The sequence below is a fragment of the Filimonas zeae genome (assembly GCF_014641615.1).
Lineage (GTDB): Bacteria > Bacteroidota > Bacteroidia > Chitinophagales > Chitinophagaceae > Filimonas > Filimonas zeae.
Genome location: NZ_BMIB01000004.1, coordinates 634,388 through 865,073, shown reverse-complemented (window position 1 = coordinate 865,073; position 230,686 = coordinate 634,388). Strand labels below are relative to the sequence as shown.

Here is a 230,686-nt window from a genome sequence, read left to right as displayed (position 1 = left end):
AAGAAGAAGCGCTGCAGCTGGATCATGATTATGATGGCATTCGTGAGCTGGATAACCGGCTTCCTTCCTGGTGGTTGTATGGCTTTTACATCACCATTATTGCGGGTGTAATTTATATGTGGCGTTATCACGTATCGCATACAGCACCATTAAGTATTGAAGAATATACCATTGCTATGGAAAGGGCCGATGAGCAAAAAGCGGCCTTCCTGGCCAAAGCCGCCAATAACGTAGATGAGAATACAGTAAAGCTGTTGAACGATGGTGCTTCGCTGGAGGCGGGTAAAAAAATATTCACTTCGGTATGTGCGGCCTGTCATGGTACAGATGGCGGTGGTGGGGTTGGTCCTAACCTGGCAGATGATTACTGGCTGCATGGAGGTGATATTAAGTCGGTATTTAAAACCATTAAATACGGCTGGCCGGAAAAAGGAATGAAAAGCTGGAAGGATGATTATTCTCCTGTTCAGATTGCACAATTGGCCAGTTATGTAAAAAGCTTACAGGGAACCCATCCGGCTACGCCCAAAGAGCCGCAGGGCGATTTGTTTAAAGAGGGCGGTTCGGATTCAACCAATACATCGAAAGCGCTGGCAGACAGCGCAGCGGTTACTTTAAAATAGTGTAGCATGAGTACAGGAGCAGGTATACGTGGAAAGGCGAAGGCACAGGAAGATTTCAGAGATCGTATTGCTACTGCCGACGGTAAGGGGAAGCGGCAATGGATTTTTGCACTACAACCGAAGGGCGCTTTTTATCGTTATCGCACCTGGCTCAGTTACGTTTATTTCCTGCTTTTTTTCAGCCTGCCTTTTATTTCTATAAAGGGCAGGCCATTATTTCTGTTTAATATTCCGGAGGCCCGTTTTATTCTGTTTGGCAGGGTTTTCTGGCCGCAGGACTTCTTCATCTTCGGAATGGTAATGATCTGTTTTATATTTTTTATCATCCTTTTTACCGCAGCCTTTGGCCGGCTGTTCTGCGGTTGGATGTGTCCGCAAACCATTTTTATGGAAATGCTGTTCCGTAAAGTGGAGTATCTGATTATGGGTACTGCGGCAGAACAGAAGATGCTGAAACAGGCGCCGTTCAGTGGTAAAAAAGCACGTAAGGTAATACTGAAGCATGTAAGCTTTTTTGCGTTATCGTTCATTATTGCCAACTGGTTTCTCGCTTATGTAATAGGCGTACGCAAGTTGCAGAAAATTATTACAGAGCCGTTATCCGATCATATAGGAGGATTCTCTGCCATTCTGTTGTTTACCGGCGTGTTCTATGGTGTATATGCTTTTTTCAGAGAGCAGGTGTGTACGGCTATCTGCCCGTATGGCCGTTTACAGGGCGTACTGATTGATAAAAATACTATGTCTGTAGCGTACGATTACCGGCGCGGTGAACCAAGAGGCAACTTTAAAAAACAGGAAGAGGTTAAGAAAGGCGATTGTATTGATTGCTTTCAGTGCGTGCGTGTTTGCCCTACGGGTATAGATATCCGCAACGGCAACCAGATGGAGTGTGTGGGCTGTACTGCCTGTATAGATGCCTGTGATGCGGTAATGGATAAAATATTAAAACCACATGGCCTTATACGGTATGCCTCTGAAAATGCTATTGCAGAAAACAAACCGTTAAAGTATACCGGCCGCATGAAGCTGTACAGTGTGTTGTGCGTGCTGGTGCTAGGTGTGCTGGGTGTGTTGTTGTATACCCGTAAAGATATTGATGCTACTGTTATACGTACGCCGGGTATTTTATTTCAGGAGCGTGGTACAGACAGTATTTCTAATTTGTACTCACTGAAAATGGTGAATAAAACATTAAAGGAAATACCTGTTACTATAAAGCTGGAAGATGCGGCTGGTGTAATACAGGTGGTGGGTAAACAGCAGGTAACAGCAGCTGCTGAAGGGCAGGGGAGTGGTACCTTTTTCGTAGTGCTGCCGCGTGCTGCCATCAAAAGCCGTAAAACAGATGTGCATTTCGGATTTTATGAAGGTGATAAAAAAATAGCCTCCGCTGTTACCACGTTTGCGGGGCCTGTATATGTTCCATAATTAAAACAAAAGTTATGAGCTGGGGTAGAAAATTAATGATTGTGTTTGGTCTGTTTGCTTTACTGATGGGTACGCTGGTGTACAAAGCCATGCATACACGTTTTGATTTGGTAAGCGCGGATTACTACAAGCAGGAGCTGCGGTACCAGCAGCGTATAGATGGCATAGCCAACGCCGCGCGCCTGGGCGCGCCGGCAGTAGAACAGAATACCACTACCTTAACTATTACCATGCCGCAGGCGCTGAAAGGAATGCCTGTAAAAGGCGAAGCCTGGTTTTACCGCAAAAGCGATGCAGCAGCTGATACGCGTATTGCACTGGAGCTGAATGAAGACGGGCAGCAGGTGATAAGCAAGAAATTGCTGATGGCCGGCCCTTATCAACTGAAGCTGGATTGGAAAGCGGGGGAGACTGTTTATTACGTTGAAAAAGAATTACTGGTGAATTAATATGTGGTGGAGCGTAGCCATACCGGGTTTTATACTGGGATGCATGAGCAGTCTGCATTGTGTAGGCATGTGTGGTCCGCTGGTGCTTGCGCTGCCTGTGCAAACGCTGCGGGGCGGTCGTAAAATTGCAGGTGTATTACTTTACAATGGTGGCCGTATTGCTTCTTATTCTATGCTGGGTGTTATAGCCGCGTTTACAGGCAGGCAGTTGTTTGTACCACAATGGCAGCATTGGCTGGCTATAATAGCAGGGACAGTTATTCTGGCTGTGGTAGTATTACAGCGCATGCATGGCTTTGCCGTTCGTATACCGGGCGTTTCCAGGTTTTATAGTGCTGTATATGGTGTTATAGGGCGTAATCTGCAACGCAGAGCGCTTAGCACTTTGTTTGTTACCGGTATGGCTAATGGGTTGCTGCCGTGTGGACTTGTTTGGATTGCTTTAACAGCTGCTTTTACAGCCGGTTCTTTTGCCGGCGGTGTTCTTTTTATGGTTTGCTATGGCCTGGGTACGGTTCCCCTTATGGCTGCATTGGCCTTCTTTGGCTTAACGGCCAGTCTTTCTCTCCGCAATGCTTTTAAAAAAATTACCCCTGTATTGGCAGTAATGGCGGGCGTTTTGCTGTTGTTACGCGGATTTAACGTATCCATACCATTTATAAGTTACTGGTTACCTGCGCACAATTCAACTATTGACTGCCGACCCCTTAATTAGGGGGTTTAATACCGGGAGATTAAAGTTAATTTGCTGAAGGTTTGTCAGATTCATTTTTATAACCCCCCAAAGAACTAATTAACCTGCCACCATGTTATTCAATATATTTAAAAGCAAGAACTCCGATCACGCTATTGACATAGTGCGTGAACAGGCATTCTCCTTTCTGGGAACGGATATTCATTCTCATCTTATTCCGGGAATTGACGATGGTTCCAAATCCATGGAGGATTCTATCCGTTATATTGAGCAACTGCAAAAGCTGGGTTTCAGAAATATTATTACCACTCCCCATATTAAGTGGGGATATTATCAGAATACACGCGAAACCATTTCATGGGGTTTAAGCCAGTTAAACAAGGCGTTGGAAAAGAAGGGTATTGATGTTAGTGTACGCGCTGCCGCAGAATATTATATTGATGATTTTTTTCTCCAATTGTTACAGAATGAGCCATTACTGGTAATCAGAGATAACGAAGTATTAGTGGAATTATCGTTTTACGCAGAGCCGTTTCGTGTGCAGGATATCTTTTTCCGTATACAAACTGCTGGCTATAAACCGGTACTGGCGCATCCGGAGCGTTATGGATATTATCACGACCGTAAGGAAATGTACCGTACGCTGAAAAGAATGGGTGTAATGTTACAGATGAACCTGCTGGCGCTTACCGGCCATTATGGTAAACAAACCCAGGCCGTTTGTAACTGGTTGTTACAGGAGCGTTTATATGATTATTGCGCTACCGATCTGCATCACGATAATCATCTTGCCCAATTACAGGGGCTTGCCGGAAGCAAACAGATTAAACTGTTGCAACAATATGATTTTCAGAATGCTTCGGTAATGGCATAATCGTTAACATTCCCTTATTTCCGGTTAACATTTTATTAGTAAAGCAGAGCAGAAATTTGTGTTGTAATTGAAGGGGAGAAAAGAGGAGATGGAATTTTTTTGAGCTCTTTTCAGATATCTGAAAAAAACTGGCATCCCATTTGATTTACTCTATACATAAATAAGCAAGTAGTCAATTTTCTCATAAGCAGTTAGTTTTGGTTGCGGCCCCTGTTTCAACAGGGGCCAATTTTTTTATATAATCTGCTGTTTTACGGAATGTTTCCGTTTTAATACAACTTTAGCCAGCCACCAGCCTATTGCACATCCTGCACCGTCTGCCAGTATATCGGTAATATCAAACGAGCGGTTAGCTACACAATATTTTTGTACGTATTCCATGGCAATGCCGTAGGCCAGCGCCAATAAGGCAATAAGCGGCAGTATAGAAGGTTTTGTTTGTATTTTTTTTTGAAAAGCCATAGCAAACAGAAACACCAGTATGCCAAACATTCCCATGTGTACCCATTTATCAAACAGAGGAATCGCATCAAATAAGCCAACTTCGGGTAAATCCTTCCCCGGAATGGTCAACAAATAAATACTTAATACCAGAAAAATGAGGGCAGGGATGTGCAGCCAGGATGTTTTTTTCACGTTAATTGCTGATTTGTAACAAATATAAAAGCGGGCCGTTAAAACCCGCTTACATATTTGTTATTGTAATGTTGTGATATCGTTTATACTTTGCCCATTACATACAAGGCTGTAAGGGTAGGAACAGGGCTTCCGCCTGTTTGTTCCAATGTAATAGCAAAAGCTTCCGCAGAGGGGATATTTTTCATCTTGCAGATGCCAGCTTCGCAGCTATTGATAACACCAGCATCTACCGGCTTGCCGTTTACAATAGCCCATAACTGGTATTGTTTGCCGGCAGGTACCGCAGGTAACTGGCTTGCGGAAAGATACACGTCTTTAGACTGACTGTTCCAGTACACAGTGGCATGAGTGGTTTCTTTTCCGGGCACACCGGGCATTTTTACTACTGTTATGGCAGTATCGTCCAATACACGTGTAAGAGTAGTGCTTTCTTCCAGTCTGGCTTTATATACGTTTATAGAAGCCGTAAGCGTGTTTTGTTCCTCCAGCAGGCTTTCATATTTTTTGTTGGCTTGCTGATAGCCACTATAAAAGTAAAAGTTAAGGCAGGCGCTTACTACCAGTAGAATTACAGAGGCCGCTGCCAGATACTTCCAGCGGTTGTTGCTGCCGGCAGCAGGTAGGGTATGTAAGGAAGAGGAAGTTGCGTCAGGTGCTTTTATAGCTGTGCCTGGTGCTGGTTCAAAACTGTGCTGAAGTTGTTGCAGCAGCTGTTGCTGTAAACCCGCTGCTGGTGTTTCGGCCGTTGCCAGTGCCTGTTGCTCAAAGGCCAGTTCGGCATGGGTGAGGGCCTGTTTTACGGCAGGGTGTAACCGGGCCAGATGCAGCAGTTCGGCCGCTTCTTCTTCCGAAGCCAAACCCAGCACATAGCTTTCTATTACGCCACTTTGTATGTATTCCTGTATGTTCACTGCGTGTTGGCCAATTGTTTTAACTGAATCAAGGCTGCCCTGAGGCGGGTTTTAACGGTTCCTAACGGAATGTTCAGCATTTTCGCAATTTCATCCTGGGTGTATCCCTGAAAATAAGATAACTCCACCAAAACCTTCTGCGCATCATTTAACTGATACACCAGTTTGCGTATGCCTATTCTTTCAACAGGAATCTGAATGCTAATCTCCTCAGAAGTATATACGGTTTCTGTTAGTTCGCGGTTTTTCTGCGAATTCTTAAAGTTTTTACTCCGGGTAGTATCAATGGCAGCGTTACGTGCTACATTGGCCATCCAGGTAAACAGGCGGCCTTTAGATTCATCATAACTTTCTGCCTGCTTCCATATTTTGATAAACACCTCCTGTAGCACATCGTTAGCAAGGTCCTTGTCTATCACTATGGCAGATACCACTGATAACAGGGCGCCTGCATAGTGATCGTACAAATAAACGAAAGCCGACTGGTATCGTTGTCTTAGTTGCCACACCAGGTCGGCTTCCGAAAGCTTTTTAAATTCCGGCATAATGGTTTCTAGTTGGGTACTCGCTTGTATATTAGCCCACAAGCTGGCTATATGCATCTGCCGTTAATAACCCGTCAAGATCTGCTGGATTTGAAACTGTGATTTTAACCATCCATCCTTCGCCGTATGGATCGCTGTTTACCAGTTCAGGTTGCTTTTCCAGTATAGGATTTACTTCCAGAATGGTAGCCGTTACAGGCAGAAACAGATCGCTGACAGTTTTTACTGCTTCTACCGTACCGAACACCTCGTTTGCCTCAACATTCTTGCCAATAGTGGTAATGTCAACATACACAATGTCGCCTAACTCACCCTGGGCAAATTCGGTAATGCCTACAATAGCAGTGTTACCGTCAACCAGTTTAATCCATTCGTGGTCTTTCGTGTACTTTAATTCAGCTGGAAAGTTCATTGTGTCACCTATTTTATTTGCTGCAAATATTAAATAAATATTGGAAAAAAGCGGGAGAATCAAAAATCCTGCTGCTCAAAATAAAACAGAATATGATCTTTTAAAAAGTTTTCCTGCTCAATCAGGTTCATATCGGGCAATGCCTTTAGCTGCCTGAAGTGTGGCCAGCCATCCTCATCCGTACCCTCATGGGCATAATAGCCACCCGGTTTCAGAATGGTGCATATGGCCACATGCATCAGATCCTGCTTTTGTTCTTTGGTAACCTCTGCCGATACAAAGCCCGTTTCCTGAATACCAATTAAAAACAGAATAGCGTCCATGTCAGGCTTTTTACCAAACCGTTCCACCAGCTTTGCCTCTAAAGTCCACCACCGCTGTTGTAAATCGTCTGTAACCATGTTCATAATGCGAATTTAAGTGAGTCTGCCATTATCTTTGTCCAAACCTATCTAAGTTATGTTACAAGTGACCGTTTTACGGGAAAACAGAGAGGAAGTAAAGGAACGCCTGGCAGCGAAGTATTTTAAGCAGCCGGAACTGGTGGATACTATTGTTGAACTGGATGATTCGCGCAAGAAACTGCAGGCTGAATTTGATTCGTTAAAAGCCCGCGTAAACAGCGCTTCAAAAGATATTGGTAAACTGATGGGGCAGGGGAAGAAAGAAGAAGCCGAGGCGTTAAAAGCCGAAGTGGCCCAACTGAACCCGCAACTGAAACCGCTGGAAGAGAAAATGACAGCAGTAGAAAAAGAACTGCATGACACGCTGATTCAGTTACCCAACCTGCCGGCTGCCATTGTACCCAAAGGCAAAACGCCTGAGGAAAACGAGATTGTAAAAGAAGCAGGAACCATTCCTGCGCTGTTTGCAGGTGCCACACCACACTGGGATATTACTAAAAAGTATAACCTGATTGATTTTGAGTTGGGGAATAAAATTACGGGCAGCGGCTTTCCTGTGTATGTAGGTAAAGGCGCCCGTTTACAGCGCGCGCTGATACAGTTTTTCCTGGATTACAATACCGAAGCTGGCTACGTAGAGCATATTCCGCCGTTTGTGGTGAATGAAGATTCTGCCTACGGTACCGGACAGCTGCCTGATAAAGAAGGGCAGATGTATTTTGTAAATGAAGACAATCTGTACCTGATACCCACTTCTGAGGTGCCGCTGACCAACCTGTACCGCGATGTAATTATTAAGGAGGAAGAACTGCCGGTGAAAATGACAGCTTACTCCCCCTGTTTCCGCCGCGAAGCCGGTAGTTACGGTAAAGATGTAAGGGGGTTAAACCGCCTGCACCAGTTTGAAAAAGTGGAGATTGTACAGGTAGTAGCCAAAGAAAAGAGCTACGAAACACTGGAGGAAATGGTGGTACACGTAGAAAAGCTGCTGCAACTGCTGGAACTGCCTTACCGCATTCTGCGTTTGTGTGGGGGAGATATGAGTTTTACCTCTGCCCTTACCTATGATTTTGAAGTATTCAGTGCTGCCCAGGGCCGTTGGCTGGAGGTAAGCAGTGTAAGTAACTTTGAAACCTATCAGGCCAACCGCCTGAAATGCCGTTATAAAGACAGCAGCGGTAAAACCCAGCTGGCACACACCCTTAACGGTAGTGCGTTGGCTTTACCCCGTATACTGGCTTCTCTGCTGGAAAACAATCAAACGGAAGAAGGTATTCTTATTCCGAAAGCGTTACAACCCTACTTCCGCGCAGAAGTGATTAACTAAGGGCTGATATAATAGTAAAACGCAGGGGGACGAAAGCTCGCCTGCTGAAATAAAAGAGGGGAGCATCTGGTAAAGACGCTCCCCTCTTTTATGTAAGTTCTTATTATTTTCTGATGGTAACCCTTGTGCCAACGGGAATAAAGCGGTACATGTCTTCCACGTCTGTATTTTTCATGCTTATGCAACCCTGCGTCCAGTTCAGGTAGCGGTCAATAGCATAATCTTCATGCGGCCAGGTGCCGTGTATGCCTATGCCACCACCCAATGTAGCGCCTGCGGGTATTAAGCCCTGTTGCTTTCTTTTATTAAAGTTTTCTACGTCAACAGGGGTGGGATAATCCAGCAGCATCATACGATCCCACTTTTCATGCACCCGTTTGCTGGCAATGGTAAAATTGCCTTCCGGTGTGCGGCGGTCGCCCTGATACAATTTATCGCCCTGGTCTTTATTCCCAAATACCACGGGATAGCTTACCAGCCAGCCTTCACGATCGTATACCTGAAGCTCGTAATCGCTTTTGTCAATGATGATGTAGTAGCCACCGGTTCCTGAAACTACCCGGCGATGAAAAGATGTGCTGCTGAAAAAAATTAGGCTTAGCGTGAGTACACATAAGCAGTACTTCATAATCACTGCGTTTTTTATTTTCTAAGTAAACGCAAAAATGGTTCCTTTCATTATAAAACGGGGATTTTTTTTCATAAAAAACGCCCCGGTAAGCCGGGGCGACATAATGCACATGAGAAATATAAAAAAGTTAGAAACTGCTTAAGCGTAAGCCCACTACATATGGGTATTGTTTTAATCCTGTTTTGCTTTCTTTCATCAGGGTGTTCAGGCTGTATGATCCATATACACGTACAGGGCCTAATCCAACTTCACCCACAGCAGCCAGGCGCCAGGGTTCCATGTTCAGGTTGCCGCGTATTTTTTGCTTGCCGCGCTCATCACTGATCTGTTTGTTGCGGCTGGCTATCAGATAACCTGCGCTAACACCCGCACTCAGGTTAAAGCCTTTGCGTGAGTTAGGAAACGGATTAATATTCAGCATAAACGGAATGGTAAGATATCCTGCATACAGCTTGTTTTTAGAGAAGCTGATAGAATCGTTAAATACAAACGGTGCAGGCGAGTTTCTGAAGCTTACATTGGTTTCAAAGCGGTAGTTATACATCTCCAGTCCTAAACCATACTTCAGATTCAGTACATGCTTCACAATGTTTCTTTTCTGCATAAAGAACCAGATGTTAACGTTGGATGATTTACCGGTGTTGAGGTTGAAGCTGTTTTCAGTAACCGGGTTAGACGCCTGGCTGCCGTAAGGAATATTACGGATAAAGCCGCTGTTAGCCGTTTGGTTGGTAAAGGCAGGGCCGTTGTAATCAGTCTTGTCGCGCCAGTTGGCAAAGCCCAGGTCCAGTATCAGCCAGTTGGTAGTTACGTTGCTGTTGCGTGTTTTATAACGCTTTCTGAAGGTGATATTAAAGTTCCTGGAGTTGTTATCTTCTTTGGCAGAACTTTCTTTGTTCTTTTTTACGATAATAAAGCCGCCAACACGGATGGTGTCCGGCGCATTCGCCTGCGTGCTGTCAGTTTGAGCATAGGTGGATAATGCAGTAAGGGTAGCCACTGCTATCATCACAAATAACCTTTTCATGGTGGTTCGTTTTGATTGAGTATTAAAGATTTTCTTCTGTTACAGCTTTCGCTTTGGCCCCAAGCATGCGGCCTGCTTTTCTGAGAATGCCTTTTACTTTATTGCGGTTCAGTTCCAGCGAGCCTACGTACAGGCTCTGGTCGTCTTCGCTGGTATCCAGCTCTTTATAGGCGATTGTTTTATTGGGCTCATTTATAATGGTTAACCGTGCTGCTGTTGGCTTTGTAGTGGCAGCAGGTGGTATATCGGTTTTAACTGCTGCAATGTCTGCTGTAACAGTTACCTGTGTGGGCGGCTGGTAAGCAATAGCAGTTTCATTGCCTGCTTGTAATGTAGACAGGTCTGTACTAACCGGCCGTGCAGTATTGGCATTGGCGGGTATTGTAGCCGTATTGTTTTTTACGGCTGTATGGTTGTGTGCAGGCGCAGCAGCAATATAATTTTCTCCTGTAACAGGCACTGTTGTTTTATCCGTTGTGGCGGTATGGTTGTCCGCACCATTGGATGGTGTGGAAGGTTTGTTTGCCTGTTGCTGTGCTTTTGCCAGTTGCTCTGTGATTGTGGCGCTGCCTGTATGGGTTTGGTTACCGGGTACCTGGCCAGGACGGTTACTGCCTTGCGCCGGAGTATCTGCAACTACCGCTACCGGATTATGGCCGGGCGCATCATTGCGCATAAACCACCAGCCTGCAGTGGCTGTTACGCCCAGCAGTGCAGCAGCTATTGCCAGCCGGCTCCACGCCAGTGTAATTACCCTTCTCTCTTTCTCTTTCCGGTAAAGTATTTTCTTGTTGGCAAACACAACCGGTTCAGGCGTTAATACCGCCTGCTGCAATTGCGTCAACTGTGTCTGCTGCTCAGGATGCTGCTGTACAAATGCCTCTACTTTACGGCGGGCTTCTTCTGTAAGCTCATTATCTATGTATAGCAAAAACTGCGCTTCACAGTTCTCCTTTGTAAGGCCTTCCTTTTCCTGTTTAAACAGGCTGTTTTTGTGCTGGAAAGTAATATCAGGCTCCGGCAATAACACAGCTTCCTGTAGGGCAGTGAGCTCCCCCGCCAGATCAGGATGCTGTTCTACAAAGAGTTCCACCTCTATCCGCTGGTGCATGTTGAGCTCATTGTCAACATACATCAGAAAATACTCTTCATAATTATGGCGGTTAATCAACATGCTACATTACGTTTTCAGGACTTACCAAATAATTTTTCAGCGACACTCTGGCACGGTGCAGATATACTTTTACCTGACTTTCGTTCAGCCCGGTTATCTGCCCTATCTCTTCATAGCTATACCCCTCATAATCCTTCAGCATTACCAGGCTGCGTTGTGTTTCGTTCAGCCGGTTCAGGGCTGTCTGAAGGGTTTGTCTCATCTGGGGGGCAGGCTGCTCCTGCGTACGCCCGTCTGTAGAAAAATCCTCCTTTAACGATACGCGTTTGGTTTTGCGAAGATGATCAATCATCTGGTTGTAAGCAATAGTAAACAAATACGACTTGCTTTTTTCTGTTTCAACAGTATCGCGGTTGCGCCACATTTTTTCAAATGCGGTTTGTACAATGTCCCTCGCGTCTTCCTCGTGCCGGATATTTTTTATAATAAACCGGAACACGTTGTCGGCATATAGGTTTACACAATCATTATACTCTCTTTCTGTCATAAACAGTAAATGTGGTTCGCTTTAGTTTCCTGCTTTTCTGTATGTGTTACGGGCAACAAAAGAATAAGTTACAGCAAAGTCAAAAAAAAATCCCCCGAATTTCGGGGGAAGTTATTTTTTAGCGGAAACAATCAGCCGGGTGACTGATTCCCAGAAGATGTGTCCTACCGTTTCGGCCTTTTCCTCAGCCTGTGCGGGGGTACCCTGCTGCGTGCGTGTGGAATTATCATCCTTCACGTCTGTTGCCAGGTATCTTTTATGTAACACTTTGCTATAGTGGTATGAGCCTGCTAAGGCAGCGGCACATATGGCTACAACGAAGAGTGACTGAAGTAAATGTCTGGTTTGCATATCAAGTGTTTTCGGGTACAACGAAGGTAGATTGAAAATGTTACTCCGGGGGGAATTATTTTCCATTTTACCGACTTTTTGCAAAGCCTTAACGGGAAAGTGTGAAAAATCACGGGAAAAATGGTGGGAATTGACTATATACCTTTCCCCTACCTTTGCTGCGCTTTAAAATAACAGAACACTATGAACGAAAACTTAATAAACCGGTTACAACAGGAGCTGAAAGAAATTGATGCAGCAGGTCTGATGAAAAAAGAGCGCATTATTACCAGCGAACAAGGGGCTGAAATTGTAGTAAACGGTAAAACCGTACTTAATTTCTGTGCTAACAACTATCTGGGGCTTTCTTCCCATCCTAAAGTAATTGAAGCAGCGCACAAAGCCATCGACTCGCACGGTTACGGCATGAGCAGCGTACGGTTTATCTGTGGTACACAGGATATACACAAAGAACTGGAGCAGAAGATTGCACAGTTTCTGGGTACGGAAGATACCATTCTGTATGCAGCAGCCTTTGATGCCAATGGCGGTGTGTTTGAGCCCCTGTTTAACGAGCAGGACGCTATTATCAGTGATGAGCTGAACCACGCTTCTATTATAGATGGCGTTCGTTTGTGTAAAGCACAGCGCTACCGCTATAAGCACAACGATATGGCCGATCTGGAAGCCAAACTGCAGGAAACTGCCAGCCTGCGCAGCCGTATAATTGTTACCGATGGTTCTTTCAGCATGGATGGTACTATTGCCCAATTAGACAAAATCTGCGATCTGGCCGATAAGTACGATGCTATTGTAATGATTGACGAATGTCATTCCTCCGGTTTCCTGGGTAAAACCGGCCGTGGTACGCACGAGCACCGCGGTGTAATGGGCCGTATTGATATAATTACCGGTACCCTGGGTAAAGCATTGGGTGGCGCATCCGGTGGTTTTACCAGCGGGCGTAAAGAGGTTATTGAAATGCTGCGCCAGCGTTCACGCCCTTATCTGTTTTCCAACACTGTGGCCCCCAGCATTGTGGGCGCTTCTATTGCGGTATTGGATATGTTAACAGAAACCACCGAGCTGCGCGATAAACTGGAGTTTAATACCAAATACTTCCGGGAGAAAATGACTGCCGCCGGTTTTGACATTAAACCCGGAGAGCACCCGATTGTACCAATAATGCTGTACGACGCGGTAGTAGCCCAGAATTTTGCAGCTAAACTGCTGGAAGAAGGTATTTATGTAATCGGCTTCTTCTTCCCGGTGGTGGCAAAAGGGCAGGCGCGCATTCGCGTACAGCTGAGTGCCGGGCATGAGCAGCAGCACCTGGATAAGGCTATTTCGGCCTTTACCAGGGTAGGAAAAGAATTAGGCGTACTCAAATAGGGGATATCCTGATAGGGTAAACCACTTTAAAAGGCCACCTCAGCTAAAGAGGTGGCTTTTTATATGACTTTTCTGTGGAAGAAGCCATGCTAACCTGTGTATTTCCCTACCTGACAGACCTGTTTCCCTCATGGGCGGCCTTATCTATATCCTGTCTTTCGGACAGGATAACCCATAGTTACACCAGAGATAAGCCGGAGATAACCCAGTTGCCTATAGACTGGATTATCACTGGGTCATTACTGGGTTATCACTGGGTTATCCTCCCTTTTACCTTCTCTTGTCACAAGTGGATGACAGCAAAAGCTGCGGAGAGGGGTAGGGGATGAACTACTTTTGACTTTTGGCTTGCTTCAGGTTACTTTTGCGGCCATAATAGGATCGTATGAAGCAATTCGTTTGGCTGGCAGTGGCAGGAGTTCTGGCAATGGGCTATTCCTGTACCCCCAATAATGTTACCGTAGAGAACAGTTTTGAAAAGTATTTCGACAGTAACCATGTTACCGGCACTTTTGGCCTGTACGACAATGGTCAGGGGCAGTTTTTTGTATACAACCTGTCCAGATTTAAAGACTCTACCTACCTGCCTGCCTCAACTTTTAAAATAGTAAACGCATTAATAGGGCTGGAAAAAGGCGCTATCAGCAGCAGCAAAATGGTAATTCCCTGGGATAAGCAGGTGCATACCCTGGCTAATGGCGATACGTTGCACGAGTGGAACAAAGACCTGACTATGGAGGAAGCTTTTAAAGTATCAGCAGTGCCTTATTTCCGCGAGGTGGCCCGCCGCATTGGGGTAGATACCATGCAGCGCTGGCTGGATAGCCTGGGTTACGGCAGCCGCTACACAAAAGCTAAGATTACCGCTGCCAACCTGGATACCTTCTGGCTGGACAACTCGGTAAAAGTAACACCGGATGAAGAGTTAGGGCTGGTTAAGAAATTATACTTTGATCAGCTGCCTTTCCGTAAAAAAACCACACAGAACGTGGTAAAAGAGCTGATGGTGCGCGAAAGAAATGCCAATTACATACTTGCATACAAAAGCGGCTGGGGTATGGATGAAAAGGGTAAATCTATCGGCTGGCTGGTAGGCTGGATTGAAGAAAACAAACACCCTTATTTCTTTGCCCTGAATGTGGAGGGTACAAAAGATACGGATATGAAGGCGGTGCGTGAGCAGATCCTAAAAAGTATCCTGAAACAAATGGGCTTTTTCGAAGGTAAAAAGTAACTTCGTCTGCATATGATTTCATTTGAGCGTATCGAGTTCTTTCTGGGACTCGCAATCCTAATTCCCCTGGTAATCATATTTGTTGCGGTTCTTCGCTGGAAAAAGAAGGTGAAGGCCAAACTTGGTGATGCCAAACTGATCAATTTACTCACCCGTGAATATGGTCCCCGCCAGTATGTAGCCAAATTTGTGCTGCTGATGATTGCCCTTACCATGGGTATTCTGGCGCTGGTAAACTTCAGAACCCCGTTTTTTTCCAGTGATGAAAAGAAAGCCGGTATTGATGTAATGATAGCGCTGGACGTAAGTAAGAGCATGCTATGTGAAGATGCCAAGCCCAGCCGTTTGGAAAAAGCACGTCAGTTTACGCAAACGCTGCTGGACCAGATGACCAATAACCGGATAGGGCTGGTGCTGTTTGCCGGACAGGCTTACCTGCAAATGCCGCTTACCGATGATATTACTGCGGCTAAGCTGTTTGTATCTAACGCTACCCCTAACGCAGTGCCGGTTCAGGGTACTGTAATTGGCGATGCGTTGCAGCTATGCGACAAATCGCTGGATAACGGGTTTAAAAAATTCAAGGCGGTTGTGCTGATTTCTGATGGGGAAGACCACGACCCCAAAGCATCGGAAATGGTGCGCCAGCTGAAGGAAAATGGTATTACTGTTTTCACTATTGGCGTAGGTTCGCCGGAAGGTTCGCCTATTAAAGAACCAGGCTCTACAGAATACAAACTGGATGCAGCTGGTAAAATGATTCTTACCCGTTTGAACGAGAAAGAGTTAAAGAATATCGCCACCCAAACCGGTGGGGAGTATACACACCTGGATCACTCCACTTCTACCGCCAATGATGTAGCTAAAATGCTGGCGAGCATAGATAAAAGACCTATGTCTGATAAAGGCGGTGCCCGTCAGTACGCTTCTCTTTTTCCGTTTTTTATCATATTATTGGTACTGTTACTGATAGCTGAAATATTTATTCCTGAAGTTAAAAAGCGATAACGTTGAAACTGGCAATATCCATATTATTAGCATGTTCCACCCTGGCGGTGCAATCTGCGGTTGCACAGTCAACTGATGCAATTATCAAGAGTGGGAATGAAATGTACAAAGCCGGTAAGGTAAAAGAGGCAGAACTGTTATACCGCAGGGCATTGGCCAAAGACCCGGGTAATATTAAAGCCAAATACAACCTGGGCAACGCACTGGATAAAATGAAAAAATCTGGTGACGCGGCTGTGTTGTACGAAGAGGTGGCAAAAGCAAAGCTTCCTGCCGGTGATACCATGAATAATGCCCGTTTTCAGGCGGGTGTATTATATAATCAGGGGGTTGCATTGGCAAAAGACCATAAATTGCCGGAAGCTATTGGTGCTTTTAAGCAGTCGCTGCGTCTGGCGCCCAATGACAATAAAGCCCGTGAGAACCTGCAGAAAGCCCTGAACGAGCAGCGTGAGAACGAGCAGAACGAGCACAACAACAGGCCGCAGCAGCAAAATGAACCTCCGCCATCTCCCAAATCGCAGGAGCAGCAGAAGAACAAAATGAACGAGAAAGATGCGGAAGAGATGCTGGGTAAACTGCGCGACAGTGAAAAAGAACTGCAGAAGCAGTTACAGAAGAAACCTTCCAACAAACAGAACCAGAAAGACTGGTAATTAATTTTTGATAGTCACCTCCGGGTTGGTAATTACCTCTACCACCTTGTTGGTTTCCACAGAAGCTGCAGACTGGTCTACCACGGCCAAAGTTTGCAGCTTTCCTTTTTCCTCCTGGTCTATTGCTGTATATAATATATAGAATAAGTACTCGGTAGCAGTTTTCTGCACTGTTTCCAGGTTACTGGTAAGCACATTAATGTCCTTGTTTTCGCGTAACCATTCATTAACAACCTGTTGTAAGCGGTCGTACGCATCTGCGGCAAATATTTTCACTTTTTTCATAGGTAATAGGCTTCAAAGAGAATAAAGGCAAAATCAGGCCAGATACAGCTGGGGAAAGACATAAAAAAGCCCGGGTAGAAACCCAGGCAATATTTTCAACCCTAAACCCTTAAAAAACATGAATAAGAGTTCAATAACCTTGCCAGTTGATTAGGGACGTTTAAAAAAACTGACATTTCAAGCAAATTTTAATGTTTATAGTCGTTGATTGGCTTAAAATGGCAGTCTGGTGTCTATTTTGACTTTTCCATTTTTGCTTTTGACTTTCAAGTATTTTTGTCACAGAAACATATTTATGCAGTTGTATTGTAATTCATTGACCCAGTATAGCCGGTTAAAGACGAGAGAAGTGAAAGTAGGCGATTTGTTGCTGGGGAATCTCCACCCCGTTCGCGTACAAACTATGACTACTACAGATACTATGGATACCATAGGCACGGTAGAGCAAACCATACGTTGCATAGAAGCAGGGGCTGAACTGGTTAGAATTACTGCTCCGAGTAAAAAAGAGGCGGAAAATCTGCTGAATATTAAAAATGAGTTGAACAAAAGGGGATATTTTACCCCTATTGTGGCCGATATCCATTTTACCCCTAATGCTGCTGAAGTAGCTGCCCGTATTATAGAAAAAGTAAGGGTTAACCCGGGCAACTACGTGGATAAGAAAAAATTTGAACTGATTGATTATACCGACGCGGAGTATCTGGAGGAAATTGAACGTATCAGGGACCGTTTTACGCCCCTGGTGAAAATATGCAAGGAGTATGGCACTGCTATGCGTATTGGTACCAACCACGGTAGTCTTAGCGACCGTATAATGAGCCGTTATGGTGATTCGCCTATGGGGATGGTGGAAAGTGCTATGGAGTTTTTGCGTATTGCCCGTGATGAGCAGTATCATAATATAGTGCTTAGCATGAAGAGCAGTAATCCGCAGGTAATGGTACAGGCATACCGTTTACTGGTGCAGCAGATGCAAAACGAGTTTCAGGAGATTTATCCTTTGCACCTGGGAGTTACCGAAGCCGGCGATGGAGAAGATGGCCGTATTAAATCGGCCATTGGTATAGGTACCCTGCTGGAAGATGGCATTGGCGATACTATACGTGTAAGTTTAACCGAAGACCCGGAGTTTGAAATTCCGGTGTGTAAAGACCTGGTGAAAAGATACCATGCCCGTGAGAAAAAGCCCCTGCTGCACGGTGCTTTAAAATTTGGCAGTAGCGATAGCCATGCTGCGGATACTTTTGTTGATGACAAAGGTGCTTCTGCTTTACCTTATTCTCCTTTTGAATACCGCAGACGCGTTACCCGTGGCGTATCTAACATAGGGGGCAAACAGGTGCCGGTGGTTGTAGCTGATTTTATGCAGAAGCAAGCTATTACGCCGCAAGACCTGCAGGCAATAGGTTATACCTATGACGAGCCGAGCGACAAATGGAATATCAGCGATGGTGCTGCGGACTATATTTATACAGCTGGTAAAGCGTTGGATTTTGCTTTACCCGGTACGCTTAAGGTGATCTGCGACTGCAGCACCTGGCAGAAAGAGGGAATAGATACCAGCAAATACTTTCCATTATTCCAGGGGGTGGAGTATCTGGATACTGTTAACCAGTCGCCGGTACTCAACTTTATTGGTATTGACACGCATGCGATAGATAAGACTGTTGAAAAGCAGATATTTGAAAAAGCGGCCAATGACCCTACAGCGGTGTTCTGCTTTTTCAGCACCAGTAAATTTACGATGGCCGATGTACGGTGTGCAATTGTAGGACTGATGAAAAACGACATTCAAACCCCGGTAATCATCTGTTCTGAAAGTCATGGCGTTACAGCCGATGAGCAACTGATTGCTTTTTCCACTGATACCGGTGCGTTGTTGCTGGATGGTATGGGGGATGGTTTGTGGCTGATGAACGACCCTGCCAAAATGCAGAATGCACGTGTGAGTGGCCGTAACTATATAGCGGTTGATAATAACCACCGTTTTTTGAATTCCACTTCTTTTTCTATACTACAGGCCACCCGTACACGTATCTCTAAAACGGAATATATTTCCTGCCCGTCCTGCGGCCGTACGCTGTTTGATCTGCAGGAAACTACTGCTAAAATACGTGCGGTAACCAATCACCTGAAAGGCGTTAAGATTGCCATTATGGGTTGCATAGTAAACGGCCCTGGTGAAATGGCCGATGCTGATTTTGGGTATGTAGGCAGTGGGCCGGGTAAAATTACCCTGTATAAAAACAAAGATGTGGTAAAGCGGAATGTGGATAGTGAGGTAGCAGTAGATGAACTCATCAACCTGTTAAAAGAAAACGGCGCCTGGGTAGATGCAGCTCAGTAGCCGTAACTAAAATACTTAAACCCTTAACTATGAAATATCTGGCTGTATGCTTTCTGGCCATGGTGTCCGGCTTTGGTATGGCCTGTAAATCCAACAAGACTGCTTATAAAAACGTAATCAAACGCGATTCGCTGTTGCTGTATGAGTTGCCTGTAAATGCAGATTCGCTGACTACTTTTTACCGTGGCGATTTTAAAGGTGCTCCTATCTCTGTTGCCCTGGAGTACATTGCCGGTAAAAGAGTGTGCGGTTATAATATTCACAAAGGCCTGCGCCGTAATATGAGTGGTAGTATAATGTTAGAAGATGGCCGCCTGCATCTGGTAATGCGGGAGCCTGGCACTAATATGTACGACGGCGTTTTTGATATGTGGCTGGATACTACTACCCATCAACTGGAAGGGAAATGGAAGCCCCTGAATGGTAAGGAAATAAAGGCTGCTTCTTTTTCGCTGGCGAGACAGGAAGGTGGAAGCGAAGTTGCTTACTATGTAGATACCACAGGCACAGCGTTATTGCTGCGTGAAGACGGCGCCTGTGAATATACGTACATGGTAAATGACAGTACAGAGGCGGCGCAGCAGTTAATGGTAAAGGGTAGCTATAAATATTCTCCTGATCGTAAAACAGTAACCTGCTACTGGGAAACAAATGATGTATTTCCCTCCCGTACTTCTGTATTCACCATTACTGTAAAGCACGATGAAGAGAACGATTATGATATCACATTGCTTACAGGAGAAGGTAAAGTAATGACATTCGATTACGGTGAAGGATACGATTAGCCGCAGGCTTACACGCCTGGGCAAATGGCTTTGGATAGCAGGCCTGCTATTGGCGGTGTATCTGATGGCAGATTTATCTCTGCCTTATACAGCGTTGCGCAAAAATGTAGACTTTCTTATTACCAAACAGCGGGTATATCATATTACCTGGTGGCGTATTGGATTTTATGTGCATGTATTTACCAGTGTACTGGTATTGCTGGCCGGGTTTACACAGTTCAGTCGTTTCTTTTTACATCAGCGGCCTTTATGGCACCGGAGGGCAGGTTGGCTGTATATAGTGGCAGTATTAGTGCTGTCGGCCCCCTCAGGTTTTTTACTGGCATTGCGGGCCAATGGTGGTTTGCTTGCCCGCATCAGTTTTGTGTTACTAAGTGTTACCTGGTTTATAACTACTTTGCAGGCGCTGCTGCTGGTAAAAAAGCAGTTGTTTGAAAAACATGCCAACTGGATGCTGCGCAGCTACGCACTTACTTTATCTGCTATCGGGCTACGAACATATGCCTGGTTGTTTGATCTGCTGAATATCCACATGGCACCTCGTAATGTATACATTCTTATTGCATGGATAAGCTGGGTACCCAATTTACTGATAGCAGAATGGTTAATAAAAAAGGGCTTTAACAAAAAGTTGTTAAAGCCCTCCTATATTGTTCATCCGGAAACAGATCTATAGCTTTATAAACCGGCCGGTACTATCTATGGAATATTTATAAGTATTCAGCAAGTCGCGTTTTACAATTGGATTATTGGCATAGCCTTCTTTCTCTGTGTCCTTCTCATAAACGTTCTGGTACTCTTTTACCTCAAATTCATTGTTACTTGCAAAGCTACACTCTCTGAAAGCTGAGTCCAGAGTAAGTTGACCGGCAATTACTTTTTTATCAATCAATCTTCCTGTGGGGGTAAAGCTGGCCAATGTATAAGATACAGGAGAGGCGTCTTCTGCTTCAAATAACTGAGCGCCATAGATCACGGTTTTGTATACCTTATTATCGTTTACCCGGGTAAAGTAAAAGAAGTCTTTACCTACATCCCGGCTAAATTTATAATCCCTCATTTCAGGAATGAACTTTTCAAAGTCATAACTGATACTAACAGTTTCACCAATAGAAGCGAAGGTGCCGGAATCTATAGCAAATGGAAATGCAGCCTGGCCGAATTGTTTGCTATATCCTTCCCATAATACCACGTCTGCATCACCATTACCTGCCATGGCTTTAACATAAATGCTGTTCAGTTCTTCCTGGGAATGGTATTTCAACAGAAATTTATTGGTAAGCACCTTATCTCTGTGTACAAAGCCGTTCATAATAGCGTAAGTGAGAAAATCACTACTTCTGGAATCTTCAGACACAGAGGCGGCACATGCTTTTTGAAACAGCACATGGCTCCAGGGTTTATAATCCATCAACTCTGCCATGGAATAGGCTTTGAAGGCAAAGTCTGCATCGTTGTAAGCATTTTCGTTTGCCATCAGTGCATTGCCCAGTTCGTAATAGCCGCTGGCAGTAGGATAAAGTTCTAAACTCTGAATAAACAGTGGTACGCTGGCTTCCGCTTTCTTCTTGTTTTTCAAGAGATCAACTGCTTTCAGAAACAGTTTTTTGCTGCTATCCGCAAAGGCAGAGGGAGCTATTGCAAGATATTCTTTAACAGAATCTTTGTTGAAGATACCTGTATAGCTGAGAGGCTGTATTTCTTTGTGCCCGCTACAGCCAATACCGATAAGGGTGGCTGAAAACAGAACCAATAAGCTATGTTTCATACTTTAAGGTTGAGGTACAAAATAAGTAAAACTTGATTGTATAACAAGTAACTTGCGTTATGCAAACAGATTTTCTGGTAATCGGCTCGGGCATTGCGGGCCTTACCTATGCGCTGAAGATTTCAGAGCGTTATCCGGAGAAGAAGGTGGTGGTTATTACCAAAACACAGGCTGATGAAACCAATACCAAATATGCACAGGGTGGGGTAGCTGGTGTGTGGGATGAAGACAAAGACAGCTTTGACAAACATATTGAGGATACATTAATTGCCGGTGACGGCCTGTGCAATCTACAGGCAGTGGAAATAGTGGTGAAAGAGGGCCCGGAGCGTATCCGTGAAATAATAGAGTACGGAACCCGGTTTGATAAAGATGCGGCTGGCGATTATGAGCTGGGCCGGGAAGGCGGGCATAGCGAGCACCGCATTCTGCACCATAAAGATGTGACGGGTAAGGAAATTGAACGCGCCCTGCTGGAAAAGGCGACAAACACGCCCAATATAGAAGTGATTAATCATTGTTTTGTAGTAGATCTTATTACGCAGCACCATCTGGGCTACCTCGTAACCAAATCTACCCTGGATATTACCTGTTATGGCGTGTATGTGTTAAACCAGCGCAATCAGCAGATTGAAAAAATTGTAGCCAATACTACGCTGCTGGCTACCGGCGGCTGCGGACAGGCATACCGTACTACTACCAACCCGCGTATTGCCACGGGGGATGGTGTGGCCATGGTATACCGCGCCAAAGGGCGGATTGAGAACATGGAGTTTATTCAGTTCCATCCTACTGCCTTATACGAGCCGGGTGTATCTCCCTCTTTTCTGATAACAGAAGCGGTAAGAGGCGATGGCGGTATTTTACGCAACAAGGATGGCGAAGCCTTTATGGAGCGTTATGATGAACGTAAAGACCTGGCCCCACGTGATATAGTTGCCCGCGCTATAGACAGTGAAATGAAGCGTACGGGTACCGAGCATGTATACCTCGACTGCCGCCATATGGGGCAGGAGAAGTTTGTGCATCACTTCCCTAATATTTATGAAAAATGTTTATCGCTGGGTATTGATGTAATGCTGCATATGATACCAGTTGCACCCGCTGCACACTACAGCTGTGGCGGCATTAAAACTGACGAATGGGCACGTACCTCTATCCGCCACCTATATGCCTGCGGCGAATGTGCCAGTACCGGCCTGCATGGTGCCAACCGCTTAGCCAGTAACAGTTTGCTGGAAGCCATGGTATACGGACACCGTGCTTATCTGCATATAGTAGAACAGCTGGAGTATAATGGGGGCCTGCCGGATGTGAAACCGGAAGCAGATATTCCTGACTGGAATGCCAGCGGCACCACAGACCCGCGTGAGATGATCCTGATTACCCAAAGTCTGAAAGAGTTGCAGCAGGTAATGAGCGACTATGTGGGGATTGTTCGTAACGATGTGCGTTTGCAGCGTGCTATGAAAAGAATGGACCTGCTATACGAAGAAACAGAGCAGCTATACGAAACCACAAAAGTATCTCCACAGCTTTGTGAATTACGTAACCTGATTACCGTAGGCTACCTGATAGTAAAAGGTGCACAGTTTAGAAAAGAAAGCAGAGGGTTACATTACAACACCGATCATCCGGAGAAGAGTAGTCTGTTGCAGAATACAATATTGTAATAAGAATCTGTTGAAATAATAAAGCCCGCAGCTGTTTGATAGCTGCGGGCTTTTTACTGTTTAAGCGATATTATTATTAATTCAATGCTGCTGTATTCTTTTCTGTTGGAATTTTGGGTTCTTCTTTAATTGCCTTCCAGCCGCCGAGTACGTTGCGCAGGTTGTGAATGCCTTGTCTTTTCAGTAGGGAAGCTGCTATTATGCTTCTATAGCCACTGGCGCAATGAATGTACAGGTTGTCTTCATCCTGAATGGGGCTCATGCTGCCGGGGTCGGTAAGGTTAGATAAGGGCGTGTTTACCGCATCTTTTACATGGCCGTCAGCAAACTCGGCTTCTTTGCGTACATCCAGTACTATCAGGCGATCATCAAAGGGAAGATCCATGGCCAACTCATCGGCTTCTACGTTAATAACCATATCCAGGGGCTTGCCTGCTTTTTTCCAGGCTTCCATGCCGCCGTTGAGGTAGCCTTCAAACTTAGAGAAGCCTACCCGTGCCAGGCGTACTACCGTTTCTCTTTCTTTACCGGCAGGTGTTACCAGCAGCAGAGATTTATCGAATGGAAGCAGGTTGCCTGCCCATTCTGCAAAGCGGCCTTCCAGGCCAATGAAAATGGAGTCGGGTATAAAGCTTTCGGTAAACTCAGCACCGGGGCGGGTATCCAGTATCATCGTGTTGTCGCCGGCTGCTTTGCTGGCAAAGTCCTCAACAGACAAAGGTGTTAATGCCTGTTCCAGCATTTGTTCCAGTTGTTCGTAGCCTTCTTTGTTAATGCGGGCATTGATGGCAAAGTATTGCGGAGGAGGTGTTAAGCCTGTTGTTACGGCTTTGATAAACTCATCTTTATTGCCGGCCTGTAAAGCATAGTTGCCCTGCTTTTCATCACCTACCGTACTATAGGTGTCCGGACCCAGATTTTTACCGCAGCTGCTGCCGGGGCCATGTGCAGGATAAACAATTACATCATCTGCCAGGGGAACTATTTTTTGTTGCAGGCTATCATACAGCATACCGGCCAGCGTTTCGGTGGTAAGGTCTTCGCCATTCTGAGCCAGATCGGGTCTGCCTACATCTCCTACAAACAAAGTATCTCCTGTAAATACCGCATGGTCTTTTCCGGTTTCGTCTTTCAGCAAAAAGCAGGCGCTTTCGGGTGTGTGGCCGGGGGTATGTAATACCTGAATCTGTAGTTTACCTAAGGTAAATAGCTGACCATCCTGCGCCACCTGTATAGCAAAGTTTGCTTTGGCATTGGGGCCGTATATGATAGGAGCACCGGTGCTTTGTGAGAGGTCGATATGACCACTCACAAAGTCTGCGTGAAAGTGTGTTTCAAAGATATATTTAATGCTTGCGTTTCGTCTGGTTGCTAACTCCAGGTATGAACTGGTATCTCTCAGGGGATCAATAACAGCAGCCTCTCCTTCGCTCTCTATATAATAAGCTGCTTCGCTTAAGCAGCCGGTATATAATTGTTCAATGTACATAACTGATCTTTTCGCAAAGATACAACTTGCGTGTACAGTGCTATTCAGTTATAATACCTGGTTGTGGGTGAAAGGGGTGAGGTGTGGGGAAAGCAAGCAAAAAAGAAGGATATCGGACTTTTAATAAGCTTAGCCGACAAGCTGTTCTACAAACTCACTTACTTCCTGGATTCTGTTGTAGTTTACTCCGTAGTAAATGAATTTGCCATCTCGTTGAGTGGCTACTATACCAGCTCTTCTCAAAATAGCAAGGTGCTGTGAAGCAACAGATTGTTCCAGACGGAGCTTTACATAAATCTCCGTAACGGTCATCTTCTTATGCTCATCCAGCAGCTTCACCATTTGCTGGCGCAGTTTGTGATTCAGCGCTCTTAATATAAGAGCAGCTTTTTTCAGGTGGATGTAATCAATTTTTACTCCTCCCTTTTGTTCGCTAACACTGTGTTGCAGGGTACTCATTGGGTATGCGAATGGGTTTGATGAAATAAAAGTTCTCTTTGTAAAGATATTATAATAAAATTGTTACGTAACTGTTTTTATTTAGCTAAAAGAAAGTTTTAAACTCCTTTTAAGGTTGGCTTTACAGGCGTAAAAAACTCTTTTACGTATAACGGTTCGCTATAAGCCAGGTTTGCAAAGCGCTTATCCTGAAAGGCTTTCCATGCCAGGGCCGTCATGCCTTCTGCCTGATGTTGTACTGTTGAAAACTGAGCATTCGGGTGCTGTATCAACTGCTGCCATTTGCTACTGCCGCTTCCAAAGAATACCATTGTATTAGCTGCAAGTGTATCTGCAAAGCTATGTTCGTCAAGAATCAGCGCCATAGGTGGCATTAATTCATGCAAATCCTTGTTATACAATGCTGTAAAAACTTCCATACGGCGTGCATCTATCATAGGGCAAAGCAGTACGTTGTTTTCCGGTGGTGTAACGGTAACCTGCGCAGCTGCCATTACTTCCAGTGTGTTCAGCATTATCAGTGGTTTCTGCAAAGCAAAGCACAACCCTTTGGCAGAGGATAAGCCTACACGCAGGCCGGTATAACTACCTGGTCCGGCAGTTACGGCTATTGCATCCAGCTGTTCCAACTGATAGCCGGTCTGTTGCATTAATTGTGCAATAGCCGGCTGAACAAAAGAAGCATGGCTTTTCTGTTCTGTATTGGCCAGTTGATCCAGGAGTATGCCGTTCCGGGAAAGGCATACACAGGCAATTTCTGTTGCAGTGTCAATTTTCAAAATAAGCCCCATAGTTCTCATGTATCCTTTAGCAGATTGCAAATATAAGGGTAGTAATATGTGTATATATGTACAATCCTGTTCATTTCATTCCTTTAGGTTATTTCGTGGATATAAGGCCGTTTTCAGGCTTGTTCTGCGTTTTTTACCAATAAATTAGCGGGTTTATACCTGCTGTCAGTGGCAGATAATACCCGTAACAGTGTCAAAACCTCCGCCGCACCAATGCTGTTGCACCATTCAAATGGCCCGTAGGGGTAGTTGGTGCCCAGCTTCATGGCTGTGTTAATGGCGGCCTGCGTGCTTACTCCTTCTTCCAGGGCAAACCATGCTTCATTGATAATCATGGCAATAACGGTAGCGGTAATAAAGCCAGGTACGTCAGGCGCAAAGCTGTATCTCCATCCCAGCACCTGCATTGCCATGGCGCCATTGGTTCGGCTTTCCGGGGTGGCAGCAGCCAGTTCGGTAACAGGGCGCTCTAAAAAGCCGGGCCAGGCGTTTATGCGTATAAAACCGGCAGGCAGCTGGCTGCAGGTTTGGGCAACTGCATTTACCAGTACAATGGCGGGCAGGGAATATTGCGTATAATCGGTAGCAGGGGTAAACTGCAGATCAATCAATACATCTGCTTCCTGCATACCCGGATCGGTAAGGCCGTTTAACCAGATAATACGGGCCACTGGTACGGTTTGTTTCCGCATCCATTCCTGCTGCTGCTTCTCACTCAGGTGAACGGCAATAGTCATATAGCAAACAATTTCAACAAAAATAGGGGTAATTACTGCTATGAGCTTTGTTTGGCTGGTTGGCCGGAATGAAGCATATTGCTGTATAAAAATATTCTATGCCCAAACAGATTATTCATACCACCAAGGCGCCTGCACCCATAGGGCCTTACAGCCAGGCAGTAAAAGCGGGCGATATTTTATTCGTAAGCGGCCAGGTGGCCATTGATCCGGAAACCAATGAAGTGATTTCGGGTACTATTGAAGAAGAAACACACCGTGTAATGAAGAACCTGGAAGCGGTTTTAACCGAAGCAAAGGTTACGTTTGAGCACGTGGTGAAGACGGATATTTTCCTGAGCGACATGAGTTATTTTCCACAGGTAAACCAGGTGTATGGCAGTTACTTTACCGGCGATTATCCTGCACGTGCTACCGTGGCGGTGAAAACATTACCTAAGAACGTGAATGTAGAAATTGGTGTTACGGCTACTGTAAGCCTGTAATTGTAATGTCTGTAATAAATAAAGCCTGACTCCTTACCGGGGCCAGGCTTTATTTATGTTATTGGAAAGTAAGGTTACGCTATCTCGTAAGTACCGTTACCGGTTTGCATAATGTATACTTCTGCGTCTACATTAAACTTCGCTTTGTAAGCTTCGCTTATTTTAGCTGCAATACCGCTGGCCTGTGCTTCTTCCACAATGTTAATAGTACAGCCGCCAAAGCCGCCGCCCATTAAACGCGAACCAACAATAGCCGGATGTTCTTTAGCCTGCTCTACCAGAAAGTCCAGTTCAGGGCAGCTTACATCATACAGTTTGCTTAAACCTTCGTGGGTGGCAAACATCAGCTGACCAAACTCCTTCAGTTTATGATCCTGCAGTAAAACAGCTGCTTTTTGTGTGCGCTGTATTTCCTGTGTTACAAACAGACAACGACGGTATACGTCTTTATCCAGCTTGCCTTCTGCCTGCTGTACCTGCTCTGGTGTAAGATCGCGGAAGGTAGTGGTGCCAGGATAAATTTCTTTCAGTATTGCCAGGCCGGTTTCGCATTGCTGACGGCGAACGTTGTATTCACCGCTGGCCAGGGAATGGTGCACTTTGGTGTTGATGAGCATAATAACGTGGCCCTGCAATTGCAGTGGTAACGCTTTGTACTCCATGGTATCGCAATCCAGCAGTAACACATGGTCTTTTTCACCCATCATGTTGGCAAACTGATCCATGATACCGCATTTAACACCGGGGAAGGTATGTTCTGCCTTCTGAGAAAGCAGTGCTATATCCACACGGCTGAGGCCGGCATTGAAAATGGTATTTAAACCGGAAGCCAGTCCGCACTCTACCGCAGCAGAAGAAGATAAACCGGCACCTGCGGGCAGGTTACCGCCAAAAGCTACGTCAAAGCCTTTAATAGGCAGGCCGCGCTTCTGAAACTGATCTACCACACCTAAAATGTAGTTAGCCCAGCCTTCTTTAGGAGCTACCTGATCCAGTTCCAGTTCCAGGTCTTCCTTCATGTCTATACTGTGTACACGTAAACGGGTAGTATTATTGGGGGCAATGGCAAACACCACGCCTTTGTCAATTGCGGCAGGCATTACAAAGCCATTGTTATAATCTACGTGCTCGCCAATGAGGTTGATACGGCCGGGTGAAAAAAACACCTTAGGCGTAGTACCAAACTTCTGTTCAAAAAGTTCTTTTGCTTGCTGTACCTGGTTGTTCATGGAATTAAACGGTTTCAATAATATAAGTGGTGGTATATTGGTAAGGCGTGTTTTTTTCTGCGTAATGCAGGGCTATCTTATTGTTGAAAGCATCCGGCGGCGCGCTCAGGTTTTCTATAGCAATGCTCTGGCGGTGCGGCGGCGTATAAATCTGGAAATAAGGGTAAGAAGCATCCGGTGCAATAGTCAGCTTCAGGTTTTTACTGCTGTAAACACATACCGGTTTGGCTGTGTGTTTATCTATTTCAAAACAGTTGTCCAGAAATACGCCATCCAGCGATGCGGGTATATTGGCAAAACGGTTGTCTGCCAGGCGTTTGCCGGTGGGTATCAGTGTTTCATCAAACTCCAGCTGGGTATCGCTGGTAAAGTATAAGCTACAGGCATCTACCGGTACATCCAGTGTAAAGTAGGGGTGCCAGCCATCGGCCAGGGGAATAGCCTGCTCGTTCTGGTGTTGCAGGGTAGTGGCTACGGTAAGTTTATTGCCAGCCTGTAACTGCCATTTTACGGTTACCTGGTACGGAAAAGGAAAGCCTTTATCTGTACCGGTGTATTGGTATTGCAGGGTAACTGAAGCTTCATTATCATTCGCCCGGGTATCTGTAACGGTATACACTGCATCGTAAATAATGCCATGTATGGCGTGCGGCGGCAGGTAAAACTTCTCTATTTTATATGACTGCTCCTGAAAGGTGTATTCACCTTTATTCATGCGGCAGGTAAATGGACTCAGTTTAGCGCTTTTAAAGCCGTTGGTAATGTCTGCCAGTGCTTCGGCAGGTGAAGAAAAACCTTCTACAACATTAAAAGGGTTGCCTTGAAAGGGTAGGGCGAATTTGTTTAACAATGCGCCTACGCAGTATACTTCTGCATAAGTGCCTGATGTGGTGTCCTGTAACACAATTGCCTGGTCGGCGCCGTTGCCGGACACGTGTATGTCAAAAGCCATGGAAAAGATTTAGCCGCTAAGATACACGGCATAAAACATATATTTGCCCTAACGATTGTTAGTTTAAAGAATTTGCCTATGTCGCTTCCCGTGTTGAATAAGGTTAGAATTGTTACTGCCGCCAGTCTTTTTGATGGTCACGACGCTGCTATTAACATTATGCGGCGCATTATGCAGAGTAAAGGCGCTGAAATTATACACCTGGGCCATAACCGCAGTGTGCATGAAATAGTGAAGGCTGCTATAGAAGAAGATGTACAGGGTATAGCCATTACCAGCTACCAGGGGGGGCATGTAGAGTTTTTTAAATACATGAAAGACCTGCTGCGGCAGAACGGCTGCGATCATATTAAAATATTTGGTGGCGGCGGTGGCACTATTCTGCCCGATGAGATAAAGGAATTGCACGAATACGGCATCACACGTATTTACAGCCCCGACGATGGCCGCTCCATGGGCCTGGAGGGTATGATTGAAGATGTAATAACCCAATGCAGTGTGGCAGCTACGGAAGCAGCGGATCTGCTGCAGACTGCTTTCTGGCAATCCGGCCTTTCGTGGAATGGCAAACTACCGCTGGGGCAGAAGCGGGATATACGTAAAATAGCCCGGTCTATTACTATTGCAGAGAATGCGTTACCGGAAATACCTTTTCAGCTGCAACCGGCAGAGCCTGTTACAGGCCGTATACCCGTGCTGGGCATTACCGGTACAGGCGGGGCTGGTAAGTCTACCGTAACGGATGAAATTGTACGCCGCTTTCTGCATGCGTTTTTGGATAAAACCATTGCAGTGATATCGGTAGACCCCTCTAAAAAGAAATCGGGAGGTGCCTTGCTGGGCGACCGTATCCGTATGAACAGTATCGGCTCCGAACGTTGCTATATGCGTTCACTCGCTACCCGGGATACAGATAAGGCCCTGAGCGCCTATGTGCAGCAGGCCATTGATGTTTGCAAACAGGCAGGCTTTCACTTTATTATTCTGGAAAGTGCGGGTACGGGCCAGAGCGATGCTTCTATACTGGACTTTTGCGATATCAGCCTGTATGTAATGACGCCGGAGTACGGAGCGCCCTCTCAGCTGGAGAAGATAAACATGCTGGACTATGCAGATGTAATTGCCATTAACAAGTTTGACAAAGCAGGTGCGCGGGATGCGTTGTCTGATGTGCGCCGGCAGTTTAAGCGCAATCATGGTCTGTGGACAGCGAAGGAAGACGAACTTCCTGTATTGGGTACTATTGCCAACCAGTTTAACGATGAAGGGGTGAACCAGTTGTTTCAGTTATTACTGCATCAGGTGCAGGATAAGCTGCATGTAAATCTGGGGGCCTATGTTACTGCTGCATCTACAGGCAATACAGATTCCATAGAAACTGTAATACCTCCACGCCGTGTGCGTTATTTAAGTGAGGTGGCTGACACCTGCCGCAGCTACGACAGACGTGCAAAAGAAGAAGGAGCACTGGCTTCGCGTTTATATCAACTGAAAGGCAGTCTGGATATGATGCCCGCCGTAGGTATGGCGGCGCGTGAAACCGAAGCGCTGATACAGCAGACGGAAAGCCGTTTGCAACCCCGCAGCCTGGAACTGATACGCAACTGGGAGCAACTGGTTCAGAAATACAACAGTGATTATTTTGAATATCAGGTAAGGGATAAGGTAATACGCCAGCCATTAACCAGTACTACCTTAAGTGGTACACGGCTGCCTAAACTGGTACTGCCAAAGTACCGCGACTGGGGGGATATTCTGCAATGGCAGTTACAGGAAAACGTGCCGGGTGAATTTCCTTATACCGCCGGTACGTTTGAACTGAAAAGAACGGGTGAAGATCCTACGCGCATGTTTGCCGGCGAAGGCACACCGGAGCGTACCAACCGCCGCTTCCACTATGTATCGCATGGGCAACCTGCCAAACGGTTATCTACTGCTTTTGACAGTGTTACCTTATACGGAGAAGACCCTGCCCCCCGCCCGGATATTTACGGTAAAATAGGCAACAGCGGTGTAAATATTGCTACGGTAGATGATGCCAAAAAGTTGTACAGTGGCTTTGATCTCTGTGATCCTAAAACCTCTGTGAGCATGACTATCAATGGTCCTGCCCCCATACTGCTGGCGTTTTTTATGAATGCGGCTATAGATCAGGTTTGTGAAAAATACATTACTACTAACGACCTGTGGGGCCATGCAGAAAAAGTAAAATCCCAAAAGTATGGTACAGATCGTCAACCTGCCTATGAGGGAGCATTGCCCGAGGGAAATACCGGTCTGGGCCTGCGTTTACTGGGGTTGTCTGGCGATGAGGTGTTGCCGGCAGAAGTGTATGCCCGCCTGAAAGCAGAAGCACTGGAACAGGTACGCGGTACGGTGCAGGCAGATATATTGAAAGAAGATCAGGCACAGAACACCTGCATTTTCAGTACGGAGTTTGCGCTGAAGCTGATGGGGGATGTGCAGGAGTATTTTATACAGCAGAAGGTACGCAACTTTTACAGCGTATCGGTAAGTGGCTATCATATTGCAGAAGCCGGAGCCAACCCCATTACCCAACTGGCCTTTACGCTGGCTAATGGTTTTACTTATGTGGAGTATTACCTTAACAGGGGTATGAACATAGATGACTTTGCACCCAACCTCAGCTTCTTTTTCAGCAATGGTATGGATGCAGAGTACTGCGTAATTGGTCGTGTGGCCAGACGCATCTGGGCCAAGGCCATGAAAGAAAAGTACAACGCCAATGAACGCTCGCAAAAGCTGAAGTATCATATACAAACCAGTGGCCGCAGCCTGCATGCACAGGAGATAGACTTTAACGATATACGTACCACCTTACAGGCACTGTACGCCATTTACGATAACTGTAACAGCCTGCACACAAACGCTTACGACGAGGCTATTACCACGCCTACCGAAGAAAGTGTGCGCCGCGCCATGGCTATACAACTGATTATTAACCGCGAACTGGGCAGCACCCGTACCGAGAATTTTATACAAGGCTCTTTTGTAATAGAAGAGCTGACCAATCTGGTGGAAGAAGCGGTACTGGCTGAGTTTGACCGGCTTACAGAACGCGGCGGCGTACTGGGTGCGATGGAGCGTATGTATCAGCGTAACAAGATACAGGAAGAGAGCCTGGAATACGAAAGCCAGAAACACAGCGGTGAGCTGCCGGTAATCGGGGTGAATACCTTTCTTAATAAAAAAGGCAGCCCTACCGTCATTCCTTCAGAAGTAATACGCAGTACACCGGAAGAGAAGGAGCAGCAGATACAGCATCTGGCTGCTTTCCGCGAACGGAATAACAGCACTTCCGCACAGGCACTGGAACGTTTACAGCAGATAGCCATACAAAACGGTAACCTGTTTAACGAACTGATGGAAACGGTGAAGTATTGCAGCCTGGGTGAGATAACAAACGCATTATATGAAGTAGGAGGGCAGTACAGACGTAATATGTAACTTAGGGGCAAATGAACATTGCCCATTGAACCTGAATACTTTTCTATACGTATTAATTCTGGCCGGTAGCATACAGGGCGCTATTACCGGCAGTTTGCTGTATACGGCAAAACCGCACCGTACTGCCAACCGGTTGCTGGCAATAATAGTGTGGGTGATAGCCCTGCCGGGTGTTCATTTGTTTGGACACTATGCACAGTTTTTCAGGAATGCTTTGGTGTCTGATCTTATTCATGCGCTTATTCCCTGGGTACTGGTAATGGCTATGGGGCCGCTCATTTACCTGTACGTGCGGGCTGTAACAGAGCCCGCTTATATTATCAGTAAAAAAGACAGGCTACATTTTGTACCGGTACTGATAGATGTATTTCCTAAACTGGTGGAACTGCTTTTTATTGCGGGTCTGCTGCGTGGTACTGTATTTTCTGACCGGGATGCACTGGTTCATTTTACGGACATCTATAACCGCTATGCTGATTTACCCCGCTGGTTATCACTGGCGTATTATGTGTACTTATCGGGCAAATATCTTCGTAGCTGTCAGGCGGGAAAGTCTGCTGCCCCAACTACACATTGGGTATCCCGCTTCATTATAGCCTTACAGATATTCGTAGTCATCTGGCTGATATACCTGATACCTTATCTTATTCCTGCCACCAACTTACCGCTGCGTCAGAAACTGGATTGGTTTCCGGTATACCTGCCTATGGCCACGCTTATTTACTGGATAGGTATAACCGGGTACAAACAGATACTGATTACTACCACTCAGGTAAAAGAAAAAGGTACAGAGCCGGCCTATGTACCGGAATTGCTGGCGCAAACTGCCCAAACCTTACAGCATTGTATGGAAAAAGACCGGCTGTTTTTAAACCCTGAGCTGGATCTGGCTGCGCTGGCTGCGGCAACCGGTTTGCCTGCTAAACTGATTTCTGCTACATTGAACCAGTACCTCAACAGTGGGTTCAGCCAGTTTATTAACGAGTACCGTGTAGAGGAATTTAAAAAGCGGGTGTTGCAACCAGAGGCAACAGAGCTTACCCTCGCCGGGTTAGCAGCCTCCTGTGGTTTCAGTTCGCAGGCCACCTTTCAGCGTATTTTTAAACAGATAACCGGGGTAACGCCGGCGGCGTATAAAAAAAGCGCTCAACCAACTGCCTGAGCGGCCTTCAACACTGCTCAAATCCGGATTTGATTACTGCTTTGCGGGGCTGTTGCCGTAAAATCCGCCAGTTTTGAAAATAAAAAGATGCAACGGACTTATTTACTAATCGTCTTATTTCTGTTTTCTATTTGCACAGCAATAAATGCGCAGAAGGTGCAGCTGGACAGAGTGCTTACGCCTGAGGGAATGAAAAGTGATTTCCGCTACCTGCGTACCCGGCTGGAAAACACTCACCCCGGCTTGTATGCCCGCCACCCAAAAGAAAGGATGCAGGGAATAATGGACAGCCTGGAAAACACCCTGGAACAAACATTGCCCTTTACCGGATTTTATAAGAAGATTGCTTTTCTGATTGCTACGGTAGGCTGCGAACATACTTATTGTAACATGGGAAAAGACTGGTTTAATGTAGCTAAGACGTTGCACTTTCTACCCTTTCAGCTATTTCTGGCGGGGGATAAGCCTTTTATAATAATCAACGGCACGGCAGATACTACTATACGGCCGGGTGATGAAATGGTAAGTATTAATGGCAAACCGGTAGACAGCATACGACGGGCGCTGCATAAGTACATGCCTTCTGACGGGTTTATGACGGTATCAAAAGATTACGCCATGTCTTCCATGGCGTTCGGTTTACTGTACAACTTTTTTATAGAGCGGCCGGATAGTTATGAGATAGTGGTAAAAACACGTACCGGCGCACTTATCCGCAAACAGTTTAGTAAAGACCTGTCTCTGGAGCGCATTAACCAGCTGGCTATGAAAAACCCGGTTAATAAAATAGTGCTGAATGCCGATGCTAAAGGCAGGGAGTTGGCTAAGCATCAGTGGCGTGTGGAGTTTCCTGAAACACATACTGCACTGCTTACCGTGCGTACTTTTGGCGCAGATAAAAAGGTGTTTAAAAAAGATATAGACTCCTTGTTTGCAGCTATACGTAAGCAGCAGACAGATACGCTGATCATCAATCTTATGAACAACGACGGCGGTGAAGAGGAACTGGCGGCCTATGTAATGAGTTATCTGATTGATACCCCCACCCGGTTTATGAATGCAGAGTACTTAATTACCGATCACGATTCTGTACTCGCTGCCAGTGATGCTCCCAAAGAAGTAATTACCAATAAGTATGCGTTTATTGAGCCGCTGAAGAATGGTAGAAGCTATGCAAAAATAAGCGAGCTGGCCAAAGAACTGGAGTTAATGCAGCCGCAGGCTAATGGGTATCATGGAAAAGTGTTTCTGCTGGTAAACGGCGTTACCGCTTCTGCTGCTTCTACGTTTGCGGCTGTAGCACAGTCTAATAACCGGGCCTTTATTATCGGACAGGAAACTTCGGGTTCGTTTACCGGCGGTGGAGCGGTGCTGGGCTTGAATCTTACCCTGCCTTATTCGGGTATTACTGCGCACACCTCTCTGGTGTTTCAGGAGTTTGCTACCAAAGGCAGAGATGGCAACAGAGGGGTAATTCCTGACAGGGAATTTGTGCCGCGGTTTGAGGATATTGTATGCGGGTACGATGATTGGAAGCAACGGATACTTACACTGGTTTCTGCGGAATAGCGGATATAGTAGCTATATATATAGCAGGCCAGACTTGATTGAATAAAGGAGTTGGCTCATCAGGGATAAGAATAACGAAGGTGTATCGTAGCTGGATACACCCTCGTTTTATTCTGGCACCTGATGGAGTCATTTTTCGTTTAGTTGACCCTCAGGGCTTTTCTATTACATTTAATACAATCACGCATGCGCATGTACGCCTTCCTGAATCTCTTCAATTACTTTTTTGTTAAAAGCCGGCAGGTCTTCCGGGCTGCGGCTGGTGACCAGGCCGTTGTCTGTTATTACTTCTTTGTCTTCCCATTGTACGCCTGCGTTGATGAGGTCGGTTTTAACGGAAGGGTAAGAAGTCATATGACGGCCGTCCAGTAAGCCAGTTTCTATTAATAGTTGCGGGCCGTGGCAAATGGCTGCCAAGGGTTTGCCTTCTTCCAGAAAGTGCCTGGCAAAGGCTACATATTCCTGCTGCGCACGCATCTGGTCTGGGTTTAATACACCACCGGGTACCAGCAGGGCATCAAAGTCTTCTGCCCGCGCTTCGCTTAATGCTATATCAACAGGCAGTTCTATACTCCAATGGTCTTTATCCCAGGCTTTTACGGTTCCTTTTTGCATAGATACAATCTTCACTTCTGCACCTGCTTCTTCCAGTGCCTTTTTAGGACTGGTCAACTCTACTTCTCAAAACCGTGCTCTGTTAAAATCGCTACTTTCTTTCCTGTTAGTGTTGCCATAGTTATTGAATTTTAGTTAGCTGATTATGTGAACAATATTTAAAACAAAAAACCTGTGCCATGGCAGCCACAGGTTGAGTAACGGGCACTGGCTGCTACTGCGGTGGGGATTATTTTGCCTGAAACCCCAGTTAATACTGTACCTGGCAGTTGGTGCAGAAGAAGCTTCTCCGTTTGGTTTTACCTGTGTACTTTTTAACAAAAGGTATATCGCACCGCGGGCATGTTTTCTTTGTATGTGCCTGCCAGTGCTTTTTTAGCACACCTTGTTTTTTCCAGTCTAAAAACTCAAAGCTGTATTTTACTGCTTCCTTTAGTAAGGCGGTAATTTTTGCGGTGGGTATATTGCCCGTATGGCTTTCCGGGTGTATGCGCAGGCGCCACAGTACTTCATTTTTAATAATATTGCCTACGCCTGCAAATAGCTGCTGATCCAGCAGTGCATCGCAAATGAGTGTATCAGGTATGGCTTTCAGCTTTTTACGTGCGGCTTTTGCATCCCAGTGTTCGTTCATTACGTCGGCACTCCAGTCGTACAGTTCATCGGCTGGCTGTGGCAGAAACAGAACGGAAGAGGTGTAGAAGTTTACATAGCCGGTTTTAAATTCCAGACGTAGCCGTGGTTTTATAGTGCGTTCTTCATTAATGCGGTAGCTGCCAAACAACAGCAGGTGTATGCGTATGGTGCCGCTTTTAAAACAGATAAGAAAGTGTTTACCCCAGCTTTTAAAGGCGGTAACCTTCTGGTGCAGTAACTGCTCCACAGGTACGGCTGCCGGGGCTGAAATGTCCTGCACACGCTGGCCGGTAAATGGCTCCAGGGCTTCGCGGAGTATTACAATAGATGGTCCCTCTGGCATAGCATTTTACCTTTGGTAAGGCAAAATGCAAGCCATGGTTGGGAAGATATTATTTAGCAGGTGCCGGGTTATCAATAACCGTAGGCACTACTCTGTGTTGTTCCGCTGTTTCGTTCAGCAGTTCGGCTACCAGGGCCGTCCAGCCTGTCTGGTGGTTGGCGCCTAAGCCGCTGCCGGTATCGCCGTGGAAATACTCATAGAAAAGAATCAGGTGCTCGTTGCCGGGCTGCTGGTAAAACCAGTTGTACTCTCCATGCAGCTTACGCTTGCCTTCAGCATCTTTTTCAAACAGGCTTATCACGCGTTGGGTAAGCTCGTCGGCTATTTCGGTAAGGGTATAGCGCTTGCCCGAGCCGGTAGGGTATTCCATGGTAAGATGGTCTTCATAAAACTCACCATACCGTTTAATAGCCTGTATAATCAGATAGTTAATAGGCATCCACACCGGGCCACGCCAGTTACTGTTACCGCCAAAGAAGTTAGACGTAGAATCTCCGGGGTCGTATTGAATGGAGTAATCTGTTTCGTCTATGGTAACCGTATATGGATGCTGCTCGTGGTATTTAGATAAGGCTCTGATGCCACCGGTAGACAGAAATTCTGTTTCGTTTAACAGCCGCTCCATCAGGGCTACCAGCTTTTCTTTGGGTATCAGCGACAGCAATATTTTTTCGCCACCGGCACGCTCTTCGTTGGGCCAGAACTTGTTGTTTTTTAGGCGGTAGTTTTCAAACCAGGTAATGCGCTTGGTAAAGTCATCTAACCTGCGCAGTACATTCCGCTCAATTACCGATACAGCAAACAGTGGTGTAAGGCCTACGATGGACTGTATTTTTAAACGCAGGGGCTGTGCACCAGGTGTTACCAGCATATCGTAGAAGAACTTGTCTTCCTCATCCCACATACCCAGTTCGTTCAGGGCCTCTGCTATCAGTACAAAGTGCTCAAAGAATTTGGTAGCAGTATCTTCAAACGAAATATCGTGCATGGCTATTTCAATAGCCATATCCATCAGGTTAAGGGCGTACATACCCATCCAGCTGGTGCCATCGGCCTGCTCCAGCTCCATCTGGCCATGCAGCTGAATACTGCGGTTAAACACCCCTATGTTATCCAGCCCCAGAAAGCCCCCTTCAAAGATGTTGTTGCCGTTGGGGTCTTTACGGTTAATCCACCAGGTAAAGTTGATGAGCAGCTTCTGAAAAATGCGTTTGAGGAACGCGATATCTCCTTTGCCGGTTTGCTTTTTCTCTATATGATACACCTGCAGGGCAGCCCAGGCGTGCACCGGCGGGTTTACATCGCTGAAGTTCCATTCGTAGGCAGGCAATTGACCATCCGGCTTCATATACCATTCCCGCATAATCAATACCAGCTGATGCTTGGCATAGTTGGGGTCTATCATAGCCATGGGAATACAGTGAAAAGCCAGATCCCACGCCGCATACCAGGGGTACTCCCATTTGTCGGGCATGAGTATAATGTCCTGGTTTTTCAGGTGTTGCCAGTCGTGGTTACGGCCGGTCTGCCTTTCCTGGTTGGGACTGATACCGTCTGATTGGGATAACCAGCGTTCTATATCGAAGTGGTAATACTGTTTGCTCCAGAGCAACCCTGCCAGGGCCTGACGCTGTACTTTGCGTAACTCTTCAGAAATATTGGCGGGTAATACGGCTTTGTAAAACTCATCTGCTTCTGCCTTACGCTGCGCGAAAATATGTTCCTGCCCGTGCCCGAACGGATCATCAGTCAGTGCTTCTGATAAACGGAGGTGGAAGGTTTTCCGTTCGCCGCCTTTCAGTTTGCAGGAGTATACCGGCGCAAACTTGGTGCCTTTGTCCAGCTTACGTAAAGCATCGGTATTCTTCTTATGAATAATAGCATCGTGAAACGCATCTTTTACGTAAGGCGTTACATTGGGCTTTTTAAACAGCTTTTCGTTGTTGGTTTCGTTTTCGGTAAACAGCTGCAGATCGCTCTTCTGATAATACATGTAATATGTGCCCAGCCTTTCGTGCTTTGCTTTTACGGTATAATCATTTACGCGGCTTATCTGCGGTTTCTTATCTACCCCACCATACTGCCAGCGGTTGTAAAACCACAGGGTAGGTACCACCGTTACGGGCGCTTCTTTAGTGCCCCGGTTTACCACCTCTATTTTAATAGCAATGTCTCTTTTGTTGTGCTTGGCGTAAGTAATAAATACATCAAAGTATTCGTTGTTTTTAAACGCACCTGTATCCAGCAACTCGTACTCTGTTTCCAGCTTGGTACGGCTGCGGTTCTTTTCCTGTAGTTCTTCGTAAGGGAATTCGTTTTGCGGATACTTGTACAGCATCTGCATATAGTAGTGGGTAGGCAGGTTATCCAGGTAGTAATACAATTCTTTTACATCCTCACCGTGGTTGCCTTCGTAGTTGCCCAGGCCAAAAAGTCTTTCTTTCAGAATAGGGTCTTTACCATTCCAAAGGGCTACGCTAAAACAGAGGTTCTGAAAAAAATCAGATATACCGCCTATTCCATCTTCCCCCCACCGGTAGGCACGGCTGTGTGCATGACTGAAAGGAAAGTAATTCCATGCGTCACCGTTCTCACTGTAATCTTCCCGAACAGTACCCCATTGTCTGTCAGCCAGATAAGGGCCCCATTGCTCCAGCGCTACTTTTTTACCCGAGTTTGCTTTAAGTCGTTGTTGTTCTGCACTCATACTTCTTCCTGTTGAAACCGCACAATACGGGCAGGCAATCTCTTATGTACACTACGTGAAATTACGCATTACCTTTCGGATTCATGATTTCGTCCATGGATTTATCCATGGGTACAGGTACGAGTTTGCTCTTGTTCTTTTTCTTCTTAAATACATTCAGAAAGCCAAACAGGTTGAATTTCCGCTTCTTTTTGTACTTAGTAAGATCAATTTTCCGTTGATTGGCAGCCAGTTGTTCTACCATATCCGTGCCATCGTCCATCTGTACCCATGCTTTACAGTGCTGGGTAGTATCGGTGGCAATAAGCTCGGCATGGCTGGTTACACAATGTTTGCTGGGGTGTGTGGAATCGGGTACGCAGCACCATTCAATTTTTACATTAATGGGCAGGTTTACAATTACATACTTGTTGGAGTGGTGTATAGGCGCCTGGGTCATGTAACCCACAATATGATCGTCGCGGTAACGCATTTTAATAGTGATGATCTTCTCTTCCTCATCTTCCAGAATAATCTTCTGAAACTCAATACGCAGGGTATCCAGCTCTTTAAAGCTCATGTTTTTAATGGCATATGCCATGGTAAACGGAATTTCACAGTCTTCCAGTTTGCCTATCTCGCCCTCGTTTACCGGCGCGGTAGTACTGGAACGGCCCAGCATGGGTTGGGAAGAGAGGTTGGTTTGGGGGCCGTTAGACAAACTGTCTGTAGCGCCTGGCTTTTTACGTGTGGTATCAGAACCGGCAGCAGTAGTAACCGTAGCAGTGTCTGCATCGCCCCGGGTAGAATCTGTATTTATCACCGGTGCCGGTGTTGCCGGCAGGGTAGTATCTTTTTTTATTACAGGTGTATCTGCCACCGGTCTGGCTGGTGTATCAGTTTTTACCTTAACAATAGTATCGGTAGCAGGTTTAACACTATCGCCCACAGGGGTTTGTGCAAAAGAAGGCATAACAAAACACATACATATCAACAGGAATGATACGTTTAGGATTGTGTTCCGGTTAAGGGCCCGCCATAACACGTTCGCCTGGGCTGCTGGCATGATAGTAAAGATTGGTTTAGGTTATTAACTAATGGCGGCAATCGCTAACACGTAATTATCTGTTCCTCATAATCTGCCGTGGAAAGGTACTACAAAATGGCTATGCTGCCAAATGGACAGGCGGCTACCACTCATGTTTCAATAAACGCCGTTAGTGTAGGAGAATAAAAATTACTTGTAATGAAATAACAACTTTGCCTACCAATAAGGGGTAAAAGCACAATCATGAGAAAATTTCTACTGTCTGGCATCCTGATTCTGTCGTTAGTCTATACTTACGCACAGGATATAAAAGGAAGCGTAATTGATGAAAATGGTAAGAGTATTGCCAATGCTACTGTTTCACTGTTAAAAGCCAAAGACTCCAGCCTGGTGAAGCTGGGCACAACTGATAAAGACGGGGCTTTCCGTTTCAGAACCGTAACCGCAGGTAAATACCTGGTAAGTTCATCTTTCGTGGGTTATCAGCCACGTTTTTCGGGTGTAATTGATGTAGCCGCGGCAGATGTAAATGTGCCTGCGCTTACCGTTACCAAAACCGTAGCAGAAGCCTCGCAGGGTGTTACGGTGGTAAGCAAAAAGCCAATGATAGAAGTAAGGGCTGATAAAATGGTGGTGAACGTAGAAAACAGTATTAACGCGGTAGGTAACGATGCGTTAGAACTGCTGCGTAAATCGCCCGGGGTACAGGTAGATAAAGATGATAACCTGAGCCTGGCAGGAAAGAACGGCGTGCAGGTGTTTATTGATGGACGCCCTTCGCCTTTATCCGGCAAAGACCTGAGCGATTATCTGAAAACCATCCAGAGCACGCAGATTGAAGCGATTGAACTGATTACCAACCCTTCTGCCAAATATGAAGCGGCGGGTAATGCAGGTATCATCAACATCCGTTTAAAGAAAAACAAATCTTACGGTACCAACGGTTCACTTACTGCCGGTTATAACATTGGCGTGTATTCCAAGTACAACGCAGCACTGGCATTGAATCAGCGCCAGGGTAAGGTAAACCTGTTTGGTAACTATAACTACAACAGAAGCCTGAACGAATTTTTCATGTTTATGGATCGTAACCAGCTGGATACGCTGTTTAACCAGCACTCTGTAAATACCAACAACGCCAGCAGCCACACGTTTAAAGCGGGTATGGATTATTATGCCAGCAGCCGCAGCACGTTTGGGGTAATGGTAAACGGTAGCTTTAGTGATGGTACACAGGGTATGGACAGCCGTACGCTGATTACCTATGCGCCTACCAATACACAGCAGAAGCAATTACTGGCAGATAACAGCATTGCCAGCAACCGTAAAAACGTAACCACTAACCTTAACTATCGTTACATAGATACCTCCGGTCGCTCTTTAAACGTAGACTTTGATTACGGATACTATGATATCAAAAGCGATCAGTACCAGCCCAACGTATACCTTACGCCGGATGGCAAAACGGAATTAAGCCGTGTGGTATATAATATGATTGCGCCTACCAAAATCAATACCTACTCCTTAAAGGCTGATTACGAGCAGGACTTTAAGAAAGGTAAACTGGGTTACGGTGGTAAAGCAGGCTATACAGAAAGCACCAACAACTTTGAGCGCTACAATGTATTTACCAGCACTAAAGTGAAAGATACCCTACGCAGTAACGATTTTAAATACACAGAAAACATCAACGCCCTGTATGTAAACTATAACCGCCAGTACAAAGGCTTTATGGTACAAGTGGGCGTGCGTGCAGAAAATACCAATGCAAAAGGTACATCACAAGGTGAGAAGTGGGAGAACGGTCAGTATGTAGCATACGATTCTTCTTTCACCCGCAACTATACAGATCTGTTCCCCAGCGCTGCGGTTACGCTGAACAAGAACCCGATGAAGCAGTGGACGTTCTCGTACAGCCGCCGTATAGATCGCCCTGCATATCAGGACTTAAACCCTTTTGAGTTTAAGCTGGATGAGTATACCTATCAGAAAGGTAATACGCAGTTAATGCCACAGTATACCAACAGTGTAGGGGTAACCTTCCTGTACAAGTATCAGTTAACAACCAGTTTAAACTACAGCCGCATCAACAGTGTGTTTACGCAGCTGATAGATACCATTGATAAGTCTAAAAGCTTTATTACCAAAAAGAATCTGGCTAATCAGGATGCGGTAAGCCTGAACATAAGCATGCCTTTGAGTATTAAAAAGTATAACGGCTTCTTTAGCCTTACCAACAATTACTCGCATTACAAGGCTGATTTTGGTAAGGGCAGAACCATTAATCTGGATGCGTTTAACGTATTGTTCTATGCACAGAACACGTATAAGGTAACACCTACTATTACCGCAGAAGTAAGCGGCTGGTTTTCTTCTCCTTCTATATGGCAGGGTACGTTTAAAACCCGCAGTATGTGGAGTGTAGATGCCGGTGCGCAGAAAACGATATTAAAAGGTAAGGGTACGTTTAAGGCTACGGTAAGTGATGTATTCCAGACCATGCGCTGGAGAGCAACCAGTGATTTTGCCGGCCAGCATGTGTTTACAAAAGGTGGCTGGGAAAGCCGCCTGCTGAAGCTGAGCTTTACCTGGCGCTTTGGTAATAACCAGGTGAAGGCTGCACGCCAGCGTAAGACTGCTTCGGAAGACGAAAGCAAGCGTGTGGATGGTGCAGGTGGCGGAATTGGCGGTGGGAAGCCCTAAAATGACGGTGAACGTGGCTTATATATCTTTTAACAAATGCCTGATTATTATGGCATAAGATTAGAATAGTATAAGCAAAACAACGAACATGAAAAAAGTCATTTTAAGTGCTGTTATTCTTGCGGCAGTTGCCATGGCTGAAAAAGCAGAAGCCCAGGTTAGAGTAAACGTAAACATTGGCGTGGGTTCTCCTGCTTATTGTCCACCACCTCCACCGCCTCCGCGCAGGGTAGTTGTATACGAACAGCCATGTGCGCCGGTAGTAGTAGTGGCGCCGCCACCTCCACCGGTGGTATATTACCGCCCTGCACCACGCAGAGTGGTGGTTGTGAGAGACGATTGCTACCGCGATAACCGCAGAGGTTATCACAGAGGTGGCCACGGAAGAGGCCGCTGGAACTAAAGCGACTGTTACTTAAAAAGCACTAAGCCGTTATGCATGTTTACCATGTATAACGGCTTTTTTTATACATAGTGTTTAACTCCAGAAGCCATTTACCTTAATGCTGCCGCTCATATCTTTCCGCTGCCGCAGCTGGCGGCGCAGTTGTTGTGCGGTAGGTATATGCCCGGTAATATAAGCCGTGGTGTTGTTGGGAAAGTTTTGCCGGTTAAGCCATGCAGATAACTGCTGCTGTTGCTGTGCGGTTGTAGCTGTCAGGGCAGTAAGTGGAAGCCGGAAGTATTCTGTAAACAAATGCGTATGTGCCTGGCTGGTAAATGCAATAGCGCCGGTAATAGCTGCGTCTGGTGCAGCCAGTTGCTGCAATGCCAGAAAATGCCCCAGGCTGCTGCTATCTCCCAGGCACAGCAGCGTATGGTCAGCTACCGGTTTATGCAATGCAGAGGCAATACCTACATGGTAAATAGTATCATTTTGTGCAAGCGAAGAAGCCCATCTGCTACCTGCGCCATCATGTGCGGTATCTATGTATAACGTGCAGGTACGTGTTTCTGCATCCCACCCGGCAGGGGTATAATCGCGGTAAGTAGCTTCTGCTACCTTACATTTCATATGTTGTACAGACTGCCAGTTGCTCATATCGGTATCGGGCAGGTGCAGGTCTATTTCATAAAACGTAGCAGGTGCCCATGCCCGTACAGCCAGCACTGTACCTGCTTTCAGCAGCGGCTTTTCCAGCAGCGCCATTGCTTTTCTGGTAAGTATGTTCATGCTGCAAAGCAACTACAGGCGGCAGTACAGAAAAAGGTGAAATGCAGGGAATGATTGGACTATCCGCGGTATTGCTGGCGGAACTGGTTGGCAGGTATGCCTGTTGCTTTGGTAAACAGGCGTGAGAAGTAAGTATGGTCTTCATAACCCAGCGAAAAGCTGATTTCCTTTACCGTAGTATCGGTATAATACAACAGTCGTTTGGCTTCCAGTATTATCTGATGCTGTATCCACCAGGTAACACTAAAGCCGGTAATCTGCTTTACGCACTCGTTAAGATAAGAAAGCGAAATATGCAGTTGCGCAGCATAAGCCGAAGGGCTTTTTTGCTGTATATACCGTTGTTGCAGCAATGTCTTAAACTGCCGGGTAATAGTTAGCGGCCTTAGTTCGGGCTGGTTGTAGCCGGGTTCTTTTTCCAGAAACGCAGCGGCGAACATACCGGCAAAGGCGTTAAAGAGCGAGTGGATAACTGATTGATGAAACAGGTGGTTGTTAGCATTGCAATGGCTGTGCAGCAATTGAAGGCAGGTTTGTAATTGCAGCAGTTGCGCGGCGTTCAGCGTAAGGGCCTGCTGTTGCAACAGATCAATTTCAAATACCTGCCGGTAGGCCTCGCCCAGCAGTGCAGCATCTGCTGCAATAAACCAGCCTGCTGCTTCGGTGGTGGCAAAGCCATGGTGTACCTGGCCGGGCAGTATGTAAAAGGCATCGCCCGCAGCTGTTTGCATCTCTTTAAAATCTATCATCATACGGGTGCTGCCTTTTTCCTGTATCATGAAGATGTAGTGGTCGTCCCGGTGGGCATCCAGCACCTTTTCCTGTTCTCCCGGAAGGTCCATATACCGCACGAGCAAACCCAGTTTGGTTTGCTCGTGCAGGCGATGTATAGGAATATCTGTCATTTAAAATATCACTTTCACTTCATCCGCCGCGCTGCTGCCGGTAACATCTTCCAGCACTCTTTCCACATGCACGGTTTTCTTATCATCACTTAAAGTTGCATTGGTGGCAATAATGCTTTTGGCTGCTTTAGGCAGGTGTATATCGGCTTTATAGGTAGCCAGTGCATCCAGGCCCAGCATAATTTTTACCATGGCCAGGTTCTGCGTCATTTCCTCTGTATTACCGGTGGCGGTGCCTTTACCTTCGTTCAGCTGTATTACCAGTGTGTCTTTACCACGCCATTCCAGCTGCTGCTTTTGTACGCCGCTAAAGGGCATCTGCTCATTGGTTTTGCTGGCAGATTGTGATAAGGTATTGGCAAACTCGTTGTAGGTTTTCAGATCTGGTAAGTGAAAATTCAGCTTACCGCTGTTGCTGGCAGTATCCCATTTGCCGGCGGTAAAAGTAAGGCCTTTGTTATTGGTAGCTGCGTTTTTGGTAAGGCTGTCGGTTATCGTGTTCCACATAGGGGCCAGCGAGTCCAGCGGTAGTTTATCGCCCTGGCCGGCCATCTGCGCCATAGCTGCCAGTTTGTTCCCGGCCTCCTTGTTCATGTGTAGTTCTACATTACGGTCAACGCTGTTGTTGGCGTTTACGTGTATGTCTTCTTTCACCTGGCAGGAGGCGAACACTATCAGGGAAAGGGCTGCTATGCGTGTTTGTATATTCATGGCCTAAAAATAGCGCAATCTGTTTATTGGGTAAGTAGGGGGAAACGTTAATATTTACAGTATTTATCACGGATTACGGCCGGCAACATAATAGTTTTGCTGTTTTCTGAAACATCTGATATATGCAAATAGGTGAACTGAATGTAATTGAAGCCATTATTGAACTGGAAGTGCGTGTAAGAACGCTGGAGCGCAGCCTGGGCTTTATAACGGAGCACAACCCGGATGTAAAGGCACCCAGCCGCGAGCAGTTAAAACAAATCAGCGTAATTGCGAGGGAAGAAGTGGCGCAACGTTATCCCAGCCTGGGGCTTACGTGGGAATAGGCACAGGTATAGTACAGGTACGGTGCTAAAGCGTTCAGTTTTACTGCCACGCACGGCCTGAAATTTGCTGTATAACAGCGATAAAATGCAGGCTGCCAATGGCAATATATGTATGTGACAATCCACCGCCTCCGGGTAATTATGGCCGGTACCAGGTTTATATAGACCGTGGCCGGAGTATTGGCCGTGTGCCTAACCCACTGGATAGCGGGCGCGTAAAAAACGCTCCGGAATTTGCCAATACACGTAAACATGCTGCCTTGCTGGCTAAGGCTGCTCCGCTGGCTTCCGCCGCACACCGTACTTTGCCCGATAACCGTAAGCGAACTCATTATCAGCAACTTGCGGGTATGGCTATTCAGTGGCTGAAGCAGGATAAACAAGAGGCAGAAATACAACTGCTTTTACAGGAGGCAACTGCCCTGATGCGTAGGCAGCTGAAGCGCCAGAAAGTGCAGGAGTTGCTGGCAGAAAGGAAAAAAGACGGGAAGCGGGTGTTTGCATTGCCCTCTCCTGTGGTGCCCGAAAGAGGAGGAGGGGAGAAAAGAGTTGCTTCTGCAACGGTAGCATCGGCACCTGTATTGTTGCGCCGGTTACACCCGCTACGCAGCAAAAAAAGAAGGACAGGCTTTTATACCGGTCCTCCCTTCTTTGTACTCTATTCCCAATCTCTTATAAATGGGCCTGAATTTTCTTGTCTAACACGCTTTTCGGAGCGGCGCCTACCTGCTTATCTACCACCTGTCCGTTTTTCAGAAACAGGATAGCGGGGATAGAAGTAATACCGTATTGTACGCTTACCTGCGGGTTATCATCCACGTTCAGCTTACCAATTTTCACTTTACCTTCATAGGTATGGGCCAGTTCTTCAATAACGGGGCCGATAGCACGACAGGGGCCACACCATTCTGCCCAGAAGTCTACCACTGTTAACTGATCGTTATCTAATACTTCTTCTTTAAAATTGCTATCGGTAAATGCTTTTGCCATAGTTGTAATATTTTCTACTGTAAAGTTACCAGGGGGCTTATTGCTGTTCAATGCACAATTTTCCCTGTTTACTGTACTTTTTCCCCTGCCGGTTGCTGTGCTTATTCAAATGCCGGGTATACCTGTTTATGTAGCTGATTTACAAATATTTCTGCCTCTGTAACGGAGATGGCAGGGTTGGATAATAATACCATGGGTATGGGCTGTAAACCTTTATGGTAGGGAGGTTGCAGGTAGGGCAGGGCGTTGGCGGTAAAGCCCAGCCGGTTGTAAAAGCGTATCCGTTTTTCGCTTTGCTCATCGTGCACGGGTTCTACTTCCAGCAGCACGGTACAACCGGGCGAGAGCAACTGCTGCACAATTACAGCCCCGTAGCCTTTACTGCGTTGTGCCGTATCAATGGCCAGATGTTCTACAAAGCAGAAGTCACCAAACTGCCATACGGTGGCAAAGCCCACAGGCGTATCCGAAGGGTTGCAGTAGAGCAATAATTGCATGGACGTATCGGTATCATCCAGCGGCAGTTGCTCAAACGGCCGTCGCTCTTCTTCCGGAAAAGCAGTATGGTACAGCTGCCTGATAAAGGGCACCTGCGGGTGTGCATGACTGGTTATTACGTAGGTTGTAAGTTGACTCATGGTGTACCAAAGATAGGCAGCGTTGTGTATGGCAGGCAGTAGAGAGCCTTACAGCGCAGTTGGTAACGGTTACTGTTTGTTCATCCGGTTTTTATTTAACATATCATTACCCGGACACATTTTGCGGCTATATGTTAAATTTGTTGCCTGCGGCAGCAGGAGAAGAACACTGCTACCTCTGACAGATAAAACAGACAGAATGAAAAAAATGCTCGTAATAGCGATGTGTCCGTTGCTGATAACCGCCTGCCGCTCTTCCCGCGAGAGCCAGCAGAGCAGTGATGTGGCGCAGCAGACACAATGGACAGGCAGCCCGGTGGTGATTGATGGTAAGGACAATGAGTGGGTGAAACCCTTAACGTATTTTGCTAAGAGTGAGAAGCTGGCGTACAGCATACTCAACGATAGTTCGGCTATTTATGTGCTGGCCAGCACACAGGACGAACAAACCCAGCAGAAGATACTGCACGGGGGTATGACGGTATGGATAAATACTTACGGTGAAAAATCAGATGAAGGTGCGGCAGGTGTATCCTTTCCTACCGGAAGCGTAGCGCCCAGAAGGCGTAACGACCCCGAAGGCGGCGACAGATCCGGCGGCCTGAGAGAGCTGCGGGATTACTACCTGCTGGGCTTTGAGAAAGGCCAGGGTATGCAGGCTTTTAAATATGGTGAAACCAATGATAAGGGTATTGAAGTAAGCCTGAACTTTAACGAGGCGGGTGAGATGCTGTACGAAGCGAAGATTCCACTCAAGGCTATTTATACGCAGGCGGCTACACGCAGCTATGCAGGCCGTGCGTTAAGTGTAGGCTTTTTTATAGAAGCCCTGCCACCCGGCTACGGTGGTAATACCGGTGGCGGACGTGGCGGTGGTGGTGGAGTTTCCATCGGTGGCGGCCTGGGAATGGGTTCCTTTGGCACCGGCGGCGGAATGGGCATATCTATAGGCAGCGGTTCGCTGGGCCGTATAGGTGGCGGTGGCCGCGGCAAAGCCGGCAAGTCTGCCAAAATATGGCAGGATATTACCCTGGCAAAACCTGCACGCTAGCCGGTTGCTGGCGCGTAAACTGAAATAACTGATTGCTGTTGGTAAGACTGTTTATTACCAGCAGCAATCCTGATAACACCGTTCCCGCCTGGCAGATTACTTTCACTGCCTCATTAGCCATATAAGCGCCGGCAATGCCCGGTAATATTCCCAATACTCCGTTTTCCGCACAGTTGGCAGTAGCCGAAGGCTCTGGAAACAGACACCGATAGGTGGGGCCACCTTTATAATTATACACCGATACCTGCGCCTCAAACCCCAGAACCGATCCGGAAATAAAAGGCTTATTCAATGCCACACAGGTATCGTTTACCAGGTACCGCGTAGGGAAGTTATCTGAACCATCAATGATAAGATCGTAAGCTGCCATCAGTTCGGCTGCATTGTGTTCACTTACTTTTTCAATAATAGGTTGCAACTGCACAAAGGGGTTTAACGCGCTTAAACGGGTAGCGGCGATATTGGCTTTGAGGTGGCCGATATCATGCGTGTTATACAGTATCTGACGTTGCAGGTTGGTGATATCTACTGCATCATGGTCGGCAATGCCAATAGTACCCACGCCTGCTGCGGTAAGGTATTGCAGTACAGGGCAGCCGAGGCCGCCCGCACCTATTACCAGTACTTTGGCCTGTTGCAGTTTTTCCTGACCGGTAATGCCAATTTCAGGTAGCATAATCTGACGCAGATAGCGTTGTAGTTCTGGTGTTGTAAGCATACATGCAATTTAATAAAGTATACGGTCCCAATCTTTCCAAACGGGTTCATATCCCTGCCGGGTAATCATGGCGGCTATCTCTGCCGGTGAGCGCTCATCTGATATCTCAAACTGCTCCAGCGATTCGGGTGCTACGGCATACCCCCCGGGGTTGGTTTTAGAACCGGCGCTGATGCTGTTGATACCCAGCCCTATTACATGATCGCGGAAGCGGGCGTGCTCGCGGGTAGAGAGTGATAGCTCTACGTTTTCAAAACAGAGGCGGTAAGCACAGATCAGCTGTACCAGTTCCCGGTCGTTCATTTCCACTTTCGGTTCCAGTCCGCCGGAGAAGGGGCGCAACCTGGGAAAGGAAATACTGTAGCGCGTTTGCCAGTAGCGCTTCTGCATATAATCCAGGTGCAGGGCGGTGAAGAAGGAATCGGTGCGCCAGTCTTCCAGCCCTATCAGTACGCCCAAACCTATTTTATGAATACCTGCACGGCCCAACCTGTCTGGTGTTTCCAGCCGGTATTGGAAGTTGGATTTTTTGCCTTTGGGGTGGTGCTTTTTATAGTCCTCCCGGTGATAGGTTTCCTGATATACCAGTACGGCATGTAAGCCGTGTTGAATCAGCGTGCTGTAATCTTCCGTATCCAGCGGCTGTACTTCCATGGACAGCTGTGCAAAATGCGGCCTTAGCAAATCCAGTGCTGCGGCAAAGTAGCTGGTATGCACAGTATGATTGGCTTCGCCGGTTACCAGCAACAGGTGGTTGTAACCCATATCCTTTACGGCCATGGCTTCCTGCATTATTTCGGTAGCGGTAAGTGTGCGCCGTTTTACCTTGTTATCCATACTAAAACCGCAATAGGTGCAGATGTTGTTGCACTCGTTGGATAGATATAAGGGCGCATACAACTGTATAATGTTGCCAAAGCGCTGCTGCGTTTTTTGTTTGCTCAGCTGCGCCATCGGCTCCAGATACGCGGCGGCAGCTGGTGATACCAGCGCCTGAAACTGCGCAGGACCGGGGCGTGTGGCATGCAGCGCTTCTTCTACCTGCACGGCGGTGTGGCTGTAAATGCTTTCTTTAACAGCATCCCAGCTATATTGGTTAAATACGTCTGTAAAACTATTCATCTAAAAATGCGGTTAAAGGGCTACTGGCAATGGCGTGTGTTTGTACAGGGGCTAAGCGGGCTTCGTAAGCCATACGGCCTGCTTCTACCGCCAGTTTAAAAGCCCCGGCCATCTGTACAGGATTACCGGAAACGGCAATGGCGGTGTTAACCAGCACGGCATCGGCACCGGCTTCCATAGCAGCGGCAGCGTGTGAGGGCGAGCCTATGCCTGCATCTACAATTACCGGCACATTACTTTGTTCAATAATAATCTGTAGAAAGTCGATGGTTTTTAAACCCTTGTTGCTGCCTATGGGCGAGCCTAAAGGCATTACGGCGGCGGCTCCCGCATCTTCCAGCCTTTTACACAACACCGGATCGGCATGTATATAGGGCAGCACCACAAAGCCTTCTTTGGCCAGTGCTTCTGTGGCGGCCAGTGTTTCTACGGCATCGGGCATCAGGTAGCGTACATCAGGATGTATCTCCAGTTTTACCCAGTTGGTTTGTAAAGCTTCCCGCGCCAGCTGTGCGGCAAATACTGCTTCACGGGCGTTGCGTACGCCGGAGGTGTTGGGCAGCAGGTGAATGTGCGGGTGCAGAGCCAGCCGGCTGAGTAAATCATCCTGCTTATGATGAAGGTCTACCCGTTTCAGTGCTACCGTAGTTAATTCTGTGCCGGATTGTACCAGCGCTTTTTCCATGGTATCTGCCGCGCTGAATTTACCGGTGCCGGTAAACAGGCGGGAGTGGAAGGTTTTATCTGCTATTGTTAACATGCTGGTTGGTTGTGTTTAAAAGCCTGATGAATGTGTTGTATCACCGCCCTTGCATCGGTTGCATTGGTAAGTGCACCTGATACCGCTATACCATGTACGCCGGCCTGTTGAAGCTGGGGGATATCTGCGGGAGTTACACCGCCTATGGCAATAATGGGCGGCAGTTGTATGTTGCCGGCTGCTGCTTGCTGTAGTAATTGCGTATAGCCTTCTATGCCTAATATGGGGCTTAGCTTTTGCTTGGTGGCGGTAAACCGCAACGGCCCCAGACCTATGTAGTCTACGCCTTCGTTTACGCGTTGTACTATATCTTCCCAGGTATTGGCGGTGCCGCCTATCAGCATATGGCTGCCGGTAATAGCCCGTGCCTGTGCCACCGGCATATCGGTAAGGCCCAGGTGTAAGCCGTCTGCTGCTACTTCGCGTGCTATACCCGGATAATCGTTCATAATCAACTGTGCCTGGTAGCTGGTGCAGAGTTTACGTGCCTGAACAGCCTGCCGGTGTACAAAGTCCTCCGGGGCGTCTTTTATGCGTAGCTGAATCCAACTGCAGCCCGCATCCAGCGCTTTATGAATAGCTTCCAGGTGCGATAAGTTTGCCTGTTGCTGCGAGATGTATTGCAGGCGCGCAATAGCGGGTTTGATATGGATAGTGGATGTTGATAACATGGTAAGTTATTTACAAAGTGATAATAGGGTGGCCAGGGTATCGGGCGCTTTATGCGGCTGTTGCCATAGCGCGCCCAGTACGGCTGCTCCGTTAAAGTTCATCTGGCTTACGCGGCGCATCGTATCCGGCGTTATGCCGCCCAGTGCCATAACCGGTACCGGCTGAGGGGGAAGCTGGTATTGTTGCGGCAATACACTATCATAACCCGGCTTGGAAATACTGTTAAACACCGGGCCATAGAACACATAACTGAACTGCTGCCGGAAATGAGGCGGAACAGGAAGCTGATGTACAGAGGTACTGGCCAGTATACCCTGCTCAGCCAACTGAAGCCAGGTGTTTGCGTGTTGTGCAGCACGCAGCTGCTCAGGAAAATGCAGGCGCTTTATACCAAACCTGCTGGCCAGGTGGTGGCAGGAGTGCAGGCTGATTTGCGCATAATACCGGCTGTGGATTTGTTGCAGCAGCTGGCTGATATGGTTATCAGATGCCTCCGGTTTTCTGAGGTGTAGCAACGGCAAACCCGCAGCAAATAGCTGGTTAATAACCGCGGCTTCATTTGCTACGGGGCCAGGTGAGGTAATAGCGATCAATTGCATTTACTGATATATTTCGTTTCCTTTTGCGGCAAACTCTCTGGCCTTTTGCTCCATGCCCGAAGCAATGGCGTCTGCCTCTTCCATACCATTATCGGCCGCAAACTTTCTTACCTCCTGCGTTATTTTCATACTACAGAAGTTAGGGCCGCACATGGAGCAGAAGTGCGCGGTTTTGGCGCCATCGGCCGGTAACGTAGCATCGTGAAAAGAGCGTGCAGTATCCGGATCGAGCGAGAGGTTAAACTGATCTTCCCACCGGAACTCAAAGCGGGCTTTGCTTAACGCGTTATCGCGGTATTGCGCGCCGGGATGGCCTTTGGCCAGGTCTGCGGCATGTGCGGCAATTTTGTAAGCAATGATGCCATCCTTTACGTCCTTTTTATCAGGCAGGCCCAGATGTTCTTTAGGTGTAACGTAGCACAGCATGGCAGTACCAAACCAGCCGATCATAGCGGCACCAATGGCGGAGGTGATATGATCGTAGCCGGGTGCAATGTCTGTAGTTAATGGTCCCAGGGTATAAAACGGCGCTTCGTCACACACGGCCAGTTGCTTAGTCATGTTGGCCTGTATCATATGCATGGGCACATGGCCGGGGCCTTCAATCATAACCTGTACATCGTGCTTCCAGGCTATTTTAGTCAGCTCGCCCAGCGTTTCCAGTTCGGCAAACTGTGCGGCATCGTTGGCATCGGCAATACTGCCGGGGCGCAGGCCATCCCCCAGTGAAAAGCTTACATCATAAGCTTTCATTATTTCGCAGATCTCTTCAAAGTGGGTGTACAGAAAGTTTTCCCGATGATGGGCCAGGCACCATTTGGCCATAATGCTGCCACCGCGGGATACAATGCCGGTTACTCTTCTGGCGGTAAGGGGAATATAACGGAGGAGTACACCGGCATGAATGGTAAAGTAATCCACGCCCTGTTCGGCCTGTTCAATCAGTGTGTCGCGGAATATTTCCCAGGTAAGGTTTTCGGCTTTGCCGTTTACTTTTTCCAGTGCCTGGTAAATGGGTACGGTACCTACGGGTACGGGGCTGTTGCGGATAATCCACTCGCGGGTTTCGTGTATGTTTTGCCCGGTAGACAAATCCATCAGCGTATCGCCGCCCCAGCGGAAGCTCCATACCGCTTTCTCCACCTCTTCCGCAATGTTAGAGGTAACAGCTGAGTTGCCGATGTTGGTATTGATTTTTACCAGAAAGTTGCGGCCTATAATCATGGGCTCGCTTTCGGGATGGTTGATGTTGGCGGGTATAATAGCCCGGCCGCGCGCCACTTCCTCCCTCACAAACTCAGGCGTGATGAGGCCGCGGGGAGTGGCTGCTCCAAAGTTTTGCCCGGTATGTTGCTGCCACAGAGGGCCGTGGGTGTTTTGCAGCGACTGGCGTTGCTGGTTCTCACGAATGGCTATGTATTCCATTTCGGGCGTAATAATGCCCTGGCGTGCGTAGTGCAGCTGCGTTACGTTTTTACCAGGTAGTGCCCGCAGTGGCTGGTGGGTGAGGTGTTTAAAACGGATGGCATCCAGCTTTTCGTTTTGTAAACGCTCCCGGCCGTATTCAGAAGATAAGCCGTTCAGTTGCGCTGTATCGGCCCTGTTGGCTATCCATTGCCGGCGTATGCGGGGCAGGCCTTTTTCAATATCAATCACTGCCTGCGCATCGGTATAGGGGCCGCTGGTATCGTATACCTGAACGGATTCGTTGCCATCAGTAAGTTGTATCTCGCGCATGGCTACCTGTATGTTGTGCAGGGTGCCGGGAATGTGAATTTTACGGGAGCCACTGATAGCTCCGGTGGTAACATGATTTTGCTGAACGGGTAGTTTTTCCTGTTTCATAATAGTGCAAATGAGTGCGTGAAAAAATTTAGCCGCCCTGTGTGGCGCTGATGAGGGTAATAGAATCGCCTTGCTGCAATAAATGGAAGGGCCACAAATGGCGTGGCACCACTTTGTTATTTACGGCAAGGGCAATACCTGTTTGCCCGGTAAACCCTGCCTGTTGCAACAATTGTGTTACGGAGGCCGGCTGGCCTTCGGGCAATGAAAAAGACTGATGATTAATCTGAACCTGCATAACGTATGAGTTTGCAGGGCACTACAACAGGAGTAGCAGAGGTGTAGCCAATACGGCTTCTCTTACTTTTCCCTTCGCAGGTATTATCCTGATCAGGTTTTGAGGGTATTATCTCAGCCTGTTGTTGGCACCCCTAAAGCTTTGCCCAAAGGTATAGCGGAAAAAAGGGAACAGGCAAGAATATTTTAATATGTATGGTTTGTAAGGGGCTGATACTAAAAAAATTGGGCCGGTATTACCGGCCCTGTAGGTTAGCAACGACGCTTGGTTTCGTGTGTTTCACAGATAGGAAATGAATTTTTTACATAGCGAAGCTAAGTAATTTAGTAATTTGAACTAAATTTATTGCCTGAAATAATTCAATATTTTATGGAAGGAGGAGTGAAGCTGCCGGGGTATGCCGAGAATGAGTATCTGGTGGTAATACGACCCAACGATGATTTGTATGAGCGCATTATGGCGGAGAAAAACAGTTTTACGGAGAAGTACAATGCGGCTGCCTGCACTTTTGGCAAGCCCTACCTTACGCTGGTACGGTTTAACCAGGTGCAGATGGGCGAGGAGCGTATTATACGTCAGCTACGGGGTATAGCCACCGGATGCGCGCCTATAAAACTGGAACTGCGCAATTTTGGCAGCTACCCTACCCACTCCATTTTTATTAATCTGGCCAGTAAAAAACAGGTAATGGGTGTAGTGCGGGAATTACGGGGTGCTCAGCGACTGATGAAAGCGCAGGGGCAGACGCCGCATTTTATTACCGAGCCGCATTTTGTAATAGCCCGCAAGCTGAACCATGAGCAATATGAAACTGCCTGGCGGGAGTACGCCCAGCAAAGCTTTGACGCCCGGTTTATGGCGGAGAAACTGGTGCTGCTGAAGCGTAAACCCGGACTAAGTTCTTTTTTACCGGTGGCTGATTTTGACTTTATGGATAAGCCGGTGCAGGCAAAGCAGGGGGCCCTGTTTGGCTGAACCAATCTTTAAACTATGCATGTATGAGTAATATGGAATATAATCCCAATGCCCGGCCACGTCCGGCCGCGGCTTGTGCTGAAACAGCAGGGGATTACCTGAAGGGGAGGGGCGCGCAGTTTAATACTAAAAACCGGTACCTGACCAATGAGCGGGTACGGGAGCATGCAGAAGGCATTGATGACTGGGAAGATCCGAACCCGGCCACCGTGTTTCTGGAAGAGCAGGCTAAAACACTGGTTAACAAGGTAGACAGCCCGGATGTGGGTATGCTGTACAGCATGAATCCTTATCAGGGGTGCGAGCATGGCTGCATTTATTGCTATGCCCGCAACTCCTTTGAATATTATGGTTATAGTGCCGGACTTGATTTTGAGCAGAAGATTATTGTAAAAAAGAACGCCCCGGCCTTGCTAAGGAAGTTTCTGATGCATCCTAAATGGGATAGCGTACCACTCTCCCTGAGTGGTAATACCGATTGTTATCAGCCGGCAGAAAAGAAATTCCGCCTTACCCGCCAACTGCTGGAAGTGTGTAAAGAGTTTAACCAGCCGGTAGGTATTATTACCAAAAACGCGGGCATACTGCGGGATAAAGACCTGCTGAAAGAAATGGGGAGCCGCAACCTGGTGAGTGTGCTGATGACTATTACTACCATGAATGAAGACCTGCGCCGGGTAATGGAACCCCGCACAACTACCGGCGAGCAGCGGATGCGGGTGATACGGGAGCTGAGTGAGGCAGGGGTGCGCGTAGGGGTAATGATGGGGCCTATGATTCCCGGGCTGAATGAGCATGAAATGCAGCGGATTATGAAGCAGGCCAGTGAAAACGGCGCTACTTTCAGTGCTTATACGTTTGTAAGGCTGAACGGGGCGGTGAAGCTGCTTTTTCACGACTGGCTGCACAAAAACTTTCCGGACAGGGCCAATAAAGTATGGCATCTGATAGAAACGGCCCATGGCGGGCAGGTAAACGACAGCCGTTTTGGCACCCGCATGCGTGGCGAGGGGCCGGTGGCAGAGCTGGTAAGGCAGCAGTATAAGAAATTTAACCAGTTATACCACCTGAATGATGAGCGGTGGGAGCTTGATAACACAAACTTTCGTCGCCCGGGCAGTCAGGGTACTTTGTTTTAGTATGCTTAGAACTATATTTGCAAACTGTTCAAAGTAACAATACATGACGATATCTTATAATTGGTTAAGTACTTATCTGCCTGGAGGCGATATGGCGCAGGATCCGGAGAAGCTGTCTAAGATTCTCACCAGCATTGGTCTGGAGGTAGAAAGCCTGGAGAAATATGAAAGTATTAAGGGCGGACTGGCTGGATTGGTGATAGGCGAGGTACTGGAATGCGAAAAGCATCCGGATGCAGATAAGCTGAGAGTAACCAAAGTAAATATCGGAAGCGGTGAGCCGCTACAGATTGTTTGCGGCGCCCCTAACGTGGCGGCTGGCCAGAAGGTGGTGGTAGCTACTATTGGTGCTACTATTTACCCCGTAACCGGCGATCCGCTGACTATGAAAAAGGCGAAGATCCGTGGCGTGGAAAGTCAGGGTATGATTTGCGCGGAAGATGAAATTGGTATGGGCGGTAGCCATGCCGGTATTATGGTATTACCGGAAGAACTGGTGCCTGGTACCCCCGCAGCGGAATATTTTAAACCTTATCAGGATTGGATATATGAAATAGGGCTGACACCTAACCGTATGGACGCGATGAGCCATTATGGTGTGGCTAAAGATGTATGCGCTTACCTTACCCATCATAACAACCGGGAAGTACGTTCTGTAAGTCCTTTCAACAACAGCTTTAAGCCTGATAATACCGATACGGTGGTGCAGGTGGTGATTGAAAATGAAGAAGCCTGCCAGCGTTATGCCGGTGTAAGCATTAACGGCGTTACGGTGAAGGAATCTCCGCAATGGCTGAAAGACAGATTGTTGTCTATTGGCCTGCGTCCTATTAACAACATTGTAGATATTACCAATTTTATATTACACGAAACCGGCCAGCCTTTACATGCTTTTGATGCAGATGCTATCAAGGGTAATAAAGTAGTGGTGAAAACCCTGCCGGCTGAAACACCTTTTGTTACACTGGATGGCAAAGAGCGTAAGCTGCATGCAGATGATCTGATGATTTGCAATGCGGAAGAGCCTATGTGTATTGCCGGTGTTTTTGGTGGTTTAAGCAGTGGTGTTACGGATAATACTACCCGCATTTTTCTGGAGAGCGCCTGGTTTCAACCCATGAGCATCCGTAAAACCTCTTTCCGTCACGGTTTGCGTACAGATGCAGCTACCCGTTTTGAGAAAGGCGTGGATATTTCCGGCAGTGTAAACGTGTTAAAACGTGCAGCAGTGCTGATAAGGGAAATAGCCGGTGGCGAAATAGCTTCTGATGTGGTGGATATTTATCCGGAACAGAAATACAAAACGCAGATTGCCTTAAAATATCACTACCTCAAAAAACTGAGTGGTAAAAACTATCATCCTGACGCGGTAAAACGCATACTCACCAGCCTGGGCTTTGAGATTATTAAAGAAGGTATGGATGAGTTGTGGGTAGCAGTACCGTACAGCAAGCCGGATATTACCCTGCCTGCGGATGTGGTAGAAGAAGTGGTGCGTATTGATGGCTTAGACAATATTGAAATTCCTTCGTCTATTACCATAGCGCCTTCTGTAGAAGCGCTGGCCGGTAAAGAAGCGGTGAGGGAAAAGCTGGCCTCTTTCCTGGTAGGTAAGGGGTTTAGTGAGATTATGACCAACTCTATCACCAACAGTAAATACTTTGGCGAAGAGGTATTGAAGACGGCGGTTAAAATGATTAATAATCTGAGCGCGGAACTGGATGTGATGCGTCCGTCTATGTTGGAAACCGGTCTGGAAGCGTTCTCTTACAACATCAACCGTCGTAACCAGAATCTGCAGTTTTTCGAGTTTGGTAAAACCTATGCTACAGATGGTCCGGGTAGCTACCAGGAAGCAGAACACCTGTGTTTATACCTGACTGGCACCCGGCAGGAGCAAACCTGGCAGGATAAAGCAAAGGCTACTGATTTCTTTTATGCAAAAGGACTGGCGGAGGCACTGACTGAACTGATTGGTTTACCAGCGGTTAGCTTTGCTGCACGCGAGCAGAGCGCCCACCCACTGGTACTGGAAATAAACAGTGGCAAAACGGTGGTGGGTACCCTTACCGTAGTAAGCAAAGAGCAGCTTGCAAACTTTGATATACGCCAGGCGGTATATTTCATTGATTTTGATGTTGCCCAATTGGTGCAGATAGCCGGTGCCCGTAAAATTACCTATAGCGAAATAGCCAAATACCCGGCTGTACAGCGCGATCTGGCGTTGGTGGTACAGCGTTCCACTACCTATGAGGCTATTGAGGCGGCGCTGAAAAAAATAAAACTGCCCCGTTTACAACAGGTGCGTTTGTTTGACGTTTTTGAAAGTGAGAAGCTGGGGGCTGATAAGAAGTCGATGGCTGTTAATTTTACTTTCCTGGACGAGGAAAAAACGCTGACGGACAAAGAAACGGACGGTATGATGAATAAGATTATTCAGGCGTTTGAGCAGGAATTATCAGCTGAGATAAGAAAATAAACCACAACCTTCATGGCCGACCTGGAAGTACAATTAATGGCGCTGCACGAGAAAGTGCAGCGTTTGCTGAAGCAATACCAGGCTTTGCAGAAAGAGAACCAGCAACTGAAAAGAGAGCTGGCGCTGCATCATGCTGCCCTGGAGAATAAGAATTTTATAGTAAACCAGCTGGAGCAGCAGATTGATGTTTTGCAGATGAATGCCAAAACACAAACGGATGAAGAGAAGAAGGCGCTGGAAAAGCGGATTGACCAGTACCTGAAAGAGATAGACAAGTGTTTGTCGTTGTTGAATGCCTAATATAGAAATGCCATGTTAGAAGACCTGATTCCGGTGAATATATTGATAGGCGACCGTACCTACCGCCTGAAGATTGAGCCGACTGATGAAGAACTGGTGCGGAACGTGATTAAGATGGTGAACGACAAGATTATTGAGTTCAAAACCCATTTTGCGGGAAAGGATATGCAGGACTATATTGCTATGGTGCTGATATGGCTGGCTACGGAACAGCGGAAGGAGGGTACTGATCTGATTAAAAACAAGCAGGCTTCTGACAAGCTGACTTCACTGGAGAATATGATAGACAAGGTGCTATCGCAGGCTGAATGAGTAATGTACATACAAAGCCCTGATGACCCGGAAGGGGAAAAAATAAAAAGGACCGGTTCAGCAGCCGGTCCTTTTACGTTCACAGTTCTCTTTCGGATTAAAAACGGACATATTAAAGAAGCCAAGTATGGTGCCAAAGAAGGTGTTTTGGCAAATAACTGATTGTCAAACAGAAACCTTCTATAATTTATCTATATGTCTTGCTTTGGGAAATTTTAGTATCGTTTTTGGAATTTTTTCCTTTATGCGGAAATTAATTTGCTTTAGTTATCTTCGCAACTTTCCCCTTACTCATACATTAGGAGTGGGAATAAGCCGGGAGAGATGATTTTCAATTAATTAAATTGCGATAAGCATGGATCAAACAGCTATTGTTATCGGGATAGTTGCGTTAGCTGCGGGCATTATAGCGGGTAAATTTCTTTTCGCTAAAAACACCAAAAAACAGGTTGACGAAGCCAATTTACAGGCTCAATCTATATTGAAGGAAGCGGAAATAAGAGCAGAAACTATTAAGAAGGAAAAGCAGCTGGAAGCAAAAGAAAAGTTTGTACAGCTGAAAGCAGAGCATGACAAGGAAGTATTAGAAAGGAACAAGAAGATTAACGAAGCAGAGAACCGCACCAAGCAGAAAGAAACTGCAGCTACCCAGAAAGAAGCTGCTTTAGACAAGCAGGTGAAAGAAAATGAGGCGATTAAAGAGAATCTGAATCGCCAGATTGAACTGGTAAACCATAAGCGTACCGAGCTGGAGAAACATCAGGAAGAGCATATCCGCCGCCTGGAGAAGATTGCCGGACTTACTGCGGAGGAAGCCAAATCACAACTGATTGAGAGCCTGAAGCATGAAGCACAGACACAGGCACTTGCTATTCAGCAGGAGATTGTGGAAGATGCGAAGCAGAAGGCCAACAAAGAAGCACGTAAAATTATTATTCAGAGCATTCAGCGTACGGCTGCCGAGCAGACCATTGAAAATACTGTAACGGTATTTAACCTGGAGAGCGATGAAATTAAAGGCCAGATTATTGGTCGTGAGGGCCGTAACATCCGCGCTATTGAAGCGGCTACCGGTGTGGATCTGATTGTAGATGATACCCCGGAAGCGATTGTACTTTCTTCATTTGATCCATTACGCCGTGAGATAGCCCGTTTGGCCTTACAGCGTCTGGTTGCAGATGGCCGTATTCACCCTGCCCGTATTGAGGAAGTGGTGGAGAAAACCCGTAAGCAGCTGGAAGAGCAGGTGATGGAAATTGGCGAGCGTACCGTAATTGAACTGGGTATACACGGTTTACATAAAGAGCTGGTAAGGTTGGTAGGTAAGATGCGTTTCCGCTCTTCTTACGGCCAGAACCTGCTGATGCACAGCCGCGAGGTTGCCAACCTGTGTGGTATTATGGCTGCTGAGCTGGGAATGAACCCCAAACTGGCAAAACGCGCTGGTCTGTTACACGATATTGGTAAAGTACCCGATGAGGAAACTGAACTGAGCCACGCGCTGTTAGGTGCTAAACTGGCTGAGAAATATGGTGAAAACCCGGCGGTAGTAAATGCTATTGGTGCGCACCACGATGAAATGGAAATGCAGTATGTGATATCTCCGATTGTACAGGCCTGTGACGCTATCAGCGGCGCAAGACCAGGTGCAAGACGTGAAATTATGCAGCAGTACCTGCAACGTATTAAAGACCTGGAGAACCTGGCTACGGCCTACCAGGGCGTTGAAAAAGCTTATGCTATTCAGGCGGGACGTGAGTTGCGCGTGATAGTAGAAGCTGATAAAGTAACCGATAACGACAGTGATAAGCTGAGTTTCGAAATTGCCCAGAAAATACAGACTGAAATGACCTATCCTGGTCAGATTAAAGTAACTGTAATCCGCGAGAAAAGAGCGGTGAACGTGGCAAGATAAACTGCCTTTTCAGGCAAACTCAAAGGTTAAAAGACAAAAATTAGAGCAGGACCCGTTTATTTTTGAATTTTTCCTTTTGATTTTTGTATTAAATCATTACCTTTGCGGTCCTTAAATTTTGAGTCATGAACGCAGCAGTTCAATTTGTACACGAGCAACTGAGCTCTAAAAAAGAGTTTCCTAAGTTTAAAGCGGGCGATAACATAACCGTTAACTATAAAATTGTAGAAGGTGGTAAAGAGCGTATCCAGAGCTTTCGCGGAGACGTTTTGAAAACTCAGGGCACTGGTGCCACTGCTACCTTCACTGTACGCAAAATCTCTGATGGGATTGGTGTAGAAAGAGTATTCCCTTTCTTCTCTCCCAACATTGACTCTGTGCAACTGAATAAAGTAGGTAAAGTACGTCGTGCAAGACTGTTTTACCTGCGTGAGCGTAGCGGTAAAAGCGCCAGAATTAAAGAAAAGCGTTTCTAAGTATTTTATACTGCAGATGAACTTTATAAATGGCGGGAGTTTGGGTTACCCTAAACTTTCGCTTTTTTATTAACCTGCGTGTAAATACCTTTGTTTTTCATCTTTCAAAAATACTTATATGGGTAATTTAGGTTTTCAGGAAATACTGCTGATTGCTGTAGTGGTACTGGTGCTGTTTGGTGGTCGTAAGATTCCTGAGTTCATGAGAGGCCTTGGTAAAGGTATCCGTGAGTTCAACGATGCGAAAGACAATGTGAAGAAAGAACTGGAAGACGGCATGAAAGAGAAGGATAAAGCTCCTTCTGCAACGCAACAGTAATTCTTACCCTCCACTTAAACCTTTTTTAGCCTTTGTTCCGCTTTTCCAGTATCAAAGACTATCAAAATGCTCTTGTGAACGGCACTACCACCTGTGTAGAGGCCGTTCATTATTATTTGGAGCAGATTGAAGCCAACCGCCACCTGAATGCTTTTGTAGAAGTTTTTTCCGCAGAAGCGGTAGAGAGTGCCCGTTACCTTGACAACCTGCGTAGCAGGGAGGGGATGACCGGTAAACTGCATGGTGTGGTTATTGGAATTAAGGACGTTATCAGCTTTAAAGGACACAAGCTTTCCGCTTCTTCCCGCATTCTGGAAGGTTTTACGGCTATTTATAATGCTTCTGCTGTTCAGTATTTGCTGGATGAGGGGGCTATTATCATTGGCCGTCAGAACTGTGACGAGTTTGCTATGGGAAGCAGCAATGAAAACTCGGCTTACGGTAATGTGCTGAACGCAGCAGATACCAGCCGTGTACCCGGAGGCTCCTCCGGTGGCTCTGCCGTAGCGGTGCAGGCCGGATTGTGTATGGTTAGCCTGGGTAGTGATACCGGCGGTTCTGTACGGCAACCCGCCGACTTCTGCGGAATTCTGGGCCTGAAACCTTCTTACGGGCGTATCTCCCGGTATGGCCTTATTGCCTATGCTTCTTCTTTTGACCAGATAGGTATTTTCGGTATTAACGTAGATGATATTGCGCGGGTACTGGAAGTTATGAGCGGTGCAGATGAGTTTGACAGCACTGTAAATGATGCCCCTGTGCCTTCCGCTGCTGCGTTAAACAAGCCGGATGAGGGTATCTATAAGCTTGCTTATTTTAAAGAATCGCTGGAGCATCCCGGTCTTGACCCTGAAATAAAGGCTTCGTTTGAGGCTTTTGTGAAAAGATTAACAGCTGAAGGGCATACTGTGGAAGCTGTTGATTTTGAATTACTTGACTACGTTGTTCCCACTTACTATATTTTAACAACTGCTGAGGCTAGCAGCAATTTATCCCGTTACGACGGGGTGAAATTCGGCCACCGTTCAGGTACTGCAGGTGATGATTTGTCAGTCTTCTACAAGCAAAACCGCAGCGAAGGTTTTGGTAAAGAAGTGAAGCGCCGGATTATGCTGGGAACCTTTGTATTAAGCGCTGGTTATTATGATGCTTATTATACTAAAGCTCAGCAGGTTAGACAATTACTTTCGCAGAAAACGCAGGCTATCTTCAGTCAGTATAATGCTATCCTTTCCCCTACTGTGCCATCCCCGGCATTCCGCTTTGGTGAGAAAAGCAACGACCCTATTGAAATGTTCTTAGCTGACATTTATACAGTATTCGCCAACCTGGTTGGAATACCCGGAATATCCCTTCCTCTGTTTAAACATTCAAATGGCATGCCTTTTGGTATGCAGGTTATGACTTCTCAAATGGATGAAGTAACTTTGCTGCGCCTTTCTAAAAGGTTGATGCATGTAAACGGAGCGGAGTAATTTCTTGTCGGGGCGAACGAACTGATGTGGCAGGTCCGTAAATAGCTGACTTATTTTTTCTCATTTTAAATGCTAAACAGAATGCAGGGCAAACAGTTTTTTCTCTTCGGTATGTCGTATCGAAAACTGATGGGCAGATCTTTAGCCGGCGCGATGTTGTTGTTGCTAACCAGTTTAACGATTATGTCTTTTGGGTACGACAACAATCTTTCAGGAATCGCCGGTAATGATAATGAAGGCGATAAAAATTCCAAAGACAGCGCGGCAGCTACAAATGGAAAAGGGTTTAAAAGTCTTTTTGGTGATAAACAGGATTATGATGCAGCCAATCCCGGCTTTTTCAGATTGAATCCTAAGGCAGTAGCTTTTGTAGAATCTTACATTAAGCAGGAATCAGAAGAATTTGGTAAGATGAAGGAATGGGGTAAAACCTATTTTGATTTGTACGACAGAATTCTGACGGAGAACAATATTCCGGTAGAAATGAAGTATCTGTCTGTAATTGAAAGCCATTTACGTCGCACGCTGATTTCCAGTGCAGGAGCAGTAGGTCCCTGGCAGTTAATGCCGGATGAGGCTAAACGTTACAAGCTGAAAACCGGCCGTGGTACAAATGATGAGCGTACTGATTTTACTAAAAGCACTTATGCAGCCTGTAAACTGATTAATGAGCTTTATACAGAGTTTGGAGATTGGTTACTGGTAGTGGCAGCTTATAATGGTGGTGTAGGCAGGGTAAAACAGGCAATCAGAAAATCGGGCAGCCGTGATTTCTGGGTATTGCAGTCTTATTTGCCAGAGCAAACCCGCAAGCATGTTAAGAAATTCATTGGCGCCCACTATATTTTTGAAGGTGGTGGCGGATGGACTACGCTTACAGCAGCGGAAACGCTGATTCAGAAGGATAACATTGCTTACTTAATGGGCAGCCAGCAGAAATTGTCTGATACAGTTTTATCTGCAACATCTGTAATTTCTGTATCTGGCAAGTACAGTGCTTCGGTAATAGCAAAAGCGCTTACCATAGATCCCACAGAATTTAAAAAGCTGAATCCGGGATTTGAAAAGAAGCTTTCTCAGGGCGAGGCGTATGAAATGCGTTTACCCAGTGAGAAAATGGATGAGTTTAAAAGCAAGAAGAAAGCCATTCTGCAGGAATGTATTGACTTGTTACTGGCTCCTCCTGCAAATACTCCGGTTGTAAAGGCTTAGTTCTTTTACAACATTCCCAATACTTTATTCATGGCGCTTGCCTTTAACAGGCATTCTTCATATTCTTTAACGGCATTACTGTAAAAGGTAATGCCGCCACCTACGTGGTAGCTGAGGTAATTATCTGCCTCGTTATATAGTATACTCCTGATTACCACATTAAAATCAAAATCGCCGTTGGGGTTAATGTATCCAATGCTACCAGCATACAGGTTGCGTTGGGTTCTTTCATACTGATTGGTTAGTTCCAGTACCCGTTTTTTGGGTGCGCCCGTCATAGACCCCATAGGAAAGGTGGCTTCCAGTATATCTGCCAGATCTTTTCCGGGCAATAATTCTCCGCTGATGGTAGATATCATCTGATGCACCTGCGGAAAGCTGTAAATGCCAAACAGTTCATCTACGGTAACACTTCCGGGGTGGCATATCTGGCTAAGATCGTTCCGTACAAGATCTACCACCATTACATTCTCACTTCTTTCTTTAGGGCTGTTATACAAAGCTTCGCGCGCTTCTGCATCTTTTTCAGGACTGTCCGGAATGCGTTTGGCAGTGCCTTTAATAGGCTGTGAAATCAGTTTGTTGCCTTCCTTTTTGAGATAACGTTCCGGGCTTGCGCAGAGGGCGTATTGGTGCTGTAATTTATAAAAAGCAGCATAAGGGGTGGGTGAGAGGTTATTAAGCCGTTTAAACAGCTGGTAAGGGGCTATTTGTACGTTCTGTGCATAAAATTCCTGGCAGAAATTGATTTCATAACAATCTCCCCGCTGTATATGCTGCAGAATGTGCTGTAATGTTTCCAGATAAGCCTCCCGTGTAAAGCGGGGTTGTACTGCAATACTGGTTTGGGCGGTAGCTTCAGGTATCTGCTGGCTAAGTATGGTAAGGTATACTGATTGAGGATCGGCCAGCAGGGTACTGATGATTACTTTATCACTTTTTAGTTCTGCTACTGTTTCCGGCTGAAACAGAAATGCAGGTGCAAACTGCACATGCTCCGGCAAATGTGCAGCCTGCTGCTGGTAACCAGGAAGGGTGCTGTTGTAACAGAAGTGCCCAAACAGCCAGTCTTTGTTGTCTTTCAGAAAAGCTTTCAGTGATGGCAGTACCTGGTTAGCACCCGGAATAAAGGTGTGCACTGCATTTACGGCTGCGAGGCATTCGTAAGCATTGCCGGAATGTTGATACCCATTATTATCTAAAAAGCAACAAACGCTGTACTGGTTGGCCCAGCACAGCATTTGTTGCTTAAATAGTGTAACATTATTTACAGGGAATTCAGCTATTGACCTTTTTGTACTAAAAGTCGTCGTCATCATCATCGTTATAGCTACTACCGCTGTCGTTAAAGAGATCAAACTCTTTAAAGTCTTCGTCTAATTTGAAGTCATCCTCGTCTTCACCTTTTTTGCCGCTACCACTACCGCTTCCGCCAGACTTTTTGTTTTTAGACTTCGGAATGTCAAACTCTTCAAAGTCAGGATCCCAATTGTCATCGTCTTCGTCAGACTTGTTCCAATCGTCATCTTCTTCTACATCGTCGTCGTCATCATCATCGTCATCCTCGTCGTCTTCGTTCTTCGTTTTTTTGGGAGCAGCTTTCGCACCTTTTTTAGCTGGTGATTTGGTTTCTACCTCATCATCATCTTCAAAGTCATCATCCTCATCTTCTTCCAGCTGTTTTTTTGCTTTTGAAGAGGGTTTTTCTTCACTGTTTTTTGCCGCTGCGGAGGGGCCTGTAGTTTTTTTCTCTTTATCTGGTTTTGTTGCCATAATCCTGAAATTACTCCGTAAAATTTCAACGAGTTTTTGTAATCAGCAAAAAAATTTCAGCACCTCAAATTCAGTGCCTGACTGGATTATAAATGAATAATTTGCTCGCGTCCCGGACCATTTGATACATAGCGGATTGGAGCGCCTACATACTCATTGATAAACTGAATATAAGACTTCATATCTGCCGTCATCGCTGCTGCATCCTTAATTTTAGTGGAGTCACTATTCCATCCTTTGAAGGATTTGTAAACAGGATCAATATTTACACGGGTCATCTGAAAAGGCACTTCTGCTTTTTCAACGCCGTTTACATTATACGAAGTACATACTTTCAGATCTTCGAAAGAATCCAGTACATCCGCTTTGGTCATCACTACCTGTGTAACACCGTTAATCATGCAGGTATATTTCAGTGCCACCAGATCAATCCAGCCACAACGACGTGGACGGCCGGTAGTAGCGCCAAATTCGCTGCCTATTTTTCTTAATTCTTCACCGGTAGCATCATGCAGTTCGGTAGGAAACGGACCGCCGCCTACGCGTGTGCAATACGCTTTGGTAACACCCAGTACTTCTTTAATTTTTTGCGGAGCAACGCCTAAGCCATTACATACGCCTGCAGAAATGGTGTTGGAAGAAGTAACAAACGGGAAGGTGCCAAAATCGATATCCAGCATGCTGCCCTGTGCGCCTTCTGCCAGTACTTTTTTACCATTAGCCATGTGGTTGTTGATAAAGTACTCGCCATTTACAATGTTGAGTGTGCGTAAAAACTCAATTGCTTCAAAAAACTCTTCTTCCCATTGTGAAATGTCTTCATTAAAATGGAAGTTGTCCAGCAGTTTCTGATGCTTGAGGCGCAGTTTGATATATTGGGTGGTAAAGCTCTTGTCCAGTAAGTCACCCACGCGGATAGCGTTTCTGCCTGTTTTATCCATATAGGCTGGGCCGATACCTTTTAAGGTAGAGCCGATTTTGCTATCGCCTTTGGAAGATTCAGAAGCTTTGTCCAGTGCGCGGTGTGTAGGAAGAATCAGGTTCGTTCTTTCAGAAATAAACAGGTTCTTTTTTACATCAATACCAAAAGAAGCAACCGTTTCGCATTCTTTTTTCAGTGTAACCGGGTCCAGCACTACGCCGTTACCGATGAGGTTGATAGTGTTTTGGTGGAAGATTCCGGAAGGTATCTGGTGTAATACTACCTTTCTATCACCTACATACAACGTATGGCCTGCGTTGGGACCGCCCTGGAAACGGGCAATAATATCGTAGTTGGGAGCAAAGTAATCTACAATTTTTCCTTTGCCTTCGTCACCCCACTGCAGCCCCAGAATTACATCAATCATTATTGAGTGTGTTTATTTTGAGTGGCAAAAATAGTCTCTACATTCTTTTATCCCAACTCTTCTGTATCAAAACGGTCAACTGTTTGTATTCCGTTGAGTTGTTTAAGCCTGTTTACCAGTTCATCCAGCTCTTCTTTGTCGTGTACAAATATGCGGATGGAGCCCTGGAAAAGCCCTTCTTTGGATTCAATGGTGAGCGCTGAAATGTTGATACGCATTTCTCCGCTGACTATATTGGTAATTTTATTAATAACTCCCACATCGTCGATACCAATGATTTTAACACCGGTAAGGAAGGAGATTTCTTTATTCTTGGCCCATTTGGTTTTTACAATACGATGGCTATAGTTGGCCATCATTTGTGTGGCGTTGGGGCAGTTGGTGCGATGTATTATCAGGCCTTTACCGGTGCTTACAAAGCCAAATACGTCATCTCCCGGTATGGGGTTACAGCATTTGGCCAGGCTGTACATAATTTTATCACTGCTTTCGCCGAATATGATCAGTTCTGAATCTTTTTTAGGAACCTGTTTGTGTTCGGTTTCTGTTTTGGCCTCTGTTACTGGTTTTACCGGTTTAGGTGCTTCCAGCTTATCGCCCAGTACGTGAAACTCCTTCAGCTCTTTCAGGTCAATCTGCTTAACAGCAATATTATAGAAGAGATCCAGCTGCGAAGGCAGTTTATAGAAGGTAACCAGTTCTTCAATGTTGTGCTGATGAAATCCTGCGCTCATGCCATCCAGTTTACGCTGCAGAATGTATTTGCCTTCATCCGCAATGGCGCGTTTGTCTTCTTTCAGCGAGTCTTTTATCTTGCTTTTGGCCTTGGCAGTAACAACAATGTTTAACCAGTCTTCTGTAGGCTTTTGCTTGTTGCTGGTAATAATTTCTACCTGGTCGCCGCTGCGCAGTTTATGGCTGATGGGTACCAGCTTATGGTTTACTTTGGCACCAATACATTTGCTGCCTATAGCGGAGTGAATAGAAAACGCAAAGTCCAGCGCTGTGGAGCCGATAGGAAGCATTTTTACATCTCCCTTAGGCGTGTACACATAAATTTCTTCAGCCAGGAAGCTGGTTTTAAAGTCTTCCAGAAAGTCTACACTGTCTGTATCCTGGTTGCTGATTACCTCTCTGATTTGTCCAAACCATTTATCAAAGCGGTCTTCATCGCTGTTGCCTTCTTTGTATTTATAGTGTGCGGCAAGGCCCTTTTCTGCAATCTCGTTCATGCGCTTGGTACGTATCTGCACCTCTACCCATTTACCCTGCGGGCCCATTACCGTGGTATGCAGGGCTTCGTAACCATTGCTTTTTGGGTTGCTGAGCCAGTCGCGCAAACGTTCTGGTGAGGGGTTATACTCATCTGTAATCATAGAGTATACCTTCCAGCAATCTTCTTTTTCTCTTTCAGGAGGGGAGTTGAGAATAACACGTATGGCAAACAGATCATATACTTCCTCAAAGGCTACTCCTTTTTTGCGGATTTTGTTCCAGATAGAGTGTATGCTTTTGGGGCGTCCGTATATTTCGAAGTTAAAGCCGCCGCGGGTAAGCTTCTCTTTCAGTGGTTTTACAAACTCGTTAATGTAGCGGGTACGTTCTCTTTTGGTTTCAGCCAGTTTGCGTGCTATCTCTTTGTATTGCTGTGGCTCCATGTACTTCATGGCCAGATCTTCCATTTCTGTTTTCACAGCATACAGGCCCATACGGTGGGCGAGAGGGGCGTATACCCAAATGGTTTCGCTGGCTATCTTCAGCTGCTTTTCGCGCTTCATGTAATCCAACGTGCGCATGTTGTGCAGTCTGTCTGCCAGTTTTATCAGAATTACCCGTGGATCATCCGTAAGGGTAAGCAATATCTTTTTAAAGTTCTCCGCCTGTTGGCTGCTGTTGGTGTCAATTACATTGGATATTTTGGTAAGGCCGTCTACAATGCGGGCTATCTCATTACCAAACTCCCGTTCAATGTCTTCCAGGGTAATATCGGTATCCTCTACCGTATCGTGTAAAAGCGCGCAGATGGTGGAGCGTACCCCAAGGCCTATTTCTTCCACGCAAATGGTGGCTACAGCAACGGGATGCAGAATATAGGGCTCACCACTTTTACGGCGCATGGTTTTATGCGCTTCTGCAGCCATTTCAAAAGCCTGCCTCACCAATTCCTTATCGCCTCTTTTCAGTTTGGCCCGTAAACTTCGTAGCAAAGCACGGTAGTGCCGCAGAATTTCTTTCTTTTCCTGTTCTTCGGTCAGTGTGTACTTTGGTATTGTCGGTTCTGAAAGGCTTGCTTGTGTTTGATCCATACAGACTACGAATTTACTTACCTTTGGTTTATAATCATGAGCGCGGGCATTAAAAAGAAGATTTTCGATTTTTCCCTGTTAAAACGGGTATTTGAATTTGTAAAACCCTACCGTGGGCGGTTTTACGCCAGTTTGCTGTTTGCTGCGCTGCTGGCGCTGTTTACACCTGTAAGGCCTTACCTGATACAGTTAACCATTGATAAAGCCACCGGCAAACATGCTGCTGTACCCCGCGCGCTGGAGTGGTTACTGGGAAGCGATAACCTGAGCGATGCCTACCGTTTTATTATTACCGTTACTATTTTCCAGGTTGTTTTTCTGTTTATTGAAACGGCTGTGCGTTTTGGTTTCAGCTTTCTTACTTCCTGGCTGGGACAGAGTGTGGTAAAAGACATGCGCACGGGTGTTTTTAAAAAGATACTGGGCTTAAACCTGAAACAATTTGATACCACACCAATAGGCACACTTACCACCCGTACTATCAATGACATTGAAAGCATCAACGATATTTTTTCTGACGGACTGGTGCCTATTGTGGCAGACCTGCTTACGATAGTGATAACACTGGTTACCATGTTCTGGATAGACTGGAAGCTGACGCTGATCAGCCTTATTCCGTTTCCGTTAATGCTGGTAGCTACTTACTATTTTAAGGAAAGCGTAAACAAAAGCTTTATTCAGGTTCGTAATGCTGTTGCCGCATTAAACGCATTTGTGCAGGAGCATATTACCGGAATGTCTATTGTGCAGGCTTTTTCGGCAGAAGACCGGGAGCTGACCAAGTTTAATAAGATTAACAAAGACCACCGGAATGCGAATATCAAGGCCATTTTTGCCTACTCCATCTTTTTCCCTATTGTGGAAGTGGTGCTGGCAGTAAGTACCGGTATTCTGGTATGGTGGGTGGCCGGCAAACACCTGGAAGCGGGCCTGCTGGTGTCTTTTATTCTGTATCTGAACCAGATTTTCCGCCCGCTGCGTGTGGTGGCAGATAAATTCAACGTTATTCAAATGGGGATGGTGGCAGCTGAACGCATTTTTAAAGTACTGGATAACGAGGATTATATGAAGAAAGAGGGCGATTTTGCTCCTGCTCAGGTAAAAGGCAAAATCAGCTTTAACCATGTTTCTTTCGGATACAATCCCGGCAGTTATATATTAAAGGATATTCATTTCACCGCCAATCCCGGCGAAACCATCGCCCTGGTGGGGCATACGGGTAGTGGTAAAACCTCTATTATCAGCCTGTTAAACCGGCTATATCAGATTCAGGAGGGCGAAATCCGTCTTGATGATGTAAATATTGAAGATTACCGGCTGGATACCCTCCGCAGCAGTATAGGCGTGGTATTACAGGATGTGTTTCTGTTTTCCGGATCGGTACTGGATAATATTACCCTCCGTAACCCTGAAATAAGCAAGGAGCAGGTAATAAATGCTGCTAAAATGATTGGCGTTCATGAGTTTATTATGCAATTGCCAGGTGGTTACAGTTATAATGTAATGGAACGGGGTACCACCCTTAGCCTGGGGCAGCGGCAGCTGATCTCCTTTATCAGGGCGTTGCTGTACAATCCTGCCGTGCTGATACTGGACGAGGCTACTTCTTCTATAGATACGGAGAGTGAAATGCTGATTCAAAAGGCTATTGACACCCTTATTGCCGACCGTACCTCTATAGTTATTGCCCACCGGCTGTCTACCATACGGAAAGCTGACAAAATAATTGTGCTGGATAAAGGTGTAATTATGGAGATGGGTACACATGACGAATTATTGCAATCCGGTGGATTCTACGCGCAATTGCACGCTATGCAATTTGAAAAACAGCATGCTGCACAACCTTCTTAGTGTGGGAACTACACACTAAGTTTTTTACGATTTTGACTTGCGGATTACAATTTTTAGTGCAGCAACTCCTATCTTTGCCGCCAAATTTGAGGATATTATGACCATCCGATGCATGAAATACCTACTGGGAGTGACTTTCAGCACTTTTATGTTGTTTTTTTTTAATGTTTCTTTCGGACGTGATCACCACCAAAATGAGGGTGATTCTCTAACTGTGAAGACAGAAGCGCATGCCCCTGAAGCCCATGGCGGCCATGGCGATGCTCATGGAGAATTTAACCCAGGCGAAACCATTATCCACCACGTTCTGGACGCGCATGAATTTCATTTCTTTTCTTTTGGTCATACCCATGCCACTATTCCTTTACCTATTATAGTATATGCTCCTCAGCGTGGCTTAAAGGTGTTTTCTTCCGCACGTTTTGAAGAAGGTACTGTTGCTTACGAAGGGTATAAAATTGAGAAGAACAAAATTATTGCTGTAACAGAAACGGGTGCTGTTGATACCTCTGTTACTGTATACGATCTGTCTCTTACCAAAAACGTAGTGCAGATGTTTCTGGCGGTTATTCTGCTGGTAGTTATCATGCTTAACGTTGCTAAAAAGTATAAAGCACAGGGCGCACAAAGCGTACCCTCTGGTTTTCAGAATGCTATTGAGCCGGTTATCAACTTTGTAATTGATGAAGTGGCTAAGCCTAACCTGCGTGAGAAATACCGCAAGTATCTGCCTTATCTGTTAACTGTATTCTTCTTCATCCTTATCAATAACATTATTGGTCTTATTCCGGGTTCAGCCAACGTAACAGGTAATATTGCATTTACACTGGTACTGTCTGTAATTTCCCTGATTGTAATTTTAATAAGCACCGATGGTCACTTCTGGGCGCACATTTTCTGGCCTCCAGGCGTACCCTTACTGGTTAAATTAATCCTGGTTCCTGTGGAATTACTGGGTATATTTATTAAACCAGCGGCTTTAATGATCAGGTTGTTTGCCAACATGACTGCAGGTCACATTGTAATCCTGAGTTTCGTATCGCTCATTTTCATCTTTGGTAAAATGGCTGCTGCGGCTGGCTGGGGCTTTTCACCTGTATCACTGGCATTTACGGTTTTCATTTACATGGTAGAAATTCTGGTAGCATTTATCCAGGCTTTCATCTTTACCAACCTGACAGCGGTATTTATTGGTCAGGCGTTTGAATCCAGTCATGGTCATGATGATCATAATGGCAAACACCATGATCACGGTGAGGTTTTCGCATAATTTAGTCTATAAACATTTTCTTAATATCAAAATCACATAGTATGTCTTTAGCAAACATTTTACTGGAAGGTACTGCTCAACTGGGTGGTGCACTGGGTGCTGGTATCGCTGCAATCGGTGCTGGTATCGGCATTGGTCAGATTGGTAAAGGTGCAGTTGAATCAATTGCACGTCAACCAGAAGCTGCCGGTGATATCCGTGCGAGCATGATCCTGACTGCTGCGTTCATCGAGGGTGTTGCCCTGTTCGCAGTAATCGCTGGTCTGCTGGCTGTTTTATCATAGTCACTTTCCACGAAAAAGAATTTACTGCATCCAACGCAAAGGGCCGAGGATGCAGTTGATTTACACGCCCACAGCGGGCATTAAGCAAAAAATATTTAAGCAGATACTATATGGAACTCTTACTACCTGGTTTTGGTATTATATTCTGGACATTCATCGCATTTGTGTTGGTGTTCCTTATTCTGAAAGCATTTGCCTGGAAGCCGATTCTGAAGACGCTGAAAGACAGAGAAGATAATATTGCCAATGCAATTGCTTCTGCCGAAAAGGTAAAAGCTGAGATGGCACAGCTGAAAAACGAGAACGAAACTTTATTAAATAAGGCGCGTGAAGAAAGAGCTACTTTATTAAAAGAAGCTAAGGAAACCGCTGATAAAATGGTTGCTGAAGCTAAAGACAAAGCAAAAACCGAGTACGATCGTATTCTGGCAGATGCACAGGCTGCTATCAGCCATCAGAAACATGCTGCGCTGGCCGACGTTAAAAATCAGGTAGGTACCCTGGTTATTGAAGTGGCTGAGAAAATTTTACGTAAGGAACTTGCTAACAAAGCAGAGCAGGAGAATTACATTAAGCAGCTGGCTGAAGGAGTTAAACTTAATTAAACACAACAGAACAACATGCCTAATCCACGTTTAGCGGGCAGATATGCAAAAAGTCTTGTTGACCTTGCTACTGAGAAAGGTCAGCTTGAGGTGGTATATAAAGACATGCAGTACCTGCAGGCCGTATGCAACAGCAGCAGGGAGTTTGTTAACCTGTTACGCAGTCCCATTATCAAAGCTGATAAGAAAGACGCGATTATCAGCGCTGTTACCAAATCCAATGTAAGCGAATTAACCGCCGCTTTTAGCAGATTGCTGGTAGCAAAAGGCCGCGAAAGCGAACTGCCTGAGATTGCAGCTGCTTTTATTGATCAATACAACGCTATCAATAACATTGGCAGAGTAAAGCTGACTACTGCAGTACCTGTGAGCGAAGAGCTGAAAAATGCGATTGCTGCCCGGGTGAAAGCAGACCAGGGCCTGAAAAATGTTGACCTGGAAACAGCTGTTGACGAAAGCCTGATTGGTGGTTTTACACTTGAATTTAATAACCGTTTGGTGGATGCTTCTGTACTGCGTGATCTGAACGATATCAAAAAGCAATTCAGCGTGAACCTGTTTGAAAGCAGGCTCAAATAACTTTTAAAACTACAAACTTCAAAATATGGTTGACATTAAACCTGATGAAATATCAGCGATATTGAGGCAGCAACTGAGCAATTTCAATGCCTCTGCTGATTTGGAAGAAGTGGGTACCGTACTCCAGGTGGGTGATGGTATTGCCCGTGTATATGGACTGAGCAACGTACGTTCCGGTGAACTGGTTGAGTTTCCTAACGGCGTTAAAGCCATTGCATTGAACCTGGAAGAAGACAACGTGGGTGTGGTATTGATGGGTGAGAGCAAAGGAATTAAAGAAGGCGATAAAGTACGCCGTACCGGTGCTATTGCATCTATTAAAGTAGGTGATGGCCTGGTTGGTCGTGTTGTAAATACCCTGGGCGAAGCCATTGATGGTAAAGGCCCTGTTACCGGTGATTTATACGAAATGCCTCTGGAGCGTAAAGCACCAGGTGTAATTTATCGTGAGCCGGTAAAGGAACCGCTGCAAACCGGTATCAAAGCTATCGATGCTATGATTCCTATTGGCCGTGGTCAGCGTGAGCTGGTGATTGGTGACCGTCAAACTGGTAAAACTGCCATCTGTATTGACACTATCATCAACCAGAAAGAGTTTTATGATGCAGGTAAGCCTGTATATTGTATATATGTAGCTATTGGCCAGAAAGCTTCTACTGTTGCCGGTGTAATGAAAACTTTACAGGACAACGGTGCTATGGCTTATACTACCATCGTTGCAGCTTCTGCAAGTGATCCGGCTCCTCAGCAATTCTATGCTCCTTTCGCAGGTGCGGCAATTGGTGAGTTCTTCCGTGATACCGGTCGTCCTGCCCTGATTATCTATGATGATCTGTCTAAGCAAGCTGTAGCTTACCGTGAGGTATCTCTGCTGCTGAAAAGACCTCCGGGACGTGAAGCATATCCTGGTGACGTATTCTATCTGCACTCCCGTTTATTAGAGCGCGCTGCGAAGGTAATTAACAACGATGCTATCGCTAAGCAAATGAACGATCTGCCTGAGTCCATCAAACACCTGGTAAAAGGTGGTGGTAGCCTTACTGCGTTACCAATTATTGAAACACAGGCTGGTGACGTATCTGCATACATACCTACCAACGTAATCTCTATTACCGACGGTCAGATATTCCTGGAATCAAACCTGTTTAACGCAGGTATCCGTCCGGCTATCAACGTAGGTATCTCTGTAAGCCGCGTAGGTGGTAGTGCACAGATCAAATCCATGAAAAAGGTATCTGGTACCCTGAAACTGGACCAGGCTTTATACCGTGAAATGGAAGCATTCTCTAAGTTTGGTGGTGATCTGGATGCTGCTACCAAACTGGTACTGGACAAAGGTGCCCGTAACGTGGAAATCCTGAAGCAAGCGCAGTTCTCTCCATTCTCTGTAGAAAAGCAGGTAGCTATTATTTACCTGGGTACTCAGGGTCTGTTACGTGAAGTGGCTGTGAAAAAAGTTAAAGCGTTTGAAGAGCACTTCCTGCTGGAAATGCAAAACAAACATGCTGATGTATTGGCTGAGTTTAAGAAAGGTAACCTGTCTGATGCTGGTGTTGAAAAAACAGTAGCGCTGGCAAAAAGCCTGATTCCTCAGTACAAATAGTACTATTTCAGAAGAAGTTTGAGTATAAAGGACGGCCCCGCAATAAGCGGGGCCGTTTCTTTTTTAGGATTATCTGATTGCTTTTGAACCGGTTAGTGTGTTTACCTGTCGGCGGGTTTGTTTTTTAGTTTGGTTTATAATGTAAACTGGTTTACTTTAGCCTTGCAAAACAAAACTGACATGAAAAAAGCCCTTCTACTCCCCTTATACCTGTTACCGCTGGCCTTACTGGCTCAGGTAAAAATTACAGGTATGGTAAAAGATGGCAGAGGTAAACCCGTTCCCGGCGCTTCTATCAGCATTCTTAACTCTTACGATGGTGGTGTGGCAGATTCCACCGGCAAATTCAACTTTACTACAACCGAAAAAGGAGAACAAAAGCTACAGGTAAATGCGGTAGGATATAAAATGTTTGAACAAACGCTTGCTTTAGAAGCCAGCGGCACACTAGAGTTACAGCTTTCTATAAAAGAGCAGATTGATGAATTGAAGGCCGTAGTAGTTACGGCAGGTTCTTTTGCGGCGGGTGATGCCAAAAGGGGAGCGGTAATGAATTCACTGGATATTGCTACCACCGGTGGTGCAGGGGCCGATATTACTGCTGCTTTTAAAACACTGCCCGGTGCACAGCAGGTAAATGACCAGGAAGGGCTGTTTGTGCGTGGTGGTGCCGGATATGAGACAAAACAGTTTATTGACGGAACCATGGTAAACAACCCTTATTTTTCCAGCGTACCGGATATTTCACAACGGGGACGTTTTTCTCCCTTCCTGTTTAAAGGGATGGTGTTTGCTACCGGTGGTTATTCTGCCTTATACGGGCAGGCTTTGTCGGCTGCACTTACCATGGAGTCTATTGATATGCCTGAACGTTCCGAAATAGATGTGGCTTTATCTCCCTTGTTTGCCACATTGGGTACGCAGCAGGTAGCAGCGAATAAAAAATCGTCCTGGGGTATCAGCTATAACTATGTAAACGTAGCCGCTTACTTTGAGCTGGTAAAACAAACACCTGATTATTTTAAAGTGCCTCAGTTTCATAATGCAGAGGGTAACTTCCGTATTAAAACCAAAGGAGGTATTGTTAAATACTACACCACTTTCAGCAACAGCAGCCTGGGGCTGAGAAGGCCGGATATAGACAGTGCTTACCTGAAAGACGCTTTTGACTTAAATAACTACAACTGGTATAACAACCTTAGCTGGCGCGAAAACCTGGGTAATGGCTGGAAAATGCAGTTGAGTACAGGATTCAGCACCAACCGCGATAATATATGGATGCAGGTGCAGGACGCCAATAACCAGCCCAAACAATTTATGCCCGCCGTTAGCTGGATGAATAATAAAACCTATAGATTATACAACCGCCAGACTGTTGCACAACTGAAAGCTGTTTTTGAAAAGCGCCTTGCCGGCATTAACACTATCCGTTTTGGTTCAGAGTACTGGTACAGCGAAAATCCGCTGCGTTTCAGAGATACTACGTATAACGTTACAGATAACTACAATGCGCTGTTTGCGGAAGCCAATTTTTATGTAACCAATGATCTGGCGTTTACACTGGGTTCGCGTTTGGAGCATGCCTCTGTTATAAACAAAACGGCGCTGGCACCGCGTGCTGCTATGGCTTATAAAATTGGCAAAGAATCTCAGTTGTCTTTTGCGTATGGTATGTTTTACCAGAAGCCGGAGAATATGGAGTTGAGGTATGGTGGTGATATGGGTTTTACCAAGGCCACACATTATATACTCAACTATACCAAAAGCACACGCCTGCAAATGTTACGGTTAGAGGCATTTTATAAAAAATACAACCGCCTGGTAAGAACATTTCCTGAGTATAATACCAGTGGCTATGGTTATGCACAGGGGGCTGAACTATTCTGGCGCGACAGAAAAACGGTAAAGTTCTTCGATTACTGGGTTAGCTATTCTTATCTGGATACCAAACGCAATTACCAGAATTTCCCAGGGGAGATGCAGCCCGGCTTTGCAGCAGCACATACCTTTTCTATTGTTACCAAGCGTTTTATTATGCCTATTAAAACCGGCTTTAACCTTACGTACAGCTTTGCTACCGGCAGACCTTACTATAATCTGATGCTGAATAATACCGGTACCAAATTCAATATTGCCGATCAGGGTAAAACCACCAGCTTTAAAAACCTGGGCTTTAGCGTAAACTATGTACCCAGCGCAGGAAAGTTAAATGCCAAAACCAATATGGTACTGGTAGCCAACGTAAGCAACGTGCTGGGTAATACGCAGCTGTCGGGTTACCGCTATTCGTACGATGGCTCTGTAAAGCAGCCCATTCTACCACCGGCTAAGCGTAGTTTTATGATAGGCGTGTTTATCAGCTGGGGAGTAGACCGTACTGACGATATTATTAATAACAATTTATAATCAATAATTTCTTCCATCAACAAAACAACTAGTATGAAAGCATTTATTTTAGCTATTGCCTTATGCAGCGGCATAGCCGTACAGGCGCAGAGCGATAAATATGTACAGGCTGTTCAAAAGAACCTGGCTTTACTGGATTCTTCTAAAACCTCTGCTGATCTGCAGACTGCTTCTGCTGCTTTTGAACGCATTGGCGATGCAGAAAAAACACAATGGCTGCCTTATTACTATGCAGCACTTGCACAGGTAAGAGCTGCTTACAGCGATAAAAGTGCCGATCAGGATGCGCTGGCTACAAAGGCACTGGCACTGGTAAGCAAAGCAGAAGCGATTGAAACCAATGCAGATTTGTATACCATCCGTAACATGGCAACTACTATACAAATGCTGGTAGATCCTATGAACCGCTGGCAAACATATGGCTCGCAGGCTTCAGCAGCTTTGCAAAATGCCATTAAAGCCAATCCCGATAATCCGCGTATCTATTATCTGCAGGGCATGGCTATGTTTGGTACTCCCGCTCAATACGGTGGTGGTAAAGACAAAGCAAAGCCTTTGTTTGAAAAAGCAGTTGCACTGGGCAAAGCAGAGCAGGTAAAACCTCTACATCCGCATTGGGGGGGAGCTGAAGCGGAGAAGATGTTACCGCTTTGCCAATAGTCTGAACCTCTTTACTTTATTGCCTGATTGCCGGTTATATTTGCAGCATAACCAGCAATCAGGTTTATTTGTTTTCTAACTTCAGCTGGCAACAGCTTCCCGGATAATATTATTCAATTATGGCAGAGGAAAAGCAACTTACCCACCAGGAAAGCCTGGAATTGATTACTCAAATGCTGCAGAATGCAAAAGGCCACTTTCATACCAGTGGTACCAGCGCTATTTTGTGGGGTAGTGTGGTTGGCTTTGCAGGTATTATGAGTTTTCTCCAGCGTATGTTTAATTTTTCTATTGGTTTTGATGTATGGCTGGTGGTGTTGATTGCTATTGTTCCCCAGTTTGTAATTTCTGCCCGGGAAAGCCGTAACCGAAGAGTGCTTACTTATGAAGAGAGTTGGCTGAATGCTGTATGGATGGTTTATGGATTCAGCGTATTTGCCTTATTGATTTATCTGCAGGTGGTACCCACCATAAGCGTTAAGATGTTTGCAGCAGAAGGTAAAACACTGCTTATCAGAAATAACAGCACAAAAGAGGTAACAGCATATTACCCTTTTACATTAAGTGCCTCTTCTCTTTATCTGATACTATATTCCCTTCCCACATTAACAACCGGCATTGCTTCCCGCTTCAAACCCATGATTATCGGAGGCATACTGTGTTATGTATTCTTCATCATCTCTCTTTTTACCCCTTTTGTGTACGATGTATTAATGAACGGCCTTGCAGGCATATTCAGCTGGCTTATACCCGGACTTATTCTGCGTAGAAAGTGCTTAAAAGCAAAAATGGCGAATGTTTAAAGATCTGAATCCCATATTACATTCGCAGTTGCGGCTTGCAGTGGTAAGTCTGCTGATTGGCGTAAAAGAAGCAGAGTTTACTTTTATTAAAAAGAAAACCAATGCTACGGCGGGTAACCTGAGTGTGCAGATTCAGAAGCTGAAAGAAGCAGGTTATGTAGAGGTGATAAAGCAGTTTAAAGACAACTATCCCCAAACCATTTGTAAGATTACCGAAAAGGGCATTGCTGCATTTGAAGACTATGTAAAAGCCCTGCAGCAATACCTGAATGTAAATAAGTAACTGCAGTTAAAATAAGCTAACGCTCCAGGTTCTGCTGAAGGTAGTAGCGGGCGACAGATTGTTGATGCCTTCTTTTTCAAACAGATTGCCCGATGCATATACCCCATCTGCAATGCCACACCAGGGCTCTATACAAACAAAGTCTGCATCTTTAGCCGACCAGATACCCAGAAAAGGAAACCCTTCCAGGTGAAAATGCAGGCCATGACTGGTGGCCTTGCTCAAAAGGCTTATTTTTTTCGACTGAAATTGTTTAAACACAAGCGCATCGCCATAAAACATAGGTTTGTTCAATGGCAGGGTATTGGTTTGTTGCAGATAAGGCTTTGGCGCGTTTTCAATAAGGCCGTCTGCGGAAAGTGGCCATACACCGGTATTTTCAGTAGCGTCAAATTGCAGGTAGTAATCTTCAAAGCTGGTGCCTGCAACCAGTGGTACTGCAAAAGCCGGGTGGGCACCTACTGAAAACAACATATTCTCTTCCCCTTCGTTTTTTACATCGTAGGTAACCGAAAGGGTATCGTTCTGTAGTTCGTAGCGGATAGAAAAACTGAAATGGAATGGATATACCTGAAAAGTCTGTTCGTTGCTACGCAGGGTAAAAGTGGCGCTACCAGCCGTTTGTGCAGTAACAGCAAACTCCATATCACGCGCAAAGCCATGGCGGCCAAGGGTATAATGCTGCATGTTGTACAGGTACTGGTTTTTCTTCAGTGAGCCTACTATAGGAAACAGTACCGGGCTTTTTTTACCCCAGTATTTTGCATCTCCGCTCCACAGGTATTCAATGCCTGTATCTTTCCGTACAATACTTTGCAACTCTGCTCCTTTGGCAGCTACAGCCACTTTTAACAGTTCATTTTCCAGGTATAGCATATGAATTCTTTATCCTTCTGATTCTTCAATTTTTTCATCTTCTGCGTTAGCCAGTACACGGGCGCTTATCTTTTTCAGCGGGTTGGCGTGGCTTTCTGCCCAGGTAGCGCGGCTGCGTATAATGTCAACTGCATTGTATACCGCGGCCAGGAAGGAGGCAGCGTCTGCCTTACCTTTTCCGGCAATATCAAACGCAGTACCATGGTCGGGGCTGGTTCTTACTATCGGTAAACCGGCTGTATAATTAACGCCTTCGCCAATAGCCAGCGATTTAAAAGGAATCAGGCCCTGATCGTGATACATAGCCAGTACTGCATCAAACTGATTGTATTGTCCACGGGCAAAAAAGGCATCTGCGCTGTAAGGGCCAAACACCATCATATTTTTATGGCGTGCATCTTTAACAGCAGGCTTAATAATGGTTTCTTCTTCATTGCCTATTAAACCTTCATCTCCGGCATGTGGGTTCAAACCCAGTACGGCAATGCGTGGTTTGTCAATACCAAAATCTTTCTGCAGGCTGTTGTGCAGTATGTGCAGCTTTTTCAGAATGTTTTCGCGGGTAATGTGTACGGCAATTTCTTTTACAGGAATATGCTCTGTTAATACTGCCACGCGCATGTTTTCTGCTGTCATCAGCATTACTACCTCATCGGCATTAAACATGGCTTTGAGGTAGGGCGTATGGCCGCTATAGTTAAACTCAGCCGATTGAATATTCTTTTTATGAATGGGTGCTGTTACCAGACCATGAATCTGACCTGCTTTCAGCGCCTGTACGCTTTGCTGCAGAGAAATCAGTGCGTATTTACCGCCAATTTCATTCAGCTGGCCGGGGGTAATCTGCACATCATCTTCCCAGCAGTTTACTACGTTCAGCTGTTTGTAGTTTAAGCGGGTAATATCTTTGGTTGCCTGATAAGTGAGTGTAACATCAGGCAGATTTTTTTTATAAAAGTTGATGCTTTTGTTGCTGGCAAACACTACCGGAACGCAAATGTCCAGTATACGGTTGTCACTCAGGGTTTTAATAATCAGCTCTGTGCCTATTCCATTCAAATCTCCACAACTGAAACCTATCACAGGTTTTTGCAATTCATTGCTCATTCGTTACAGTTTGATGCGTAAAAATACACCTTTTAGCAGGTTTACCTCGTAAATATTGCGCATTGCAGGTAATTTTGCTGCATGCAATACACGCTGAAGAAGTCATTAGGCCAGCACTTTTTACGGGATGAGAATATTTGCCGCAGAATTGCCGATGCCATACAGCAGCAATCCTTTACCCAGCTACTGGAAGTAGGGCCTGGCGGAGGTGCGCTTACCAAATACCTGTTACAGTTTAAGGATATAGATTTTAAAGCGGTAGAACTGGATGAGGAGAAGGTAGTATATCTGGAACATACGTATCCGGAGCTGAAAGGCCGTATTATTCACCAGAGCTTTCTGGATGCCCAGCCACCTTTTGAAGGCAGTTTTATGGTGGTGGGTAACTTTCCGTATAATATTTCCTCACAAATACTGTTTAAGGTACTGGACTGGAAAGATCAGGTACCGCATGTGGTAGGCATGTTTCAGAAAGAGGTGGCACAGCGTGTGGCTTCCAAACCAGGCTCCAAAGTATACGGGGTAATCAGTGTACTGATACAGGCATTTTACAACGTGGAATATCTGTTTGATGTGCCGCAGGAATGCTTTAATCCACCGCCCAAAGTAATGAGTGGGGTAATATTGCTTACCCGTAAAACGGAACTGGTGGATATGCGCAGCCATAAGCACTTTGTAAATCTGGTTAAAACAGCTTTTAACCAGCGCCGTAAAACCCTCCGCAATGCCGCGCGCTCTTTATTTACGGAAGATGTGTTACAGAATCCGATATTTGATAAACGTGCCGAGCAATTATCGCTGGAAGATTTTGCTGCACTTACTTTTTCTATGAACTACTAATCATCCGCACAGGATAAAAAATACGCGATGAAAAGCAAGGTGATTGTTACAGCAAAGGTGCATGAATACCTGGCAGATACACTACAGAAGAATGGCTATGAGGTGCTTTATACGCCAGCCATTACTTATGAAGAGCTGGCAGAGAAAATGGGAGATATTACAGGGCTTATTGTTACCACGCGTTTAAAAATTGACCAGGCTATACTGGACAAGGCTCCTATGCTAAAGTGGATAGGAAGACTGGGCAGTGGTATGGAACTGATTGATGTAGCCTATGCAGAAGCCAAAGGCATTAAATGTGTAAGCAGCCCCGAAGGCAACCGTAATGCAGTGGCCGAACATATGCTAGGTACCTTATTATGCCTGATGAATAAACTGCATACCAGTTTTGATGAGGTGAAGGCGGGCAAGTGGCTGCGCGATGAAAACCGTGGCACTGAACTTACCGGCAAAACAGTAGGTATTATTGGTTACGGTAACACGGGCCAGGCTTATGCGCGTTTGCTGGCACCGTTTGGGGTAGATATTCTGGCGTACGATAAATATTATAAAGGTTTTGCTAAAGACACGGTACATGAGGCAGAGCCGGAGCATATAGCAAAATATGCAGATGTGGTAAGCCTGCACCTGCCGCTTACCGAAGAAACGCATCACTATGCCAACGATGCTTTTTTTCAGAAGCTGCAACGTAAACCTTACTTTCTTACGGCCTGCCGGGGCAAGGTTACCGATACTGCCGCCCTTACACGTGCGCTGGACAAGGGCCTTATTACTGCTGCCGGGGTAGATGTGCTGGAAAACGAAAAGCTGGCCACTTATACCGATGCGGAAACGGAGCAATTGCAGCGTTTATGCAACAGAACCAATGTGTTAGTAACGCCGCACATAGCCGGTTACAGCCACGAAGCGTACTTTAAAATGGCTAAGGTGGTACTGGACAAACTGGGCATTTTTTAACATTTGACGTTTGCACGCGAAGTGCAAAAAAGCTATATTTGTAACTTTACATTTCTGCAACGCTACAGTTAACGCTGTGGCGTTGTATTTTTTTTATCCCTCATAAAAACACGATTTACTATGAGTGAAGTTATGTACGTAACCAAAGAGACACTCGAAAAGATGAAGGAAGAGCTTCACCGCATGAAAACGGTGGACAGGCCGGGGGCTGCAAGAGCCATTGCAGAAGCCCGGGAAAAAGGGGATCTTCGTGAGAATGCCGAGTACGATGCTGCCAAAGAAGCACAGGGAATTCTGGAGGCCAAAATGGCCCTGCTGGAAACCCATATAGCCAGTGCCCGTATAGTAAGCGCTGATGAAGTTGATACCAGTAAAGCATCTATATTAACCAAAGTAACCATTACCAACGTAGCCACTAAAAAAACGGTTACTTATCAGCTGGTGGGCGAAAAAGAGGCCGATTTAAAAGCCGGAAAAATATCTATCAGTTCTCCTATAGGTAAAGGGCTGCTGGGTAAAGTTGTAGGCGAAATTGCCGAGGTGCAGGCACCTACAGGCGTTATTAAGTTTAAAGTAGAGGACATCTCTATATAAATTATTACCGGTTATGTTACATAACCGCAAAAAGGGCTGCCTTGTAAAAGAGCAGCCTTTTTTGTGTACAGGCGCAAGGTTTTATTAATTTTCCTGACTTTAAAGATATTGCATGACACTCTTTTCTAAAATCATTGCCGGAGAAATACCTTCTTATAAAATTGCTGAAGACGATCGCTTTTTTGCTTTCCTGGATATTTTTCCGGCTACGCCTGGTCACGTACTGGTGGTACCCAAAACAGAGGTAGACCGCTTGTTCGATCTGCCGGCTGAGTATCTGAATGGCCTGCTCACCTTTGCGCAGCCAATAGCCAAAGCTATTCAACAGGCTTTCCCCTGCGATAGGGTAAATATTCTTACCCTGGGTTTTGAGGTGCCGCATGCACACGTACATCTGATTCCTATGAATGGTATGGCAGATGCAGATATACTGGCTTCTAAAAAGAAAGCGGAGCCGGAAGAGCTGGCAGCGGCTCAACAAAAAATTACTTCTTATTTATAGTTACGCGGCCGGGGTTTTTGGCAATAAAGTCTTCCCAGCCTTTCAGACCTTTGCTTAGCTGGCCTAAAGGCGAGCCCAGCTGGTAGTGGTGGCACATAGCCACCGCCAGCGCATCGGTGGCATCAAAAAAAGCAGGTTTTTCTTCCAGCTGCATCACCTGTTGCAGCATTTTCCAAACCTGTTCTTTGTCAGCATTACCATTGCCTGTAACAGATTGTTTCACCTTTTTGGGTGAATATTCTGTTACAGGTACCTTGCCCTGCATGGCTGCTGCAATAGCTACGCCCTGGGCCCGGCCCAGTTTTAACATACTCTGAACGTTTTTGCCAAAGAAGGGTGCTTCAATAGCAAAATGATCTGGTTTGTGTATCTCAATCAGTTCAGATACACGGGTATGTATTTTCTCCAAACGGCCGTATATATCCTTATCCGCGCTCAGTTTCAGCACATCCATTACCAGCATGCGCGCTTTATTTCCCTGTACAGCAATAAGGGCATAGCCCATTACCAATGTTCCGGGGTCAATTCCCATTACTATGTAGTCCGGTTTCTTCATCCCGTTGTGAAAATACTTTAACCCTGTTATAAATAGTTGTTTTACCGTAGGTTTGGGCAAAATTACACCAAGCTGAAGCGGAAGTATAAGATATTGCTAAACTATATTGTTGGTCCGGTCCTGTTTATTGTGTTAACGTATGCTATTTATCGCCGCATACAACAGCAGGAGAACCTGAAAAACTCCTGGCAGGTAATTCAACAATCTCTTCGTGGCCCCCAGCAGTGGAAAATCTGGCTGGTAATGGCGCTGAGTCTGGTAAACTGGGGCATAGAAGCGCGCAAGTGGCAGGTGCTTGTGCAGTCTGTTCAAAAAATCAGTTTGTTCCGGGCTTTTCAGGCGGTACTATCTGGCCTGGCTATGACCTTGTTTGTGCCCAACCGGGTGGGGGAATATGTGGGGCGTATTTTGTACATGGATGAAGGTAACCGCCTGCGTTCTGTGGCGTTAACACTGGTAGGCAGTGTTAGTCAGCTGGTGGTAACCATGGTGGCCGGCATTGGCGGTTTAATTTACATGCGTACCTATATTCTTACCGAAGGCCGGCATCTGGAAGGTTTATCAGAATTCTGGTTCGATGGTTTGCTATATGCTATAATAGTAGGAACCCTTTTATTGTTATTAGTATATTATAAATTATCAAGTATCACTGTCTGGGTAGAGCGTATTCCTTTCGTATCTAAATTCAGTTACTTTATACAGAATGTAGAAACGCTGCACTGGCGCGAGCTAACCCGTGTGCTCTCTTTATCTGTATGCCGCTTTACAGTGTTTACGTTTCAGTACCTGCTGCTGATGCAGGTGTTTGATGTTCATATAAGCATAATAGATGGCTGGTGGTTAATCTGTGTTATGTTTCTGGTACTGGCTATTGTACCCAGCATACCTATTGCAGAATTAGGCGTAAGAGGTAATGCGAGTTTACAATTATTTGGTTTGCTGAGCACGAATACTATTGGTATTATTGCTACAGCGGCCGGTATATGGAGTATTAACTTAATATTACCATCATTGGCCGGAAGTTTGTTTATATTAGGTATCAAACTATTCAGAAAATAACGTGAAGAAATTTACAACTCTATTGCTTTGTTCGGTTTGTTGGTTCAGGCTGTCAGCAGGGGATGATTTCTGTGGGATACGTAATACAGCTTTCCACGCCGGCGAATCGGTTACTTACACCGTATTCTATGCTGTTGCCGGTATTTATGTAAACGCCGGTACCGCTTCGTTCAGCAGTTCGCTGGAGCGCCTGAACAATCACCCTGTATATCACATAACAGCACAGGGCACCTCTAATAACAGTTACGACTGGATATTTAAAGTAAGAGACAAGTATGAGTCTTACTTTGATACCGGTACCTTACAACCGCTGAAGTTTGTGCGTAACATTGATGAAGGTGGTTATAAGAAGTATGAGAACATTACTTTTAACCAGCAAACCAATACCGCTATAACAACAGAAGGCGTATATAAGGTGCCACCTTGTATACAGGATGTTGTAAGTTCTTTTTACTACATGCGTAATATCGACTTTAATAAATACAGCCCCGGCGATAAGATACCTTTTAAAATGTTTCTGGATAACGAGGTGTACGATTTGTATATCCGCTACCAGGGCAAGGAAACGGTAAAAACCAAATATGGTAAATTCCGGGCTATTAAAATTAAACCGCTATTGCTGAAGGGTACGTTGTTTACCGGTGGAGAAAAAATGAGCGTTTGGGTAACGGATGATGCCAATCATATACCGTTGCGTTTTGAAAGCCCTATTGCGGTAGGCACTGTAAAGGTAGATATGATGCAATACCGCAATCTGCGCCATCCGATGACTTCCCTTATTTCCTGGTAATATTTAGTTATAACGAACTTAATGTAAAGGTGTCTTTTAAACGGACACCTTTTTCTGTTGTTTGTAGGGTGCAGCATTCATTTACGGGGTCGTGTTCCAGAAACAGAATGTAGTTGTTATCTGCTGCTTCCTGTAAAAATGCAGCCTTCTCGCTCAGCGTATCCAGCGGGCGCATATCATACGCCATTACATACGGCAGGGGTATGTGGCCTGTAGAAGGCAGCAGATCTGCCATGTACAAAAGGGTATGCCCTTTGTACTGTATCTGTGGAAGCATCATACTATCGGTATGGCCATTTACATAACGGATAGCAATATCTGCTGTAAAGGGTGTGTGTATCGTGTGCAAGGGGGGCAGTGCGGCACCATTTTGTACAGTGGTTGTATAAGGCCCTTCTATAAACTGCAACTGCCCGCTTTCCTGCAAAGGCAGAATGTTCTCTTTTAAGAAGGAAGCCTTTTCACGCGGGTTAGGTTGTACTGCGCTGTTCCAGTGTAAGGTGTTGCTCCAGTACACTGCATTTTTAAAAGCAGGTTCCAGCTTACCGTTGTTATTCAGTACAGCACCGCCTACATGGTCAAAGTGCAGATGGGTAAGAATAATGTCTGTAATATCATCACGATGAAAGCCGTGCTTAGCCAGTGAGTTATCCAGCGTGGCATTGCCATGCAGATAATAGTGGCTGAAAAATTTAGCATCCTGTTTATTACCTATACCGGTATCTACCAGTATCAGGCGTTTGCCGTCTTCAATCAGCAGCAAACGCATAGCCCAGGTGCACATATTATTTTCATCGGCCGGGTTCAGTTTGTTCCAGATGGTTTTGGGTACTACACCAAACATAGCGCCGCCATCCAGTTTAAACAGCTCCGTATCAATCGTGTACAGTTTCATATGGTATTACTTTATCACCTGCTTTGTCTGGCGCAGCTTGCCAATGGCAAACAACATCAGTATAAAAGCTATTACAAAATAAACGCCCAGCGCCAGCACCGAGTTGCGCATGTTGTTGCCGGTAATTTCTTCTATAAATCCAAAGCTGGTCATGCCTATTACAATAGCCAGCTTTTCTGTTACATCATAAAAACTAAAGAAAGAAGCGGTGTCCTTTGTTTCGGGCATCAGCTTGGCATAGGTACTGCGGCTAAGGCTTTGTATACCGCCCATTACCAAACCAACCGATCCGCCCAGTATATAAAACTGCAAAGGATTGCGTGCTTCTGTATAATAAGCTCCAATACAAATGAATATCCATATTACTATTACAGCGGCCAGTACAGAAAGGTTGCCAAAGCGGGCAGAGAGCTTACTCATTAACCAGGCGCCCAGAATAGCCACAATCTGAATAATCAATATGGTTACTATTAAAATAGAGCTTTCCAGCTCCAGCGTTTTGCTGCCAAAAAGGGTAGCGGCCAGCATTACGGTTTGTACGCCCATGCTATAAAAAAAGAAGGAACGTAAAAAGCGTTTCAGCACCGGAAGCTGCTGTAGCTGTTGCCATACTTTTTTAAGTTCGTTAAAGCCATGCTTTACCATAGAGCCGGTACGCACAGTGCCGGAGGGTACAGAGGCGGGCAGGCGCCGGAATGCCACCTGTGCAAACCCCAGCCACCATAAGCCTACCAGTATAAAACAAATGCGGGGCGGCCAGTACTTATACTGCTCCGGCACCACAGGTAACATTACTACTGCAAAGCATATCAGCTGCAGTAATACGCTGCCCACATAGCCGTAGGCAAAACCTTTGGCGCTTACTTTATCCTGATCTGCTTCAGCAGCTATTTCAGGCAAATAAGCGTTGTAAAACACCTGGCTGCCACAATAGCCTACTGCTGCCAGCATAAAAAACAGCATGCTGCCTTCCAGTACCATGGGGCTAAACCCAATGGGCTTAAACGTGCTGTCCATAGCAGGCGTTAACATAAACAGGCAGCAGCAGCTGATAGCGCCCAGGTAGCAGAAAAACTGCATAAACTTTTTCTTGTTGCCGCTGTAGTCGGCAATAGAACTTAAAACAGGGCTTATACAGGCAATAATAAGGTAAGCCGCAGCTACTGTATAATCCAGCAGGGCAGAGTTTTCCAGCTTGCGGCCGAAAAAGCTAACCTTAGTGCCAGACTGTGTAAGGGTAATGGCTGTATAATATGCCGGAAATATGGTGGCAGTAATTACCAGGTTGTACGCACTGTTAGCCCAGTCGTACATAGCCCAGCCATTAACTACTTTTTTAGAAGCGGTGCCCATATAATGGTTTAAAAGGTTACAGGTATCCTTTGTAAATCAGCATCAGTAATACTACGCCCAGTATAATACGGTACCAGCCAAACAACTTAAATCCGTATTTCTGTACATAGCCTATAAAAAACTTAATAGCCAGCATGGCTACCACAAAAGCCACCACATTGCCTAAAGCCAGCAGCATCAGGTTATGGCTGTCTTTCAGTACATCGGGGTTTGTTTTAAACGTTTTCAGCAGTTTGTAACCGGTAGCGGCTGCCATAGTAGGTATAGCCAGAAAAAATGAGAACTCAGCGGCCAGGTTACGTGTCATTTTCTGCTGCATACCACCAATAATGCTGGCAGCACTGCGGCTTACACCTGGCAACATGGCTACGCACTGCCATATGCCGGTAACAAAAGCCTTCCCAAAACTAATCTGCGATTCTTCTTCAATAGCAGGGCTTGTAAAAAGCCGGTCGATAAATAATAACACAATGCCACCCACCAACAGGGCTACCGCTACGGTAGTGGGGCTTTCCAGCAATTCATCAATTTTATCAGAAAACAAGGCACCTAATACCAGCGCAGGTATTACGGCTACAATCAGTTTAAAATAAAAGTTCCAGCGGTTGAGCGGAAAAAAGCGCTTCCAGTAAATAATTACTACCGAAATAATGGCGCCTAACTGAATAGCCACCTCAAACAGTTTGGTAAAGTCGTCCTGTGCTACACGCATTAAAGAACTGGCTATAATCATGTGGCCGGTAGAAGATACGGGTAAAAACTCGGTAAGGCCTTCAACAATGGCGATTACGATGGCTTCGAAAGTGGTCATGGTACTAATGAAACTTAAATGTATATCGGGTTAAAAATAAAAAGCGATGGTTACGTAATCGTTTCCACCGCTTTTACAATTGGTTGTATAATATATTAGGCCTGTTTAGGCTTTTTAAAAATGGCGTATATCTCTATCAGCAAACCCAATACAATTACAATAGGTGCAATGGTAATACGGCGTGTGCTGTACACTACATTATAATCAAATTCGTTGGGGGCATTTTTTCCACCCGCCATTAACAGTAAGCCCAGTGCTACTACAACAGCACCTATAAGCATCCACATGTAGTTGTCTTTTGTAAATAATACCGGCAGTGGCGGCTTCTTCTCTGACATAGTTTACCAGTTTTGTGCTGCAAAATAGGGCATTTCTGTATTACTGAAATTATAAAATGGGGCTTTTCTGTGTGTAAACTGTGGGAAAGTAAAAAGGCTCCTGAAAAAGGAGCCTTTTACATTATCGGTAGTTTCTGTACCATTAATACAAATCGTCCAGTTTCATTTTCAGGTATTTCATTACGCTGCGGTGGGTGCTGAACAGCGATATGCCCACGCCTATGATTATCATGCCTCCAAACAGTATCAGTGTTAACTGTGTGTTACGGATGGCTTTCAGCTGCGGAAACTGGGTTTCTGCCCACTGTATCAGCCCGAATAAAATGCCTATGGCTATAAGAGAACTGATAAGGCCATTGGCAATAGCGCGCAGGTCCATCGGTTTTACAATAAAGCCGCGGGTAGCACCCACCATCTGCATGGTTTTAATCAAAAAGCGATTGCTGAACATAGCCAGCCTTATGGTAGTATCAATACTTACTATAATAATAACACACAGTACCACGGCTACTACCAGAAACACTACCCCCAGTTTACTGGCCCTTTCGTTCAGGCTGTTTACCAGGTTTTGCGGGTATTGCAAATCGGTAATCTGGTTGCCGTATGCGGTCATTAATGTATTAGAAATCTTTTTCAGGCTGTCGTTATTCACGTACTGCGCGCGGGTATAGAAGTCAATACTTTCCGGTAAAGGGTTAAAATCCAGAAACTTAGACCAATCTTCATTGTTCTCTTTGTTCCATATTTCCTTAGCAGTTTCTTTGTTAATATACTTTACGTCTTTGGCAAACGGCTGCGACGATATAAACTGCTGAATCTGGGCAATAGAATCTTTGTTCAGCGTACGCAGGTAAGCGCTGATGCGTATGTCTTCTTTAAAGGTGTTGCTGGCCTGACTAAAGTTCAGGAATATCCAACCCATAATACCCATTATTAACAACACAATAGCCACCCCGGTAATGCTGTAGATATAGCTGGGTTTGCCTCTTCTTGCCGATAATTTGCCAAATTGCGCCATGCTTATGAATAATTTAGAAAGGTTAGTACCGGGCAAATTTAGGGGTTTTGCCCCCTTAAAAACTTACCTTTGCAGCCTAAATAGCTAAAAATACCAATAACTATTCCGGCTTTTTTAGTTTTTTGCATTTGACTTTACTCACACTACTGTATGGAATACGATTTCAGAAAAATTGAACAGCATTGGCAAAGCCAATGGAAGAGGACCAATGCTTACAAAGTTGCTAACGATACCACGAAGCCAAAGTATTATGTACTGGATATGTTTCCGTATCCCAGCGGTGCCGGATTGCACGTGGGACACCCGCTAGGTTATATTTCCAGCGATATTTATGCCCGTTTCAAACGTCTCAAGGGTTTTAACGTACTGCACCCTATGGGTTATGATGCGTTTGGGCTGCCGGCTGAGCAATATGCTATTGAGCATGGTGTGCACCCCGCTGTTTCTACTGATAAGAATATTGATACTTTCCGCAAGCAACTGGATAATATCGGTTTTTGTTTCGATTGGGACAGAGAAGTACGCACTTCTGATGCCTCTTACTATAAATGGACGCAGTGGATATTCCTGCAACTGTTCAATAGTTTCTACAATCGTACCACTGCCAAAGCTGAGCCCATTACGGTGCTTACAGCCTCTTTTGAAAAAGAAGGCAACAGTATACATCCTTTCCCCAACGGCCAGTATAAACTGGAAGCTACCGGTAAGGCTACGTTTACTGCAGATGAGTGGAAAGCATTTGACGAGGCTACTCAACAAGCCATATTAATGGAGTACCGCCTCAGTTATTGTGGTGTGGGCGAGGTAAACTGGTGTGAAGGACTGGGTACTGTGCTGGCAAACGATGAGGTTATTAACGGCGTAAGTGAGCGAGGCGGTTTTCCGGTGGTAAAGAAAAAACTGCGTCAGTGGTACCTGCGTATTACCGAGTATGCAGATCGCCTGCTGGAAGGGCTGGAACGTGTTGACTTCAGCGATGCGATGAAAGAAATGCAGGGCAACTGGATTGGCAAAAGCTACGGTGCTGAAATTGATTTTGCTATTGATGGCGGCAGCGGCGCATTAAAAGTATATACCACCCGCCCTGATACCATTTTTGGGGTAGACTTTATGGTGGTAGCACCAGAGCATGAACTGATAGAGCAAATAACCACAGCCGATCAAAAGGTTGCGGTAGAAGAATACATTGCTTATGTAAAAAGCCGCAGCGACCGCGAGCGCATGGCGGAGAAAAAAATCTCCGGCTGCTTTACCGGCGCTTATGTGTTGAATCCATTCAATGGCCATAAGGTTCCTGTATGGATTTCTGAATACGTACTGGCTGGCTATGGTACCGGTGCTATTATGGCCGTACCTTGTGGCGATGAGCGCGATTTTAAATTTGCACAGCACTTCAATATTCCCGTTACCAATATTATTGGTGATGCCTTTGATGGCCAGGAAGCCAATGCTACCAAAGACGCCGTTTTACAAAACAGCGATTTTCTGAACGGTGTAGGCATGAAAGAAGCCATGACAATTGTTATTGATAAGTTGGTAGAAATGGGCATAGGCAAAAGAAAAGTAAACTTCAAAATGCGCGATGCGGCGTTCAGCCGTCAGCGTTACTGGGGCGAGCCTTTCCCTATCCAGTGGAAAAATGGTATTGCGTATCCGTTAAGCGAAAGCGAACTGCCGCTGGAATTACCACATATTGAAAAATATGGTCCCGGTCCGGAAGGCGAAGGCCCGCTGGCAAACGTTTCTGAATGGACAGCCCGCCACCTGGAAACCAACACCATGCCCGGTTATGCAGGCAGCAGCTGGTATTTTCTGCGTTACATGGACCCACATAACAACGATACTTTCTGCGACAGAAAAATCAGCGATTACTGGGGCCAGGTAGATGTGTACATTGGGGGCACCGAGCATGCGGTAGGTCACCTGTTATATAGTCGTATGTGGACCAAAGTGCTGTACGATCTGGGACATATCGGTCATGATGAGCCTTATAAAAAGCTGATTAACCAGGGTATGATACAGGGTAGCAGCCGTTTTGTTTATAGGGTTAGAGGTACACACAAGTATGTGTCATCTGGTCTGGCTTCTCAATATGAAACAGACAAGCTGCATGTAGATGTAAATATTGTAGACGGTTTTGAGCTGGATACAGAGGCATTTAAAAAATGGAAGCCAGACTTTGCAGAAGCTGAGTTTATTCTGGAGGATGGTAAATACATCTGTGATAGTGAGGTGGAGAAAATGTCTAAGTCTAAATTCAACACCGTTAACCCTGATGTACTGGTAGAAAAATACGGCGCGGATACTTTTCGTATGTATGAAATGTTCTTAGGCCCTGTTGAGCAGAGCAAACCCTGGGATACCAAAGGCATTGAAGGGGTACACCGTTTCCTGCGTAAGCTGTGGCGCTTATTCTTTGATGAAGTGAAGGGCAAGGTTTGGAACGAAGAAAAAGCTACAGATGCAGAACTGAAAGTGCTGCACAAAACCATTCAGAAGATTGAAAAAGATACAGAAGCGTTTTCTTACAATACAGCGGTAAGTGCCTTCATGGTATGTGTAAATGAACTAGGGGATCTGAAATGTAACAAGCGTGAAGTTCTGCAACCGTTACTGATACTGTTAACGCCTTACGCGCCACACGTAGCAGAAGAATTGTGGAAGGAGCTGGGTAACACCACCTCTATACTGGATGCTTCTTATCCTGTATTTGAGGAAAAGTATGTTGCCGAAACCACCAAAGAATACCCCGTAAGCATAAACGGTAAACTGCGTACCACTATGTCTATTGATCTGAATGCAACGCAGGAAGAAGTGGAGGCGCTGGTGTTTGCCAATGAAATAGTGCAGAAATGGGTAGAGGGTAAACCAGTGAAGAAATTCATTTTTGTAAAAGGCAAGATGATCAACGTAGTAGTATAGGCAAAACTGAAAGTTATATCAAGGCCGCTCCGTACACCCGGAGCGGTTTTTATTTGTACCAACATCTGTTTAATCACTGTTCCGTTAAGTCGGACAACTATCTGGCTGGTCAGGATGTGTGTCTGGCTGGTCGGGACGTGTGTCCCACTGAGTGGTACAGCTATCCGGTTGATCGGGACGTGTGTCCCATTGAGTCAGACAACTGGCTGGTTGATCGGGACGTGTGTCCCATTGAGTCAGACAACTGTCTGGTTGATCGGGACGTGCGTCCCATTGAGTCAGACAGCTGTCCGGTTGATCGGGACGTGTGTCTCACTGAGTCAGACAGCTGTACGGATGAACGGGACATATGTCCCATTGAGTGGTACAGCTATCCGGTTGAATGGGACACACACAACTTCCCCGATTTGCGGTGAAGTTGTACAAATGGCCCTACGTGCCTGATGTTCAATTATGCATGAAGGAGAAATAAAGAGAATCATTTGAAAATGAATTGTTTAGAGAAATAGCACGCTGCGGCCAGGCATAAAAAAAGCTGCCCCGCTAACGGGGCAGCCCTAAGAGTGAATGTAGCTGTTGTTATTTAGCCTCTTTCAGCATTTCCTTAACGGCGGCTTCCAGCTGGTCGTCTTTGCCAACCAGGAAGTTTTCGTACGGAAGTGTTACCTTAATATCGGGTTCTACCTGCAGGTTTTCAGAGGGTCTGTTTTCTTTGCCAATGGTGGCTACCATTGGAATACCGAATACAATGGTAGGGTCTATTTGTGTTTCCCACCATACAGCAGTACCTGTACCGGCAACCGGCATACCAATCAGTTTACCTACACCATTTTGTTTGTAGATGTAAGGGAAAATGAAGGCATCGCTATAGTTGCCTTCGCTCATCAGCACGCAGCTGGGTTTTTGCCAGCGGGCAATAGGCTCGCCGCCCAGGGTTTTGTTGCCCTGAGGTGCAAACTGCAGGTATTGTTTACCGGTGAGGAAGGTGTTAAGGTCGTCGTGCAGCCAGCCACCGCCGTTAAAACGGGTGTCTACAATCAACGCCTTTTTATCCAGGTTGCGGCCCATTACTTTATCAAATACTTCGCGGAAGCTGCCATCGTTCATGCCTTGTACATGCACATAGCCAATTTTGCCACCGCTCAGCTTGTCTACCATTGCCGTCATTTTGTTTACCCAGCGTTTGTACAGCAGGTTGCTTTCTTCAAACGCATTAATGGGCTTCACGGTTTCATCCCAACGGGTTTCACCATTGTACAAACTTAACAGGGTGTTTTTGTCTGTTTTCTGATTCAGTAAACGTGCCCAGTCCATATTATCAGTAATAGCTTCTCCATCTATTTTCTCAATAATGGTACCTGCTTTTACCTTGCTGCCAGCTTTATCCAGCGGGCCACCGGCAATTACTTCTGCTATTTTTAAACCGTTGCCGGTATAGGTTTCATCATACAGTACACCTAATACAGCCGTAACATCTGCATTAGCGTTGCGTGGGCTGTAGCGGCCGCCGGTATGTGAGCCGTTCAACTCACCCAGTATTTCACTCAGCAGTTCCTGAAAGTCGTAGTTGTTGCTGATGTGTGGCAAAAACTTAGCGTAGGTATCATAATAGCCTTTCCAGTTAATGCCGTGGATAGCAGGGTCGTAAAATTTCTTCTGCACCTGGCGCCAGGCATGCTCATAAATATAGCTGCGCTCGGCTGCTGCATCCAGTACCATTTCACCGCTTATACCTACAGGGGTTACTTTACCACTTTCTGCGTCTACTTTTACCAGGCCACCGCGGTTGCTTACAAACAGGCTTTTGCCATCTTTACTTATTTCAATACCGCTGGGGCTGCCGCCCAGTTTGGCCAGTATGCGGGTGTCGTGTGTGCGTGGTTCTGTTACCCACAGGTCGTAGCCTTTTTCAAAAGACGACAGGTAAAAAAGCTTGCTGCCATCTTTATTCAGCGCATAGTCACTGATAGAAGAGCTGTTGATGGTTAGGCGCACACGACGGTTATCCAGATCGTCAAAGTTCAGTTGCAGCGGTGTTTTGCTGTCTTCCTTTACTTTTTTGTCGTCTTTCTTCTCGTCTTTTTTAGTGGTATCTTTTTTCTCTTTTTCTTCTCTTTCTTTTAACAGGGCAAACTCTTCTTTGCTCAGGTTAAAGCGGTCGTACTGCTCTTTATCAAAGAATACACCATACACGTCTACTTCACGGCTGCCCTGGTTGGCTAGTGATTTGCGGCCTTCACGGTCGCTCACCCACGTCATCATTTTACCATCCAGCGCCCATTTTGAATTGCCTTCGCCAAAGCCGCTGTTAACAGGATAGATGGTATTTTGTGAACCATCCGCTTTAATCAATGCAGCGTTGCTGCTGAAGAAGTAATTACGCTGATCGTCGGTGATAATCCATTTGTTATCGGGGCTCCACTGAAAGCTCCAGTCACCATCGGAATAGCTGTGGTTATGGCCTTCCGGCAGCAACGTACGCGATTTTTTAGAAGCCAGATTGTATACTTTCAGAATGTTTCTTTCTTCCACATAGGCAATCTCTTTACCATCTGGAGAAAACTTAGGCTGAAACTCTTCTGCGGCAGTAGCCACCAGCGGCTCTTCTTTTATTACGGTAGCTGCGTAAAAATAGGGCTCGTCTTTACGGCTTACAGTAGCCTGGTAAATATCCCAGCTGTTATTTCTTTCCGCTGCGTATACCAGGGTTTTGCCATCGGGCGACCATTCCACCATCCGCTCCTGCTGGGGCGTATTGGTAATGCGCTTGGTTTGTCCGCCTTCCACGCTGGTAACAAATACTTCACCACGGGTTACAAAAGCTATTTCCTTACCATTAGGGCTTAATGCAAATTCAGATACGTTGCCATTGATAGCTACGTTCTTTTCCACGTTGCCACGTCCGTCGTTAAATATCTGAATGCTTACTTTTTTAGGAGTGCCATCGCCCTGCAACGTATAAATTTCACCGTTCCAGGTAAAGCACAGCGTGTTGTTGTTGCTGCGGCTCAGATGGCGTACGGGATTGTCTTTAAAACGGGTCAGCTGCTGTGCAGTGCCATTGGCCTGTGCGGGCATTTTGTACAGGTTTTGCGTACCGTCTTTCTCACTCAGGTAGTACACACTCTGGTCGTCGCTGCTAAAAACAGGCTCTCTGTCTTCCCCTTCAAAGCTGGTAAGCTTAGTATAAGTATTGGCTTTTACATCCATTACCCATATATCGCGGGTAACGGCAGATGTGTGGTGCTTACGCCAGGGATCTTCATACCCTTTTCTGTCCTGAAACACCAGTTGGGTGCCTTTGCTGTTGTAATGGGCATTTTCAATACCTGCTGCGCTCAGTAAAACAGAACGGCCACCGGTAACCGGTACACTGTACAGGTTTAAAAACAGGCGGGGGCTGTTAAAGCGAACACTGGCGGCTGGGGCATTACGGCCGCTGCCAAACACTACTTTCTGGTCGTCGGTAGTAAAATCGTAGGGATAATCATTAACACTGTTATAGGTAAGGCGCGTAGGGCTGCCGCCGGTGGCAGGCATTACAAACACGTCAAAATTACCATAACGGTCACTGGCAAAAGCAATGGATTTTCCATCATGGCTCCATACGGGCATCATATCCTGTGCCTCGTGAATGGTAAGGGGAACTGCTGTGCCGCCTGCTGCATCTACCCGGTATAAATCGCCTTTGTAGCCAAAAACGATTGTTTTACCGTCGGGAGAAATACTGGGGTACCTCAGCCAAAGAGGATTGGTTTGTGCTGCAACGGTAATACCGATACAGGAGAAACCAATCATCAGTAACTTACGAATCATAATGTATACTGTTTAGTTTCATGAATAAGTACTAAAGATAAGAAGGACGCAATAGCAAAACAGCGTCTATTTGAAATGTTGCTGCAAAAACCGGATAAACGGTAAAGCCCGCCGGTGAACTAAAAAAATAACAGCATATGGAACCACTGATTACAGAAATACGCCCTGCAGAAGTAAGCCGGGTGGTAGATTTTGAGCCGGAGAAAGACTGTTTACTGCAAATGGATTTTACTGCAGCCAACCCGGCATTAACAGATGAGGTAATAGGCGACGTGAATTTGCTAAACCGATATATTACCATACAACTGGAGCAGCAGCATGCACGCTATGGTATAGGCGGCTATCTGGAACCACGGGTGCTTTACCGGCGCAGTAACCTGTTTGCCGGTGAGGCAGCAGATGGCGGGGAAGAGGCGCGAAGCATACACCTGGGCGTAGATATATGGGCGGCTGCCGGTACGCCTGTATATGCCCCCTTACAGGCAACAGTGCATAGTTTTGCAGATAATAATCAGTCTGGCGATTATGGTGCTACTATTATTCTGCAACATCAAACAGGTAGTGGGTTATTATATACTTTATACGGGCATCTTTCTTTAAACAGTATTCAGCCTTTGCACAAGGGGCAGGTATTTGAGGCAGGTGCCTTACTGGGTTGGCTGGGCAACCGCCAGGAAAATGGAGACTGGCCACCGCACCTGCATTTTCAGCTGATACGCGATATGCAGGGAAAGCAGGGGGATTATCCGGGTGTGTGCAAACCCTCAGAACGGGAATGGTATGCAGCCAATTGTCCCGATCCGGACGTGCTGTTACAAATGAACCGTTACCTGCGCCCGCAACAGTAAGGTGGAAGGCGAAGGTAAAAGCCTGCTAATCAGTAAATATTATTAAAGCATTTGCCGTGGATAGATAGGCTTATTTGTAAATGGTGTATTGAAAGTAATTACTGATATTTATAGGAGCATCTAAAATGCTCCTTTCATGAACCCAACACTAACTTTGAGAAGACAAGTATTACTTGCCATTTGCCTGTTTATATCCCTTACTGTACAGGCACAAACCAAAGCTATTTCATTTGTACAACGTTATCCGGTACAGCAAAAGCGCTTAGCCGCTGTACTTACCGGGCAGTATTTGTTTGCCATTCATCAGGGACAGATGGATGCGGACAGTGCTGTGATGTATGCCTGCCGTCAGTACGGCGTAAGCCGGTTAATGCCCTATAACGAAGCTTATTATGGCATTGGTACTTCAAAGGCTGCTGCCTTACTGGATGCGGGTAATGTGTCGCAGGCCGTTTTGTTACAGAGCCAGGTAAAGGGCGAAGCGTTACTGCGTTTGTTATGCGAACTGGGGGGGTATTATTTATCCCGGCCTTACAGCCTGAAGCCGGATATGGATAGCGCGCTGTTTTTTATAAAAAGAGCAGTTACAGAGGCAGATGCGGCAAAGCTTTGTGTATGGCAGGGCGAAAGCAGACGTTTGATGGGGCGCTATCAGTTTGCGTTAAGAAACCTGACTGCCACTATTGCGGCATTTGATGAGGCGGAAAAAATACTGTCAGCCTGTAACAACCAATACGGTGTAGCCCTTACCTGGCAGCAAAAAGGGGAGTGTTTGCCATTCAACAGTCCGGAAAAGCTACCCCTGCTTATTAAATCGCAGCAGCTTTTTCATAAGCTGGGCGCACGGGAAAAAGAAGTGGAACTGAGGTCGGATATACTGGGGGTGCATCTGCGGTCAGATTTTAAAGCGGCAGGGGAAGACCTGATGCTGCTGCTGAAGCTGGAAGAAGCTATCGGTTTTAAACATGTTATGCATGTACATGATGTATTGGCGTATCTGCATCAGGCAAAAGGCGATTTTATTGCTACTTCCAAACACGTAGAGCTGGCAGCAGAAAGCATAACACTTACCGGCGACTCTACCATACTGCCGTTTGTATATGGCCGCAGGGCTGTTGTTTATGAAAACATGCATAAATATGAAGAAGCCTGGCAAACCTGCCGCGTTATATTGAATAATCGTCATTCCCAGCCTCCTATATTCTGGTACAAGCAATTTTTGTCAACAGTTAGTTTTCTGGTGTATATAGACCGGATAGATAGTGCTTTGGCATTAATGAATACCATTGAAAAGGAATACCCACCTGCCACAGATTACAATAAAATGTATCTTATGATGACCAGGGCCAACTGTTACCGCTATATGGGTAGAATAAAGGAAGCAGTGGAGCAGTTTACCAGCTTTGATGCATTGGCTTCCCGGTTTCCGCCAGAGCATATTTATATGGAAATGCCTGAGGCATATATGTCGTTTGCTGTTTTTTTCGCAGACATTCATGACTACACCAAAGCGCGATACTGCCTGGAAAAAGCTATGCGCATGCCCCTGGCTAAAAGCAATGTAAAAGGGCAGGGACAGCTTAAACTGCTGGAGTTTAAATTAGATTCTGCGGCGGGTAAATATGAATCTGCTTTGCAGCATTATATGGCTTTTAAAGTGTTTGATGACTCTTTACAAAGTATGACGCAACGCAGGCAGATAGATGAGATGCTGATTAAATATGCTACGGAAAAAAAGGAAAAGGATATTGTTGTTTTAAAGCAGCAGGCATCGCTGCATCAGGCGCAGATTAAACAAAGCAACCTGTTAAGAAATGTAACTTTGGGCGGCATACTGCTGCTTTTGATTATTACCGGTTTATTGTACAACCGCTACCGCACCAGGCAGCGAACCAGTTTACAGTTACACACTAAAAATCGCGCATTGCAGCAGCTGGTGGAAGAAAAGGAATGGCTGGTAAAAGAGATTCACCACCGGGTAAAAAACAACCTGCAAACCATTGTAAGCCTGCTGGAATCTCAATCGGCCTATTTGCAGGATGATGCCCTGCTTGCTTTGCAGGATAGCCAGAACAGGGTATACGCCATGTCGTTAATGCATCAGAAGCTGTACCAGACAGAGCATATGGTATCTATTGGCATGAACCGGTATCTGCCAGAGCTGGTGGCGCATTTAAAAGACAGTTTTAATATTGGCGAGTCAATTTCTTTTCAGCAGGATATTGCTGATGTGCAGATAGATGTATCTCAGGCTATTCCCGTAGGGCTTATTTTAAATGAAGCTATCACCAATGCCATTAAATATGCATTTGATGATAGCATCACTCCCCAGATTATCTCTATTGTTATGCACACACTGCCCGATGGTAAAATGCAGCTGGTGATACGGGATAATGGCAAAGGCCTGCCTGCTGACTTTGACAGCAACCGTACCAACAGCCTGGGCATGCGTTTAATGAAAGGGCTTTCGGAAGATATTCACGGTGTGCTTACCATTCAATCGCAGGATGGGGTTGGCGTTACCGTTGTTTTTCCACCCAATCCTATACCGAATAGCTAAGGTGTTTGCGGTAGTTGGTAAAACTCATACCGGAGTTGTTTTTAAAAAATTTGCTAAAGTGCGCTATATCTGTAAAGCCAAGGGTGTAAGCAATTTCCTTCATGCTACCCGTGGTATGTATAGCCTGCTTCTTGGCTTCCATTACTATGTGCCGTTGTATTTGTGCACTGGCGGTAAAGCCGGTTATTTTTTTCACTGCCCGGTTTAAGTAATTGGGCGATACATATAGTTCAGCAGCATAGTCGCTCACCTGTTTCATGGTTGTATACTGGTTGCGCAGCATTTGCATAAACTGTTGTACCAGGCCCGCATCTTTGGATGAAATAGTATCGTCTGCTCTTTTCTCCAGTTTGCGGGATATATAGGTGCTTAGAATATACAGCAGTCCGCTCAGAATTTCAGAGCGCAGCAGGTTGTAGTTTTCAAACTCCTTCTTCATTTTGTTTACCACAAATTCAATCTCCTGCTGCATTGCCGCGTCTACCGTAATAAAAGAGGCGCTGGTAACGGCAGAATAGGGGTGCAGGGTGCTTATACCACGTTTATAAATATCTGTCTGGTACAAAAAGTCTTCTGAAAAAGAAATATAAAAGCCCTGTACCGGTTCCGTTATCTGGCAATTGCGTATTTGTCCGGGTACCAGGCAAAATATCATGTTATCGTGAATGGAGTGGTTGTCTATATCTACCGTAAGTGTACCTGTACCTTCTGTAAACCAAATAATTTCATAGCGGGAAAGCCGGGTAAAAGTATCAAAGGGTGCAGGCCCGTTTTCCGAATCGGCTGTAAAGGATTGGATATAAAAGGGAGGTTGGGTGTCGGTTTTAAAGCCCGCCCGTGGTGTATGGGGCAGTAAAGTGCTGAATGACATAGTAGTGATTATTTTGGTTATTAAGTAGTCGGTACTATTTAATAAGCCAACTAATGTGCCATGTGTTAACTAATTGATTTTTAAGTATTTGCGCGATAATGGGCTTTTGCAGATTTGCGATATTTCGATAAATCGCGAAATCCTTGTCGTTATTTCAACAATGCGCTGTTACTCGCCTGAAAACAACCGGTGCTTTTCTATACCCAGTTTTTTAATGCGCGAATTAAGGGTAGAAACGTTTATACCCAGCAGTTCAGCGGCCCCTCCTTTGCCAAATATTTTACCATTACATTGTTTTAGCGCAGCAGCAATATGGTCACGCTCATTTTCGGCAATGGTTTTTATTTTCTGTTCATCGCTAAAGGCGGCAACCGGGTACAAGTTCTTTTGTGTAAGCGGTATTTCGCGTATGGTATCTCCGGTGCATAACAATACACATCTTTCCATCATATTCTCCAGTTCGCGTATGTTGCCAGGCCAGGAGTATTGCAGTAATGTTTCCACCGCTTTAGGTGCCAGATCGTTGATTACTTTATGATTTTCCTGTGCAAACTGCTGTATAAAATGCCGGGCAAGCGGCAGAATGTCTTCGGGTCTTTCCCGCAGTGCGGGCATATAAACCGGAAATACGTTTAACCGGTAATACAAATCCAACCGAAACCTGCCATCTGCAATCTCTTTTTCCAGGTTGCGGTTGGTGGCGGCAATAATGCGCACATCGGTTTGTATTACTTCACGGCCGCCAATGCGTTCAATTTCTTTTTCCTGTAGCACCCGCAGCAACTTGGCCTGTAAATCAAAAGGCATTTCACCTATCTCATCCAGAAACAAGCTGCTGCCTGCTGCCTGTTCAAACTTGCCTATTCGTTTATCTACCGCACCGGTAAAAGCACCTCTTTCGTGCCCAAACAATTCCGATTCAATCAGGTTGGCAGGCAGGGCGGCGCAGTTTACCGTAACAAGTGCCTGTGTGTGCCTTTTAGAAAGATGATGAATATACCGGGCTACCAGTTCTTTGCCGGTTCCACTCTCGCCCAGTATCAGCACAGATGTGTCTGATGCGGCTACGGTTTCAGCCATTTGAAGCGCTTTTAACAAGGCCGGGCTGTTGCCAATAAAAGCATGTACCGGTGCAGTGGGGCGCCGGTTAGCAGGCAGTTCTTTTACAGCCGGGTGTGGTTGCTGATTATGCGCATGCAGGTACCAGGCCACATCCAGTGTAACCAGTACATCTTTTTCGCGGTAAGGTTTTACCAGAAAGCCGTAAGGGTGTGTGGCCTTGGCTGCATCCAGTGTGGGTTTATTAGAATTGGCGGAGAGATATACAAAGCCAATATGTTTCTGCCGCAGAATTCTGGCCAGGTCAATACCCGTAAGATCGCCCTGAAGAAAAATATCCAGTAACACCATATCGGGGGTGCTACGGGCTATCAGATCAAGGGCTGCTTTTACAGAGCGGGCAATACCGCTTACCACATAACCACTTTTCTCCAGAATCATCTGCAGGTTATTGGCTTCGATAAACTGGTCTTCTACTATCAGAATTTTCTGACTCATGAATGTTGTACTGAAGGGATAGATATAACAAATTTAGTTCTTTTGTTCCCAAAACCCTATAGCAGCATATTTTTCAATACGTTGCCGGATGCGACTTTCAGGGCTTTGTGCTGATAGTTTTTCCAGTTCTGCAGCAATAGCCTGGTGCAAGTGGCTGGCAGCCTGTGCAGTATCCCAGTGTGCCCCGCCGGTTGGCTCCGGAATAATACCTGTTATAAGCCCGTATTGCAGCATGTGAGCAGCCGTAAGCCGCAATTGTTCCGCAGCCACTTCCTTAGCAGTACTGTTGTGCCACAGAATGGCGCTGCAACTTTCGGGCGATACTACAGAGCACCAGGTATGCTGCTGCATCAGCAATACGTCTCCGGCCCCTATGCCCAATGCACCGCCGCTGCCACCCTCGCCGGTTATTACCGCTATCACCGGTATCCTAAGCTGCAGTGTTTCGTAAATAGCACGGGCTATGGCTTCGCCACCACCCTGTAACTGCGATGCAACACCGGGGTAGGCGCCGGGGGTATTAATGAAAGTAACCACAGGTTTTTGAAATTTTTCTGCCAGCTTCATCAGGCGCAATGCTTTGCGGTAACCCGGTGGGTGGGGCATACCGAAGTTTCTGTATTGGCGGTCGGGCAAATTATGCCCTTTCTCATGGCCTATAAACATAACCGTTTGTCCGTTAAACGTAGCCAGGCCACCTACGATAGATTTGTCGTCGTGTACATAACGGTCGCCATGCAACTCCGTAAACCCGGTGGTAATATGTTGCAGATAAGTAAGCGTATCCGGCCGGTTTATATGGCGGCTCAGCTGCACGGTTTGCCAGGCGCTTAAATGGCTGGTAGCCACATGCCGCATAGCCAGTAACTGCTGTTGCAGTTGTGTATACAATGGGTTATCTTCCGGTGTGTTTTGCAGTTGCTTCCACACCGTGGCCAAAGGTTGTTCAAAATCTAAAAAATGCCGGCGGTCTGCTGCATACATAGCCTGCTAGTTACTGCAAATAAGGCGTATTGGCCTGTGGCAGCTGTTGGTCATACGCTGCCATCTGTTGTATAATACGTGCCTGGCTGTATTTAGCAGGCTTATATATACAACCACTTGTGCTATATCTGCATTGCCCACCCATACCCGGCAGAATAGCTTTGCTTTATCGATTCACTTCATCAAATCAAGCCCCTGAGATATGAGCACTATTCAATCCAGAACAATTGTGTTATTAACCGGCGCCTATGTAAGTCATCACTGCTGGGACGACTGGAAAAATTATTTCATACAAAAAGGCTATACCACACTGGCGCCGCCATGGCCTTATAAAGAACAGAGTGCTGTGGTGCAGCGCGCAAAGCAGCCCGATAAAAAACTGGCTTCGCTAACCCTGGCGCAATTGCTGGATCATTATATCCGTATTATCAACGACCTGCCTGAAAAACCTATTCTGATAGGCCATTCGTTTGGTGGCTTTCTTACACAGGTGTTGCTGAACAAGGGGTATGGTGCGGCAGGCATTGCTATTCATTCTGTACCACCCAAAGGGGTGTTGCCGCTGGAGTTTTCTTTTTATAAATCCAATGCAGCAGCGCTGGGGCTGTTTTCATCAGCCAACACTACCTACCTGCGGCCGTTTAAAAGCTGGCAGTATGCGTTTACCAATGGCATGACGCTGGAGGAGCAGCAACGTACATATGATGCGCTGGTAATACCAGAGTCGCGCCGGGCTATACGTGGCGCACTGGGTAACGATGGTAAGGTTGATTTTAAGAAAAAACACAATCCGTTACTCATGCTGTCTGGCAGCGAAGATCAGTGTATTCCCGCTTCACTTAACTACCGTAATTATAAACGTTACAGCAACCCGCAGTCGGTAGTGGAGTATGTAAACAAACAGGGGCGTAATCATTTTGTACTGGGGCTGCCCACCTGGAAAGAGGATGCCGATTTTATACTGGCCTGGATAGCAAAGCAATAATCCGATATATACCATAAACATAGAATCATGACCAAGCAAGCAATGAAAAGTATTCTGGCAGCAGGCGCTATTGCCGCCGCGGCCAACACGGCAGACGCGCAGATAAAACCTATTGATCCTGCCGGCGACCCTGCTATTGAAACCCGTACCAAAGCTTTTTTACATGTATTAAACAGCGGCGGTGGTAAGCCTATGGAGCAGATGCAGCCTACGGAAGCGCGTAAGGTGCTGGAAGGCGCGCAGGCTTCTGTGGCAGCAGATGTTTCCGGTATTGAGGTAGCGGAAAAAGATGTAACGCAGGATGGTGTTACCGTAAAGTTGTTTATTGTGCGCCCGGCAGGTGTAACCGGTGTGCTGCCTGCTTTTATGTTTTTCCATGGCGGTGGCTGGGTACTGGGCGATTTTGCCACGCATAAACGTTTTGTACGCGATCTGGTAGTGTACTCCGGTACTGCTGCGGTGTTTGTAGAATACAGCCGCTCGCCCGAAGTAAAATATCCCACAGCTATTAATGAAACCTATGCCGCTACCAAATGGGTGGCAGAGCATGGTGCAGAAGTACAGCTGGATGGTAAGCGACTGGCCGTAGTAGGTAACAGTGCCGGTGGTAATCTGGCAGCTGCCACGGCTTTAATGGCAAAAGATAAAAAGGGGCCTGAGCTGAAGTTTCAGCTGTTGTTCTGGCCGGTAACCGATGCCAGTTTTGAAACCGGTTCTTACCTGCAATACGCTACCTCCCGTTTTCTTACCAGAAATATGATGATCTGGTTCTGGGATAACTATATACCCAAAGACAAGCGGAACGATATTTACGCAGCCCCTTTGCAGGCCAGCCTGGAACAGCTGAAAGGCCTGCCGCCTACGCTGGTGCAAACCGCTGAAAACGATGTGCTGCGCGATGAGGGAGAAGCTTATGCGAGAAAGATGGATGCAGCAGGCGTGGATGTAACACTGGTAAGAATACAGGGTATGATTCACGATTATGGTTTGTTAAACCCGCTGGCTACGGTACCCGCCGTACAATCTGCCTTGCGTTATGCTGCTACGGAGCTGAAGAAAGCATTGCAATAAAATCCGCTAAATAGAATTAGCAAGCGGCCGTGTTCTGATTCAGTACACGGCCGTTTTAGCATATTGTGTTATGCCTTAGTTTTGCAGGGATGTGTTACTAGTTAAAGTGATAAACCATTATCCTTATGATGAAGAAGCCCGCCCTGCTTTCAGATACTGAGCGGCTTATACAAATGCTGGCAGAGAAAGACAGCCAGATAGAGAAGCTGAACAAACAAATAGAAGCCTATAAAAATGAGTTAGAAGCCCTGCCATTGGACACTGGCGCAAGCAAGCCTGCGTCTGAAGCTTTTCCGGATATTATAGGCTCGGGAAAAGAGATGGCCGATATTTTTACCCTGCTGTCGCAGGTGGCAGCCTCCTCTACCACTGTATTAATTACCGGCGAAACGGGTACGGGTAAAGAATTGATTGCCCGCGCCATACACCAGGCATCGCCCGCCAGGGGCAAAGCTATGGTTACCGTTAACTGTGCTGCCATACCTGCCAGCTTGATGGAGAGCGAGTTATTCGGGCATGAGAAGGGCGCTTTTACCGGTGCCATGGAAAGCCGCGCCGGCAAATTTGAGCAGGCAGATAACAGTACTCTGTTTCTGGATGAAATAGGTGAACTGCCTTTGCTGTTACAGGCCAAGCTGCTGCGCGTATTGCAGGAGAGAGTGGTAGAGCGTATAGGCGGTAACAAAAGCATTAAAGTAAATGTGCGCATCATAGCGGCCACCAACCGCGAGCTGCAGCGCGAGGTAATGAACGGCACTTTCCGTAACGATTTGTATTACCGGTTAAATGTTTTTCCTATTGCCTTACCGCCACTGCGCCACCGGCGGGAAGATATTGCCGCCCTGGCAGGCTTCTTCGCTACCAAACAGGCCAAAGCAGCCGGAAAGAATATCACGGGTATTTCGCGCAAAGCTCTACAGGATTTGCGCAATTATACCTGGCCGGGAAATATAAGAGAGTTACAGCACGTAATAGAAAGAAGTGTGCTGTTAAATGGGGATGGCGTGCTGCGCACTATTTACCTGCCCGATGCGCCTGATAGGAAATACCTGGAAGAAGCCGCGCAGGAAGAACCTATACGCACGCTGGATGAGATAGACCGCGAGTATATACTGAAAGTGGTAAACCATTGCAAAGGCCGCATATCAGGGCCGCACGGTGCGGCAGTGCTGCTGGGCATGCCTTCTACCACGCTTATATCTAAAATGCAGCGCCTGGGTATTAAAAAAGAACATTTTATAGAGCGCGACTTTTAGCGGACTACTGTTATTGGTAGCCTGTTTTAATACCCAGTTTTTTAATTTTGGAATACAGCGTACCGGCGGGTATATGCAGGGCTTCTGCTGCACCTCCGGACCCGGCCACCTTGCCTTTGCAGGCTTTCAGTACCTGCATAATATGGTCCCTTTCCAGCTCTTCCAGTGTTTTAATACGCTCATCGTCCGGTGTTGGTACCGCCATAGTTTCCGGCAGCTGAAAATGTTCAATGGTGCTGCCCGGTGCCAGTAATACATGGCGTTCAACCAGGTGTTGCAACTCGCGAATGTTGCCCGGCCAATGGTATTGCTGTAGTTGTTGCATAGCAGCCGGGCTTATGGTATCCGCTGCTTTCTGATATTTTGGGGCATAATGCTTCAGAAAGTAATAAGCCAGCTGCGGAATGTCTTCCCGGCGTGCGCGCAGCGGAGGTAGTTCTATCGGAAACACGTTGAGTCTGAAATACAAATCCAGCCGAAAGCGGCCTGCGGCTACTTCTTTTTCCAGGTTGCGGTTGGTGGCTGTAACAATACGTACATCTACCTTAATGGTTTTATCGCCACCCAGGCGTTCTATCTCTTTTTCCTGTAATACCCGTAACAGCCTGGCCTGCGCTTCCAGTGGCATCTCACCTATTTCATCCAGAAACAGCGTGCCGCCTGCTGCCTGCTCAAACTTGCCGGCACGGCGGGCGCTGGCACCTGTAAAAGCCCCACGTTCATGGCCAAACAATTCCGATTCAATCAGCGATTCGGGCAGGGCGGCGCAGTTAAGCGTAATAAACGGCTTAGCGGCACGGGGCGATAGCTGGTGTACGGCCAGCGCGGTTTTTTCTTTACCGGTACCGCTTTCGCCCAGTATTAATACCGAGGTATCCGTACCTGCTACGATTCTTATTTTTTCCAGCGCCTGTTGCAGCAGCGTGCTTTGCCCTATAATATCCTGCATGGTTTTATTGGCGGCAGTAGCGCGTACATGAGAAGTGCCGGTTTCTACCTGATGGCGGTAACGGGCAATATCCAGCATTACCATCAGGTCTTTTTCGCGGAAAGGCTTTACCAGAAAGCCGTAAGGCTGTGTGGCTTTAGCGGCTTCCAGGGTTGTCTGGTTGGTATTGGCAGATACGTATAAAAAAGGAATTTTCTGCTGAACCAGTTCCCGCGCCAGGTCAATACCCGTTTGTCTGCCCTGCAGCATAATATCCAGCAATATCCAGTCAGGCTTTTTAGTGGCAATCAGGTTACGGGCCTGGTCTACCGAGGCAGCTATGCCACAGATTGCAAACCCTGCCTTTTTCAGCATGATTCTTAAATCGTTCGCCACAATAAACTCGTCTTCTACAATCAGTATGCTCTCTTGTTTCATGTCTTTGCTGCTTTGGCTTGTGGTGGTTTTTACAGAATGTGTGCAACAGGTAATTCGCTGGTAAGCACAAAGGTTACAATAATTGTTACTCCGTTATAGCTGCTGACAGAAAAATGGCCATTCAGCTGTTCACTTAATCCGCGCATCAGATTCATGCCCAGCGAGCAACTGTTATCAGGATCAAAAGATTCCGGCAGCCCTATGCCGTTGTCTGTAATCTGTAGCTGGCAGTTATGGCTGCCGGTATTTTGTAATGAAATAGCTACCTCGCCTGGCTGATTGCCGGTAAAGGCATACTTCATACAATTGCTGATAGCCTCATTCAGCAACAGCCCCAGGGGTACAGCCTGTACCGCATCTACCTCAACGGTTGCTATGGCCAGCCTGAAAGCTATATGCTCTTTTTGCGGAAACGACTGCTGCATGTATTGCACCAGCTCGTGTATATACCACTGCATGTTTATGGTAGACAGATTGTGCGACTGGTATAACTTCTGATGAATAAGCGACATGGCGTGCATGCGGTGCTGGCTGTTGCGGATGGCGCTGCGGGCATCTTCATTTTCCAGGTAGGCCGATTGGGTGTTGAGCAGGCTGATAACTACCTGCAGGTTGTTTTTTACGCGGTGATGTATTTCCTGCAGCAACCATTCCTTTTCAGCAAGCAGCTTTTTCAACATCCCGTTCTGCCAGTTAATTTCCTCCTGTTTTTGCTGCAATAGCAAATGGTTCCGTTGTTTTATCCGGTAACGGTTATAAATAACCACTACAACAAACAACAGTATTATAAAGCCAGCTGCAGTTATGGTTAATATATCAAGGCATGAACCAGGCATATACAGGGCGTAATACAAACTATACGGCCCGCTGATTTGCTTGCCAAAGCTGGTATCTGATTTTAGCAGGGCAGAAGACAAATGAGGTGCCGCTTTTGTATTGTGCTGATTTACATGTAATTGGTTGCATTTTTAAAAATCAGGCGTTACGTTATTTCGTAAAAACGGCATTCTGCATCGTAATTGGCGCATGCCTTGCTTATAAAGCGGTGTGAATCAGTTGCATTGTTATATACGGGAGAATGGATGGCCGGCCAGGGTTGCTGCCCGGCGTTTGCATGCCCGGCAAATGGCCATTGTGTTTAACCGTACCGTGTTTTTACATGGGGTAAGTGCTGAAGCGTTTTTAAAAAATACGTCCTGGTTGCGGCACGAGGTGTGCCATATTCAGCAATACCGCAAATATACCTTCCCGGGGTTTATACTGCTGTACCTGCTTCAATGCCTGCGGCATGGCTATTATAATAATCGTTTTGAAAAAGAAGCCCGCGCTGCTGAGCGGGATACTGCTATACTCCACAACGTGGTTTGCCATATACAAGGCCGCAAACCAGGGCTGTAACTGTCTTCTGTAAAAATTGAGTATTTCTACTCAATTTTTTTGCGTGTTTATGCTTACCAAATAAAAATACCCACAGACTAATTTTACACGCATAGGTATAGTGCACCTTCCCTGAACTAACTGTCCCAAATACTAACTATAATGAGGAAAAAAACTGCTCTGGTTTTTAAAATGGCATTCCTGCTATGTACCCTGCTTGGAGGAATCGCCCACAACTTGTGGGCGCAAGTTGACTATTCTATAGGCAAAGCCGAAGGCTATAACCCTGCAAGGGGAACCTTTCTGGCACCTTATCCCTGCCCGCTGCAGGATTTTGCAGAAGGCCACCGCGCTCAGTATTTATACCTGGCTTCTGAATTAACAGCCCTTGGTATGCGCTCCGGAGAAATTAATGCTATCCGGTTCAGGGTTTTTTCCACCAACAGCGCCGGTGTTACAGAAAACATGGTGGTAAAGCTGGGGGGCACTGTTAATACTGCCCTGCAATACGATAAATGGGAGAATGTTACAGGGGCAGTTACCAATGCCATTGGCAACTACCAGGCAGTAACCGGCATTAATACACTAAACCTGGCTACTCCTTTTATCTGGAATGGTACTGATAATATAGTAGTGGAAATTTGTAATGGCGATGTTGCTTCTTCCGCTACTACGGTTACTACCAATACGGTAAATCCTTCTGTTTACTATTCTGCCAATTACGACTTTATCGGCTCACATACTTTTTATGGCAATAACCTGCCGGGTGGCACCGCCTGCGGTATAAAAGATACTGCTGACAGAGGAATAGGAAACCTGCGGCCGGATATTACTTTTTCATGGTCGCCCGCTGTGGTTTGTACCGGCGGCTTTACACCGGCAGCAGCAGTAAGCTCTGTAAGTTCTGTATGCGGCGCGGAAACTGTAAGTCTTTCCTGGACGGGCGAGCCGGCAAAAGGCATGACTTATCAGTGGCAGTCTTCTTCTGATAATGCTGTCTGGGCTGATATTGCTGCTGCCAGTTCTTTCCTGTATACCACTACACAACCGGCTACTACCTGGTATCGTTTAAAAATTACCTGTATCAATGGAGGTAGCACTACGCAGTATTCTTCCAGTGTAAAAGTAAATACACCCGATTTGCTGCAAGGAACTTTTACTATTGACAACGCTGTCGCAGCAAGCGACCCTGCTGCTAAAATATTCAAAACGTTTACAGATGCCTTTGGCTATATCAAATGTGGTATTAAAGGCCCTGTAGTATTTAATGTAGTTAACAACCCTACACCCTATACGGAACAATTGGTAATACCTGCCATTTCCGGCACCAGCGCAGTAAATACTGTAACGGTAAACGGTAACAACGCTGTCATCACTGCTGTAAGCAGCAATGATGTACAGCGGGCAGTAATAAAGCTGGATGGGGCCGACCATATTATTCTGAATAACCTGGTAGTGAAGGCAGCCGGTAACACCGCTTCTCAGTATGGATATGGCATTCATTTATTAAACAATGCCGATTCCAATACTGTAAAGGGTTGTACCATTACAGTAGATGCTGTGCTTACATCCTCTAACTATGCGGGTATTGTAGTAAACGGCGGGCATTCGTTTGTATCGGGTTCTGCCAATGGATTTTGTGATGATAATCTGTTTGAAGCCAACACCATCGAGGGCGGCTATTATGGAATAGCGGTAATTGGTATTGCTGCCACACCTGTCAAACGAAATAAGTTTATTAATAACAGCATTAAAAACTTCTACTATTACGGCATATATGTATACGGTGGCACCCTGCAAACGGAAATTGAAGGGAATGATCTTTCAAGGCCCGGAAGACCAGCCAGCAGTACATCGGTATATGGTATTGCGGTAGAGCAGGCCAATATGGCTGCTAAGGTTTCCGGAAATAGAATTCATAATTTCTTTGATCAGGAAGCTTCTACCATCAACGACTTTTATGGAATATCCTTTTCTAATGCCGATGCTGATGCAGGCGTAGAACATGTTGTTTCCAATAACCTCATTTATAATATTATAAGCAATGGTACCATTTATGGTATCAGAAACTTTGGTTCCAACTTCGTTAACTACTATCACAATACTATTTCTATTACAGATGCGGGTAGTGTATCTGCTGAACCGGCTTATGGATTGTTCCTGGATTTTGCAGCTTCTGCGCTGGAAGTAAAAAATAACATCTTTGCTATGGCAAGGGGTGGTGCAGGTATGAAGTATTCCATTTATTTTGATGAGCAGACGATTGCCATGTACACGTTTGATTACAACGATTATTTTCTGGCAGATCATCCCACCACACTTATGGGGTACTTTGATGGAAAGGAAATTGCCACACTGGCTGCCTGGCGAACGGCTACTGCACAGGATGAGCATTCTTTTAATGAAGACCCCGGCTTTACAGATGCGGCAGCTGGTAATTTTACACCTACATCGGCCATTGTTAACGATAAGGGCACTGCTGTACCTGTGCTGAAAGATATTGTGGCTGCCAACAGAAGCACCACCAAACCCGATGTGGGGGCATACGAATTTGCATTGCCTGCCTGTGGTACCAATTTCCGGCCGGGGGAAGCTTTTTCCAGTGTAGGTGTTATTACCTGCCCCGATAAAAGCATGCTGCTGAATCTGAAGAGTAACGATGTGGGCTTAGGGCTTACCTACCAATGGGAAAGTGCATCTGCTTTAACAGGCACCTGGTCATCGGTAAGTACCGCTTTACAATATCCGGCCTATACGGTAAAAACCAGTAATACCAATATGTATTACCGCGCTGCTGTTTCCTGTAATGGTGGTACGCCTTTATACTCTGTGCCTGTACAGGTAACGGTAGGCGGCGTATTTCAGGCGGGTACCTATACTATTGATAAAACAAAACCTTCAGATCCGGCCGGTACCAAAAATTTTAATTCCTTTGGTGAGGCAGTGGCTGCTTTAAGCTGCGGTATCGGCGGCCCGGTAGTGTTCAACGTAAAACAGAATATATATACGGAACAGTTCCGTATTAATCAGATTGCCGGTACTTCCAAAACCAATACCATTACTTTCCAGAGCGAAACCGGTAATGCAGCAGATGTAATTCTGCAGTATACACCTGCCAGTGTTAATAATAATTATGTGGTATTGCTGGATAGCGCTACCCATATCAATTTCAAAAACCTCACCATCAGGTCGCTGGCAGATGCTAATGTGGGCAGAATGGTGGTGCTGGCCAATACGGCTGCTGAGGACAGTATTGTGGGATGTAAGTTTGATGGCGCCAATGTTGCCAGTATTATTACTTATATGGATCCTGTTAGCTCAGCAGGCATATATGGTATTAACCTGAAAGGGGGAAGTCTGGTAATAGCCGGTAATATATTCAGAAAGGCATCACGCGGTGTTTATCTGCAGGGGCTGTCAGCAACCGTGCTCAGCAGAAACAATATTATAGAGCGCAATACTTTTGATAGTGTTTATCATCAATATATCTATGCAGCCAATGCCAGTGGTATAAAAGTAAATAAAAATACTATTCCGGTTAACACTGCATTAAGTGCTGCCAGCTTTAACCAGGGCGTGTATGCCATTTACCTCAGCAACTGCGATAGTGCTTATGAGGTAAACGATAACAACATTACTTTACAAAACAATGCGGGTTATATCTACGGTATCAGAATTGCGGGTAATAATGCCACTGAAGCTGTCAGAGGTCAGGTACGCAATAACACGGTTATCGGATTAACGGGGCTTAAATCGCTTACGCATGGTGTCAATCTTTCTGACTACTCCTATACAGATGTTATTAATAATGAGGTGAGCATTGCTTCAACTGTTGCGGGAACCAGTAATAGTGTTTATGCAGCTGCCCTGGTTACTACTAACGGAAGAGGTGTAAATGTGTATAATAACTCATTGCTGAATACTTCTGCTGCGGCTGGTATTTACAATGTTGCCTTGTTTGTAGATCATCAGTATTTCAGTTCTGGTGGCTTTACCAATTTCAACAATAATGTATTTGCCAATGCGGGTGGCGGGCCGGCTATTTTTTACAATTACACGCCTGAACATGTTAAAACAGATTATAACCTGCTATACTCGGCAGGCAATGTACTGGTTAAGAAGGGGCCTACAGGTGGTGCTTTTAATGCCGACTATGCCAGCATTGCTGCATGGCGTAATGCCTATTATACCGAAATAAATTCTATTGTGTATAAGCCTGCGTTTACCAGCAATAGTAATCTGCAGCCGCTGGCTTCAGACGCCAACTCCTGGGCTTTGCAGGGCAGGGGTACGCAACTGAGCGGAAACAATGTGGATAAGAATGGTAACGCACGTTCTGTAACACTTACGGGTGGCGTTCCGGATATTGGTGCTTATGAGTTTCTGCCAACGGTAGCACCTCCGGCATTGGTGGCAACTCCGGCTGTACCGGCACCGGGTATTACCCAGGTGTTCAGCATGGGCTCTGATACCGTTACCAGAATTACCTGGGCAGCCGATGCGGCAGTGCCTGCCGCTGTAACCTTAAAGCGGTATTCAGGCGTACTGCCTGAAGGGCTGGTGGCTACTGAAAAATCGCTGTATTATTATATAAGTGCCGAAGTAACCGGTGGCAGTACTTATAAATTTAATGTTCAGCAGCATTTTATAAATCCCTGGCAGAACAACCTGCAGGTGAAATCGCTTATTAAGCTGGGTAAAACCAATGTAGCAGGAGAGTGGGGTGCCAGCAGCACCAGTGTTATAGATTCTGTTTCCAATATTATTAAAGACAGTGCGCAAACCTTTTTGGGTAAGCATACCGGTATGACGGATGGTAAGATGCCTGAAAAGCCGGTGTACACTACTACACTGGATAGTTCCAACCTGGGTACCCGTTTCTGGGCTCCCTACGGGTTAAGCAGAGATGCTATTCTTGCCAATGGGCAGCAAATGAAGTTTGTGCTTGCGGCACAAAAAACTACCGAGGTAACTGTATCTGTTATGGGAACGCCTTATAGCAGAACCTACACGGTACCTGCAGGTGGTGTGGTAACTACAGATGAAGTGCCGAAGTCGGGTGTATACGATGCCTGTTTACGGGTGGAAGGATTATCTGACAGAGGTATTCTGATTGAAAGTAAAGAACCTATTTCAGCCACTGCCAATCTGGTTGCAGGCCTGGATGAAACAAAAGGATTGTTACTGCCTGCCGGTTCGTACGGTAAAAGCTATATAACCCTGGGGGCGCGTCAATTTAGTGGTTATAGCAATGAAACAATGTCTACCTCCTGGGTAAATGTTATTGCTGACCATGATAACACGGTAGTTGAAATTGTACCTGGCGGCAATACAAAAGGTGGACAGAAAGCAGGTGTACCCTTCCGTGTAACTTTAAACCGCGGTCAGGTATATCAGATACTGGGGGCTTTTGTTACACAGCATTATACTCCGGATAACCTGGATCAGTATTCTTATGAGTGTGCAGACCTTACCGGTACCAGCGTAACCGCTGTGCCTAATGATAAGGGCGACTGTTATGCAATAGCAGTGTTTGCGGGTAGCGCAGGCACCGGTATTCAGTGCCAGGAAAACTTTAACGGCGCAGACTCTTATTTATTTCAGCAGAGCTACCCCAATCAGGCCTGGGGCAAATATTACCTTACGGCACCGTTTGCTACCAGAAACAGTAAGAACGAGCATCTGTTTAACATATTTCGTGTAATGGTAAAAGACCCTTCAACAGTGGTTAAACGTAATGGTGTTGTTATGAGCGGGATGAAAGCCAATTACTATGAGTTTGTAAGCAGAGATCCTGAATATATTGAGGCAGATAAGCCGGTAATGGTAGGGCAGTATATGACCTATTTTACTTCCTGTGGTAATGATGAATATGTAAGTCCCGGAAGTGCGGAAAACATGATTTACCTCACCCCACTGGGGCATGGTTTAAAAAGCACTACGTTTTACCGCAGAACGGGTGCCGTAAACTACATTACTGCAATTGTGCCAACAGGCGCACTCGGTTCGTTGAAAATTGATGGTGCGGCTACCTTCGACAGTACCTATGCACATCCTCAAAAGCCTGGTTATAGTGTGGTAATGAAAAGCTGGGCCAGTGCCAACGGTGTTTCTGTTATCAGCTGTGATACGGCATTTACGGCAAACGTGCATATGCCTTATAATATGGGACACTGTTACAATGTTGGTTTCCGCATTCCAAGAGTAGGTATAGATACTTCCGGTTTAAAAAATACGCATAACCTATCCGCAGTGCCTGATACTTATACCTGCGTAAACGCACCTTTTAAACCTAAAGTTTACCTGAGTGTGCCTGCTACTACACTGGTGTGGGAGTTTAGTAAAACAACCGGCTTTAACCTTACGGCTGATGTGGTGCAGAATAATCCTGTGCCTGTTGAAAAAGTAGAGATAGGTTATACTGATTACTATGTGTACGTGCCGGATCAGGATTTGAAAATAAGCAGTACGGGCTCTTACACTATTCCTGTAAAAGCTGGTTACAGTGAAGCTGCCAGTAGCTGCGCTTCTCAGGTAAGTGGCGAAGTGAAGATTTTGGTTACAGCTGCCCCGGTGGTAGATTTTACTACAGCCTACAACGGATGTTTGAATACTGCTGCTGAGTTTACTTCTACAGTCGCAGCATCTAATGGGGCAGTGGCTGACAGGTGGAAGTGGAGTTTTGGTGATAATACCACTTCTGCTATGCAGCATGCCTCCAAAAAATGGGATAACGCGGGTACCTATCAGGTATTGCTGGAGGCTATTACCAGCGATGGTTGTTTGAACACTGCGGCCAAAGAAATAAAGGTGCATGCCTTGCCGGTGGTTGAGGCAGAAGAGGATAGCCTGGGCGCATGCGCCGGAAACCAGGTAATCTTTAAGGTAAAGGCGCCGGAACCAGATGTTATTTACAGCTGGTTTGATGTACCAGCTACAGGAACTGCCTTTGCAACAGGTGCTTCGTATATAGCAACTGTGGCCGGTACCAGACTGTATTATATTGGCGCTTCGCAAAACGGATGTGTAACAGATGATCGTGTAAAAGTTACCGCCTATATTATACCGGACGTGGCGGCGCCTTTGGTAACCGCTGATGTGCCGGGTGTATATTCCCTGGGCTTTACATGGGCTGCTGTACCCAACGCAACGGGCTATGTAGTTTCTACTGATGGTGGTTTAAGCTGGCATGTGCCTTCTTCGGGTTCAACGGGTACCACGCATGTGGTAACAGGTTTGCAGCCCCGCCAAACGGTAACTATACTGGTAAAAGGCATTGGTGGTTGTAAGGAGAATGTTTCTGCGGCGGTTTCTTCCACTACTTTATCAGATAAAGTTTTTGTACCTAATAGCTTCTCGCCTAATGGTGATGGAAAAAATGATGTGCTGATGGTGTATGGCAGTGCTATTAAGGAACTGAAGTTTATGGTGTTTACTCAGTGGGGGCAGAAGGTGTTTGAGACGGCCGTTACGGGCAGTGGATGGGATGGTTTGTATAATGGTAAGCCATTGCCTTCGGGGGTATATGTGTATGTGTGCAGCGCCATACTTACCACGGGGCAGGAGATTAATAAAAAGGGAAGTATAAATCTGATACGTTAATTCACAACTGTAACGCCCTGCCTTACCACGGCAGGGCATTGCAGTTTATAAAAACACTCCGTAGTGTTTCTGTGCCAAACGGAGGGGGAGCATGTAAAGATGAAGAGAGCAGTAGTTATATTATTCATTTTGATAAGCGGCGTAAAAATGGCCGCAGGTCAGATGTTTTCTAACAGAGGAACTGATTTCTGGACCGGTATGGGCCACAACTCCAACTATGAAATCAGCGCCTGGTTTCCTACTGATACCCCCCGGCTGGCACTGATGTTTAATGCAGAGCGCGATGCCAATGTAATAGTTACTATAGAGGGTACCACCTACCGCCGCGAATATCCGGTGAAAGCAAATTCTGTTGTTAGAACAGACCCCTTTCCTATAGGTTACCGCGATAAGCCTGCCAGTATTTATGATGTAATGTTATATACCCGGACTTCGGATTGGGGAGGAACCAATTCTGAAGGTCTGTTTAAAAACAAAGGGGTGCATATTACCAGCGATGTGCCTATTGTGGCCTATGCGCACTTTTATTCAAACGCCAGTTCTTCCGCCACCATGTTAATGCCTACAGAGTCCTGGGGCTATTCTTATCTGGGGCTTACCCCCCGCCAGTCTATTACGGTAAATGCTGCTCAGCCGGGTGAAATTTCCAATCACAACCGTTTTTCCTGGATGTTTTTTGTAGCCGGTAAAAATGATACCCGTATACGCATTACCCCTTCTGTACCTACGCGCAATGGTTCGCCTGCAGGTGTGCCTATTGATGTAACGCTGCAAAAAGGAGAAATATATCAGATGCTGGCCGCGGAAAAAGGTTTGGGAGATATGTATGACCTCACCGGCACCACTGCGGTATCTATTACCAACAGTGAAGGCAAGTGTGTGCCTTTTGCGGGCTTTGCGGGCAGCAGTGGAATGGGCGTGCCCTGTACGGGTATTTCCGGTACGCAGAGTTTTGCTACGGAAGAGTGTATGATGCAACAGATGTTTCCTAAACATGCCTGGGGTAAACGCTATTTAACTGCCCCCTCCAGTGTAACCACTTCGCCCACTACCAATAACTATAATGTTTTCAGAATAATGGTAACCAACCCGGCTACTGTTGTTAAAAGAAACGGGGTGGTTTTAACCGGTATAACGCCACTGAATTATTACGAATACAGAAGTAATACAGCGGACTATATTGAAGCGGATCTGCCCATACAGGTGCTGCAAATTTTTCCCTCGCAGGGGGAGTGTGGCTATATTGGCACCGGCGACCCTGAAATGATTTATCTGAGCCCGGTAGAGCAGGGCATTAAGAAGGTAGGCTTTTTTAGAAATGACCGGTTTAGTATTGACTGGAATTTTCTTACACTGATAGTGCCCACTGCCGGCGTTGCCTCACTTACCATAGATGGCAAAAAACAGGATTTTTCGCATACTTATCCGCATCCTTATCTGAACGGATATACGGTTGTGGTACGCAGGTGGAATACGCGTTCTAATACAGACGTAAGGGCCCCCACGCAGTGTATAGTTGAAAGCGATTCTGCATTTACAGCTATTACCTATGGCTTTTCAGATGCAGAATCGTATGGGTATAATGCAGGTACTTATATCAACAACCTCAATGGTTTTCCTGAATATAAAAACGTATACAATACAGGCGACACTGCTAACAGCTATACCTGTGCACAAACGCCGGTGCAGTTATCTGTGCTGATGCGTTACCAGCCCACGCGTATTGAGTGGAAGCTGAGTGAAATTGCAGATAAAATAACGCCCGCCACAGACGTAGTAATCAATAGTCCTGTGGCAGAAGGGGAAGTGCAGGTGTTTGGGGTTACCTATTACCGTTATTCCCTGCCGGGTACTTATCAGTTTACCACATCCGGTTACATTACGGTGCCGGTATATACTACACACCCAACGGTAGATGTATGCAGTAATACCGAGCAGATACCTTACCAGGTAATAGTAGAGAAGGCACAAAAAACAGACTTCAGTATTGTATATGAAAACTGTAAAACACAGGAACTGATTGGTTTTGAAGCAGCACCCAAATTTACGGATGGTGCAGATGTATTAAGGTGGGAGTGGCGTTTTATGAACAATGCGGTGGCAGCTACAGCCACAGGGCAGCAGGTAAAACACCTGTTTGATTTGGGTAACCACTCCGCAAAACTGGTGGCAGTAGATAATAACGGTTGTATATGTGATACTACCAAACCGTTCAGCTTATCTGACAAGCCGGCTGTGCCTGCCTTTGCGGCATCGGGAACGGTTTGTACGCAAACAGGCACCACGTTTACTGAAACAGTGCCACAGGCGGGTATTAAAGAATGGTACTGGGATTTTGGGGAAGGCACACCGGTAAAGGTTACTGAAAACGGACATACGCAAACTCACGCCTATCCGGCACATGCGGCTGCTGTAACCGTAAAACATGTAGTAAAGTATAGTGCCGGCTGTATCAGCGATACGGCTTACCAAACCATTCCTGTGTATGCACTTCCAAAGCTGGATGTAGAGTATGATGAGGGTTGCCTGCCTGCCGGTGGCCGCATTAGTTTTACCAGTAAGTCTACCGTGGCCGATGCGCAAACCATCAGTGGTTATAGCTGGGATTTTGGCGATATATCCAGTACGCCTGATAACCCCAATACAGCTACGGTGGCTAACCCCTCGCATTTATTTGGTGCCAATGAATATCTGATTACCTATAAAGTAACCACCAACAGAGGGTGTAGTGCCGATACGGTATTAAAAGCTGCTTTCAGCCCGCGTGCGGTACTTGCTTACGCTGCTTTGCCTGCGGTATGTGTAAACGAAAAAGCACCGGTGTCTGTTGCCACGGCAGCCGTAACCAATGGTGTTGCCGGTACTGGTTATTACAGAGGGCCGGGTGTGGAAAATGATGGTAAATTTTATCCTGCCGTGGCAGGGGTAGGTACACATACTATCTGGTGTATTTTTACCACCTCAAAAGGCTGTGCTGATTCTGTATCCACTACTATAGTAGTGAAACCTAAGCCATTGGCTCAATTTACTTATACGGGCAGCACATGTGCCGGTGGTACTATTACTTTTACCGATGCATCTACCCTGAATGGAGGGTCTGTTACCACCCGTAAATGGAATATGGGTGATGGTACCCAGGCGGAATACAATACTGCTGCCCCTTTTACAAAAGTGTATACTACGGTTAAACGTTATGATGTACAACTGATAGCTGCCGGTAATAACGGCTGTGCGGATACCATTACTAACGCTTTACAGATACAGGCATTGCCTAAAGTGGATTTTCAAACTCCGGCTGCTATATGTATGCCCGAAGGCAAAGCAGCATTTGTAAATAAATCCGCCCCGGCAGATGGAACTGCATTAAGCTATAAATGGAGTTTTGGAGATAATACCACTTCTGTAGAAACTGATCCGGTGCATACCTATACAACAGCAGGTAATTATCAGGTAAAACTGATAGCTGCTGCAACAGGTGGGTGTGCAGATAGCATAACTAAAGTGGCTGACCAGTTTTTCAGCCAGCCTGTGGCGGGTTTTGATGCGGCTACTACCGCTTTGTGCCAGGGTACACCAGCTGTATTTACCAATACCAGCACGGCACCCGGAAGTACGCTTGCCACATGGGCCTGGAGCTTTGGCGATGGTACTGTTGCCAGCAGCAGAAATGCCTCTAAAACGTATACTTCTTCCGGTACTTATACCGTAACACTTACTGTAACTAATGCAAAGGGCTGTAGCTCTGCCCTGGCTTCTAAAGTAGTAATGGTTTACCTGCAACCAATAATAGATGCGGGTGCAGATATTGCTGCGGAGGAAGATGAGCTGGTACAACTGAAGGCAACGGCTAACTCAACCCGGCTTCAGTTTGCGTGGTCGCCTGCACAGCTGGTAAGTAATGCTGCCATACTACAGCCTACTGTACGTGTGAAAGAAGATGCAGTATTAACGCTTACTGCTACCGGAGAAAATAATTGTACGGCTACCGATGAGGTGCAGATTCTGGTGCAGCGCCCGTTGGTAGTGCCTAACATATTTACGCCCAATGGTGATGGCATTAATGATACCTGGCTGATTAAAAACCTGAACATGTATGCAGGGGCGGTGGTGCAGCTGTTTAACCGGTATGGACAAAAGGTGATATTGTTTAAGGGCGACGCAAAGCCATGGGATGGTACGGTAAACGGAACACCCGTACCTGGTGGTGTTTATTATTATATTATTCAATTGAACAATGGGCAACCTGCGCTTACTGGTAGTGTTACAATTATCAGATAATAGAATGCAGCAAGCCTGGGTATGAAATATATAATTCACATACTGATGCTGATAACAGGTTTTGTAAATAAGGGTGTGGCACTGGCCCAACAGCTTTCTAACAGAGGAAGCGAGTTTTGGGCAGGATACGGACACCATCAGTTTATGGAACCTGGTATTGCGGCTGGTCTTGCCAACTCGCAGCAGATGGCGTTGTGTTTTGTTGCCGGTGAAAAACCAGCGCATATAATAGTTACTATTCCCGGTACTGCCTACCGGCAGGAGTATGATGTTGCTGCGCAATCTGTACTGAAGAGTGCTGTACTGCCTGCGGGAGCGCCACAGGCAGCCATTGACTGCCGGTTGTACACTCCGCCGCCCGGCGGGGGTGGTACCGGATCGGAAGGTGTTTTTTCGCGCAGGGGCATTCATATCACCAGCTCTGAACCTATTGCCTGTTATGCGCAGCTGACCGCTACAGGCGCTATGGCTACCAGTATGCTGTTGCCGGTGAATACCTGGGGGTACAATTATGTATCTGCCTCGGTAAAACAAAATAATGCTACCGCCAGCGGCAATTGTTTTTCGTGGATATATGTAATAGCCCATGAAAACAATACCAGAGTAAGGATAATACCTTCGGCTGCTACACGCAACGGAAAGCGTGCAGGCGAAGCATTTGAAATAACCTTACAGGAGGGAGAAATTTATCAGTTGCTGGGTGCAGGCATTAACCAGGCAGAAGGGCAGGATTTATCGGGCTCGCAAATAGCTGCTATAGGTAACACAGAAGGTAAATGTTTTCCGGTAGCTGTGTTTGCCGGCAGCAGCGGAACAGGGGTGGCCTGCACCAGCACGGGAGCTGTTAGCAGCGACCCGCTGATGCAGCAGGTGTTTCCGGTAAACGCCTGGGGAGCAAGATATATTACTGCACCTACCAGTACGGATGGCGCGGCGGATAAGCCCAACGTAAACGTATTCCGCATTGTGGTAAAAGACCCGGCTACGGTGGTGGTTAAAAACGGTATGCGCCTGTATGGTTTAAATGGCAATTACTACGAGTACCAGAGTGATAAAGCTGATTATATTGAAACAGACCAGCCCGTGCTATTGCTGCAATCTATTCCCTCAGAAGGCAGTTGTTTTAATGTAGGCAAGGGTGATCCGGAACTGATGTATCTGAGTCCGCTGGAACAGGCAGTAAACAAAACAGTGTTTTACCGTTCCCGCCAGGGCAGTATTACGGTAAACTATCTTACCCTGCTGATAAAGAACGAAGGTGTGGCTTCATTAAAAATAGATGGCGCGTTACATGCGTGGACCACTCAGTATGCACACCCTAACCTGCCCGGTTACACCGTAGTAATAAAAAGATGGGATGCTGCAGATGCACATTGCGCTGTGGAAAGCGATTCGGCCTTTATGGCTATTACGTATGGCCTGGGTAGCGGTGAATCGTACGGATTTAATGCAGGCACTAACCTGCAGAATGTATCTGGCAAAGCAGCTATACATAACGTAATGGACATAGCAGGTGGCTACCATGCCTATACCTGTGTAAATACGCCGGTTAAACTATCGCTGCTGATGCGGTATAAGCCGGTGGAAATTAACTGGCGCTTAAGTGCAATGACGGCAGTGGCTGCTCCGGCAGCAGATGTGGTGCAGCGTACACCCGTGCCGGAGAAAACAGAAACGCTGAACGGGCAAACCTGGTATACCTATACCCTGCCTGATACCTATCGTTTTAACAGCGCAGGGGTATATGATATTCCGGTATACACTGTATATCCTGCCGTAGAAAACTGCGACCATAAAGAACAGATTGCTTACCGCATACAGGTAAAAGCTGCGCCGGTAGCTGGTTTTGAAGTGGCTTATAAGGCTTGCAGCGATTTGCAAAGCGTTGCTTTAAAAGGTGATTCCCTTTTTGCAGACGGGCAGTTGGTAACAAAATGGAATTGGGTGTTAACGGGTGCTGGTGAAACCTATACAGCAGGGGAAAGAAATGTAGATAAAGAATGGTGGCCCGGTGTATACCACATACAATTGAAGGCAGTGTCTGCAACAGGTTGTGTGGCAGATAGTGTACGCAGCATTACGCTTACGGGCAAACCGGTAGCTGCCTTTGCTGTGCAGCCGGAAGATGTATGTGTGGGGGAAGAGCAGTTGTTTACTGATAACAGTACTATTAACGCTGGTACTATAGAACGCCGCAACTGGCAGTTTTCGGATGGCAGTCGTGCAGAATTGCCGCAGGTAGTAAAACGCTTTGCCACTGCGGCAACTTATACCATACAGTTAACCGTTACCAGCAATCAGGGATGTGAGGCAACTACAGATGGGCAGGCCGTGGTACATAGCTTACCGGTAATAGATGCCGGACCTGCCATTATTGCCAAAGCAGGCAGCGTAGTAAAGATAGCGGCAACCGCAGCAGATACAATTACCACGCGCTTTGTATGGACGCCGGCTGCGGGATTGTCTGATGCTGCACGTTTAAACCCCAACCTGCTTGTGCAGCACGACCGGGTGTACCTGCTTACTGCTACCAATATACATGGGTGCCGGGCAAGTGATGAGCTGGTGGTGGAAGTACTTAAGCCGGTAGAGGTGCCTGGAGTGTTTTCTCCCAATGGAGATGGCATTCATGATACCTGGGTAATACCCGGTTTAGCGGACTATGCGGGCGTAGTAGTGGCAGTGTATAACCGCTACGGGCAACAGGTTTTCCGCTCAGCAGGCTACAGCCGTGCGTGGGATGGTATGGCTAATGGCAAACCTTTACCAACAGGTGTGTACTATTATATGATTCAGTTGAAGAATGGTATGGGGCAGCTACAGGGTTCGGTAACTATTGTACGATAATAATGTGTAAAAAAGTTTTATCCATAACTAACTAAAAGAAAATATGAGAACAAGACGCATTTTAATAAGCACTTCGTTAGCGCTGCTGGTGGGTACAGCGGCTAACCAGCTGAAGGCGCAGGATCCGCATTATACGCAATACTACATTTACCCATCGTGGTTAAACCCGGCGCTTACCGGTGTGTTTGATGGTGATGTGCGGGTATCGGGCATATACAGAAGTCAGTGGGGCAATGTTACCTCCCCGTATAAAACACCGGGCATATCGGCCGACTTTAACACCTCGCGCAATGCAAGCTTTGGTGTAAGTGCCTTACAACAGCGGGCGGGCGATGGTGGTTACAGTTATTCCACTGCTTACGGCAGCTTTGCCTTTTCGGGTGTACGGTTTGGCCGCAATGGCTACCACCGTTTAAACCTGGGCCTGCAGGCAGGTATTATTCAAAAAAAGTTTGACCCTACCAAAGCCAGCTTTGGCAATCAGTATAACCCCGCTACCGGGGAGTTTGATCCTGGTATGGCCGCTGGTGAAAGCTTTGCGCGCACTGCCTCTACCAATTTTGATGCGGGTGCAGGTGTGTTGTATTTTGATGCTACACCGGGCAAAAAAGCCAACCTGTTTGCGGGCTTCAGTGTATCGCATCTTACCCGCCCGGCAGATAAGTTTATGGAGAAAAGCGAAGAAGCCAAACTGGCTATGCGCTATACTTTCCATGCCGGTGTACGTATTATGCTTTCTGAAACCATGAGCATTACACCTAACGCCTTGTACATGAAACAGGGTAGTGCGCAGGAAAAAATGATAGGTGCGTTTTTACAAAGCAGGGCCACAGAAACTACCGATGTAATGCTGGGGGCTAACCTGCGCCTGAATGATGCAATATCTCCGTTTGTGGGCTTTACGTATAAGGACTGGGTATTGGGTGCCAGCTATGATATCAATACATCTGACCTGGGTAAAATTGCCAGAGGCGCTAACAGTTTTGAACTGTCGCTCTCAACCATTATCCGTAAAAAAGTAAAAACGGAGGAAGTGGAATTTGTTTGTCCACGACTGTAATTTTTTGTTATCTCATTCAAACCACTACAATCTGTTATGAAAAAAATATACTTAAGTGCGGCGCTGCTGTTAAGCGGTATGATGGTGCAGGCACAGTTTACTTATAATTATCTGAAAGCGGCGGATAACTATTACTCAAAGGGTGATTACTCTTCTGCCAGCAATTACTATGAAAAATATCTTACCGCGGCCACTTCTAAAACAGGAGGCGATAACTACGACCCTTATGTAGCCGAATCGCTGAAAGCAGGTTCAAAATCTCCCAAAGGCAGCAGTAGCCGTGTGCAGGCAGTATATAACCTGGCAGAGAGCTACCGTAAACTTACTTATTACAGCAAGGCTGAGCCGTTTTATAAAGAGGCCACTGCGGCAGGCGCACAGGCTTTTCCGCTGGCGCAATTTCATTATGCAGGCGTACTGAAGAAGCTGGAAAAATATGCAGATGCCGAAGCGGCTTATCAGGAGTTTCTGAAAAATTATGCTACAGCGGACAACTATACGGCCCAGGCTAAACAGGAGTTGGAAAGCCTGCGTTTTATTCAGGCACAGCTGAAGAAAGAAGATGCGAAGTTGTATACGGTTACCAAACCCGCTTTAAATGCAGAAGGTGCAACCTATGCGCCGGTATGGCTGAATGATAATACTTTATTATTTACCTCTACCCGTGCAGATAAAGATGCGGCTAAAAACACGCTGCATACCAACAGGGTATATGAAGCGGCATATAACAGTGCTGCGGAAGGCGCTGCTAAAGCGGGCCTGCCGCAACCTGCCGGTGCCCACCAGGGTGTGGTAAGTGTAAGTGCAGACGGTCGCCGCATGTATATTACCCGGTGGACGGTGAAGGACGGACAAAAGTCGGCTGCTATTTACCGCAGCGACCGCACAGGAGAAAACTGGTCTGACCCTGTGGCGCTGGAAGCTTCTGTAAACGAAGCCGGCACCAATAACCAGCAACCTTTTATCAGTGCCGATGGTACGTATTTGCTGTTTGCCAGCGATAGAAAAAGCGGCCAGGGTGGTTATGATATATGGATGGCAGAAATGGATGCCAGCGGACATGCCGGTAAGGTACAAAACCTGGGAACCGCTATTAATACTGCTGCTGATGAACAGGCGCCCTATTATCATGCAACTACGCGTACACTGGTGTTTAGCAGCAATGGCCGTATAGGTATGGGTGGATATGATTTATACAGTGCCAAGGGAACGCCGGGCCAGTGGGCAGCCGCTAAAAACATGGGCTACCCCGTTAACTCGGTGAAAGACGATATGTACTTTGCTGCAAAAGGAAATACTAAAAACCTGCTGGCCGATGCGCTGATCAGTTCTGACCGCTCCAGCGCCTGCTGTCTGGAAATAGTAGCTGTACAGAAGAAGCAGCCTGCAAGGGTAGTTTCCGGTATAGTAATAGATTGCGGTACCGGCAGCCCGCTGGCTAATGCAGAGGTAGCGTTACTGGATACGGTAAGCGGCCGCCCTGTGGGCAGGCAGCAAACGAATGCGGAAGGACGATATTCTTTTACACTGGAAGAATTTCAGCCGCTGAAAGTAATAGCTACTGTACAGCAGTACGAGCAGGGTAGCGTTTCGTTTACTGCCCCTGCAGATGAAGAAGTGGTAATTGTAACCAACCCCTCTTTATGCCTGGTAAAAGTTCCGGCCAAACCGGAACTGGAAGTGGGTAAGGCGAAAGTAATGGAGCATGTGTATTATGAACTGAATAAAGCTACCGTGCTGGATGAATCTAAAGGTGCTTTGGATGAGCTGGTACAGCTGTTAACAGAAAACCCGGCTATGACTATTGAAATAAGCGGGCATACGGATAGCATTGGCAGAAAAGCGTATAACCGCAAACTGAGTCAGCAACGTGCAGACAATGTAGTAGCTTACCTGGTAAGCAAAGGCATTGATGCAGCCCGCCTGAAAGCAGTGGGTTATGGCGATACGGTACCTGTTGCACCTAACTCAAACGAAGATGGTTCTGACAATGCGGAAGGCCGTAAACAGAACAGAAGAACGGAATTTAAAGTGTTGAGTAAATAGCGGTATTAGCGTAGTAATAAAAACAACAAGAGCCCCGGAAGGGGCTCTTTGCGTATAAAAAAGTTTTTGGTGCTGGTATTAATAGTCGTCGTCTTCATCATCCTCATCTTCCCACTGCAATACATCTACCCAGTAATCCCATGCGGCATCCAGTATGCTGATGATGAGGTCTTCGGTGTATATTGTTTTATCAAGAGGGGCAAAGGGCGTAAATACAAACTGATATTCTTCTACAATATCGCCATCATCATATACAAAGGTTTTATGAACAAACTCATCGCTTTCTATGGCATCCTGTTCGTCCAGTAAAATTACTTTAATCAGGGCGTTGGGCTGTGGAAGGTGTAGCACATACTCGCCAAAGTCTTCATCCAGCGGATTGTGGCAGTATAAAAAATCACTCATGGTAAAATGGATTTTATTAGAAGTCAAAGTTAATGGTTAGGCTCGTCACAAATTTTAGAGGTGTTTTGTTCCTTGTAGCTAAAAATTTGTGCATATAAGGGCTATAACAGAAAAGAGGCTATTAAGTTGCTGCCAGCCTGCTAATGGCTTACAATATTTTTCATGGCGGTAATAATTCCCGCGTGTAAGCCTTCGTGGTACAACAGAAAATGAAGTGTTTCCTGAATGTTATGTATTTCTACCCCATACCGGGTAGTCCATGGCTGATAACCGGCAAAGGCAGATTGTTTCAGATCGGTTTCCAGACTATCCAGCGTGGTGAAAAACAAGGACTTGATTACCTGTATTTCTTCCGGCCCTACAAACTGTGTAGGTTTGGTGCCAGGCTTATACAGGTGGTAAAACGACTCTTCTATCTGCATAGTTTCTCCTGCGCGCAGGTAACAGATGCCCTGCTGTGCGGCAATCATATGCGCAAAATTCCAGACAATATTGTTGTTAAAGCCATGGGGTACCAGGTTCCATTGTTCGGTGCTCAATGGGCGTATTTTGTCCAGTACATACTGTCGGGTTTTTCTTACACGGTCAATTTGCTGTATCATATACGGTATTGATGCTCCAAATATACCCAGGTATTTGCTGCGGGGGTGCTAAGCTTCGTTAAAATGTACCCTGCATACAGGGGAGCCATACCTGCAGATATGCCGGATGGTGTTTTGTGTGATTGTTATACTTTTGGGCCAATGGCAAAGAAGCGTTTTTTAGAACTGGAAGCAGTAAATGGCGATATCAACCTTTCGTTACAGCGATTTCAGAAACTGGCGGTTGCCGGTGAAACAGGTTCGGGAAAGAGTACCCTGTTAAAAATGATGGGTGGATTGGCCCAGCCTGCTTCAGGCAGGGTATTGTTTGAGGAAGTAAGAGTAGAAGGTCCGGATGAAAAACTGATTCCCGGCCATCCGGGCATTGTATATCTTTCACAGCATTTTGAACTGGCTACCCACCTGCGGGTAGAGCAGGTGCTGGAATATGCCAACCAGCTGAAGGAAAAGGAAGCCGGCCAGCTGTACGAAGTGTGTAAAATTGCCCATTTATTACAGCGTAAAACCAACGAGTTATCCGGCGGTGAAAAACAGCGTATTGCATTGGCCAAACTGCTGGTTACAGCCCCCAGGCTGCTGTTACTGGATGAGCCGTTTTCTAACCTGGACATGATTCATAAGGCGATGTTGAAGCAGGTGATACGTGATGTGAGCGAGAAACTGAAGATTACTACCATACTGGTTTCGCACGACCCGCTGGATACCCTGTCATGGGCGGAGGAAATTGTGATAATGAAAGACGGCCATATTGTACAGCACGATACTGCCCGGAATATCTATAACCACCCGGTAAATGCATATGTAGCAGGCCTGTTTGGAAGGTTTACTACCATTACGGCTGATTGGAAGGAGGTTTGGAAAAGACTGCCCGTTACACTTACTGAGCAGCCGGAAGTGTTTTTACGCCCGGAGCAACTGGCCATAACCAGAGACAGGAAAGGTGCGCTGAGAGGGGTGGTAAACCATGTGTACTTTATGGGCGGCTATGAAGAAGCAGAGGTGCAGATAGCGGATAATGTGCTGCTGGTACGTGTAAACGAAACCACTGTAGAAGCAGGTGAATCTGTTTGGGTGGCAGTAAAAGAAGGGAGGTAAGCCGGGTTAAATTTAAGGTGGTTTTCAGGACAGGCGGGTGTATTAACGGGACAACATTCTTATTATTGCAGTCCAAATCCAATTTTAGTTTGAAAGTGAGACTGCTGTTAATGGCTGTTGCACTGCTTGTCATAATCCTGCCTGCCTTTGCGCAGCTTGACAGTGCTGCTACACCCCCCGCTTATAAAAAGCTGCTTGCCTTTCCGGTAGTGGCCCGTTCGGTAGAAACCGGCTGGATGTTTGGCGGCGTGGCTTGTGCCCTGTTCCGGATAGACAGAAAGGATACAGTTGCCCGCGTTTCTAATATTGAAGCACTGGCCATGTACTCGCTGAATAAACAGCTGCTTACCGTAATTAATGGTACTATTTATTTCCCCAACGAAAAATACATTCTTAACCATCAGCTTTCCTACAGTTATTTTCCTGATAAGTTCTGGGGCATAGGCCAGCACGCGCCCGACTCGCTGGAAGAGCCTTACCAGTTTAAACAGTATTATGTATACCTGCATGGCATGCGCAAGCTGAAAAAAGGCTTGTTTGCCGGTGCCGTATATGAAATGCAAAAGGTAATGGGTGTGGAGTATAAAAGCAGTGGCCTGTTTGATAAGCAGCAGGTGGCCGGCAGAAAGGGATATCTGATTTCGGGCTTTGGCGGCAGTATTACCTACGACAGCCGTAGCGATGCTTTTTCGCCCAATAAAGGCACTTTTTTACAGATGATTGCCAAGTACTACCACCCGGCAGTGGGCTCTGACTATACGTATACCAATATTATACAGGATGTGCGGCAGTACATTCCCGTTACCCGCAAGCAGGTACTGGCGGTGCAGTTGTATAATTTTATGAACCTGGGCGATGAAATACCGCTGAGAAGCCTGGCTGCGCTGGGTGGCAGCAGTTTAATGCGGGGGTACTACGCCGGTCGCTACCGCGATAAACAATTGCTGGCTTTACAGGCTGAATGGCGTGTACCGGTATACGGCCCGTTTGGGTTTGTGGCCTTTGGCGGTGCTGGCGATGTGGCCCGCCGTGCGATGGACTACGATTTTAAAGATCTGAAACTGGCTTACGGGGCTGGTATCCGCTTTGCTTTGAGCAAAAAAGATAAACTGAACCTGCGCCTCGACTACGGGTTTACCAATAAAAAAGACCAGGGCTTTTACCTGCAACTGGGTGAGGCTTTTTAATACCCCCTTACATATTACTGCCTTACTATAGTGTCCGTTTCTGAACACCCCATGTTCAGAACTGAACAGTTATTCTGCTGCCGAAGGGCGCAATCGTCTGTTTTTAAGCCTGTTTAGCTGCTGGCAGAATGATTGTGTAGCTAAGCATCATTTCTATCTAAAAGTAACTGTTGTGGCAAACTATAGCTTTACAATCATGCTCCGGTATTTGTGGAAAAACCGGCTGTTTACCCTGCTCAATATTGTAGGGCTGGCAGTAGGCATCAGTGCCTGCTGGGTTATTTACAGCATTGTTAGTTACGAGTTTAGTTTTGACAATAAAATACCTGGCAGCGAACAGGTGTACCGGGTAGTAAGCCGGTTTAAGTTTGATGATAAAGAATCGGGCAACGCAGGCGTGCCGGAGCCATTGCCCAATGCTATAAAAGAGCAGATGCCGGGCGTAGCTGAAGTAATTCCTGTATGGAACAGGTGGCAGACTGTTGCAGGGGTAAGCACTACAGAAGCAGGTACGGTAAGGCGGTTTGATAGCCCGGAAGATCAGATATCTACCATCGTTGCTTACTTTAATCTGGTACCCTATAAATGGCTGGCGGGCAATGCTGCCCAGGCGCTGAACGGGCCCAACCAGGTAATACTTACCCGAAGTAGGGCAGAAAAGTATTTTCCCGGTGTACAGCCTGCAGCGGTAATGGGAAAAACGATTGTATACAATGATACTATTCCGGTTAAGGTAACAGGGGTGGTTGCAGACCTTGATTTTCCATCGAGCTTTCCGTGGAACGAAATATTTGCTTTGTCTGCCCAGGCGCTGGCCAGCGATAACTGGACTGGCGTAAGTTCTCAACGGGCTTTATACGTGCGTGTGAAGCCGCATACAGATATAGAAAAGTTAACTGCGGCTATCAATATTATGTCGGCAGCACCGGCCAGGGAAGAGATGCTGAAGTACCATTACGAACGCTGGCACAAGCTGCTGCCCATGAAAGCGGTTCATTTTACCAATGAATATGGGGAGAATGTAATACATAAAGCCAACAGAAAAGTGTTATATGGTTTAATAGGTATTGCTGCTTTTTTACTGGTACTTGCCTGTATTAACTATGTAAACCTTACTACTGCACAGGTACCTCAGCGCTCCAGAGAAATAGGCATTCGCCGTACGCTGGGCAGCGGCCGCTGGCAATTAATAAGTCCGTTTTTGCTGGAAACACTGGCTATTACCCTGCTGGCTGTGGGCGTATCCTTTTTTCTGGCCCGTATAGCCACCAGCGTGTTTAGCAATATTATGCCCGGGGGAATGAATTTGTATACCAATTACCTGGGTATTGCTTTGTTTCTGCTAGTGCTGGTAGTGGCTGTAACCTTACTGGCAGGCATGTATCCCGGCTGGCTGATTACCCGTGTAGAGGCGGTGAATATGATGCGGGGTAAAGATGCCGGACAAACAGGAAAACGGGGGCTGGTATTGCGCAAAAGCCTGATTGTATTTCAGTTTGCGGTGGCGCAGTTGTTTATTGTGGGGGCGGTAATTGTAGGAAAGCAGCTGCATTATCTGCTGCATGCCGATACGGGCTTTAATAAGGATGCGGTGGTGCTTGCTTATGTACCCTGGCAAATAAGGTTCTCGCCCAAATATGAAAACCGGCATTTTCTGGTACAGCATGATATAAAACAGTTGCCCGGTGTGGAAGCTGTTGCCATGGGGCAGGCACCTATGAACACCAGTTTTAACAGCGATATGTATCAATACATTGATGCAGCAGGGAATAAAAAGGACGTGATGATGTATTTTAAGTTTGGCGATACCGCTATGCTTGGGTTATACAAAATTCCGTTGCTGGCTGGGCGTAACCTGGCGCCTTCAGATACGCTGAAGGAAGTGGTGCTGAACGAAACGGCAGTAAAGGCTTTTGGCTTTGCCTCCCCTGCTGCGGCAGTGGGGCAGTATGTAATTGCTAACGATGATAAAAAGCTGCCTATAGTAGGGGTGGTGAAAGATTTTCATACCGCTGGCTTTCACCTGAAAATTGAACCTACCGCTATGCTTACGAGCAAAAGTGAATTGTCTGCTTTTAATATCCGCCTCAGCGGCCAGCCGCAACAATGGCAGCAACAACTGGCTAAAATCGAAGCCGTATGGAAGAAGCATTATCCGGAAACACCGTTTGATTATAAGTTTTACGATGACAGTGTAAAGGAAATGTATGAATCGGAAGCCACCACTGGTAAAATTGTAAATGTGGCTACAGCTATTTGTATTGTGGTTAGCTGTCTGGGTTTGTTTGGCCTGTCTACCCTTACTGCCTGGCAGCGGGTAAAAGAAATAGGCATACGCAAAGTGCTGGGTGCTTCTGTAGCAGGTATTGTACAACTTATTTCCTTTGATTTTATTAAACTGGTGGCTATTGCCATTCTCATAGCCTCGCCGCTTGCCTGGTGGGCCATGCACCATTGGTTACAGGATTTTGCTTACCGGGTAAACATCAGCATCTGGTGGTTGCTGGGCGCAGCAGGTATTGCACTGGTAATTGCTTTGCTTACTATGAGCTATCAATCTGTACGGGCAGCAGTGGTAAAGCCGGTTAAAACACTGCGTTCTGAATAAAAACCCCTGGATAAGGGAGAAAAGCCGGGGATTCCTTCCCGGCTTTTTGGCGTTTAGGACGTTTTTACTAGATTTGTTTTGTCCGAACAGATAGCGGAGCACACTGGAAACCCTTAAAAGATAATGATGCCTTTCACCTTCCTGCGTTTTATTGTTCTTATTTGTGTTTTCTCCGGCATATTATGTTTACCCGCTTCCGCTGTTAAAGCACAGGCACCCGGTAATATAAAAGACTATCTGGCCAGTAAGGAAATTCCCAAAGTAATACTGGACTACTACAACGGTAAGCTAAAGCCTTCTGACGAACTGAACATTCTGGCTGCATTAGATAGTCTGCGTACCAAAAACAATGAACTGCGACCTTTTTATATTCTGGTAGTAACCAAAATGGCGGAAAAAAGCATTCCGGCCTGGACAGAAACCCTGGGCAAAGGCTGTAAGGAGTTCCTGGAGTTTAAACCTGATTTTCTGATTGAGTTTCTGGGGGCAGATAACCCGCTTGTTTCTCCTGCTTATACTGATAAATGGATGAAGAAGATTGCAGAGGAAATCAAGCGCACCAATGAAGGCAGGGAGAAAGACGGTGCCACCCGATCGTACCAGAATGCCTGGACGCGCTGCCGGGCCAGCAACAAAGCCACCCTTACACTACTGTACAAAAAAATAGAATCTTACCTGTAATACCCGCACTTTACCGTTGATGGATAATTAACGGGTTGTTGTGATTGTGGTTTCGGCGGAAAGCTATATTCGTAGCCTAAAAAGCTTATGATGAAGGCCTTCTTCAACCTTATTCTGTTATCTATTCTCTCTTTTTCTGCCCATGCTACTATTGTGCGGGGTATTGTTACCGACGAAAGCGGCCATCCGCTGGCATATGCATCGTTAAATGCTAAAGGCAGTGGCAAGGGCACTACTGCCAATTCGGAGGGCAGATTTCAGCTGGAACTGCCAGCTGGTTCGTATACGCTTATCTGCCAGTTTGTAGGCTTTACCCGGCAGGAAAAAGCCATTACAGTAACCAATACGCCACTGGATGTTACTTTTAAAATGAAGCGGCAGGAAACCAGAATGAATGAAGTAATAGTGAGATCAGGAGGAGAAGACCCGGCGTACGCCATTATAAGAAACGCCATTAAAAAACGCCCGGAATATGAAACACCGCTGGACTCTTTTACCTGTGAAGCATACATTAAAACGCTGGCCAAAACACGTGGTTTGCCTAAAAGAATACTGGGCCAGAAAATAGACGATAAAGATAAGCAGGAGATGGGCGTGGACTCGGCAGGTAAGGGTGTTATATACCTGTCTGAATCGCTTACTAAAATTGCCTTTAAAGCGCCGGAACGTATGAAGCTGGAGGTGATATCCGGCCGCGAAAGCGGCGGCGGTGGCTATGGTTTCAACTTTCCTACGTTTATAGATTTTTATAGTAACAATGTTACGGTTATTACCTCGCAGTTTGCGCCACGGGGCTTTGTATCGCCCATTGCAGATGGAGCTTTAAAATACTATCGCTACAAATACCTGGGTAGTTTCTGGGAAAATGGTATGGAGATTACGCAGATAAAAGTAATGCCCCGCAGAAACTACGAACCGCTTTTTACGGGCACCATTAACATCAGCGAGGGTGACTGGCATATTCACAGCCTGGAGTTGCAGCTTACCAAAGAATCGCAACTGCAATTAATGGATACGTTACAGATACGACAGATTCATGCACCTATAGCCGGTGCAGCCAATGTATGGCGCACCCAGAACCAATCAGTGTACTACACCTTTAAACTATTGGGTATTGATGCTGTAGGTACATTTTTAAACGTGTACAATAAATACGATATACGGCCGGTGTTTCCTAAAAACTATTTTAATAAGGTGGTGATGGCGTACGATACGGCTGTTAATAAACATCCGCGTGAGTACTGGGATTCTATACGCCCCGTGCAGCTGGAGCCGGAAGAGTTACGGGATTATAAAGTGAAAGACAGTATTTATAAGCAGCAACGCGATTCGGCCGGAAGCAAAACAGTGCGCGACTCACTACGTAAGCACCAGGGAAAAATTACGTTGCCAAAGGTGTTCTATAGCGGCTTTTCCCGGTCTGACTTTCATCCGGAGCACCCTACCTGGTTTAGCTGGTCGGGCCCGTTAAAAATGTTGCAGTATAATACGGTAGAAGGCATTGTTACCAACTTTCAGGCTACGCTTAGTAAAACCTGGAAGCCACAGAAAAAGTATCTGTCTTTTACGCCGCATGTACGTTATGGCATTAATAACAGGCATATGAACCCGTGGGCCAGCCTTACTTATGCCACCCTTTCCGAAGCAACAGAAGGTGATGTGCAAACGGCAAAAAACTACTGGGTATTATCGGGGGGCAAAAGGGTAAGCCAGTTTAATAAGGCTGAACCCATCAGCCCGCTTTTAAACAGCATTTATACATTGCTGGAACACCGCAACTACATGAAGATTTATGAGAACTATTTTACATCGCTACGGTTTATTAAGCGGCTGGAAAATGATATACGTATAGATGCGTCTGTGTTGTACGAGAACAGGTTGCCGATAGACAATACCACTGATTATTCCTTCTTTAAAAAAGACCGGCAGTTTACGCCCAACTATCCTTTTGAGCAATTGAGCCAGCAGTTTACGCAACACCAGGCTGTAGTAGCTTCTGTAGAACTGCAATACCGGCCGGGGCAGCGATATATTCAGTATCCTAAACGTAAAGTAGCTATAGGTTCTAAATATCCCGTACTGGCACTGGCTTATACCAAGGGTATTAACAGTGTACTGGGCAGTGATGTAGATTACGATAAATGGCGCTTTTCTGTATGGGATGATATGAACTTTAAATTACTGGGCTTGTTAAAATACCGGTTTAACATGGGCGGCTTTTTGAATGCCAATAAAGTAGCTATACAGGACTATCAGCACTTTAACGGCAACCAACTGGTGTTAGCCAGCCAGTACCTCAACAGCTTTCAGCTGGCGCCGTATTATGCCAACAGCACTACGGCTTCTTTTTACATGCAGGCGCATGCAGAGCATCACTTCAACGGATTACTCACCAACAAAATTCCATTGTTTAAAAAGCTGAACTGGAACCTGGTGGCAGGTGCAAATGCTTTTTGGGTAAACAGCAATAACCACTATACAGAGATATTTGCAGGCCTGGAGAATATATTTAAAGTGCTGCGGGTAGATGTGGTGAATGGCTACCTGAGCGGACAAAAGGGTACCTGGGGGGTAAGAGTAGGTTTTGGTGGATTGCTGGGAGGTAGCATTAACATCAACTAAAACAGTACCTGCACGGGGCTATGCTAATCAACCGGTGAGTTGTTGTGCAGGTGTTCTTCTTTACCAGGAAATAATACCTGTTTGAATTTTTGATAGAAGAACGACACCAGTAACAGCAGTATGCCGGTAAGTATATAACATAAAGTTTTTTGCAGCGAAGTAAAACGGGTACTATCAAATACCACCAGCTTAAAAAGCGTTAATCCAAACAGGGTAATGGCCGCAATACGCGGCCATTCTTTTTTACCGGCCAGGCCTGCAATAAATAATACTATGGCCAGCGCCAGCCATAAAAGGGTAACGGTAACGCCCATCCAGTACTGGTATATAAACAGCGCCAGCAAACCGGTACCCTGTACTGCCAGGTATTTGCTGAGGCGTACAGACTGTTTATAAAAGCGCTCTGCTATCCACGCAAGCGCCAGGCAGAACAGGGTATAAAAGCCCGTGAAGGGGTTTATTTGTACCGCCAGGCTGCTATAGGTAAAAGCGCCCTGAGCAGGAGCGCTAAAGCGGAAAATAAAATACGATGCCAGATACAGGCAGCAATTATGTATTACCAGCAGCAGGCTTATTTCACTGCTTACAGGTGCGCGGTTTTTAAAAGGCAGGTCCAGCAGAGAGGCGCAAAACAGCAGGTAATAACCCGCCATAAAGGCCAGCGCCATAGGTTGCTGCTGATAGCTGATGCCACGGTACAGCCATCCCATAAACAATACCCATGTAATAAGCAACGCCAGGCTGCTCATAGGCCGCCATGCTTTGGTAAAGGCCAGAAAGGTAATACCGCCATTAATCAGGAATATATAAGCCAGAAAAAGCAGATCGGCCTGTTGGTTACGGCTTATTAAAAAAGGGATGGCATAGGCACCTGTCATGCCCAGTATGGCAATTTCCTGCCGGTTATATGAAATGGCGTTAAAAGCTGTGTATACAGTAATAGCCACCATAATAACAAACGCTGCTGTAATATGCAGCAGATAGTAATAATCGCAGGCGGCATAAGTGGTAAAATACAGCGTAGCCATGGCGCCACTGAACAGGATGGCGCTGAAGGAGGCGTAGTTCTTTTTAAGCCACAGCGATAGTGCATACAGTATACCCCCGGCCACAGCAGCCAGTGCAATACGTGCCGCCTCGCTTATCAGTTCTTTATCTATAGCATACTTTACCCCCAATGAAAGACCAATTACCAATACCACAATGCCTACCACATGCATCAGGTTAAGGCCAATAAAGTTTTCCAGTTGAAAGGAAGAACTGTCTGGTTGCAGGCGTTTGAATGGAGCACGGCGGGAATGGGCAGTGCCTTCTGTGGCATTCAGTTGCTGTTGCAGCGCGTTTACCTGCTGTTGCAGTTGCTGAACCTGTTGTTCCAGTATGGCTATCCGATCGTTGTGGTCCATAGTCATAGATAAATATAACAAAAAGGCCCGGCATGCAATGCCGGGCCTGTATTATGCTTACCTGTAGTAATTAATCGGTTCTTTTTACCAGCTGCGCTACCAGATCAGCTTCTGTAGCTACTTTACCACCTACATACACCGTACCGTGCATTTCGCAGATGCCGCGGCGTATAGGAGCAGTCAACTCCATTTTAAGCAACATAGTATCGCCTGGCTTTACCATCTGCTTAAACTTACAGTTGTCTATTTTCAGAAAATACGTATTGTATTTGCCTTCTGGCATAGCGTTAATACACAGTAAACCGCCGGTTTGCGCCAGCGCTTCAATCTGTAATACGCCTGGCATTACCGGGTTGCCGGGAAAGTGACCCTGAAAAAACCACTCGTTAAAGGTTACATTCTTTACGCCTACAATCTGCTTATCGGTTAACTCAATAATCTTATCAACCAGCAGAAAAGGAAAGCGGTGTGGTAATGTTTTTTCAATATGCTCCAGTGTATATACCGGAGGTTGTGAAGCATCGTAAACAGGCACATCTTTTACGTGCTTGTTCTTTTTGATGTATTGCTTAATCTTCTTCGCAAACTCTACGTTAGAACTGTGGCCAGGTCTGTTGGCTATAATGCGGCCTTTAATTGGATAACCAATCAGTGCCAGATCGCCCACTACATCCAGCAGTTTGTGGCGTGCCGGTTCGTTAGGGAAACGCAGTTCCAGGTTATTCAGATAACCTTCTGTTTTTACCTCAATTTTATCGCGGTTAAAGGCTTTAGCCAGTCTGGCCATTTCCTGCTCGGTAACAGGCTTGTCAACAATTACAATGGCATTGTTAATGTCGCCACCTTTAATCAGGTTATGATCCAGCAGCATTTCCAGTTCGTGTAAAAAGCTGAAGGTGCGGCAGGGGGCAATATCCTGTATAAAGTTGCGCATGCTTTTCAGTTGCGCATATTGGGTACCCAGTACAGGGCTGTTAAAATCAATAAGGGTGGTAATCTGATAATCTACCGCAGGCATAGCCACCATTTCCACACGCTTGGCTTCATCGTAATGGTAAATGTTTTCGTCAATGCTGTACCATACTTTGGTAGCTTCCTGCTCCAGCACACCTGTTTCTTCAATCAGCTCTACAAAAGGCTGCGAGCTGCCATCCATAATAGGAATTTCAGGGCCGTTCAGTTCAATCAGCACGTTGTCTACACCCGTACCTATCAGTGCAGCCAGAATATGTTCAACGGTACTTACACGCGCTTCGCCTACCTGTAAGGTAGTGCCACGGCTGGTATCGGTAACCAGATCGCAATCCGCTTTAATAATAGGTTGGTTAGGCAGGTCAATCCGCTGAAACTGTATACCAAAACCAGGATGTGCCGGCGTCAGCGTCATATCAACTACGCAACCGGTATGTAAGCCGGTTCCGCTTATACTTACAGGAGCTTTCAGCGTATGCTGCTTGTCTGGATTGAAATTTACGTCCATGAATATAGATAAATTATAGAGCCTTAAAGGCCGCAAAAATAGGGGTTACAGGTTTTATGGGTGGTTTTTATGCATTTTCCCGCTCGTCCACCAGTTGCTGAATCATTTTTTCCAGCTCGGCAATCCGCTTTTCCATATCGGGTAAGTTACGGCTCAGTGCCTGGCTGCGCAGGGCGCTGGTATAGTCGTGCGCAGGCGTACCGGTAACGGAGCGGCTGCTGTTGGTTTTAATAGATTTGGTTACACCACTCTGGGCGTTGATTTTAGAATTATCGGCAATCTGCAGGTGGCCTACAATACCTGCCTGGCCGCCAATCATTACATTGTTACCTATTTTGGTACTGCCACTTACACCCGCCTGTGCGGCAATAACGGTGTTGCTGCCTATTTCTACGTTATGCGCAATCTGAATAAGGTTATCCAGCTTAGCACCGTTTTTAATAAGGGTAGAACCAATGGTAGCACGGTCAATAGTAGCGTTTGAGCCTATTTCCACGTTGTCTTCTATAATAACATTGCCTATCTGCGGTACTTTTTTATAAGTACCATCGGCCTGTGGCGCAAAGCCAAAGCCATCGCTGCCTATAATGCTGCCGGCATGTATAATTACGTTTTTACCCACCTTGCACTCCTGATATATTTTAACGCCAGGGTGCAGAATGGTGCCATCACCCACGGTAACATTGCTGCCCAGGTATACGTGCGGGAATATTTTTACGTTGTTACCCACCTTCACATTATCGCCCACATAGGCAAATGCAGCAATGAAAACGTTTTCGCCCACCTCGGCAGAAGGGGCTATGTAGCTGGGTTGCTGTATGCCTGCCAGCTGCTGGGTCATAAATTCCTGATATTTGTGCAGCAGTGTTGCAAACGCAGTATACGCGTCTTTTACTTTTACAAGCGTAGCCTGCACAGGCTGTTTTAATTCCTGCGTTTCATTAATAATAATGATGGATGCGGAAGTGGTGTACAGAAAATCTTCATATTTTGGATTGGCCAGAAATGCCAGTTGCCCGGCTTTAGCCTCTTCAATTTTCCCAAACGAATTAACGGTAGCGTCTCCGTTACCCTCCACATGGCCATCAATAAGCATGGCTATTTGCGCTGCGCTGAACTGCATAATTTCTCTTTTAATACACAAACCGGTTGCTACTCCTTGTTTGTGCAAACGGATTGTTTAATGAAACGGGTCTTTTCTTAACTTATTGATATATTTAAGTTAAGCAAGGGTGCAAAAATAGAATTTTTTAACAGGCGTAGAAAGAGTTTGATGGATGAGTGGGTTATCAACCTGCGAAATATTCTTTACAGCGCCTGATTTAAAATAGATATTGATGTCTTCTGTCCCTGGATTATAGGTGGTATTTACCGCTTCACCGGCAAAAACCAGATAGGAAGCATCGTTTTCCGATATTTCCAATTTTGCAGCCACTTCCTGCCTGTGTTTTGTTAAAATTGTTTCGTCAAAAGGTTCCCCCTGAATCACGCATCTCAATAATTTACGGTTTAACAGGCTGGTACAGAGCGTACTAAGTGCAATATCCGGGTGTTTACTCCATCTTTTAATGGCAAATGTAACATCCGCATCGTCCATGCTACAGAACGCTTCCATGGAATGGGCGTTGATGGTACCGTCAAACTCCCCGCTTAAAAAATAGTCCAGGGCAGAATACGTGCGTATACAGGCATCTTCTGTGCTGTAGATGTCTCTGGCGCGCTCAATAATCTTTTTCAGCATTTTTTCGGCCGAAAGTACCGTTTTGTGCAGATACACCTGCCAGTACATCTGGCGGCGGGCTATCAGAAACTTTTCTACGCTGTAAATGCCTTTCTCTTCCACCATCAGTTCATTATTGTGTACCAGCAGCATTTTCAGAATACGGTCGTATCCGATAACGCCCTCACTTACACCGGTAAAAAAGCTGTCGCGGGTAAGGTAGTCCATCCGGTCCATATCCAGCTGGCTGCTGATGAGCTGGTGCAGAAAGAGCTTGTGGTATTTATTGGTAAAAATATCTATAGCCAGTGTTAAGCGGCCATCCAGGCAACGGTTCAACTCGTGCATAATGCCCAGGCTCAGCACTTCGTGATGAATGCCGGGCGCCAGCCGGTTTTCCAGTGCGTGCGAAAAGGGGCCATGCCCGATATCGTGCAGCAGAATAGCGGCTTTTACCGCCACATCTTCCTCATCAGAAATATCAGCCCCTTTGCTTCTCAGCTCTGTTACTGCCTGGCACATAAGGTGGTAGGCACCTAGTGAGTGGTGCAAACGGGTATGTACAGCACCCGGATATACCAGGTGCGCCATAGCCATCTGGTGAATGCGGCGCAAACGCTGATAGTAAGGGTGAGCAATAATATCAAATATCAGCGGGTGGTTGATGGTAATAAAACCATAAACCGGGTCATTAATGATTTTGCGCTTGGTAGATGGCATGTTTTTGGTACTTTGTTGACGCTCCGCAATATAAACATTAAATGACCTGCATATGGCACTTGGATTTATTCTCTGGGTTGATGATGAGATCGAAAGCCTGCAATCGCAAAAGATATTTCTGGAAAACAAAGGCTACACCGTACAAACATTAACCAATGGATTTGAGGCCATAGACTTTGTAAGGGATAACCCGGTAGATGTGGTATTGCTGGATGAAAGCATGCCAGGCATTACAGGGCTGGAAACCTTATCACGCATTAAAGAGATAAATCAGCAGGTGCCGGTAATACTGATTACCAAAAATGAAACGGAGAACCTGATGGATGAGGCCATTGGCAGCCAGATTACCGATTACCTGATTAAACCGGTAAACCCCAACCAGGTATTGCTGAGTTTGAAAAAGGTAATGGATAACAAACGCCTGGTGGCTGAAAAAACCACTACCGCCTACCAGCAGCAGTTCCGCAACCTGTTTATGGCGCTGAACAGCGATCCCGGTTATAACGAATGGATGGATATTTACCGCAAGCTGGTATACTGGGAGCTGGAGATGGATAAAAGCGACAGCCCCGAAATGCAGGAGGTGTTTCAGACACAGAAGCAGGAAGCCAACACAGAGTTCTTTAAATTCATCAGCAAAAACTATCTCAGCTGGCTACAGCCTGCGGCCGACGCGCCGGTAATGAGCCATAACCTGTTTCAGTTTAAGGTACTGCCACATGTGGAAAAAGGCACACCTGTGTTTTTTATACTGATAGATAACCTGCGGTTTGACCAGTGGAAAGCCATTCAGCCACTGTTTATGGAAAACTTCCGCATACTGGAAGAAGAAACCTTTTACAGCATTTTACCCACCGCTACCCAATACAGCCGCAATGCCATTTTTGCCGGGCAGATGCCTGCACAGATAGAAAAATCTTTTCCTGATTTGTGGAAGAATGACGATGAAGATGGCGGAAAGAACATGTACGAGGAAGAGTTTTTCAGGGGGCAGCTGAAACGCCTGCGCCGTGATGATGTTAAATTCAGTTATACCAAAGTGGTAAACCATGCAGACGGGCAGCAACTGGTAAACAACGTGCATAACCTGCTACAGAACGATCTGAATATTATTATTTACAACTTTATGGATATGCTGAGCCATGCCCGTACCGAAATGGAGGTGCTGAAAGAGCTGGCTGGCGATGAAACCAGTTACCGCAGTATTACCCGCAGCTGGTTTGAACATAGCCCTTTAAACCAGGCGCTGAAAAAGATTGCCGGTAAAAAGATAAACCTGGTGCTGGCTACTGACCATGGCAGCGTTAGGGTAAAAACACCTTATAAGGTGGTGGGCGATAAGCAAACCACAACCAACCTGCGTTACAAACATGGCCGTAACCTGAATTACGAAGCCAAAGAAGTACTGGCTTTCCGCGATCCTAAGCTGGGCGGGTTGCCGGTACCCAACGTAAACTCCTCTTATATTTTTGCCCGTGAAGATGGCTTTTTGTGTTACCCCAATAACTATAACCACTACGCCAATTACTATAAAAACACGTTTCAGCACGGCGGTGTAAGCCTGGAAGAGATGATTGTGCCGGTTATTAAAATGGTAAGTAAATAATAGAAACTCTTATTTTTCTCTACTTTTGAGCGTATGAAGTATACACAATCGAACCTGGACAAATTGCAAGGTATACTGGGCGAGTCTGATTATGTGGTACGCTATGAAAGAGGCACCTTCCAGAGCGGCTGGTGTTTACTACAGCAAAAGCGGGTGGTAGTACTGAATAAGTTTTTAAACGTAGAAGGCCGTATTAATACCCTGATGGAGATTATTCCTCAGCTGGATATAGAATATGATCGCTTAACCCACGAGTCTCAGAAACTGTATGAGACGCTGAAAAAGCGTGCAGCCGAATTACTGAGCGAATCGGAAGCAGGCAATGCAGAGGAAGCAGATACAGAGGATGCAGGCGCACCGGATGAAGCCCCAGCAGCACCGGAAGAAGAAACACCATCAGAAAAGGAATAAACACAACCAGCTACATGTCTCTACCGCTTCGAATTACTTTTTTAGGAACAGGCACCAGCAGTGGCGTACCTATGATAGGCTGCCATTGCGAAGTGTGTACGTCTGCCGATGCGAGAGATAAAAGGCTGCGGAGCAGCATTCTGGTAGAAAGTGCCAACACTTCTTTTGTGGTAGATACCACACCCGATTTCCGGTATCAGATGCTGCGCATTCATAATGAAAAGCTGGACGCGTTGTTGTATACCCATCCGCATAAAGACCACACGGCGGGGCTGGATGATATACGCCCTTACAACTACTTTCAGGCAAAAGCTATTGACGTATATGCCAACAGCATGACCATTGCGCAGTTAAAGCGGGAGTTTGCCTATGTTTTTGAAGAACACAAATATCCCGGCATACCTGACGTTAATGTGCATGAAATAGATCTTACCCCTTTTCAGATAGGTGACATTCCGGTAACACCCATATTGGTATGGCACCATAAAATGCCCGTATATGGCTACCGTATAGGCGATTTTACCTACATAACCGATGCTAACCGGGTAGATGATACTGAAAAAGAAAAGATTAAAGGTTCTAAAGTAATGGTGGTAAACGCCCTCCGCAGCGAGCCCCATATTTCTCATTTTACATTGGATGAAGCATCCGCACTGGTAAATGAAGTGCAGGTGCCTAAGGGGTATTTTACCCATATAAGCCACCAGCTGGGCAAACATGAAGCAGTGGAAAAGCAACTACCTGCCCATTTACGCCTGGCATACGACGGCCTGGTAATAGAAGTATAACCATGTTATTACCAGGGCTGCGTTACATTGCTTATATTTAGCTATATGAAAACACAGACCTGGAAAGAATACCTCAGTTTTTCCAAAAAAGAACGGATTGCGTTAATTGTATTACTCACTATTACCGCATTGTTCTGGCTGCTGCCCCGGCTTTTCTCTTCTTCCTCATTACCTCCGGTGCTGGATACGGTAGTATTGCAAACCTCTTCTGACAGTATTATACTGGCAGCATCACTGGCGGAAACGCCTGCAGGCGAAACAGGCACTGCATCCCTTTTTACTTTTAACCCCAATACATTGGATGCTGCCGGCTGGCGCAGACTGGGCCTTTCTGAAAAAGTAGCCCGCACCATTCAACATTACCGCGAAAAAGGAGGCAGGTTTTACCGCCCGGATGATCTGAGAAAGATATACGGCCTGCATTCAGAAGAGGCGGACAGACTGATCCCCTATATCCGCATTCCTGAATACGGGAGCGGCCAACAGTCGGGAAGGTCAGTTGCTTACGCTGCATCTGCTTCCGCAGGTAATGCATACTATACACAGGGTAACGGAGGGTACAGCTCCGCCCAGTCAGGCAATAGCCCTTATGCCACACCTGCTTCTGCTAACGGCCCGCATACCGGTAAGAAGCTTGCCCGTATAGATATTAATACTGCAACCATAGAAGATTGGATACGCTTCCCCGGTATTGGCGATGTACTCGGTGGCCGGATTATTGCTTTTCGTACTAAGCTGGGTGGCTTTCGCCAGATTGCACAGGTGGGCCGTACGTATGGTGTTAAAGACAGCGTTTTCCAGGCAATAAAGCCTTATCTGGTGTTAAACCCTGCTACTATGCCTCGCCTGAATGTAAATACCGCTACTGAATTTCAGCTGCGGGAGTTGCCGGGCATGAACACAGAAATAGCGCAAACCATTATTGCGCATCGCTGGAAGCAGGGGGCTTTTATTACGTTGGCAGCACTACAGCCAGTAATTGGGGAAAAGGTTTTTCAACAGATTCAATCATATCTCATTGCCGAATAAATAAATCCATTATCTTTAAACCTAACAATTGTTAGTTATGAATTTCCAGCCAGATGAAATTACCCAGCAGGTGAAACAAACTGCCAGAGACTTTGCAAAACAACATATTCTGCCGCACGTAATGGAATGGGATGAAGCTCAGATTTTTCCGGAAGCACTGTTTAAAGAACTGGGAAAGCTGGGAATGATGGGTGTATTGGTGCCTGAAAAATACGGCGGCAGCGGGTTGAGTTATTATGAATATAAAGTAGTAATTGAAGAAATAGCCAAAGTATGCGGGGCCGTAGGCCTGAGCGTAGCGGCGCATAACTCGCTGTGTGTAGGCCATTTACTCTATTTTGGCAATGAAGCCCAGAAACAGAAATACCTGCCTGCGCTGGCTTCCGGCGAACACCTGGGCGCCTGGGCGCTTACGGAGCCTTCTACCGGCAGCGATGCGGGTAATATGAAGTGCGTGGCGGTACAAGACGGTAACGATTGGGTATTGAATGGTACCAAGTGCTGGATTACCCATGGCCGTTCCTGTAATGTAGCCGTAATTATAGCCCGTACAGGCGAGCCACGTTCTAAAAATAACAGTACTGCTTTTGTAATAGAAAAGGGTACCCCCGGCTTTAGCGGTGGTAAAAAAGAAAATAAACTGGGCATGCGCGCCAGTGAAACGGCAGAAATTATACTGGATAACTGCCGCATTTCTGATGAAAACCGTTTGGGCGAAGTGGGAGATGGGTTTCACCAGGCTATGAAGGTGCTGGATGGTGGGCGCATTTCCATTGCCTCTTTATCATTGGGAATTGCCAAAGGCGCTTATGAAGCAGCGGTGAAGTATGCGCAGGAGCGGCATCAGTTTGAGCAGCCCATCAGCCATTTCCAGGGCATCAGCTTTAAACTGGCCGATATGGCAACAGAAATTGAAGCAGCCGATTTGCTTACCTTACAGGCATGCCATCTTAAGAACACCGGACAGCCTATGACCAAACAGGCGGCTATGGCTAAATACTATGCCAGTGAAGTGGCAGTAAAAGTGGCCAACGAAGCGGTACAGGTATTTGGCGGTTATGGATACACCAAAGACTTTCCGGTGGAGAAGCATTACAGAGATGCCAAACTGTGTACCATAGGTGAGGGAACCTCTGAAATTCAGAAGGTGGTAATTGCACGCGAGGTATTAAAATAGATTTTATACCGGATGTAATCGATAGTTTGATTAATTTAGGCGCATAGCCCCTGTCGATGAAACCAATTATTCTATTCCTTACCCTGATTTTATGTATTGTGACGGCTGGTCCAATATCTGCACAAAAACAAACAGGGGAATTAACACGTCTGGATTCACTGCAACAAACTGTTAACCGGTTAGAGCAGGAGAAAGAAGCTGCTTTGGCAAAAATGCAGGAGGCAGAACGTATACTGCAAAACCAGAAGGCATTGCTGGTGCTGGCAGGCGTATTGTTTATTCTGCTGATTGTTATGGCTATTCCTTTTTATCTCAACTATAAAAAGGTGCAGATGTTTAGTGATGCGCTGAAGCAGAAGAACGGCATTATTCAGAAGAATGCCGCTTCGCTGGATCAGTTGAACCGCGCCATATCGCGCCAGAACCAGAAGCTGGAAGAGGATAATAAGCTGAAGGATAAACTGCTGTCGGTTATATCGCACGATCTGCGGCATCCGCTGGTGAATACCAAAAGCATTTTAGACCTGATTAACCTGAAACTGGTAAGCCCTCAGGAAACAGAAGAACTGCTGGAGCAGCTGGAAAACCAGTATGTACGCAGTTTGTCGCTGCTGGATAACCTGTTGTTCTGGATTCGGGGTCAGATGAAGGGTCTGAAAATAGAGCGGTCGGATATTAATATGTTCCGAGTAATTACTTCGCTGATTGAGGAACAAAGGGTATCCCTCCAGGCCAAACAGATACAGATGATCAACCGGATTGATACGCAGCTGGTATGGAAGGCGGAAAAGGAAATGCTGAAGATTATTTTCCGTAACCTGCTTACCAACGCTATTAAGTTTACGCCCACCGGTGGTGAAATAATTATCAGTTCCGTTACGGATGAGCATTATGCCTATATACTGATTAAAGACACGGGTATCGGTATGACGCCGGATATTCTGCAAAAGATTAACAGCCGGCAGTACATCTCTTCCAAAGGCACCTCCAACGAAAAGGGGAGTGGTTTTGGGCTGATGCTGGTGAAAGACCTGATTATAAAAAATGATGCAGAATTACTGATTGATAGCGAGCCCGGCAGGGGTACTACCATGGCCGTAAAATTTTTACACGCACAGCCTGTAAAAGAAAATGCCTGATTCTATAGAATCAGGCATTTTCAGTATGCTTTAAGCTGTATCAGTAGCTTACGCCACTTTCAATACGCCCATTTTGCTTTTGTTAAACTGTGCTTCTGCATAAGGCAAGGTAACTACCAGTTCCTTAACGTCGCTGCCGGGCATTTCAAACATAGCGTCAGTAAGAATATGCTCACAAATGCTTCTAAGGCCGCGGGCGCCCAGTTTAAACTCCATGGCTTTGTTTACCATAAAGTCCAGCACTTCTGTTTCTATTTTCAGCTTAATACCTTCCAGTTCAAACAAACGGCTGTATTGTTTAATCAGGCTGTTTTTAGGCTCGGTAAGAATTGAACGCAGGGTTTCTGTATCCAGTGGCTCCAGGTGGGTAACCACAGGTAAACGGCCCAGCAGTTCCGGAATCAAACCAAAAGATTTCAAATCCTGTGCGTTGATAAACTGTAACAGGTTTTTCTTCTGAAGCTCCTGCTGGTCTTTATTTACGCTAAAGCCGATTGCGTTGGTATTTACCCTGCGGGCAATTACTTTATCAATACCGTCAAAGGCACCACCGCAAATAAACAGAATATTAGAGGTGTTCAGCTTAATCATTTTTTGCTCAGGGTGCTTACGGCCGCCCTGTGGTGGAACCAGTACTTCGGTACCTTCCAGCATTTTCAGCAGGCCTTGTTGCACACCTTCGCCACTTACATCGCGTGTAATAGAAGGGTTATCGCCTTTACGGGCAATTTTATCAATCTCGTCAATATATACAATCCCTTTTTCAGCAGCACTTACTTCGTAGTTACAGTTTTGCAACAGGCGGGTAAGCATGCTTTCTACGTCTTCGCCTACATAACCTGCTTCGGTAAATACGGTTGCGTCCACAATAGCAAAAGGTACGTTCAGCAGTTTGGCTACGGTTTTAGCCAGCAGGGTTTTACCCGTACCGGTTTCACCTACCATAATCAGGTTGCTTTTTTCAATTTCAACCTCATCCTGCTGTTGTTTTTGCGTAATACGCTTATAGTGGTTATATACAGCCACGGAAAGCACTTTCTTGGCTTCGTCCTGGCCTATAATGTACTGGTCTAAATAGCGTTTAATTTCAACGGGTCGCTTAACGGAAAAGTTATACTGGGCAGACTGCTGTTCGCTTTTCACCTGCAGCTCCTGCGCAATAATCTCCTGTGCATGTTCTACACAGTTCTCGCATATATGCCCCTCCTGACCTGCTATCAGGATCTTCACTTCATCGCGACTTCTGCCACAAAAAGAGCAATGCAAGCTTGATTGTTTTGCCATAAAATAAATAGGTTCTAAAATGCCTGTTCTGCAAAAATACTAAAACCGCTGACCGGCAGCGGTTTTAGTTGCTAAAAATATGATAGAAAACTATTAAATTTTGTCTAATACGCCGTCTACAATACCGTAAGCAATTGCCTCGTTTGCGTCCATCCAGTAGTCTCTGTCAAAGTCTTTCAGTACCTGCTCTACTGTTTTACCGCAATTCTCTGCCAGTATTTTAGCACCCAGCAGCTTGGTTTTCTCCATTTGCAGGGCGTGAATTTCAATATCAGCAGAGGTTGCCTGGAAGTAACCACCTAAGCTGGGCTGGTGAATCATTACCTCGCCATGCGGGTAAATAAAGCGTTTGTCTTTGGTACCCACGCTCAGCAGAATAGAACCCATGCTGGCTGCCAGGCCCATACAAATGGTGCTTACCGGGCTTGAAATCATTTTAATGGTATCGTAAATAACCATACCGCTGGTTACCACACCGCCGGGGCTGTTGATATACAGCTTAATTTCCTTTCCTGGCTTGTCAGCTTCCAGTAATAACAGTTTGCTTACCACATCTCTGGCAGACTTATCGTCTACACCACCCCACAGGTAAACCGCTCTTTTCTCCAGAAACAGTTTTTCCATCTTCTTCATTAACAGGGGCGACATTGGTTCCGGCTTTTCTTCTTTCGGGCTTTCGTCCTCGTCTTCAGATAAAAACGGATTGATATATTGAGAATGTATCATATCAGATTAACTTTTATCAGGTCCTTTAAATCAATTATTTCCTTTCCTTACGTGGGTTGGTGAACAGCACCTCATCAATCAGGCCGTATTCTTTTGCTTCCTGGGCAGATAACCAGAAGTCACGATCGCGGTCGGCAGCAATGCCTTCCGGAGTTTTGCCGGTGTGGTTAGCCAGAATTTCGTCCAGTTCCTGTCTGATCTTGCGTATTTCACGCGCAGTAATCTGGATGTCAGAAGCCTGACCACCAATAGAACCACTTGGCTGGTGTACCATTATACGCGCATGCTTCAGCGCACTACGTTTACCAGGAACGCCGGCAGCCATTAAAATAGCAGCCATACTGGCAGCAATACCAGTACAAATGGTAGCCACATCGGGGCTAACAAACTGCATGGTGTCATAAATACCTAAACCGGCATATACGCTGCCGCCCGGGCTGTTAATATACATCTGAATATCGCGTGAGCGGTCGGTGCTGTCCAGAAACAGCAGCTGCGCCGTAACGATGTTTGCTACATAGTCATTAATAGGCTCACCCATAAAGATGATTCTGTCCATCATCAGACGGCTGAAAACGTCCATGCTGGCAACGTTCAAAGGCCTTTCTTCTATTATATAGGGAGTAAGGTTGGTTATATCATGCTGCCTGTAGTTATGCAGCGTGGCACTGCTGATACCGCGGTGCTTCACTGCATATTTCTCGAATTCCTTTCCAAAATCCATAGTATGTTGTTTTGAATGTGTAGAATCTTAATTCCGGTATGTGAAGTTGTTGTCAAATATTATGCAAATAGGCCAATGCGACAATCCGTCAGTTGCTGGTGCAGATTTATGGCATAAAATCATCATGCTGAGGGCCATATTTCTCAAAAACCTTATCTATCGCACCGCCAAACAGGGGAAACTTTTCTTTGGCAAAATCTTTAAACACTACAATGGATTGAAGGGCCTGCTCCTCCGTTATTCCCAGGGCCATCAGGCGGTTAACCAGCTCTTGCATAGGTACTTATTTTGCCAAAAGGTAGGGATAAAAAATTAAAATCCCGCACAGTGGCGGGATTCTAATTTGTTCATTATAGTTGGGTAACTATCTGTTAATGATGGTGGTGGTGCAGTTTTTCTGCAAAAGCTTCTGCGCTGATAGCTTCTTCTTTTGCACTTACCTGTGTTTCCAGTAAACGGAACAGTTTGGTAGTCTGCAACTGGAAGTAAGTGTTCTCCACAAACTTCTGATCTTTCAGCATACGGTTGGTATACTCATCCATCCACGGCGCATCACCAAAGTCCTGACCGCCCATGTAACCTTTAATCTGCTCTTTCGCAAATTCTTTGATTTCAGAGGGGTCTACAGAAATTTTGTTTTCGTTAATCAGTTTGTTGGTAACCAGGGTCCACTTCAGCTGGTTGGTGAAGTTAGGATACTCCGCTTCTGCTTCTTCGGCAGTTTTAGGCTGCTCGCCACCGGTTTGTAACCAGCGCTTCAGAAACTCAGCAGGAAACTCCATATTGGTATGATCTACCAGGTGGTGGTAAATCTGATCGTGTACCTGGTTGCTGGATTGCTGACCGTAGTAGTTCTCAATCTCTGCTTTTACAGCAGCACGGAAATCAGCTTCGGTTTTAATATCACGGCCGGGGTAAACGGTGTTGAAGAACTCTTCGTTTAACTCAGCTTTTTCAATTAAACCTACTTTGGTAATAGTCAGCTGGAAATATTTATCGGCATCAGCAGCGTTGTCTTTGCTCAGGCCCAGATCGCTCAGTACCCACTCTCTTTCTTTGGTTTCGAAAGCTTTGCTCAGCTGAATGGTAATAACGTCATCTTTTTTCTTGCCTTGTAATTCGGCACGTACCGGCTCTGTGAAGTATTTAACCAGTAAAGAGTTGGATTTGGTAACGCCACCTTCTACAACAGCACCGGTAGCGTCTACTTCTTTAAAATCTACGTTTACAACGTGGTCTTCGCTGGTAACTGTTTCAGGATCGGTCATTTTACCGTTGCGGATCTGCAGGCGGTTTACTTCCTCGTTAATCATTTCATCCGTTACATTGATTTTGTAGCGGGTTACTTTAATATCGTTCACGTTTACATTGAAATCAGGCTTCAGGCCAATTTCAAACGCAAAAACATAATCGTTCAGGTTGTTCATGTCTAATGCGCGTGCATCGCTATCCAGAGGCAGGGGCTGGGCAAAAATGTCCAGTTGCTCTTTAGACATATAACTGTTCAGTTCTTTTTCTACTGAACGCAGTACTTCTTCAGTAAAAATGCTCTGGCCGTACATTTTCTTTACCACACCAGAAGGCACCATGCCTTTACGGAAACCGGGAATGTTAACTGTTTTAGCGTATTTTTTGAGGCTTTGCTCGAAGGCTGGAAAGTAATCGTCTTTCGCTAAGGTAACGGTCAGCTTGTCTGTTAAAAGAGCTATGTTTTCCCTTGTAATTGTTGCCATTTGATATGAAGTTGAAAAGTTATAAGGTTGACATGTCGATACCTTTCAACTTCTCAACTATATCAACCCCACAAAAAAAGTGCGGATGGAGGGACTCGAACCCCCATGCCTCGCGGCGTTAGATCCTAAGTCTAATGCGTCTACCAATTTCGCCACATCCGCATTATCGGGGTGCAAATGTAGGGGTAATTAGTTTACTTTATACATTTTATTGGCAGAATTAATATAATCTAACGGATCAAATGCTTTATCAAAGGTTTCCTGGAGGTCTTTCAGGCGTACTTCCAGGTCTTTTACCTTAGCTCCAATCTGCGAATCGTTGCGGTATTTGGCAAATAAGTCGCTGTATTTCACTATGTTCTGGCTAATACGGAACGTAATTTGCCCAAAACGCAGCTTCAGCGCCTGCACTTCGTTCATCGGAATAAAAACCAGCTGTTTCCACTCCTTCGGGTTGTCTTCTTTTTCGTCTGCCACAAAATCCGCCGCTTTCTGGCGCAGATCAGTCATGTACAGGTACCTTTTCTCGGCATCATTCTCTTTGGTGAATTTTGCTGCAAAATCGGCGCTGCTTACTTCCAGCGTTTTCAGGTTACTGCCAATGGCTTTGTCGTATTTGGTTTGCAGATCGTTCAGTTCTTTGGTAATGGTTTCCCATTCATGCTCAATCTGGTCTTTATCGTAGTTAAACTGGCTCAGCTTCATGGTAAGCGACAGCATCTGCTCACTCTGGGCTTTCAGGTCTTTTTCTTTTTTACCCATGCCGTCAATATAACTGGTCATGCTGCTGAACAGGGCAGACGTAATAGGCCCTGTTAACGGCACCGCGCTGGTAAGGCTGCCGGTTACATTCAGCAGGCTGCTGGTAATGCTCAGCATAGGGCTTTTATCTTTATTGCCCTGCAGATAGGTATTAAAACCTTTGTACCACTCCTGAAAGCCAGGATAGTTCATAGGGTTGGCCGTTTCCGACAGGGAACCAAAAAAGGCCTTGGTGGAATTGAATAAGATCAGTGGCTTAATCTCCCGGTCCATAGATACCAGGTTAACCAACGCACTCTGGTAGTTGGCCTGGAATATATTCATTTCGTTCTGGTCAATCGCTTTCTGCTTGTCTTCCAGCGCCTGTACACGCAGCAACAGTTTATCAGCCTTTTCTTTGGCGTCTTTAGATTCTTTGATGCTCTTATCCAGATCGCCTACTTTTTCATCCAAACGGAAAACGGTAGAGTCAATAGTACGCGTGCGGCGGTCAAAAGTTACCTGAATTTCACTGAGTACTTTATCTCTTAATTGCTTGTCGTTCAACGTATCACCCGTTTGCGCAAAGCAGGGGCTGGCACCTGCAAATAACGTGGCTATGGTTACACTGGCTAAATGTTTCATCCGTTCTCTGTTTTTGTCCGTTTTACGGGCATGAATATAGGTAAAACCTACCTGTTCACAGAGGAATTCAAATTATATGCCACGGGATTAGATGTATTTACCTATAACCGGCAGTTTACCGAACTCTTTCCGCTCTATTTTAATGATAAACAAGGCGTAAGCGCCCATAAAAAGCGTAGCCAATACCAGGCTGAAAATGGTAGACGACCATAGCAAAGTGAGGCCTTTATGTATCAGAAACAATACCAGCACAATTACCATATAGGCCACCAGTTTTTTCCAGGCATAAGGCACCGGATAGGCTTTCTGGCCCCAGATAAACGAAATAACCATCATGGTACCGTAACACAGACAGGTAGCCCATGCGCAGGCCATATAACTGAAGAAAGGAATAAAAGCGGCATTGATGGCCAGGGTAACCGCTGCCCCTATAAGGGTAATCCAGGCCCCTGCCATGGTGCGGCCCGATAGTTTATACCAGATGCTGAGGTTGTAATAAATACCCAGGAACATATTGGCAAACAGCAGAATGGGCACTACTTTCAGGCCCACCCACATATCCTTGTTTCTGATAAAATGCTTCCAGATATCCAGGTACAACGCCACAAACAGAAACATGAGGGTAATGGTAATTACAAAAAACTTCATGATGCGGGCGTAGGTACGCGGGGCATTGCCTTCACCGGCCTGTTTAAAAAAGAACGGCTCAGCCCCCATGCGGAAAGCAGTAATAAACAGCGTGATAAGGATAGATAGTTTGTAGTTGGCGCTGTAAATACCTACCTGCACTTTGGCCGCCAGTTCTGTGCTGCCGGGCGCCCACCAGTTAAGCATAATACGGTCGAAGGTTTCGTTAATCATACCTCCAAAACCGGCTACAGTCAGTGGCAGTGAGTAAATCATAATCTCCTTCCACAAACGGGCATTGAAGGAAAATTTAAACTGCGCCAGCTGTTTGTACAGCATCACCAAGGTTACAGCGGCTTGTATAAGGTTGGCGATGATAATGTAGCCAACCCCATTGTCGGGCCGGAAGAAAAGCGATACAAACGAACCACCGGGCTGGCTTACCAGGCGCGGGCATACGCTCAAAAAAAAGTACACCATGCCAATATTTACCAGCACCCCCGTAATGCGTATAACGGCATAACGAACCGGGCGGCCTTCCTGCCGCAAACGGGCAAAAGGTAGTGTAGCCAGTGCGTCCAGTGCAATAATATAGGTACACCATCTCAGGTATTCCGGATGTTCTTCCATGCGCAGCAACTGCGCCAGATGCCCTGCATTCAGCAGCAGCAATGCAGAGAGTATTACCGTACTCACCAGCATGGACATCATTAAAGTATTATATACCTCATCCGGTTTGCCTTCTTTCTGGGCATAGCGGAAAAAGGCGGTTTCCAGGCCGTAGGTAAAAATGACGTTTAAGAATGGAATAGCGGCGTATACCAGGCTCATATCCCCATACAGGGCCACGCTTAATTTTCCGGTCAGATAGGGAGTCAGCAGGTAAGTCAAAAACCTGGAAGCCATAGAGCTTACTCCATACCATATTGTCTGACCCGCTAATTTTTTAATACTACTCAATTCCCCGAATGTTTAGCAACAAAAATACAGGAAAGCCCCTGAAGCATATTGCCTGCTGTTACAGGCTTTTCCGTTCCATAACGTTAATAATCGTTCCGGCTTATCTTCCGGCGGCTTTCTTTTTTTATTCCCGACAGCTTTTTCGATTCCAGCCGTCTTTCTTTTACCGCCCTGGGCATACGGCTGGCCAAACGGGTTTTCTTTTTCTGAACGGCCTCATTTACCAGTATATTCATTTTCAGAACTACTTCCTCCTTGTTACCCAACTGGGTTCTTTTCGCCTGCGATTTTACCAGCAGGTGGCCCTCGCCGGTAATACGGTTAGCCAGTTTTTCCTGTATCAGTGCTTTTTGTTCATCGGTTACCAGGGCCGATGCCTGTACCAGCCAGCGGCCTTCCACCATCGTTTCCACCTTGTTTACATTCTGACCGCCCTTACCGCCGCTTCGTGCTGTCTGAAACGCAATTTCAGGCGTAATATCTATCTTCATAATGCTATAAAGGTAGAAACAAAAACAATGAGAGCGGTAATACAAAGGGTTACGGAAGCTTCTGTAACTATAGACGGTACAGTGAGCGGCAGTATTGCAAAAGGCCTGTTGGTATTGGTAGGCATTGAAGATGCGGATACGGATGAAGACGTTGCCTGGCTGAGCAGCAAGTTGGTGAACCTGCGCATTTTTGGTGACGAAGCCGGGGTAATGAACCTGAGTGTAAAAGACTGTGGTGGGGATATATTACTGGTAAGCCAGTTTACCCTGCATGCCAGCACTAAAAAAGGCAACCGTCCCTCTTACATTAAAGCCAGTAAGCCAGCTTTTGCCATTCCCGCCTACGAAAAAATGATTCAGCAGGTAACGGCCGACCTGGGTAAACCCATTCAAACCGGCGTATTTGGCGCAGATATGAAGGTGCAGTTGCTGAACGATGGGCCGGTTACTATTATTATTGATACCAAAAACAAGGAATAACATGACGATTGAAAACGCACAGTTACGGGTAGATGAATGGATAAAAACAGTAGGCGTGCGCTACTTTAACGAGCTTACCAATCTTGGCATATTAATGGAAGAAGTGGGAGAGTTGAGCCGGTTAATGGTTCGTACCTATGGGGAGCAATCTTTTAAGGCTTCTGATAAATACCGGGAGCTGGGAGATGAAATGGCCGACGTATTGTGGGTATTGCTTTGCCTGGCCAACCAAACGGGGGTAAACCTGACCGAAGCGTTACAGAAGAATTTTGAGAAGAAGAACATACGGGATATTGACAGGCACAAGAACAATGAAAAACTACACTAACGCATAAAAAAGGACACTATGAAAATACGCAACATAGGCAAGATGCTGATGCAAACGTTTAACGACTTTATGGAGTACAAAGTGCTGCGGATGAGTGCGGCGCTGGCCTACTACACGGTATTCGCCATCGGGCCTATGTTGATTGTGATTATCACTTTATGTGATGTTTTTTACGGCCGGGAAGCTATTGAGGGGTCTATTTATGGACAAATTAATGATTTTGTGGGTGCCAGCGCCGCAGCACAGATTCAGGAAATTTTGAAAAATGCGACTGTTTCTAATGATATTTCGTGGGCTTCTGTAATAGGTGTGGTATCGCTGATTTTTGCTGCTACCGGTGTGTTTACCGAAATACAGGACTCTATTAATTCTATCTGGCGACTCAAGGCCAAACCCAAAAAAGGGCAGGGGTTACTGAAGTTTGTGCTAAACCGGTTACTCAGCTTTTCTATGATAGTAGGTTTGGGGTTTGTGCTGCTGGTATCGTTGCTGGTAAACGCTATTATGGATGCGCTTTCTACCCGGTTAATGAGCCATTTTCCGGAGATACAGGTATTTGTAGCCTATATCATTAACTACGCCGTTACTTTTTTTATCATTACTTTCCTGTTCGCCGGCATCTTCAAAATTCTTCCGGACGCCCGTGTGCAGTGGAAAGATGTATGGAAAGGTGCGCTGGCTACTGCGTTTTTATTTATGTTAGGTAAGTTTGGAATCAGCTTTTATCTCAGCAAAAGCAATGTAAGTGGTGCATATGGTGCCGCAGGCTCTATGGTTATTATTCTGCTGTGGGTGTACTACTCTTCTGCCATTCTTTACTTTGGCGCAGCTTACACCCGTGTACACGCGTGCATGAAGGGGCGGGAGATATATCCTAACGAATATGCTGTTTTTCTGGTACAGGTAGAAGAGGAAAGCAAAGCATCGATAGCCGAACAGCCTGCTCCGGTACACAAAGAACTTCCCACTGCCACTTCGTAGCACCTGTTTATATATATTATTGTGTAACTTGATGGCCCTTAAAACGGTCATATGAAGGTTTATGCTGATATTTTAAGTCTTGTCAACAAACAAATGTTAGTACCGGGTATTCCCTGTAATCCTTCGTTGTTTCCATAACAATAAATCTTTTCACCCCCTATCTTTGCCGCACTATGAGCAGTATACAGGACAATAAATTCCAGGCGATTATTTCGCACGCTAAAGAATATGGCTTTGTGTTTCCAAGCAGTGAAATTTATGATGGTTTAAGCGCCGTGTATGATTATGGTCCGTACGGAAGTGAATTAAAAAAGAACATCCGCGACTACTGGTGGAAAAGCATGACGCAGCTGCACGAGAATATCGTGGGTATTGATGCGGCTATTTTTATGCACCCTACCACCTGGAAAGCGAGCGGCCACGTTGATAATTTCAGCGACCCGATGATTGACAATAAAGACAGCAAAAAACGCTACCGCGTAGATCATTTGATTGAAGCGCATGCGGATAAGCTGAAAGAAGCCGGTAAAGAGCAGGAAGCTGCTGCACTGCTGGCTGAAATGGAGCGTACCCTGGATAAAGAGCAGGATTACGCCGCCGTTAAAAAGCTGATTGAAGAGTTTAAAATTGTTTGTAGTGTAAGCGGCACTGCCAACTGGACCGAAATCCGTCAGTTTAACCTGATGTTTGATACCAAAGTGGGTTCTGTAGCAGAAGAAGCTGATACTATTTACCTGCGTCCGGAAACGGCACAGGGTATTTTTGTAAACTTCCTGAACGTGCAGAAGACTGCACGTATGAAAATACCTTTTGGTATTGCACAAACAGGTAAGGCTTTCCGTAACGAAATTGTAGCCCGTCAGTTCATCTTCCGTATGCGCGAATTTGAGCAGATGGAAATGCAGTTCTTCGTGCGTCCTGGCACAGAAGGCGAGTGGTATAAGTTCTGGAAAGAAGCCCGTTTACAGTGGCACCTGTCTTTAGGCCTGGAGGCTTCCAAATACCGTTACCACGATCACGTGAAACTGGCACACTACGCCAAAGAAGCGTGTGATATTGAATTTGAATTCCCGATCGGCTTTAAAGAGGTAGAAGGTATTCACTCCCGTGGCGACTTCGATCTTTCTCAACACGAGAAGTTCAGCCGTAAAAAGCAGCAATACTTCGATAACGATCTGAATGAGGAAGGCAAACCTTACGGCAACTATATTCCTTACGTAATTGAAACCTCTATCGGTCTGGATCGTATGTTCCTGCTGATACTATCTAACTCTTACGAAGAAGAAACGCTTACCAAAGAAGATGGCTCCGCAGACAGCCGCGTGGTATTACATATTCCTGCTAAACTGGCTCCGGTAAAACTGGCTATTCTGCCATTGACTAAAAAAGACGGTCTGCCTGAGATAGCTAAAGAGTTGATGAACGAATGTAAGCAACAATTTAAATGCTTCTACGAAGAGAAAGATGCCATTGGCAAACGCTACCGCAGACAGGATGCGATTGGTACTCCTTTCTGTGTTACCATCGACCATCAAACCAAAGAAGATCAAACCGTAACCATCCGCCACCGCGACAGCATGACACAGGAACGTGTGCCCCTGTCTAAAGTGAGAGAGATTGTTACCCAGGCAATAGAAAAATAAATACAAAAGGGTCAACCAGCGTGTTGGCCCTTTTTGTTTCTGTATTATGGAGCAACACCATTTTCTAACCACCCTGTTTCCCCGCCCAAAGTTTACCGCAGCAGAACAGGACGCGGTGGTAAATCGCTTTAAGCCGGTACAGTTTTCCAGAAACGATTACCTGTTACGGGAAGGAAAAACCGCTACACAATACTGGTTGTTGGAAAGTGGCTTTGCCCGGTCTTACGTAACAGATGCTGCCGGAAATGATATCACCACCCATTTTTATGGACCCGGTGATATTGTAATGGACTGGTCATCCTTTTTCCTGCAACAACCTACACGGGAAAACATACAGGCGCTTACTGCCTGCCAGTGCTGGCAGCTGGAGTATCTGCATTTTCAGGAGCTTTTCCACGGCATTGAAACCTTTCGGGAACATGGCAGAACCAATTTTGCCGCCAGCTATTTTACGTTGAAAAGCCATAGTATAGGCCTTATTGCAGATAATGCTGCGGCGCGCTATAAAAAGCTGCTGCAAGAGAAACCTTTACTGGTACAAAACGTACCCGTAAAACATATGGCTACCTACCTGGGCATTACAGATACTTCCCTCAGCCGTATCCGTCGTGAACTGGCAAAGGAATCTTCCTGAGTTATTTCCTGTCTTATGGCAGTATTTGCCATTGCCGTGCGGGCTAGTTTTGATGCAAATGCCGCATCATGCTTCCACTGCTTTTTATACTCACTACCGTTGCTGCAATAGTATTGTTTTTCCGTGCCTCGGGTAACAACAGGCAGGTTGCTGTGTTTTTTTCCGGCTGGGCTGTGGTAATAGCAGGGCTATCGTGGAAAGGCTTTTTTCAGCAGACAACTGCACCACCACCCCGCATGCTGGTAGTACTGGTACCGGCAGTTATTGCCGTTGTGTATTTCTACAGGCTGCTGCGGAGGCGTGATGTAACTGCCCGGCAGCTTTTATGGGTGCATGTAGTACGCATTCCGGTAGAATATGTGCTGTACCGCCTGTTTTTAGAGGGGGCGGTGCCCCGGTCTATGACTTTTGCCGGCTATAATCTGGATATACTTTCCGGTATTTCGGCATTGCTGCTTGCTTTGTACCTGATATTCAGCGGTAAAGCCCTTCCACACCGGCTTTTTCTGGCATGGAATGTGGCAGCAATGGTACTACTTATTGTAATAGTAGTTATCGCCATTATATCGGCACCTTCCCCCATTCAACTACTGGCTTTTGAACAGCCCAACCGTGCCATTCTCCTGTTTCCCTATACCTTACTCCCTGCTATAGTGGTGCCTCTGATACTGTTATCCCACCTCCTGGTGTTGAAAAAGGAAAGGATAAGCCGGTGGTGAGCCAGACATAAGCCGGAGATAACCCAGTTACTTATAGACTGGATTATCACTGGGTCATCACTGGGTTATCACTGGGTTATCCTCCCTTTTGGGGTCGCTTTCCGGTGAATTATCATTATGCTAACACAGGAGTTGCTATGGGGCAAGTACCGTTTTGGTGAAAGGCTTACCTTTGCACCGCGTTATGAATCTGAGTGTGTTACTGGATCAGTACAAACAATCCCCCCACCTAATACAATTGGTGGACAGGCTAGCTTTTGCCGCTACTGATACCAACAGTTCCTCCAGGCAAAACATTTTTCTTAAAAATTTACAGGGCAGCAGCGCCGAATTTCTCATCGCTGCCATTTTCGGGCACGAAAACAGCAATACGCTGAACCATATAGTAGTGCTGGAAGATGCGGAAGAGGCCGCGTATTTCCATAATACGCTGGAAAACCTTACCAGTGCGCTGGACCTGTTTTATTTCCCGTCGTCGTTCAAAAACCGTAAAAACTTCCGGCTGCTCAACAGTTCGCACGTAATGCTGCGTACCGAGGCGCTTACCCGCCTGGCCGCCGGGGGCAATAAAAAAATAGTGATTACCTACCCGGAAGCGCTGTTTGAAAAAGTAGTGCTGCCCGATACGCTCAAAGGCAATATCATTCACATTAAAACAAACGACACCCTTAACCTGGAAGGGCTGATGGAGTTGTTTGTGATGTATGGCTTTGTACGTACCGACTTTGTGTACGAACCGGGCCAGTTTGCCGTGCGTGGCGGTATACTGGATATTTACTCTTTTGGCAACGACAAACCTTACCGGGTAGAATTGTTTGGTAACGATGTGGACAGCATCCGCATTTTTGACCCGGAAACCCAGCTGAGCGAGCGGAAATTGTTACAGGTAAGCATCATCCCCAACGTGGAAACCCAGTTTGAAACGGGGGAGAAGGTAACCCTGATGGAGTTTTTACCGGAGAACATGATTGTGTGGCTGAAGGATTGGGATGTAATTAAAGAAAAGATTAACCAGCAGGAAGAAGATCTGGGTGTGTTTCTGCAACGGCTGGAAACAGCAGGCGATGCAGCAGTGATTGCGGATGTGCAGGATGATGAAGATGAAACCAAAATCTGGAAGGACATGAGCCTGCAGGATTTTGTGCCGGCAGCCACCATAGAGCGTCAGATGCAGCAGCGGATGCTGGTAGAGTTTGGGTATAAGCCGCAGTTGGCAACGGAAGAGATTGAGTTTAATACCAAACCACAACCTGCTTTTAACCGCCAGTTTGATCTGCTGATTAAAGACCTGAAAAGCCATGAAGCCAATGGCTATGCCATTTACCTGTTTGCCGAGCAGGCCAAACAGCTGGAAAGGCTGCACTCTATTTTTACCGATTTAAATACCGAGTTACAGTTTGTACCGGTAGCTACTTCTATACATGCAGGTTTTATTGATGCGGATTTAAAGGTGGTGTGTTATACCGATCACCAGATATTTCAGCGCTATCATAAATACCGCGTTAAGCAGGCTTACAACAAGAATAAGGCGATTACGCTGAAAACCCTGCGCGATCTGCAGCCGGGCGATTTTGTAACGCATATCGACCATGGTGTGGGTACTTACAGCGGACTTCAGAAAATTGAAGTGGCCGGAAAAATGCAGGAGGCGGTACGTATTCTGTATAAAGACGGCGATATTCTGTATGTAAACATCAACTCGCTCCACAAAATTTCCAAGTTTACCGGTAAAGAGGGTACTGCACCTAAGGTGAACAAACTGGGCAGCGAGGTGTGGAGCAAGCTGAAAGAGAAAACCAAGGCCAAGGTTAAGGAAATTGCTTTTGACCTTATTAAGTTATACGCACAGCGGAAAGCACAACAAGGCTTTGCGCATGCACCGGACAACTATATGCAAACCGAGCTGGAAGCATCGTTTGTATATGAGGATACGCCAGACCAGGCCAAAGCTACCGAAGATGTGAAGCGCGATATGGAGCAGCCGGCACCGATGGACCGCCTGGTGTGTGGCGATGTGGGCTTTGGTAAAACCGAGGTGGCCATACGCGCGGCATTTAAAACTGTGGTAGATGGCAAGCAGGCAGCTATATTGGTGCCTACCACCATTCTTGCATTTCAGCACTATAAAACATTCAGTGAAAGGCTGAAGGATTTTCCGGTTACGGTTGATTTTGTGAACCGTTTTAAATCGGCCAAAGAAAAAAAGGAAACCTTTAAAAGGCTGGAAGAAGGTAAGATTGATATTCTGGTAGGTACGCATGGGGTATTGGGTAAAGAAGTGAAGTTTAAAGATCTGGGCCTGATGGTGATAGATGAGGAGCAGAAGTTTGGCGTGGCACATAAGGAAAAGCTGAAGACGCTGAAAACAAATGTGGATTGCTTAACACTTACTGCTACTCCTATTCCCCGTACCCTGCAGTTTTCTTTAATGGGTGCGCGCGATTTAAGTATTATTAATACACCGCCACCTAACCGCCAGCCTGTACAAACGGAAATACAGGTGTTTAATGAAGATGTAATTCGGGATGCTATTTATTTTGAAACAGAGCGTGGCGGGCAGGTATTCTTTATTCACAACCGCGTACAGGGGCTGCCGGAAATGGCGGGGCTGATACAGGCGCTTTGCCCGGACCTGAGCATTTCATGGGCGCATGGCCAGATGGAAGGCGACCAGCTGGAAGAAAGGATTCTGGATTTTATTGACCGCAAATACGATGTACTTATCTGTACCAATATTGTAGAAAGCGGTGTGGATATACCTAACGTTAATACCATTATCATCAATAATGCGCATCACTTTGGTTTAAGTGATCTGCATCAGCTGCGCGGGCGTGTGGGCCGAAGCAATAAAAAAGCGTTCTGTTACCTGCTGGCACCGCCTATGAGTACCCTGCCTACCGATTCGCGTAAACGCCTGCAAACGCTGGAGCAGTTTAGCGATTTGGGTAGCGGTTTTCAGATAGCCATGCGCGATCTGGATATACGCGGCGCAGGAAATATGCTGGGTGGCGAGCAAACCGGTTTTATGGCAGATATCGGCTTTGAAATGTATCAGAAGATACTGGAAGAAGCCATAAAGGAACTGAAACGTACTTCGTTTAAAGAGCTGTTTAAAGACGAGATAAGCAAACAGGATGATTATGTAAGCGACTGTACCATTGATACCGATCTGGAGATACTGATTCCGGATTCGTATGTGGAAAGTATTACAGAGCGTTTATCGTTATATACCCGCCTGGATAACTGCGAAAAAGAAAGTGATCTGCAGGCACTGCACGATGAAATGACAGATCGTTTTGGCCCTGTACCACCAGAGGTGGAAGATTTGTTTATTACCGTGCGCTGCCGCTGGCTGGCAGTAGGTATTGGCTTTGAGAAAATGGCGTTGAAGGAGGAAACCCTGCGTTGTTATTTCATCAACAAAAACGATTCGCCTTACTTCGAATCGGAGTTGTTTCAGCGCATTATTCATTACCTGCAAACGGGTACCAACAAGGCAAGGCTGAAACAATCAGCCAAAAACTTCCTGCTGGTAGTGGATGATGTAAAAAATATGGAACATATGCACCAGTTTCTGGCACGCATGCACAAAGGTGTACTGGGTAAGCCGGAGCCGGAACCTGAACAGTAATCCTGCGCCCGGTAAGCTTTGTTCCGGGCGCAGCAGGTGCTTTTATATTACCTGCTTACACAGAAGGCGTAGCGGGCAACGTAAAGTAAAATGTGGTTCCTGTGCCTTCTGTGCTTTCCAGCCATATGCGGCCGTTGTTGGCTTCTACAAACTCGCGGCATAACATTAAGCCCAGTCCTGTTCCCTTCTCGCCTTTGGTGCCATAGCTTCTTTTGGGGTTGATGTTAAAAAGCTGCGCGCGTACTTCCTGGCTAATGCCTGTTCCATTGTCCTGCACCGAAAAAAGAACAAAGCCCTGCTGCTTTTCTGCATCGGCTGCAATATGAATAGCACCCATGTTGTGGGTGAATTTAATAGCGTTAGAAACCAGGTTGCGTATAATAAAATCGAAATGATCCTGATCGGCCATTACACGGATGCTGGCGGCTATGTTGGTAGATATGGCTATCTGTTTATTATTGGCCATGGGCTGTAACACCTGCATGTTCTTTTGTACAATACCGGCAGGTGCAAATGCCACACTATGCACGCTTACACCCTGTAGTTGTGTTTTACCCCAGTTAAGCAGCGAGTTGAGAACGCCTGCGGTAAGCTCGCTTTGCTTATGCAACTCGGCCAGCATTTGCTTTTGTTCTTCCGGGCTAAAGTCTCCCTGGTTCATTAACGACAACAGGTTGGTAGAACCTGCCACCGGTCCGCTGAGGTCGTGGCCTATAATAGAAAATAATTTATCTTTTACCTGGTTCGATTCTTTCAGCTGTTTGTTCAGGCGTCTGATTTTTATAAAATATACCGCCAGTATAATCAGTATTACCAATATGCTTATGGCAATAATGCCACCTATGTTGCGCTCAAAGGTTCTTTGCTGATTGTCCAGTTCCAGCTTTTGTATGCGGTTGCGCGATTCTTCCAGTTCGTAGCTGGCTTCCAGTGTGGCTATTTCGCGGGTGCGGGTAAGGTTAAACAGGCTATCCTCTACACGATGGTGTTGCTCCAGTGCTGCCAGTGCAGATTCGTATTGCTGTTGTTGCTTGTATATTTCAGAAAGCGATTTGAATATGAGCGATTGCAGCTCTTTCAGGTTCAGCCTCTGGGCTATGCCCAGTGCGGTGTTGAGATATTGAATGCTTTTTACAGAGGAATCTTTACGCAGCACCGTAGCCAGGTTTATCAATGCACGGGCCTCTTCTTCGGGCATGTTTATCACCTGCGCTTTTGTTAACATGCGCTTGTGGTATTCCAACGCTTTTGCTTTGTTGCCCAGTTTTTCAAAGGCGTTACCTGCATTGCCCAGCAGGTTCAGGTGAATGCCGGCAAAGCGCGGGGTATCACTTTGTGCAATGCCTTTTTCAAAGTATTCCAGCGCGGTTTGTATATCTCCCTTTCGGGCGTATACAATACCAATGTTATTCATTAAAGTGAAGGAGGAACTGGATACGGGTTGGGTTTTATTCAGCTTCTCGGCCCGGGCATAGTAATACAATGCTTTATCCAGGTTTTCGTTCATTTCATTTATTAGCCCCAGCTTAATATTGGTTTCAATAATGCCGCCGGTATTGTTGCTTTGCTCCGCCATTTTAAGGGCTTCAAAAAAGTAGCGGGTGGCTTCGCCCAGGTTGCCGCTTTTACCTTCTATTACCCCCAGTCCGCTACAGGCAGCGCCAATACCTTGTGGAAAATGAATATCCCGGCTAAGGTCTAACGCTTCCAGCAGGTATTTGCGGGAAAGGTTAAGGTTGCCATGAATCTGATTTATCTGACCTATCTGGCAAAGCAGGCTGGCTTCGCCTTTGCGTTGGCGGGTTTTACGGCTCAGCACCAGGCCTTCGCGGGCATACCAGGTGGAGGAGTCCGGCCGGGTATACATATAATGCTCGCTTATTTTCCGGTACAGGGCTACACGGGCGCTATCGTTTTTGCTAACGTGCAGCTGTTGCAGTAAAGTATTTGTTGCGTCCTGGGCATAGGGGGTATAACATGCAAGCATGCAAAGCAGGAGTACGGACCATTTCATGATATAAAATTAGTTGAAACTATCAGAATAAACAGAGCCGGAATGGCGGCTGTAAAGAAGTAAGTGGATAGCGTTAGAGTAACGCTAAAGGGTAGTGTTTATTTTTAATGTGTTGCGGGTTCATCTCTATTTATTTACCCATTGGTAAACAAAAAACACCGTTTACCCGCAAAATTATTTCCGGGTAGTACAAAGTTGCCCTACATTAGCTAACCCATTGTAACCAGATTCCCTTACCGGTTGCAATAGCTGCACATTTTGAAAAACGAAAGTCTTTACCAATGGCTCTTAAGCGGTAAGGGGAAATGCTTGCTTAAAATAGTGGCCATTGGTAATCCTATTATAAAAAAAGCTTTTGCTTATTAAAAGTCTTTCTTAGCTACACCGTCAGCAATTGCCTGTAAAGCTTTTGCTTCGCTTAAAATAGCAGTCATTTTGTTGCCTTTGCCATCATGGCCTTTAGCAATGTAACCACCTTTAACAGTTTTAGAAACAACAGCGTCCTGCATAGGAACCTCTTTCTCTTTTGTTTTTAAACAATATGCCTTAATCATTTTTGATGTGTCCATCGTTGTCATTTTTGAGGTTAATGAATATAGGTTGCCAGGCAACTCTTTGTTCGTTATTGATTCTTGCTTTTTTCCTTACACGTCTATCTTCGCGTATTTGGCGTGCGTTTCAATAAACTCTCTGCGTGGAGCTACTTCATCGCCCATCAACATACTAAATACCCCGTCTGCATTTGCCAGGCTTTCAATGGTTACCTGTTTCAGTGTTCTGCGGGCAGGGTCCATAGTGGTTTCCCACAACTGATCTGCGTTCATCTCACCCAAACCTTTATATCGCTGAATAGTAACACTATCTTCTTTTCCGGCGCCCAGTTTAACTACCAGGTTCTTACGCTGCTCTTCATTATAAGCATATGCCTGCTCTTTACCTTTCTTCACCAGGTACAGTGGTGGCTGTGCAAGATACACGTAGCCATTTTGTACCAGTTCTTTCATATAGCGGAATATGAATGTAAGAATCAGCGTGGCAATATGCGAACCATCCACGTCGGCATCGGTCATAATAATAAGCTTGTGATAACGCAGCTTAGTAATATTTAATGCTTTGGGGTCTTCCGGGGTTCCAATAGTAACACCCATGGCCGTGAAAATGTTGCGTATCTCCTCGTTTTCATAAATTTTGTGTTCCATGGCTTTTTCAACGTTCAGGATTTTACCCCTCAACGGCAGAATAGCCTGGTAACTGCGGTCGCGGCCCTGCTTGGCAGTACCACCGGCCGAGTCACCTTCCACCAGGTATAGCTCACATCTTTCCGCATCTCTTTCCGAACAATCCGCCAGTTTACCTGGTAAGCCGCCACCGCTTAACACGGTTTTACGCTGTACCATTTCGCGGGCTTTTTTAGCAGCCACACGTGCCTGGGCAGCCAGAATGATCTTGGAGATCACGTTTTTGGCCTCTTTCGGATTTTCTTCCAGATAGTTCTGCAAAGCGCTTGCCACAGTTGTTTGCACAATACCACTTACCTCACTGTTACCCAGTTTGGTTTTGGTCTGGCCCTCAAACTGAGGTTCGGGAACTTTTACAGATATAATGGCGCTTAAACCCTCACGGAAGTCATCGCCTTCAATTTCCACCTTGGCTTTTTCAAACAGGCCTTCTTTATCGCCGTATTGTTTAAATACACGGGTAAGCGCCTGTCTGAAACCGGTAACGTGTGTACCGCCTTCAATGGTATTGATGTTGTTTACGTAAGAGAAAATATGCTCTTTATAATCGCTGTTGTAAGTCATGGCTACTTCCACTGCTACATGGGAGTTTTCGTCATGCCCTTCTACATACAGGGTATTTGCTATCAGCGGCGTACGCTTGGCGGTTTCGTCCAGTTTTTCTACAAACTCAACAATACCACCTTCGCTGTAAAAGTTTTTGGAATACACGTTTCCAGCCTCATCCAGTTCCCTTAAATCGGTAAGGGTAATGCTGATGCGTCTGTTCAGATAAGCCAGTTCGCGTAAACGGCCTTCCAGAATATCTTTATTGTAAGTGGTAGTGGTAAAAATGGAGGCATCGGGCCAGAAATGTACTTTGGTACCGGTAATTTCGGTAACGCCAATTTCACGAACCGCATACTGAGGGATACCTATGCGGTACTCCTGCTCAAATATTTTACCCTCGCGTTGTACAGTTACCTGTAATACAGTACTTAATGCGTTTACGCAACTTACACCCACACCGTGCAAACCACCAGATACCTTATAGGTGTTTTTATCAAACTTACCACCGGCATGCAGTACGGTCATTACTACTTCCAGCGCACTACGTTTTTCTTTAGAGTGCATGGCTGTGGGGATACCCCGGCCATCATCCTGTACGCTGATTGAGTTGTCTTCGTGTATAGTTACCTGTATGTTTTTACAATATCCTGCAAGTGCTTCGTCAATAGAGTTATCTACTACTTCGTATACCAGGTGATGCAAGCCCTTTACCCCTACATCGCCAATATACATCGCTGGTCTTTTTCTTACAGCTTCCAGACCCTCAAGCACCTGAATACTGTCTGCACCATAACCGGCCTGCGCGGGAGCTGCCACATCTGTTATTTCTTCACTCATAATATGATATGAAACGGTTGTTAGTTATTGAATGAAAGCTGGCAAAATTACGGAAAAATGCGCTGTTTTCCCGTAAAAATGACTCATTGTCAGGCCAATTTACCCCCAAATTGCCCCCATTTTAACGTCATTTTATTGCCATAATCCTCGAATGTTGAAAAGATGCCCCGATTTTATATGTTGATACATTAATTTTGCCGCATCATGTTACAAGCTCTGGATATATTAAAGGTGGCGCACAGGAACACGGTGGAACCGAGCATGAACCTGTTGCATATGAAAGAACAGCATGTTCCTGGTTCTATTCAATATGTAATCCGCCGATATTATCCTCAGCAAAACTGGAGTGGTGATGATACTGGTATGCTGGTGTATCACTACAGTGCCACTACACCGGAAGATAACTTTCTGGAAATGCGCTACTGCACCACGGGTAACAAGTACTGCTTTGATAAAAGCTGCACCCAATGTGCAGAAATACCCACCCAAAACTGTAGCGGTAAACATGAAACCATTGATGTATTCTCTTTTCACTTCTCCGCTACTTTCTTAAATCAGTTTACGCACAACATTAAGCTGATTAACAAAAAGGATGAAGTGCTGGCATTTAAACATCCCAACTCTTTCACTAAAATATTTCCGGTATGCAGCCGCAAGCGTGTGGCGCTGGATGCCCTGCTGAACCACAGTTATAGCGGTGCTATGGAAAATATTTTTGTGAATGCCAAGGTGCACGAGCTGTTGCTGTACAGCCTGGAATGCCTGATTGATGAAAAAGAAGAAACCGGCTTTGCCTGTAAATTTCTGGCAGATGAAAGCGGCCGCGACCGTATTTACCAGGCCCGCGAAATATTACTGCGCCACATTGGCGACCCCATTACTATTAAAGAACTCAGCCGTAAAGTAGCCATGAATGAATGCTACCTGAAGAAGGGCTTTAAAGAAGTATTTGGCACTACTATATTCGACTTTTACCAGCAGCAACGTATGGAGCATGCGAAGTACCTGTTGTACGAAAAAGGCCTTAGCGTAACAGATGTATCGGCTATGCTGGGTTATTCCTCTATCTCTCATTTTTCTGCCGCGTTTAAAAAGCATACCGGATTAAAACCGTGCGAACTGCTTTTCAGATAGCAGTAACATTACGTGCAAATTATAATGCTTTGTTAATGGCAGATTCTTAATTTGCCTGTACCTTTGTGTACCATCCAGTCACATGACTATGAGGACTCCCAGTCCCACTGTAGACCCGATAAATTATTTGTAGATCAAAACCAGACAATGAAGAAAATTGTAGTAGCGGCTATTGCTATAATAGCGGCAACAGGCAGCATTGCAGAAGTGGCAGCACAATCGCAGGAGAAGTTATTTCAACCCGGTAAAAAGGGAGAGTTTTATGGCTCCTGGGGTTATAACAAAGAGTGGTATACCGCCAGCTCTATTCACATCAAACAGCCTTCGCTGGGCAACGATTACAAGTTTGTAAAAGTACTGGCTGCAGATAAGCCGGGATGGAATGAGGGTATCTTCAACAAAGCCATCAGCATTCCACAATACAACTATCGCCTGGGATATTTTTTTAAAGACAACTGGGCGTTTGAAATCAACTTCGACCATACCAAATACCAGGTAAAGCCCGATCAGTTGTTGCATGTAAAAGGCACCATGAACAATCAGCCTGTGGATTATTATGTACCCAACAACGATCCGCAGCATCTGAAATATCAGCTGAACAACGGCGCCAACTTTTTACTGTTTAACCTGGTGCATCGCAAACAGCTTTCTAACTTTAACTCCAAATGGTTTAACCTGTCGCTGTTTTTGAAAGGTGGTGTGGGTATAGTTATCCCTCACGTAGAGAACACCGTGTTTGATAAAGACAATGACCCCGGCTTTCAGTTTGGTGGCTTTTGTATAGGAGGTGAGGCAGCGGTGCGTGCTACGTTTTTTAAATATGGTTTTATAGAATATTGTAATAAGCTGGTGGGTGCCAGATATTATAATCTGGATGTATACCAGGGAAAAGCCAGCCAAACGTTTGGCTGTTATGAAATGATTGCCAATATTGGTTTCAGCGTACCGTTGAAGAAAACGGCTAAGTAACAATGCCTTTTGGTTTGCAGGGCTGACCCTTTGGGGCCAGCCCTGTTTTTTTAGCCGGTGCGCATCACCTGGTGTTGCAGGCAAACAACCCCTGAGCTAAATACATGTGCTTTTACGAGTTTTAACAGCTGCTTCTCTTTGATGTTTTTGAACACCGGAATACCTTCACCCAGCAGTACGGGGTTTACAAAAAGCCAGCATTCATCAATCAGATTCTCTGCCAGCAGGGCGTGCGCTGTGGAGGGGCTGCCAAACAGCAGTATTTCGCCTTCTGTTTCTTCCTTTATTTTTTTGATGGCAGCAGGATAGTCCTCCTTGCCTATTACCGTTGTATTGGCATGTGCCGCCTGGTCTAGTGAGTTAGATAACACTACCTTGCGTGCCGTCTTATACCAGGCGCTATGTTCTTTGTCGTGTTTGCTGGCGCCGGGTTGCTCCGCTGCGGTTGGCCAGTAACCTTCCATCATCTCAAAGGTTACTCTTCCGTATAAAGCCGTATTGGTTCTGGTAATTCTTTCCGCGCCAAAATCAAAAATCTCATCATCTACATGAATCCAGTCCATTTCGCCATTTACTCCGGCAGCAAAACCATCCAGCGATGTATGCATGAACAATACAATTTTTCCCATATCGGTTTTTATTTGAAATCAACAGTGGTTGTTAAAAATGGTTGCCTTTATGCTATACAAAGCTGAGGAAAATGCCGGTAACAGAACCGGGTAAAACGGACAAATAACGGGGTGATTGCGACTGGAATAAGATTGGCTGAGTTGCGCCGTTTGGTTACATACAGGTTGTTTTCTACCGTTTATTATATACGATTTCTTATATACAGTTAACTGCTGCCAGCTGTTTGATGGCTTATGGCTTTATAGGAAATTCGCTGTTTGATAGCAAAACAAAATAACTTATGGCACGCGAAAAAGGATCATTTTCATTTTCAGGAAATTTTGAGGTGGGGAAGAAAGGGACGTTGGATGCACGGGCTTATTGTCCAACCTATGCAGATTTGTTATTATTTACTTCGGCTGATTTTATATATAACGGTCACTTGGTTACTGTGTGGGATACCGACCCGGAAAAGCGGGGAGTGTACCGTTGCATTAATGAATCTGTTTTAGGCAATGCATCCAGCTGGGAAAAGATTGGAACAGCAGATGCCGCCAGCTTTGAAACAAAAGCCAGTAAAGGTATTGCCAATGGGTACGCGGCTTTGGACGGTACAGGTAAAGTGCCTGCATCGCAATTGCCGGCTGCTACAGGTTCTTCGGACAATATTAGTGAAGGAAGCACTAATTTGTATTTTCAAACGGCGCGCGTATTATCAAGCGTTATAAGCGGTTTTTCGGCTGTAGCAGGAACTATTTCCAATGCAGACACAATAACTGCTGCCTTTAACAAGGTGGGGGGCTTTATAAACAATATAGCTGCTACTATAAGGGGCACGGTTTTAACCGGCTTCACGTCGGCTAACAGCGCAATAACTGCTACAGATACCGTATTGTCTGCTACCGGTAAGGCGCAGGGGCAAATAAGCGCTTTACAACAAAATATACCTACTGCTGCAGAAGTGCAGGCAGAAGCCCCAGCCAACGATTCAAAGTTTGTTACCCCTTCAAAAATGGGGGCATGGTGGATTGCTTTAAAAGCAAATGGAATCAGTGGTGCTTCAATGGGCGTTAACCGGATGGTTTTGCAAAACCATACCTCCCCGGTTCAGGGAGACTTTTGGAATGATGGAAGTGGCCTGGTATTGAGACAGAATAATACAAACAGCAGAGTGCTCCAGTCTTCCGCCAATCCCACCCTGGCGGGTACCGGAACCAGAATAGTGGAGGTAGACGCGGCAGGCGTTCCCATGGCAACCACTCAGATATTACCGGAAGATCAGTATGTTACGGATAACGATATTGTAAGCCAATGTGTATCTGCCTCCTACACTTCTGCAAATGAATACAATCCTGTTATTGTTCCACTGAGTGGTAAAACTTTTTACGGAGGGTGCTACTGCCTTTCAGGAGAGTATATGTACTGGGCTAAGACAACCAATTCAGTTATCAGAATAAAAATATCATTATAGAATGGTTATTACTAATAGCGGAAGAATTATCCGCAATTCAGGATATGTTATAGGCGGCTCTGTTTGGCTGGAGTTTACCGGAAGATCGAAAACATTCCCGTTTGCAATCACCAACAACTCAGCTGTAAACAATGGCGTAGGTAACTTATGGATGCAGTTTAACAGGCAAACAACTATTACGGTTGATTATGGTGATGGAACGGTTAATACGTATACTTCCAGCGTGTTGCCCGGCGAAACAATACATAAGTTTTGTTTTAACTGCAATGACTATTTTAATCAGCTATACACACAATATCATCCGGTATATGTATATACCGATGGAGAGGTGAAGGCCAGGACTGTTAAAATAAGCTACGATAGAAGTGCATTAACTTCCTATAATGGAGGCATTGCCGGAGTGGCAACCTATCCCATGCTTAATTTTCTGTTTTATGCGCACAGGAATTTAACAACTTTCTCTACGTCCGGTGCGCAGGGTGTAATTGTTGATATTGCAGAATTAGGCAGAATTTCTCCGTCAACAAATCCTTATTTAACAACCTTACTTATTTACAACTGGGCTGCCACCTCGCCTTATGTGGGCTCAATACCCATACAGTTTTTAAATATGCCCTTGTTAAGTCTGGGTACTGGTTCCGCGTCCTTTACAGATACCTCCGGAACCAATCTGGAGTACCTGGGCACCATGCCTATTAAAAATAGTCTTACCACTTTATCGCTACAGAGTATTTTAAATGTGACTGCTTTGCCCGATTCGCTTGCCGGTTTAACAAAGTTACAGCGGTTGAACCTGCAGGCATGTGCATTTGATGAATTTCCAATGGTGATAACCCGGCTGTCTGAATTGATAGGCTTAAACATCAGTCAGGGATCATCTTCGAAAACGGGATTGACGCAGATTCCACCCGAAATTGCCAATTTAAAAAAGCTTCAGTCGCTAACGCTTAGCTATACTAACATTTCCAGAATTCCTGATAATGTTAACTTTTGTAATGCTGCTACTTTAAACTCGCTTACTGTGGCAGGCTCAACAATACTAGCCGAATTTGGAGACATTTCAAACCTGGTTAATATTGCTTTCCTTATTTTCAGTAATGCCTCTTTACACAATGTTATGACAGTATTTCCAGCTTACATGAACAGTTTTACTAAGCTCAGAAACATCAACTGGAACCAGGGCAATAATACTACAGCCAGCGTTACTGATAAAAAGATGAGTTTAAACTATGATTTAGTGGTGCGGAATAATACGCCCAGAACAGGCACCAATAATGGTTCTATCCCTTTCAGGGGTATGACTTTTAACCTGTTAACCGGGTCGGCTACTCCAACTGCCTTCACAGGGGCAATTGAAGCTCCGCCTGGTTTTGTTTTGGGAGTGAATGATGGCGAAGTACAGCACACGGGCCATAAAATATACGTTTTGCGTAATAATTACGGCGCTACCGTATCATTGAGCGTTTAGTGGTGTGAAGAGTGGAGGTGCTTATCAAAAGCGGTCTTCTGTTTTTAAAACATGGAAGGCCGCTTTTTTTATGCTGAAAGCGTAATGATTTTACATACAATTTATTGTATACAGTAAAATGTATACAGGTAATAGGTAGTAGCTATTTGACAGTTTTAGGCTTTGACGCAAATTTGCTGTCTAAATGCTTAATCATGAAAAAGATTCTTTGTGCTGTTGCATTAACAGCATCATTTGCCTGCTTATTTTCCTGTAGCAAAAACAACCAATCTCCCGAAAGTGTTACTGTTGCACCTGCAGGTGATACCGCACATCATGCCGTTCGTATGAGCGTGTCTGACTTTGAAGCACAGTACACCAACATGCGCCTGGTGAATCTGCAGAACGATTCTGCACAGTATCTGAAATACCTGTTTGCTGGTATATATGATGCTTCGGGCAGACTGGTTAGCTGGAGAGAGCAGCAAAGAGGCTGGCAGTTTGATACAGCCTTTGGTAAGTTCAACTGGGCCTTAACCAGCGGCACCTATTCGGTAGTGTTTGTGGCAACTACAGATACGTTGATAGGTAAATATTATCTGCTCAATAACAAAGCAGATTCTTTAGCAGGCCTGCGGATAAAAAACTACTGGAGTAATGGTGGCGTGGATGTTTTTTATAACAAAACCACTTTTACCGTTGGTAACATGGATACGGTTGTAAACAGCATACAACTGTCCCGCATTTCCGGTAAAATTGAAGTACACCTGAAAGACAATTCACAGCTGCTGGATAGCACCTCTATGACGGTAACCATTAAAGGGTATCCCGCTTTCTACTCCGTTGGAGGTAACTTTTATTCACCTGCTAATCCGGGCGATTCTATTACACTGAAGAAAGTTTCTGCCCGTGTGTACGAAGGTTTTTGCCTGGGATCATCCAATAAGATCAATACGGCTTTCAGAGGTTTTCTTTATAAACCCGGACTAGGTCAGCAGTTTTTTACCAAAGTGCTGAACAATGTGGATGTGTACGTATATACCAATAAAAGAACAGTGCTTTCTGGTTATTTAGCTGGTCCGGATTCTGGTACCATTTATCTGAGTGCAGATGCTGAGTTTAGCGAAACGGTTTTAACTAATTTTTAGTATCAGGATTTAAAATGCTACCCTTCTGGTTTTATAAAATCAGAGGGTAGCATTTTGCGATAATTCTACCATTAGAAATGGCGTATAAAAATAAATAGTAGATTAGCCTTCTAACTTTAAAAAAAATGCTTCTCACCCACCACCCTAAAAATGTATCCAGTGCATTTAATGTGTTAAAACTTCATTATGATATTTTCGCAATGCACCTTAGATTTTAAAATTTGATTATTATATTCTGAACTGCACTTGCTTTGCTACGACCAGATGGTTTTATTTGGGATGCTGAGGTTGGGGCTGGCAGACGATATAAAGTGCAATCGTTTTTTTAATAAATACTCCTTAAAAAACACAATGAAAAATTTCCGTTCAGGCAGTATTCTGCGTTTACCTACGTTACTTTTTATTGTAATAACGGTAATGATTGCTTTCAGCAGTTATGGCCAGGATACGGCATCAAACCGTGGGGCTGCTATTATTCCTCCTTCACCCAACTCTGCAGCAATAGAAAAGTTTGGTGTAACTCCGGTCAATTATTCTACGGGTATTCCCGAAATTAATTATCCTATGTGGAACTGGAGCCGTGGTAAATTAAGCCTTTCTCTGGGGCTCAGTTATCACGCAGGAGGTAACAAGGTGCAGGACTTGCCCGGGAACGTCGGTTTAGGATGGGCTCTTTCAACGTCGTATCGCGTATCCAGAACGCTGCGAGGGCTAAATGATGACCTGATTAATTATGGTTATATGCATTCTCCTGTTTTACCGACAGTGGTTACCACCCAGTATGATAATGGATACTATAATATATTACATTACATTGGCTGGCAGGAGGCTTTTTATTCTAGTATTGGAATTACTCCCCGTAATTCCCCTTATTCAGATCTGGTAAGGGAAGTGGGAATGGGCAAAATGGACGGCGAGCAGGATGTTTTCAGTTTTTCCTATCCAGGTGGCTCAGGCAAGTTTGTTATTGACAAGGGAAAAAAGATTGTTCCGCTGGAATATACAAACAGTAAATTGACAATGAGCCTTAATAGTGCTGGTGCTATTGCCTCGTTCAATATTACAGATGATAAAGGGGTGATTTACCAGTATATGAATCTGGAGATACAGCATTTCGAAACTGTCAGTACCTCTCAGGCTGTCCCGGAAACATATCAGGGCGATTATGCTTCCGCCTGGTTGTTAACTTATATTATTGATCCACAGGTGAAAGATACCATTGAGTTTAAATATGCTTCGGCGCTTCCACCTAATGCTTTTTATGAAACCGGATTCAGGGAAACCAGAACATTGCATTTAACTTCTTCTACAAGCTCAGGGGCGCATACACCAAATTATGTGGAACAAGCAGTTGGCTCATATGACAGGGTGGAGTTGAATGAGCCACAGCTTGCTGAAATACGATTGCCGGATGGAAGCAAGGTTAATTTGGAATATGGTTTTAACAGAACTGATCTGGTGAATGCAAAAGCGCTTACCCTGTTAACGGTTACAAACATGAATAATGATGTTGTGAAAAAATATAGGATGGCGTATTCCTATTTTACATCATCAGGTGTAAGCCCATTTATTCCTTATGAATCAGGCAACGATTACAGTAAAAGGTTGCGTTTGGATAGTGTTAGTGAATTGGCTATTTCCGGGCCGCTTGCAAAGGTTACAAAATTTACTTACGAGGGTACAGCGCTAAATCCCAGAAACTCCACCAATGTAGACCATTGGGGTTATAATGTAAGCCCTGCTCGTGGTAATTCGGTTCGCACGGCGCGAATGAAAAAGGAGCCTTTGGAATATGGGTTGAGTCCAGGCGAGGCAGAGTATTGGTCCGGTGCTAACTTATATCCTGATTCAAATTATGTGCAGGCAGGCATATTGCAGCAGATTACCTATCCAACAGGTGGGCATACCACATTCGAATATGAATGCAACAGGGCTTTTTCAATTGTAAATTATAACAATAATAGCCTGACATCGGGCACACTTAGCTGGGCGTTAAGTGCGTTTAATACGGCCAAAAGCATCAGTATGCCGGGTAGAACCCAGGAGCGGGTGCGTTTTTACCTGAAGGCAAACGAGCCTAATCCACGGCCGGCACCCGGAACTGGTCCTGTTTCGTGCATTGAGGGTATGCAGGATGAAAAAGTGGTTCGTTTTCAGGTGGTTAGTACAGATAATACAATATCTGTTAACCTGGATGTGGTGTATGCGCATATGGTTGGTGGTGCTGCGGTTGATACAGATTTGCCTGTTGATAAAGTTTATACGGTTAAAGCAGTTTATGATGCCAGTGCTACCTGTGCATATATGTATCCTTTTTCTTTACAGGCTTACGTTAGTTATGAAGTTACACCGTATGATAAGTTGGCGGGTGGTGTGCGCGTGAAGAAAGTTCAGGCGTTTGATGGTGCCGGCAATAGACTTACCAAAGAGTATTTTTACACAGATTCCATGGGTAGATCTTCAGCTACTATTGCTGTTGTTCCGGATTACCGTTATCATAGAGAAACTACTTCTTACTCCAACGCTAATCCTTCAAAAAGAATTGTGATGAGTAGCTCGCCTACCGGTACGCTGAATTTCTTCAATGGAAGTCCTGTTATTTATAAAAGAGTTATAGAAGTTGAAAGTAACGGTGCTTATACCGAACGTTTGTATGATTCTGTTTATGAAGGGAGGGGGCCCACTGGTATCTACCCATTTATACCTATTCAGGATTTTCCGTTACTGAGCGGTACATTGATTAAGGAACGTATAGCCGATGCAGCCGGAGTGGTGCAGGTGGAAAAATTATATACTTATAACAAGGTAACCAGTCTTTTGGGAGACAGTTGCAGGAATATGGTGGTTGGACTTATTGCTACCGGAGGTAATTTTCCCTCAAAAATGTGGGTGGTAGATGGCTACTGGTTAAAGGTTTGTTTGATAGAACCTTTAACGGAAGAAACCAGAACTTACAGCGGAGCCAGTTATATTTCGGAGAAAATCACCAGAGCGTATGATAATCTGCATTATCTGTCATCCAATAAAATAATAAATAGTACAAACCAGGAGTTAAATGAAGGGTTTAGCTACGTTCATTCGCAAACAGGTAGTGTGTATGATTTTATGAGGTCGAAGAATATACTGGGTTCAATAAGAGGCAGAACTACTTCTATTACACAAGGTAATTTAAGTTTGGATGAAGAGCGGAATAATTACGCTTTATGGAATGGTGGTGTGTTGGTGGATGTAGCTACACGGGAAAAGAAGCTTCTTGATAATCCCTATTTCACGCTTGAAAACTATGGCGCCTACGATGATAAGGGGAATGTTTTACAGTATACAGGTAAAGATGGCATAATAACGTCTTTTTTCTGGGGATATAATAAGCAGTATCCGCTTGCAAAGGTGGTAGGTAAATCATACAATGAACTGGTTACACTGAGCGGAATTAACCTGGCTGTTGTTAATAATCCAGCCAGCGAAAGTGCATTGTTAACCGAGTTGAATAAGTTGAGAGCTGTTAGCGGAACAATGGTGTCTACCTATTTGTATAAGCCATTGGTAGGTATAAAGCGGGAGATTGATATGAATGGAAATAGTACGTATTATGAATATGATTTGTTTAACAGACTGAATCTTGTTCGTGACAAGGATAATAATATCATTAAGAAATTTTGCTACAATTACCAGGGGCAACAGACCGAATGCACTGAAACTGTGGTATTCGATTCCGGTTGTATTAACTGTACAGATAAAAGTCAGAAATGTATTGCTAATGTTTGTGAAACGGGTGTTAAACACGTAGCATCCTCTGTAAGACTTAGTGCTAACTCCTGGCAGTGTACTTTCTATTACACATGGAGTGATGGTTCCAGTAGTCCTTCTTATACTGAAATTACGGGTTTTGGATGCCTTTTGGGAGGCTTGTAGAAAATGGTAACTATTGTTAACTCAGCCTTTGAGATACATATATGGAAAAGAAAATATTTTTTGTTGTTTCATTTATATTGTCGCTGGCTTTAGCTGTTTCTGCTCAGGTGAAACCTTTGGCAGAAGGGGTTTCCGCAGCGCAGACTGTAGCCAACAAACCAGGTGCATATTTGCCAGGTACCCCTTTGAACTATGTTAGAACATGGGTGCCCGCCCGTCCTTTAACTGTTGAAGCAGATGTAATATCTGCATCAAGAACTGTTAGGGAAGTTGCTCGCTCCACTTCCTATGTTGATGGTCTTGGCAGGCCGCTGCAAACGGTAACCTGGCAAGGATCGCCTGTTAATGATTCCAACGCAGTCTTTGATTTGGTTTCGCCAGTGGTTTATGACGAACTGGGGCGGGAGAAATATAAATACCTGCCTTATACCTCAACGGGCAATAGCGGCGTTTTTAAAACAACTCCTTTTGCTGATCAGGAGACTTTCATGTCTGCAAGATATCCTGGTGAGCAGGTGTATTACGCGCAGATAGATTACGAGTCAGCTCCTATAAACCGGGTGCTGAAGTCAATGGCACCTGGTAATAGCTGGGCAGGTAGTGGCAGAGGGGTTCAAAGTGCTTATGAGTTAAACGCTGCTGATGAGGTTAGGGTATGGACAATCGGCTTTGCAACAGGCAGTGTGCCGGCAAGTCCGGGGTTTTATGCGCCGGGCGTGTTATATCGTACGGTTACTACAGATGAGCATGGGAAAAGGACAGTAGAGTATAAGAATAAGACAGGACAGGTAGTGCTGAAGAAAGCTGAAATAACTGATGGGGCAGCTATAACTGCGTTTGCAGGCTGGTTGCATACCTACTACGTGTATGATGATCTGAGAATGTTGCGGTATGTTATTCAACCGAAAGGAGTGGAGCAGTTGAGTGTTAACTGGGCTTTTGATGCAACTACCTGGTCTGGGAGTAATATCGCAAAAGAGCTTTGCTTCAGTTATGAATACGATTCACAAAACCGTATGATTATCAAGCGGGTTCCTGGTGCAGGGGAAGTGCATATGGTGTATGATGCAAGGGACCGGCTGGTGATGACACAGGATGCCAGAATGCGAACTTCGCAGCATTGGCTGGTAACGCAGTATGATGATTTTAACAGGCCTGCTAAAACCTATTTATGGACAAGTGCGTCTGCCCGTGCAACTCATGCCACCGCGGCTGCCGGCAGTACCAATTATCCCGGTGTTGCTTCTCCGGTGGATGGTTACCTTACAGTAACCTTTTATGATAACTACGACTGGGTGAGTACATCCGGAAGTGGTTTGGCGGCTACCTTCGCTTCCGGTGAAACTACGGCAGATTTCCTTGCAGCCTCCGATGTTAATTTTCCTTATCCGAGGGCTGTTACCTCTGTTGCCACCGTAAAAGGAATGGTTACAGGTATGCAGGTTAAGGTATTAGGCACCTCTCAGTATTTGTTTACTATTAATTACTATGACGACCGTGGCCGCCTGGTACAAACAAAAAGCACTAATACCAGCGGTGCTACGGATATTTCCACCACTCAGTATAGTTTTGATGGGAAGGCGCTCATGACCAAAAACTCCCATGCAACTACTGCAATGACGCCAGGAACAGTTAAAGTGATGACACGGCAATCATATGATCACGCCGGACGATTATTGGCTGTAAAGAAGCAGGTAAACAATGGGGCTTGGGTAGTAGTGGATTCTTTAATTTATGATGCTGCCGGACAGTTGTTAACAAAACGGTTGGGGCAGAAAAAGCCGGGTGGGGTATACAATAGCTTGCCTATAGAAACACTTACCTATGCATATAATATCAGGGGCTGGTTAACTGGTATTAATAAAGGATATGTTGCGAATCCCACGGGAGTAAATAATTTCTTTGGAGAGGAAATAAGTTATAATTACGGTTTTACCCAGAAACAATACAATGGTAATATAGCTGGCATTACCTGGTGTAGCCGTAACGACCAGCAGGTTCGTTCTTATGGATATACTTACGATGCTGTCAGCCGATTACTAAAAGCTGATTTTACGGAGAAAATCAACGCAACTACATGGAATACTTCCCTTGGTCGCGATTATACCACAGTTATGGGCAATGGTTCAAATCCTTCACTTGCTTACGATGCCAATGGTAATATTCTGCGGATGCAACATTACGTTACCCCGTCTGTCAGAATTGACGACCTGACTTACAATTATGACTTTTCTGTTGCTGGTAATCGTTTAAAGCGGGTAACGGATGCCTTTAACAATGCAGCCAGTACACTGGGCGATTTCAAAGAAATCACAAGTGGCCAAACGCAGGATTATGATTATGATGGTAATGGTAATATGGTGTATGATTTAAATAAAGGTATCAGCAATATCGCGTACAATTATTTAAACCTGCCCTCATTGATTACCGTTACCGGTAAAGGTTCTGTTGCCTACACCTATGATGCGAGGGGGAATAAACTGAAAAAAGTAGTAACGGACGCCACTAATAGTAATGCAGTAACTACTACCTCTTATATAGGGAGTTTTCAGTATGAGAACAATGACCTGAAACAACTGGCGCATGAAGAAGGTCGCATACGACGAAAACCGGATGGAAGCTATGCGTATGATTATTTTGTAAAAGACCATTTAGGAAATATCCGGGCAACGCTTACTGAGGAAGAAACTGTTTCAGTTTATAAGGTGGCTACTATGGAGCTGGATAGTGCTGCACAGGAAGAAACCTATTACGCCAATCTTGCGGAAACACGTGCATTTAAACCTGCTGCTTACCCTGACAGAGATTCTACCAATAGATACGTGGCTAAGCTGGATGGCAGGCAGAAGAAATTGGGACCGTCACTACTATTGAAAGTAAATGCCGGCGATAAAATTAACATACGTGCAAAAAGCTGGTATCAGCACAATGGAAAGGATAAGGAAGTTGCTATGCCCTTTGCAGGAACAGTTTCTGGTTTATTAGGCAATACTTTAGAGACAGAATTGCTTCATGACGGCCCTGTGCTACAGGCAGCCTCCGGTGCTGCTGCAATATTACCGGGTGTTATAAGTTTTTTACAGACGCGGGATGCAACGGATGAGAAAATATCGCGTAAACCAAAAGCGTATCTGAACTGGGTATTGCTGGATGAAGATTTGAAGCCTGTGAAGGAAGATACTGCAAGAAAATCACTCAAACAACCGGAGTATGCAGGCTTTCAGCGTGTTGGCGAGGAGGAGAAGTTGACGCAGCATGTGAAAGAAGGATGGGAAGTAGAAAAGAGTGGGTATGTATATGTATTTACAAGCAGTGAATCCGCGGATGCGGATGTAGTATTTGAGGATTTAGGCGTAACTTCCATACAGGGGCCTTTACTTGAGGTGGATCATTACTATCCTTTTGGATTATCAATAGCAGGAATTGGAGGTAAAGCTGAAGGTAGGTTACAGAATAAGTTTAAGTATAATGGAAAGGAACTACAGAATAAAGAGTTTGCTGATGGTAGTGGGTTGGAGTGGTTTGATTATGGAGCCAGGATGTATGACGTGCAAGTGGGCAGGTGGAATGTAATTGACCCCAAGAGCGAGAAGTACAATTCAATTTCCACTTACCAATATTGCATGAATAATCCTCTGCTTTATATAGATCCCGATGGAAGGGATAATGTTGTTTATCTTCATGGATTAGATGGAATATCTAAAAATGAACTGAAAGAATTACGGAAGCAGGTTAATGCAAATTTTGCATCTATGAAATTGAAAACCCGGGCAGAGATTTTTAAAGGGAAAGATTTTAGCAAATTTTATAGTCAAATGGATAAGAATGATGCTGTTGCTTTTATTGGAAAGGCTGACGCAGTGATTAATGCGGTTAACTCAGTAGATAAAGTCTTAGGGAAAACCTTAAGAGAAGATCCTGATTTCGGTTCAAAAGGAGCTACAAATCCAGAACATAGCCAGTTTAAAGGTAATATTATCGCTATTAATACAGAAGATGCTAAGATTCAGTCGAAAGATTTTCATGTATCTATGACAGAGGCAATTGCTTTCGACGTTGTACATGGAGCGGGGCATAATGCCGGGCTTGGTCATGGTGGAGACCGCGCTGCTGGCGACGCTTCGAAGCGATTTATTCCGAGTCATTCTATAATGTCTGACGGGGAAAGGCTTTTAAGTAATGTAAATCAAGGACCACGCCCTATAGTACCTGAATTTTCAAAACTTGGCGATTTTGTAAAGACAACAGATAATCATGGAGTAATACGTGATTTTTATATGAAAAGATTTGAGAATAGTACTCCAAAAGCTAATAAAAACATACCTGTTCAATGAAAACTAGAATATTATTTTTATTAATTTTCTGTTTACATATTTCATTTGTAAATGGACAAATTGATGATAATTGGAAAGAGATTACACTCTGTGACTCTTCTGTTCGTATTAAAGTGCCGGAAGCCTGGAAAGCTAAATCTCCTTATCGCCAATACCCAAGTTACGAGATTAAACATAATATGGAGGTCGGATTACCTCAAAGCAATACTTCTTTGAAAGTGGATGTGTTTGATAGTGCTTCCAGAATTACTGTTTTCATAGATAACGAGACGCTTGAATATCACAGAACTGCTCAGACAAAAACGATTGGAAAACTGGACAGTTTAAAAAAGGAAGTAGTTGTGAGAAATGGAATTGATGTCGCGATGCTAAAATATGTGTACTACGATAAAAAGCGAATCCCGCGTTATGGAATGATAGTTCTCTTTAGAAGAGATAGTAGCAGCTATTATGAACTTAAACTCTCTTGCGGTAGCCTCTCTGTTCATGAAGGTAAAGAATTGGCTGAAATAATCATTGGGTCTTTAAGATTGAATTGAGTGTTACGTACTCTTTCACCACCTCATAAATAGATGGTTCCTGGTTATAACTATGAGAAATATATAAAAAGTGAAAGATAGGAGATGCGTCATAAAATCGTTGACATAGAAAGGACGACGGGAGTGTTTATGGCGGCACCAGTTAACCCAATTAACTATGAAATGAGAGGGATTATAATAGTTTTATTTATTATCTATTTTCCTGCTTCATTTGTGAAGGCGCAAATTGATAGTAATTGGAAAGAGATAACGCTCTGTGACTCTTCTGTTAGCGTTAAAGTGCCGGAGTATTGGAATGTTAAATCTCCTTATCAGGTGTTTGCAAACGATCAACTGATATATAATGTGAAAGTTAGTTGTCCGAAAAGGAATACTTATCTGACCGCTGATGTTTATGACAGCTCTTATATGTACAATTTTACTATAGATGATTTTTTGCTTGAAAATTATAGGGAGGCACACGTCAAGACTGTTGGAAGGCTGGATAGCGTGGGGAAAGAGGTAGTCAGTATAAATGGAATTAATGTTGCTATGCTAAGGTATGTGTGCTATGATGAAAAGAATATCCCCCGTTATGGAATAATAGTTCTTTTTAAAAAAAATAGTCAGCATTTTTATGAATTGAAGCTTTTTTTTGGTAGCCTTCAGGTAATCGAAGGTAAAGCACTAGTTGAAAGGATTATTGGTTCTTTAAGGCTTAAGTGAGTGTTCCGTAATTCTGTCCTCCGCAAGCGTTTTAACACCTCGGAAATTATTGTAAATCATTCATTCAGGCAGACCGGGTAACCGGGCTGTCTCTATACGTGTCAGTTTTGGTAATATTTCAGCCGTATCGGCTGCTGTTTGCGTTTGCGCAAAAAGTTGATGGCTTAGGTGCTGCTAAATCTATAAATAGCTTCGCATTGTAGGGGAAGTCCTCTGGCTAGGTGGCGGTGTTTATGCAGACGTTTATTGGCGGCGGCTCCCATATCCGCATAAACTGCTTGATCATGTTGATCTGTCGCTGGTTAAGGCACAATAGCATATTTTTATGTGCTACCCGTACGGTAAAAATGCTCAAGAAGGAAGGTTAATTAAACGCTTGTCTATAATATGAGTGATAGTAAAGTTTTGTTAACATATCTGGCAAGGATCGCCTGTCAATGATTCCAACGCAGTCTTTGATTTGGTTGCACCGGTGGTTTATTACGAACTGGCTGATAAATACAATGAAGTTTCTCCGTACATATATGTGTTAAATAATCAGATTGTACATATAGATCCAGATGCGAAAGATGCCATTGTTGCTAGAGCCCCCGCTACGTTTGCAAATACTGGTGGAGGGTTGCAGCTTCCTTTTTTTCCAAAAACGATTCATGATTTAGGTGTTACTGGTATTTACAATGGTGACAAGGGAGTAAGTTATTCCAAAATGAGAAGGGCAGTTATGATGTAAAACTGAGTGTAGTTGAGCCAATTAATCCTAATCTTCAAGCAGGTTGGAGTTTAGATAAAAAAAATCCTTGGCTTTTAAAGGAGGTTGTTGCGCATCGGGCATGGTGACCAAAAAGAGGTGGCTTTTAAATCGACTATTACAGTAAATAGTGGGTTAAAATAGTTGGACAAGATGGCGTGGCCAAGGAATTGACGTATACGGGACAGATTGACAAGGTACTAGATCAAGCAGGGAAACAATGCGAGAAAATAAAGGAAACAAATCCTGCTGCGGTGAAAGGTATTTCTAAGGAGGATTATATTAAGTCTGTATTTAATACGGCACTTGGTGAGGTGGCAGGAAAGATGCCCTCTAATGCGGAAGCTAATGCTAATAGTAAGGCTGCCACTAAGCTTCGTGGAGTCGAGAAGATGCCTTACACAAACGGAGTAAATCAGATTCAATTAAAATAATTCTTATGAAATTAAATTTAAAAATGGTTCTTTTTTGTTCATTCTATATAATGAGTTGTAAGCCAGGTAATGAATCTAGAGATGTAGATTCCAAGCTGGATGCTCTGGTTGTTCAATTGGATAGCTCATTTATTAAAAATAAGAATAAGACGGCGTTGGAGTTGTTCGTTGATAAATATGCGGATTCCATAAATGCATTACATATGGAAGAACTTCCAGTTTTTTTAAAAGACACTCAGTTTGATTATCATAACGTAGGTGTAATTTCTCCTTTTCATAATCCACTGCCATTGCGAAAGTTGATTTTTGATAATGTTAGCAATTGTAAGTCTCTTAAGTTTATTCTTAATAGTTCTATTTTAATTTTAAAACAAAATCCAACTATACAAGATGGAATTCGTGTTGAGTTTGAAGAGTATTCATTTTATGATTTAGCAAAAAAAAGATATGAGGAACTAGGGTGCTTGTAGTGGAGTCGAATATTTATATTGGATGGTGAGCTTGTAAAGAAGTGGGTTCTTTGCCAGATGGTGGCATTTAATTAATAACGTATTTTATGAGTGAAAGTAAGATTATGTTGGCATATAGGAATGATGAAGGCAGTGTTAACATTGAGAGTGTTTGGGCTACTAAGGAGGGTGAATTTTACAGAATAAACAACATCCCTTTTTTTACATCCAATATTGCGTTAAATGATTTGATTAAAGCAAAGGAAAATAACGGTGCATTATACTACGATGATCTTGTGGAAGCTTCGGGACACAGTACTGTTCAAATTGTTTTTTTACAAAAAGATGCTTTAAAGGGCGTTACGGAGCAATTGGAAAAATTTGGATGTGGATGGGAAGGTAGTCATCTGAAATACTTGATTTCTGTTGATATTCCTGCTAATGTTGACTATGCGCCAATCAAATCTTATCTTGTTAATGCTGAGGAGCAGGAGGTGTTAAGTTACAAGGAAGCTTGTTTGGAGCATAAGTATTGATTGTGCTGTTAAAATTGGAAAAGCTTTTTACATACTACGTCAGGCCCCGATCATATGTCATTTCTGGTTATGTAAAGTGAAGCCCGAGGTGAATAATAGTAGTGGTAAAAAAGCACGGCTGTATCAATCAGGACACAGCCGCGCTTTTTTCTTTACGCAATCTCCTTCAAACTCTCCGCAGCTGCGGCAATAGTCTTATCCAGATCTTCCCGCGTAAGTGCGTGGTTCAGGAACCAGCTTTCGTATGCGGAAGGCGGCAGGTAAACGCCGCGTTTCAGCATGGCGTGGAAGAATTGTTTAAAGCGTTCAATATTGGTGGCAGCAGCAGAAGTAAAATCTGTCACGGCGTGGTCTGCAAAGTGCAGGCTTATCATGCTGCCTAGCTGGTTAATGGTGTAAGGAATACCGGCTTCTTTACATACGCGGTCCAGGCCGTTGCGCAGGTATTCTGTTTTCTGTTCCAGTTCGGTATAAATGCCGTGGTTGGCTTTCAGCTCTTTCAGCAGGGTGTAGCCGGCTATCATGGCCAGCGGGTTGCCGCTTAGTGTACCTGCCTGGTATACGTTACCCAGTGGGGCAATGTATTGCATAATGTCTTTTCTTCCGGCAAAGGCGCCTACGGGCATACCGGCGCCGATTACTTTACCGTAGGTGATGAGGTCTGCCTGTATGTTTAGCTTTTGCTGGGCACCACCGGGGGCCAGGCGAAAGCCGGTCATTACCTCATCAAATATCAGTACAATGTTCTCTTCGGTACACAGGGCGCGCAGGCCTTCCAGAAAGCCGGGTTGGGGCAGTATACAGCCCATGTTACCTGCAACCGGTTCTATAATAATGGCGGCTATTTCGTTTTTGTTTTCTGCTACCAGTTGCTTTACTGCATCCAGATTGTTATAAGGGGCGGTAAGGGTATCGTTGGCAGCACCGGCGGTAATACCCGGTACGGTTTGTATGTTAAATGTAGCCAGGCCACTGCCTGCTTTTACCAGAAAGGCATCTGCGTGGCCGTGGTAACAGCCTTCAAACTTGATGAATTTGTTTTTACCGGTGTAGCCGCGTGCCAGGCGCAGGGCGCTCATGCAGGCTTCGGTGCCGCTGTTTACCATACGCACCATATCTACGTTGGGGGCCATGCTTTTAATCAGCTCGGCCATTTCTATCTCCAGCTCGGTGGGGGCGCCAAAGGAAGTGGAGCCGGCTGCTTTTTGCTGAATGGCGGTTACTACCGGCTCCCAGGCGTGGCCCATAATCATGGGGCCCCAGGAGGCAATGTAGTCTATATACTGGTTGCCATCTGCATCATACAGGTACGCGCCTTTGGCTTTTTCTATAAAAATGGGGGTGCCGCCCACGCTTTTAAAGGCGCGTACGGGGGAGTTAACGCCGCCGGGAATGCTTTGCTGTGCTCTTTCGAATAATGCTTTGCTCGATTCGTATTGATACATCGTTATTATTATTTACAGGCCGTTGAGTAAACGTACGGCGTCTTTGGCAAAATAGGTGGCTATTAAATCTGCGCCTGCTCTTTTAATAGAGGTAAGGCTTTCCAGTATGGCTTTGTTTTCATCCAGCCAGCCCATTTTGGCGGCTGCTTTTATCATAGCATATTCACCGCTTACATGGTAAGCACTTACGGGTATATCCACGGCGTTCTTTACTTCGCGGATAATATCCAGATAAGCCATCGCAGGCTTTACCATTACTATATCAGCGCCTTCTTCCACATCCATCAGGGTTTCTTTAATGGCTTCCCTGCGGTTGGCATAATCCATCTGATAGGTTTTTTTATCACCAAAGCCGGGTGCGCTGTCCAGTGCATCGCGGAAGGGGCCGTAAAAGCAGCTGGCATATTTGGCGCTGTAGGCCATAATGCCCACTTTGGTAAAGTTGTGCTCTTCCAGGCCGGCACGCAGGGCGGCAATACGGCCGTCCATCATATCGCTGGGGGCTATAATATCCACACCGGCTTCTGCATGGCTGATGGACATTTTAACCAGTGCCTCTACTGTTTCATCATTGGCTATTTCGCCGTCTTTTACAATACCATCGTGCCCGTAGATAGAATAGGGGTCTAATGCCACATCTGTCATCACCACCATTTCCGGCACAGCATCTTTAATGGCTTTAATAGTGCGTTGCATTAAACCATCGGGGTTCCAGGCTTCTTTGCCGGTATTGTCTTTCAGGTTATCGGAACATTTAATAAAAATGTCTACGCTTTTAATGCCCATGCTCCATATTTCTTTTACCTCTTTTATGGTAAGGTCCAGCGAGCGGCGGTACTGGCCGGGCATAGAAGGAATTTCATGTTCTACGTTGGTTCCTTCATCAACAAATATGGGTAATATAAAATCTGCAGGTGTTAATGTGGTTTCCGCTACCATTGCACGAATGGCAGGTGTTTGCCTTAAAATCCGGTTTCTTCTCTGTAAGTACATACTCTATCTTTTTGTGCTGTTAATCGGAATGTATTATGTGGCGTTGCTAGGCCCATTGTTTCGGGTGCTGGCAGGCCTGTAACAGTTTGTCTTCTTCGCTGCCGGGTACGGGCTGGTAATTGTATTCAAACCGTACGGTAGGGGGCAGGCTCATCAGAATACTTTCTGTTCTGCCACCGGTTTTTAAGCCGAAAATAGTGCCTCTGTCGTGTATCAGATTAAACTCTACATAACGGCCTCGGCGTATTTCCTGCCAGTGTTTATGTTGTTGGTTATACGGGGTGTGCTTTCTTTTTTCTACTATTGGTACATAGGCGTTTACAAAGCTGTTGCCATTGGCTTGCTGAAAAGCAAATAGCCTTTCCGCGTCTGCTGCATCGGCGGGTACCAGGTGATCGTAAAACACACCGCCAATACCGCGCATTTCATCGCCACGGTGTTTGTTGGCAAAATAGGTATCGCACTGTGCCTTGTATTTTGTATACAGATCAGCGCCAAAGGGGTCCATGGCCTGCTTTAACGAGCTATGAAAATGGCGGGCGTCTTCTTCAAACAAATAGTAAGGCGTAAGGTCTGCACCGCCGCCAAACCAGCTTTTAATTACGGCACCATCAGCATCATATAACTCAAAATAACGCCAGTTGGCATGGGTGGTAGGTACAAAGGGGTTGTTGGGGTGTATTACCAGGCTAAGGCCGCAGGCAAACCAGCTGGCCCCGTCCATCTGCAGCTGGGCGCGCATGGCATCGTTTACATCGCCAAACACCACAGAGGTGTTTACGCCTCCTTTTTCAAATACGTTACCGTTGGCTATTACGCGGGTTTTACCGCCGCCACCGCCTTCGCGTTCCCATTTATCTTCTACAAAGGTTGCTTTGCCGTCTGCTGCTTCCAGCGCGGCGCAAATGGTATCCTGTAGCTGATGAATATAGTTGATCCAGTTTTGCTTCATAATATGTGTTGATAGCAGCTAAATAGTTCATGGTTTGGCAGGTTGTAAAAAACTGAGCAGCGGGCCCATAAAGCGGTCAAACGCTTCTATATGTGGCAGGTGGCCCACATTGTCCAGCGGAACCAGTGTGGAGTTGCGTATTTTATCGTGGGTTATGCGGCCCAGTTCGGGGTACAGGCCCATGGTTTTCTTTACTTCTTCCGGCACATTGGCTTTGCCCAGTGCAGTACGGTCGCGCTGGCCAATAATCAGCAGGGTAGGTGCTGTTATATTGCTGAATTCGTAACATACGGGCTGGGTAAATATCATATCATAAGTAAGCGCAGCATTCCACGCAATACGGTGGTATTCGGGGCTCAACGTCCAGCCTGCCTGCAGGTTTACCCATTCATCGTATGCGGGCTTCCATTGGTTATCGTAATAGCTTTCGCTCTGGTATTTGCGTATGCTTTCGTAATTCTGTTTCAGTTCGTTTTTATACCAGGCTTCTACAGGCTGGTAAGGCACTTTCAGTTTCCAGTCTTCCAGCCCTATGGGGTTTTCCAGTATAAACTTTTCTACCACGTTGGGGTACATGAGTACAAAACGGGTTGCCAGCATGCCGCCCATAGAGTGGCCCAGTACGCTTATTTTAGTAATGCCCAGGGTGTCCAGTATGGCTTTGGTGTTCTGCGCCAGCAGCTGAAAGGTGTATTGCAGGTATGTGGGTTTGGATGATTTGCCAAAACCAATCTGGTCCGGTACAATAACCCGGTAGCCGTTTTGGGTAAGCGCCTGTATAGTGGTAGCCCAGTAGGCGCCGTTAAAGTTTTTACCGTGCAGCAGCAACACGTTGTGCCCGTTATAGCGTTGGGGCTTTACATCCATATACGCCATCTGTAGCTGTTCGCCCTGCAGGTTCAGCTTCAGGTACTGTACAGGGTGCGGATATTCATAATTTTCCAGACAAAGCCCTAATGCTTTTGCAGGGGCAGGTTGTTGCGGCTGCTGCGCAAAAGAGCTGATTGTTAACAGAGCCAGCAGGGCCGTAAAAAAGAGGTGTCGTGTTTTCATACTATAGAGAATTAGAAGGTAAAACGGGCCCGTAAGGGCCCGTTGCCGGTTATTTGTGCTGGTATTGTTTTACCGTATCTACAAAAGCACGTGCATGGTCTACCGGAACATTGGGTAGTATGCCATGGCCCAGATTGGCAATATGCCTGCCGGGTCCAAACTTCTGTAGCATGGCTTTTACTTCTTTTTCAATAACAGGAATAGGCGACAGTAGTTTAGCCGGGTCAAAATTACCCTGCAGGGTTACAGCGTTGCCAGCCAGCTTACGGGCCATTTCTGGTTGTATACACCAGTCTATACCCAGGCCTGCTGCGCCGGTGGCTGCCATAGATTCCAGCGAGTGCCATGCACCTTTGGCAAATAAAATGGTAAGCACTTCGTCTTTTAATGCGGCAATAATCTGACGCATGTATTGCAGCGACAGTACTTCAAAATCTTCGGGACTTAATAAACCGCCCCAGCTATCGAACAGCTGTATTACATCTGCACCTGCCTTTACCTGCTCTTTCAGGTACACAATGGTTGTGTCGGTAATCATTTGCAGCAGTTGGTGTGCTACTTCGGGCTGTGTGTAACAGAAAGCCTTAGCCTCATCAAAGGTTTTAGAGCCTTTACCCTGTACCATATAACACAGAATAGTCCAGGGTGCACCGGCAAAGCCTATCAGGGGCACACGGCCATTCAGCGCCTGCTTTGTCATGCGCAGGGCATCAAATACATAACCCAGCGTTTCGTGTACATCAGGAATGCGTACACGTTTCATATCGGCCACTGTTTTAATAGGATCGGGTAACAGCGGGCCTTTGTTTTCTACCAGCTGTACCTCCAGGCCCATCGCCTGTGGTATTACCAGTATATCGGAAAATATAATAGCGGCATCTACACCTACCTGGTCAATCGGCTGCAAGGTTATTTCTGTAGCCAGCTCCGGCTTCTGGCAGCGTTCAAAAAAAGAATATTTATCACGCAGTACTCTGTAGTCGGGCAAATAACGGCCTGCCTGGCGCATCATCCACACCGGGGTTCTTTCCACAGATTCCCCTCTCAGGGTACGTAATAACAAATCGTTTTGTAGCATAATCTCTATTTAAAATAATCTATCACCAGGTCTATCATGTGCTCCTGCCCCGGCCATTCGCTGGTAACAATGGTATTGCACACGTATGATTGAATGGTTGCAGCCGTGGTTTTACCAATGGCAAACAACACTACATTGGTATGAATGGTGTTTTCGGAAAAAAAACTGTGTACAGCGCTGGGGCTGAAGAACAGTATGGCTGCATAACTTTTTTCAATGGTATGCGGCGTTTGCTTTGTAGAGTAAGCGATAATTTCCTGTACACCTATGTTTTGCTGTTTCAGCAGTTGCGGCAATTCATCCAGCCGCTGATCGCCACAGAAAAAGAATACTTCTTCGGGGCGGTTAGGGGCTGCAATAATCTTCTCTGCCAGTGAGGTGGCATTTTTAGAGGCGCCTGCAATAGCGGCTTCTCCAAAATGCGTTTTCAGTAATTCTTTGGTAACACCACCCAGGCAGTAAATAGTCCACTGCGGCAACCCGTTCAGTTGTGCCATTACGGCCTCTACTGCTTTAATGCTGGTAAACACTACTGTTGCGGGCTGTGCAGCAGCCTGTTGTACCTGTTGGGCAAAAGCGGGGGTTGTAAGGGCTTCGGTATGTATAAAGGGTACCGTATCTATATGCAGACCATGTTCCACTGCTTTTTGCACATGTGCCGGTTCCAGCGAGCGTGTGCAAAGGATATGTGTGTTAGTAACCTGCATGGCGTATGGCTTCCACTATTTTATCAGCACCTTTTCCTAATAATTCCAGGGCGGCTTTGTTACCGGTATTGGCCAGTATATCCGGCGCAGTATCGGCAGGCAGTTCTACCTGGGTTTCCAGCATCTGTTTTCCGTCGAGCGAAAAAATGTTTCCTCTGAAAAGCAGTGTGTTGTTTTGGATCTGGGCAAGTGCGCTGATAGGAGTAGAGCAGCCACCCATTAAGGTGCGTAGAAAATCGCGCTCCAGTCGGGTGCATAAGGCGGTATCGGCATGGTTCAGCAGCGCGCAGGCCTCTTTGGTATCTGCGGCTTCTTCCCGGCATACTATCATAATAGCGCCCTGTGCGGCGGCGGGTAACATCCAGTTAAGTTCAAATGAGTTGGCGGGGCGCTTTTCAATACGCTCCAGGCCGGCAGCGGCAAAAATGGCTCCGCTCCAGTTGCTGTCTGCCACCTTTTGTAAGCGGGTATTTACGTTACCGCGCAGGTTTTCTATGCGGTGTTCCGGAAAACGGTTCAGCCATTGCGCTTTGCGGCGTATGCTGCTGGTGGCAATAACGGCAGTGGGGTTGTTAATAGTCCATTCGCCATTTTGCTTGTGCCATTCTCCTTTATGTACCAGTATATCTATGTAAGAAGCTCTTTGTAAAACGGCTGCCTGTACAATGCCTTTGGCAAGGCCGGTAGGCACATCCTTCATGCTGTGTACTGCTAAATCTATACGGCCGCTGAGCAGTGCCGCATCCAGGGTTTTGGTAAAAACACCCTGCACGCCAATTTCATAAAGGGGAGTAACGAGATCGATATCGCCGTCACTTTTAATATACACCAGTTCACTTTGAATGTTGTGGGCGGCTAACTGGTTTTGTACCAGGGTTGCCTGCCATACAGCCAGTTCGCTGTCTCTGGTGCCTATTTTTAATATCCTGTTCATGTTTTAAATACTCCGGGCGGCGAAACTAGTTCATATTTCCCGCGGAAATAAAATCATTAATGGCTTCTATGTAAGAACAGCCAGGAAGCTGCTGGCGGCGCATTTTGAGCGCCATGTTGTTGATGACTTTCTGAATGGTTTCTTCTGACTGTTTGCCGGCTTCCATAGGGCAACCGGTGGTGGAAATGTTTTCGGCTGCAAAAAAACCGCAGCTATGCAATTCGTGCAGCTTTTCTTTGGCGGCTTTAAGGGCAGGTACATGCTTGCGCATACCGTACCATTCCACAAACTCCTGCATGTGCGCCACAATAATATCGTTGGCTTTAGGCACTTCTGCCATGCGGTTTTGCAGGGTTTCGTCATTTATTTTAGACAATCCATCAACGTTTACCAGGGCTACACCGGGTAATTCGCCGGCTGCCGGTTCTATATTGTTGGGAATAGAAAGATCTATGAGAATTTTTGAGCCAAAACCTTCCAGGTGTTTTTTGCAGATAACAGGTTCTTCGGCATTGGTAGCTACTATAACCACATCGGCCTGTTGTACCTGTGCCAGCATTTCGCTGTAAGGGGCTACGTTTACCTGTAATTCTGCCGCCAGCTCCTGTGCTTTGCTGAGGGTGCGGTTAATAACGGTAATGTTGCTGTGGTTGGCACCGCAGTAATCTACCAGATTTTTACAGGTGTTACGGCCTATTTTACCGGTACCCAGCAGTACTATTTTCTTGTGGGCAGCATCGGTAAGGTGCTGTTTTAAAAACTGTATAGCGGCAAAAGATACAGATACGGTGCCGGAGCTGAGTTCTGTATGTGCTTTAATGGCTTTGGATGATTGCAGTACGGTGTTGTACAAACGCTCTATAAAAGTGCCTACGTACTCATTATCGCGGGCAAACTTAATGGCCTGTTTAATCTGCCCCACAATTTCGTAGTCGCCAAGAATTTGTGAATCCAGGCCGGCGCCTACGCTGAACAGGTGTTCAATGGCGGCCATGCCTTGTTTAATATACGCCAGTTCTTTAAAGGAATCTGTAGTGCCGGTGGTTTGGCGGCAGAGAAGATTTATCAGTACGTCGGAATGGGAAGCCAGACCAAATATTTCTGTACGGTTACAGGTGCTTAACACAAACATCTCTTTCACTCCGTTCTGCCCTGCTTCTTCAAGAATAGCTGCGTACTGCTCATTGTTAACGGCAAATTGCCCTCTGATAGCAGCGTCAGTTTTCTTGTAGTTAATTCCTGCGATGTAAAATTCGTTCAGATTCATATTGCTTTCCTGCTGATCCAAAACCTTTCTTTAACAGCAAGGCAAAGGTACTTGCAGCGGCACGGTTTAGTGTATGATTTTCGTCATTCCATTGTCATTTCTGTGTCACAGATGAAAATACAGGATAAATCTGCCTTTTAGCCGAAAAGCCGATTCTGCTTGCTTACCTTTGCGTTTATTTTTCCGCATATGCAAGCACATAAGAAGAGGGCTGTTATTTTGATGAACCTGGGATCGCCTGATTCCACAGAGGTGAAAGATGTAAGGAAGTATCTGGATGAGTTTCTGATGGATAAGCGCGTAATTCACGCTCCCTGGTTTTTCAGGGCGTTGCTGGTAAAGGGTATTATTGTGCCTTTCCGCGCCCCCAAATCGGCCGAAGCCTACCGTACCATCTGGTGGAAAGAAGGCTCTCCGCTGATTGTGCTTACAAAGCAGTTACAGCAACAGGTGCAGCAAAAACTGGATGTGCCGGTGGAAGTTGCCATGCGTTATGGCAGCCCCAGCCCTAAACAAGCGTACGATAGTTTGATGCAGCAGGTTCCCGGCCTGGAGGAAGTAATTTTATTTCCGCTGTACCCACACTATGCCATGAGCAGTTTTGAAACGGCGGTGGAATACATGAAAACCGAAAAAGCGAAATACAAATATCCCTTTGAGCTGAAGGTGATACCCCCTTACTATAACGATGCTGATTACATTGATGCGATGGCAGAAAGTATTCGCCCGTATCTGAATCAGGAGTTTGATAAAATATTGTTCAGCTACCACGGTATACCCGAAAGGCATATTAAGCTGGGTGATGTTACCGGTTGCCATTGTTTGAAAACAGAAAACTGCTGTACTACGCCTTCACCGGCGCATGCACAGTGCTACCGCCACCAGACCAAAGAAACTACCCGCCTGCTTACTCAGGCACTGAACCTGCCTGAGCACAAAGTGGAGCATACGTTTCAATCCCGCCTGGGCCGCGATCAGTGGCTGCTGCCTTATACCGCCGTTCGTTTACAGGAATTACCTGGCGAGGGCGTGAAAAAAATGCTGATTGTATGCCCGGCCTTTATCAGCGACTGCCTGGAAACGCTGGAAGAAATAGCTATTGGTGGGAAGGAAATTTTTGAACATGCGGGTGGTGAGGCGTATACGGCCATACCTTGTTTAAATGTGCAACCCAAATGGGTAGATACGCTGGTAAAACTGTCCGGCGCTCCTGTTAAAGAAGGCGTTAAAGCATAAGCAGCATGACTTATTTTTACCTGAAGGCCCTGCACATCATTTTTGTGGTTACCTGGTTTGCCGGTATTTTTTATATGCCGCGCCTGTTTATATACAACACGGAGGCGGCTGATAAAGAACCGGCTGCCCGTGATGCGCTGCGGGAGCAGTTTGGGATAATGATGAAGCGGCTGTGGTTTGGTATTACCTGGCCCTCTGCTATACTTACGCTTATATTGGGCCCGGTGGTAATGTTCTACTTTGGCTGGCATAAAATACTTACAGAACCCGCAGGCAACTGGCTGCTGATAAAGCTGCTGTTTGTGGTGGGTTTGTACGCTTACTTTTTGTTTCTGCACCGCATATTTAAGCAGCAGATAGCGGGTGTGTTTAGGTACACCTCTATGCAGCTGCGTATATGGAATGAAGTGGCTACTATTTTTCTGGTAGCCATTGTAATGCTGGCAACGGTTAAGCAGGGCATGAGCCTGGTGTGGGGTGTGCTGGGGCTTATTTTGTTTGTGGTGCTGCTGATGAGCGCCATTAAAATTTACAAGACCATCCGCACCCGTAAGCAGTAGTTATACTGCTTTGCTAAAAGTGGTTTTATTGCTGTTCTGGTTGCGCAGCAAATGCAGATCGAATGCACGGCATATGTTGCGGATAAAGTTTTTACCGGTATCTGTTACCGTTATACCGCCAGCGGAGCGGTAAATAAGATGATCGGCTTCCAGCTGCTCCAGTTCCGGAAAACTATGCAGTTCCAGTTCGCTGCGGAAAGCATTGCTGAAAGTGGTTTTACCACGGCAGCTGATATCCAGTATGTATTGTTTAAACTGCCGGTCTTCCTTTGTTAAAAAATAGCCTTTGGTTACGGGTATTTCGCCTGTTTCGAGTCTGCGGTAATAATCATGCAGACTTTTTTCATTTTGTGCATAGGCATTACCCATATCGCTTATAGCAGATACGCCCAGGCCTACCAGTATATCGGTATGGCGGGTGGTATAGCCCATAAAGTTACGGTGCAGGGTGCCGTTGAGGCGGGCCTGATACAGATCATCTTCCGGTAATGCAAAATGATCCATACCTATATCGTGATATCCATGTTCTCCGAATATTCTTTTACCCTGCTGGTATAACAACAGCTTTACCACCGGGGAGGGTAAATCTTCTTCTGAAAACAGTCTTTGTGCTTTGCTGGTCCAGGGCACATGCGCGTAGCTGTAAAATGCAATACGATCGGGATGGAGCTCCAGCGAGCGGTTAATGGTGTTGGTGATGCTATCAATGGTTTGCAGTGGCAGGCCATATACCAGATCAAAATTCACCGAGCGGTAACCTATCTCACGCGCCAGCTTAGTAACGGCTTCTACGTTTTCAAAAGGCTGTATGCGGTTGATTACTTTTTGCACCCTGGGGTCCAGATCCTGCACACCAAAGCTTACCCTACGAAAGCCCAGTTGGTACAACGCATGTAAATGAGCGGCTGTAGTATTATTGGGGTGCCCTTCAAAACTAAATTCCGGATCGGGGGCAATGATGGCTTTTTTAAAAATACCGTTGAGCAGCCGTTTCAGGTTGTCTGATGAAAAGAAGGTAGGTGTGCCACCACCCAGATGCAGCTCTTTAATTACAGGCAGTTTTTCCTGGGCCTGTACATATAAATCCCACTCGTGCAGCACTGCTGTTATATAGGGTTCCTCCACTTTATGGTTGGTGGTAATTTTTTTGTTGCAGCCGCAGTAGGTGCAAAGTGCCTCGCAGAAAGGAAGGTGAATATACAGGCTTATGCCCTGTGTGTTATGTTGCAGTTGATCACCGGCAACGGTTGTCCAGCGTTGGGTAGAAATACTGTTTTCCCATATAGGAACGGTAGGGTAGCTGGTGTACCTGGGAACGGGAATATTATACTGGTGAAGTAGTGCAACGGGAACTGGCATAATCAGAACGTTTTCTGTTGCAAAACTACCGGGGTGGAAAAGGGGGTACAATGATATTGGTCATACCGTACCCCCGTTGTTATCAGTGTTTGGTTTTTACTGCCTGGCGGGCCAGCAGCTTCCATTCACCTGCTTTGTTTTTGTGCCATACCAGCAGAATCAGCAGGTCAACAGAACCGGGGTCTTTGCCTTTATCCTGCGTGCTGGCAACCAGGCGGTGGCGTACTACGGCAGTAGCGCCATCTACCACAACGGTTTGGTTGGTCAGTTCTATGGTAACAAAATCAGAATTGCCGTTTACTATATTCTCAATAAACTCTTTTTTTGTTTCGGGGGTGGCGCCGCCGGAATGGCCATAAGTTAGTTTATCATCTGTTAGTTTGTTCAGGGTAGCACCATCGCCATCTACCAGGGCTTTCCGGAATTTTTCGGTAGCAGCAGCTACCGCTTTTTCATCTTTGGTCTGGGCCATCGTTACGTTCAACATTGTGCAGAGAACAATAAGAGAGAGAATACGCTTCATGTTGTGGATTTTAATAATGCAATTTAAGGAAAGGAACACAGTGATGGAATAGTAGCATGATTTTAGCAGGAATAGGGCAGAATGATTAATTTAGAAACCAATATTCGTATCGTTCACCCTTAACTGTCGCCATGAGATATCTGCTGTTATTTTTTACCATCTGTTGTATGGGTGTTTTACGTGTAAATGCCCAGGCAGATACTACCTGGACGTATTTTAACCCGTTGTGGAAGCCCACTGTAAAAGATTCTGCCGCCTTTTATGAAAAGAAGTTCTGGTACAACCAGCTACTGAAAAAAGAAGTTTACCGGGCAGACAGTAATATTATTATCCGCGCCACTTCTTTTGCCGATTCTGCGGGCAAAGTGCCTAAGGGCTTTTTTATGCGGTACGACCGCAGGGGCGTTATCCGCGATTCTATTTACCTGGATGGCCGCCACCGCAGCGAGGGCTGGTATTTTTACAACAATGGCCATAAAAAGGCTTATTTCCATACCACGGCCAAAGGCGATTACGATGTGCAGAAGGGATGGGATGAAGCCGGTAAAGAAATTCCCGGCTATGTGGCTTTTCGCCCGGCTGTATTTCCTGGTGGTGACTCCGCCTGGAAGGCGTATCTGTTGCAGGGGTTAACATTGAATCAACCGGCAGATTATGCGGCGGGTAAAATAAGCGGCGTAGTGGAAGTGCTGTTTAATGTAGCGGCCGATGGCAGCATTACCGATGTACGGGTTGGCAAATCTTCTGGCAACGACCAACTGGATAAACATGCGCTGGAAGTAATTCGCAGCAGCCCTAAATGGGTGCCGGGCATACAGTTTAACGAGCAGGTGCGGTATTTTCAACGCCAATCGCTCACCTACGCCCCGCAGCAGCCATCGGCTGCACAGCCTTAAAAGCTTTTCAGTATCAGCTATACACAACATAGCCGCCTGTTGCCTGTGCAACGGGCGGTTTTGTTGTATGGCTATACTTTGTTATATGAAATTTTAATGCAGGTGGTAATGTACTTTTGTCCGCGTTTTTCATTCTTAAACCTGCTGTATATGAAGTGGCGACTATTTTTAGTAGGCATAACGGCATTGTCTTTTTCTTCCTCTTTTGCGCAGAACAGAAGTTATTCTGATATGGCGGATAGTGTATATGCCGCACTGGGCAAACATGATCCTTCTTACCTGCTTCCTTTGCTGCACGATAGCTGTGCTATCAGCAACCTGCCGCGTGGTATTAATTACCGGGTAATTCCGCTATTGCTGGATAAATATCCGCAGGTACTGGAGTACAAAATTGTGGCTATAGATAAAGAGCCTGCGGGTACCCGCGTAAAGCTGGAAGTGATGTATGAAGTGGGTAAAGCGGCTTACCCCGATTTTCTGGTGGGGCGTAGTGGTACTATTACAGAACTGAATGTGGTAAAAAGCGCCGCGCTGAATGAGCAGCGTATGGGTGGCAGAGTGCTTTCTGCACCAGATACTTTATCGGTGCCGTTGTGGGAGGCCGAAGGGCATTTATATGTAAAAGCCGAAGCGGATGGCAGAAAAGGCATTTTTCTGCTGGATAGCGGTATACCGGATATGATACTGAACCGTAGTTATTTTGGCGATTCGTTAAAGCAGGTAAGTACCGGTACTGTAGAAGCAGGCAGTACAAGAGGCGAGGGCGTGCTGGTGCGCAAAGTAGGCGCGTTTAACCTGGGGCGTATGAAGCTGAGTAATTTTCCGGCCATGGTAATGACGGAAAAGGTGGCAGGTGGTAATGAAGGACTGCCTTTTCTGGGAGCGATAGGTTTTAGTACGCTGCGCGATTTTGAAATACGTTTGGATATAGCAGGCGGTAAAATGATGCTGGTGAAAACAGACCGGGAGGGTAATTATATCAGCCAGCAATATCGCCCGGCGCAGGTAACATTTATGGCACCGGTTGAAATGAGAAGGCAGCTGCCTGTAATACTGGTGACCATTGGCGACAGGGCTTACCGTATGGGCATAGACTGCGGTGTGGCAGGTACTATCTTTTTTGCACACACCAAAAACGCCATACTGCCTTATATAACGGGTGTTGATGCAGCTGTAGCAACGCAGGAAGGTGTACCGCTGAGAGGTATACATGGCAAATTGACCAAAGCAGTAATAGGCTCGCTGGATTTTACAGATATGGCTGCCAGTATTGAAGGTAATAACCTGGCTTATGCGGGCGCAGGTGATGCAACACCCCTGGATGGTATACTGGGTACCTCTTTTTTACAGGTGTATAAAATAGCCATCAACTATAAAAAGAAACTGATTTATTTCAGATAGACAGTAATGAAAGGGGGGAATAGAAGAGGCTGTATCAGAAGTAAAATGAAAGTTCTGAGAAGCAGCAACTGATTCCATCAGGTACCCGAATAAAAAGAGGGTGTATCGGACTTGATACACCCTCTTTTATATGTGTTATTCAGACTTTACAGTAATGTAGTACCTGAACGGTTGTATTAAAACTTCACAGAAATACCGGCAGACAGGTTGCGTGGCGGCTGTGCATTACCCCAGGGGCCCCAGTACTTCTCGTTGCTGATGTTATCTAAACGGAAATACAAACGGCACTGGCCAAAGTCGTACGATACTACGCTGTTAAATACCACAAAGTCAGGAATGGTAAATGTATTCACATCATCACACCAGCTTTTGCTTTGGTAGTTAACACCCGCGCTTACACGCAGGCCTTTCAGTGCGCCATGCTGTAACTGATAGCTTACAAAGCCGTTGGCCATATCGCCCGGTGCACGGGCAGGTGTTTTGCCCTGTATGTTGGCATTGGTTTTTGTGAATCTGCTGGTGTTGTGCGCATAACCGGCAATAATGTTCAGGCCGCTTACGGGGCTGGCATTTACTTCCAGCTCTGCACCTTTACTTACCTGCGTGCCATCCTGTATCTGAAAGTTTATATCATCCGGGTTGGTGCGTAACTTATCGGTTACTTTGATATTGTAGTAGCTAAGGGTGGTAGATAATTTACCATTCAGCAGATCGGCTTTAACACCACCTTCCCACTGGTTGGCTCTCTCAGGCTGAAACAGTTTGCCGCTTTTGTCTGTGGCACTGGAGTAGGTAAAGCCGTTAAGGTAGTTACCAAACAAGGATACTTTATCTTTTATTACCTGATACACTATACCTGCTTTAGGCGAGAAGGTTGATTTGGCAAAAGTGCCGGTAGTGAGGTTGTTGAGGAAGGAAGTAGTGCCTTTGTTATCTACTTTATCCCAACGTACAGACAACATTACCATCAGTTCCTCAGTAATATTCACCACGTCCGAAGCGTAGATGCCAAAGTTGTAAGCATTGCTTTTGAAAGCGCTGGTATAGTTGGTCTGGGCCAGACGCTGATCTATTTTATCGCGGCTGATATAAGGGGCTATTCCGTTGATAGAAATGCTGTCGTAAATGAATCTTTTAATATAGGTGGGGTTGGTTACAGACTGTACTACATCTGCACCTACCAGTATGCGGTTTCTGATGCCACCCACCACAATATCACCATTCAGGTTCATCTGTGCATTCTGGTTGTTGTAGCTGTGTGCATAACGCTGCACGGTACGGCTTACTGAATCGCCTCTCAGCAGGGTAGGCGTAAACTGCAACTGATCTTTCGCGTTTACACCGGCAAAGGTATATACCGCGTTTACCGACCATTGATCGTTCAGTTTATAATCTGCCCGGCCAAAGAAGGTATAGCCTTTCAGGGTAGAAGTAATATCGTCTGAAGAGAAGGTTCTTTTGTAGATATAATTCAGATCCTGATAGCCTTTCATGTTAGGGTAAGCGGCAGCGTTGGGTGTAAAGCTGATGCCCAGGTTGGTGCCATGGTTACTGTACAGCTCCATATCAACTGCCACGGTAAGCTTTTCATTTACCTTGTACTGGAATGAGGGGGCAAAGAAATAGTTGGTTTGGTAGCCGTTTTCCTGAAAGCTGCCGGCAGCATGTCTGGCAGCGTTTACGCGTAACAGCGCTGTCTTTTGCTCGTTCAACGGCGTGTTAATATCTGCGGTTAATCTGCTTAAGCCAAAGCTGCCGCCGGTATAACTAAGCTCGGCAGAAGCAGTTTCAAAAGGTTTTTTGGTAATACGGTTTACCACACCGCCGTAAGAGATGTAGGAGGAACCGAACAGGGTGCCGGATGGTCCTTTTAAAACTTCTATTTTTTCCAGGTTGGCTACCTCTGTGGCAGTAAGCTGTGAGGCAATAAGGCCATTACGCATATAGTTACCGGTACGGAAACCTCTGATGAATGCGGAGGTACGGCCGTTAGATACTGATTCCAGTGAGTTAACACCAGGTACGTTGCGGAACGCATCGCGGTAGTCGGTTATTATCTGGTCTTTAATAAACTCCGCTGTAACGGTGGTGTATACCTGCGGGTTTTCCAGGTTTTTCAGCGGCATACGGGCTGCATAATCGCTGGACTTAGCCGTGTATCTGTTTTTACGGCCAGCGTTTACCAATACGGTTTCCAGTTGGGCAGAGGTTTCCTGAATGGTAAAATCAGCGCTGGCAGTGCTGCCTGCGGCAACGGTTACTGTTTGCTGTAACGGTTGAATACCTACTGCCGACAGTTGCAATACGTAGGTGCCGGGTTGTAATTTTTTAAATACAAAGCCGCCTTTATCATCGCTGATAACACCGGCAGAAAGGCCCTCAATACGGATAGAAATACCTGGTACGGGTTGTTTGTCGCTGGTAACTACGGTACCCCGGATGGAGGGCGCACTGGTTTGGGCAAGGGATAACCGGCAGAATAACATCACAAAAAGTGATAGTAAGTGCAGTTGTTTCATAATGACTGAGTAAATGAGCCGCAAAGGTGGGTGGCAGAGCGTGGGTTTACTTACGCTAACAGTAATATCTGTTATCGAAATGCGGAACTTTAAAAATCGTCTTTTGGGGGTATTGTTCTTCGTAAGTGGCCTTGCTGCCGTTAACTGGTCAGCCAGCAGCTATATCTGAATAGCCTGAGGGTAGTGCCCAATGACAACCAGTTTGCGGTGGCCACAGGAAATGTGGTTGGGGAAAATAACGGCGGTGGTTCATGGGCGAACAGCAGGTGTTCAAAACTGAACACCTTGGGAGGGGGGCATACATACACTTGATTGAAATTCATTTGATTACGGGGTGGCATGTTTATGGGTGGAATGGGGGGTATGAGAAAGATTTTTTTTGCCCTTATGCTGATGGTTGCCGGCCTGGCAAAAGCTCAGCTACCCAATAAGCTTACTACAGCTGACAAAATTTACGGCCTGTCTAAATTCTGGCAGGAGGTGAATTACAACTTTGTTTACCTGGACAAGGTGAATCGTAAACAATGGGATAGTGCCTATAAGGCCATGATTACGCAGGTGGCTGCCACAACAAACGACTATACCTATTTCAGGCTGATGCAACGGTTTTGTGCGCTGCTGAACGATGGGCATACCAATGTGTATATGCCTGATTATATTGGCGCATTGCAGTTTACCCGCATGTTTGGTGATTACTGGCTGAACCTGGAAAATATTAATGGTAAAGCCATTGTAACGCGTACGTTAAAGGCGAATCTGAAAGAGTTGCCGATTGGCACTGAGGTTATTGAGGTGAATGGTATACCGGTTGACAGCTACCTGAAAGACAGTGTGATGCCTTACATTGCCAGTTCTACTGAATATGTAAAGTATGATTTTGCCGTAAACGATTTGTTGAAGGGACTTATTGGCGATAGTTACCGCGTGAAGTTTAAACGCCCGGATGGAACCATATTTCCTGTTACGCTTACACATGCGCGTACGAAGGATACCGCATTTTATCCTGCTATGCCGCAACATGATTTGCTGGAGTTAAAATGGTATGCCAACGATATTGCTTATGTGGCCCTGAATGGGTTTGGTAACAGGAAGATTGATACCATGTTTGTGCAGAAGTTGCCGGAGTTATATAAGGCGAAAGCAGTAATTATTGATCTGCGGAATAATGGCGGTGGCAGCACCAGTGTAGGTACTGATATTCTGCAATACTTTACAAACGACACCGTATTGCAGCATTCCCGTTATTCAACCCGCGAGCACCTGGCTTCATTTAAAGCGTGGGGCCTGGCGGTTGAGCCGAAGGATACGCTGAAAAGCGACTGGAACAGGAAGGCATGGAAGTATTACCATGATAAAGGTGTTTATTATTTTGAATATGAGCCCAGGCCCATAAATATTACCGCCCAAAGGATAGTGGTACCTACTGTATTGTTGTTTGGACATAACACCGCTTCGGCTGCAGAGGACTTTTTAATCAGTGCCGATAACCAGAAGCACATGGTAAAAATGGGTACAAGGAGCTTTGGCAGCACAGGGCAGCCTTTTGAATTCGGGCTACCTGGTGGCGCCAGTGCACGTGTTTGCACCAAGAAGGATACTTACCCGGATGGAAGAGAGTTTGTGGGATATGGCGTTGCGCCGGATATTGAAGTAATACCTGATGTAGCTGATTTTATAGCCAACAGAGATAAGGTACTGGAAACGGCGATAAGCTACCTGCAGAAGAAACTAACAAAATAAAAACGGCCCCTGAAAAGGGGCCATTTGTTATGGTTATTATTGGAACAAACGAATGGATTGAACCGTAATACCGGTGCCTTCCGGCTGCTGTGGTAGTACGACTTCTACTTTTTCTACCTCGCTTAACTGCAATGGCTGGTTGCTGTTACTGCTAAACCAGAGATGCTGAAAGGAGGGGTAGGGGCGTGGCATTAATACCATCGCTTCTTTTTTAAAACTGCTTACGGGTATAACAAAATCCTGCCAGTTATTGTTCACGGTAACGGTAGCGCCGTAAGCGTCTGCATCGCGGGTAATCAATATCAGTTTTACCTGCATGGGTTTATCAAATGCTGACTTTGCACGCAGGCTGATGTTATGAAAACCGTTGAGTTCTGAAACGCGTGGTGCCAGTTTATCGCCGGTATACAACTGCCAGGCAGTAACCGGTTGTTTGGCCGGTAACGCTTTGTTGAAGATGCTGTAGGCAAGACTACCGCTGGTATTACCCGCAGTAAAATCGGTTACTTTACCCTCTTCAGACCAGGAAGGATAGGGGAAGATATGCCTGTCGGTAGTGGCATTGAATAATTCCAGTTCGCTTCCGGGAGTGGCTACGTAAGTATTCCATTTTTCATCATTGTAGTTATCCCAGGCAAACGGATAGCCGCTGATATTACCGGGAAAGGTATACCAGTTGCTATCGCCTTTTTGTACTACAATGGTATAGTTTAATAAGCCGGGTGTTACCAGTTCCGCAGGTACTTCTGCGCTATAATCTGTTGCAGAAGTGCGTTGCATAGAAATGGTTTTGTATTCCCCGTAAAAACGGTTGATATATAAGGTTACCTTATCGGCTGCTTCCACACCGGTGGCGTTTGCAGTAATAGTAAATGCTTTGCCGGCAGTTACCTCTTTGTAAGGTGCATGTATTACCAGTGGTGTGTTGTTTACACCTGCGGGGGCTACAAACTCCTGTAAGGTAACGTTGGCATTGGTACTTGCTGCATTGGCCATTAATGCCGCAGCAGCCGTTGCATTGGTATTTTTACCGGCAGCGGTAAGCAGGTAAGTGCCTGGGCGTATAGCTACGCTACCATTGCTGGCGGTGGCTTTAAAAGTATTACCGGTGTTGAGTGGAGTAAGGTTGAAGTCCCCGCCTGTACCTGGTAAATGAATAGTCATCTGCTGCGTATTCCATACAATACGGGTTACTTCTTTTTGTAAAGAGGCTTTACCAAACGGATCGTTTACGGTTACTGCATCGGGCATTACCTCCAGGCGCCATACACCTTCAGCCAGCTGATCTATAAAATAGGCACCCTTGCCACTGTATTGCACCAGGGGTGAGGAACCTACGCCTGCAATATGCTTCAGCGCAGCAGCGTTTAACGGTTGGGTAAGTGTGCTGCCGGAATAATAAAACTCGGCTGCCGTGTTCATCTCACTCATGTTGTTGCGGTAAGAAGTACGGAAGCTGCCGAAAGAAGAATCTTTGGGATAGGCTTCGTACTGCTGTAAGCGGGGCAGGTTGCGGAACGCTTTACCGGCAATAAGCAGGCTGATGGCTTTGGCAGGCGTGTAAGCCAGGTTGAGGTAATGCGTCTGATACTCGGTATTGGCATAGGCGGTAGTCATAGGATCGTACGCAAACTGCGTAGCCCACTGAAAACCGGCAGCACGGAAGCTGCGGGCCATAGCCGGGTACATATTGCTTTGCAGCATATCGCCCGCATCAAACTCATATACCATACGCGCTTTGGTAGCCAGTTGCGGAAGGCTATCTGCAAAGGGAACACGGTACTGATCTACATTCGGCAGATAGTTACCCTGTAAGGTGTGGTTGGCTACCAGGCCGGTAGGGTACCACTGAAAACTGAAACCATCTACATTGGCTTTGGCTACCATGCCTGCATAATCAGGCGATTCGCTGATGTTGTAAAACACCGGCTTTTTCCAGCCTGCGCTGCGTACAGCAGCTGCCATGCGGTTTACATATTCCGTTACCTTTTCGCGCGGGCCGCTGTGAAAGGGCTCGTTATTTATTTCCAGCAGAATAATATTTCTGTCGGCGGTATAGGTGCGGTTGGTATATGGGTTAACGTGCTTTAGCAACTGTTGCAGGTAGTTGGCCTGCGCCTGTATAGCTGCTTCGTTTACCAGCGATTGTTTTTTGCCGTATTTGTAAGCAAAGCCTGGTGTATGTTCATCCTTTTCCGGATAACCATTGCCCCAGAAAGCGATAGGGGTGATTGCGATTTTGATATTCCGCTGTTCCAGCAGGTATACCAGATAATCGAATAAAGCCAGGTGCTCGTTTTCCAGCAGGTTGCCGGCGGTATCTGCTATTTCTGTATCCCAGATATGTACGCGGAAGGCATCCAGCCCCAGGCGGGCGAAATGATACACATCCTGCTCCATGGCTTTTTTAATATCTACGCCCGGCACGTGGTGCGAGCGGTAGCCGTAGGCAAACGGTACGGTGTAATTAGTGCCAAAGAAAGCAGCTTCCTTATTATCCGCGGTATAACGTAACACACCTTTCTTATCAACATATACCAGTGGCCTTTCGTTTTTAGCATTGCTGCTGCCCTGTGCAAAACAGGTGTGCAGCAGCAATGTAAATAAAAAGAATAAGCCGGTTTTGTGTAAAGCCATATTCTTATTGTTTAGATCTATTTAAACGCTTCCAGTGCGGAAGTTGGTCTGCCCTGGTCGGTAAAAGCACCCAGTTTATAGCCTTCCCAGCTATCGTAAGCCTGGGGTTCCCAATAGAACAGTCCTAAGCCTCTGCGGTTGGGCAGGTGGTACACTTTTTCGGTAATATCTTCAATGAAACGCTTACAGGCAGCGCCGCTGGTGGCAGGCATACCTATTTCGCACAGCATTACATCTTTGTTATAACGTACAATTACATCTTTCATGTTGGCCTCACACTGTTGGTTAAGGGTAGGCCAGGTGGTTTCTTCCACGTATAAAGACATGCCAATGATGTCGTACTTAGCATTATTGGTAGTAAGACCATCGTACAACCAGCGGAAGATGGTATTGTTATAACCATTAGCCATGTGTACAATTACTTTGGAAGTAGTGTCGTTGGCTTTAACTGCATTGTAGCCTGCATTAATTAATGCCGCAAAATTGGCCATGTTGATAGACGCTTTGCCATCGGGCCATAACATGCCATCGTTGGTTTCGTTACCCACTTGTACCCATTCAGGAACAATGTTTCTGGCTTTTAACGCACCCAATACATGCAGTGTGTGGTTATACACTGAATCTTTCAGGCCGTTGAAATCAGCAGCAGCCCAGGTGGCAGGCTTTACCTGCTGCGCAGGATCGGCCCATGAGTCGCTGTAATGAAAATCGATCATCAGTTTCATACCGGCTGCCTTAACGCGTTCTGCTTTAGCCAGGACATCTGCCAGGCCATTGTAGCGGTTAGCGGGGTTTACCCATACGCGCAAACGGATGGCTTTTACACCCAGCTCTTTCATTAGCTGAATGCCTTCTTTTTCTGTACCGGTTGTATCGTAAAACTTCTTGCCGGCATCTTCCATCTGGGTAATCCAGCTTACATCCGCCCCCATAGTTAACTCCTGCACATAAGGGTGTGGAGTGGGAACGTTGGAGGGCATATCATATTTTTTACAACCGGTGCCTGCTATCAGTGCTACGGCGGCTGCGAGGAATACATTTTTCATTTTATTCTTATGCTTTTACCGGGTTATTGTTTGATAATGGAATACGTGTACTTAGCAGGATTGCTCAGGTTCAGCGTTATTTTGTAAGTGCCTTCTGTTGCAGGTGCTGCAAAAGAAGGACCGTCCAGTACCAGTGCGCCATTTCTGATGCCGTAGTTAAGCGTCCATGCCTGGTTTGCCCAGAACTTCCATTGACCGGTTTGCTTTACGGTAGTGGTTACAGACCATACTTGTGTAGTAGCGTCATATGTCATAGGAACATTGGTTGTCCAGTTATCACTTACTGCATCACCTACCAGGCCCCATGTTGCAATGTTGGCTTCCCATTTTAAGGTTTGAGTGTTGGCTTTTATCTGATAATAACCTTTGCCTGCGGTAAACAGGTTGTCGCCTGCTCCGCCAGCAGTTGCTATCATTTTGGTGTTGTCGCTTTTATCAAGCGCATAAGTTTTAGCCCAATCTTTCTCTACCAGAATTTTAAACTGATAATCTGATATAGCTGGCCCTACGTAAATGTAGCCCTCATAGGCACCAGTAAATCCTGTATCTGCTATAGGAGCGCCTCCGGTAGGCCATCCATTAAACTGTCCGCTCAGATACATCAGAGGCGCATCTGGCGGTGGATAGGTGGTAACATTAACGGTTTTAACATCAGCGTATACCGGAGGTATGCTGGATGGGCCGCCGGTAATGCCGTTTTGCTGCACCTGAGCTTTTACCCGTACCTGCATAGCGCCGGAAGCATTAGGTCTTATACCTACTGCCAGTGCCAGGGTGTTAAACGCAACATGGGTAAAGCTGGCGCTGGTGGTATCGTTACCAATAATTACTTCCTGTGGTTTGCTAAAATCACCACCTGCAACATCCAGCTGCAGGGTGTAGGTAATTTCTGCATTAATGCCATAGCTTACTTTGTTCCAGTTAAAGCTGATAGCTGTTTGCTGTTTTTTAGAGCTGTCCAGTGTTACTGTGTTTGCGCTGCTGGTAAGTTCCAGCAGTTCGGAAGGCTCGTGGTATACTGCACGGGTTTCATCCTTTTTACAGGAGGCCAGCAGCGCCAGAGAAAATAATGTGAATATGATTTGTTTCATACAATCTTTTTGAATGGGTGATACAATTAGTACCCGGTGGTTTGTTTCAGATTACGGTTGGCAATAAGATCGGAGGTGGGGATAGGATACAGATTAAACCTGCTATCAACACCTCTGCCTTGTGCAACGCCACCTTTAAAAGGCCACAGGTAGCTGGCATCTGTAAGCTTACCAAAACGCACCAGATCGGTACGGCGGGTAGCCTCCCAGTACAATTCTCTGCCGCGCTCTGCCAGCATAAAGTCCAGCGTAAGATCGTTGGCGCTGATATTGCCGGATGCGTTACCATAAGCACGGTTGCGCAGCAGGTTAATGTAGTTTACTGCCTGTGTTTTATCGCCACTGCTTCTTACCACAGCTTCTGCATACATCAGGTACGCATCTGCCAGGCGGAACATGGGGAAGTCGGTATCTACAAAGCGACCGTTTTTGCCGGCAACACCGGTTGAAGTCATATTGCTGAATTTAGGAACTGCATATCCCTGGGTGAATTCTGCTACATTGGTAATGTCCAGCGTTTGCCCTGCTGTATAAAACATGGCGCGTTTGTCTGTTGAACCAATAGCATCCGGAAACAGGTTTACCAGGTTTTTGGTAGCGCGCATGCCTGCCCACTTGGTGCTTACGCCATAGTTGGCCTCTGACATAGAACCACCTAATGCACTTAATACAATAAAGGTGGTGTTACCGTAAGACTGCGAGGTGGTACCATCTGCCAGTATTGGGAAAACGATTTCGCTGCTCAGATGGTTATCTGCTTTAAATACATCTGCATAATTGCTGCTTAACTGATAGTTGGCACCAATTACTTTATTGGCATACGTAATGGTTTCTGCATTTTTAGCAGTGCCGGTGTATACCTGTGCATTCAGATACAGTTTAGCCAGCAGCATCCAGGCGGCACCTTTGTCTACGCGGCCGTATTCATTGGTACGTGCATCGGGTAACAGGTTTTCTAACTCTTTCAGTTCTGTTTCGATATACTGAAATACTTCTGCACGTGATTTTTGTGGTGGTTGAAAAATACCTACAGGATCGTTTTCAGTAACAAAAGGTACGTTACCAAACATATCAATAGCTGTCCAGTAATAAAACGCACGCAGGAAGCGGGCTTCATGACGATAGTTTTTGATGTCATTCTGAACGCTGGCAGAGAAGATGCTCATTTTATCGTCAGGCGTTTGACGTAAGAACTCGTTACAAATGCCAATACCAAAATAAATACGGTCGTACATAAACTTGAGGAAGGTGCCGTTAGCGGTCCAGCTCAGGTTATGATACGCCTGTTGATCGGCGTTGTTCCAGCCTATGATGGCTTCTTCTGTAGGCAATTCCTGTAAGCTCCAGTACGTGCGGAGGAATACCGTGTTACCAGGGTCTTCACCTGCCAGATCGTTCTGGGCAGCATCTTCATAAGTCTGACCGCTTAAAGCAAGGCTACCATATAGTTTAGCAAGTACGCCTTTTATTTTAACCGGGTCTTTGTAAATGGTTTCTGATGTCTCCAGCACATACGGGCTGCGGTTCAGATCTTTGGTACAGGAAACGGCTCCGGCACTGATTGCAGCAATAGCTGCTATAATGGATAATGATTTTATGGTCATTTGGTGTAAGTGTTGTGGTTAATAAGTCAGATTAATGCCTACAGAGTAAATACGCGGTCTTGGATAAGCGTTGTTGTCGATACCTGAATAAATTTCAGGGTCCAGACCAGAGTATTTGGTAATAACAAACACGTTTTGTACAACAGCGCTGAGGCGTAAGGTGGCCTTCTGACGCAGAATGCTGCCGAAGTTGTAACCGAACGACAGGTTATCCATTCTCAGGAAAGAGGCATTCTCGATATAGTAATCGGAGAAGAACTGACTGTTCTGGAAACGGGTATTCAGATAATCGCTGTTTACGTTGCCAATATAACCTGCACCGGTGCTGATGCTGTTGTAAGCGCCGCCGCCTGATTTAACGTTGTTGTATACGTAGTTGCCAATGTTGCTGCGCATTACGAAAGACATATCCCATTTTTTATACGCAAATTGGGAAGTGAAGCCCATGGTAAGTTTGGGGTTGGCAGATTTGTAACGGTAAAACATATCGCCTTTATCGTCTTTGTTAAACACACCTTCTACCGGTTTGCCGTTGGCATCGTATACCTGCTTGTATACATAGAACGCCTGTGGCGCATAGCCTACAGTGTTAATCTGAATCATGTTACCGGTACCACCACCGATACCGCCTGTGCGGATACCTACTGAAGCGCTGTCGTTATTGCTCAGTTTCAGAATTTTGATATCGTTATAAGCGATGTTGAAGTTGGCTTTCCAGGTGAATGGTCCTTTGTCAATAATGCTTGCGTTGATGGCCAGTTCCACACCCTTGCTTTCAATGTTACCTACGTTGGTAAGTACGCTGTTACCCAGGTTGGCACCTGCTGCAGGAGGTACTGCGGCTAACAGATCTTTGGTTTTTTTGTAATAGAAGTCCAAAGTACCGCTGATGCGGTTGCTCAGGAAACCATAGTCAACACCTGCGTTCCAGGCAGTAGTAGTTTCCCATTTAATGTTGGCATCGTATGGGTTGGGGCGGTAAGTGATTATTGCACCATTGCCAAACGGATACTGTACGTTGTCTGCACCCGGAACATAAATAGGCAGGTAGGGATAGTAAGAGCCTATTTCCTGGTTACCGGTAATACCAAAGCCGGCACGCAGCTTCAGATCGGACAGCCATGTAATACCTTTCATAAAGTCTTCTTCCTTCATTTTCCAGGCCAGTGCGGCAGAAGGGAAGTTACCCCATCTGTTGTTAGGGCTGAAGCGTGAAGTACCATCGCGGCGGATAGAAGCCGTTAACAGGTATTTGTTTTTGAACGTGTAGTTGAAACGGGCAAATACAGACAGTAACGTGTTATCGGTAGAGTCTGCAATTTGTGTTTGCAACGTATTGCCTTTAGCATCCTGAACAGGGTAAGAAGGCGCACCGCGGAAGAAAGTCTGGTAAGAGTAACCCACCGTTGCATCCAGACGGCTTTCTATTGCTCTCAGGTCTTTGGCGTAGGTAAGGTAAAAATCTAACAACTTGTCATTTCTGCGCTGGGTGTAATTTGTTCTGGAACCACCACGCTGATAGCTCAGGGCTGCGTAAGCAGGAATGAAGGTATTACCCTCTGTTTTAGAGATATCGTAACCACCATTCAGTGTTGCGGTGATAGCAGGAAAGAAAGGCAGTTTATAGTCCAGTTTAATGCTTCCTATGCTACGGTAAACGTCGCTCAGGCTGGAATTTAGCATTAAACGGGCAACCGGGTTTTTAGTAGCCAGTTCGATCGGTATCCCTGCTGCATTAACCCACTCGTAGTAGTTACCGTACTGGTTGCTAATGTGAACAGGCTGTGTAGGGTCGAAGCCAATGGCTGCGCCTATAGCCCCTTCATCGGCAAACCTGGTTTTCTGATAAACGCCTTTCAGATTTATGTTAACTTTTAAAGTGTTGTTGAAGAAGGACGGTGTAAGGTTTAAGCTTACAGAGGTCCTTTTCATGTTGCTGGTTTTTAAAATACCATCCTGGTAAGTGTAACCGGCCGACAAGCGGTAAGGGAGTTTTTTGATGCCGCCGGTTGCACTCAGGTTATAGTCGCCACCAAATGCTTTCTGATAAATTTCATCCTGCCAGTTGGTATTTGCTTTACCCAGCATTGCTTTTTCACTGGCGGTACCCTTTTCATTCACTATTGCACGGTACTCATCAGCTTTCACCACATCAATTTCATTTCTTTTTACGGATTGAGACAGTACTGAGTTGAAATTGAGTTTGAGTTTGCCCGAAGAACCACTTTTGGTAGTGATAAGGATAACGCCGTTAGATGCCCGGTTACCATAAATAGCGGTAGCAGAGGCATCTTTGAGTATGTTGAACGATTCAATATCGTTGGGGTTGATGAGGCTTAACGGGTTGGCTACGCCAGACACCGCATCGTTGGTCATAGGCACTCCATCAATTACAATCAGCGGGTTGTTGCTGGCGCTTAATGAAGTGCCGCCGCGTACGCGGATGGTACCACCTGCACCAGGTGCACCGCCGTTGGGGGTGATTACCACACCGGCAACTTTACCGGTTACCAGCTGGTCGGGCGTGGTAACGGCTCCCTGCTGGAAGTCTTTAGAGGTAACAGAAGCCACAGAACCCGTAAGGTCTTTTTTAGAGCGGGAACCGTAACCAATTACTACTACATCATTTAAGGTGTTCTGCTTGTCGGGGGACAGGTGAACACGTATAGCGCTGCCGTTTACGGCAATGCTCTGGGTGGCAAAGCCTATGTATTCAAAAACGAGGGTATCACCTTCAGCCGCGCTGATGGTGAAGGTTCCGTCTGCCCTGGTTTGGGTACCCTTGGTTTTACCTTTTAAGAGTACAGAAACACCTTCCATCGGTTTGTTTTCGGCATTGGTAACAGAACCGCTAACCGGTTTTTGCTGCGCCGGAGCACTTAACGATGCAAGGATAAAAAGAGCAGGCAGGATTTGCTTTACCCTGGTAAGACACCTTTTCAGGCCATAACGGGCCTGTTGTGCCATAGAATTACCTGGCAATTCTTTCATGGGATTACTGGTTTGTATTTGGTTTGTGTAATGTGTAAACGTTTGCATAACGGAATAAAAAATCCCTTTGCTAAGGGTGGGCAGAAGACTGCCGGAACACAGGAATAGGGTCGAGTACGATTTTTCGGGGTTGCATGTTTTCGCTTGTTTTCATGTTGATTTGTTCAAATAATAGTTTAAAAGCCGCTTCTCCCATAGCCACCGTTTGCTGGTCCAGGGTGGAAAGAGAAGGGGTGGTATGCTCGCCAAACTCTTCATTGGCAAAGCCTATCACTCCAAACTGATCGGGTATGGATATATCATGTTCTTTCAGGGCCTTCATGGCGCCGAGGGCGGTGAAGTCTTCCACTGAAAAAACAGCATCGGGTTTCTTTTCTAGTGTTAAAAAGTGCTCAACGGCTCTTTTCCCGGCTTCAATAGAAATGTCGCCGGTATATATAATGTTAAAGTCAATAGGCAGGTTGTAAGCCTGCAGTGCACCCAGATAACCGCGTAAACGATTGTTGAACAATTTAATATGCTGGGGACCCGCTATGTGGGCTATACGCTGGTAACCTTTTTTTATCAGATGTTCTGTGGCGCAGAAAGCACCTTTGTAGTCGTCAATTACTACGGAGGGTACGTTCAGATCATCATTTACCCGGTCGAAAAATACCAGCGGTGTGCCGGTAGCTTTTACCTCCCGGAAATGGGTATAATCATGCGTTTCCTTGGCCATAGATACCAGAATTCCATCTACGCGCGCGTTTAAAAAGGCCTGTAATCCTTTTTGCTCAAACTCTCTTTTCTCGTTAGACTGGTAAATCAGTACGTTGTAACCGTGCTGACTGGCCAGACTTTCAATACCGTGTACTACCGAACCAAAAAAGTTGATTTTGGCGCTGGGTATTAATACACCTATCAGGTGGCTTTTGCCGCTGCGCAGTGAGCTGGCGATGGTATTGGGGCGGTAATTGAGTCGTTTAGCGGCTTCCAGTACGCGTGTACGCGTTTCTTCGCTGATGGAGGGATGGTTGTTCAGTGCCCGCGATACGGTTGCGGGCGTTGTGTTGAGTTCTTTTGCTATGTCAGTAATCGTTACGTTGCTAGCCATGGATTGTGCAATCGTTTACGCAAAGGTTGCGTAAAAATTGCCATCCGTCCAAGTTTTTATGTGTAAAAATGACAATCAGGAAGGAGGGGGCGGGCCGGTTGCATAGCAATCTGATTTATTGCCGGGATTGGAGTGTGGTGAGAGCTGGATTTACCGCGAAATGTTGCAACGAACAGGTGAAATGTTTCGCGGTGACGTACGGCTCGTTTTTACTGAAGGGCCGCTCGTCCGTTGGAATAAATGGCTCGTTCGTACGAACGAGCCATGGGTAAACTGGTTTTGTGTATTAAAACAACACAGTGTGTAAGTTAAAGTGGCTTTTGAGAAGCCCTGGCTTGCAATTGCGTTAATCGCTACTCCTCACCATCGTTTTCATCAGACAAACTCTTTAAATAGTCGTTCAGGAACGCGGTTAACTTAGCTACATTATAATCTTCTGTGGTGTAAGAACCTGTAAGCTCCACCTCCGGTTCAAGGCTGGTGCCGGTAAGTGAATATCCTCCTGAAATTCCAAGATAAGAGTACGCGTCATCGCCGGAACCCTCCGTAATTTTATAGAGGTAGAAAAGGTATTTTTTGCCTTTATACACTGCTTGTTTACTACCTGCCGGTTTAATTACAACTGTTTCGTCTGCATCATCAAGCATATTATACAAGCCAGACATTGCAAAATGCGCGCGGGTGAGGTACTGTTTTGGGAATAGGGACTCTTTATGTGCCTCCTTTAACTGGTCATAAAATGCTAACCGTATACTGGAGTCCCGCGCAAGGGAAAGTAATACAGGAGCAGGAATCTGTTGGCCATTGGCTATCAGTGCCATTACAGCTTCCCGCTTCAACCGGGATACCTTAATTGCAAAAAAGCTGCGTAATGCCTGATTAGAAGCGGTATCGTTAAGCCGCCCCAGTAACTGAATAAATTTTATGTAGCTATAATCCCATATCTCTTCCTGTTTCTGCATTTCAGGCAACAGCAGCTTTGCGGCCTGGATAAAGGCTGCTTTGTGTTGGTTCAGCAGTGAGAAGTTGATGTGGCCATCATCTGCCAGTAAAATACCCAGGTGTGCTATACAAGGTGCCAGTTTAGGAGAACTAGCCAGTACCAGCAGTGAATCGTATATAGTAGCAGTAAGTTTAAGGCTGTCTTTAAGGGCATAGGTATAATCAGAAGACTCCATCTGAGCGCTATACAGAGGAGCCAGTTTTATAAAGGTTTGATAGCTATAGCTGGTATGTAAAAGTGTAAGTGTTTTTAACAGCGTAGTGGCCTGCTCCTGTGTAACTGTCTGTGGTTTGGAGAATTGATTGGCAATAAAAGCAACGGTGGTGCTGTCTGCCATATCGGCCACTTCCTGAGCTATCCGGGTATTTATATAGCTGGTGCTGACTGCAGAAGAGTCTGCCGGGTAAGATTTCAATAAGGCTTCGTGCAGTATTGGTAAATCTGTTTTGGAGAAGGGGGCATCATCCAGGGAATTATAAGCTTCGCCTTGTTTGTCTGCATCTGCTGACATCAGATCCTGTATAATCAGGTCAGTTTTCGGTTGCCATACAGATCGGCCGGTATTGGTGGATGGTGTGCTGATAGCGCTGAAAAAGCTGTTTGATTGGCTGCTGTACAGCAGAGCAGAGTCGCCCGCAGCAAAAAGTGTATAAAGTTTATCGCCCCTGATATATACGCGGGCTCTTGTCATTATCTGGTCGTTGGTGGCTTGTTTGGTAAGCCATTCCCAACCCGTTAATCCATTTTGAGTAATGGGCTGTACGTGTACGGTATTGGTGTTTGCAACGGCAGTACGTTGCAGATGGTTAAATAATGCAGAATCAGACGGGAACCAGCTGTATTTGCCCATGGTATCGCAGCGCACAAAATAGCTGAGTGCTGTTACTGAATCGCGGGTTACCTGAAGGCTTTTAAAGGCAGCAGTGTTAGTAAAAGCGGCTGGAGCGGTTGTGGCAAAAGCACTGTCGGCAGATGCATAAGACTGCCAGGCATACACAGGGGCTTCCTGAAAAGACAGAGAACGGAAGGCATTGTCGCATTTGCCGCTATAGGCGCTGGCCGAATCGGTAAATGCCATCAGTATAATCTGTCTGTTATAGTGGTTTATCAGCGCGCCTCTTAGGTAAACGCCGGAGTTTTTTACACTCCCTTCCAGACTGTAACCTTTGTGACCATTGAGTACAACCGGATTTATGCGCAGCTGAACATATTTATCCTTCATGCTATTATAAAGTGCGCTGGCAGCTGTACTATCGCCGGAGAGATAAGCGCCTTTTTGAATTTCTTTTATCAATAACATATAATACGCACCCGAAGCATCTGTACAGGCATAGGTGCGTGTATTCCACAATTCATCACGCTGTGTTAATGCATCATAAGGTTCCAGCACGGCGGGTGTAATTAATTGTATGCGACTGATGGTATCTGTAAACCTTACACCGAGACCTGAAATCAAAGTAGCAGGTTCCTGGGTATGTACTTTAAAGGATTGCAGAAAACGTAATGCAGAAGGCGATGTGAGGGTTGTTTTTTTGAAACCAATCACCATAAGCATATGAAGATGCTTGTCTATAAGAAACAGTTGTACACGGGCAGGCATATCATTGGCGGTGCAGAAAAACTCAGTTCCATTTTTTCCCAGTGGTTTAAAGGTGATCTGCTGACCGGGTGCCATATTGTTGGCCATTGCTTTAAAAAGTGAGTCGCGTTTTTCGGTGTTTAAAAACATACCACCAATATGCATGGTACCATAGCCCGTCATGGAAAGCAGATCCATGTAGAAATTGAATTTAACACCGGGAACAACTTTTAAATCCATAGGTGCGCCTGGCATAGAAATGCTGTATTGTCCATTGTTGCCGGTAACATTCTGCCAGGGCTGTTCTACTTCCTTATACTTATAATTTTTAGCATCAATTTTCTGATGTGAAAAAACAGGTTCTACTGTAAAGCCCTGCTGGCGCAGCAGCGCAATAATTCCATCATCGCCGGGAAGGTGTGCAGTGCCCACTGCAAAGAAGGTGCCTCTGATAGCGGACAGGCTATCCATACGGCGCACCATTTTGATATTGCGTTTTACAAGTAACTCATCTCTGTTCTTATAATACAGGCCAGCAAAAAAGTTAATATCCTGTGCTGTATATTTCTGAATCATTGTGTTGATGAGATTGTCACCTGCTACCTGATCATCAGACAGAATACCATCTACATCAGACTGGTCAATCAGATCATCTATAAGGCCGCTCTGATCCATTACGTCTTCAATACCGCCCACCCATTTTCCCTGCTTCTTAGCTGTTTCGTACAACCAGGCATCCAGAAAGGTTCTCATTTCTCCTTTGGTAAAGGCATCGGTAGCCCACTTGTTTTTTTCTTTCAACAGATCGTTGGTGGTTACTTCCGTTGCTGGTTTTCCAAACTTCTTAGCCAGGCGTTTGCTATAGGTGTTGAAGTTTTTTTCGCCCAGGGCTTCTTTAACGGATTTATTATTTTTCCGGTTGTCAAGTGCTTTATTAATACCATAAGCTACCATTTCTTCCGGATTTACTTCAATAGCCAACCCGTCTGAGGTTTCAATGGCATGCAGCAGAGAATCACCAAAGCGGAACAACCGCTGATCGCTCAGGTGTATAGTACCAAACAGATAAGAAGGCTTTTGTAGTTGCTTGCCGGAGATACGCCACAGTAGTGTGTTGGGCAGTTTTTTCTGGCCACGCACACAAAAGAAACACGCCAGCATTAGCAGCGTAAACAAGGGTTTATGTAATGATATCATGTGTTAAGGTTGAATGCTTGTGGATGCGAAATTATACATTGCTGCTGAATACAAATACACTGATGGTTTCTGTTTGGGCTGCGGCACTTATATTCATGGCTACGTGCTGCGGGTTCCACCTGAGCAGCCGCTCAATAAACGGTTTGGCCATCAGCCGCTGAGGCGTACTGAGGATAATGGTAGCGCCAGCCTGTATAAAGCCACTCAGTACCTGATAAAGCTGTTCAAAAGCAGCGGGATCGTAATTGATATCACTTAGTAAAACTACTTCTGCATGCAGGCTGGCTGGCAGCTGGTACCAGTTCAATAGCCGGGCTTCCATATTGGGTAGTTGGTTGTGAGCGGCGGACCGGGCCATTACGTCTACTGCTTCCTGCAGGTAATCGCTGCTACATACCTGTGCAGCATAGCGGGCGGCCAGCAGAGAGGGCAGGCCTAACCCGGCAGCCAGTTCCAAAACGGTTTTGCCCTGGATAAGCGCGGTGTGTTGTTGCAGAAAGTCGCTCAGCGCCAGCGCAGAATGCCAGAGTTTGGTCCAGTGCGGAAAAGGCGTATTGGGGTTCAGCTGCTTTTGCTGATAATAGGTTTGTTGTACCTGTTGTGCATCGGGTACAAACAGCGTAGTTTCGTAGCCTTTTCTCTGAATGGTTTGTAACGTAAGTGATAACTCCATGTGCGCTGGGTAAACGGCAAATAAAACAGAATCAGATGGTATTGTCTAATAAATTACCAGCCTGGGTAGAAGGTAACTCCTGCACATCTCGCAGTTTGCGTTCTATAGCGCGGGAGCGGCGGCCGGCATCTTCTATTACATTACTGGCTTCCTGCAACTTCTTTTGTGTTTTATCCAGTATGCCACCGAAGTTGCTGAACTCGGTTTTTACAGCGCCCAGCAATTGCCATACCTCGCCCGAGCGGCGTTCTATAGCCAGTGTACGGAAGCCCATTTGTAAACTGCTGAGCAGGGCGCTGAGGGTGGTGGGGCCGGTAATAATAATTTTATAATCGCGTTGCAGGGTTTCAAACAGGCCGGGGGTGCGTAATACCTCAGCATACAGGCTTTCAAAAGGCAGAAACAGAATGGCAAAATCCGTAGTGCCGGGTGGGTGAATGTATTTGCTGCTGATGTCGGCAGCACATTTTTTAATGCCGCGTATAAAGCTGCGGCGGTATTCTTCTACCAGTTCCACCTGGGCATTGTCGTAGGCTTCGGACAGCAGTTCATAGTCCTCTTTCGGAAACTTAGAATCAACCGGTAGCCATACGGGCTGATCACCCGCTTCCTTACCCGGCATTTTTACGGCAAACTCTACCACGGCGTTGGAGTCAGCTTTGGTTTTTACGTTTTTAGCGTACTGATCGGCGGTGAGCAGCTGGTCCAGTATATTCTCCAGCTGGTACTCGCCCATAATACCACGTGTTTTAACGTTGGTAAGTACCCGTTTTAAATCGCCCACGCCGGTGGCCAGTTGCTGCATATCGCCCAGGCCTTTGTGTACGGCTTCCAAGCGCTCGCTTACTATTTTAAAAGATTCGCCCAGCCTGGTTTCCAGTGTTTTCTGTAGTTTTTCATCTACCGTGGCGCGCATTTCTTCGAGCTTTTTCTCGTTGCCACTCTGCAAATCGGCAATTTTCTTCTCCATTACCTCCCGCATCTGGTCCAGGCGGCCGGCGGTGGCAGTGTTCTGCTCGCTTTGTTTGTGCAGCAGTGCATAGAAGTTTTCCTTTTGCAGCCGGTTAAAGTCTTCCACCGATTTATTTACCTGCTCGCCAAAGGCACGAAGGGAGGCTGATAATTCATGACGACCATGGCGTGCGGTGTCCTGTGCTTCCTGACGGTTGGTGGCAATTTCCTGTTTTACTGCCTGTTCAATCCTTTGTACCTGTTTGTTCAGCTGGTCCCATTGGTTCAGCAACTGCTGCTCATGAGCGGGGGCGTTGCGGCTACCGGCTCTGATAATCAGTATAAGTATTACCAGCAGCAGTATAATAATGGTGGCGAGGGCAATATGTGTAATCATGTAAGTTATTTAAGGATAGCGGACACGCTATTATTTTTACCAAATGTACTAAAACGATTAGTTTTTAATCGTTTGAATACGGGAGCGGGCGCTTTGTTTTCCCCACCAAATGCACGGGCAATTTCTTACCTTTGCTGCCTTTAAATTCGCCCACATACTGTCTTTTTTGATTATGAGTAATAAATACCAGGAATTTTCAGGATTAAATCTGCCTTCAATAGAGCAGGCCATATTGGCTAAATGGAGTGAAAGTCAGGCTTTTGAAAAGAGTGTGGAACTGCGTAACGGTGCAACCCCCTTTGTGTTTTACGAAGGCCCGCCCAGCGCTAATGGCATGCCTGGTATTCACCACGTTATTTCCCGTACGCTGAAAGATCTGGTTTGCCGGTACAAAACCATGCAGGGGTTTCAGGTGAAAAGAAAAGGCGGCTGGGATACGCACGGCCTTCCTGTGGAACTGCAGGTGGAAAAAGAACTGGGTATTACCAAAGAAGACATCGGCAAAAAAATAAGCATTGAAGAATACAATCAGAAATGCCGCGAAACGGTTCTCCGCTATAAAGACAAGTGGGATGAACTGACCCGTAAAATGGGTTACTGGGTAGATCTGAACGATCCCTATATCACCTTCGACAATAAATATATAGAGAGCCTGTGGTGGTTGCTGAAGAAGCTGTACGACAAGGGCTTACTGTATGAAAGCGTAAGCATTCAACCTTACTCCCCGGCAGCTGGTACCGGTTTAAGCTCGCACGAGCTGAACCAGCCGGGTACTTATAAAGATGTAAAAGACACCAGCGCCGTGGTAATGTTTAAAGCGGTGAAAGATGCAGCCCTTACCGGTAGCAATTGGTATAAGAGCATTGATTTCAGCGGTTTACAAAGCGATGAGTTGTTTTTTATGGCCTGGACCACCACACCATGGACCCTGCCATCTAACCTGGGTTTAACCGTGGGGCCTAACATTGATTATGTACTGGTAAAAACCTTTAACCCATATACACACCTGCCGGTGAATGTGATACTGGCCAAGGCGTTGCTGGGTAAGTACTTTAAACCCGAAGGAGAGAATGGCGATTTTGCCGGTTATAAAGAAGGGGAGAAGTTACTGCCCTGGACCATAGTAGCCTCTTTTAAAGGAAAGGATATTGAAGGTTGCCGTTATGAACAGTTGCTGCCTTACGAGGCCAACAGCCTGGAGGCTATTAAAAGTATAACGCCATCTGCCGATCCTTTCCGTATTATCAGTGGTGATTTTGTAACCACAGAAGACGGTACGGGTATAGTGCACACGGCGCCTGCTTTTGGTGCGGATGACTATAAGGTAGGTAAGAAGTTTGACATTGGTATACTGACGCTGGTGGACAGACAAGGCCGGTTTGTTGAAGGTTTGGGTGAATTCAGCAGCCGTTATGTAAAGAATTACAAGGACGATGCGGATTATGTAGACGTAAACGTAGACATATCTGTAAAACTGAAAAAAGAGAACCGTGCCTTTAAAGTAGAAAAATACGAACACAGCTACCCGCATTGCTGGCGTACGGATAAACCTATTCTGTACTATCCGCTGGATGCGTGGTTTATTAAAACCACCGATTTAAAAGACCGGATGGTGGAACTGAACAAAACCATTAACTGGAAGCCAAAAAGCACCGGCGAAGGCCGTTTTGGCAACTGGCTGGAAAATATGGTGGATTGGAACCTGAGCCGCAGCCGTTACTGGGGTACTCCGTTACCGGTTTGGCGTACAGAAGATGGGGAAGAAGAACTGTGTATTGGTTCGGTAGCGGAGCTGACGGAGGCTTTTGATAAAGCAACGGCGGCTGGTTATAATAAAGACGTAAAAGGTATTGTGGACCTGCACAAGCCGTTTGTAGATGATATTACTTTATTAAGCGCCTCTGGCAAACCGATGAAGCGTGTGCCTGATCTGGTAGACGTATGGTTTGATTCCGGTGCTATGCCTTATGCGCAATGGCATTTCCCTTTTGAGAATAAGGAAATCTTTGCTCAGAACTACCCGGCTGATTTCATTGCTGAAGGCGTGGATCAGACGCGTGGCTGGTTTTATACCCTGCATGCATTGGGTTCGCTGATTAAAGAAGACGTTCACGAAGAGCTGAAAAAAGCGGGTATAGCGGTAAATGATACTAAATATCCGGGTTTGGCGTACAAGGCGGTGGTAAGTAACGGTCTGGTACTGGATAAGAATGGTAATAAAATGAGTAAACGCCTCGGCAACGTGGTAAACCCTTTTGAAACCATTGACACTTTTGGTGCGGATGCCACCCGTTGGTACCTGATTACCAATGCCTCCCCCTGGGATAACCTGAAGTTTGATATTGAGGGTATTAAAGAAGTGCAGCGCAAATTCTTTGGTACCTTATATAATACGTATCAGTTTTTTGTGCTGTATGCGAATGTGGACGGATTTGCTTTTACGGAAAAATACATTCCGCTGGAAGAAAGACCGGAAATTGACCGCTGGATATTGTCATCACTCAATACCTTAATTAAAAAGGTAACGCTGTATATGAACGACTACGAGCCTACCATGGCTGGTCGTGCTATTGAAACTTTTGTAGATGAGCATTTGAGTAACTGGTATGTACGCCTGTGCCGCCGCCGTTTCTGGAAAGGTGAGTACGAGCAGGATAAAATAAGCGCTTACCAGACTTTATATGAGTGCCTGGAAACACTGGTGAAGCTGATGGCGCCGGTATCGCCGTTTTTCAGTGATGCGGTTTTCTGCCAGCTGAACGCGGTAACCAAACGTTTCAACGGTGGTTCCATTCACCATGCCGATTTCCCGGTGGCCAACGAGGCGGCTATCGATACCGATCTGGAAGAGCGCATGCAGCTTGCCCAGGATACTTCTTCCCTGGTACTGTCGCTGCGTAAAAAGGTGAATATCAAAGTAAGACAGCCCCTGCAAAAGATACTGATACCTGTACTGAATCCGGAAATGAAGGCGCAACTGGAAAAGGTGGCGGATTTGATTACCAGTGAGGTGAACGTAAAAGAAATTCAGTATCTGACGGAAACGGAAGGCATCATCAGCAAAAAAGTGAAGCCGAACTTTAAAGTACTGGGTAACAAGCTGGGTGCTAAGATGAAGGCTGTAAGTGCAGCTGTGAATAATTTTACCCAGCACGAGATTGCGGAGATAGAAAAAGCGGGAAAAATAGCTTTATCTGTTGACGGTGAAGAAATTGTGCTGAATTTGAATGAGGTGGATATTACCGCAGAAGATATCCCGGGCTGGAGTGTGGCCAATAAAGGTACTTTAACGGTGGCTTTGGACATTACCCTGACGGATGAGTTGAAGAAAGAGGGTAACGCGCGCGAATTCGTGAATAGGATACAAAATATCAGAAAAGAGAGTGGTTTTGAATTAACAGACCGTATATTCGTACAAGTGCTTGATAATGCTCTTCTGCGTGATTCACTGACCGACTTCAAAAATTACATATGTGCTGAAATATTGGCAGATAACCTGGAGTATGTGTCGGAATTACAGGGCGGCATTGAAATTGAGGTGAATGACACTTTGCTAAATGTAAGCGTTAATAAAAAAGGTTAATCGTATGGCTACCAGTAAGAAAGCAGCGAAACCAGCCTCTAAACCTGCAAAAGCAGCCAAACCGGCAGCAAAACCCGCAACCAAAGCGGTAGCTGCTCCGGCAAAAAAGGCTTCGAAGCCTGCGGCAAAACCTGCCCCTAAGGCAGCGCCCGCCCCTGCGGCTTCGAAAGTGAAGGCTGTTGCCAAGCCTGCAGCAAAACCCGCTACGAAAGTTGCGGCTAAGCCTGCAGACAAGAAAACGGCAGTTGCAGAAAAGGTGGTTGCTGCTAAAAAGGTAGTGGTTAAACCGACTCCTGAAGTACCTGTGAAATCGGTTAAAACCGCTACACCCTCTGTGAAGGCGGCGGCCACTGTTAAAAAAGAGGTTTCCAAACCTGTAGTAGCTGCGCCCGTACCTGTTGCAACTCCTGCACCTGCCCCGGCCCCCCCGAAGCCGAAAGCTGCCGATGTGAAAGTAGAAGTTAAACCCCCTGCACCTATTCCACGTCCGGCTCCTAAAAAGCTGGAACCGCTGAAAGAGGTGAAAGTGCCCAAAATCTCTGTAAAAACAAGTGTACCCTATCAACCGGAGTACAGACCATTAGAACAAAGAGACAATAACTTTAAATCGAACGAACCATTGGTAAGATATAGTGATTCAGACCTGAAAGAATTCAGAGATCTGATAAATAAAAAACTCGACGCTGCAAAACAAGAACTGGCCTACCTGCAAGGTTTGATTACCCGTAAGGACGAAATGGGAGGTGACGAAACTGAAAACCGTTACATGACCATGGAAGATGGAAGTATGAGTATGGAACGCGAGCAACTGAGCCAGATGGCCAGCCGCCAGATTACTTATATTGATCACCTGGAGAAGGCACTGATTCGTATTGAAAATAAAACATATGGTATTTGCCGCGTAACCGGTAAGCTGATTGATAAGGCCCGTTTACGTGCAGTACCGCATGCTACACTGAGCCTGGAAGCTAAGCTGGGTTTGGTAAAGCCATCAACTGATCAGTAGTTTCTTAAGCAGCGATATTCAAAATCGGGAAATGACAAATTGTATAATAACTGCCATTTCCCGATTTTTTATTTTACTTCCTGCAGCTCTACCAATCTGTGGTAGATTCCTTTTTGCGCCAGTAACGCTTCGTGTGTACCGCGCTCTGCTATTTCACCTTTCTGTAACACAATAATCTCATCTGCATGGCGGATGGTGCTGAGCCTGTGGGCAATAACTACAGAAGTTCTGTTCTGCATCATGTTGTTTATGGCATCCTGCACCAGTCTTTCACTTTCGGTGTCCAGTGAAGAAGTGGCTTCATCCAGAATTAATATCGGCGGGTTTTTC

189 protein-coding genes, 1 tRNA gene, 1 pseudogene and 1 riboswitch (2 of these 192 cut by a window edge) are annotated in these 230,686 nt (G+C 45.8%); of the genes and pseudogenes, 99 read left to right on the top strand and 92 right to left on the bottom strand.

Going from position 1 to position 230,686, the window contains the following annotated elements:
• The 5 genes from IEY13_RS22085 to IEY13_RS22065 form a co-directional block, all read left to right on the top strand.
• A protein-coding gene (locus IEY13_RS22085) for a cbb3-type cytochrome c oxidase N-terminal domain-containing protein (RefSeq protein WP_188956312.1) crosses the window boundary here: on the top strand, positions 1 to 623 show its 3' portion. It extends 559 nt beyond the left edge of the window; 623 of the gene's 1,182 nt are visible here — the last part of the coding sequence; the start codon falls outside the window, past its left edge; its stop codon occupies positions 621 to 623.
• A gap of 6 nt (positions 624 to 629) precedes the next feature.
• Positions 630 to 2,054: a cytochrome c oxidase accessory protein CcoG gene (gene ccoG, locus IEY13_RS22080; protein WP_188956309.1), complete on the top strand. Its 1,425-nt coding sequence runs from the start codon at positions 630 to 632 to the stop codon at positions 2,052 to 2,054.
• A 14-nt stretch (positions 2,055 to 2,068) separates the two neighbouring features.
• The gene (locus IEY13_RS22075; RefSeq protein WP_188956307.1) at positions 2,069 to 2,503 is read left to right on the top strand and encodes a FixH family protein; all 435 of its coding nucleotides are present in this window, start codon (positions 2,069 to 2,071) and stop codon (positions 2,501 to 2,503) included.
• Position 2,504: 1 nt separating this feature from the next.
• Positions 2,505 to 3,218 (top strand): sulfite exporter TauE/SafE family protein, encoded by a 714-nt coding sequence (locus IEY13_RS22070; protein ID WP_188956305.1) that lies wholly within the window; start codon positions 2,505 to 2,507, stop codon positions 3,216 to 3,218.
• Positions 3,219 to 3,309: 91 nt separating this feature from the next.
• Positions 3,310 to 4,071, top strand: a complete 762-nt coding sequence (locus IEY13_RS22065) for a tyrosine-protein phosphatase (protein ID WP_188956303.1) — start codon at positions 3,310 to 3,312, stop codon at positions 4,069 to 4,071.
• A gap of 234 nt (positions 4,072 to 4,305) precedes the next feature.
• On the opposite strand, the gene IEY13_RS22060 is transcribed toward IEY13_RS22065, so the two are convergent.
• The 5 genes from IEY13_RS22060 to IEY13_RS22040 form a co-directional block, all read right to left on the bottom strand.
• A complete protein-coding gene (locus IEY13_RS22060; RefSeq protein WP_188956301.1) occupies positions 4,306 to 4,707 on the bottom strand; it encodes a VanZ family protein in 402 nt (133 codons plus the stop codon).
• An 83-nt stretch (positions 4,708 to 4,790) separates the two neighbouring features.
• Positions 4,791 to 5,621, bottom strand: a complete 831-nt coding sequence (locus IEY13_RS22055; protein WP_188956299.1) for an anti-sigma factor — start codon at positions 5,619 to 5,621, stop codon at positions 4,791 to 4,793.
• Entirely contained in the window at positions 5,618 to 6,166 is a 549-nt protein-coding gene (locus tag IEY13_RS22050; RefSeq protein WP_188956297.1) for an RNA polymerase sigma factor, read from the bottom strand. The genes IEY13_RS22055 and IEY13_RS22050 overlap by 4 nt, the downstream gene beginning before the upstream one ends.
• Positions 6,167 to 6,197: 31 nt before the next feature.
• Positions 6,198 to 6,578, bottom strand: a complete 381-nt coding sequence (gene gcvH / locus IEY13_RS22045; RefSeq protein ID WP_188956294.1) for a glycine cleavage system protein GcvH — start codon at positions 6,576 to 6,578, stop codon at positions 6,198 to 6,200.
• A 59-nt stretch (positions 6,579 to 6,637) separates the two neighbouring features.
• A complete protein-coding gene (locus IEY13_RS22040) occupies positions 6,638 to 6,985 on the bottom strand; it encodes a hypothetical protein (protein WP_188956292.1) in 348 nt (115 codons plus the stop codon).
• Between the two features lie 52 nt (positions 6,986 to 7,037).
• Here IEY13_RS22040 and serS point away from each other — a divergent pair, with 52 nt between their 5' ends.
• Complete coding sequence (serS, locus tag IEY13_RS22035) at positions 7,038 to 8,309, top strand: serine--tRNA ligase (RefSeq protein WP_188956290.1); 1,272 nt, start codon at positions 7,038 to 7,040, stop codon at positions 8,307 to 8,309.
• 103 nt (positions 8,310 to 8,412) lie between these two features.
• On the opposite strand, the gene IEY13_RS22030 is transcribed toward serS, so the two are convergent.
• From IEY13_RS22030 to IEY13_RS22010, 5 genes are all read right to left on the bottom strand, one after another.
• Complete coding sequence (locus tag IEY13_RS22030; RefSeq protein WP_188956288.1) at positions 8,413 to 8,937, bottom strand: L,D-transpeptidase family protein; 525 nt, start codon at positions 8,935 to 8,937, stop codon at positions 8,413 to 8,415.
• 130 nt (positions 8,938 to 9,067) lie between these two features.
• The gene (locus IEY13_RS22025) at positions 9,068 to 9,967 is read right to left on the bottom strand and encodes an outer membrane beta-barrel protein (RefSeq protein WP_188956286.1); all 900 of its coding nucleotides are present in this window, start codon (positions 9,965 to 9,967) and stop codon (positions 9,068 to 9,070) included.
• Positions 9,968 to 9,989: 22 nt separating this feature from the next.
• The gene (locus IEY13_RS22020) at positions 9,990 to 11,141 is read right to left on the bottom strand and encodes a hypothetical protein (protein WP_188956285.1); all 1,152 of its coding nucleotides are present in this window, start codon (positions 11,139 to 11,141) and stop codon (positions 9,990 to 9,992) included.
• Position 11,142: 1 nt separating this feature from the next.
• Entirely contained in the window at positions 11,143 to 11,628 is a 486-nt protein-coding gene (locus IEY13_RS22015) for an RNA polymerase sigma factor (RefSeq protein WP_188956283.1), read from the bottom strand.
• Between the two features lie 111 nt (positions 11,629 to 11,739).
• Complete coding sequence (locus IEY13_RS22010) at positions 11,740 to 11,979, bottom strand: hypothetical protein (RefSeq protein ID WP_188956281.1); 240 nt, start codon at positions 11,977 to 11,979, stop codon at positions 11,740 to 11,742.
• A 183-nt stretch (positions 11,980 to 12,162) separates the two neighbouring features.
• Between IEY13_RS22010 and kbl the strand changes: the two genes are divergently transcribed.
• The 4 genes from kbl (at position 12,163) to IEY13_RS21990 (ending at position 16,248) form a co-directional block, all read left to right on the top strand.
• On the top strand, positions 12,163 to 13,350 hold the full coding sequence (gene kbl, locus IEY13_RS22005; RefSeq protein WP_188956279.1) for a glycine C-acetyltransferase: 1,188 nt from the start codon (positions 12,163 to 12,165) through the stop codon (positions 13,348 to 13,350).
• 385 nt (positions 13,351 to 13,735) lie between these two features.
• A complete protein-coding gene (locus IEY13_RS22000) occupies positions 13,736 to 14,584 on the top strand; it encodes a penicillin-binding transpeptidase domain-containing protein (RefSeq protein ID WP_188956277.1) in 849 nt (282 codons plus the stop codon).
• A gap of 108 nt (positions 14,585 to 14,692) precedes the next feature.
• The gene (locus IEY13_RS21995; RefSeq protein WP_229687958.1) at positions 14,693 to 15,592 is read left to right on the top strand and encodes a VWA domain-containing protein; all 900 of its coding nucleotides are present in this window, start codon (positions 14,693 to 14,695) and stop codon (positions 15,590 to 15,592) included.
• Positions 15,593 to 15,594: 2 nt separating this feature from the next.
• Complete coding sequence (locus IEY13_RS21990; protein WP_188956273.1) at positions 15,595 to 16,248, top strand: tetratricopeptide repeat protein; 654 nt, start codon at positions 15,595 to 15,597, stop codon at positions 16,246 to 16,248.
• On the opposite strand, the gene IEY13_RS21985 is transcribed toward IEY13_RS21990, so the two are convergent.
• Positions 16,249 to 16,533 (bottom strand): hypothetical protein, encoded by a 285-nt coding sequence (locus tag IEY13_RS21985; RefSeq protein WP_188956271.1) that lies wholly within the window; start codon positions 16,531 to 16,533, stop codon positions 16,249 to 16,251. It lies immediately after the preceding gene.
• Between the two features lie 295 nt (positions 16,534 to 16,828).
• Here IEY13_RS21985 and ispG point away from each other — a divergent pair, with 295 nt between their 5' ends.
• The 3 genes from ispG to IEY13_RS21970 are packed head-to-tail and all read left to right on the top strand — an operon-like array spanning position 16,829 to position 20,344.
• On the top strand, positions 16,829 to 18,883 hold the full coding sequence (gene ispG, locus IEY13_RS21980) for a (E)-4-hydroxy-3-methylbut-2-enyl-diphosphate synthase (protein WP_188956269.1): 2,055 nt from the start codon (positions 16,829 to 16,831) through the stop codon (positions 18,881 to 18,883).
• Between the two features lie 29 nt (positions 18,884 to 18,912).
• Positions 18,913 to 19,668 (top strand): hypothetical protein, encoded by a 756-nt coding sequence (locus IEY13_RS21975; RefSeq protein WP_188956267.1) that lies wholly within the window; start codon positions 18,913 to 18,915, stop codon positions 19,666 to 19,668.
• A complete protein-coding gene (locus IEY13_RS21970; protein ID WP_229687957.1) occupies positions 19,652 to 20,344 on the top strand; it encodes a DUF2306 domain-containing protein in 693 nt (230 codons plus the stop codon). Before IEY13_RS21975 ends, IEY13_RS21970 begins: the two co-directional genes overlap by 17 nt.
• Here IEY13_RS21970 and IEY13_RS21965 read toward each other — a convergent pair.
• Positions 20,339 to 21,436: a hypothetical protein gene (locus IEY13_RS21965; RefSeq protein WP_188956265.1), complete on the bottom strand. Its 1,098-nt coding sequence runs from the start codon at positions 21,434 to 21,436 to the stop codon at positions 20,339 to 20,341. The genes IEY13_RS21970 and IEY13_RS21965 overlap by 6 nt on opposite strands.
• Before the next feature lie 59 nt (positions 21,437 to 21,495).
• On the opposite strand from IEY13_RS21965, the gene nadB reads away from it, so the two are divergent.
• Positions 21,496 to 23,109: an L-aspartate oxidase gene (gene nadB / locus IEY13_RS21960; protein WP_188956263.1), complete on the top strand. Its 1,614-nt coding sequence runs from the start codon at positions 21,496 to 21,498 to the stop codon at positions 23,107 to 23,109.
• 76 nt (positions 23,110 to 23,185) lie between these two features.
• Here the strand turns inward: nadB and IEY13_RS21955 are convergent, their stop codons facing one another.
• From IEY13_RS21955 to IEY13_RS21940, 4 genes are all read right to left on the bottom strand, one after another.
• Positions 23,186 to 24,598 (bottom strand): MBL fold metallo-hydrolase, encoded by a 1,413-nt coding sequence (locus IEY13_RS21955; protein WP_188956261.1) that lies wholly within the window; start codon positions 24,596 to 24,598, stop codon positions 23,186 to 23,188.
• A gap of 129 nt (positions 24,599 to 24,727) precedes the next feature.
• Positions 24,728 to 25,057, bottom strand: a complete 330-nt coding sequence (locus tag IEY13_RS21950; RefSeq protein WP_188956259.1) for an ArsR/SmtB family transcription factor — start codon at positions 25,055 to 25,057, stop codon at positions 24,728 to 24,730.
• A gap of 98 nt (positions 25,058 to 25,155) precedes the next feature.
• The gene (gene tsaB, locus IEY13_RS21945; RefSeq protein WP_188956257.1) at positions 25,156 to 25,848 is read right to left on the bottom strand and encodes a tRNA (adenosine(37)-N6)-threonylcarbamoyltransferase complex dimerization subunit type 1 TsaB; all 693 of its coding nucleotides are present in this window, start codon (positions 25,846 to 25,848) and stop codon (positions 25,156 to 25,158) included.
• Between the two features lie 113 nt (positions 25,849 to 25,961).
• Positions 25,962 to 26,585, bottom strand: a complete 624-nt coding sequence (locus tag IEY13_RS21940; RefSeq protein ID WP_188956255.1) for a 3-hydroxyacyl-CoA dehydrogenase family protein — start codon at positions 26,583 to 26,585, stop codon at positions 25,962 to 25,964.
• A 98-nt stretch (positions 26,586 to 26,683) separates the two neighbouring features.
• Here IEY13_RS21940 and IEY13_RS21935 point away from each other — a divergent pair, with 98 nt between their 5' ends.
• Positions 26,684 to 27,070 carry a RidA family protein gene (locus IEY13_RS21935; RefSeq protein ID WP_188956253.1) on the top strand — a complete coding sequence of 129 codons (387 nt, stop codon included), beginning with the start codon at positions 26,684 to 26,686 and terminating at the stop codon, positions 27,068 to 27,070.
• 74 nt (positions 27,071 to 27,144) lie between these two features.
• Here the strand turns inward: IEY13_RS21935 and galK are convergent, their stop codons facing one another.
• Together galK and IEY13_RS21925 are read right to left on the bottom strand one after the other, a co-directional pair.
• Positions 27,145 to 28,299, bottom strand: coding sequence for a galactokinase (gene galK / locus IEY13_RS21930; protein WP_188956250.1), 1,155 nt, complete (start codon positions 28,297 to 28,299; stop codon positions 27,145 to 27,147).
• Positions 28,300 to 28,303: 4 nt separating this feature from the next.
• Positions 28,304 to 29,251 carry an aldose 1-epimerase gene (locus IEY13_RS21925; protein WP_188956248.1) on the bottom strand — a complete coding sequence of 316 codons (948 nt, stop codon included), beginning with the start codon at positions 29,249 to 29,251 and terminating at the stop codon, positions 28,304 to 28,306.
• 78 nt (positions 29,252 to 29,329) lie between these two features.
• Between IEY13_RS21925 and IEY13_RS21920 the strand changes: the two genes are divergently transcribed.
• The 3 genes from IEY13_RS21920 (at position 29,330) to IEY13_RS21910 (ending at position 35,450) form a co-directional block, all read left to right on the top strand.
• Positions 29,330 to 32,719 (top strand): methylmalonyl-CoA mutase family protein, encoded by a 3,390-nt coding sequence (locus IEY13_RS21920; RefSeq protein ID WP_188956246.1) that lies wholly within the window; start codon positions 29,330 to 29,332, stop codon positions 32,717 to 32,719.
• 25 nt (positions 32,720 to 32,744) lie between these two features.
• Complete coding sequence (locus tag IEY13_RS21915; RefSeq protein ID WP_188956244.1) at positions 32,745 to 33,881, top strand: helix-turn-helix domain-containing protein; 1,137 nt, start codon at positions 32,745 to 32,747, stop codon at positions 33,879 to 33,881.
• A gap of 87 nt (positions 33,882 to 33,968) precedes the next feature.
• The gene (locus tag IEY13_RS21910; RefSeq protein ID WP_188956242.1) at positions 33,969 to 35,450 is read left to right on the top strand and encodes a S41 family peptidase; all 1,482 of its coding nucleotides are present in this window, start codon (positions 33,969 to 33,971) and stop codon (positions 35,448 to 35,450) included.
• A 180-nt stretch (positions 35,451 to 35,630) separates the two neighbouring features.
• Here IEY13_RS21910 and IEY13_RS21905 read toward each other — a convergent pair whose 3' ends face one another.
• The 4 genes from IEY13_RS21905 to IEY13_RS21890 all read right to left on the bottom strand — a co-directional run bounded on the left by IEY13_RS21905 (position 35,631) and on the right by IEY13_RS21890 (position 40,703).
• The gene (locus IEY13_RS21905; RefSeq protein ID WP_229687956.1) at positions 35,631 to 36,122 is read right to left on the bottom strand and encodes a type 1 glutamine amidotransferase domain-containing protein; all 492 of its coding nucleotides are present in this window, start codon (positions 36,120 to 36,122) and stop codon (positions 35,631 to 35,633) included.
• A gap of 193 nt (positions 36,123 to 36,315) precedes the next feature.
• Positions 36,316 to 37,044: a DNA-formamidopyrimidine glycosylase family protein gene (locus tag IEY13_RS21900; RefSeq protein ID WP_188956240.1), complete on the bottom strand. Its 729-nt coding sequence runs from the start codon at positions 37,042 to 37,044 to the stop codon at positions 36,316 to 36,318.
• Between the two features lie 49 nt (positions 37,045 to 37,093).
• Entirely contained in the window at positions 37,094 to 39,751 is a 2,658-nt protein-coding gene (locus IEY13_RS21895) for an MGH1-like glycoside hydrolase domain-containing protein (RefSeq protein ID WP_188956238.1), read from the bottom strand.
• Positions 39,752 to 39,812: 61 nt separating this feature from the next.
• Positions 39,813 to 40,703: a hypothetical protein gene (locus IEY13_RS21890; protein ID WP_188956236.1), complete on the bottom strand. Its 891-nt coding sequence runs from the start codon at positions 40,701 to 40,703 to the stop codon at positions 39,813 to 39,815.
• Positions 40,704 to 41,021: 318 nt separating this feature from the next.
• On the opposite strand from IEY13_RS21890, the gene IEY13_RS21885 reads away from it, so the two are divergent.
• Together IEY13_RS21885 and IEY13_RS21880 are read left to right on the top strand one after the other, a co-directional pair.
• Positions 41,022 to 43,481 (top strand): TonB-dependent receptor, encoded by a 2,460-nt coding sequence (locus tag IEY13_RS21885; RefSeq protein WP_188956234.1) that lies wholly within the window; start codon positions 41,022 to 41,024, stop codon positions 43,479 to 43,481.
• A gap of 88 nt (positions 43,482 to 43,569) precedes the next feature.
• Positions 43,570 to 43,884 (top strand): hypothetical protein, encoded by a 315-nt coding sequence (locus IEY13_RS21880; RefSeq protein WP_188956232.1) that lies wholly within the window; start codon positions 43,570 to 43,572, stop codon positions 43,882 to 43,884.
• Positions 43,885 to 43,959: 75 nt separating this feature from the next.
• Here the strand turns inward: IEY13_RS21880 and IEY13_RS21875 are convergent, their stop codons facing one another.
• The 3 genes from IEY13_RS21875 to IEY13_RS21865 are packed head-to-tail and all read right to left on the bottom strand — an operon-like array spanning position 43,960 to position 46,271.
• Complete coding sequence (locus IEY13_RS21875) at positions 43,960 to 44,655, bottom strand: SIP domain-containing protein (RefSeq protein WP_188956229.1); 696 nt, start codon at positions 44,653 to 44,655, stop codon at positions 43,960 to 43,962.
• Between the two features lie 59 nt (positions 44,656 to 44,714).
• A complete protein-coding gene (locus IEY13_RS21870; protein ID WP_188956227.1) occupies positions 44,715 to 45,560 on the bottom strand; it encodes an AraC family transcriptional regulator in 846 nt (281 codons plus the stop codon).
• Complete coding sequence (locus IEY13_RS21865; protein WP_188956225.1) at positions 45,561 to 46,271, bottom strand: hypothetical protein; 711 nt, start codon at positions 46,269 to 46,271, stop codon at positions 45,561 to 45,563.
• 122 nt (positions 46,272 to 46,393) lie between these two features.
• Between IEY13_RS21865 and IEY13_RS21860 the strand changes: the two genes are divergently transcribed.
• Both IEY13_RS21860 and IEY13_RS21855 read left to right on the top strand, forming a co-directional pair.
• Complete coding sequence (locus tag IEY13_RS21860; RefSeq protein ID WP_188956223.1) at positions 46,394 to 46,597, top strand: hypothetical protein; 204 nt, start codon at positions 46,394 to 46,396, stop codon at positions 46,595 to 46,597.
• A 98-nt stretch (positions 46,598 to 46,695) separates the two neighbouring features.
• Positions 46,696 to 47,364: a hypothetical protein gene (locus IEY13_RS21855; protein ID WP_188956221.1), complete on the top strand. Its 669-nt coding sequence runs from the start codon at positions 46,696 to 46,698 to the stop codon at positions 47,362 to 47,364.
• Here the strand turns inward: IEY13_RS21855 and trxA are convergent.
• Positions 47,270 to 47,587, bottom strand: a complete 318-nt coding sequence (gene trxA, locus IEY13_RS21850) for a thioredoxin (protein WP_188956219.1) — start codon at positions 47,585 to 47,587, stop codon at positions 47,270 to 47,272. The genes IEY13_RS21855 and trxA overlap by 95 nt on opposite strands.
• 101 nt (positions 47,588 to 47,688) lie before the next feature.
• Positions 47,689 to 48,225 (bottom strand): GNAT family N-acetyltransferase, encoded by a 537-nt coding sequence (locus tag IEY13_RS21845; protein WP_188956217.1) that lies wholly within the window; start codon positions 48,223 to 48,225, stop codon positions 47,689 to 47,691.
• 199 nt (positions 48,226 to 48,424) lie between these two features.
• Here IEY13_RS21845 and IEY13_RS21840 point away from each other — a divergent pair, with 199 nt between their 5' ends.
• Positions 48,425 to 49,276: a hypothetical protein gene (locus IEY13_RS21840; RefSeq protein WP_188956215.1), complete on the top strand. Its 852-nt coding sequence runs from the start codon at positions 48,425 to 48,427 to the stop codon at positions 49,274 to 49,276.
• Here IEY13_RS21840 and IEY13_RS21835 read toward each other — a convergent pair.
• Genes IEY13_RS21835 through thiS form a run of 7 tightly spaced genes read right to left on the bottom strand, consistent with a single transcriptional unit; the run spans position 49,251 to position 55,230 of the window.
• A complete protein-coding gene (locus IEY13_RS21835) occupies positions 49,251 to 49,994 on the bottom strand; it encodes a HesA/MoeB/ThiF family protein (protein WP_188956213.1) in 744 nt (247 codons plus the stop codon). The genes IEY13_RS21840 and IEY13_RS21835 overlap by 26 nt on opposite strands.
• A 9-nt stretch (positions 49,995 to 50,003) precedes the next feature.
• Complete coding sequence (thiH, locus tag IEY13_RS21830) at positions 50,004 to 51,116, bottom strand: 2-iminoacetate synthase ThiH (RefSeq protein WP_188956211.1); 1,113 nt, start codon at positions 51,114 to 51,116, stop codon at positions 50,004 to 50,006.
• Positions 51,109 to 51,876, bottom strand: a complete 768-nt coding sequence (locus IEY13_RS21825) for a thiazole synthase (protein ID WP_188956209.1) — start codon at positions 51,874 to 51,876, stop codon at positions 51,109 to 51,111. The genes thiH and IEY13_RS21825 overlap by 8 nt, the downstream gene beginning before the upstream one ends.
• Positions 51,870 to 52,547, bottom strand: coding sequence for a thiamine phosphate synthase (locus IEY13_RS21820; protein WP_188956207.1), 678 nt, complete (start codon positions 52,545 to 52,547; stop codon positions 51,870 to 51,872). Before IEY13_RS21820 ends, IEY13_RS21825 begins: the two co-directional genes overlap by 7 nt.
• Positions 52,548 to 52,553: 6 nt before the next feature.
• The gene (locus IEY13_RS21815; RefSeq protein WP_188956205.1) at positions 52,554 to 53,147 is read right to left on the bottom strand and encodes a thiamine phosphate synthase; all 594 of its coding nucleotides are present in this window, start codon (positions 53,145 to 53,147) and stop codon (positions 52,554 to 52,556) included.
• Positions 53,148 to 54,992, bottom strand: coding sequence for a phosphomethylpyrimidine synthase ThiC (gene thiC, locus IEY13_RS21810; protein ID WP_188956203.1), 1,845 nt, complete (start codon positions 54,990 to 54,992; stop codon positions 53,148 to 53,150). It lies immediately after the preceding gene.
• A 28-nt stretch (positions 54,993 to 55,020) separates the two neighbouring features.
• Entirely contained in the window at positions 55,021 to 55,230 is a 210-nt protein-coding gene (gene thiS, locus IEY13_RS21805; protein WP_188956201.1) for a sulfur carrier protein ThiS, read from the bottom strand.
• Between the two features lie 52 nt (positions 55,231 to 55,282).
• Positions 55,283 to 55,375: riboswitch (TPP riboswitch) on the bottom strand.
• Between the two features lie 224 nt (positions 55,376 to 55,599).
• On the opposite strand from thiS, the gene IEY13_RS21800 reads away from it, so the two are divergent.
• The 10 genes from IEY13_RS21800 to IEY13_RS21755 all read left to right on the top strand — a co-directional run bounded on the left by IEY13_RS21800 (position 55,600) and on the right by IEY13_RS21755 (position 65,832).
• Positions 55,600 to 56,205, top strand: coding sequence for a 2'-5' RNA ligase family protein (locus tag IEY13_RS21800; protein WP_188956199.1), 606 nt, complete (start codon positions 55,600 to 55,602; stop codon positions 56,203 to 56,205).
• A 23-nt stretch (positions 56,206 to 56,228) separates the two neighbouring features.
• Positions 56,229 to 57,344: a PA0069 family radical SAM protein gene (locus IEY13_RS21795; RefSeq protein WP_229687955.1), complete on the top strand. Its 1,116-nt coding sequence runs from the start codon at positions 56,229 to 56,231 to the stop codon at positions 57,342 to 57,344.
• Between the two features lie 43 nt (positions 57,345 to 57,387).
• Positions 57,388 to 59,823 carry a phenylalanine--tRNA ligase subunit beta gene (gene pheT, locus IEY13_RS21790; RefSeq protein ID WP_188956197.1) on the top strand — a complete coding sequence of 812 codons (2,436 nt, stop codon included), beginning with the start codon at positions 57,388 to 57,390 and terminating at the stop codon, positions 59,821 to 59,823.
• A 12-nt stretch (positions 59,824 to 59,835) separates the two neighbouring features.
• Complete coding sequence (locus IEY13_RS21785; protein ID WP_146829331.1) at positions 59,836 to 60,123, top strand: CRISPR-associated endonuclease Cas1; 288 nt, start codon at positions 59,836 to 59,838, stop codon at positions 60,121 to 60,123.
• A 12-nt stretch (positions 60,124 to 60,135) separates the two neighbouring features.
• Positions 60,136 to 60,435: a cell division protein ZapA gene (locus IEY13_RS21780; protein WP_188956195.1), complete on the top strand. Its 300-nt coding sequence runs from the start codon at positions 60,136 to 60,138 to the stop codon at positions 60,433 to 60,435.
• A gap of 355 nt (positions 60,436 to 60,790) precedes the next feature.
• Positions 60,791 to 62,350 carry a ribonuclease Y gene (gene rny / locus IEY13_RS21775; RefSeq protein WP_188956193.1) on the top strand — a complete coding sequence of 520 codons (1,560 nt, stop codon included), beginning with the start codon at positions 60,791 to 60,793 and terminating at the stop codon, positions 62,348 to 62,350.
• Between the two features lie 125 nt (positions 62,351 to 62,475).
• Positions 62,476 to 62,826, top strand: a complete 351-nt coding sequence (rplS, locus tag IEY13_RS21770; RefSeq protein WP_188956191.1) for a 50S ribosomal protein L19 — start codon at positions 62,476 to 62,478, stop codon at positions 62,824 to 62,826.
• Positions 62,827 to 62,944: 118 nt separating this feature from the next.
• The gene (locus tag IEY13_RS21765) at positions 62,945 to 63,145 is read left to right on the top strand and encodes a Sec-independent protein translocase subunit TatA/TatB (RefSeq protein WP_188956189.1); all 201 of its coding nucleotides are present in this window, start codon (positions 62,945 to 62,947) and stop codon (positions 63,143 to 63,145) included.
• Positions 63,146 to 63,219: 74 nt separating this feature from the next.
• A complete protein-coding gene (gene gatA / locus IEY13_RS21760; RefSeq protein ID WP_229687954.1) occupies positions 63,220 to 64,620 on the top strand; it encodes an Asp-tRNA(Asn)/Glu-tRNA(Gln) amidotransferase subunit GatA in 1,401 nt (466 codons plus the stop codon).
• A gap of 111 nt (positions 64,621 to 64,731) precedes the next feature.
• Complete coding sequence (locus tag IEY13_RS21755; RefSeq protein ID WP_188956184.1) at positions 64,732 to 65,832, top strand: lytic transglycosylase domain-containing protein; 1,101 nt, start codon at positions 64,732 to 64,734, stop codon at positions 65,830 to 65,832.
• Between the two features lie 5 nt (positions 65,833 to 65,837).
• Here the strand turns inward: IEY13_RS21755 and IEY13_RS21750 are convergent, their stop codons facing one another.
• From IEY13_RS21750 to IEY13_RS21735, 4 genes are all read right to left on the bottom strand, one after another.
• Positions 65,838 to 66,971 carry an anthranilate synthase component I family protein gene (locus IEY13_RS21750; RefSeq protein WP_229687953.1) on the bottom strand — a complete coding sequence of 378 codons (1,134 nt, stop codon included), beginning with the start codon at positions 66,969 to 66,971 and terminating at the stop codon, positions 65,838 to 65,840.
• Between the two features lie 160 nt (positions 66,972 to 67,131).
• On the bottom strand, positions 67,132 to 67,605 hold the full coding sequence (locus tag IEY13_RS21745; protein WP_188956182.1) for a hypothetical protein: 474 nt from the start codon (positions 67,603 to 67,605) through the stop codon (positions 67,132 to 67,134).
• An 86-nt stretch (positions 67,606 to 67,691) separates the two neighbouring features.
• Positions 67,692 to 68,954: an adenylosuccinate synthase gene (locus tag IEY13_RS21740; RefSeq protein WP_188956180.1), complete on the bottom strand. Its 1,263-nt coding sequence runs from the start codon at positions 68,952 to 68,954 to the stop codon at positions 67,692 to 67,694.
• A gap of 47 nt (positions 68,955 to 69,001) precedes the next feature.
• Positions 69,002 to 71,260: a RelA/SpoT family protein gene (locus IEY13_RS21735; protein WP_188956178.1), complete on the bottom strand. Its 2,259-nt coding sequence runs from the start codon at positions 71,258 to 71,260 to the stop codon at positions 69,002 to 69,004.
• Positions 71,261 to 71,296: 36 nt separating this feature from the next.
• Here IEY13_RS21735 and IEY13_RS21730 point away from each other — a divergent pair, with 36 nt between their 5' ends.
• The 10 genes from IEY13_RS21730 to IEY13_RS21685 all read left to right on the top strand — a co-directional run bounded on the left by IEY13_RS21730 (position 71,297) and on the right by IEY13_RS21685 (position 81,604).
• On the top strand, positions 71,297 to 73,111 hold the full coding sequence (locus IEY13_RS21730) for an ABC transporter ATP-binding protein (protein WP_188956176.1): 1,815 nt from the start codon (positions 71,297 to 71,299) through the stop codon (positions 73,109 to 73,111).
• A gap of 112 nt (positions 73,112 to 73,223) precedes the next feature.
• Entirely contained in the window at positions 73,224 to 74,381 is a 1,158-nt protein-coding gene (gene atpB, locus IEY13_RS21725) for a F0F1 ATP synthase subunit A (RefSeq protein WP_229687952.1), read from the top strand.
• 41 nt (positions 74,382 to 74,422) lie between these two features.
• Complete coding sequence (gene atpE, locus IEY13_RS21720; RefSeq protein WP_188956174.1) at positions 74,423 to 74,665, top strand: ATP synthase F0 subunit C; 243 nt, start codon at positions 74,423 to 74,425, stop codon at positions 74,663 to 74,665.
• Positions 74,666 to 74,775: 110 nt separating this feature from the next.
• Entirely contained in the window at positions 74,776 to 75,270 is a 495-nt protein-coding gene (gene atpF / locus IEY13_RS21715) for a F0F1 ATP synthase subunit B (RefSeq protein ID WP_188956172.1), read from the top strand.
• Positions 75,271 to 75,285: 15 nt separating this feature from the next.
• Positions 75,286 to 75,849: an ATP synthase F1 subunit delta gene (gene atpH / locus IEY13_RS21710; protein ID WP_188956170.1), complete on the top strand. Its 564-nt coding sequence runs from the start codon at positions 75,286 to 75,288 to the stop codon at positions 75,847 to 75,849.
• A gap of 25 nt (positions 75,850 to 75,874) precedes the next feature.
• Entirely contained in the window at positions 75,875 to 77,452 is a 1,578-nt protein-coding gene (gene atpA / locus IEY13_RS21705) for a F0F1 ATP synthase subunit alpha (protein ID WP_188956168.1), read from the top strand.
• A gap of 180 nt (positions 77,453 to 77,632) precedes the next feature.
• The gene (locus IEY13_RS21700; RefSeq protein ID WP_188956166.1) at positions 77,633 to 79,858 is read left to right on the top strand and encodes a TonB-dependent receptor; all 2,226 of its coding nucleotides are present in this window, start codon (positions 77,633 to 77,635) and stop codon (positions 79,856 to 79,858) included.
• Positions 79,859 to 79,891: 33 nt separating this feature from the next.
• Positions 79,892 to 80,518: a hypothetical protein gene (locus tag IEY13_RS21695; RefSeq protein ID WP_188956164.1), complete on the top strand. Its 627-nt coding sequence runs from the start codon at positions 79,892 to 79,894 to the stop codon at positions 80,516 to 80,518.
• 119 nt (positions 80,519 to 80,637) lie between these two features.
• Positions 80,638 to 81,321 (top strand): hypothetical protein, encoded by a 684-nt coding sequence (locus IEY13_RS21690; protein WP_188956162.1) that lies wholly within the window; start codon positions 80,638 to 80,640, stop codon positions 81,319 to 81,321.
• On the top strand, positions 81,314 to 81,604 hold the full coding sequence (locus IEY13_RS21685; protein WP_188956160.1) for a winged helix-turn-helix domain-containing protein: 291 nt from the start codon (positions 81,314 to 81,316) through the stop codon (positions 81,602 to 81,604). Before IEY13_RS21690 ends, IEY13_RS21685 begins: the two co-directional genes overlap by 8 nt.
• Positions 81,605 to 81,610: 6 nt before the next feature.
• Here the strand turns inward: IEY13_RS21685 and IEY13_RS21680 are convergent, their stop codons facing one another.
• The gene (locus IEY13_RS21680) at positions 81,611 to 82,480 is read right to left on the bottom strand and encodes an aldose 1-epimerase family protein (protein WP_188956158.1); all 870 of its coding nucleotides are present in this window, start codon (positions 82,478 to 82,480) and stop codon (positions 81,611 to 81,613) included.
• Positions 82,481 to 82,489: 9 nt separating this feature from the next.
• A complete protein-coding gene (gene pdxA / locus IEY13_RS21675) occupies positions 82,490 to 83,587 on the bottom strand; it encodes a 4-hydroxythreonine-4-phosphate dehydrogenase PdxA (protein ID WP_188956156.1) in 1,098 nt (365 codons plus the stop codon).
• 81 nt (positions 83,588 to 83,668) lie between these two features.
• Here pdxA and rsmA point away from each other — a divergent pair, with 81 nt between their 5' ends.
• The 4 genes from rsmA to IEY13_RS21655 all read left to right on the top strand — a co-directional run bounded on the left by rsmA (position 83,669) and on the right by IEY13_RS21655 (position 86,480).
• Positions 83,669 to 84,427 (top strand): 16S rRNA (adenine(1518)-N(6)/adenine(1519)-N(6))-dimethyltransferase RsmA, encoded by a 759-nt coding sequence (rsmA, locus tag IEY13_RS21670; protein WP_188956154.1) that lies wholly within the window; start codon positions 83,669 to 83,671, stop codon positions 84,425 to 84,427.
• Positions 84,428 to 84,454: 27 nt separating this feature from the next.
• Complete coding sequence (locus IEY13_RS21665; RefSeq protein ID WP_188956152.1) at positions 84,455 to 85,384, top strand: NAD(P)-dependent oxidoreductase; 930 nt, start codon at positions 84,455 to 84,457, stop codon at positions 85,382 to 85,384.
• Between the two features lie 120 nt (positions 85,385 to 85,504).
• Entirely contained in the window at positions 85,505 to 85,978 is a 474-nt protein-coding gene (gene greA / locus IEY13_RS21660; RefSeq protein ID WP_188956150.1) for a transcription elongation factor GreA, read from the top strand.
• A 112-nt stretch (positions 85,979 to 86,090) separates the two neighbouring features.
• Positions 86,091 to 86,480, top strand: a complete 390-nt coding sequence (locus tag IEY13_RS21655; protein WP_188956148.1) for an HIT family protein — start codon at positions 86,091 to 86,093, stop codon at positions 86,478 to 86,480.
• On the opposite strand, the gene ruvC is transcribed toward IEY13_RS21655, so the two are convergent.
• A complete protein-coding gene (gene ruvC / locus IEY13_RS21650; protein ID WP_188956146.1) occupies positions 86,464 to 87,036 on the bottom strand; it encodes a crossover junction endodeoxyribonuclease RuvC in 573 nt (190 codons plus the stop codon). The genes IEY13_RS21655 and ruvC overlap by 17 nt on opposite strands.
• A gap of 129 nt (positions 87,037 to 87,165) precedes the next feature.
• Here ruvC and IEY13_RS21645 point away from each other — a divergent pair, with 129 nt between their 5' ends.
• Positions 87,166 to 88,095 (top strand): lysylphosphatidylglycerol synthase transmembrane domain-containing protein, encoded by a 930-nt coding sequence (locus IEY13_RS21645; RefSeq protein WP_188956144.1) that lies wholly within the window; start codon positions 87,166 to 87,168, stop codon positions 88,093 to 88,095.
• A gap of 1 nt (position 88,096) precedes the next feature.
• A complete protein-coding gene (locus IEY13_RS21640; protein WP_188956142.1) occupies positions 88,097 to 88,885 on the top strand; it encodes a DUF3108 domain-containing protein in 789 nt (262 codons plus the stop codon).
• Positions 88,886 to 88,892: 7 nt separating this feature from the next.
• On the opposite strand, the gene IEY13_RS21635 is transcribed toward IEY13_RS21640, so the two are convergent.
• The 5 genes from IEY13_RS21635 to IEY13_RS21615 all read right to left on the bottom strand — a co-directional run bounded on the left by IEY13_RS21635 (position 88,893) and on the right by IEY13_RS21615 (position 93,300).
• Positions 88,893 to 89,780 (bottom strand): MBL fold metallo-hydrolase, encoded by an 888-nt coding sequence (locus tag IEY13_RS21635; RefSeq protein ID WP_188956140.1) that lies wholly within the window; start codon positions 89,778 to 89,780, stop codon positions 88,893 to 88,895.
• 6 nt (positions 89,781 to 89,786) lie between these two features.
• Positions 89,787 to 91,133, bottom strand: a complete 1,347-nt coding sequence (locus IEY13_RS21630) for an MFS transporter (RefSeq protein ID WP_188956138.1) — start codon at positions 91,131 to 91,133, stop codon at positions 89,787 to 89,789.
• Between the two features lie 16 nt (positions 91,134 to 91,149).
• Positions 91,150 to 91,944, bottom strand: a complete 795-nt coding sequence (locus tag IEY13_RS21625; RefSeq protein ID WP_188956136.1) for an undecaprenyl-diphosphate phosphatase — start codon at positions 91,942 to 91,944, stop codon at positions 91,150 to 91,152.
• 95 nt (positions 91,945 to 92,039) lie between these two features.
• Complete coding sequence (locus tag IEY13_RS21620; RefSeq protein ID WP_188956134.1) at positions 92,040 to 92,282, bottom strand: DUF3098 domain-containing protein; 243 nt, start codon at positions 92,280 to 92,282, stop codon at positions 92,040 to 92,042.
• Between the two features lie 142 nt (positions 92,283 to 92,424).
• Complete coding sequence (locus IEY13_RS21615; protein WP_188956132.1) at positions 92,425 to 93,300, bottom strand: cell division protein FtsX; 876 nt, start codon at positions 93,298 to 93,300, stop codon at positions 92,425 to 92,427.
• A 150-nt stretch (positions 93,301 to 93,450) separates the two neighbouring features.
• Between IEY13_RS21615 and leuS the strand changes: the two genes are divergently transcribed.
• Positions 93,451 to 96,222 (top strand): leucine--tRNA ligase, encoded by a 2,772-nt coding sequence (leuS, locus tag IEY13_RS21610; RefSeq protein ID WP_188956130.1) that lies wholly within the window; start codon positions 93,451 to 93,453, stop codon positions 96,220 to 96,222.
• A 579-nt stretch (positions 96,223 to 96,801) separates the two neighbouring features.
• Here the strand turns inward: leuS and IEY13_RS21605 are convergent.
• On the bottom strand, positions 96,802 to 100,038 hold the full coding sequence (locus tag IEY13_RS21605; RefSeq protein ID WP_188956128.1) for a S41 family peptidase: 3,237 nt from the start codon (positions 100,036 to 100,038) through the stop codon (positions 96,802 to 96,804).
• A gap of 137 nt (positions 100,039 to 100,175) precedes the next feature.
• Between IEY13_RS21605 and IEY13_RS21600 the strand changes: the two genes are divergently transcribed.
• Together IEY13_RS21600 and IEY13_RS21595 are read left to right on the top strand one after the other, a co-directional pair.
• A complete protein-coding gene (locus IEY13_RS21600) occupies positions 100,176 to 100,886 on the top strand; it encodes a peptidoglycan DD-metalloendopeptidase family protein (protein WP_229687951.1) in 711 nt (236 codons plus the stop codon).
• Between the two features lie 136 nt (positions 100,887 to 101,022).
• Positions 101,023 to 103,446, top strand: a complete 2,424-nt coding sequence (locus tag IEY13_RS21595) for a sensor histidine kinase (protein ID WP_188956126.1) — start codon at positions 101,023 to 101,025, stop codon at positions 103,444 to 103,446.
• Here the strand turns inward: IEY13_RS21595 and IEY13_RS21590 are convergent.
• The 3 genes from IEY13_RS21590 to IEY13_RS21580 all read right to left on the bottom strand — a co-directional run bounded on the left by IEY13_RS21590 (position 103,430) and on the right by IEY13_RS21580 (position 106,858).
• Positions 103,430 to 104,317: a helix-turn-helix domain-containing protein gene (locus IEY13_RS21590; RefSeq protein WP_188956124.1), complete on the bottom strand. Its 888-nt coding sequence runs from the start codon at positions 104,315 to 104,317 to the stop codon at positions 103,430 to 103,432. The genes IEY13_RS21595 and IEY13_RS21590 overlap by 17 nt on opposite strands.
• Before the next feature lie 168 nt (positions 104,318 to 104,485).
• Positions 104,486 to 105,874 carry a sigma-54-dependent transcriptional regulator gene (locus tag IEY13_RS21585; protein ID WP_188956122.1) on the bottom strand — a complete coding sequence of 463 codons (1,389 nt, stop codon included), beginning with the start codon at positions 105,872 to 105,874 and terminating at the stop codon, positions 104,486 to 104,488.
• Positions 105,875 to 105,907: 33 nt separating this feature from the next.
• Positions 105,908 to 106,858 carry an acetyl-CoA carboxylase carboxyltransferase subunit alpha gene (locus IEY13_RS21580; RefSeq protein ID WP_188956119.1) on the bottom strand — a complete coding sequence of 317 codons (951 nt, stop codon included), beginning with the start codon at positions 106,856 to 106,858 and terminating at the stop codon, positions 105,908 to 105,910.
• Between the two features lie 202 nt (positions 106,859 to 107,060).
• Here IEY13_RS21580 and IEY13_RS21575 point away from each other — a divergent pair, with 202 nt between their 5' ends.
• The 3 genes from IEY13_RS21575 (at position 107,061) to IEY13_RS21565 (ending at position 110,170) form a co-directional block, all read left to right on the top strand.
• Positions 107,061 to 107,843: an alpha/beta hydrolase gene (locus tag IEY13_RS21575; RefSeq protein WP_188956117.1), complete on the top strand. Its 783-nt coding sequence runs from the start codon at positions 107,061 to 107,063 to the stop codon at positions 107,841 to 107,843.
• Between the two features lie 27 nt (positions 107,844 to 107,870).
• On the top strand, positions 107,871 to 108,914 hold the full coding sequence (locus tag IEY13_RS21570; protein WP_188956115.1) for an alpha/beta hydrolase: 1,044 nt from the start codon (positions 107,871 to 107,873) through the stop codon (positions 108,912 to 108,914).
• 125 nt (positions 108,915 to 109,039) lie between these two features.
• Positions 109,040 to 110,170 carry a sigma-54 interaction domain-containing protein gene (locus IEY13_RS21565; protein WP_188956113.1) on the top strand — a complete coding sequence of 377 codons (1,131 nt, stop codon included), beginning with the start codon at positions 109,040 to 109,042 and terminating at the stop codon, positions 110,168 to 110,170.
• Positions 110,171 to 110,180: 10 nt separating this feature from the next.
• On the opposite strand, the gene IEY13_RS21560 is transcribed toward IEY13_RS21565, so the two are convergent.
• A complete protein-coding gene (locus IEY13_RS21560) occupies positions 110,181 to 111,536 on the bottom strand; it encodes a sigma-54-dependent transcriptional regulator (RefSeq protein WP_188956110.1) in 1,356 nt (451 codons plus the stop codon).
• A 29-nt stretch (positions 111,537 to 111,565) separates the two neighbouring features.
• The gene (locus IEY13_RS21555) at positions 111,566 to 112,372 is read right to left on the bottom strand and encodes a sensor histidine kinase (protein WP_188956108.1); all 807 of its coding nucleotides are present in this window, start codon (positions 112,370 to 112,372) and stop codon (positions 111,566 to 111,568) included.
• Between the two features lie 211 nt (positions 112,373 to 112,583).
• Between IEY13_RS21555 and IEY13_RS21550 the strand changes: the two genes are divergently transcribed.
• The 6 genes from IEY13_RS21550 to IEY13_RS21525 all read left to right on the top strand — a co-directional run bounded on the left by IEY13_RS21550 (position 112,584) and on the right by IEY13_RS21525 (position 130,746).
• Complete coding sequence (locus IEY13_RS21550; protein WP_229687950.1) at positions 112,584 to 112,934, top strand: DUF4157 domain-containing protein; 351 nt, start codon at positions 112,584 to 112,586, stop codon at positions 112,932 to 112,934.
• Positions 112,935 to 113,150: 216 nt separating this feature from the next.
• A complete protein-coding gene (locus tag IEY13_RS21545) occupies positions 113,151 to 120,515 on the top strand; it encodes a T9SS type B sorting domain-containing protein (RefSeq protein ID WP_188956106.1) in 7,365 nt (2,454 codons plus the stop codon).
• A gap of 99 nt (positions 120,516 to 120,614) precedes the next feature.
• Complete coding sequence (locus tag IEY13_RS21540) at positions 120,615 to 124,793, top strand: PKD domain-containing protein (protein ID WP_188956104.1); 4,179 nt, start codon at positions 120,615 to 120,617, stop codon at positions 124,791 to 124,793.
• A 21-nt stretch (positions 124,794 to 124,814) separates the two neighbouring features.
• The gene (locus IEY13_RS21535) at positions 124,815 to 127,640 is read left to right on the top strand and encodes a T9SS type B sorting domain-containing protein (protein ID WP_188956102.1); all 2,826 of its coding nucleotides are present in this window, start codon (positions 124,815 to 124,817) and stop codon (positions 127,638 to 127,640) included.
• A gap of 43 nt (positions 127,641 to 127,683) precedes the next feature.
• Positions 127,684 to 128,700: a PorP/SprF family type IX secretion system membrane protein gene (locus IEY13_RS21530; RefSeq protein WP_188956100.1), complete on the top strand. Its 1,017-nt coding sequence runs from the start codon at positions 127,684 to 127,686 to the stop codon at positions 128,698 to 128,700.
• Positions 128,701 to 128,736: 36 nt separating this feature from the next.
• Entirely contained in the window at positions 128,737 to 130,746 is a 2,010-nt protein-coding gene (locus IEY13_RS21525; protein ID WP_188956099.1) for an OmpA family protein, read from the top strand.
• 78 nt (positions 130,747 to 130,824) lie between these two features.
• Here the strand turns inward: IEY13_RS21525 and IEY13_RS21520 are convergent, their stop codons facing one another.
• A complete protein-coding gene (locus IEY13_RS21520) occupies positions 130,825 to 131,178 on the bottom strand; it encodes a hypothetical protein (protein WP_188956097.1) in 354 nt (117 codons plus the stop codon).
• 113 nt (positions 131,179 to 131,291) lie between these two features.
• The gene (locus tag IEY13_RS21515) at positions 131,292 to 131,753 is read right to left on the bottom strand and encodes a DinB family protein (RefSeq protein ID WP_188956095.1); all 462 of its coding nucleotides are present in this window, start codon (positions 131,751 to 131,753) and stop codon (positions 131,292 to 131,294) included.
• A gap of 141 nt (positions 131,754 to 131,894) precedes the next feature.
• Between IEY13_RS21515 and IEY13_RS21510 the strand changes: the two genes are divergently transcribed.
• From IEY13_RS21510 to IEY13_RS21490, 5 genes are all read left to right on the top strand, one after another.
• Positions 131,895 to 132,848, top strand: coding sequence for an ABC transporter ATP-binding protein (locus tag IEY13_RS21510; protein ID WP_188956093.1), 954 nt, complete (start codon positions 131,895 to 131,897; stop codon positions 132,846 to 132,848).
• A 95-nt stretch (positions 132,849 to 132,943) separates the two neighbouring features.
• Positions 132,944 to 134,035 carry a BamA/TamA family outer membrane protein gene (locus IEY13_RS21505; protein ID WP_229687990.1) on the top strand — a complete coding sequence of 364 codons (1,092 nt, stop codon included), beginning with the start codon at positions 132,944 to 132,946 and terminating at the stop codon, positions 134,033 to 134,035.
• Between the two features lie 196 nt (positions 134,036 to 134,231).
• Positions 134,232 to 136,643, top strand: coding sequence for an ABC transporter permease (locus IEY13_RS21500; RefSeq protein ID WP_188956091.1), 2,412 nt, complete (start codon positions 134,232 to 134,234; stop codon positions 136,641 to 136,643).
• Positions 136,644 to 136,766: 123 nt separating this feature from the next.
• On the top strand, positions 136,767 to 137,324 hold the full coding sequence (locus IEY13_RS21495; protein WP_188956089.1) for a hypothetical protein: 558 nt from the start codon (positions 136,767 to 136,769) through the stop codon (positions 137,322 to 137,324).
• An 87-nt stretch (positions 137,325 to 137,411) separates the two neighbouring features.
• The gene (locus tag IEY13_RS21490; protein WP_188956087.1) at positions 137,412 to 139,946 is read left to right on the top strand and encodes a DUF5686 and carboxypeptidase regulatory-like domain-containing protein; all 2,535 of its coding nucleotides are present in this window, start codon (positions 137,412 to 137,414) and stop codon (positions 139,944 to 139,946) included.
• Between the two features lie 23 nt (positions 139,947 to 139,969).
• Here IEY13_RS21490 and IEY13_RS21485 read toward each other — a convergent pair whose 3' ends face one another.
• The 4 genes from IEY13_RS21485 to IEY13_RS21470 all read right to left on the bottom strand — a co-directional run bounded on the left by IEY13_RS21485 (position 139,970) and on the right by IEY13_RS21470 (position 145,272).
• Entirely contained in the window at positions 139,970 to 141,358 is a 1,389-nt protein-coding gene (locus tag IEY13_RS21485; RefSeq protein ID WP_188956085.1) for a DUF2339 domain-containing protein, read from the bottom strand.
• A gap of 64 nt (positions 141,359 to 141,422) precedes the next feature.
• Positions 141,423 to 142,832, bottom strand: coding sequence for a bifunctional UDP-3-O-[3-hydroxymyristoyl] N-acetylglucosamine deacetylase/3-hydroxyacyl-ACP dehydratase (locus IEY13_RS21480; RefSeq protein WP_188956083.1), 1,410 nt, complete (start codon positions 142,830 to 142,832; stop codon positions 141,423 to 141,425).
• 67 nt (positions 142,833 to 142,899) lie between these two features.
• On the bottom strand, positions 142,900 to 143,955 hold the full coding sequence (gene lpxD, locus IEY13_RS21475; protein ID WP_188956081.1) for a UDP-3-O-(3-hydroxymyristoyl)glucosamine N-acyltransferase: 1,056 nt from the start codon (positions 143,953 to 143,955) through the stop codon (positions 142,900 to 142,902).
• 99 nt (positions 143,956 to 144,054) lie between these two features.
• Positions 144,055 to 145,272, bottom strand: coding sequence for an HD domain-containing protein (locus tag IEY13_RS21470; RefSeq protein ID WP_188956079.1), 1,218 nt, complete (start codon positions 145,270 to 145,272; stop codon positions 144,055 to 144,057).
• Positions 145,273 to 145,324: 52 nt separating this feature from the next.
• Here IEY13_RS21470 and porX point away from each other — a divergent pair, with 52 nt between their 5' ends.
• From porX to IEY13_RS21440, 6 genes are read left to right on the top strand one after another with little or no spacing between them, the layout of a single operon-like run.
• Positions 145,325 to 146,878, top strand: coding sequence for a T9SS response regulator signal transducer PorX (gene porX, locus IEY13_RS21465; protein WP_188956077.1), 1,554 nt, complete (start codon positions 145,325 to 145,327; stop codon positions 146,876 to 146,878).
• A 33-nt stretch (positions 146,879 to 146,911) separates the two neighbouring features.
• Entirely contained in the window at positions 146,912 to 147,289 is a 378-nt protein-coding gene (locus IEY13_RS21460) for a hypothetical protein (protein WP_188956075.1), read from the top strand.
• 14 nt (positions 147,290 to 147,303) lie between these two features.
• Positions 147,304 to 148,077, top strand: a complete 774-nt coding sequence (locus IEY13_RS21455; RefSeq protein ID WP_188956073.1) for an MBL fold metallo-hydrolase — start codon at positions 147,304 to 147,306, stop codon at positions 148,075 to 148,077.
• Positions 148,078 to 148,122: 45 nt separating this feature from the next.
• Positions 148,123 to 149,106: a ComEA family DNA-binding protein gene (locus IEY13_RS21450; RefSeq protein WP_188956071.1), complete on the top strand. Its 984-nt coding sequence runs from the start codon at positions 148,123 to 148,125 to the stop codon at positions 149,104 to 149,106.
• Between the two features lie 37 nt (positions 149,107 to 149,143).
• The gene (locus tag IEY13_RS21445; protein WP_188956069.1) at positions 149,144 to 150,283 is read left to right on the top strand and encodes an acyl-CoA dehydrogenase family protein; all 1,140 of its coding nucleotides are present in this window, start codon (positions 149,144 to 149,146) and stop codon (positions 150,281 to 150,283) included.
• 56 nt (positions 150,284 to 150,339) lie between these two features.
• Entirely contained in the window at positions 150,340 to 151,422 is a 1,083-nt protein-coding gene (locus tag IEY13_RS21440; protein WP_188956067.1) for a sensor histidine kinase, read from the top strand.
• 48 nt (positions 151,423 to 151,470) lie between these two features.
• Here IEY13_RS21440 and clpX read toward each other — a convergent pair whose 3' ends face one another.
• The 9 genes and pseudogenes from clpX to IEY13_RS21395 all read right to left on the bottom strand — a co-directional run.
• A complete protein-coding gene (gene clpX, locus IEY13_RS21435) occupies positions 151,471 to 152,706 on the bottom strand; it encodes an ATP-dependent Clp protease ATP-binding subunit ClpX (RefSeq protein WP_188956065.1) in 1,236 nt (411 codons plus the stop codon).
• 93 nt (positions 152,707 to 152,799) lie between these two features.
• On the bottom strand, positions 152,800 to 153,432 hold the full coding sequence (locus IEY13_RS21430; protein ID WP_188956063.1) for a ClpP family protease: 633 nt from the start codon (positions 153,430 to 153,432) through the stop codon (positions 152,800 to 152,802).
• Between the two features lie 34 nt (positions 153,433 to 153,466).
• Complete coding sequence (locus IEY13_RS21425) at positions 153,467 to 154,156, bottom strand: ClpP family protease (protein WP_188956061.1); 690 nt, start codon at positions 154,154 to 154,156, stop codon at positions 153,467 to 153,469.
• A gap of 106 nt (positions 154,157 to 154,262) precedes the next feature.
• Positions 154,263 to 154,433, bottom strand: coding sequence for a hypothetical protein (locus tag IEY13_RS21420; protein ID WP_188956059.1), 171 nt, complete (start codon positions 154,431 to 154,433; stop codon positions 154,263 to 154,265).
• A 94-nt stretch (positions 154,434 to 154,527) separates the two neighbouring features.
• Positions 154,528 to 155,889 (bottom strand): trigger factor, encoded by a 1,362-nt coding sequence (gene tig, locus IEY13_RS21415; protein ID WP_188956057.1) that lies wholly within the window; start codon positions 155,887 to 155,889, stop codon positions 154,528 to 154,530.
• A gap of 80 nt (positions 155,890 to 155,969) precedes the next feature.
• Positions 155,970 to 156,051, bottom strand: a tRNA-Leu gene (locus tag IEY13_RS21410).
• Positions 156,052 to 156,078: 27 nt separating this feature from the next.
• Positions 156,079 to 157,275, bottom strand: a complete 1,197-nt coding sequence (locus tag IEY13_RS21405) for a hypothetical protein (protein WP_188956055.1) — start codon at positions 157,273 to 157,275, stop codon at positions 156,079 to 156,081.
• A gap of 87 nt (positions 157,276 to 157,362) precedes the next feature.
• A complete protein-coding gene (locus IEY13_RS21400) occupies positions 157,363 to 158,862 on the bottom strand; it encodes a lipopolysaccharide biosynthesis protein (protein WP_188956053.1) in 1,500 nt (499 codons plus the stop codon).
• Positions 158,863 to 158,945: 83 nt separating this feature from the next.
• Positions 158,946 to 159,347 (bottom strand): annotated as a pseudogene (locus tag IEY13_RS21395) (peptide chain release factor-like protein); the annotation flags it as partial.
• Positions 159,348 to 159,380: 33 nt separating this feature from the next.
• Between IEY13_RS21395 and dtd the strand changes: the two are divergent.
• The 7 genes from dtd (at position 159,381) to mfd (ending at position 167,769) form a co-directional block, all read left to right on the top strand.
• Positions 159,381 to 159,833, top strand: coding sequence for a D-aminoacyl-tRNA deacylase (gene dtd, locus IEY13_RS21390; protein WP_188956049.1), 453 nt, complete (start codon positions 159,381 to 159,383; stop codon positions 159,831 to 159,833).
• Between the two features lies 1 nt (position 159,834).
• On the top strand, positions 159,835 to 160,161 hold the full coding sequence (locus tag IEY13_RS21385; RefSeq protein WP_188956047.1) for a nucleotide pyrophosphohydrolase: 327 nt from the start codon (positions 159,835 to 159,837) through the stop codon (positions 160,159 to 160,161).
• 18 nt (positions 160,162 to 160,179) lie between these two features.
• Entirely contained in the window at positions 160,180 to 161,142 is a 963-nt protein-coding gene (locus IEY13_RS21380) for a YihY/virulence factor BrkB family protein (protein ID WP_188956045.1), read from the top strand.
• Between the two features lie 173 nt (positions 161,143 to 161,315).
• Complete coding sequence (locus tag IEY13_RS21375; protein WP_188956043.1) at positions 161,316 to 162,785, top strand: glycine--tRNA ligase; 1,470 nt, start codon at positions 161,316 to 161,318, stop codon at positions 162,783 to 162,785.
• A 46-nt stretch (positions 162,786 to 162,831) separates the two neighbouring features.
• Entirely contained in the window at positions 162,832 to 163,419 is a 588-nt protein-coding gene (locus IEY13_RS21370; RefSeq protein WP_188956042.1) for a Crp/Fnr family transcriptional regulator, read from the top strand.
• A 68-nt stretch (positions 163,420 to 163,487) separates the two neighbouring features.
• Entirely contained in the window at positions 163,488 to 164,138 is a 651-nt protein-coding gene (locus IEY13_RS21365; protein ID WP_188956040.1) for a DUF8737 domain-containing protein, read from the top strand.
• Positions 164,139 to 164,322: 184 nt separating this feature from the next.
• Positions 164,323 to 167,769: a transcription-repair coupling factor gene (mfd, locus tag IEY13_RS21360; protein WP_188956038.1), complete on the top strand. Its 3,447-nt coding sequence runs from the start codon at positions 164,323 to 164,325 to the stop codon at positions 167,767 to 167,769.
• Between the two features lie 55 nt (positions 167,770 to 167,824).
• Here the strand turns inward: mfd and IEY13_RS21355 are convergent, their stop codons facing one another.
• The 3 genes from IEY13_RS21355 to gyrB form a co-directional block, all read right to left on the bottom strand.
• Positions 167,825 to 169,783 (bottom strand): ATP-binding protein, encoded by a 1,959-nt coding sequence (locus IEY13_RS21355; RefSeq protein WP_188956036.1) that lies wholly within the window; start codon positions 169,781 to 169,783, stop codon positions 167,825 to 167,827.
• A gap of 362 nt (positions 169,784 to 170,145) precedes the next feature.
• Entirely contained in the window at positions 170,146 to 170,352 is a 207-nt protein-coding gene (locus IEY13_RS21350; RefSeq protein WP_116735361.1) for a hypothetical protein, read from the bottom strand.
• A 75-nt stretch (positions 170,353 to 170,427) separates the two neighbouring features.
• On the bottom strand, positions 170,428 to 172,407 hold the full coding sequence (gyrB, locus tag IEY13_RS21345; protein WP_188956034.1) for a DNA topoisomerase (ATP-hydrolyzing) subunit B: 1,980 nt from the start codon (positions 172,405 to 172,407) through the stop codon (positions 170,428 to 170,430).
• 204 nt (positions 172,408 to 172,611) lie between these two features.
• Here gyrB and IEY13_RS21340 point away from each other — a divergent pair, with 204 nt between their 5' ends.
• Both IEY13_RS21340 and IEY13_RS21335 read left to right on the top strand, forming a co-directional pair.
• Positions 172,612 to 173,541, top strand: coding sequence for a helix-turn-helix domain-containing protein (locus IEY13_RS21340; protein ID WP_188956032.1), 930 nt, complete (start codon positions 172,612 to 172,614; stop codon positions 173,539 to 173,541).
• 147 nt (positions 173,542 to 173,688) lie between these two features.
• Positions 173,689 to 174,510, top strand: a complete 822-nt coding sequence (locus IEY13_RS21335) for a hypothetical protein (RefSeq protein WP_188956031.1) — start codon at positions 173,689 to 173,691, stop codon at positions 174,508 to 174,510.
• A 50-nt stretch (positions 174,511 to 174,560) separates the two neighbouring features.
• On the opposite strand, the gene IEY13_RS21330 is transcribed toward IEY13_RS21335, so the two are convergent.
• On the bottom strand, positions 174,561 to 175,139 hold the full coding sequence (locus IEY13_RS21330) for a dihydrofolate reductase family protein (protein WP_188956029.1): 579 nt from the start codon (positions 175,137 to 175,139) through the stop codon (positions 174,561 to 174,563).
• A gap of 281 nt (positions 175,140 to 175,420) precedes the next feature.
• Between IEY13_RS21330 and IEY13_RS21325 the strand changes: the two genes are divergently transcribed.
• The 11 genes from IEY13_RS21325 to IEY13_RS21275 all read left to right on the top strand — a co-directional run bounded on the left by IEY13_RS21325 (position 175,421) and on the right by IEY13_RS21275 (position 190,842).
• Complete coding sequence (locus tag IEY13_RS21325; protein WP_188956027.1) at positions 175,421 to 176,590, top strand: hypothetical protein; 1,170 nt, start codon at positions 175,421 to 175,423, stop codon at positions 176,588 to 176,590.
• 1 nt (position 176,591) lies between these two features.
• On the top strand, positions 176,592 to 178,058 hold the full coding sequence (locus tag IEY13_RS21320; protein ID WP_188956025.1) for a leucine-rich repeat domain-containing protein: 1,467 nt from the start codon (positions 176,592 to 176,594) through the stop codon (positions 178,056 to 178,058).
• 194 nt (positions 178,059 to 178,252) lie between these two features.
• Positions 178,253 to 179,185, top strand: a complete 933-nt coding sequence (locus IEY13_RS21315) for a hypothetical protein (protein ID WP_188956023.1) — start codon at positions 178,253 to 178,255, stop codon at positions 179,183 to 179,185.
• Between the two features lie 351 nt (positions 179,186 to 179,536).
• Complete coding sequence (locus IEY13_RS21310) at positions 179,537 to 183,097, top strand: hypothetical protein (RefSeq protein WP_188956021.1); 3,561 nt, start codon at positions 179,537 to 179,539, stop codon at positions 183,095 to 183,097.
• A 41-nt stretch (positions 183,098 to 183,138) separates the two neighbouring features.
• Complete coding sequence (locus tag IEY13_RS21305) at positions 183,139 to 187,431, top strand: DUF6443 domain-containing protein (protein ID WP_229687947.1); 4,293 nt, start codon at positions 183,139 to 183,141, stop codon at positions 187,429 to 187,431.
• A complete protein-coding gene (locus tag IEY13_RS21300) occupies positions 187,428 to 187,970 on the top strand; it encodes a hypothetical protein (protein WP_188956019.1) in 543 nt (180 codons plus the stop codon). Before IEY13_RS21305 ends, IEY13_RS21300 begins: the two co-directional genes overlap by 4 nt.
• An 84-nt stretch (positions 187,971 to 188,054) precedes the next feature.
• Entirely contained in the window at positions 188,055 to 188,675 is a 621-nt protein-coding gene (locus IEY13_RS21295) for a hypothetical protein (RefSeq protein WP_188956017.1), read from the top strand.
• 460 nt (positions 188,676 to 189,135) lie between these two features.
• Positions 189,136 to 189,405, top strand: coding sequence for a hypothetical protein (locus tag IEY13_RS21290; protein WP_188956015.1), 270 nt, complete (start codon positions 189,136 to 189,138; stop codon positions 189,403 to 189,405).
• 176 nt (positions 189,406 to 189,581) lie between these two features.
• Positions 189,582 to 189,857 carry a hypothetical protein gene (locus tag IEY13_RS21285; RefSeq protein ID WP_188956012.1) on the top strand — a complete coding sequence of 92 codons (276 nt, stop codon included), beginning with the start codon at positions 189,582 to 189,584 and terminating at the stop codon, positions 189,855 to 189,857.
• A 5-nt stretch (positions 189,858 to 189,862) separates the two neighbouring features.
• Complete coding sequence (locus IEY13_RS21280; protein ID WP_188956010.1) at positions 189,863 to 190,327, top strand: hypothetical protein; 465 nt, start codon at positions 189,863 to 189,865, stop codon at positions 190,325 to 190,327.
• 86 nt (positions 190,328 to 190,413) lie between these two features.
• Positions 190,414 to 190,842, top strand: coding sequence for a DUF4265 domain-containing protein (locus IEY13_RS21275; protein WP_188956008.1), 429 nt, complete (start codon positions 190,414 to 190,416; stop codon positions 190,840 to 190,842).
• A 152-nt stretch (positions 190,843 to 190,994) separates the two neighbouring features.
• Here the strand turns inward: IEY13_RS21275 and hemL are convergent, their stop codons facing one another.
• The 8 genes from hemL to hemA are packed head-to-tail and all read right to left on the bottom strand — an operon-like array spanning position 190,995 to position 199,292.
• Entirely contained in the window at positions 190,995 to 192,287 is a 1,293-nt protein-coding gene (gene hemL, locus IEY13_RS21270; protein WP_188956006.1) for a glutamate-1-semialdehyde 2,1-aminomutase, read from the bottom strand.
• A 12-nt stretch (positions 192,288 to 192,299) separates the two neighbouring features.
• Positions 192,300 to 193,280 (bottom strand): porphobilinogen synthase, encoded by a 981-nt coding sequence (hemB, locus tag IEY13_RS21265; protein WP_188956004.1) that lies wholly within the window; start codon positions 193,278 to 193,280, stop codon positions 192,300 to 192,302.
• 46 nt (positions 193,281 to 193,326) lie between these two features.
• Positions 193,327 to 194,232 carry an oxygen-dependent coproporphyrinogen oxidase gene (gene hemF, locus IEY13_RS21260; RefSeq protein WP_188956002.1) on the bottom strand — a complete coding sequence of 302 codons (906 nt, stop codon included), beginning with the start codon at positions 194,230 to 194,232 and terminating at the stop codon, positions 193,327 to 193,329.
• Positions 194,233 to 194,259: 27 nt separating this feature from the next.
• Positions 194,260 to 195,285, bottom strand: coding sequence for an alpha/beta fold hydrolase (locus IEY13_RS21255; protein ID WP_188956000.1), 1,026 nt, complete (start codon positions 195,283 to 195,285; stop codon positions 194,260 to 194,262).
• Positions 195,286 to 195,334: 49 nt separating this feature from the next.
• Positions 195,335 to 196,363, bottom strand: coding sequence for a uroporphyrinogen decarboxylase (hemE, locus tag IEY13_RS21250; protein WP_188955998.1), 1,029 nt, complete (start codon positions 196,361 to 196,363; stop codon positions 195,335 to 195,337).
• Positions 196,364 to 196,368: 5 nt separating this feature from the next.
• Entirely contained in the window at positions 196,369 to 197,070 is a 702-nt protein-coding gene (locus IEY13_RS21245) for a uroporphyrinogen-III synthase (protein WP_188955996.1), read from the bottom strand.
• Positions 197,057 to 198,004, bottom strand: coding sequence for a hydroxymethylbilane synthase (hemC, locus tag IEY13_RS21240; RefSeq protein WP_188955994.1), 948 nt, complete (start codon positions 198,002 to 198,004; stop codon positions 197,057 to 197,059). The genes IEY13_RS21245 and hemC overlap by 14 nt, the downstream gene beginning before the upstream one ends.
• A gap of 25 nt (positions 198,005 to 198,029) precedes the next feature.
• Positions 198,030 to 199,292 carry a glutamyl-tRNA reductase gene (gene hemA / locus IEY13_RS21235; protein WP_229687946.1) on the bottom strand — a complete coding sequence of 421 codons (1,263 nt, stop codon included), beginning with the start codon at positions 199,290 to 199,292 and terminating at the stop codon, positions 198,030 to 198,032.
• Between the two features lie 168 nt (positions 199,293 to 199,460).
• Between hemA and hemH the strand changes: the two genes are divergently transcribed.
• Together hemH and IEY13_RS21225 are read left to right on the top strand one after the other, a co-directional pair.
• A complete protein-coding gene (gene hemH, locus IEY13_RS21230; protein WP_188955992.1) occupies positions 199,461 to 200,507 on the top strand; it encodes a ferrochelatase in 1,047 nt (348 codons plus the stop codon).
• Positions 200,508 to 200,512: 5 nt separating this feature from the next.
• Complete coding sequence (locus IEY13_RS21225) at positions 200,513 to 201,067, top strand: CopD family protein (RefSeq protein ID WP_188955990.1); 555 nt, start codon at positions 200,513 to 200,515, stop codon at positions 201,065 to 201,067.
• Here IEY13_RS21225 and hemN read toward each other — a convergent pair whose 3' ends face one another.
• On the bottom strand, positions 201,068 to 202,426 hold the full coding sequence (gene hemN, locus IEY13_RS21220; RefSeq protein WP_188955988.1) for an oxygen-independent coproporphyrinogen III oxidase: 1,359 nt from the start codon (positions 202,424 to 202,426) through the stop codon (positions 201,068 to 201,070). It lies immediately after the preceding gene.
• Between the two features lie 82 nt (positions 202,427 to 202,508).
• On the bottom strand, positions 202,509 to 202,949 hold the full coding sequence (locus IEY13_RS21215; protein WP_188955986.1) for a nuclear transport factor 2 family protein: 441 nt from the start codon (positions 202,947 to 202,949) through the stop codon (positions 202,509 to 202,511).
• 131 nt (positions 202,950 to 203,080) lie between these two features.
• On the opposite strand from IEY13_RS21215, the gene IEY13_RS21210 reads away from it, so the two are divergent.
• Complete coding sequence (locus IEY13_RS21210) at positions 203,081 to 203,845, top strand: energy transducer TonB (protein WP_188955984.1); 765 nt, start codon at positions 203,081 to 203,083, stop codon at positions 203,843 to 203,845.
• A gap of 150 nt (positions 203,846 to 203,995) precedes the next feature.
• Complete coding sequence (locus IEY13_RS21205; RefSeq protein WP_188955982.1) at positions 203,996 to 205,246, top strand: pepsin/retropepsin-like aspartic protease family protein; 1,251 nt, start codon at positions 203,996 to 203,998, stop codon at positions 205,244 to 205,246.
• A gap of 176 nt (positions 205,247 to 205,422) precedes the next feature.
• Here IEY13_RS21205 and IEY13_RS21200 read toward each other — a convergent pair whose 3' ends face one another.
• Entirely contained in the window at positions 205,423 to 207,765 is a 2,343-nt protein-coding gene (locus IEY13_RS21200) for a TonB-dependent receptor (RefSeq protein WP_188955980.1), read from the bottom strand.
• A 363-nt stretch (positions 207,766 to 208,128) separates the two neighbouring features.
• Between IEY13_RS21200 and IEY13_RS21195 the strand changes: the two genes are divergently transcribed.
• The gene (locus IEY13_RS21195; protein WP_188955978.1) at positions 208,129 to 209,505 is read left to right on the top strand and encodes a S41 family peptidase; all 1,377 of its coding nucleotides are present in this window, start codon (positions 208,129 to 208,131) and stop codon (positions 209,503 to 209,505) included.
• Positions 209,506 to 209,541: 36 nt separating this feature from the next.
• Here IEY13_RS21195 and IEY13_RS21190 read toward each other — a convergent pair whose 3' ends face one another.
• The 9 genes from IEY13_RS21190 to IEY13_RS21150 all read right to left on the bottom strand — a co-directional run bounded on the left by IEY13_RS21190 (position 209,542) and on the right by IEY13_RS21150 (position 225,767).
• Complete coding sequence (locus IEY13_RS21190) at positions 209,542 to 212,142, bottom strand: membrane or secreted protein (protein ID WP_188955976.1); 2,601 nt, start codon at positions 212,140 to 212,142, stop codon at positions 209,542 to 209,544.
• 17 nt (positions 212,143 to 212,159) lie between these two features.
• Positions 212,160 to 213,188, bottom strand: a complete 1,029-nt coding sequence (locus tag IEY13_RS21185; protein ID WP_188955974.1) for a glycoside hydrolase family 53 protein — start codon at positions 213,186 to 213,188, stop codon at positions 212,160 to 212,162.
• A 23-nt stretch (positions 213,189 to 213,211) separates the two neighbouring features.
• Positions 213,212 to 214,279 (bottom strand): SusE domain-containing protein, encoded by a 1,068-nt coding sequence (locus IEY13_RS21180; RefSeq protein ID WP_188955972.1) that lies wholly within the window; start codon positions 214,277 to 214,279, stop codon positions 213,212 to 213,214.
• A gap of 26 nt (positions 214,280 to 214,305) precedes the next feature.
• Positions 214,306 to 215,883 carry a RagB/SusD family nutrient uptake outer membrane protein gene (locus tag IEY13_RS21175; protein WP_188955970.1) on the bottom strand — a complete coding sequence of 526 codons (1,578 nt, stop codon included), beginning with the start codon at positions 215,881 to 215,883 and terminating at the stop codon, positions 214,306 to 214,308.
• 18 nt (positions 215,884 to 215,901) lie between these two features.
• The gene (locus IEY13_RS21170; protein ID WP_229687945.1) at positions 215,902 to 218,874 is read right to left on the bottom strand and encodes a SusC/RagA family TonB-linked outer membrane protein; all 2,973 of its coding nucleotides are present in this window, start codon (positions 218,872 to 218,874) and stop codon (positions 215,902 to 215,904) included.
• A 70-nt stretch (positions 218,875 to 218,944) separates the two neighbouring features.
• Positions 218,945 to 219,967: a LacI family DNA-binding transcriptional regulator gene (locus IEY13_RS21165; protein WP_188955968.1), complete on the bottom strand. Its 1,023-nt coding sequence runs from the start codon at positions 219,965 to 219,967 to the stop codon at positions 218,945 to 218,947.
• Between the two features lie 353 nt (positions 219,968 to 220,320).
• On the bottom strand, positions 220,321 to 223,746 hold the full coding sequence (locus IEY13_RS21160) for a TraB/GumN family protein (protein WP_188955966.1): 3,426 nt from the start codon (positions 223,744 to 223,746) through the stop codon (positions 220,321 to 220,323).
• Between the two features lie 31 nt (positions 223,747 to 223,777).
• Positions 223,778 to 224,419, bottom strand: coding sequence for a class I SAM-dependent methyltransferase (locus IEY13_RS21155; RefSeq protein WP_188955964.1), 642 nt, complete (start codon positions 224,417 to 224,419; stop codon positions 223,778 to 223,780).
• A 31-nt stretch (positions 224,420 to 224,450) separates the two neighbouring features.
• On the bottom strand, positions 224,451 to 225,767 hold the full coding sequence (locus IEY13_RS21150; protein ID WP_188955962.1) for a DNA recombination protein RmuC: 1,317 nt from the start codon (positions 225,765 to 225,767) through the stop codon (positions 224,451 to 224,453).
• Between the two features lie 172 nt (positions 225,768 to 225,939).
• Between IEY13_RS21150 and ileS the strand changes: the two genes are divergently transcribed.
• The gene (gene ileS / locus IEY13_RS21145) at positions 225,940 to 229,350 is read left to right on the top strand and encodes an isoleucine--tRNA ligase (protein ID WP_188955960.1); all 3,411 of its coding nucleotides are present in this window, start codon (positions 225,940 to 225,942) and stop codon (positions 229,348 to 229,350) included.
• 4 nt (positions 229,351 to 229,354) lie between these two features.
• Positions 229,355 to 230,356 carry a TraR/DksA family transcriptional regulator gene (locus IEY13_RS21140; RefSeq protein ID WP_188955958.1) on the top strand — a complete coding sequence of 334 codons (1,002 nt, stop codon included), beginning with the start codon at positions 229,355 to 229,357 and terminating at the stop codon, positions 230,354 to 230,356.
• A gap of 68 nt (positions 230,357 to 230,424) precedes the next feature.
• On the opposite strand, the gene IEY13_RS21135 is transcribed toward IEY13_RS21140, so the two are convergent.
• A protein-coding gene (locus tag IEY13_RS21135; RefSeq protein WP_188955956.1) for an ABC transporter ATP-binding protein crosses the window boundary here: on the bottom strand, positions 230,425 to 230,686 show its end. Its footprint extends 1,541 nt past the window's final position; only the last 262 of its 1,803 coding nucleotides appear in the window; its start codon lies off the right edge, out of view; its stop codon occupies positions 230,425 to 230,427.

Coding starts and splice junctions, on each gene's coding strand:
- ccoG (WP_188956309.1), top strand. CDS start 630: ATGAGTACAGGAGCAGGTATACGTGGAAAGGCGAAGGCACAGGAAGAT.
- IEY13_RS22075 (WP_188956307.1), top strand. CDS start 2,069: ATGAGCTGGGGTAGAAAATTAATGATTGTGTTTGGTCTGTTTGCTTTA.
- IEY13_RS22070 (WP_188956305.1), top strand. CDS start 2,505: ATGTGGTGGAGCGTAGCCATACCGGGTTTTATACTGGGATGCATGAGC.
- IEY13_RS22065 (WP_188956303.1), top strand. CDS start 3,310: ATGTTATTCAATATATTTAAAAGCAAGAACTCCGATCACGCTATTGAC.
- IEY13_RS22050 (WP_188956297.1), bottom strand. CDS start 6,166: ATGCCGGAATTTAAAAAGCTTTCGGAAGCCGACCTGGTGTGGCAACTA.
- gcvH (WP_188956294.1), bottom strand. CDS start 6,578: ATGAACTTTCCAGCTGAATTAAAGTACACGAAAGACCACGAATGGATT.
- IEY13_RS22040 (WP_188956292.1), bottom strand. CDS start 6,985: ATGAACATGGTTACAGACGATTTACAACAGCGGTGGTGGACTTTAGAG.
- serS (WP_188956290.1), top strand. CDS start 7,038: ATGTTACAAGTGACCGTTTTACGGGAAAACAGAGAGGAAGTAAAGGAA.
- IEY13_RS22030 (WP_188956288.1), bottom strand. CDS start 8,937: ATGAAGTACTGCTTATGTGTACTCACGCTAAGCCTAATTTTTTTCAGC.
- IEY13_RS22025 (WP_188956286.1), bottom strand. CDS start 9,967: ATGAAAAGGTTATTTGTGATGATAGCAGTGGCTACCCTTACTGCATTA.
- IEY13_RS22020 (WP_188956285.1), bottom strand. CDS start 11,141: ATGTTGATTAACCGCCATAATTATGAAGAGTATTTTCTGATGTATGTT.
- IEY13_RS22015 (WP_188956283.1), bottom strand. CDS start 11,628: ATGACAGAAAGAGAGTATAATGATTGTGTAAACCTATATGCCGACAAC.
- IEY13_RS22010 (WP_188956281.1), bottom strand. CDS start 11,979: ATGCAAACCAGACATTTACTTCAGTCACTCTTCGTTGTAGCCATATGT.
- kbl (WP_188956279.1), top strand. CDS start 12,163: ATGAACGAAAACTTAATAAACCGGTTACAACAGGAGCTGAAAGAAATT.
- IEY13_RS22000 (WP_188956277.1), top strand. CDS start 13,736: ATGAAGCAATTCGTTTGGCTGGCAGTGGCAGGAGTTCTGGCAATGGGC.
- IEY13_RS21985 (WP_188956271.1), bottom strand. CDS start 16,533: ATGAAAAAAGTGAAAATATTTGCCGCAGATGCGTACGACCGCTTACAA.
- ispG (WP_188956269.1), top strand. CDS start 16,829: ATGCAGTTGTATTGTAATTCATTGACCCAGTATAGCCGGTTAAAGACG.
- IEY13_RS21975 (WP_188956267.1), top strand. CDS start 18,913: ATGAAATATCTGGCTGTATGCTTTCTGGCCATGGTGTCCGGCTTTGGT.
- IEY13_RS21965 (WP_188956265.1), bottom strand. CDS start 21,436: ATGAAACATAGCTTATTGGTTCTGTTTTCAGCCACCCTTATCGGTATT.
- nadB (WP_188956263.1), top strand. CDS start 21,496: ATGCAAACAGATTTTCTGGTAATCGGCTCGGGCATTGCGGGCCTTACC.
- IEY13_RS21955 (WP_188956261.1), bottom strand. CDS start 24,598: ATGTACATTGAACAATTATATACCGGCTGCTTAAGCGAAGCAGCTTAT.
- IEY13_RS21950 (WP_188956259.1), bottom strand. CDS start 25,057: ATGAGTACCCTGCAACACAGTGTTAGCGAACAAAAGGGAGGAGTAAAA.
- tsaB (WP_188956257.1), bottom strand. CDS start 25,848: ATGGGGCTTATTTTGAAAATTGACACTGCAACAGAAATTGCCTGTGTA.
- IEY13_RS21940 (WP_188956255.1), bottom strand. CDS start 26,585: ATGACTATTGCCGTTCACCTGAGTGAGAAGCAGCAGCAGGAATGGATG.
- IEY13_RS21935 (WP_188956253.1), top strand. CDS start 26,684: ATGCCCAAACAGATTATTCATACCACCAAGGCGCCTGCACCCATAGGG.
- galK (WP_188956250.1), bottom strand. CDS start 28,299: ATGAACAACCAGGTACAGCAAGCAAAAGAACTTTTTGAACAGAAGTTT.
- IEY13_RS21925 (WP_188956248.1), bottom strand. CDS start 29,251: ATGGCTTTTGACATACACGTGTCCGGCAACGGCGCCGACCAGGCAATT.
- IEY13_RS21920 (WP_188956246.1), top strand. CDS start 29,330: ATGTCGCTTCCCGTGTTGAATAAGGTTAGAATTGTTACTGCCGCCAGT.
- IEY13_RS21910 (WP_188956242.1), top strand. CDS start 33,969: ATGCAACGGACTTATTTACTAATCGTCTTATTTCTGTTTTCTATTTGC.
- IEY13_RS21900 (WP_188956240.1), bottom strand. CDS start 37,044: ATGCCAGAGGGACCATCTATTGTAATACTCCGCGAAGCCCTGGAGCCA.
- IEY13_RS21895 (WP_188956238.1), bottom strand. CDS start 39,751: ATGAGTGCAGAACAACAACGACTTAAAGCAAACTCGGGTAAAAAAGTA.
- IEY13_RS21890 (WP_188956236.1), bottom strand. CDS start 40,703: ATGCCTTCTTTTGCACAAACCCCTGTGGGCGATAGTGTTAAACCTGCT.
- IEY13_RS21885 (WP_188956234.1), top strand. CDS start 41,022: ATGAGAAAATTTCTACTGTCTGGCATCCTGATTCTGTCGTTAGTCTAT.
- IEY13_RS21880 (WP_188956232.1), top strand. CDS start 43,570: ATGAAAAAAGTCATTTTAAGTGCTGTTATTCTTGCGGCAGTTGCCATG.
- IEY13_RS21875 (WP_188956229.1), bottom strand. CDS start 44,655: ATGAACATACTTACCAGAAAAGCAATGGCGCTGCTGGAAAAGCCGCTG.
- IEY13_RS21870 (WP_188956227.1), bottom strand. CDS start 45,560: ATGACAGATATTCCTATACATCGCCTGCACGAGCAAACCAAACTGGGT.
- IEY13_RS21865 (WP_188956225.1), bottom strand. CDS start 46,271: ATGAATATACAAACACGCATAGCAGCCCTTTCCCTGATAGTGTTCGCC.
- IEY13_RS21860 (WP_188956223.1), top strand. CDS start 46,394: ATGCAAATAGGTGAACTGAATGTAATTGAAGCCATTATTGAACTGGAA.
- IEY13_RS21855 (WP_188956221.1), top strand. CDS start 46,696: ATGGCAATATATGTATGTGACAATCCACCGCCTCCGGGTAATTATGGC.
- trxA (WP_188956219.1), bottom strand. CDS start 47,587: ATGGCAAAAGCATTTACCGATAGCAATTTTAAAGAAGAAGTATTAGAT.
- IEY13_RS21845 (WP_188956217.1), bottom strand. CDS start 48,225: ATGAGTCAACTTACAACCTACGTAATAACCAGTCATGCACACCCGCAG.
- IEY13_RS21840 (WP_188956215.1), top strand. CDS start 48,425: ATGAAAAAAATGCTCGTAATAGCGATGTGTCCGTTGCTGATAACCGCC.
- IEY13_RS21835 (WP_188956213.1), bottom strand. CDS start 49,994: ATGCTTACAACACCAGAACTACAACGCTATCTGCGTCAGATTATGCTA.
- thiH (WP_188956211.1), bottom strand. CDS start 51,116: ATGAATAGTTTTACAGACGTATTTAACCAATATAGCTGGGATGCTGTT.
- IEY13_RS21825 (WP_188956209.1), bottom strand. CDS start 51,876: ATGTTAACAATAGCAGATAAAACCTTCCACTCCCGCCTGTTTACCGGC.
- IEY13_RS21820 (WP_188956207.1), bottom strand. CDS start 52,547: ATGTTATCAACATCCACTATCCATATCAAACCCGCTATTGCGCGCCTG.
- IEY13_RS21815 (WP_188956205.1), bottom strand. CDS start 53,147: ATGCAATTGATCGCTATTACCTCACCTGGCCCCGTAGCAAATGAAGCC.
- thiC (WP_188956203.1), bottom strand. CDS start 54,992: ATGAAACAGGAAAAACTACCCGTTCAGCAAAATCATGTTACCACCGGA.
- thiS (WP_188956201.1), bottom strand. CDS start 55,230: ATGCAGGTTCAGATTAATCATCAGTCTTTTTCATTGCCCGAAGGCCAG.
- IEY13_RS21800 (WP_188956199.1), top strand. CDS start 55,600: ATGGAAGGAGGAGTGAAGCTGCCGGGGTATGCCGAGAATGAGTATCTG.
- IEY13_RS21795 (WP_229687955.1), top strand. CDS start 56,229: ATGAGTAATATGGAATATAATCCCAATGCCCGGCCACGTCCGGCCGCG.
- pheT (WP_188956197.1), top strand. CDS start 57,388: ATGACGATATCTTATAATTGGTTAAGTACTTATCTGCCTGGAGGCGAT.
- IEY13_RS21785 (WP_146829331.1), top strand. CDS start 59,836: ATGGCCGACCTGGAAGTACAATTAATGGCGCTGCACGAGAAAGTGCAG.
- IEY13_RS21780 (WP_188956195.1), top strand. CDS start 60,136: ATGTTAGAAGACCTGATTCCGGTGAATATATTGATAGGCGACCGTACC.
- rny (WP_188956193.1), top strand. CDS start 60,791: ATGGATCAAACAGCTATTGTTATCGGGATAGTTGCGTTAGCTGCGGGC.
- rplS (WP_188956191.1), top strand. CDS start 62,476: ATGAACGCAGCAGTTCAATTTGTACACGAGCAACTGAGCTCTAAAAAA.
- IEY13_RS21765 (WP_188956189.1), top strand. CDS start 62,945: ATGGGTAATTTAGGTTTTCAGGAAATACTGCTGATTGCTGTAGTGGTA.
- IEY13_RS21755 (WP_188956184.1), top strand. CDS start 64,732: ATGTCGTATCGAAAACTGATGGGCAGATCTTTAGCCGGCGCGATGTTG.
- IEY13_RS21745 (WP_188956182.1), bottom strand. CDS start 67,605: ATGGCAACAAAACCAGATAAAGAGAAAAAAACTACAGGCCCCTCCGCA.
- IEY13_RS21740 (WP_188956180.1), bottom strand. CDS start 68,954: ATGATTGATGTAATTCTGGGGCTGCAGTGGGGTGACGAAGGCAAAGGA.
- IEY13_RS21735 (WP_188956178.1), bottom strand. CDS start 71,260: ATGGATCAAACACAAGCAAGCCTTTCAGAACCGACAATACCAAAGTAC.
- IEY13_RS21730 (WP_188956176.1), top strand. CDS start 71,297: ATGAGCGCGGGCATTAAAAAGAAGATTTTCGATTTTTCCCTGTTAAAA.
- atpB (WP_229687952.1), top strand. CDS start 73,224: ATGAAATACCTACTGGGAGTGACTTTCAGCACTTTTATGTTGTTTTTT.
- atpE (WP_188956174.1), top strand. CDS start 74,423: ATGTCTTTAGCAAACATTTTACTGGAAGGTACTGCTCAACTGGGTGGT.
- atpF (WP_188956172.1), top strand. CDS start 74,776: ATGGAACTCTTACTACCTGGTTTTGGTATTATATTCTGGACATTCATC.
- atpH (WP_188956170.1), top strand. CDS start 75,286: ATGCCTAATCCACGTTTAGCGGGCAGATATGCAAAAAGTCTTGTTGAC.
- atpA (WP_188956168.1), top strand. CDS start 75,875: ATGGTTGACATTAAACCTGATGAAATATCAGCGATATTGAGGCAGCAA.
- IEY13_RS21700 (WP_188956166.1), top strand. CDS start 77,633: ATGAAAAAAGCCCTTCTACTCCCCTTATACCTGTTACCGCTGGCCTTA.
- IEY13_RS21695 (WP_188956164.1), top strand. CDS start 79,892: ATGAAAGCATTTATTTTAGCTATTGCCTTATGCAGCGGCATAGCCGTA.
- IEY13_RS21690 (WP_188956162.1), top strand. CDS start 80,638: ATGGCAGAGGAAAAGCAACTTACCCACCAGGAAAGCCTGGAATTGATT.
- IEY13_RS21685 (WP_188956160.1), top strand. CDS start 81,314: ATGTTTAAAGATCTGAATCCCATATTACATTCGCAGTTGCGGCTTGCA.
- IEY13_RS21680 (WP_188956158.1), bottom strand. CDS start 82,480: ATGCTATACCTGGAAAATGAACTGTTAAAAGTGGCTGTAGCTGCCAAA.
- pdxA (WP_188956156.1), bottom strand. CDS start 83,587: ATGAGCAATGAATTGCAAAAACCTGTGATAGGTTTCAGTTGTGGAGAT.
- rsmA (WP_188956154.1), top strand. CDS start 83,669: ATGCAATACACGCTGAAGAAGTCATTAGGCCAGCACTTTTTACGGGAT.
- IEY13_RS21665 (WP_188956152.1), top strand. CDS start 84,455: ATGAAAAGCAAGGTGATTGTTACAGCAAAGGTGCATGAATACCTGGCA.
- greA (WP_188956150.1), top strand. CDS start 85,505: ATGAGTGAAGTTATGTACGTAACCAAAGAGACACTCGAAAAGATGAAG.
- IEY13_RS21655 (WP_188956148.1), top strand. CDS start 86,091: ATGACACTCTTTTCTAAAATCATTGCCGGAGAAATACCTTCTTATAAA.
- ruvC (WP_188956146.1), bottom strand. CDS start 87,036: ATGAAGAAACCGGACTACATAGTAATGGGAATTGACCCCGGAACATTG.
- IEY13_RS21635 (WP_188956140.1), bottom strand. CDS start 89,780: ATGAAACTGTACACGATTGATACGGAGCTGTTTAAACTGGATGGCGGC.
- IEY13_RS21630 (WP_188956138.1), bottom strand. CDS start 91,133: ATGGGCACCGCTTCTAAAAAAGTAGTTAATGGCTGGGCTATGTACGAC.
- IEY13_RS21625 (WP_188956136.1), bottom strand. CDS start 91,944: ATGACCACTTTCGAAGCCATCGTAATCGCCATTGTTGAAGGCCTTACC.
- IEY13_RS21620 (WP_188956134.1), bottom strand. CDS start 92,282: ATGTCAGAGAAGAAGCCGCCACTGCCGGTATTATTTACAAAAGACAAC.
- IEY13_RS21615 (WP_188956132.1), bottom strand. CDS start 93,300: ATGGCGCAATTTGGCAAATTATCGGCAAGAAGAGGCAAACCCAGCTAT.
- leuS (WP_188956130.1), top strand. CDS start 93,451: ATGGAATACGATTTCAGAAAAATTGAACAGCATTGGCAAAGCCAATGG.
- IEY13_RS21605 (WP_188956128.1), bottom strand. CDS start 100,038: ATGATTCGTAAGTTACTGATGATTGGTTTCTCCTGTATCGGTATTACC.
- IEY13_RS21600 (WP_229687951.1), top strand. CDS start 100,176: ATGGAACCACTGATTACAGAAATACGCCCTGCAGAAGTAAGCCGGGTG.
- IEY13_RS21595 (WP_188956126.1), top strand. CDS start 101,023: ATGAACCCAACACTAACTTTGAGAAGACAAGTATTACTTGCCATTTGC.
- IEY13_RS21590 (WP_188956124.1), bottom strand. CDS start 104,317: ATGTCATTCAGCACTTTACTGCCCCATACACCACGGGCGGGCTTTAAA.
- IEY13_RS21585 (WP_188956122.1), bottom strand. CDS start 105,874: ATGAGTCAGAAAATTCTGATAGTAGAAGACCAGTTTATCGAAGCCAAT.
- IEY13_RS21580 (WP_188956119.1), bottom strand. CDS start 106,858: ATGTATGCAGCAGACCGCCGGCATTTTTTAGATTTTGAACAACCTTTG.
- IEY13_RS21575 (WP_188956117.1), top strand. CDS start 107,061: ATGAGCACTATTCAATCCAGAACAATTGTGTTATTAACCGGCGCCTAT.
- IEY13_RS21570 (WP_188956115.1), top strand. CDS start 107,871: ATGACCAAGCAAGCAATGAAAAGTATTCTGGCAGCAGGCGCTATTGCC.
- IEY13_RS21565 (WP_188956113.1), top strand. CDS start 109,040: ATGATGAAGAAGCCCGCCCTGCTTTCAGATACTGAGCGGCTTATACAA.
- IEY13_RS21560 (WP_188956110.1), bottom strand. CDS start 111,536: ATGAAACAAGAGAGCATACTGATTGTAGAAGACGAGTTTATTGTGGCG.
- IEY13_RS21555 (WP_188956108.1), bottom strand. CDS start 112,372: ATGCCTGGTTCATGCCTTGATATATTAACCATAACTGCAGCTGGCTTT.
- IEY13_RS21540 (WP_188956104.1), top strand. CDS start 120,615: ATGAAGAGAGCAGTAGTTATATTATTCATTTTGATAAGCGGCGTAAAA.
- IEY13_RS21535 (WP_188956102.1), top strand. CDS start 124,815: ATGAAATATATAATTCACATACTGATGCTGATAACAGGTTTTGTAAAT.
- IEY13_RS21530 (WP_188956100.1), top strand. CDS start 127,684: ATGAGAACAAGACGCATTTTAATAAGCACTTCGTTAGCGCTGCTGGTG.
- IEY13_RS21525 (WP_188956099.1), top strand. CDS start 128,737: ATGAAAAAAATATACTTAAGTGCGGCGCTGCTGTTAAGCGGTATGATG.
- IEY13_RS21515 (WP_188956095.1), bottom strand. CDS start 131,753: ATGATACAGCAAATTGACCGTGTAAGAAAAACCCGACAGTATGTACTG.
- IEY13_RS21510 (WP_188956093.1), top strand. CDS start 131,895: ATGGCAAAGAAGCGTTTTTTAGAACTGGAAGCAGTAAATGGCGATATC.
- IEY13_RS21500 (WP_188956091.1), top strand. CDS start 134,232: ATGCTCCGGTATTTGTGGAAAAACCGGCTGTTTACCCTGCTCAATATT.
- IEY13_RS21495 (WP_188956089.1), top strand. CDS start 136,767: ATGATGCCTTTCACCTTCCTGCGTTTTATTGTTCTTATTTGTGTTTTC.
- IEY13_RS21490 (WP_188956087.1), top strand. CDS start 137,412: ATGATGAAGGCCTTCTTCAACCTTATTCTGTTATCTATTCTCTCTTTT.
- IEY13_RS21485 (WP_188956085.1), bottom strand. CDS start 141,358: ATGACTATGGACCACAACGATCGGATAGCCATACTGGAACAACAGGTT.
- IEY13_RS21480 (WP_188956083.1), bottom strand. CDS start 142,832: ATGGACGTAAATTTCAATCCAGACAAGCAGCATACGCTGAAAGCTCCT.
- lpxD (WP_188956081.1), bottom strand. CDS start 143,955: ATGCAGTTCAGCGCAGCGCAAATAGCCATGCTTATTGATGGCCATGTG.
- IEY13_RS21470 (WP_188956079.1), bottom strand. CDS start 145,272: ATGCCATCTACCAAGCGCAAAATCATTAATGACCCGGTTTATGGTTTT.
- porX (WP_188956077.1), top strand. CDS start 145,325: ATGGCACTTGGATTTATTCTCTGGGTTGATGATGAGATCGAAAGCCTG.
- IEY13_RS21460 (WP_188956075.1), top strand. CDS start 146,912: ATGAAGTATACACAATCGAACCTGGACAAATTGCAAGGTATACTGGGC.
- IEY13_RS21455 (WP_188956073.1), top strand. CDS start 147,304: ATGTCTCTACCGCTTCGAATTACTTTTTTAGGAACAGGCACCAGCAGT.
- IEY13_RS21450 (WP_188956071.1), top strand. CDS start 148,123: ATGAAAACACAGACCTGGAAAGAATACCTCAGTTTTTCCAAAAAAGAA.
- IEY13_RS21445 (WP_188956069.1), top strand. CDS start 149,144: ATGAATTTCCAGCCAGATGAAATTACCCAGCAGGTGAAACAAACTGCC.
- IEY13_RS21440 (WP_188956067.1), top strand. CDS start 150,340: ATGAAACCAATTATTCTATTCCTTACCCTGATTTTATGTATTGTGACG.
- clpX (WP_188956065.1), bottom strand. CDS start 152,706: ATGGCAAAACAATCAAGCTTGCATTGCTCTTTTTGTGGCAGAAGTCGC.
- IEY13_RS21430 (WP_188956063.1), bottom strand. CDS start 153,432: ATGATACATTCTCAATATATCAATCCGTTTTTATCTGAAGACGAGGAC.
- IEY13_RS21425 (WP_188956061.1), bottom strand. CDS start 154,156: ATGGATTTTGGAAAGGAATTCGAGAAATATGCAGTGAAGCACCGCGGT.
- IEY13_RS21420 (WP_188956059.1), bottom strand. CDS start 154,433: ATGCAAGAGCTGGTTAACCGCCTGATGGCCCTGGGAATAACGGAGGAG.
- tig (WP_188956057.1), bottom strand. CDS start 155,889: ATGGCAACAATTACAAGGGAAAACATAGCTCTTTTAACAGACAAGCTG.
- IEY13_RS21405 (WP_188956055.1), bottom strand. CDS start 157,275: ATGAAACATTTAGCCAGTGTAACCATAGCCACGTTATTTGCAGGTGCC.
- dtd (WP_188956049.1), top strand. CDS start 159,381: ATGAGAGCGGTAATACAAAGGGTTACGGAAGCTTCTGTAACTATAGAC.
- IEY13_RS21385 (WP_188956047.1), top strand. CDS start 159,835: ATGACGATTGAAAACGCACAGTTACGGGTAGATGAATGGATAAAAACA.
- IEY13_RS21380 (WP_188956045.1), top strand. CDS start 160,180: ATGAAAATACGCAACATAGGCAAGATGCTGATGCAAACGTTTAACGAC.
- IEY13_RS21375 (WP_188956043.1), top strand. CDS start 161,316: ATGAGCAGTATACAGGACAATAAATTCCAGGCGATTATTTCGCACGCT.
- IEY13_RS21370 (WP_188956042.1), top strand. CDS start 162,832: ATGGAGCAACACCATTTTCTAACCACCCTGTTTCCCCGCCCAAAGTTT.
- IEY13_RS21365 (WP_188956040.1), top strand. CDS start 163,488: ATGCTTCCACTGCTTTTTATACTCACTACCGTTGCTGCAATAGTATTG.
- mfd (WP_188956038.1), top strand. CDS start 164,323: ATGAATCTGAGTGTGTTACTGGATCAGTACAAACAATCCCCCCACCTA.
- IEY13_RS21355 (WP_188956036.1), bottom strand. CDS start 169,783: ATGAAATGGTCCGTACTCCTGCTTTGCATGCTTGCATGTTATACCCCC.
- IEY13_RS21350 (WP_116735361.1), bottom strand. CDS start 170,352: ATGGACACATCAAAAATGATTAAGGCATATTGTTTAAAAACAAAAGAG.
- gyrB (WP_188956034.1), bottom strand. CDS start 172,407: ATGAGTGAAGAAATAACAGATGTGGCAGCTCCCGCGCAGGCCGGTTAT.
- IEY13_RS21340 (WP_188956032.1), top strand. CDS start 172,612: ATGTTACAAGCTCTGGATATATTAAAGGTGGCGCACAGGAACACGGTG.
- IEY13_RS21335 (WP_188956031.1), top strand. CDS start 173,689: ATGAAGAAAATTGTAGTAGCGGCTATTGCTATAATAGCGGCAACAGGC.
- IEY13_RS21330 (WP_188956029.1), bottom strand. CDS start 175,139: ATGGGAAAAATTGTATTGTTCATGCATACATCGCTGGATGGTTTTGCT.
- IEY13_RS21325 (WP_188956027.1), top strand. CDS start 175,421: ATGGCACGCGAAAAAGGATCATTTTCATTTTCAGGAAATTTTGAGGTG.
- IEY13_RS21320 (WP_188956025.1), top strand. CDS start 176,592: ATGGTTATTACTAATAGCGGAAGAATTATCCGCAATTCAGGATATGTT.
- IEY13_RS21315 (WP_188956023.1), top strand. CDS start 178,253: ATGAAAAAGATTCTTTGTGCTGTTGCATTAACAGCATCATTTGCCTGC.
- IEY13_RS21310 (WP_188956021.1), top strand. CDS start 179,537: ATGAAAAATTTCCGTTCAGGCAGTATTCTGCGTTTACCTACGTTACTT.
- IEY13_RS21305 (WP_229687947.1), top strand. CDS start 183,139: ATGGAAAAGAAAATATTTTTTGTTGTTTCATTTATATTGTCGCTGGCT.
- IEY13_RS21300 (WP_188956019.1), top strand. CDS start 187,428: ATGAAAACTAGAATATTATTTTTATTAATTTTCTGTTTACATATTTCA.
- IEY13_RS21295 (WP_188956017.1), top strand. CDS start 188,055: ATGCGTCATAAAATCGTTGACATAGAAAGGACGACGGGAGTGTTTATG.
- IEY13_RS21280 (WP_188956010.1), top strand. CDS start 189,863: ATGAAATTAAATTTAAAAATGGTTCTTTTTTGTTCATTCTATATAATG.
- IEY13_RS21275 (WP_188956008.1), top strand. CDS start 190,414: ATGAGTGAAAGTAAGATTATGTTGGCATATAGGAATGATGAAGGCAGT.
- hemL (WP_188956006.1), bottom strand. CDS start 192,287: ATGTATCAATACGAATCGAGCAAAGCATTATTCGAAAGAGCACAGCAA.
- hemB (WP_188956004.1), bottom strand. CDS start 193,280: ATGTACTTACAGAGAAGAAACCGGATTTTAAGGCAAACACCTGCCATT.
- hemF (WP_188956002.1), bottom strand. CDS start 194,232: ATGAAGCAAAACTGGATCAACTATATTCATCAGCTACAGGATACCATT.
- IEY13_RS21255 (WP_188956000.1), bottom strand. CDS start 195,285: ATGAAAACACGACACCTCTTTTTTACGGCCCTGCTGGCTCTGTTAACA.
- hemE (WP_188955998.1), bottom strand. CDS start 196,363: ATGCTACAAAACGATTTGTTATTACGTACCCTGAGAGGGGAATCTGTG.
- IEY13_RS21245 (WP_188955996.1), bottom strand. CDS start 197,070: ATGCAGGTTACTAACACACATATCCTTTGCACACGCTCGCTGGAACCG.
- hemC (WP_188955994.1), bottom strand. CDS start 198,004: ATGAACAGGATATTAAAAATAGGCACCAGAGACAGCGAACTGGCTGTA.
- hemH (WP_188955992.1), top strand. CDS start 199,461: ATGCAAGCACATAAGAAGAGGGCTGTTATTTTGATGAACCTGGGATCG.
- IEY13_RS21225 (WP_188955990.1), top strand. CDS start 200,513: ATGACTTATTTTTACCTGAAGGCCCTGCACATCATTTTTGTGGTTACC.
- hemN (WP_188955988.1), bottom strand. CDS start 202,426: ATGCCAGTTCCCGTTGCACTACTTCACCAGTATAATATTCCCGTTCCC.
- IEY13_RS21215 (WP_188955986.1), bottom strand. CDS start 202,949: ATGAAGCGTATTCTCTCTCTTATTGTTCTCTGCACAATGTTGAACGTA.
- IEY13_RS21210 (WP_188955984.1), top strand. CDS start 203,081: ATGAGATATCTGCTGTTATTTTTTACCATCTGTTGTATGGGTGTTTTA.
- IEY13_RS21205 (WP_188955982.1), top strand. CDS start 203,996: ATGAAGTGGCGACTATTTTTAGTAGGCATAACGGCATTGTCTTTTTCT.
- IEY13_RS21200 (WP_188955980.1), bottom strand. CDS start 207,765: ATGAAACAACTGCACTTACTATCACTTTTTGTGATGTTATTCTGCCGG.
- IEY13_RS21195 (WP_188955978.1), top strand. CDS start 208,129: ATGAGAAAGATTTTTTTTGCCCTTATGCTGATGGTTGCCGGCCTGGCA.
- IEY13_RS21190 (WP_188955976.1), bottom strand. CDS start 212,142: ATGGCTTTACACAAAACCGGCTTATTCTTTTTATTTACATTGCTGCTG.
- IEY13_RS21185 (WP_188955974.1), bottom strand. CDS start 213,188: ATGAAAAATGTATTCCTCGCAGCCGCCGTAGCACTGATAGCAGGCACC.
- IEY13_RS21180 (WP_188955972.1), bottom strand. CDS start 214,279: ATGAAACAAATCATATTCACATTATTTTCTCTGGCGCTGCTGGCCTCC.
- IEY13_RS21175 (WP_188955970.1), bottom strand. CDS start 215,883: ATGACCATAAAATCATTATCCATTATAGCAGCTATTGCTGCAATCAGT.
- IEY13_RS21170 (WP_229687945.1), bottom strand. CDS start 218,874: ATGAAAGAATTGCCAGGTAATTCTATGGCACAACAGGCCCGTTATGGC.
- IEY13_RS21165 (WP_188955968.1), bottom strand. CDS start 219,967: ATGGCTAGCAACGTAACGATTACTGACATAGCAAAAGAACTCAACACA.
- IEY13_RS21160 (WP_188955966.1), bottom strand. CDS start 223,746: ATGATATCATTACATAAACCCTTGTTTACGCTGCTAATGCTGGCGTGT.
- IEY13_RS21155 (WP_188955964.1), bottom strand. CDS start 224,419: ATGGAGTTATCACTTACGTTACAAACCATTCAGAGAAAAGGCTACGAA.
- IEY13_RS21150 (WP_188955962.1), bottom strand. CDS start 225,767: ATGATTACACATATTGCCCTCGCCACCATTATTATACTGCTGCTGGTA.
- ileS (WP_188955960.1), top strand. CDS start 225,940: ATGAGTAATAAATACCAGGAATTTTCAGGATTAAATCTGCCTTCAATA.
- IEY13_RS21140 (WP_188955958.1), top strand. CDS start 229,355: ATGGCTACCAGTAAGAAAGCAGCGAAACCAGCCTCTAAACCTGCAAAA.